Source organism: Halomonas sp. C10-5 (genome assembly GCF_057169305.1).
This window is the reverse complement of sequence record NZ_CP175665.1, coordinates 337,416-564,753: the sequence shown is the minus strand read 5'-3', so window position 1 is coordinate 564,753 and position 227,338 is coordinate 337,416. Positions and strand designations below refer to the sequence as shown.

The 227,338-nt window shown below is 66.0% G+C and carries 198 protein-coding genes, 10 tRNA genes, 6 rRNA genes and 2 pseudogenes (2 of these 216 only partly in view); 59 read left to right on the top strand and 157 right to left on the bottom strand.

Going from position 1 to position 227,338, the window contains the following annotated elements:
* Positions 1 to 571 carry the 5' portion of a muconate/chloromuconate family cycloisomerase gene (locus ACJ7IV_RS02660; RefSeq protein ID WP_483865642.1) on the bottom strand. The gene continues 551 nt to the left of window position 1, outside the view, so the window shows 571 of its 1,122 coding nt (coding positions 1-571); its start codon is at positions 569 to 571; the stop codon falls past the left edge of the window.
* A 105-nt stretch (positions 572 to 676) separates the two neighbouring features.
* Here ACJ7IV_RS02660 and ACJ7IV_RS02655 point away from each other — a divergent pair, with 105 nt between their 5' ends.
* Positions 677 to 1,579 carry a LysR family transcriptional regulator gene (locus tag ACJ7IV_RS02655; protein WP_483865641.1) on the top strand — a complete coding sequence of 301 codons (903 nt, stop codon included), beginning with the start codon at positions 677 to 679 and terminating at the stop codon, positions 1,577 to 1,579.
* A 70-nt stretch (positions 1,580 to 1,649) separates the two neighbouring features.
* Here ACJ7IV_RS02655 and pobA read toward each other — a convergent pair whose 3' ends face one another.
* Positions 1,650 to 2,834 (bottom strand): 4-hydroxybenzoate 3-monooxygenase, encoded by a 1,185-nt coding sequence (pobA, locus tag ACJ7IV_RS02650; RefSeq protein WP_483865640.1) that lies wholly within the window; start codon positions 2,832 to 2,834, stop codon positions 1,650 to 1,652.
* Between the two features lie 173 nt (positions 2,835 to 3,007).
* On the opposite strand from pobA, the gene ACJ7IV_RS02645 reads away from it, so the two are divergent.
* Complete coding sequence (locus ACJ7IV_RS02645) at positions 3,008 to 3,901, top strand: helix-turn-helix domain-containing protein (RefSeq protein ID WP_483865639.1); 894 nt, start codon at positions 3,008 to 3,010, stop codon at positions 3,899 to 3,901.
* 90 nt (positions 3,902 to 3,991) lie between these two features.
* Here ACJ7IV_RS02645 and ACJ7IV_RS02640 read toward each other — a convergent pair whose 3' ends face one another.
* From ACJ7IV_RS02640 to ACJ7IV_RS02625, 4 genes are all read right to left on the bottom strand, one after another.
* A complete protein-coding gene (locus ACJ7IV_RS02640; protein ID WP_483865638.1) occupies positions 3,992 to 4,435 on the bottom strand; it encodes a hypothetical protein in 444 nt (147 codons plus the stop codon).
* A 163-nt stretch (positions 4,436 to 4,598) separates the two neighbouring features.
* On the bottom strand, positions 4,599 to 5,888 hold the full coding sequence (locus ACJ7IV_RS02635) for a TRAP transporter large permease (RefSeq protein ID WP_483865637.1): 1,290 nt from the start codon (positions 5,886 to 5,888) through the stop codon (positions 4,599 to 4,601).
* A complete protein-coding gene (locus ACJ7IV_RS02630) occupies positions 5,878 to 6,405 on the bottom strand; it encodes a TRAP transporter small permease (RefSeq protein ID WP_483865636.1) in 528 nt (175 codons plus the stop codon). The genes ACJ7IV_RS02635 and ACJ7IV_RS02630 overlap by 11 nt, the downstream gene beginning before the upstream one ends.
* A 6-nt stretch (positions 6,406 to 6,411) precedes the next feature.
* A complete protein-coding gene (locus ACJ7IV_RS02625) occupies positions 6,412 to 7,443 on the bottom strand; it encodes a TRAP transporter substrate-binding protein (RefSeq protein WP_483865635.1) in 1,032 nt (343 codons plus the stop codon).
* A gap of 453 nt (positions 7,444 to 7,896) precedes the next feature.
* Between ACJ7IV_RS02625 and ACJ7IV_RS02620 the strand changes: the two genes are divergently transcribed.
* Positions 7,897 to 9,123, top strand: coding sequence for an MFS transporter (locus ACJ7IV_RS02620; protein ID WP_483865634.1), 1,227 nt, complete (start codon positions 7,897 to 7,899; stop codon positions 9,121 to 9,123).
* A gap of 183 nt (positions 9,124 to 9,306) precedes the next feature.
* Here ACJ7IV_RS02620 and ACJ7IV_RS02615 read toward each other — a convergent pair whose 3' ends face one another.
* From ACJ7IV_RS02615 to ACJ7IV_RS02590, 6 genes are all read right to left on the bottom strand, one after another.
* The gene (locus tag ACJ7IV_RS02615; RefSeq protein ID WP_483865633.1) at positions 9,307 to 10,398 is read right to left on the bottom strand and encodes an NAD(P)-dependent alcohol dehydrogenase; all 1,092 of its coding nucleotides are present in this window, start codon (positions 10,396 to 10,398) and stop codon (positions 9,307 to 9,309) included.
* A gap of 93 nt (positions 10,399 to 10,491) precedes the next feature.
* Entirely contained in the window at positions 10,492 to 11,415 is a 924-nt protein-coding gene (locus tag ACJ7IV_RS02610) for a SphA family protein (RefSeq protein WP_483865632.1), read from the bottom strand.
* A 73-nt stretch (positions 11,416 to 11,488) separates the two neighbouring features.
* Positions 11,489 to 12,955, bottom strand: coding sequence for an aldehyde dehydrogenase family protein (locus ACJ7IV_RS02605; protein WP_483865631.1), 1,467 nt, complete (start codon positions 12,953 to 12,955; stop codon positions 11,489 to 11,491).
* 34 nt (positions 12,956 to 12,989) lie between these two features.
* The gene (locus ACJ7IV_RS02600) at positions 12,990 to 14,540 is read right to left on the bottom strand and encodes an FAD-binding oxidoreductase (protein ID WP_282038925.1); all 1,551 of its coding nucleotides are present in this window, start codon (positions 14,538 to 14,540) and stop codon (positions 12,990 to 12,992) included.
* Between the two features lie 32 nt (positions 14,541 to 14,572).
* A complete protein-coding gene (locus ACJ7IV_RS02595) occupies positions 14,573 to 15,118 on the bottom strand; it encodes a hypothetical protein (protein WP_483865630.1) in 546 nt (181 codons plus the stop codon).
* A 4-nt stretch (positions 15,119 to 15,122) separates the two neighbouring features.
* On the bottom strand, positions 15,123 to 15,494 hold the full coding sequence (locus ACJ7IV_RS02590; RefSeq protein ID WP_483865629.1) for a c-type cytochrome: 372 nt from the start codon (positions 15,492 to 15,494) through the stop codon (positions 15,123 to 15,125).
* Between the two features lie 312 nt (positions 15,495 to 15,806).
* Here ACJ7IV_RS02590 and ACJ7IV_RS02585 point away from each other — a divergent pair, with 312 nt between their 5' ends.
* Positions 15,807 to 17,516: a sigma 54-interacting transcriptional regulator gene (locus tag ACJ7IV_RS02585; protein ID WP_483865628.1), complete on the top strand. Its 1,710-nt coding sequence runs from the start codon at positions 15,807 to 15,809 to the stop codon at positions 17,514 to 17,516.
* Between the two features lie 10 nt (positions 17,517 to 17,526).
* On the opposite strand, the gene ACJ7IV_RS02580 is transcribed toward ACJ7IV_RS02585, so the two are convergent.
* From ACJ7IV_RS02580 to ACJ7IV_RS02535, 10 genes are all read right to left on the bottom strand, one after another.
* Positions 17,527 to 17,925, bottom strand: coding sequence for a nuclear transport factor 2 family protein (locus tag ACJ7IV_RS02580; protein ID WP_483865627.1), 399 nt, complete (start codon positions 17,923 to 17,925; stop codon positions 17,527 to 17,529).
* Between the two features lie 80 nt (positions 17,926 to 18,005).
* A complete protein-coding gene (locus tag ACJ7IV_RS02575) occupies positions 18,006 to 18,839 on the bottom strand; it encodes a 3-oxoadipate:acetyl-CoA acetyltransferase (protein WP_305794793.1) in 834 nt (277 codons plus the stop codon).
* Positions 18,840 to 18,988: 149 nt separating this feature from the next.
* A complete protein-coding gene (gene pcaG, locus ACJ7IV_RS02570; RefSeq protein ID WP_282038935.1) occupies positions 18,989 to 19,621 on the bottom strand; it encodes a protocatechuate 3,4-dioxygenase subunit alpha in 633 nt (210 codons plus the stop codon).
* A gap of 13 nt (positions 19,622 to 19,634) precedes the next feature.
* Complete coding sequence (gene pcaH, locus ACJ7IV_RS02565) at positions 19,635 to 20,360, bottom strand: protocatechuate 3,4-dioxygenase subunit beta (RefSeq protein ID WP_483865626.1); 726 nt, start codon at positions 20,358 to 20,360, stop codon at positions 19,635 to 19,637.
* 101 nt (positions 20,361 to 20,461) lie between these two features.
* A complete protein-coding gene (pcaQ, locus tag ACJ7IV_RS02560; RefSeq protein WP_483865625.1) occupies positions 20,462 to 21,379 on the bottom strand; it encodes a pca operon transcription factor PcaQ in 918 nt (305 codons plus the stop codon).
* Positions 21,380 to 21,427: 48 nt separating this feature from the next.
* A complete protein-coding gene (locus tag ACJ7IV_RS02555; protein ID WP_483865624.1) occupies positions 21,428 to 22,597 on the bottom strand; it encodes an alpha/beta fold hydrolase in 1,170 nt (389 codons plus the stop codon).
* Between the two features lie 13 nt (positions 22,598 to 22,610).
* Positions 22,611 to 23,813, bottom strand: a complete 1,203-nt coding sequence (pcaF, locus tag ACJ7IV_RS02550; protein WP_483865623.1) for a 3-oxoadipyl-CoA thiolase — start codon at positions 23,811 to 23,813, stop codon at positions 22,611 to 22,613.
* A gap of 36 nt (positions 23,814 to 23,849) precedes the next feature.
* Positions 23,850 to 24,623 carry a CoA-transferase subunit beta gene (locus tag ACJ7IV_RS02545; protein WP_483865622.1) on the bottom strand — a complete coding sequence of 258 codons (774 nt, stop codon included), beginning with the start codon at positions 24,621 to 24,623 and terminating at the stop codon, positions 23,850 to 23,852.
* Positions 24,623 to 25,453, bottom strand: coding sequence for a CoA-transferase (locus ACJ7IV_RS02540; RefSeq protein WP_213311913.1), 831 nt, complete (start codon positions 25,451 to 25,453; stop codon positions 24,623 to 24,625). The genes ACJ7IV_RS02545 and ACJ7IV_RS02540 overlap by 1 nt, the downstream gene beginning before the upstream one ends.
* A 175-nt stretch (positions 25,454 to 25,628) precedes the next feature.
* Entirely contained in the window at positions 25,629 to 26,957 is a 1,329-nt protein-coding gene (locus tag ACJ7IV_RS02535) for a class-II fumarase/aspartase family protein (protein ID WP_483865621.1), read from the bottom strand.
* A gap of 139 nt (positions 26,958 to 27,096) precedes the next feature.
* On the opposite strand from ACJ7IV_RS02535, the gene ACJ7IV_RS02530 reads away from it, so the two are divergent.
* Positions 27,097 to 27,882 (top strand): IclR family transcriptional regulator domain-containing protein, encoded by a 786-nt coding sequence (locus ACJ7IV_RS02530; protein ID WP_161430511.1) that lies wholly within the window; start codon positions 27,097 to 27,099, stop codon positions 27,880 to 27,882.
* A gap of 18 nt (positions 27,883 to 27,900) precedes the next feature.
* Positions 27,901 to 28,848, top strand: coding sequence for an AEC family transporter (locus ACJ7IV_RS02525; RefSeq protein WP_483865620.1), 948 nt, complete (start codon positions 27,901 to 27,903; stop codon positions 28,846 to 28,848).
* Here ACJ7IV_RS02525 and aroQ read toward each other — a convergent pair.
* The 13 genes from aroQ to ilvC all read right to left on the bottom strand — a co-directional run bounded on the left by aroQ (position 28,845) and on the right by ilvC (position 43,324).
* Positions 28,845 to 29,282, bottom strand: a complete 438-nt coding sequence (aroQ, locus tag ACJ7IV_RS02520) for a type II 3-dehydroquinate dehydratase (RefSeq protein WP_483865619.1) — start codon at positions 29,280 to 29,282, stop codon at positions 28,845 to 28,847. The genes ACJ7IV_RS02525 and aroQ overlap by 4 nt on opposite strands.
* A gap of 22 nt (positions 29,283 to 29,304) precedes the next feature.
* Positions 29,305 to 32,304 carry a bifunctional [glutamate--ammonia ligase]-adenylyl-L-tyrosine phosphorylase/[glutamate--ammonia-ligase] adenylyltransferase gene (gene glnE / locus ACJ7IV_RS02515; protein ID WP_483865618.1) on the bottom strand — a complete coding sequence of 1,000 codons (3,000 nt, stop codon included), beginning with the start codon at positions 32,302 to 32,304 and terminating at the stop codon, positions 29,305 to 29,307.
* 79 nt (positions 32,305 to 32,383) lie between these two features.
* Positions 32,384 to 32,755 (bottom strand): diacylglycerol kinase, encoded by a 372-nt coding sequence (locus ACJ7IV_RS02510; protein WP_483865617.1) that lies wholly within the window; start codon positions 32,753 to 32,755, stop codon positions 32,384 to 32,386.
* A 31-nt stretch (positions 32,756 to 32,786) separates the two neighbouring features.
* A complete protein-coding gene (gene dacB, locus ACJ7IV_RS02505; RefSeq protein ID WP_483865616.1) occupies positions 32,787 to 34,226 on the bottom strand; it encodes a D-alanyl-D-alanine carboxypeptidase/D-alanyl-D-alanine endopeptidase in 1,440 nt (479 codons plus the stop codon).
* Positions 34,227 to 34,266: 40 nt separating this feature from the next.
* A complete protein-coding gene (locus ACJ7IV_RS02500; RefSeq protein ID WP_205743475.1) occupies positions 34,267 to 34,599 on the bottom strand; it encodes a DMT family transporter in 333 nt (110 codons plus the stop codon).
* Complete coding sequence (trmB, locus tag ACJ7IV_RS02495; protein ID WP_483865615.1) at positions 34,596 to 35,297, bottom strand: tRNA (guanine(46)-N(7))-methyltransferase TrmB; 702 nt, start codon at positions 35,295 to 35,297, stop codon at positions 34,596 to 34,598. Before trmB ends, ACJ7IV_RS02500 begins: the two co-directional genes overlap by 4 nt.
* Positions 35,298 to 35,513: 216 nt before the next feature.
* A 5S ribosomal RNA gene (rrf, locus tag ACJ7IV_RS02490) occupies positions 35,514 to 35,629 on the bottom strand.
* An 81-nt stretch (positions 35,630 to 35,710) separates the two neighbouring features.
* A 23S ribosomal RNA gene (locus tag ACJ7IV_RS02485) occupies positions 35,711 to 38,597 on the bottom strand.
* 218 nt (positions 38,598 to 38,815) lie between these two features.
* Positions 38,816 to 38,891, bottom strand: a tRNA-Ala gene (locus ACJ7IV_RS02480).
* A gap of 86 nt (positions 38,892 to 38,977) precedes the next feature.
* Positions 38,978 to 39,054 (bottom strand) — tRNA-Ile (locus ACJ7IV_RS02475).
* A gap of 95 nt (positions 39,055 to 39,149) precedes the next feature.
* A 16S ribosomal RNA gene (locus ACJ7IV_RS02470) occupies positions 39,150 to 40,688 on the bottom strand.
* Together the 16S, 23S and 5S rRNA genes with 2 tRNA genes alongside form the textbook arrangement of a ribosomal RNA operon.
* Before the next feature lie 601 nt (positions 40,689 to 41,289).
* A complete protein-coding gene (gene pssA, locus ACJ7IV_RS02465) occupies positions 41,290 to 42,159 on the bottom strand; it encodes a CDP-diacylglycerol--serine O-phosphatidyltransferase (RefSeq protein ID WP_483865614.1) in 870 nt (289 codons plus the stop codon).
* 148 nt (positions 42,160 to 42,307) lie between these two features.
* Complete coding sequence (ilvC, locus tag ACJ7IV_RS02460; protein ID WP_483865613.1) at positions 42,308 to 43,324, bottom strand: ketol-acid reductoisomerase; 1,017 nt, start codon at positions 43,322 to 43,324, stop codon at positions 42,308 to 42,310.
* 174 nt (positions 43,325 to 43,498) lie between these two features.
* On the opposite strand from ilvC, the gene ilvY reads away from it, so the two are divergent.
* On the top strand, positions 43,499 to 44,386 hold the full coding sequence (ilvY, locus tag ACJ7IV_RS02455) for an HTH-type transcriptional activator IlvY (RefSeq protein WP_483865612.1): 888 nt from the start codon (positions 43,499 to 43,501) through the stop codon (positions 44,384 to 44,386).
* 76 nt (positions 44,387 to 44,462) lie between these two features.
* Here the strand turns inward: ilvY and ilvN are convergent, their stop codons facing one another.
* The 5 genes from ilvN to rluD form a co-directional block, all read right to left on the bottom strand.
* Positions 44,463 to 44,954 carry an acetolactate synthase small subunit gene (ilvN, locus tag ACJ7IV_RS02450; protein ID WP_483865611.1) on the bottom strand — a complete coding sequence of 164 codons (492 nt, stop codon included), beginning with the start codon at positions 44,952 to 44,954 and terminating at the stop codon, positions 44,463 to 44,465.
* Positions 44,954 to 46,678, bottom strand: coding sequence for an acetolactate synthase 3 large subunit (locus ACJ7IV_RS02445; RefSeq protein WP_483865610.1), 1,725 nt, complete (start codon positions 46,676 to 46,678; stop codon positions 44,954 to 44,956). Before ACJ7IV_RS02445 ends, ilvN begins: the two co-directional genes overlap by 1 nt.
* A gap of 536 nt (positions 46,679 to 47,214) precedes the next feature.
* The gene (clpB, locus tag ACJ7IV_RS02440) at positions 47,215 to 49,797 is read right to left on the bottom strand and encodes an ATP-dependent chaperone ClpB (RefSeq protein ID WP_483865609.1); all 2,583 of its coding nucleotides are present in this window, start codon (positions 49,795 to 49,797) and stop codon (positions 47,215 to 47,217) included.
* 155 nt (positions 49,798 to 49,952) lie between these two features.
* Complete coding sequence (gene pgeF, locus ACJ7IV_RS02435; RefSeq protein ID WP_483865608.1) at positions 49,953 to 50,708, bottom strand: peptidoglycan editing factor PgeF; 756 nt, start codon at positions 50,706 to 50,708, stop codon at positions 49,953 to 49,955.
* 27 nt (positions 50,709 to 50,735) lie between these two features.
* Positions 50,736 to 51,695: a 23S rRNA pseudouridine(1911/1915/1917) synthase RluD gene (gene rluD, locus ACJ7IV_RS02430; RefSeq protein WP_483865607.1), complete on the bottom strand. Its 960-nt coding sequence runs from the start codon at positions 51,693 to 51,695 to the stop codon at positions 50,736 to 50,738.
* 138 nt (positions 51,696 to 51,833) lie between these two features.
* Between rluD and ACJ7IV_RS02425 the strand changes: the two genes are divergently transcribed.
* Together ACJ7IV_RS02425 and ACJ7IV_RS02420 are read left to right on the top strand one after the other, a co-directional pair.
* On the top strand, positions 51,834 to 52,703 hold the full coding sequence (locus ACJ7IV_RS02425; RefSeq protein WP_483865606.1) for an outer membrane protein assembly factor BamD: 870 nt from the start codon (positions 51,834 to 51,836) through the stop codon (positions 52,701 to 52,703).
* Between the two features lie 197 nt (positions 52,704 to 52,900).
* Positions 52,901 to 54,697, top strand: a complete 1,797-nt coding sequence (locus tag ACJ7IV_RS02420; RefSeq protein WP_483865605.1) for a diguanylate cyclase domain-containing protein — start codon at positions 52,901 to 52,903, stop codon at positions 54,695 to 54,697.
* Positions 54,698 to 54,812: 115 nt separating this feature from the next.
* Here the strand turns inward: ACJ7IV_RS02420 and ACJ7IV_RS02415 are convergent, their stop codons facing one another.
* Positions 54,813 to 56,444 (bottom strand): NAD+ synthase, encoded by a 1,632-nt coding sequence (locus tag ACJ7IV_RS02415; RefSeq protein ID WP_483865604.1) that lies wholly within the window; start codon positions 56,442 to 56,444, stop codon positions 54,813 to 54,815.
* Positions 56,445 to 56,540: 96 nt separating this feature from the next.
* On the opposite strand from ACJ7IV_RS02415, the gene ACJ7IV_RS02410 reads away from it, so the two are divergent.
* Entirely contained in the window at positions 56,541 to 56,837 is a 297-nt protein-coding gene (locus ACJ7IV_RS02410; protein ID WP_483865603.1) for a PP0621 family protein, read from the top strand.
* A 51-nt stretch (positions 56,838 to 56,888) separates the two neighbouring features.
* Here the strand turns inward: ACJ7IV_RS02410 and radD are convergent, their stop codons facing one another.
* The 3 genes from radD to purL form a co-directional block, all read right to left on the bottom strand.
* Entirely contained in the window at positions 56,889 to 58,706 is a 1,818-nt protein-coding gene (gene radD / locus ACJ7IV_RS02405) for a DNA repair helicase RadD (protein WP_483865602.1), read from the bottom strand.
* Positions 58,707 to 58,756: 50 nt separating this feature from the next.
* Positions 58,757 to 59,569: an enoyl-CoA hydratase-related protein gene (locus tag ACJ7IV_RS02400; protein WP_483865601.1), complete on the bottom strand. Its 813-nt coding sequence runs from the start codon at positions 59,567 to 59,569 to the stop codon at positions 58,757 to 58,759.
* Between the two features lie 155 nt (positions 59,570 to 59,724).
* Positions 59,725 to 63,672 carry a phosphoribosylformylglycinamidine synthase gene (purL, locus tag ACJ7IV_RS02395; protein WP_483865600.1) on the bottom strand — a complete coding sequence of 1,316 codons (3,948 nt, stop codon included), beginning with the start codon at positions 63,670 to 63,672 and terminating at the stop codon, positions 59,725 to 59,727.
* 155 nt (positions 63,673 to 63,827) lie between these two features.
* Between purL and mltF the strand changes: the two genes are divergently transcribed.
* Positions 63,828 to 65,264, top strand: a complete 1,437-nt coding sequence (mltF, locus tag ACJ7IV_RS02390; protein WP_483866537.1) for a membrane-bound lytic murein transglycosylase MltF — start codon at positions 63,828 to 63,830, stop codon at positions 65,262 to 65,264.
* 3 nt (positions 65,265 to 65,267) lie between these two features.
* Here the strand turns inward: mltF and tadA are convergent, their stop codons facing one another.
* Positions 65,268 to 65,726, bottom strand: a complete 459-nt coding sequence (gene tadA / locus ACJ7IV_RS02385) for a tRNA adenosine(34) deaminase TadA (protein ID WP_232913166.1) — start codon at positions 65,724 to 65,726, stop codon at positions 65,268 to 65,270.
* A gap of 75 nt (positions 65,727 to 65,801) precedes the next feature.
* On the opposite strand from tadA, the gene ACJ7IV_RS02380 reads away from it, so the two are divergent.
* From ACJ7IV_RS02380 to ACJ7IV_RS02370, 3 genes are all read left to right on the top strand, one after another.
* Positions 65,802 to 66,623 carry an acyl-CoA thioesterase gene (locus tag ACJ7IV_RS02380; protein ID WP_483865599.1) on the top strand — a complete coding sequence of 274 codons (822 nt, stop codon included), beginning with the start codon at positions 65,802 to 65,804 and terminating at the stop codon, positions 66,621 to 66,623.
* Positions 66,624 to 66,658: 35 nt separating this feature from the next.
* Positions 66,659 to 66,734, top strand: a tRNA-Thr gene (locus tag ACJ7IV_RS02375).
* A 150-nt stretch (positions 66,735 to 66,884) separates the two neighbouring features.
* Positions 66,885 to 70,379, top strand: a complete 3,495-nt coding sequence (locus ACJ7IV_RS02370; protein WP_483865598.1) for a bifunctional diguanylate cyclase/phosphodiesterase — start codon at positions 66,885 to 66,887, stop codon at positions 70,377 to 70,379.
* A 21-nt stretch (positions 70,380 to 70,400) separates the two neighbouring features.
* On the opposite strand, the gene ACJ7IV_RS02365 is transcribed toward ACJ7IV_RS02370, so the two are convergent.
* The 5 genes from ACJ7IV_RS02365 to ACJ7IV_RS02345 all read right to left on the bottom strand — a co-directional run bounded on the left by ACJ7IV_RS02365 (position 70,401) and on the right by ACJ7IV_RS02345 (position 76,775).
* Positions 70,401 to 71,153, bottom strand: coding sequence for an SDR family NAD(P)-dependent oxidoreductase (locus tag ACJ7IV_RS02365; protein WP_483865597.1), 753 nt, complete (start codon positions 71,151 to 71,153; stop codon positions 70,401 to 70,403).
* Positions 71,154 to 71,265: 112 nt separating this feature from the next.
* Entirely contained in the window at positions 71,266 to 72,546 is a 1,281-nt protein-coding gene (locus ACJ7IV_RS02360; protein WP_483865596.1) for a Y-family DNA polymerase, read from the bottom strand.
* On the bottom strand, positions 72,543 to 73,001 hold the full coding sequence (locus tag ACJ7IV_RS02355; protein WP_483865595.1) for a LexA family protein: 459 nt from the start codon (positions 72,999 to 73,001) through the stop codon (positions 72,543 to 72,545). The genes ACJ7IV_RS02360 and ACJ7IV_RS02355 overlap by 4 nt, the downstream gene beginning before the upstream one ends.
* A gap of 140 nt (positions 73,002 to 73,141) precedes the next feature.
* Entirely contained in the window at positions 73,142 to 73,609 is a 468-nt protein-coding gene (locus ACJ7IV_RS02350) for a hypothetical protein (protein WP_483865594.1), read from the bottom strand.
* Positions 73,610 to 73,721: 112 nt separating this feature from the next.
* A complete protein-coding gene (locus ACJ7IV_RS02345) occupies positions 73,722 to 76,775 on the bottom strand; it encodes an EAL domain-containing protein (protein ID WP_483865593.1) in 3,054 nt (1,017 codons plus the stop codon).
* Positions 76,776 to 76,886: 111 nt separating this feature from the next.
* Between ACJ7IV_RS02345 and ACJ7IV_RS02340 the strand changes: the two genes are divergently transcribed.
* On the top strand, positions 76,887 to 78,167 hold the full coding sequence (locus ACJ7IV_RS02340) for an MgtC/SapB family protein (protein ID WP_483865592.1): 1,281 nt from the start codon (positions 76,887 to 76,889) through the stop codon (positions 78,165 to 78,167).
* 29 nt (positions 78,168 to 78,196) lie between these two features.
* Here ACJ7IV_RS02340 and ACJ7IV_RS02335 read toward each other — a convergent pair whose 3' ends face one another.
* From ACJ7IV_RS02335 to ACJ7IV_RS02320, 4 genes are all read right to left on the bottom strand, one after another.
* On the bottom strand, positions 78,197 to 79,006 hold the full coding sequence (locus ACJ7IV_RS02335; RefSeq protein ID WP_483865591.1) for a mechanosensitive ion channel family protein: 810 nt from the start codon (positions 79,004 to 79,006) through the stop codon (positions 78,197 to 78,199).
* A gap of 12 nt (positions 79,007 to 79,018) precedes the next feature.
* Complete coding sequence (locus tag ACJ7IV_RS02330; RefSeq protein WP_483865590.1) at positions 79,019 to 80,182, bottom strand: hypothetical protein; 1,164 nt, start codon at positions 80,180 to 80,182, stop codon at positions 79,019 to 79,021.
* A 125-nt stretch (positions 80,183 to 80,307) separates the two neighbouring features.
* A complete protein-coding gene (locus ACJ7IV_RS02325) occupies positions 80,308 to 81,315 on the bottom strand; it encodes a zinc-dependent alcohol dehydrogenase family protein (protein ID WP_483865589.1) in 1,008 nt (335 codons plus the stop codon).
* Positions 81,316 to 81,390: 75 nt separating this feature from the next.
* Positions 81,391 to 82,581: a M24 family metallopeptidase gene (locus tag ACJ7IV_RS02320; RefSeq protein WP_483865588.1), complete on the bottom strand. Its 1,191-nt coding sequence runs from the start codon at positions 82,579 to 82,581 to the stop codon at positions 81,391 to 81,393.
* A 135-nt stretch (positions 82,582 to 82,716) separates the two neighbouring features.
* Between ACJ7IV_RS02320 and ACJ7IV_RS02315 the strand changes: the two genes are divergently transcribed.
* The gene (locus ACJ7IV_RS02315) at positions 82,717 to 83,445 is read left to right on the top strand and encodes a YebC/PmpR family DNA-binding transcriptional regulator (protein ID WP_213311961.1); all 729 of its coding nucleotides are present in this window, start codon (positions 82,717 to 82,719) and stop codon (positions 83,443 to 83,445) included.
* A gap of 103 nt (positions 83,446 to 83,548) precedes the next feature.
* Here the strand turns inward: ACJ7IV_RS02315 and ACJ7IV_RS02310 are convergent, their stop codons facing one another.
* The 4 genes from ACJ7IV_RS02310 to dbpA all read right to left on the bottom strand — a co-directional run bounded on the left by ACJ7IV_RS02310 (position 83,549) and on the right by dbpA (position 87,321).
* Positions 83,549 to 84,100: a hypothetical protein gene (locus ACJ7IV_RS02310; protein ID WP_483865587.1), complete on the bottom strand. Its 552-nt coding sequence runs from the start codon at positions 84,098 to 84,100 to the stop codon at positions 83,549 to 83,551.
* Between the two features lie 274 nt (positions 84,101 to 84,374).
* Complete coding sequence (locus tag ACJ7IV_RS02305; RefSeq protein WP_483865586.1) at positions 84,375 to 84,815, bottom strand: DUF4399 domain-containing protein; 441 nt, start codon at positions 84,813 to 84,815, stop codon at positions 84,375 to 84,377.
* A 159-nt stretch (positions 84,816 to 84,974) separates the two neighbouring features.
* Entirely contained in the window at positions 84,975 to 85,877 is a 903-nt protein-coding gene (locus ACJ7IV_RS02300) for a PA4780 family RIO1-like protein kinase (RefSeq protein ID WP_483865585.1), read from the bottom strand.
* Positions 85,878 to 85,917: 40 nt separating this feature from the next.
* Positions 85,918 to 87,321, bottom strand: a complete 1,404-nt coding sequence (dbpA, locus tag ACJ7IV_RS02295) for an ATP-dependent RNA helicase DbpA (RefSeq protein ID WP_483865584.1) — start codon at positions 87,319 to 87,321, stop codon at positions 85,918 to 85,920.
* Positions 87,322 to 87,575: 254 nt separating this feature from the next.
* Here dbpA and ACJ7IV_RS02290 point away from each other — a divergent pair, with 254 nt between their 5' ends.
* Positions 87,576 to 89,042, top strand: a complete 1,467-nt coding sequence (locus ACJ7IV_RS02290; RefSeq protein WP_483865583.1) for a dihydrolipoyl dehydrogenase — start codon at positions 87,576 to 87,578, stop codon at positions 89,040 to 89,042.
* Between the two features lie 88 nt (positions 89,043 to 89,130).
* On the opposite strand, the gene ACJ7IV_RS02285 is transcribed toward ACJ7IV_RS02290, so the two are convergent.
* The gene (locus ACJ7IV_RS02285; RefSeq protein ID WP_483865582.1) at positions 89,131 to 89,523 is read right to left on the bottom strand and encodes an HIT family protein; all 393 of its coding nucleotides are present in this window, start codon (positions 89,521 to 89,523) and stop codon (positions 89,131 to 89,133) included.
* Between the two features lie 148 nt (positions 89,524 to 89,671).
* Here ACJ7IV_RS02285 and ACJ7IV_RS02280 point away from each other — a divergent pair, with 148 nt between their 5' ends.
* The 4 genes from ACJ7IV_RS02280 (at position 89,672) to ACJ7IV_RS02265 (ending at position 92,007) form a co-directional block, all read left to right on the top strand.
* The gene (locus tag ACJ7IV_RS02280) at positions 89,672 to 89,989 is read left to right on the top strand and encodes a hypothetical protein (RefSeq protein WP_232912621.1); all 318 of its coding nucleotides are present in this window, start codon (positions 89,672 to 89,674) and stop codon (positions 89,987 to 89,989) included.
* A 168-nt stretch (positions 89,990 to 90,157) separates the two neighbouring features.
* Positions 90,158 to 90,415, top strand: a complete 258-nt coding sequence (locus ACJ7IV_RS02275) for a hypothetical protein (RefSeq protein WP_161430288.1) — start codon at positions 90,158 to 90,160, stop codon at positions 90,413 to 90,415.
* 102 nt (positions 90,416 to 90,517) lie between these two features.
* On the top strand, positions 90,518 to 91,423 hold the full coding sequence (locus ACJ7IV_RS02270; RefSeq protein WP_483865581.1) for a S66 peptidase family protein: 906 nt from the start codon (positions 90,518 to 90,520) through the stop codon (positions 91,421 to 91,423).
* Between the two features lie 212 nt (positions 91,424 to 91,635).
* The gene (locus tag ACJ7IV_RS02265) at positions 91,636 to 92,007 is read left to right on the top strand and encodes a septal ring lytic transglycosylase RlpA family protein (protein WP_483865580.1); all 372 of its coding nucleotides are present in this window, start codon (positions 91,636 to 91,638) and stop codon (positions 92,005 to 92,007) included.
* On the opposite strand, the gene ACJ7IV_RS02260 is transcribed toward ACJ7IV_RS02265, so the two are convergent.
* On the bottom strand, positions 92,000 to 92,632 hold the full coding sequence (locus ACJ7IV_RS02260) for a LysE/ArgO family amino acid transporter (protein WP_483865579.1): 633 nt from the start codon (positions 92,630 to 92,632) through the stop codon (positions 92,000 to 92,002). The two genes, ACJ7IV_RS02265 and ACJ7IV_RS02260, sit on opposite strands and share 8 nt — an antisense overlap.
* A gap of 137 nt (positions 92,633 to 92,769) precedes the next feature.
* Between ACJ7IV_RS02260 and ACJ7IV_RS02255 the strand changes: the two genes are divergently transcribed.
* Entirely contained in the window at positions 92,770 to 93,639 is an 870-nt protein-coding gene (locus ACJ7IV_RS02255; protein WP_483865578.1) for a LysR family transcriptional regulator ArgP, read from the top strand.
* 12 nt (positions 93,640 to 93,651) lie between these two features.
* Here ACJ7IV_RS02255 and yghU read toward each other — a convergent pair whose 3' ends face one another.
* A complete protein-coding gene (gene yghU, locus ACJ7IV_RS02250; protein ID WP_483865577.1) occupies positions 93,652 to 94,527 on the bottom strand; it encodes a glutathione-dependent disulfide-bond oxidoreductase in 876 nt (291 codons plus the stop codon).
* Positions 94,528 to 94,793: 266 nt separating this feature from the next.
* Between yghU and ACJ7IV_RS02245 the strand changes: the two genes are divergently transcribed.
* Positions 94,794 to 95,330, top strand: coding sequence for a GspH/FimT family pseudopilin (locus ACJ7IV_RS02245; RefSeq protein WP_483865576.1), 537 nt, complete (start codon positions 94,794 to 94,796; stop codon positions 95,328 to 95,330).
* A 28-nt stretch (positions 95,331 to 95,358) separates the two neighbouring features.
* On the opposite strand, the gene ACJ7IV_RS02240 is transcribed toward ACJ7IV_RS02245, so the two are convergent.
* The 6 genes and pseudogenes from ACJ7IV_RS02240 to ACJ7IV_RS02215 form a co-directional block, all read right to left on the bottom strand.
* Positions 95,359 to 97,473 carry a PilX N-terminal domain-containing pilus assembly protein gene (locus ACJ7IV_RS02240; RefSeq protein ID WP_483865575.1) on the bottom strand — a complete coding sequence of 705 codons (2,115 nt, stop codon included), beginning with the start codon at positions 97,471 to 97,473 and terminating at the stop codon, positions 95,359 to 95,361.
* Between the two features lie 54 nt (positions 97,474 to 97,527).
* The gene (locus ACJ7IV_RS02235) at positions 97,528 to 97,911 is read right to left on the bottom strand and encodes a hypothetical protein (protein ID WP_483866612.1); all 384 of its coding nucleotides are present in this window, start codon (positions 97,909 to 97,911) and stop codon (positions 97,528 to 97,530) included.
* Between the two features lie 261 nt (positions 97,912 to 98,172).
* Positions 98,173 to 98,244 (bottom strand): annotated as a pseudogene (locus tag ACJ7IV_RS02230) (prepilin-type N-terminal cleavage/methylation domain-containing protein); the annotation flags it as partial.
* Positions 98,245 to 98,279: 35 nt separating this feature from the next.
* Complete coding sequence (gene pilV, locus ACJ7IV_RS02225; RefSeq protein ID WP_483865574.1) at positions 98,280 to 98,783, bottom strand: type IV pilus modification protein PilV; 504 nt, start codon at positions 98,781 to 98,783, stop codon at positions 98,280 to 98,282.
* A 10-nt stretch (positions 98,784 to 98,793) separates the two neighbouring features.
* Complete coding sequence (locus tag ACJ7IV_RS02220) at positions 98,794 to 99,252, bottom strand: GspH/FimT family pseudopilin (protein ID WP_483866536.1); 459 nt, start codon at positions 99,250 to 99,252, stop codon at positions 98,794 to 98,796.
* Positions 99,233 to 99,673, bottom strand: a complete 441-nt coding sequence (locus tag ACJ7IV_RS02215) for a type IV pilin protein (protein WP_483865573.1) — start codon at positions 99,671 to 99,673, stop codon at positions 99,233 to 99,235. The genes ACJ7IV_RS02220 and ACJ7IV_RS02215 overlap by 20 nt, the downstream gene beginning before the upstream one ends.
* A gap of 303 nt (positions 99,674 to 99,976) precedes the next feature.
* Here ACJ7IV_RS02215 and ACJ7IV_RS02210 point away from each other — a divergent pair, with 303 nt between their 5' ends.
* The gene (locus tag ACJ7IV_RS02210) at positions 99,977 to 101,209 is read left to right on the top strand and encodes an OmpP1/FadL family transporter (RefSeq protein WP_483865572.1); all 1,233 of its coding nucleotides are present in this window, start codon (positions 99,977 to 99,979) and stop codon (positions 101,207 to 101,209) included.
* 77 nt (positions 101,210 to 101,286) lie between these two features.
* Here ACJ7IV_RS02210 and ispH read toward each other — a convergent pair whose 3' ends face one another.
* The 13 genes from ispH to rplU all read right to left on the bottom strand — a co-directional run bounded on the left by ispH (position 101,287) and on the right by rplU (position 113,722).
* Positions 101,287 to 102,240 carry a 4-hydroxy-3-methylbut-2-enyl diphosphate reductase gene (gene ispH / locus ACJ7IV_RS02205; protein WP_483865571.1) on the bottom strand — a complete coding sequence of 318 codons (954 nt, stop codon included), beginning with the start codon at positions 102,238 to 102,240 and terminating at the stop codon, positions 101,287 to 101,289.
* A 185-nt stretch (positions 102,241 to 102,425) separates the two neighbouring features.
* Positions 102,426 to 102,887: an FKBP-type peptidyl-prolyl cis-trans isomerase gene (gene fkpB, locus ACJ7IV_RS02200; RefSeq protein WP_483865570.1), complete on the bottom strand. Its 462-nt coding sequence runs from the start codon at positions 102,885 to 102,887 to the stop codon at positions 102,426 to 102,428.
* A gap of 205 nt (positions 102,888 to 103,092) precedes the next feature.
* Positions 103,093 to 103,581, bottom strand: a complete 489-nt coding sequence (lspA, locus tag ACJ7IV_RS02195) for a signal peptidase II (RefSeq protein WP_483866535.1) — start codon at positions 103,579 to 103,581, stop codon at positions 103,093 to 103,095.
* Between the two features lie 91 nt (positions 103,582 to 103,672).
* Positions 103,673 to 106,510: an isoleucine--tRNA ligase gene (gene ileS / locus ACJ7IV_RS02190; RefSeq protein ID WP_483865569.1), complete on the bottom strand. Its 2,838-nt coding sequence runs from the start codon at positions 106,508 to 106,510 to the stop codon at positions 103,673 to 103,675.
* A gap of 10 nt (positions 106,511 to 106,520) precedes the next feature.
* Positions 106,521 to 107,570 (bottom strand): bifunctional riboflavin kinase/FAD synthetase, encoded by a 1,050-nt coding sequence (ribF, locus tag ACJ7IV_RS02185; RefSeq protein WP_483865568.1) that lies wholly within the window; start codon positions 107,568 to 107,570, stop codon positions 106,521 to 106,523.
* Positions 107,571 to 107,885: 315 nt separating this feature from the next.
* Entirely contained in the window at positions 107,886 to 109,409 is a 1,524-nt protein-coding gene (gene murJ / locus ACJ7IV_RS02180; RefSeq protein ID WP_483866534.1) for a murein biosynthesis integral membrane protein MurJ, read from the bottom strand.
* A gap of 197 nt (positions 109,410 to 109,606) precedes the next feature.
* Complete coding sequence (gene rpsT, locus ACJ7IV_RS02175) at positions 109,607 to 109,873, bottom strand: 30S ribosomal protein S20 (RefSeq protein WP_213311981.1); 267 nt, start codon at positions 109,871 to 109,873, stop codon at positions 109,607 to 109,609.
* A 197-nt stretch (positions 109,874 to 110,070) separates the two neighbouring features.
* A complete protein-coding gene (proB, locus tag ACJ7IV_RS02170) occupies positions 110,071 to 111,210 on the bottom strand; it encodes a glutamate 5-kinase (protein WP_483865567.1) in 1,140 nt (379 codons plus the stop codon).
* A 28-nt stretch (positions 111,211 to 111,238) separates the two neighbouring features.
* On the bottom strand, positions 111,239 to 111,580 hold the full coding sequence (locus ACJ7IV_RS02165) for a DUF5615 family PIN-like protein (protein ID WP_483865566.1): 342 nt from the start codon (positions 111,578 to 111,580) through the stop codon (positions 111,239 to 111,241).
* Complete coding sequence (locus ACJ7IV_RS02160; RefSeq protein ID WP_483865565.1) at positions 111,577 to 111,801, bottom strand: DUF433 domain-containing protein; 225 nt, start codon at positions 111,799 to 111,801, stop codon at positions 111,577 to 111,579. Before ACJ7IV_RS02160 ends, ACJ7IV_RS02165 begins: the two co-directional genes overlap by 4 nt.
* 45 nt (positions 111,802 to 111,846) lie before the next feature.
* A complete protein-coding gene (gene cgtA / locus ACJ7IV_RS02155) occupies positions 111,847 to 113,034 on the bottom strand; it encodes an Obg family GTPase CgtA (protein ID WP_483865564.1) in 1,188 nt (395 codons plus the stop codon).
* Positions 113,035 to 113,120: 86 nt separating this feature from the next.
* Positions 113,121 to 113,378, bottom strand: coding sequence for a 50S ribosomal protein L27 (gene rpmA, locus ACJ7IV_RS02150; RefSeq protein ID WP_161430267.1), 258 nt, complete (start codon positions 113,376 to 113,378; stop codon positions 113,121 to 113,123).
* Positions 113,379 to 113,410: 32 nt separating this feature from the next.
* Positions 113,411 to 113,722: a 50S ribosomal protein L21 gene (gene rplU, locus ACJ7IV_RS02145; protein ID WP_483865563.1), complete on the bottom strand. Its 312-nt coding sequence runs from the start codon at positions 113,720 to 113,722 to the stop codon at positions 113,411 to 113,413.
* A 272-nt stretch (positions 113,723 to 113,994) separates the two neighbouring features.
* Here rplU and ispB point away from each other — a divergent pair, with 272 nt between their 5' ends.
* The 3 genes from ispB to ACJ7IV_RS02130 all read left to right on the top strand — a co-directional run bounded on the left by ispB (position 113,995) and on the right by ACJ7IV_RS02130 (position 117,571).
* Entirely contained in the window at positions 113,995 to 114,993 is a 999-nt protein-coding gene (gene ispB / locus ACJ7IV_RS02140) for an octaprenyl diphosphate synthase (RefSeq protein ID WP_232912639.1), read from the top strand.
* 83 nt (positions 114,994 to 115,076) lie between these two features.
* Positions 115,077 to 115,153, top strand: a tRNA-Pro gene (locus ACJ7IV_RS02135).
* A gap of 528 nt (positions 115,154 to 115,681) precedes the next feature.
* Positions 115,682 to 117,571: an Ig-like domain-containing protein gene (locus ACJ7IV_RS02130; protein WP_483865562.1), complete on the top strand. Its 1,890-nt coding sequence runs from the start codon at positions 115,682 to 115,684 to the stop codon at positions 117,569 to 117,571.
* A 170-nt stretch (positions 117,572 to 117,741) separates the two neighbouring features.
* On the opposite strand, the gene ACJ7IV_RS02125 is transcribed toward ACJ7IV_RS02130, so the two are convergent.
* The 3 genes from ACJ7IV_RS02125 to ACJ7IV_RS02115 all read right to left on the bottom strand — a co-directional run bounded on the left by ACJ7IV_RS02125 (position 117,742) and on the right by ACJ7IV_RS02115 (position 120,005).
* A complete protein-coding gene (locus ACJ7IV_RS02125; protein ID WP_232912640.1) occupies positions 117,742 to 118,194 on the bottom strand; it encodes a universal stress protein in 453 nt (150 codons plus the stop codon).
* Between the two features lie 112 nt (positions 118,195 to 118,306).
* The gene (locus ACJ7IV_RS02120) at positions 118,307 to 119,785 is read right to left on the bottom strand and encodes an SLC13 family permease (protein WP_483865561.1); all 1,479 of its coding nucleotides are present in this window, start codon (positions 119,783 to 119,785) and stop codon (positions 118,307 to 118,309) included.
* Positions 119,775 to 120,005, bottom strand: a complete 231-nt coding sequence (locus ACJ7IV_RS02115; RefSeq protein ID WP_483865560.1) for a hypothetical protein — start codon at positions 120,003 to 120,005, stop codon at positions 119,775 to 119,777. Before ACJ7IV_RS02115 ends, ACJ7IV_RS02120 begins: the two co-directional genes overlap by 11 nt.
* A 138-nt stretch (positions 120,006 to 120,143) precedes the next feature.
* Between ACJ7IV_RS02115 and ACJ7IV_RS02110 the strand changes: the two genes are divergently transcribed.
* Both ACJ7IV_RS02110 and rapA read left to right on the top strand, forming a co-directional pair.
* Positions 120,144 to 120,947, top strand: coding sequence for a TlpA family protein disulfide reductase (locus ACJ7IV_RS02110; RefSeq protein WP_483865559.1), 804 nt, complete (start codon positions 120,144 to 120,146; stop codon positions 120,945 to 120,947).
* A 281-nt stretch (positions 120,948 to 121,228) separates the two neighbouring features.
* Positions 121,229 to 124,177: an RNA polymerase-associated protein RapA gene (gene rapA, locus ACJ7IV_RS02105; protein ID WP_483865558.1), complete on the top strand. Its 2,949-nt coding sequence runs from the start codon at positions 121,229 to 121,231 to the stop codon at positions 124,175 to 124,177.
* On the opposite strand, the gene ACJ7IV_RS02100 is transcribed toward rapA, so the two are convergent.
* Positions 124,174 to 125,079 carry a TIGR01777 family oxidoreductase gene (locus tag ACJ7IV_RS02100; protein ID WP_483865557.1) on the bottom strand — a complete coding sequence of 302 codons (906 nt, stop codon included), beginning with the start codon at positions 125,077 to 125,079 and terminating at the stop codon, positions 124,174 to 124,176. The genes rapA and ACJ7IV_RS02100 overlap by 4 nt on opposite strands.
* An 84-nt stretch (positions 125,080 to 125,163) precedes the next feature.
* Between ACJ7IV_RS02100 and ACJ7IV_RS02095 the strand changes: the two genes are divergently transcribed.
* The 11 genes from ACJ7IV_RS02095 (at position 125,164) to fabB (ending at position 135,686) form a co-directional block, all read left to right on the top strand.
* A complete protein-coding gene (locus ACJ7IV_RS02095) occupies positions 125,164 to 126,252 on the top strand; it encodes an NAD(P)/FAD-dependent oxidoreductase (RefSeq protein WP_483865556.1) in 1,089 nt (362 codons plus the stop codon).
* Positions 126,249 to 127,169, top strand: coding sequence for a MerR family transcriptional regulator (locus ACJ7IV_RS02090; protein WP_483865555.1), 921 nt, complete (start codon positions 126,249 to 126,251; stop codon positions 127,167 to 127,169). The genes ACJ7IV_RS02095 and ACJ7IV_RS02090 overlap by 4 nt, the downstream gene beginning before the upstream one ends.
* A 22-nt stretch (positions 127,170 to 127,191) precedes the next feature.
* Positions 127,192 to 128,607, top strand: a complete 1,416-nt coding sequence (gene phrB, locus ACJ7IV_RS02085) for a deoxyribodipyrimidine photo-lyase (protein WP_483865554.1) — start codon at positions 127,192 to 127,194, stop codon at positions 128,605 to 128,607.
* A gap of 29 nt (positions 128,608 to 128,636) precedes the next feature.
* The gene (locus ACJ7IV_RS02080) at positions 128,637 to 129,077 is read left to right on the top strand and encodes a nuclear transport factor 2 family protein (protein ID WP_483865553.1); all 441 of its coding nucleotides are present in this window, start codon (positions 128,637 to 128,639) and stop codon (positions 129,075 to 129,077) included.
* A gap of 46 nt (positions 129,078 to 129,123) precedes the next feature.
* Positions 129,124 to 129,909: an SDR family NAD(P)-dependent oxidoreductase gene (locus tag ACJ7IV_RS02075; RefSeq protein WP_483865552.1), complete on the top strand. Its 786-nt coding sequence runs from the start codon at positions 129,124 to 129,126 to the stop codon at positions 129,907 to 129,909.
* Positions 129,906 to 131,252, top strand: coding sequence for an NAD(P)/FAD-dependent oxidoreductase (locus tag ACJ7IV_RS02070; protein ID WP_483865551.1), 1,347 nt, complete (start codon positions 129,906 to 129,908; stop codon positions 131,250 to 131,252). The genes ACJ7IV_RS02075 and ACJ7IV_RS02070 overlap by 4 nt, the downstream gene beginning before the upstream one ends.
* Positions 131,249 to 132,010: a DUF1365 domain-containing protein gene (locus ACJ7IV_RS02065; RefSeq protein WP_483865550.1), complete on the top strand. Its 762-nt coding sequence runs from the start codon at positions 131,249 to 131,251 to the stop codon at positions 132,008 to 132,010. Before ACJ7IV_RS02070 ends, ACJ7IV_RS02065 begins: the two co-directional genes overlap by 4 nt.
* 14 nt (positions 132,011 to 132,024) lie before the next feature.
* Positions 132,025 to 133,311: a class I SAM-dependent methyltransferase gene (locus ACJ7IV_RS02060; protein WP_483865549.1), complete on the top strand. Its 1,287-nt coding sequence runs from the start codon at positions 132,025 to 132,027 to the stop codon at positions 133,309 to 133,311.
* On the top strand, positions 133,304 to 133,831 hold the full coding sequence (locus ACJ7IV_RS02055) for a DUF2878 domain-containing protein (protein ID WP_483865548.1): 528 nt from the start codon (positions 133,304 to 133,306) through the stop codon (positions 133,829 to 133,831). The genes ACJ7IV_RS02060 and ACJ7IV_RS02055 overlap by 8 nt, the downstream gene beginning before the upstream one ends.
* 108 nt (positions 133,832 to 133,939) lie before the next feature.
* Positions 133,940 to 134,455, top strand: a complete 516-nt coding sequence (fabA, locus tag ACJ7IV_RS02050) for a 3-hydroxyacyl-[acyl-carrier-protein] dehydratase FabA (protein ID WP_483865547.1) — start codon at positions 133,940 to 133,942, stop codon at positions 134,453 to 134,455.
* A gap of 13 nt (positions 134,456 to 134,468) precedes the next feature.
* Positions 134,469 to 135,686 (top strand): beta-ketoacyl-ACP synthase I, encoded by a 1,218-nt coding sequence (gene fabB, locus ACJ7IV_RS02045; protein ID WP_213311992.1) that lies wholly within the window; start codon positions 134,469 to 134,471, stop codon positions 135,684 to 135,686.
* Between the two features lie 107 nt (positions 135,687 to 135,793).
* On the opposite strand, the gene ACJ7IV_RS02040 is transcribed toward fabB, so the two are convergent.
* The 4 genes from ACJ7IV_RS02040 to ACJ7IV_RS02025 form a co-directional block, all read right to left on the bottom strand.
* Positions 135,794 to 136,543: a lysophospholipid acyltransferase family protein gene (locus ACJ7IV_RS02040; RefSeq protein ID WP_483865546.1), complete on the bottom strand. Its 750-nt coding sequence runs from the start codon at positions 136,541 to 136,543 to the stop codon at positions 135,794 to 135,796.
* Positions 136,540 to 137,427 carry a sugar nucleotide-binding protein gene (locus ACJ7IV_RS02035; RefSeq protein ID WP_483865545.1) on the bottom strand — a complete coding sequence of 296 codons (888 nt, stop codon included), beginning with the start codon at positions 137,425 to 137,427 and terminating at the stop codon, positions 136,540 to 136,542. Before ACJ7IV_RS02035 ends, ACJ7IV_RS02040 begins: the two co-directional genes overlap by 4 nt.
* Before the next feature lie 40 nt (positions 137,428 to 137,467).
* The gene (ssb, locus tag ACJ7IV_RS02030) at positions 137,468 to 138,112 is read right to left on the bottom strand and encodes a single-stranded DNA-binding protein (protein ID WP_483865544.1); all 645 of its coding nucleotides are present in this window, start codon (positions 138,110 to 138,112) and stop codon (positions 137,468 to 137,470) included.
* A gap of 143 nt (positions 138,113 to 138,255) precedes the next feature.
* Positions 138,256 to 139,644, bottom strand: a complete 1,389-nt coding sequence (locus ACJ7IV_RS02025) for an MFS transporter (protein WP_483865543.1) — start codon at positions 139,642 to 139,644, stop codon at positions 138,256 to 138,258.
* Between the two features lie 175 nt (positions 139,645 to 139,819).
* Here ACJ7IV_RS02025 and uvrA point away from each other — a divergent pair, with 175 nt between their 5' ends.
* Together uvrA and ACJ7IV_RS02015 are read left to right on the top strand one after the other, a co-directional pair.
* A complete protein-coding gene (gene uvrA, locus ACJ7IV_RS02020) occupies positions 139,820 to 142,678 on the top strand; it encodes an excinuclease ABC subunit UvrA (protein ID WP_483865542.1) in 2,859 nt (952 codons plus the stop codon).
* Positions 142,679 to 142,950: 272 nt separating this feature from the next.
* Positions 142,951 to 143,988 (top strand): IS110 family RNA-guided transposase, encoded by a 1,038-nt coding sequence (locus ACJ7IV_RS02015; RefSeq protein WP_483865541.1) that lies wholly within the window; start codon positions 142,951 to 142,953, stop codon positions 143,986 to 143,988.
* A gap of 311 nt (positions 143,989 to 144,299) precedes the next feature.
* On the opposite strand, the gene ACJ7IV_RS02010 is transcribed toward ACJ7IV_RS02015, so the two are convergent.
* From ACJ7IV_RS02010 to ACJ7IV_RS01725, 58 genes are all read right to left on the bottom strand, one after another.
* The gene (locus ACJ7IV_RS02010) at positions 144,300 to 144,839 is read right to left on the bottom strand and encodes a group II intron maturase-specific domain-containing protein (protein ID WP_483865244.1); all 540 of its coding nucleotides are present in this window, start codon (positions 144,837 to 144,839) and stop codon (positions 144,300 to 144,302) included.
* A 104-nt stretch (positions 144,840 to 144,943) separates the two neighbouring features.
* Positions 144,944 to 146,203, bottom strand: coding sequence for a group II intron reverse transcriptase/maturase (gene ltrA / locus ACJ7IV_RS02005; RefSeq protein WP_483865243.1), 1,260 nt, complete (start codon positions 146,201 to 146,203; stop codon positions 144,944 to 144,946).
* A gap of 503 nt (positions 146,204 to 146,706) precedes the next feature.
* Positions 146,707 to 147,546: a group II intron reverse transcriptase/maturase gene (gene ltrA / locus ACJ7IV_RS02000; protein ID WP_483865540.1), complete on the bottom strand. Its 840-nt coding sequence runs from the start codon at positions 147,544 to 147,546 to the stop codon at positions 146,707 to 146,709.
* Between the two features lie 540 nt (positions 147,547 to 148,086).
* Complete coding sequence (gene rplQ / locus ACJ7IV_RS01995) at positions 148,087 to 148,476, bottom strand: 50S ribosomal protein L17 (RefSeq protein ID WP_161430193.1); 390 nt, start codon at positions 148,474 to 148,476, stop codon at positions 148,087 to 148,089.
* 39 nt (positions 148,477 to 148,515) lie between these two features.
* Positions 148,516 to 149,514 (bottom strand): DNA-directed RNA polymerase subunit alpha, encoded by a 999-nt coding sequence (locus ACJ7IV_RS01990; RefSeq protein ID WP_483865539.1) that lies wholly within the window; start codon positions 149,512 to 149,514, stop codon positions 148,516 to 148,518.
* 79 nt (positions 149,515 to 149,593) lie between these two features.
* Positions 149,594 to 150,214, bottom strand: coding sequence for a 30S ribosomal protein S4 (gene rpsD / locus ACJ7IV_RS01985; RefSeq protein WP_132044119.1), 621 nt, complete (start codon positions 150,212 to 150,214; stop codon positions 149,594 to 149,596).
* Positions 150,215 to 150,226: 12 nt separating this feature from the next.
* Positions 150,227 to 150,613: a 30S ribosomal protein S11 gene (gene rpsK / locus ACJ7IV_RS01980; RefSeq protein WP_132044117.1), complete on the bottom strand. Its 387-nt coding sequence runs from the start codon at positions 150,611 to 150,613 to the stop codon at positions 150,227 to 150,229.
* 39 nt (positions 150,614 to 150,652) lie between these two features.
* Entirely contained in the window at positions 150,653 to 151,009 is a 357-nt protein-coding gene (gene rpsM, locus ACJ7IV_RS01975; RefSeq protein ID WP_161430190.1) for a 30S ribosomal protein S13, read from the bottom strand.
* A 125-nt stretch (positions 151,010 to 151,134) separates the two neighbouring features.
* On the bottom strand, positions 151,135 to 151,248 hold the full coding sequence (rpmJ, locus tag ACJ7IV_RS01970; protein WP_031384759.1) for a 50S ribosomal protein L36: 114 nt from the start codon (positions 151,246 to 151,248) through the stop codon (positions 151,135 to 151,137).
* A gap of 72 nt (positions 151,249 to 151,320) precedes the next feature.
* Complete coding sequence (gene secY / locus ACJ7IV_RS01965) at positions 151,321 to 152,652, bottom strand: preprotein translocase subunit SecY (RefSeq protein WP_483865538.1); 1,332 nt, start codon at positions 152,650 to 152,652, stop codon at positions 151,321 to 151,323.
* Positions 152,653 to 153,087: a 50S ribosomal protein L15 gene (gene rplO / locus ACJ7IV_RS01960; protein WP_161430189.1), complete on the bottom strand. Its 435-nt coding sequence runs from the start codon at positions 153,085 to 153,087 to the stop codon at positions 152,653 to 152,655.
* Between the two features lie 3 nt (positions 153,088 to 153,090).
* Positions 153,091 to 153,273: a 50S ribosomal protein L30 gene (rpmD, locus tag ACJ7IV_RS01955; protein ID WP_132044109.1), complete on the bottom strand. Its 183-nt coding sequence runs from the start codon at positions 153,271 to 153,273 to the stop codon at positions 153,091 to 153,093.
* A 5-nt stretch (positions 153,274 to 153,278) separates the two neighbouring features.
* Positions 153,279 to 153,779, bottom strand: coding sequence for a 30S ribosomal protein S5 (gene rpsE / locus ACJ7IV_RS01950; RefSeq protein WP_213311999.1), 501 nt, complete (start codon positions 153,777 to 153,779; stop codon positions 153,279 to 153,281).
* 11 nt (positions 153,780 to 153,790) lie between these two features.
* On the bottom strand, positions 153,791 to 154,141 hold the full coding sequence (gene rplR / locus ACJ7IV_RS01945; protein WP_161430187.1) for a 50S ribosomal protein L18: 351 nt from the start codon (positions 154,139 to 154,141) through the stop codon (positions 153,791 to 153,793).
* 9 nt (positions 154,142 to 154,150) lie between these two features.
* On the bottom strand, positions 154,151 to 154,681 hold the full coding sequence (gene rplF, locus ACJ7IV_RS01940) for a 50S ribosomal protein L6 (protein WP_161430186.1): 531 nt from the start codon (positions 154,679 to 154,681) through the stop codon (positions 154,151 to 154,153).
* A 9-nt stretch (positions 154,682 to 154,690) separates the two neighbouring features.
* Positions 154,691 to 155,083, bottom strand: a complete 393-nt coding sequence (gene rpsH, locus ACJ7IV_RS01935; RefSeq protein WP_213312000.1) for a 30S ribosomal protein S8 — start codon at positions 155,081 to 155,083, stop codon at positions 154,691 to 154,693.
* A 29-nt stretch (positions 155,084 to 155,112) separates the two neighbouring features.
* Entirely contained in the window at positions 155,113 to 155,418 is a 306-nt protein-coding gene (gene rpsN, locus ACJ7IV_RS01930) for a 30S ribosomal protein S14 (RefSeq protein WP_161430184.1), read from the bottom strand.
* A gap of 11 nt (positions 155,419 to 155,429) precedes the next feature.
* On the bottom strand, positions 155,430 to 155,969 hold the full coding sequence (gene rplE / locus ACJ7IV_RS01925) for a 50S ribosomal protein L5 (protein WP_161430183.1): 540 nt from the start codon (positions 155,967 to 155,969) through the stop codon (positions 155,430 to 155,432).
* Positions 155,970 to 155,987: 18 nt separating this feature from the next.
* Positions 155,988 to 156,302, bottom strand: a complete 315-nt coding sequence (rplX, locus tag ACJ7IV_RS01920) for a 50S ribosomal protein L24 (protein WP_161430182.1) — start codon at positions 156,300 to 156,302, stop codon at positions 155,988 to 155,990.
* Positions 156,303 to 156,316: 14 nt separating this feature from the next.
* Positions 156,317 to 156,688 carry a 50S ribosomal protein L14 gene (gene rplN, locus ACJ7IV_RS01915; protein ID WP_027962358.1) on the bottom strand — a complete coding sequence of 124 codons (372 nt, stop codon included), beginning with the start codon at positions 156,686 to 156,688 and terminating at the stop codon, positions 156,317 to 156,319.
* Positions 156,689 to 156,727: 39 nt separating this feature from the next.
* On the bottom strand, positions 156,728 to 156,988 hold the full coding sequence (gene rpsQ, locus ACJ7IV_RS01910; RefSeq protein WP_023007543.1) for a 30S ribosomal protein S17: 261 nt from the start codon (positions 156,986 to 156,988) through the stop codon (positions 156,728 to 156,730).
* 1 nt (position 156,989) lies between these two features.
* Positions 156,990 to 157,181 (bottom strand): 50S ribosomal protein L29, encoded by a 192-nt coding sequence (rpmC, locus tag ACJ7IV_RS01905; protein ID WP_023007544.1) that lies wholly within the window; start codon positions 157,179 to 157,181, stop codon positions 156,990 to 156,992.
* Positions 157,181 to 157,594, bottom strand: a complete 414-nt coding sequence (gene rplP / locus ACJ7IV_RS01900) for a 50S ribosomal protein L16 (RefSeq protein WP_023007545.1) — start codon at positions 157,592 to 157,594, stop codon at positions 157,181 to 157,183. Before rplP ends, rpmC begins: the two co-directional genes overlap by 1 nt.
* 15 nt (positions 157,595 to 157,609) lie before the next feature.
* The gene (rpsC, locus tag ACJ7IV_RS01895; protein WP_161430180.1) at positions 157,610 to 158,308 is read right to left on the bottom strand and encodes a 30S ribosomal protein S3; all 699 of its coding nucleotides are present in this window, start codon (positions 158,306 to 158,308) and stop codon (positions 157,610 to 157,612) included.
* Positions 158,309 to 158,319: 11 nt separating this feature from the next.
* Positions 158,320 to 158,652, bottom strand: coding sequence for a 50S ribosomal protein L22 (gene rplV / locus ACJ7IV_RS01890; protein WP_010626471.1), 333 nt, complete (start codon positions 158,650 to 158,652; stop codon positions 158,320 to 158,322).
* Between the two features lie 18 nt (positions 158,653 to 158,670).
* Positions 158,671 to 158,946, bottom strand: a complete 276-nt coding sequence (rpsS, locus tag ACJ7IV_RS01885) for a 30S ribosomal protein S19 (RefSeq protein WP_084286553.1) — start codon at positions 158,944 to 158,946, stop codon at positions 158,671 to 158,673.
* A 22-nt stretch (positions 158,947 to 158,968) separates the two neighbouring features.
* The gene (gene rplB, locus ACJ7IV_RS01880; RefSeq protein WP_161430179.1) at positions 158,969 to 159,796 is read right to left on the bottom strand and encodes a 50S ribosomal protein L2; all 828 of its coding nucleotides are present in this window, start codon (positions 159,794 to 159,796) and stop codon (positions 158,969 to 158,971) included.
* Between the two features lie 17 nt (positions 159,797 to 159,813).
* On the bottom strand, positions 159,814 to 160,110 hold the full coding sequence (gene rplW, locus ACJ7IV_RS01875; RefSeq protein WP_027962352.1) for a 50S ribosomal protein L23: 297 nt from the start codon (positions 160,108 to 160,110) through the stop codon (positions 159,814 to 159,816).
* A complete protein-coding gene (gene rplD, locus ACJ7IV_RS01870) occupies positions 160,107 to 160,712 on the bottom strand; it encodes a 50S ribosomal protein L4 (RefSeq protein WP_232913069.1) in 606 nt (201 codons plus the stop codon). Before rplD ends, rplW begins: the two co-directional genes overlap by 4 nt.
* A 14-nt stretch (positions 160,713 to 160,726) precedes the next feature.
* The gene (rplC, locus tag ACJ7IV_RS01865; RefSeq protein WP_483865537.1) at positions 160,727 to 161,365 is read right to left on the bottom strand and encodes a 50S ribosomal protein L3; all 639 of its coding nucleotides are present in this window, start codon (positions 161,363 to 161,365) and stop codon (positions 160,727 to 160,729) included.
* Between the two features lie 151 nt (positions 161,366 to 161,516).
* Entirely contained in the window at positions 161,517 to 161,828 is a 312-nt protein-coding gene (rpsJ, locus tag ACJ7IV_RS01860; RefSeq protein ID WP_483865536.1) for a 30S ribosomal protein S10, read from the bottom strand.
* Positions 161,829 to 161,990: 162 nt separating this feature from the next.
* Positions 161,991 to 163,184: an elongation factor Tu gene (tuf, locus tag ACJ7IV_RS01855; RefSeq protein ID WP_232913067.1), complete on the bottom strand. Its 1,194-nt coding sequence runs from the start codon at positions 163,182 to 163,184 to the stop codon at positions 161,991 to 161,993.
* Positions 163,185 to 163,213: 29 nt separating this feature from the next.
* Entirely contained in the window at positions 163,214 to 165,334 is a 2,121-nt protein-coding gene (gene fusA, locus ACJ7IV_RS01850) for an elongation factor G (protein WP_483865535.1), read from the bottom strand.
* Between the two features lie 43 nt (positions 165,335 to 165,377).
* Positions 165,378 to 165,848 carry a 30S ribosomal protein S7 gene (gene rpsG / locus ACJ7IV_RS01845; protein WP_161430174.1) on the bottom strand — a complete coding sequence of 157 codons (471 nt, stop codon included), beginning with the start codon at positions 165,846 to 165,848 and terminating at the stop codon, positions 165,378 to 165,380.
* A gap of 130 nt (positions 165,849 to 165,978) precedes the next feature.
* On the bottom strand, positions 165,979 to 166,353 hold the full coding sequence (gene rpsL, locus ACJ7IV_RS01840) for a 30S ribosomal protein S12 (protein WP_161430173.1): 375 nt from the start codon (positions 166,351 to 166,353) through the stop codon (positions 165,979 to 165,981).
* A 181-nt stretch (positions 166,354 to 166,534) separates the two neighbouring features.
* Positions 166,535 to 170,752, bottom strand: coding sequence for a DNA-directed RNA polymerase subunit beta' (gene rpoC / locus ACJ7IV_RS01835; RefSeq protein ID WP_483865534.1), 4,218 nt, complete (start codon positions 170,750 to 170,752; stop codon positions 166,535 to 166,537).
* An 85-nt stretch (positions 170,753 to 170,837) separates the two neighbouring features.
* The gene (rpoB, locus tag ACJ7IV_RS01830; RefSeq protein ID WP_483865533.1) at positions 170,838 to 174,917 is read right to left on the bottom strand and encodes a DNA-directed RNA polymerase subunit beta; all 4,080 of its coding nucleotides are present in this window, start codon (positions 174,915 to 174,917) and stop codon (positions 170,838 to 170,840) included.
* Positions 174,918 to 175,152: 235 nt separating this feature from the next.
* Entirely contained in the window at positions 175,153 to 175,524 is a 372-nt protein-coding gene (rplL, locus tag ACJ7IV_RS01825) for a 50S ribosomal protein L7/L12 (protein ID WP_161430170.1), read from the bottom strand.
* A gap of 89 nt (positions 175,525 to 175,613) precedes the next feature.
* Positions 175,614 to 176,117: a 50S ribosomal protein L10 gene (gene rplJ / locus ACJ7IV_RS01820; RefSeq protein ID WP_161430169.1), complete on the bottom strand. Its 504-nt coding sequence runs from the start codon at positions 176,115 to 176,117 to the stop codon at positions 175,614 to 175,616.
* Between the two features lie 274 nt (positions 176,118 to 176,391).
* Positions 176,392 to 177,084, bottom strand: a complete 693-nt coding sequence (gene rplA, locus ACJ7IV_RS01815) for a 50S ribosomal protein L1 (protein WP_161430168.1) — start codon at positions 177,082 to 177,084, stop codon at positions 176,392 to 176,394.
* 2 nt (positions 177,085 to 177,086) lie between these two features.
* Positions 177,087 to 177,518, bottom strand: a complete 432-nt coding sequence (rplK, locus tag ACJ7IV_RS01810; protein WP_132044070.1) for a 50S ribosomal protein L11 — start codon at positions 177,516 to 177,518, stop codon at positions 177,087 to 177,089.
* Between the two features lie 84 nt (positions 177,519 to 177,602).
* A complete protein-coding gene (gene nusG, locus ACJ7IV_RS01805; RefSeq protein WP_161430167.1) occupies positions 177,603 to 178,136 on the bottom strand; it encodes a transcription termination/antitermination protein NusG in 534 nt (177 codons plus the stop codon).
* A gap of 8 nt (positions 178,137 to 178,144) precedes the next feature.
* A complete protein-coding gene (gene secE, locus ACJ7IV_RS01800) occupies positions 178,145 to 178,513 on the bottom strand; it encodes a preprotein translocase subunit SecE (protein WP_161430166.1) in 369 nt (122 codons plus the stop codon).
* Between the two features lie 72 nt (positions 178,514 to 178,585).
* A tRNA-Trp gene (locus ACJ7IV_RS01795) sits at positions 178,586 to 178,661 on the bottom strand.
* A gap of 149 nt (positions 178,662 to 178,810) precedes the next feature.
* A tRNA-Thr gene (locus ACJ7IV_RS01790) sits at positions 178,811 to 178,885 on the bottom strand.
* A 24-nt stretch (positions 178,886 to 178,909) separates the two neighbouring features.
* Positions 178,910 to 178,983 (bottom strand) — tRNA-Gly (locus ACJ7IV_RS01785).
* A 57-nt stretch (positions 178,984 to 179,040) separates the two neighbouring features.
* Positions 179,041 to 179,124 (bottom strand) — tRNA-Tyr (locus tag ACJ7IV_RS01780).
* A 122-nt stretch (positions 179,125 to 179,246) separates the two neighbouring features.
* The gene (locus ACJ7IV_RS01775; protein WP_483865532.1) at positions 179,247 to 180,086 is read right to left on the bottom strand and encodes a type III pantothenate kinase; all 840 of its coding nucleotides are present in this window, start codon (positions 180,084 to 180,086) and stop codon (positions 179,247 to 179,249) included.
* Positions 180,083 to 181,066, bottom strand: coding sequence for a biotin--[acetyl-CoA-carboxylase] ligase (locus ACJ7IV_RS01770; RefSeq protein WP_483865531.1), 984 nt, complete (start codon positions 181,064 to 181,066; stop codon positions 180,083 to 180,085). Before ACJ7IV_RS01770 ends, ACJ7IV_RS01775 begins: the two co-directional genes overlap by 4 nt.
* Before the next feature lie 159 nt (positions 181,067 to 181,225).
* Positions 181,226 to 181,341: ribosomal RNA gene (rrf, locus tag ACJ7IV_RS01765) — 5S ribosomal RNA — on the bottom strand.
* Between the two features lie 81 nt (positions 181,342 to 181,422).
* Positions 181,423 to 184,309, bottom strand: a 23S ribosomal RNA gene (locus ACJ7IV_RS01760).
* Between the two features lie 218 nt (positions 184,310 to 184,527).
* Positions 184,528 to 184,603: transfer RNA gene (locus tag ACJ7IV_RS01755), tRNA-Ala, on the bottom strand.
* An 86-nt stretch (positions 184,604 to 184,689) separates the two neighbouring features.
* Positions 184,690 to 184,766: transfer RNA gene (locus ACJ7IV_RS01750), tRNA-Ile, on the bottom strand.
* Positions 184,767 to 184,861: 95 nt separating this feature from the next.
* Positions 184,862 to 186,400 (bottom strand): 16S ribosomal RNA (locus tag ACJ7IV_RS01745).
* A gap of 639 nt (positions 186,401 to 187,039) precedes the next feature.
* Complete coding sequence (locus ACJ7IV_RS01740) at positions 187,040 to 189,886, bottom strand: FAD-binding and (Fe-S)-binding domain-containing protein (RefSeq protein WP_483865530.1); 2,847 nt, start codon at positions 189,884 to 189,886, stop codon at positions 187,040 to 187,042.
* Positions 189,883 to 190,563, bottom strand: coding sequence for a LutC/YkgG family protein (locus ACJ7IV_RS01735; protein ID WP_483865529.1), 681 nt, complete (start codon positions 190,561 to 190,563; stop codon positions 189,883 to 189,885). Before ACJ7IV_RS01735 ends, ACJ7IV_RS01740 begins: the two co-directional genes overlap by 4 nt.
* On the bottom strand, positions 190,563 to 192,035 hold the full coding sequence (locus ACJ7IV_RS01730) for a LutB/LldF family L-lactate oxidation iron-sulfur protein (protein WP_483865528.1): 1,473 nt from the start codon (positions 192,033 to 192,035) through the stop codon (positions 190,563 to 190,565). Before ACJ7IV_RS01730 ends, ACJ7IV_RS01735 begins: the two co-directional genes overlap by 1 nt.
* Positions 192,032 to 192,787 (bottom strand): (Fe-S)-binding protein, encoded by a 756-nt coding sequence (locus ACJ7IV_RS01725; RefSeq protein ID WP_483865527.1) that lies wholly within the window; start codon positions 192,785 to 192,787, stop codon positions 192,032 to 192,034. The genes ACJ7IV_RS01730 and ACJ7IV_RS01725 overlap by 4 nt, the downstream gene beginning before the upstream one ends.
* Before the next feature lie 307 nt (positions 192,788 to 193,094).
* On the opposite strand from ACJ7IV_RS01725, the gene ACJ7IV_RS01720 reads away from it, so the two are divergent.
* From ACJ7IV_RS01720 to ACJ7IV_RS01710, 3 genes are read left to right on the top strand one after another with little or no spacing between them, the layout of a single operon-like run.
* On the top strand, positions 193,095 to 193,880 hold the full coding sequence (locus tag ACJ7IV_RS01720) for a GntR family transcriptional regulator (protein ID WP_483865526.1): 786 nt from the start codon (positions 193,095 to 193,097) through the stop codon (positions 193,878 to 193,880).
* A gap of 5 nt (positions 193,881 to 193,885) precedes the next feature.
* Positions 193,886 to 195,799: a sensor histidine kinase gene (locus ACJ7IV_RS01715; protein WP_483866533.1), complete on the top strand. Its 1,914-nt coding sequence runs from the start codon at positions 193,886 to 193,888 to the stop codon at positions 195,797 to 195,799.
* Positions 195,792 to 197,174: a sigma-54-dependent transcriptional regulator gene (locus tag ACJ7IV_RS01710; RefSeq protein ID WP_483865525.1), complete on the top strand. Its 1,383-nt coding sequence runs from the start codon at positions 195,792 to 195,794 to the stop codon at positions 197,172 to 197,174. Before ACJ7IV_RS01715 ends, ACJ7IV_RS01710 begins: the two co-directional genes overlap by 8 nt.
* Here ACJ7IV_RS01710 and ACJ7IV_RS01705 read toward each other — a convergent pair.
* The 3 genes from ACJ7IV_RS01705 to ACJ7IV_RS01695 form a co-directional block, all read right to left on the bottom strand.
* Positions 197,150 to 197,821, bottom strand: coding sequence for a metal-dependent hydrolase (locus ACJ7IV_RS01705; RefSeq protein WP_161431542.1), 672 nt, complete (start codon positions 197,819 to 197,821; stop codon positions 197,150 to 197,152). The genes ACJ7IV_RS01710 and ACJ7IV_RS01705 overlap by 25 nt on opposite strands.
* 110 nt (positions 197,822 to 197,931) lie before the next feature.
* A complete protein-coding gene (locus tag ACJ7IV_RS01700; protein ID WP_483865524.1) occupies positions 197,932 to 198,483 on the bottom strand; it encodes a gamma carbonic anhydrase family protein in 552 nt (183 codons plus the stop codon).
* A 27-nt stretch (positions 198,484 to 198,510) separates the two neighbouring features.
* Positions 198,511 to 199,851, bottom strand: coding sequence for a sodium-dependent transporter (locus ACJ7IV_RS01695; protein ID WP_483865523.1), 1,341 nt, complete (start codon positions 199,849 to 199,851; stop codon positions 198,511 to 198,513).
* 155 nt (positions 199,852 to 200,006) lie between these two features.
* Between ACJ7IV_RS01695 and prlC the strand changes: the two genes are divergently transcribed.
* The 5 genes from prlC to ACJ7IV_RS01670 all read left to right on the top strand — a co-directional run bounded on the left by prlC (position 200,007) and on the right by ACJ7IV_RS01670 (position 207,671).
* Positions 200,007 to 202,055: an oligopeptidase A gene (gene prlC / locus ACJ7IV_RS01690; RefSeq protein ID WP_483865522.1), complete on the top strand. Its 2,049-nt coding sequence runs from the start codon at positions 200,007 to 200,009 to the stop codon at positions 202,053 to 202,055.
* A gap of 51 nt (positions 202,056 to 202,106) precedes the next feature.
* Positions 202,107 to 202,352: a YheV family putative zinc ribbon protein gene (locus ACJ7IV_RS01685; RefSeq protein ID WP_161431546.1), complete on the top strand. Its 246-nt coding sequence runs from the start codon at positions 202,107 to 202,109 to the stop codon at positions 202,350 to 202,352.
* Between the two features lies 1 nt (position 202,353).
* Positions 202,354 to 204,057 (top strand): Na/Pi cotransporter family protein, encoded by a 1,704-nt coding sequence (locus ACJ7IV_RS01680; RefSeq protein WP_483865521.1) that lies wholly within the window; start codon positions 202,354 to 202,356, stop codon positions 204,055 to 204,057.
* A 346-nt stretch (positions 204,058 to 204,403) separates the two neighbouring features.
* Entirely contained in the window at positions 204,404 to 205,387 is a 984-nt protein-coding gene (locus tag ACJ7IV_RS01675) for a TAXI family TRAP transporter solute-binding subunit (protein ID WP_483865520.1), read from the top strand.
* Positions 205,388 to 205,472: 85 nt separating this feature from the next.
* Positions 205,473 to 207,671, top strand: coding sequence for a TRAP transporter permease (locus tag ACJ7IV_RS01670; protein ID WP_483865519.1), 2,199 nt, complete (start codon positions 205,473 to 205,475; stop codon positions 207,669 to 207,671).
* Positions 207,672 to 207,787: 116 nt separating this feature from the next.
* On the opposite strand, the gene metF is transcribed toward ACJ7IV_RS01670, so the two are convergent.
* On the bottom strand, positions 207,788 to 208,630 hold the full coding sequence (gene metF / locus ACJ7IV_RS01665; RefSeq protein WP_483865518.1) for a methylenetetrahydrofolate reductase [NAD(P)H]: 843 nt from the start codon (positions 208,628 to 208,630) through the stop codon (positions 207,788 to 207,790).
* Between the two features lie 162 nt (positions 208,631 to 208,792).
* On the opposite strand from metF, the gene ACJ7IV_RS01660 reads away from it, so the two are divergent.
* Positions 208,793 to 209,728, top strand: a complete 936-nt coding sequence (locus tag ACJ7IV_RS01660; RefSeq protein ID WP_483865517.1) for an AEC family transporter — start codon at positions 208,793 to 208,795, stop codon at positions 209,726 to 209,728.
* On the opposite strand, the gene ahcY is transcribed toward ACJ7IV_RS01660, so the two are convergent.
* The 3 genes from ahcY to metK form a co-directional block, all read right to left on the bottom strand.
* A complete protein-coding gene (gene ahcY, locus ACJ7IV_RS01655; protein WP_483865516.1) occupies positions 209,729 to 211,138 on the bottom strand; it encodes an adenosylhomocysteinase in 1,410 nt (469 codons plus the stop codon).
* A gap of 66 nt (positions 211,139 to 211,204) precedes the next feature.
* Positions 211,205 to 212,893 carry an NAD-dependent DNA ligase LigB gene (ligB, locus tag ACJ7IV_RS01650; protein WP_483865515.1) on the bottom strand — a complete coding sequence of 563 codons (1,689 nt, stop codon included), beginning with the start codon at positions 212,891 to 212,893 and terminating at the stop codon, positions 211,205 to 211,207.
* Positions 212,894 to 213,004: 111 nt separating this feature from the next.
* Positions 213,005 to 214,225: a methionine adenosyltransferase gene (gene metK, locus ACJ7IV_RS01645; RefSeq protein ID WP_483865514.1), complete on the bottom strand. Its 1,221-nt coding sequence runs from the start codon at positions 214,223 to 214,225 to the stop codon at positions 213,005 to 213,007.
* 269 nt (positions 214,226 to 214,494) lie between these two features.
* On the opposite strand from metK, the gene tkt reads away from it, so the two are divergent.
* Together tkt and ACJ7IV_RS01635 are read left to right on the top strand one after the other, a co-directional pair.
* Positions 214,495 to 216,486 carry a transketolase gene (tkt, locus tag ACJ7IV_RS01640; RefSeq protein WP_483865513.1) on the top strand — a complete coding sequence of 664 codons (1,992 nt, stop codon included), beginning with the start codon at positions 214,495 to 214,497 and terminating at the stop codon, positions 216,484 to 216,486.
* Between the two features lie 146 nt (positions 216,487 to 216,632).
* Positions 216,633 to 217,668 (top strand): annotated as a pseudogene (locus tag ACJ7IV_RS01635) (IS110 family RNA-guided transposase).
* A gap of 311 nt (positions 217,669 to 217,979) precedes the next feature.
* Here the strand turns inward: ACJ7IV_RS01635 and ltrA (ACJ7IV_RS01630) are convergent.
* The 4 genes from ltrA (ACJ7IV_RS01630) to ACJ7IV_RS01615 form a co-directional block, all read right to left on the bottom strand.
* The gene (gene ltrA / locus ACJ7IV_RS01630) at positions 217,980 to 219,356 is read right to left on the bottom strand and encodes a group II intron reverse transcriptase/maturase (protein ID WP_483865512.1); all 1,377 of its coding nucleotides are present in this window, start codon (positions 219,354 to 219,356) and stop codon (positions 217,980 to 217,982) included.
* Between the two features lie 525 nt (positions 219,357 to 219,881).
* Entirely contained in the window at positions 219,882 to 220,934 is a 1,053-nt protein-coding gene (locus tag ACJ7IV_RS01625) for a class I fructose-bisphosphate aldolase (RefSeq protein ID WP_483865511.1), read from the bottom strand.
* 208 nt (positions 220,935 to 221,142) lie between these two features.
* A complete protein-coding gene (locus ACJ7IV_RS01620; RefSeq protein ID WP_483865510.1) occupies positions 221,143 to 221,535 on the bottom strand; it encodes an Hsp20/alpha crystallin family protein in 393 nt (130 codons plus the stop codon).
* Positions 221,536 to 221,589: 54 nt separating this feature from the next.
* Positions 221,590 to 222,039: an Hsp20/alpha crystallin family protein gene (locus ACJ7IV_RS01615; protein ID WP_483865509.1), complete on the bottom strand. Its 450-nt coding sequence runs from the start codon at positions 222,037 to 222,039 to the stop codon at positions 221,590 to 221,592.
* 167 nt (positions 222,040 to 222,206) lie between these two features.
* Here ACJ7IV_RS01615 and ACJ7IV_RS01610 point away from each other — a divergent pair, with 167 nt between their 5' ends.
* From ACJ7IV_RS01610 to ACJ7IV_RS01585, 6 genes are all read left to right on the top strand, one after another.
* Positions 222,207 to 222,581, top strand: a complete 375-nt coding sequence (locus tag ACJ7IV_RS01610; RefSeq protein WP_483865508.1) for a CidA/LrgA family protein — start codon at positions 222,207 to 222,209, stop codon at positions 222,579 to 222,581.
* Positions 222,574 to 223,290 (top strand): LrgB family protein, encoded by a 717-nt coding sequence (locus ACJ7IV_RS01605; RefSeq protein WP_483865507.1) that lies wholly within the window; start codon positions 222,574 to 222,576, stop codon positions 223,288 to 223,290. The genes ACJ7IV_RS01610 and ACJ7IV_RS01605 overlap by 8 nt, the downstream gene beginning before the upstream one ends.
* 52 nt (positions 223,291 to 223,342) lie before the next feature.
* Positions 223,343 to 224,389, top strand: coding sequence for a type I glyceraldehyde-3-phosphate dehydrogenase (locus ACJ7IV_RS01600; protein ID WP_483865506.1), 1,047 nt, complete (start codon positions 223,343 to 223,345; stop codon positions 224,387 to 224,389).
* 38 nt (positions 224,390 to 224,427) lie between these two features.
* Positions 224,428 to 225,597, top strand: a complete 1,170-nt coding sequence (locus ACJ7IV_RS01595; protein ID WP_483865505.1) for a phosphoglycerate kinase — start codon at positions 224,428 to 224,430, stop codon at positions 225,595 to 225,597.
* A gap of 82 nt (positions 225,598 to 225,679) precedes the next feature.
* A complete protein-coding gene (gene fba / locus ACJ7IV_RS01590; RefSeq protein WP_232913013.1) occupies positions 225,680 to 226,744 on the top strand; it encodes a class II fructose-bisphosphate aldolase in 1,065 nt (354 codons plus the stop codon).
* 211 nt (positions 226,745 to 226,955) lie between these two features.
* Positions 226,956 to 227,338 carry the 5' portion of an HAD-IA family hydrolase gene (locus tag ACJ7IV_RS01585; protein WP_483865504.1) on the top strand. It continues 304 nt past the right edge of the window, so the window shows 383 of its 687 coding nt (coding positions 1-383); its start codon is at positions 226,956 to 226,958; its stop codon lies beyond the right edge, outside the window.

The window sequence follows — 227,338 nt, the reverse complement described above, 5'->3', positions numbered from 1 at the left end:
GATCGCCCAGGGCCTCCTTGATGGCGGCCACATGGCGCACGTCCTGGTCCACCGGATTGGCACCGATCTTCAACTTGAAGTCGCAGTGACGACGCTGTTCAAGGCGCAGCAGGGCCTCATCGATATCCTTGGCGGTATCACCGCTGGCCAGGGTCCAGAGCACCGGCAGGTGGGTCTGGCGGGCGCCGCCCAGCAGCTCAGCCACGCTGAGGCCCAGGCGCTTGCCCTGGGCGTCAAGCAGCGCGGTCTCAAGCGCCGACTTGGCGATCATGTTGCCGCGAGCGTTGCGGTTGAGCCGGGCGCGCAGGGCGTTGACGTTGGCGGAAGGCTGGCCGATCAGCAGCGGCGCCAGGTAGGTATCGATATTGCGCTTGATGCTCTCGGGGCTCTCCGGGCCGTAGGCCAGTCCGCCGATGGTGGTGCCCTCGCCCAGACCCTCGATGCCGTCGGAGTGGCGCATGCGCACGATCACCATGGTCTGGCAGGCCATGGTGGTCATGGAGAGCTTGTGGGGACGGATGGTCGGCAGGTCGACCAGCAGCGTCTCGATGGACTGGATAGTAGCGGTCATGGCAACTCTCGATGCAGGGCAGTTCGGTAATTGCATGGCAGTTTGATTGCAGTGGAAATCCGCAACCAATATTGTTTGGGTGACCAGCCATACCCTGGAGGTATCATGGAGTTCCGCCACCTCAGGTACTTCTGCACCGTTGCCGAGACCCTCAACCTGACGGCCGCGGCCGAACGACTGCATATGTCTCAGCCGCCTTTATCAAGACAGATCAAGCAGTTGGAAAACGAAGTCGGCGCCGAGCTGTTCGAAAGGAGTACCCGCGGACTGCGCCTGACCCCCACCGGCCAGTTCTTCCACCAGCACGCCCTGCAGATACTCGAGAAGGTGGATGTCACACTGGAGTCGACCCGGCGCATGGCCCGAAGCCGCCGCAGCCTGTTCGGCATCGGCTTCGTGCCCTCGGTGTTCTACGGGCAGCTCCCGCTGCTGGTACGCGATTTACGACAAAAGGATGATGTCGAGATGACCCTGGCCGAGCTGACCACGGTGCAGCAGATCCAGGCGCTGAAGGCGGGACGCATCGACCTAGGCTTCGGTCGCCTGCGCATCGACGACCCGGACGTGGAGCAGGAGGTGTTGTTCGACGAGCCGCTGATCGCCGCCCTGCCCAGCGGGCACCCGCTGGAGGGGACCACCCCCACCCTCGAGGAGCTGGCCTGCTACCCGCTGATCCTGTTTCCCGCCAGGCCGCGGCCGAGCATGGCCGACATGGTGCTGGGGCTATTCCGCCGCAAGGCGCTCAAGGTGGAGGTGGTGCAGGAGGCCAACGAACTGCAGACGGCGCTGGGGCTGGTCGCCTCGGAGGTGGGGATCACCCTGGTGCCGGAACAGGTCAGGCGCGTGCAGCGCGACGGCATCTCCTACGTCTACCTGGCCGATCCAAGCCTCACCTCACCGGTGATCTGCAGTCGCCGCCGCGGAGAGGCCCTCTCCCCGGTCATGCAGGAGGCGTTCCGCATTCTCGAGGTACTGGTGGAGAACCGTCGCAGCGGACGCTACCCCTGAATCGACGACGCCCCGGACCCGCCGCTGGCGGATCCGGGGCGTCGCTGAAGGTCCACGACTGGCGTGCGGCCTACTCGAGCGACTCGTAGGGCAGCCCCACGTAGTTTTCGGCGATGGTGGTCAGCCCCGCCTCGGAGCTTGTCACGTAGTCCAGCTCCGCCTGCTGCATGCGCGTGTTGAAGTCTTCCTCCTCGGAGAACTTGTGCAGCATGGAGGTCATCCACCAGGAGAAGCGCTCGGCCTTCCAGATCCGCTTGAGACAGGTCTCGGAGTAGTTCGGGATCAGGTCGGTACGCCCCTCCTGATAGACCTTCACCATCAGCCGGTAGAGGGTGTTGACGTCGCTGGCCGCCAGATTGAGGCCCTTGGCGCCGGTGGGCGGCACGATATGGGCGGCGTCGCCGACCAGGAACAGCCGCCCGTACTGCATCGGCTCGACCACGAAGCTGCGCAGCGGGGCGATGCTCTTCTCGATGGAGGGACCGGTGACCAGCTTCTCGGCCACCTCATCGGGGATGCGCCGCTTGAGCTCCTCCCAGAAGCGCTCGTCGGACCACTCCTCGACCTTCTCGTCCAGCCCCACCTGGATGTAGTAGCGGCTGCGGGTCGACGAACGCATGCTGCACAGGGCAAAACCACGCTCGTGCCTGGCATAGATCAGTTCGTCGGCTACCGGCGGGGTGTCGGAGAGCAGGCCGAGCCAGCCGAAGGGATAGACCTTCTCGAACTCCTTGATGCGCCCTTCGGGGATCGACTTGCGCGAGATACCGTGGAAGCCATCACAGCCGGCCACATAGTCGCAGTCGAGACGGTGCGTCTCGCCATCCTTCTCGAAGGTGATATAGGGGCTATCGCTCTCGAGGTCGTGGGGCTGAACGTTGTCGGCCTCGTAGATGGTGGTGCCACCGGTCGCCTCGCGGGCCTCCATCAGGTCGCGGGTCACCTCGGTCTGGCCGTAGACCATCACGGTCTTGCCGCCGGTCAGCCCGGCGAGATCGACGCGCACGCGCCGGTTGTCCAGGGCCAGCTCCACGCCATCGTGGACTTCGCCCTCATCGTCCATGCGCTTGTCGACACCCGCCTCACGCAGCAGATCGACCATGCCCTGTTCCAGCACGCCCGCCCGAATGCGGCTGAGCACATACTCGCCGGACTTGCGCTCGAGGATGACATTGTCGATGCCCTGGCGGCTCAACAGCTGGCCGAGTAGCAGGCCCGAAGGGCCGGCGCCGATGATCGCGACCTGTGTCTTCATGGGGAGACTCCGTTGTTATCTGTCGGGGTAAGGCAACAGAGTGAACATCTGTTCGCTATGTGGATTGTATTTTTCACTGAAATCGATCCCGCAATAAGGCAATATTGGCAGCGTTACCTGGATAATCCCAATATCATTGACCGACTTTAGTCGAAAGTGCTAGCGGAGCTCCCATGTCCACCGACGCCGTTCCCGTCTTCAAGCTGTATGGCGAGACGCACCACTGGCCGACGCCGGACCTGCTTCACTGGGAGTCGATCCCCGAACGCAGCCGGCTCCACGACTGGAAGATCCAGCCCCATCGTCATACCGACCTGCTGCACCTGCTCCACCTCTCTGCCGGCCGCGTCAGCCTGGAACTGGAGGGCAGCCAGCGCTCCCATGAGGCCCCGCTGATCATCGTGGTGCCCGCCATGAGCATCCATGGCTTCCACTTCACGCCGGACACCCAGGGCCATATCATCACCCTGGCAAGCCCCCTGGCCGAACGACTGGAGGAGCGTCTGGGTGCCCAGGCGGGAGCGATGTCACTGGCCACCGCCTACCCTCTGGATGCCGCCCGACCGGCCCGGCGCATCGCGACCCTGGTGGACCAGCTGGGAGAGGAGTATTGCCACCCTGCACCCGGCCGCGAACGCATCCTGGAGGCGTTCACCGAGGCGCTGTTCATCGAGCTCTCCCGTCTGACCGTGCGGCAGACCAACGCCGGCAGCGCGAGAGCCCCCCGGCCCCAAGGGCGAGGACTGATCCACCTGCAGAACTACCAGGCACTGATCGAGAAGCAGTTTCGTCAGCAGCCCAGTATCGAGAAATTCGCCGAACAGCTGGGCATGACCAGCGCTCACCTCAACCTGCTCTGCCGGCGCCTGGCCAACCGCAGCGCCCTGCAGCTGCTGCATGAGCGCCTGCTACTCGAGGCCAAGCGACAGCTCACCTATACCAACATGACCGTCGGCCAGGTGGCCGACAGCCTGGGATTCTCGGAACCCGCCTACTTCACGCGCTTCTTCAAGCGCTTGACCGGACTCGCTCCCCGAGACTTCCGCCGACGTCAGCCCGACGCATAGCCGCGTGCCAACACCACGAAAGACGCCCCGAAACGGCAGCGCCCCCGCAAGCCTTCGCTTGCGGGGGCGCTTTTCACTGGGAGTCTTCGCTCAGCCAGCCGCTTCCAGCGACTTGTCCTCGAACGCCTGGGCGTTGGGGCAGAAGCCACGGCAGGTCTCCCGGGCATCACCGGCGCGCATCGCCCTCCAGCAGCGCCCCACGACCGGGCAGTGGTTGCAGACGGTCTCAAGCTCCGCGAAGAGCCCCGCCTCATTGGCAGGGAAGTCCTCTCGACCAAGCCCGAAACGCTCCATCATGGCGGGCATCAGGGTCACGGCGGGAATCAGGTCGCTCGCGGCTCCGCGGTTCAGGGTCCGCGAGACCTCTCGCTCGAAGGCCGGCGCCATCGGCGCGTTCAGATCGCGCACCAGCTCCCGGAAGTCGACACTGGCCTCGTTGCGGATGCCTTGCACCACCTGGGGAATGCTGGCCTCGAAGAGACGCTGCTCGAGACGCGCCAGCCAGCCCTGACGTTCGGTCTGTTTGTCATTCATGTCACACCTCCGGGCCGGTCATACCGGCGGAGCCGGTCGCCAAGCGAGTTTCACTGACTCAAGGATGGTGCTGCACAACCCCGTTGCCAAATGAGGATTTCACACACCCCTATAACTATAGAGTTATGCCATACCCTCGACATCATGACGACCTGCCACCGGATCAGAGCAGGAACAGGGTAGTGAGCACCGGGAAGGCGATCAGCAGGGCCAGGCGCACGAAGTCCGAGACGATAAAGGGCGCCACGCCCTTGAAGATCTCGCCCAGCCCCACGTGGGGCGCCATCGCCTTGATCACGAAAACATTCATTCCCACCGGCGGCGTGATCAGGCCCAGCTCCACTGTCAGCACGGTGATGATGCCGAACCACACGGGATCGATACCCAGCGACTGGATGATCGGGAATACCACCGGCACCGTGATCACCAGCATGGCGATCGCATCCATGAACATCCCCAGCACGAAGTAGAGCAGCAGGATGCACAGCACCACGACCATGGGCGAGAGCTCCATGCCGTAGAGGAAGTCGGTGATGGAAAACGAGATCCGCGACACCGAGATGAAGTAGCCCAGGGTCTCGGCCCCCACCAGCATGAAGAACACCACACTGGAGAGCGCCAGGGTCTCCTGCACGCTGCGCCACAGTTCGGCACCGCGCATGCCCTTGGCCAGGGCATAGAGCAGGGTGGCGAAGGCACCGACGCTGGCCCCCTCGGTGGGGGTGAAGGCGCCGAAGTAGATCCCCAGGATCATCACCAGGAAGACCGCGAAGAACGGAACCAGCCCCGAGAGCGAGGCCAGCTTCTGCTTCCATGGCGTCGGCTCGCCGGCCACGGCAAGCGAGGGCTTCACGCGCATCACCACGCTGACCGTCAGTGCATACATCACCAGCCCCAGCAGGCCAGGCACCAGGCCGGCCATGAACATGTCGCCCACCGACTGCTCGGTGAGGATGGCGTAGATCAGCAGCGCGATGGAGGGCGGGATCATGATCCCCAGGGTGCCCCCGGCGGCCAGTGCGCCGGTGGCCAGGCCCCGGTTGTAGCCGTAGCGTTCCATCTCCGGCAGGGCGACCCGGGTCATGGTGCTGGCAGTGGCCAGCGACGAGCCGGAAATCGCCGAGAAGATCCCGCAGGAGCCCACCGCGGCGATGGCCAGGCCGCCCTTCCAGCCGCCGCAGATCACCCGAGTGGAGTGGAACAGCTTGCCGGCCATGCCGGAGTGGGCCGCCAGCACCCCCATCAGGATGAACATCGGCACGGCGCTGAAGCTGTAGTTGGAGAGCACCTCCACCGGCACGGTCTTGAGCTGGGCGATTGCCGCGCCCCAGCTGATCACCTGGGCGAAACCCACCACCCCGACGACCAGCATGGCCAGGGCTACCGGCACCCGCAGCACCATCAGCAGCAGCAGTGCGCCCAGGCCGATGGCCCCGATCATCTCACTCCCCATGGGCGGCCTCCTGGTCAGCAGCGAAGACCGCGCTCAGCACGGCATGCAGCAGGCTGCGCAGCCCCAGCAGCAGGCTGAGCACGGCGGCGGCGTAATAGATGGGCCCCATGGGCATCCGCAGGTCCTGGGTCACCTCACCATGCCGTGCGGCCGCGGAGGCAGAGTCCAGCAGCCCCAGGAACAGCACCAGCCCCAGGGCCGCAAAGCCCAGCAGGTAGACGCCGTGAAGGCGGCTCTTGAGATTGGGCGAGAGTCCATGGGAGAAGGCCTCCACCACTACCTGACTCTTCTCGATGTTGGCCGCCATGGCGGCCAGCAGGGAACAGAGCATCAGGTAGCTGACCAGCTCCACGCTGCCGGAGACACGCAGGGCGATGGCCCCCTCGGTGATCCGGTAGAGATAGCGGGTAACGACATCGGCGATGGTCACGCCCAGCAACGCCATCAAGGCGAGGCCGGCAACGATGCGACAGACAAGGGCCAGCCAGTGGCTGGCCCTTTCCAGGGTGGACTGCATACCGTCTTACCCCTGCCCGTCGGCGCAGGACGCACTGGCCGCCAGTGCCGCCTCGTAGACCTCACGCCCCGGCAGGCCACGCTCCTCGAGCTCGGCCAGGTAGCTGTCGATGCCATCCTGAAGCGGCTTCTGCCAGTCCGGATGCGAAAGCGGTTCCTCGATCTCGCGGATGGTGTGGCCGGCATCCTGAGCCTCCTGCTTGCCTTCCACGTCCAGACGATCAAACACCTCACCGGCATTCCCGGCCCACTGCATGCCGGAGTTGGCATCGATCACCGCCTGCTGCTCGGGGCTCAGGCTGTCATAGGTGCGCTGGTTCATGGTGGCCACGAAAATCAACGTATAGAAGGGTACCTCGGTGTGGTAGCTGACCAACTCGTTGATGCGGAAGCCTTTCAGCCCCTCCCAGGGGAAGCTCAGGCCGTCGATCACGCCGCGCTGCATGGAGGTGTAGATGTCCGGCGCCGGCATGCCCACGGGGCTCGCCCCCATGTTTTCGAGCATTTCCCCGGCAACCGCCGTGGGGCGGCGGATGCGCAACCCCTCGAGGTCCGACGGCACCTGCACGTCGGTGTCGATGGTGTGGATGCCACCCGGCCCGGTGGTGAAGAAGAACAGCGGCCGGGTGTCCTCGTACTCGCTCTCCAGATGCCCCTCGTCATACAGGGTCTGCAGCACGCAGGCACCCTGGGTCGCCGTGGTGGCCACCCCGGGCAGCTCGACAATCTGCGAGAGCGGGAAGCGCCCCGCTGTATAGCCCTGGGCGGTGGCGCCGATGTCGGCGATACCGTTGGCCGCCGCCTCGTAGATGGAGTCCGGCTTGGCCAGGGTTCCGGAGGGGAACATCTCCACCTTGAGATCGCCACCGGACTCCTCCTCCAGAGTGGCCGCCCACTCCTCGAAGATATCCTGGTTTACCCCCGATGCGCCGGGCCAGAAGTGCGCCATGCGCAGGGTGGTGGAAGCCTGGGCGGCGGAAGCGGCAGTCAGGCCGGCGATGGACGCGGTCAGCAGGCAGCGGGTCAGGACGCGTTTCATGGGAGTCCTCCGGGGCATTGTTGTCATGGGCTTGGCTGTATGGACTTATCGAACGTTCGCATCCCGAATACACGTTCGGGATATAAGCAAACTACCCGACTCTTGCGGTTCTGGAAAATGGACCTTGGTCTAGGATAGGGCGCCTGCCGGTGATGCGCACAAGTCCCGACGAACGGAAACGTCTCGACAAGGACAAAATGCCAGAAAAGTTGGATTATTCGCATATTCCTGACGTGACGTCGTGTATGCCCTTGACCGAGCCCCCCGGCATCCGCCCAGGAGCACGCGGCCAATGGAGTCGCGCACCACGCTGTGGGCGCCATCGCAGCCGGCCACATAACTGCCGCGGGTGGAGGGCATTCTCGACCAAAGCAGGTGTGGCCAGGCACCGGCCATCTATTTAGGCTCCTAAACATAATCACACGACAATTCCCCCCCTTCCCGGATCCGCCCATGACGCGTCCCGCTGTGCCACCCAGCCTGGTAGTCGTGCTGGCGGGCATCACCGCTGCCCTGCACGTGGGCAAGCTGCCCCCGGCCCTGACGGTTCTCAAGGAGACCCTCGAGATCAGCCTGCTCCAGGCCGGCTTCCTGGTCTCACTGGTTCAGTTGGCTGGCATGTTCCTGGGGCTGATCGTGGGCCTGTCGACGGACACCCTGGGCCTGAAGCGCGGTATCACCCTCGGCCTTGGCCTGCTGGCGGGAGCCAGCCTGCTGGGTGGCTTTGCCGAGACCCCCATCTTCCTGCTCTTGTGCCGCGCCCTGGAGGGGCTGGGGTTCCTGCTGGTGGTGCTCTCGGCTCCTGCCCTGCTCCGTCAGCTGGTATCGATAGACCGCCTCCACCGCGCCATGGCCCTGTGGAGCTGCTTCATGGGGCTCGGGGTCGGCACCGCCCTGCTGACCGGCCCCTGGGTCATCACCTGGCTGGGCTGGCAGGGATGGTGGTGGACACTGGCCGGTTGGACGCTGCTGATGCTGCTTGCAGTGCGTTGGAAGGTGCCGGCGGATCGACACCGCGACGTAACCCACTCCGGCGGCAGTGACGAGGGCTGGCGCCCGCGACTGGGCCTGACGCTGGGCTCGCCGGGACCCTGGCTGGTCGCTCTTTGCTTTGCCATGTACTCAAGCCAGTGGCTGGCGGTGATCGGCTTCCTGCCAACCATCTATAAGCAGGCCGGTATAGGCGAGGGGGCCGCCGGCTCGCTGACCGCCCTGGTGGCTGCCACCAATATCATCGGCAACCTGGGCTCCGGCCAGCTGATGCAGCGTGGCATGGCCCCCACCTCGCTACTCCGGCTCGGCTTCGTGTTCGCGGCCCTTGGCACCTTCCTGGCATTCGGCGAGGTAACCGCCGAAGCGCCAGGCCTGCGAATCGCCGCCGTGCTGATGTTCTCCGCCGTCAGCGGGGTCATTCCGGGTGCTCTGTTCACCCTGGCGGTGCGCCTGGCACCCAGCGAGCACACCGTCTCCACCACCATCGGCTGGATGCAGCAGTGGTCGGCCTTCGGCCAGTTCGCCGGCCCGCCCCTGGTTGCGTGGCTCGCCTCCCAGGTAGGCGGCTGGCAATGGACCTGGACCCTGACCGGCACTGCCTCGCTGGTGGGCATCCTGCTGGCCTTTCGGCTCTCCCGGCTCCTGTCCCTCCCGCCGCTGGCGGCGGCAGGTGCTGTCGTGCGCTAGGAATGCGGCCTGGTAAACCGCAGCCGCAACCCCGAGGATCGCCGCTCGATGCTGGTAAGTCTGACCGATGAGGGCCGCCGGAAACCGCTGGCTGCGCGGCCTGCTCTTCGCGATGTTCGCCGAATAGAAGAAGGGGGCAAGCTGCCTCGGCAGATGCCCCCTCGTGACGACGCAAGCGCAGGATCAGTCGGCGATCTTCAGCACTGGCTTGACGGTGGTGCCGTTCTTCGAGTCCTCGAAGGCCTGGTTGATCTGCTCGGGGGCGTAGAACTTGACCAGCCGGTCGAAGGGGAAGCGCCCCTCCTTGTAGTAGGCCACCAGCTGCGGGATGAACACCCGCGGCACGGAGTCGCCCTCGATCACCCCGATCATCGACTTGCCCTCGGCCATCAGGTCGTGGTGCACGTCTAGGGTCACCTCGGGGGTGACGCCGACGATGGCCGAGACGCCCAGCGGCTTGAGCGCCTGCAGCGACTGACGGACCACTATCGGTACCCCGGTAGTCTCCACGGCGAACTGGCTACCGCCACCGGTAATCTCGCGCACCCGCTCGACGGTGTCCTCCTGCTGGCCGTTGATCACGTGGGTGGCACCCAGCTCCCTGGCCAGCTCGAGGCGGCTGTCGTGGACATCCACGGCAATGATCTGCCGACAGCCGGTGATGCTGGCCGCCATGATGGCGGAGAGCCCCACGGCCCCACAGCCGTAGACCACCAGGCTCGACCCGAACTCGGGCTTGAGCCGATTGAGCACGGTGCCGGCCCCGGTCTGGATGCCGCAGCCCAGCGGGCCCAGCAGCGCCAGGTCCACTTCGGGGTCCACCTTCACCGCGTTGCGGGCGCTGACCACGGCGTGGGTAGCAAAGGAGGACTGGCCGAAGAAGGTGGCCAGTGACTCATCGCCATGGGCCAGGCGGTGGCTGCCGTCATCCATGGCGCCGCCGAAGTTGAGCTCGTTGAAGGTATCGCAGACGGTAGGATGGCCGGTCAGGCAGTGGCCACAGCCGCCACAATGGGCAAAGGAGAGCACCACGTGGTCCCCCACCTCGAGCCCGCTCACCCCCTCGCCGAGGGCCTCCACCACGCCAGCACCCTCGTGCCCCAGCACGATGGGAAAGGGCGCGATGCCCAGGTCCCGGGCCACGGCATCGGTGTGGCACACCCCCGTAGCCACGATGCGCACGCGAATCTCGCCCAAGGCAGGCTCAGCCAGTTCGACCGATTGCCACTCGAAGTCGCTTCCCTGCTCAGCAGTGACTGCCGCTTGAATCTGCATGGTGTCTCTCCTCAATCGAAAGCCCCGCCCAGCGGCGGGGACGATAGCACTGCGGCGCGCTCCCGGCCGCCACCCGTTGGCGGCCGGGAAAGCTCACAGGAACTTGGTCAGCTGCAGGCGGATAGCGTCGCCCTCGCTCTCGAGCCCCTTCAGTCCACCGCCTTGCGCATCATACTCATGGTAGACGGCGCCCTTGAGCATCACCCCGGCCGTGGGCCAGAGATAGCCCGCCTCGGCGCCGATGGCATGACGCTCGGCCTTGGCGCCGGTCGCCGCGCCGTCATCGGCCTCCAGCTGCCAGGCGTCGTAGCCCACCAGCCCCAGCTCCAGGCCGTTTTGCAGGCGATGGCCGAGGCCCCACTCCACCAGCCAGCTGTCCCCGGGGGTGATGCCGGAGTGGTCCTGCTCGGTCTTGATCTCGTAGCGCGACAGCGCCGAGACGTTCCAGGTCTTGTCGGCATCGAGGTGCCACATGCCCCCGAGTGTCAGCATGGTAGTGCCGTAGCCCTTGCCCACCGAGGCCGAATTCGTCGCGTCGAAGTCGGCGGTATCGAACCAGTGGCCGGCGGCGAAGGTGGCATCCCACTGCTCGCCGTGCCAGCCCAGGATTACCGGGCCCACGAACACATCGCCGAGGCCATAGTCGTCGAAGCTCTGGCCGGCGACATCGAGGTCAAGCTCGACATCGAGCATCGGGATGATGGCCTCGACACCATAGTCGGCCCCGAGGAACGTCTTGCCGGTCATCCAGATGAAGCGATGTGCCAGGGCGTTGACCGAGCCGGTGTTGCTGCCGGGCGCAGCATCACCCTTGGTATCCTGAAAGCTGTCGATGTCGTAGCGCATCAGGTAGGCGCGGTAGTAGAGGCCCTCGGGCGGCGCGGCGGCAGCGCTCAGCCCCTCGATGCCCGGTACATAGTGGCCGTTTACGGCGAGTGCGGGGGTGGCAGCCAGGCCGGCGACCAGCACGGCCGCCAGCCGGATGCCGTGATTCCCGAATTCAGGGGTGAAAGTCATCGTGGTTTGTCTCTGTTGTTGGTATTGCCCACCGCCCGCAAGGTGCGGACGGCAGGCGTGACGTCGGTTCGACTCAGAAGGGGTAGCCACGCGGCGTGTGCTGCACGCTGATCCAGTGGTCGGTGGTGAACTCATCGATGGCCCAGTCACCATTGAAGCGACCCAGGCCGGAGTTCTTCTCGCCACCGAAGGGCACGTGGGCCTCGTCGTTGACCGGCATGTCGTTCACATGGGTCATGCCCGCCTTGATGCCCTGGGCGAATCGCACGCCGCGCTCCAGGTCACCGCTGAACACGGCGCTGGAGAGGCCGTACTCGGTGCCGTTGGCCAGTTCCAGGGCGTGGGCCTCATCGCGGGCCTTCTGGATGCCCACCAGCGGGCCGAAGATCTCCTCGCGGCTGATCTCCATGTCGGGAGTTACATCGCCGAACACATGGGGCGGCACCAGCTGGCCCTCGATCTCGCCATCGAGAAGCACGGTCGCGCCCTCCTGCCTGGCGGTGGCGATCTTCTCCTCGAGTCCCTCACGCTGCTTGGCGTTGATTACCGGACCCACCACGGTGGCCATGTCGTCGGGGTCACCCACCTTGAGTCCCTTGACCTTCTCCACGAAGCGCTCGACGAAGGCGTCATAGAGAGATTCGGCGACGATGATGCGGTTGACCGCCATGCAGATCTGGCCCTGGTGCAGGAACTTGCCCATGGCCGCGGCATTCACCGCCTGCTCGATATCGGCGTCATCCAGCACCACGAAGGGGCTGTTGCCGCCCAGCTCCAGAGAGACCTTCTTGATGTGCTCCCCGCCGCTGGCGATGCGGCCGATGCCGCGCCCCACCTGGGTGGAACCGGTGAAGGAGATCAGCCGCGGCACGCGATGCTCGACGAAGGCATCGCCGATCTCGCTGCCGGCACCCACCACCACGCTGAGCAGCCCCTTGGGCAGGCCGGCCTCCTCGAAGATCCTGGCCAGCAGCAGGCCGCCGGTCACCGGGGTGTCGCTGGCCGGCTTGACCACCACGGCGTTGCCCAGCGCCAGCGCCGGGGCGATAGAGCGCTGGGAGAGGTGCAGCGGGAAGTTCCAGGGGCTGATCACCCCCACTACGCCCAGCGGCTTGCGATAAACACGGTTCTCCTTGCCCGGCACGTTGGAGGCGAGCGTCATGCCGTGCACACGCCCCGGCATGCTGGCGGCCTCCAGGGTGATGCCACGGGCCGCGCCCCACTCGACGTTGGCCTTGAGGCGGGTGCTGCCCGACTCGCGGATCAGCCAGTCAATGATCTCCTCCTTGCGGGCATCGAAGATCTCCACCGCCCGCTGCAGCACGACGCTGCGCTCGGCAGGCGGGGTCGCCGCCCAGGCGGCCTGGGCCTTCTCGGCCGCCAGGAAAGCGGTATCCAGATCGCTGCGATCCGCCAGGCGGATATCCAGTAGCTCACTGCCATCATAGGGGTTGGTCACCGCGGTGGTGCGTCCGCTTGAGCCTTCGCGCCACTCGCCGGCAATCGGCTGGAGGTGGAAATCGCGATATGCAGTACTCATGGTTCACTCTCCTCTGAAAACTCGCGGGCCGGGATTACTGACGAATACCCGACTTGCCGGGCGACAGGATGCCGTTGGGGTCCAGGGCATTCTTCAGCGTCTTGTGCACCTCGCGCAGCGGTTCGCCGAAGGTGCCGGCCACCTGCTCCATGAACTCGGTGTTGGTGCGGTAGAGGCCATAGCCGCGCTTGGCGAACTCGTCGATCAGTTCGGCGAAGCAGTCGTGGGCACGCTGGGTCTCTTCCGGGTCCTGGCGGTTGTAGAGCAGGTCGATGACGTGGTGCATGTCGCGCCAGCCGACGATGTACTCCGCCACATAGTCGAAGCCGTACTTGCCGAGGATCTGCTGAGCCAGCTCGGTCTGGTCCTTGGTCTCGCTGCCCTTAGCCTGGGAGACCGGGGCGAACCACATGGAGCCACCGCCCCCACGCCAGTTGTAGAGGCCGAACTCCTGAAGATTCATGTCGCCCTTCATCAGCGCCGAGCGATACTCGAAGCCGCCGCCGCGCTTCTCGGCCTCCTCGCCGTACATGATCTTCGCCTTGCCGCTGGCGCCGAAGGCCTGCTCGACGATCTTCCAGTTGACCTCGATCTGCTCCGGGGTGCCGTAGAGGGCCGCATAGACGTTCCACTCGCCGATACCCTCGTCGGCCTTGATGCGCTCGATGGCCTCGCGCGGGATGGAGTCACTGCCCTCGTAGTAGTCCTTGCGCACCACATGGGTACCGGCATCCCACAGGGTGTGCACGATCACCACGGCATTGGGGATGATCTGGGCGATGCGTAGTGGCCGCAGTACATCGACGATCTCCTCGATGTCCTCGGGGTCCTGGTACTGGATGATGAAGGGACGATAGGCCGGCGGCTCCGGCATCAACCACAGCCCCATCTTGGTGACGATGCCGTAGTTCGACTGGGTGAAGAGGCCGTCGATATAGGGACCGTAACCCCACTTGAAGACCTGCCAGGAGCTGGAGTTCTCGATGCCCCCCATGCCGGTACGGATCACCTCGCCGTTGGCCAGCACCACCTCCATGCCGCACTGGAACATGAAGTGCTCGCCATAGGGGGTGTAGCCCACGCCACGGTCCAGGGTATTGCCCACCGGTCCGGCAATGGCCGAGGGGGCCGGCGGATCCAGCCACAGCTTGAGGTCGTTCTCCTTGATGTAGTCGTAGAGCTGCTGGTAGGTCACCCCGGGCTCGAGCAGCGCCGTGCACACCTCCGGGTCCACATCGAGAATCTGGTTCATGCGGTGCATGTCGAGCATCACCTGGCCGGTCTCGCCGGGGGCGGCGGAACCATAGCCCAGGTTCTTGCCGGTGGAGATGGTCCAGATCGGCACCTTGTACTGGTTGCAGGTGCGCACGATCTCCTGCACATGCTCGGTAGTGGTGGGCAGCAGGGCCGCGGAGGGGATGTAGTCCGCGTCATCGCCGGCCATCATGATCTTGCTGTAGGCCGCCAGCTGATCGCTCTCGGTCAGGACGCTATCGGCCCCGAGGATCTCGCGAAAACGGGCGAGGGCCGCGTCGAAATCTGCCTCGGACACGCCCTTGGGAAGAATGCGCTGTGTAGTGCTCATGGAGTCGTCTCTCGATTGTTGTGTTCGGGGGCTTACAGCCGAACCAGGAAGCTCAGCTCGGTGGCGCTGGTGGCCTCGCTGGCCGGACGCCTGACATCCCGGGTCTGGCGTGCGCTACCCGCCGCCAGCGCCAGCCGGGCATATTCCCGTCCCAGCGCGGCCTGCCAGCTGCCAGCCTCTGCCGCCAGCGGTGCCGCCAGCGGCCCGCGATGACTCAGCAGCTGGTGATGTCCCGCCTCATGGCGACCCAGTGCCAGTACGCGGCCACGGCCGGCCAGCAGGCTGGTCAGCAGCACCAGACCCGCCTCGTCGGTAAAGCCGGCCGCCAGCGTGCCGGCGGGCTGGGCATTCAGCGCCAGCGGATCGAGGCGCCCCTCATAGCTTGGGGCCCAGCCCTGCTGGCGCAGCCCCAGTCCCAGCTCGGTGGTGGAGCGATCGGCGCCGTAGAGGCGAATCGTGCCGTGCACCGGGGCCTCGGCGAACCCGCTGTCGGCGGCCCAGGCGGCCCCCAGGGAGAGCGGCATGGCGGCCCCCAGCAGCAGGCTATTCTTCATGAGTTGTCGACGCGTCAGGTTCATGGCACTACTCCTCGCTGGCAGCCGTGGCTTCCATGTCACCGCGCACCAGAGCCTCGATCAGGGCCTCCAGCTCGGGGTCGCTGATCTTGGCCACGCGGAAGGCCGGCATGGCGGCGCGGCCATGGCGCACCGTGTTGCGGATATAGTTGCCGCGCGCTTCCCAGGCCGCCTCGGGGAAGGCCATGGTGATCTCGGGTCCCACGGCCTTGTCCGGGGCATGGCAGTGAGCGCAGACCTGCCGGTAGACCTCGTCGGGCTCGCGTGCGTCCGAGGCGTTGGCCGCCACCGGGGGAAGCAGCAGGGCACCGAACAGGGCCAGCGCCCCGAGGGTACGTGAGGGGAGATGCCGGGAAGGCACCGTTGTTGTGTTTTGCATGGTCAATGTCACCCGTCTGGTCGTCATGGGCTTGTCGTCGAGGGAACCGGCCCTATTAGACTTTAGTATAATCAATAGCTTAGCACCGGATACCTGCCCCATTTATCTCTCAAGAAACGTGCCGGAACTGAAAAAATCCAGCCATTCAGGGCACTAGGAGAGCCTTCAAGAATTTAAGTTCGCGATACGAACACGCGTTCGCTAAAATCGGTTAACCATTTCATCACCCCTGCGCAAATCATCATCCGGAGCGTCAACTCCACACTGAGCATGGGTGATATCCTGTCGCCGCGCCTTATCGACGAGCTTTCCATGCCTTCAAGCACCCCCCAGTACCCCAGCGCCCGTGACCTGATGGATGCCCTGCGCTTCCTCCCGGAAGAGGGACAGATCTGGCTCGGCGAGCAACGCATGATTCTGATGTCGCTGCAGGCATCGGCCTTCTTTCGCAACGAGCTCGTCACCACCCTGGGAGTGGAGCGCGCCCGAGGCGTCTTCATCCGCCTGGGCTACTACTCCGGCCTGCAGGATGCCGAGCTTGGCGAGTCCCTGCGCGGCGAGCGGCTCGGGCTACGCGACAGCTTCCTGGCAGGCCCGCAGCTGCATGCCCTGCAAGGGCACGTCAAGGCGGTGCCCGGCCAGCTGGATATCGATCTGGAGAACGACCGCTTCTACAGCGAGTTCATCTGGAAAGGTTCCTTCGAGGTGGAGGTCTGGCGTGGCCGGGATACGCCGAGCAGCCCGGTATGCTGGACGCTGCTGGGTTACGCCTCCGGCTATGCCACCCAGTTGCTGGGACGCGAGGTGCAGTATCGGGAAGTGGAGTGCCTGGGCTGCGGTGATGCCCGCTGCCGCATAATCGGCAAGTTTGCCGAGGAGTGGCCCGACCACCAGGCCTTCTCCGCCGTGCTGCGTGAAGCGCCGTTGATCGACGAGCTCTATGAGCTGCAGGCTCGGGTTGCCACCTTGGAGGGGGACCTCACCCGCCGCCAGCACGAGGATGACTGGGGCCCCATCGGAGCAGCACCCGCCTTCCGTGAGATGCTGGCCATGCTCGACAGCGCCGCCGCAGCGGATGTGCCCGTGCTGCTGCTCGGTGAGACGGGCACCGGCAAGGAGATCCTCGCTCGGCGCCTCCATGAGCAGAGCCAGCGCGCCGCGGGCCCCTTCATCGCCGTCAACTGTGCGGCCATCCCGCCGGAGCTGATCGAGTCGGAGCTGTTCGGTGTCGAGAAGGGCGCCTATACGGGAGCGGTCCAATCACGCCTCGGGCGCTTCGAGCGCGCCCACGGCGGCACCCTGTTTCTCGATGAACTGGCCGAACTCTCCCCGCGTGCCCAGGCCGCCCTGCTGCGCGCTCTGCAGGAACACCAGATCGAACGCGTCGGCGGCCAGGGGGTGAAGGAGGTGGATGTGCGGGTGGTCGCGGCCACCCACACCGACCTGCTCCAGCGAGTCGAGGAGGGTCAATTTCGCCGCGATCTGTTCTTCCGCCTCAACGCCTTCACGCTCACGGTCCCCCCTCTGCGTCAGCGTCACGAGGATATTCCCGCCCTCGCCGAACACTTCCTCGCCCGCTGCGAACATCACTACCAGCGCCGCACCCTGGGCTTCTCCGACCAGGCACGCTCGGCCATCACCCAGTACGCCTGGCCCGGCAACGTGCGCGAGTTGAAGAACAGCATCGAGCGCGGGGTGATTCTCACCGACGACCAGAAGCACATCACCGAACGCGCGCTGTTCGGCGACTACCGGGTACCCACGCTGCAGCGGGACAGGGGGCAGGGACTGGACGAGCGGGGTCGACTCTCGGCGTCAGCAGACGCCTCGAGCTCGGAAGTCACGCCCCGCCAGCAGATCCAGGCGCTGTTCCATGCCGGGCTGACCCTTGAGGATATCGAGAGGGAGATGCTGATGGCGGCCCAGGAAGAGAGCGAGGGCAACATTGCCGCCGCTGCCCGCCGGCTGGGCATGACGCGCCCCGCCTACGCCTACCGCCTGAAGAAGTACGACCTGCGCTGAGGCCGAGGGGTCAGGGCTTCGCCCAATCCGCCCGGCTGCTGTGCACGGCACTCTTGTGAGTGATCTTCCAGGCGCCGTCGAGCTTGATCAGCGCCAGCACGTCCACCCAGGAGTCCGCCAGGTTCTCGGTGTTGTCGAAGCCCAGCAGAACGCTGGCCACCTCGCCGGCCTGGGTCACCTGAATGACCCGCCCGCGGACCTGCCGGTGGCTGGCCGCCCAGCGTTCGAAGCGATCACTAATCAGGTCCTTGCTGAAGCCGCCCTCGGCATCCAGCGCCAGGATCCAGGCGTCTTCATGGAAGGCCTCCTGTAGTTTGTCCAGTCGGCCCTGAAACCCTTCCACATAGCACTGCACCACACGCACGATCTCGTCATGGTCAGGCATGCGCTCGTCAGCTGTCGTGCCCATGTTGTTCTCCTCTTGGTATCGAAATCACGCAAACGCCGCCGGCCGTGAGACGGCAGGCGGCGTTTGCTCTAGCAGATGGATCAGGCGGGCTGGCCGAGACCGAGGATCTCGCGGGCCTGCTGCCAGGTCGCCACGGGGCGCTCGTACTTCTCGCACAGCGCCGCGGCGCGCTCCACCAGGGCCGCGTTGGAGGGCGCCAGGGTGTCGCGATCGAGGCGCACGTTGTCCTCGAGACCGGTGCGGGTATGGCCGCCGGCGGCGATGGACCACTCGTTGAGCTTGAGCTGGTTGGAACCGACACCGGCACCGCACCACTGGGCATCCGGTGCCAGACGCTTGAGGGTCTCGATGTAGAAATCGAAGGTCGGCTTGTCGGCCGGCATGGCGTTCTTAACCCCCATCACGAACTGCACGTAGAGCGGGGCCTTGAGCTTGCCCTGCTTCGACAGGTTGACCGCCTGGTGGATATGCGACAGGTCGAAGGCCTCGATCTCGGGCTTGATGTCGTACTTGAGCATCTCCTCGGCCAGCCAGTCGACCAGCTGGGGCGAGTTCTCGTAGACGCGGTTCGGGAAGTTGTTGGAGCCCACCGAGAGGCTGGCCATGTCGGGCTTGAGCGGCAGCATGCCGCCGCGCTCCTCGCCGGCCCCGGAGCGGCCGCCGGTGGAGAGCTGCACGATCATGCCGGGGCAGTGCTTGTTCAGCCCTTCCAGCAGGCGGCCGAACTTTTCCGGGTCGGAGCTCGGCGTCTGGTCGTCGTTGCGCACATGGCAGTGGGCAATGGTGGCGCCCGCCTCGAAGGCCGCCTGGGTGCTCTCGATCTGCTCCTCGACGGTGATCGGCACGGCAGGGTTGTTTTCCTTGCGCGGCAGGCTACCGGTAATGGCGACACAGATGATGCAGGGGTTGGACATGGTGACCTCTCTTGGTACCGATAGGGGTACAGTGGCTCATTATGATCAGGGGGCGTCTCCCCCGTGGCGTGTGCTCGGCGTCATCGACGCCGAGCGCCGCCCCCGGGGGCGGCGCGGATGATCGGAACCCTGGAGGCCAGGGCGCTCGATCAGAAGTCAAAGAAGACCGTTTCACCCTCGCCCTGCAGGCGAATATCGAGGCGATAACGTACCTTGCCGTCGACCTCCTCGCGCCGGGCGATCAGCGTCTGGCGGCGAGTCGGCGACTCGATGCGAGAGAGCACCGGGCAGGTGGCGTTGGCCTCGACCTCATCATCGAAGTAGAGACGGGTCTGCAGGTGGATATTGATGCCGCGGGCGAAGATCGACAGATTGATATGCGGCGCCTGGGCCTGACCACTGGCGTGGACCACCGGGCCCGGCTTGACGGTCTTGAGGGTCCACTCGCTGCCGTGGTCGAAGGTGGTGGCGGTGCGCCCGAAGCTGTTGAAGGGCTTCTTCAGGTCGAACTCGCGCTGGTACTCGCCGTTGGCGTCGGCCTGCCAGGCCTCGATGAAGGCATCGCGGACCAGGTCGCCGTTGCCATCGATCACGGTGCCAACCACCTCGATATGCTCTCCCTCGGCTTCCGGGCGAGCCATCTCGTTCCAGATCTCCTCGTCGCGGGTCGGGTTGCCGGCGGCGGCCAGTGCCAGGCCGATATGCACGTAGGGACCCGCGGTCTGGGAGGCGGTCTCGCGCAGCATGAGCTCGCTGGTGGGTCGGGAATTCGGCTGGTTCATCTCGTCACCCCTCTCACTGATTCTCGAAATAGGTCTGCAGTTCGCCACGCACCACCAGGTCGAAGCGGTAGGCCAGGCAGTCCATCGGATTGCTGTGGGCCATGTCCAGGCGACCGATCATGGTCTCCACGGCGTCGGGATCCTTGAGGGTGTTGACGATGGGGCACAGTGGAATCAGCGGGTCCCCCTCGAAGTACATCTGGGTAATCAGGCGAGTGGAGATCGACGGCCCCATCACGGACACATGGATATGCGAGGGACGCCAGCTGTTGGGATCGTTGGGCCAGGGGTAGGGGCCCGGCTTGATGGTACGGAAGCGGTACCAGCCCTGCTCGTCGGTAAGGCAGCGGCCGACGCCGCCGAAATTGGGGTCCAGCGGGGCCAGGTAGTTGTCGTTCCTGTGGCGATAGCGGCCGCCGGCGTTGGCCTGCCACATCTCCACCAGGGTGTGGGGCACCGGCTTGCCGAACTGGTCGACCACGCGACCGAACATGATGATGCGCTCACCCTGGGGAAGGCCCTGGTTCTGCTCCTGGCGGAAGTTGAGCAACAGATCGTTATCGTGCGGCCCCATGCGCAGATGCCGGAAATCGGGACCCGAAAGCTCCGAGATCGTGGGCTTCTGCATGCTGACCAGCGCCTGCTGCGGCGAACGGGCCACGGAGGTCTTGTAACCGGGGGCATAGGCCGGCGGATGCCAGTTGCGGTCGCGCTCGACGAATCGCTTGTTGTGTTGCATATCGATCCTCTCTCCTGGGAGATTTCATTGACCCGGATCAGTCTGGCGCCACTCATGCAGCCTGCCAATTGACGCCTCGCCTCCTACCCATAACCCAGGGGTTATGCCTTATCCGCAGCCATCCCCCGCAGTGTCTCGCAGAAGGACTCGAGGGCCAGGGAAGGCGCCAGACTGGCATTGGTGCACATCCCCACCGAGCCGCCCTGCTGCTCCAGGGAGAGCGCCAGTTCGGCCAGGCTGTCCAGGCGCACCGCCTCCCGTGCGGCCTCCTCGGGCGCCACCCAGACGGCGTCACTCACCTGAACGTAGTGCCGGCTGAGCGGTAGCGATAGTGTCTCCAGCTGGCGGGCCGGCAGCTCGAGACCATGGCGCACGAAGAAACTGTCCACCTGCTGGCGCAGCGTGGTCTGAGGAGGCGGCAACACCCAGGGGAAGTGCATCAGCTGGTGTGGCTCCAGCTGCGCCTCCCTGGCGAGCGGGTGGCCGCCGCGCACGACCAGAATCAATCGTTCGAAGAAGAGGTGCTCGAAGGAGAGGTCGAGGATCTCCCGCGCCTCGGTCATGCGCCCTACCACCAGGTCCAGTTCACCGCGACGCAACCGCGAGAGCAGGAAGGCACTGGGACCGGTGACCACGTTGACACCGCACTCCCCCTCCATGCCCTCCTGCCAGCGCAGGATCGCCTCCGGCAGCAGCCGGCTCTCCACCGTGGAGAGGGCCCCGACGCGCAGCCAGCAACCACTGGTTCGCCCCTCGCCGACGGCGCCGATACCCTCCTCCAGGGCACGCAGCGCCGGACCGGCATGACGCAGCAGGGTCAGGCCTGCCTGGGTCAGGGAGACCCCCCGGGGCGTGCGTTCGAAGAGGCTGGCACCGATGGTCTCCTCGAGCTCCCGGATGGTCTTGGAGATGCCCGGCTGCGTGATCGACATCCGTTCGGCGGCCCGGGCGAAGCTGCGCTGGCGGGCCACCTCCAGGAAGGCCTGGAGATGGCGGAGCTTGATTCGCGCGTTGAGCATTCAGGCCTCCTGTCGAGGGGCGTCGACCATGCCGGCGGCTGAACGGGGCTACTCGCCCCAGCCCAGCTCCTTGGCCAGCGCGAAGGCGTGGTTGGCGGCCGGCACACCGCCGTAGATGGCCACATGCATCAGCACCTGGCGCAGTTCGGCCTCGGTCAGGCCGATGCGCTTGGCCGTCTTGAGGTGCAGGGTCAGCTCCTCGCGCCCCAGGGCGGCCAGGATGCCGGTGGTGATCATGCTGCGCTCGCGGCGGGTCAGATCCGCGTTGCTCCACAGCTCCCCCCAGGCCAGGCGGGTGATCATCTGCTGGAAGGGAGCGTCCAGGCTGGTGGCGTTCTCGGTGGAGCGCGCCACGTGCTCCTCACCCAGCACCTGCTTGCGGGTCACAAGGCCGGTGGCGTAGTCCACGCCATTGGCGCCCACATCGCCCAGGTCCACCGCCATCACCGCCAGCAGCTTCTCGGCGAACAGGCCCGGCACCTCCACGGAGGGTACATGGCCCACACCCTCGAGGATCTCCAGGGGGGCTCCATCGAGTTCGGCAGCCAGGGCCTCCAGGGTCGCCGGCGGCGTCGCCAGGTCCTCGCTGCCGCCCAGCAGCTGCACCTTGACGCCCTTGCCGGCGAGCTTGCCGTCGAAGGTGTCGCGGCCCAGCATCTCGCACAGCTTGGCGTAGGCCTCATCGTCGCCACGGCCCATCTGGGTGCACCAGCCCGCCTTGAGGGCCGGCTCGGCCTCGAAGCAGGCGGGAGCAAACCAGCGCGGCACGATCTCCTCGGACATCGCCGCCAGGCCCTCCTGGCGCACGCGATCGGCGCGGGTGTTCCACAGCTCGGCGTTGCCGATCACCGCCCCGGTATTGGTCAGGGTGGCGCTAAGCAGGCGCTCGCCGTGCTCGGCGATCAGCGCCTGGCCGACCACGCCGCCGATGGAGGTACCGGCAAAGTGGAAGCACTCGGCACCGGCATGGTCGACCAGCGCCAGGGCCTCGGCGGCCAGGTCGGCCGGGGTGATCGGGCCATTGCTCCAGGCCTGGCTGGCGCCATGGCCGGGCAGGTCCCAGGTCAGCACGCGATAGCGCGGCAGCAGCGCCGGGAGCACGTCGTCCCACACCGCCTGGCTCATGCCCAGGGGATGCGCCAGCACCACCAGGGGGTTGGCCTCGGCACCGAGCAGGCGATAGGCGACACTGCGCCCGTTGATAGTCAGAAATGCCATGGGAAGTCTCCTGTTATACCCGCTCGATCAGCGTAGCAATGCCCTGCCCCACACCCACACACATCGTGCACAGGGCGTAGCGCTTGCCGCTCTTCTGCAGTTCATGGGCGGCGGTCAGCAGCAGGCGCGCGCCGGACATGCCCAGCGGGTGGCCCAGGGCGATGGCACCGCCGTTGGGGTTGACCCGCGGGTCGTCATCCTCGAGGCCCAGGTCGCGCATGCAGGCCAGGGCCTGGGCAGCGAAGGCTTCGTTGAGCTCGATCACGTCGATCTCGTCGAGCGACACGCCGGTGCGCTCGAGCAGGCGGTTGACCGCGGGCACCGGGCCATAGCCCATGATGCGCGGCTCGACCCCGGCGGTGGCCATGCCGAGGATCTTCGCCATGGGCGCCAGGCCGTGCGCCTCGACGGCCGATTGGCTTGCCACCAGCATCGCCGCGGCACCGTCGTTGACCCCGGAGGCGTTGCCGGCGGTGACGCTGCCGCCCTCGCGGAAGGGCGTCGGGAGGCCGGCGAGCTTCTCGAGGGTGGTCTCACGCAGGTGCTCGTCCTGGTCGAACACCAGCGGCTCCTGCTTGCGACGCGGGATCTCGATGGCGGTGATCTCCAGCGCGAAGCGGCCGGCCTGCTGGGCGGCGGCGGCCTTCTGCTGGGAGCGCAGGGCGAAGGCGTCCTGGTCCTCGCGGGAAATATGGAACTGCTCGGCCACGTTCTCGGCGGTCTCCGGCATGGAGTCGACGCCGTAGGCCTTCTTCATCTGCGGGTTGATGAAGCGCCAGCCGATGGTGGTGTCCTCGATCTTCTGGCCCCGGGAGAAGGCGCTGTCGGCCTTGCCCAGCACGTAGGGCGCGCGGGACATGGACTCCACGCCGCCGGCCAGGGCCAGCTCCATCTCGCCGGCCTTGATGGCACGGAAGGCGGTGCCCACCGCGTCCATGCCGGAACCGCACAGGCGGTTCATGGTAGTGCCGGGTATTGATACCGGCAGGCCCGCCAGCAGCGCCGACATGCGTGCCACGTTGCGGTTGTCCTCACCGGCCTGGTTGGCACAGCCCATGAAGACCTCCTCGATGGCGGCCGGATCCAGCGCCGGGGCTTCGGCCAGCACCGCCTTGAAGATAGTGGCGGCCATATCATCGGGGCGCACGCTGGCAAGCGTGCCACCGAAGCGGCCCACGGCGGTGCGCCGTGGATGGCAAAGATAAACGTCGGTCATGACCTGGTCTCCTGAAATTCGCTGCGGGGCGCGGTGTCACGCACTGGCATGGGCTCGTTCGGTACGCGCTTTCAGCTCGCGCAGGATCTCGAGTTCCCTGGCACTGGGCTCCGGCGTGCTCTCGAGGGACTCGGCGAAACGGATTTCCCAGCCGGTGGCCTCGGTCACCTCCTCGCGGCTCACGCCCGGATGCAGCGAGACCACCACCAGCTCCTTGGTCTCGGGGTCCGGCTTCATCACGCAGAGGTCGGTGATCACCCGGGTCGGCCCCTTGCCGATATTGGGCACACCGTCGCGGCCCTTGCCGTCGCGGCCGAAGCCCAAGGTGGTGACGAAGTCGACCTTGTCCACGAAGGCGCGCTTGGAGTGCTTCAGGGTAATGAACACCTCGCCGGCATTCGTCGCAATTTCTGGAGCACCACCGCCGCCCGGCAGGCGCACCTTGGGCTCGCGATAGTCACCGATCAGGGTGGTGTTGAGGTTGCAGTAGCGGTCGATCTGGGCGGTGCCCAGGAAGCCCACGTCGATCTTGCCGCCCTGCAGCCAGTAGCGGAACATCTCCGGCACCGCCACGGTGGTCAGCGCCGTCTCGGCCAGCTCGCCGTCGCCGATGGAGAGCGGCAGCACATCGGGCTTGGTCTGCAGGGTGCCGGATTCATAGATCAGCACCACATCGGGGGCATGGGTAAGACGCGCCAGGTTGGCGGCCTCGGAGGGAAGGCCGATGCCGACGAAGCAGGTGGTGCCGTTCTCCAGGGCGCGGGCCGCAGTGACGGTCATCATCTCGGCGGAGGTATAGTCGAGGCTCATCAGGCGTTCCCCCCTGCGTTCATGACATTCTCTTCGATCCAGGCGGTGAAGGTATCGCGATCCCGGGCGATGGCGTCCCACTCTTTGTAGAAGGCGTTGTTGCGCGGATAGTAGCCGTGGGCATAGGAGGGCAGCGCGCCCTTCTCGGCCACGGCGATGGCGTCGATGGCCCAGCCCGGGATGATGCAGGCGTTGGGGTGGTAGTCCGGCTCGCTGCGCAGGTCGTCGACGATCTCCTCGACGGTGACGATGCTCTTGGCAGCCGCCAGCACGGCTTCCTTCTGCACCCCGACGATGCCTTCCACCAGCACGTTACCGGCGCGGTCAGCCTTCTGCGCGTGGACGATGGAGACGTCCGGGCGCACCGAGGGCACCGCGGCCAGGCGCTCGCCGGTGAAGGGGCACTCGATGAACTTGATCTGGTCGTTGACGCTGGGCAGCTCGCTGCCCACATAGCCGCGCAGCACCGCCAGGGGCAGGCCCGCCGCGCCGGCCTCGAAGGCGCAGGCCATGGCGGCATGGCTGTGCTCGAGGATCTCGACCTTGTGGGGCCAGCCCTTCTCCACCGCGTCACGCAGGCGATGCAGGGAGCCTACCCCGGGGTTGCCGCCCCAGGAGAAGATCACCTTCTTCGCGCAGCCCGCACCGATCAGCTGGTCGTAGATCAGGTCGGGGGTCATGCGGATCAGGGTCAGGTCACGCTTCTTCTGACGGATCACCTCGTGTCCCGCGGCGAAGGGGATCAGGTGGGTAAAGCCCTCCATGGCCACGGTGGCGCCGTCCTCGACGTAGCGCGCCACCGCATCATGCAGGCTCAGGAACTCGGCCATGGGTTTTCCTCCAGGCGATTGATCTTGCCAATGTTCGAATAGCGAACTTTGATTTGTGATACGAACAAATTACTCCCACCACTCCCCATCGTCAATCCGGGGCCCAGATAGCACGCAGGGGAGGCAATGCCTCCCCTGCGTGTTCACGGGTCAGTTTTTATTTTATCTCAGGGTGTTAACCAGCGTTCAGCCAGGCTTTGGCACGCTGGACCTGACGCCGACTACTACCAAGGTATAAGGTCGGGTCCGTCGCCTGCGCCACCGCATCGGCATCGAGCCGCCCCTGGACCTCGGGATGCTCATTGAGCGCCTCGGCGTAGGGAGTGCCCTGCCGGCGCGCCGTCTCGGCGGCTTCGGCGCTGATCCGCTTCGCGGCATCGGTGCCGAGGGTCGGCGCCAGCAACTTGGCCACCGGCTCGGCCATGATCCCGCCGCCGGTAGCGGCCAGGTTGCGCCGCATCGCCTCGGGGTGCACCTCCAGCCCCTCGAGCAGCGCGGCGGCCTGCTCCAGGGCCCCCTCCAACAGCAGGGCACTGTCGACCAGCGGGCCCCACTCGGCATGCCACTCACCGAGCCCGCGCTCCAGGGGCTGGGCGGCGGCGTTGAGCAGCACCGAGGCGTGGCCGTGTACCTGGCGGGAGGCGCCGCGAATCAGGGCACAGCGCACCGGATTGCGCTTGTGGGGCATGGAGGAGGATTCACCCATGCCGGGGGCCGAGGGCTCGGCCACCTCCCCGACTTCGGTCTGGGTCAGCAGGGATACGTCCAGGGCCAACTTCTCGACGGCGCCGGCGGCGGCATCCAGGGCCGTGGCCAGGGCATGGACCGGCTGGCGGTCGGTATGCCAGGGCAACACCGGCGTGCTCAGGCCCAGGCGCTCGGCCAGGGCATCCATGAAGTCGAGCCCCGCGTCATCCCAGCCGGAGTGCACCCCCACGGCACCGCCGAACTGCACAGGCAACTCGACGCCGGCCAGGCGCCGCCGGGCCTGCTCCAGGCCGATGGCCCAGTGGGCCACCTTGACACCGAAGGTGATGGGCAGCGCCTGCTGCATCAGCGTGCGCCCCACCATCGCCGTGCCGGCATGGGCCTCCATCAGCGTGATGGCGGCGGTGCGGCAGCGCACCAGCAGGACATCCAGTGCCGCCAGGCGGGGCTTCAACAGCAGCATCAGCGCCGAGTCCACCACGTCCTGGCTGGTGGCGCCCTGGTGGAAGTAGCGCTTGAGCTCATCGGGCAATGCCGCCCGTCCCTGCTTGACGAAGGGGATCGCCGCGTTGCCGCCGCTGGCGATGCCCGCGGCGATGGCCTCCACATCGAAGGCGTGCGCGGCGAGGATATCGCGCATCTGACGACTGGCGCCGCCGGGCACGGCACCGCGCGCCTCCTGAACCTCCGCCAGGCCCAGCTCGAAGGTCAGCATGGCCTGGACCATGCTCTCTGAATCGGTCTCGGTGAGTGCCGACTGGCTCATGAAGGGGTGCTGCAGCAAGGAGGCAGGCATGGTGATCTCCCGGTTTCAGGGGGCTGAGAGCTGGGCCAACCGACGAAAGCCCAATACCGTACAAGTGTTCGCGATTCGAACGCTATGCTAGATTGGAGACACACCATGAGCAACTCAGCAAGCCCTTGATGGAACGCCGATGACACCCGAGGAAGAGGTTCTCAGTCCCGATGATCGTGACTTCGTCACCGCCCTGGCCAGCGGGCTGGAGGTGATCCTGGCCTTCGACGAGGCGCATCCGCGGATGACGCTCAGCGAGGTCGCCGCACGCACCGGCATGAACCGGGCCCGCGCCCGGCGCTTCCTGCTGACCCTCCATGCCCTGGGCTATGTGCGCAAGCAGCAACGCGTCTTCGAGCTGGCGCCCAAGGTGCTGCAGCTCGGCTATGCCTTCCTGTCCAGCAACAACTACCGCAGCGTGATCCAGCAGGTCCTGGAAGATATCACCCGGCAGTGCGGTGAGTCCTCCTCGCTGGGCGTGCTCGACGGCGAGGAGGTCACCTACGTGGCCCGCTCCTCCTCGCGGCACCGGCTGATGGCCATCACCCTGTCGGTGGGTACCCGCCTGCCCGCGGCGCATACCTCCATGGGTCGGGTACTGCTGGCCCAGTTGCCGGATGAAAAGCTGGATGCCTGGCTGGAGCATGCGGTGCTGCAGAGACATACCGACAAGACCATCACCGACAAGGACGAGCTGAAGGCCTGCATCCTCGAGGTTCGCCGCCAGGGCTATGCCATCGCCGATCAGGAGCTCGACTCCGGCCTGCGTTCCATCGCGGTACCCGCCTTCGATGCCAACGGCCACCTGCTGGGTGCCATCAATATCAGCACCAACGCCGCCCGGATCGATCACGACACCCTGATGCAGGAGTACCTGCCGCTGCTGCAGCAGAAGGCACGCGACATTCGCACCACCATCAGCTGACATGCCAAGGAAAGCCTCGTGCTGGAGATACTGACGATCACGCTGCCGATATTCCTGCTGATCGGTGCCGGCTTCCTGGCGGCGTTTTCCGGGCTGGTGAGTCGCGACAACATGCAGGGCATCGCGACCTTCGTGATGTACTTCGCCCTGCCCTCGCTGCTGATCCGCGCGCTGACTGCCACCCCGCTCGAGGAAGCCCTGAATGTCGGCTACCTGCTGGCCTATGGACTGGGCTCGGTGCTGGTATTCGCCGTGGGACTTGCCCTGTCACGCTGGCGCGGCCACTCACTGGATGCCGCGGCCATCCATGCCCTGGGCATGTCGGCGGCCAACAGCGGCTTTATCGGCTATCCGGTGGCGGTGATGGTCATCGGCGCACCGGCGGCAATATTCATGGCGCTGAACATGGTCGTGGAGACCATGCTGATCATCCCCGTGGCGCTCACCCTGGCCGAGGCCAGTCGTCACAATGGCGGTGGGTTTTCCCGGGTCGTCCGCAAGACACTCGCCAGGCTCTCGCGTAACCCGGTGCTGATCGGCCTGCTGATCGGCGTGATCCTGGCCCTGACCGGCTGGCAACTGCCTGGCCCTGTGAGCCAGCCCATCGACATGCTTGCCGAGGCCGCCGGACCGGCCGCACTGTTCACCATCGGCGGCATGCTGCATGGCCTCAAGGTACGCGGCATGATGGCCGACATGGGGCAGGTCGTGATCGGCAAGCTGCTGCTCCACCCCCTGGCGGTACTGGTCTTCTTCCTGCTGCTGCCCGACGCGGATCCCCTGATGATCGCCGCAGGCCTGCTGTTCGCCTGCGCGCCGATGATCAGCGTCTACCCGCTGTTCGGCAAGCAGTTCGGCCAGGGCGACACCAGCGCCGCGGCTCTGATGGTCGGCACCCTGGCCTCCTTCCTCACCATCAGCCTGATGATCTGGCTGCTGACCCTGTTCGGCCTGCTGCCGCTCTAGGCGGCCGCCTGCATCACCGCCTCCAGGGCGGCACGGTAGCCCTGGCTGCCGAGGCCTGCGATCACCCCGTCGGCGCGTAGCGAGACGTAGGAGTGGTGACGGAAGCTCTCGCGCTTGTGCACGTTGGAGAGGTGCACCTCGATGACCCGGCCCTCGAAGGCGTTGAGGGCATCGAGGATCGCCACCGAGGTATGGGTATAGGCCGCCGGATTGATGATGACCGCCGCGGTGCCATCGAGGCGCGCCGCCTGGATCCAGTCGATCAGTTGCCCTTCGTGGTTGCTCTGTCGGCAGGCGATCTCCCAGCCCCCCAGCGCCGCCTGCTCGTAAAGCGCGTTGTTGATGTCCTCCAGGGTCTCGTGGCCGTAGATCTCCGGCTGGCGGGTACCCAGCAGGTTGAGATTGGGGCCGTGGAGTACCAGTACCTTGTTCATGCGATGCAAGATTCCTTTTTGATCAGTCCTTGGGATTTACGTCCTGTTCCGCCGGTTCCAGCAACCGCTGCCAGGCCTCGATGACCACCCGGCGGTGCTCCTGGAAGGCCTCGTTGCGGCCGAGGGCCGGCTCGCGGGTGAGCGAGGCGCGGTGGGCGGCGCTGCGCAGGGCCAGGTAGGCCTCGCGCAGGCGCTGGCACTCCCTGGCCGGCAGCCGCTCGGTGGTTTTCAGGGTCTCGAGGATGCGCATGTTGTCGCTGTAGGCCAGCAGCTCCGGGGTCTCGTGGCCCATGGCCAGCACGGCATACTGGCAGAGGAACTCGAGGTCCACCATGCCGCCGGGGTCGTGCTTGAGATCGAACTCCCCCTCCCCGCTCTTGCCCGCCAGGTGGTCGCGCATCTTGTGGCGCATCTTCACCACCTCCTCGCGCAGTGTCTCGACATCGCGCTCACGCCCGAGGATCTCGCGACGCACGTCAGCGAAGCCCTGGGCCAGCCGCGGATGCCCCGCCACCACCCGGGCCCTCACCAGCGCCTGGTGCTCCCAGGTCCAGGCCTCGCGGCGCTGATAGTCGGCATAGGCACTGAGCGAGGTGACCAGCAGCCCAGAGTTGCCCGAAGGACGCAGCCGCATGTCCACGTCATAGAGGGTGCCGGCCGGCGTCACCGCGGTGAGCAGGTGGATGATGCGCTGCCCCAGGCGGGTATAGAAGACGCCGTTGTCCAGCACCCGCTTGCCATCGGTCTCGCCCTGGGTGGCGCCATCGTGGATGAACACCAGGTCCAGGTCGGAGCCGTAGCCCAGTTCGATGCCACCCAGCTTGCCGTAGCCGACGATCAGGAAGGCGGGTTCACGGTCGGCACGACCGCCGTCGGCCAGTTCGGGGAAGCCGTGCTTGCGGGTCAGGTGCTTCCAGGCCATGGCCAGCACCGCCTCGAGGATCACCTCGGCGATATAGGTGAGATAGTCGCTCACCTTCATCAGGTGGCGGGTGCCGGCGATATCCGAGGCGGCCACGTGCAGCGTCTGGGCGTGCTTGAAGACCCGCAGGGCCTCGAGCTGGGCCTCCTCATCCTCCTCGGGGATCCGCGCCAGGGCCTGGCGCAGCTCATCGGCGAGTCGCGACTTGTCGGCGGGAGTGTAGAGGGTCTCGGGGGTGAGCAGCTCATCGAGCAGGATCGGGTAGCGCGCGATGTGTTCGGCGATCCATGGGCTCGCCGCGCAAAGCGTCATCAGGTGGCCAAGGGCGTCGGGATTCTCGCGCAGCAAGGCCAGGTAGGCGGTACGCCGCAGTACCGACTCGATCAGCGGCAGCACTCGCTCCAGGGCGGTATCCGGGGTGTCGCTGGCCGCGACGGCATCCAGCAGCAGCGGCAGCAGGGCCTCCAGCCGCTCGAAGCCGATGCGCTGCATGCCCTGGACCTGCCGGGAGTGATAGAGCGTAGCCAGCCGACGCGCCGCGGCGGCGGGGTCGGCGAAGCCGGCCTCCTCCAGCAGCGCCGCCCCCTCCTCCTCGTCGAGCTCGCCGCGCCACAGCGCCCGCCACTGCTCCAGGGGAATACCCCCGGCGATCGCCTCGGCGACCTCCTCCACCTCCTCCTCGGGCTCGGCGATCACCGCGTCGAAGTGGCGACGTACGCGGGTACGGACTTCGTCGAGGCAGGCCATCAGTGCCGGCCAGTCCTCCATGTCCAGTGCCAGGGCGACCCGTTCACGGTCGAGCTCGTCAGCGGGCAGGCTCTGGGTCTGGCGATCCTCCAGGGCCTGCAGGGCGTGCTCCAGGTCGCGCAGGAAGACGTAGTCGGGGAGCAGCTCTTCGACCACTTCGGCGGGCAGCAGGCCGAGTTCGGGCAGGCGCTCCAGGGCGCTCTTCAGGGAGGTCACCTGCAGTTCGGTATCGCGCCCCCCGCGGATCAGCTGGAAGGCCTGGACCACGAACTCCACCTCGCGGATACCGCCGGGACCGAGCTTGATATTGCCCTCCATACCCTTGCGACGCACCTCGCGGTTGATCATGCCCTTGAGCTCGCGCAGCGACTCGATGGCACCGAAGTCGAGGTACTTGCGATAGACGAAGGGGCGCAGCCCGGCGAGCAGCTCGGCGCCGGCATCCAGGTCGCCGGCCACCGGGCGCGCCTTGAGCATGGCGTAGCGCTCCCACTCGCGCCCCTGATCCTGATAGTAGCCCGAGAGCGAGTTGAAGCTGCCGACCAGCGGGCCGCCGTCGCCAAGCGGGCGCAGGCGCATGTCGACGCGGAACGCGAAGCCGTCGGCGGTGACCGCATCCAGGGCACCGATCAACCGCTGCCCTAGCTTGGTGAAGTACTCCTGGTGCTCGAGGGACTTGCGGCCACCCTCGGTCTCGCCGTTCTCGGGAAAGGCGAAGATCAGGTCGATATCCGAGGAGAGGTTGAGCTCGCCGGCGCCGAGCTTGCCCATGCCCAGCACCACCAGGCGCTGCTCGCTGCCATCGCGACGCGGCGCGGGGCGCCCCCAGCGCGGCTCCAGGAAGCGTTCCAGCCAAGCCAGTGCCGCCTCCAGGCAGGTCTCGGCCAGCCGCGATACCGCCGCCGAGGTGGCCCACATGTCGATGCCTTCCGGGCGAGTCAGATCACGCCACACGATGCCGACCATGCGCGCCCGTCGGAAGCGACGGATGGCGGCGTGCATGGCCGCCTCGTCCTCGGCCTCCTCGAGGCGTTCATCGAGCCAGCCGCGCATGACCTCGGCATCCGGCACGACATCCAGCTCCCCATTGGCGTCCAGGTGCAGGAGCCAGTCGGGATAGCGCACCAGCGTCTCGGTCACGAAGTCCGATACCGCCAGGACCCGGGCCAGCTGCTCACGACGCGGCTCGGCGAGGCCCAGCCAGTCTTCCAGCGGAGAGTCACGGTCGGTCATCTCCGCCAGGTTCTCGGCCTGGCCCAGCGCCTCGGCCAGCCGCACCCGGGTTCGCTCCAGCGGCGACTTGAGGGGCTCTGGAATATCGATCAGCGGCAGAAAGTCATCGGGCAGGGGCATGGGCGTCTCGCATCCGAATTGGCGAATACCCCCAGCATAGCGAAGCGGGGCTCCTGCTGGCATCCGCCATGACGGCGTATCAGCCGAAGAATTTCTGTCCCAGCAGCAACAGCCAGGTCAGACCGGCCAGCAACAGCGACAGCATGACGGCGGCGGAGCCGAGGTCCTTGGCGCGCCCGGAGAGCTCGTGACGTTCGGGACCGATACGGTCCACGACGCTCTCGATGGCGCTGTTGAGCAGTTCCACGATCAGCACGATCGCGCAACTGCCGAGCAGCAGGGTCCACTCCACCGGCCCATCGCCGACCCACCAGACCAGCGGCAGCAGCAGCAGGCAGAGGGTCAGCTCCTGTCGAAACGCCGACTCGTGGCGCCAGGCGGCCTTCAGCCCCTTCAGCGAGTAACGGGTGGAGTGCACGAGGTGACGCCAGCCGGTATATCCGGGTTTCATCGTCGATTCCTTGGAGTATTGGCCAGGCCGCTCAATGGTTGTCGATCATCTGCTCGAGGTCCAGCGCCAGGGGGTCCAGCACCTCCGGCCAGCTCAGGTAGGGGGTGCTGCCCGTGCCGTTGACCAGCACGCTGAAGGCCCCCCAGCGACCGCTGGCGGTACGGAAGTAGCCGCTCACCGCACGCACCGTCACCGGCTGGTTGAGGGTGCCGGTCTTGAGCATCACATGGCGCTGGAAGGTATCGGAGCCACGCCGGATGAAGCGCATGACCCCATTGGCCGGGGACTGCAGGGTCGCCGCGAAACTGGGGAACAGGGAGGGACGGTGGTAGAGGCTGTCCAGCAGCGCATTGGCACCGCGGGCCGAGGTGCGGTTCTCCGGTGTCAGTCCACTGCCGCTGAGCAGGGTCACCGGGCCGTGGTCCGGGATGCCGGCCACGAAGGCCTCGATGGCGGCTCCGCCTGAGCGCAGGTCGGCGCGGGGCGTCTCCACCAGGTTCAGGGTCAGCATGTCGGCCATGTAGTTGTTTGAGTAGTGCATGGCGCGCAGCAGCAGCTCCTGCAGCGGCTTGCCATCCACGGCGGCCAGTGTTGCCGCGGCGGGTGGCGGAGACGCCTGGGTGGTATCCGCCCCGCCGGTGACAGTGATCCCCGACTGGTCGAGCATCGCCAGCAGCGTCAACGCCATCTGGTCGGCCGGATCGGAGCTGGCCCGGTAGATATCGCGCGGGTGGGCATTGGTGGAGATCTGGCCGCTGAGCAGCATCACGTCACGCCCGTCACGGGTCACGCGCTCGGCGCTGATCTGGGTGCCGCTGTTGTCCGGGCGAGTCACCACCCGGTTGTCGATGGCCAGGATGGCCGCCTGGCTATCGCAGCCGGTGACATTCGCCGGTTCGCCGGGCGCCTCCGCCGGAGCCACGTTGACGCACCAGTTGCCATAATTGACCCCGGCCGAGGAGAGCAGCGCACTATAGGCGTGACGGGTACGCTGGCGGGCCTCGCAGCGGTCGGTGGTGATGCACTCCACCGGCCCGAAGCGCCACTGGCTGACCAGCAGCCTGCCGCTCACCTCACGCACCCCCGCCTGGTACAGCCGCTGCACCAGGCGCCACAGGTCTTCGGTGGTCAGCGCCGGTTCGCCACCGCCATCGAGGATCAGGTCGCCATGCAGGACACCCTCGGCATCCGGACGCGCCTCGCTGACCAGCCGCGTGGTGAAACGGTGCTGAGGTCCCCAGCGATCCAGGGCCGCCGCGGCCAGGTAGCTCTTGCTCACCGAGGCGGGGGATAGCTGTCGCTCCGGCTCGATGGCCGCCAGCACGCTATCATCATCCAGCAGCCGCGCCTCGGCACTGAGATGAAACCCCTTGTCCGTCAGACGAGAGACGCTATCGAAGCCGGCTGCCTGTACGGGCAGGGCGAGAGTCAGCGGCAGGATGAGGGCAGCAAGGCGAAAAAGGCGGCGCATGGCAGGGCTCGTTCAAGGAAGTTGTGTTGTGTCGTGGACGTCAGTGGGCCGAGACGGAAGAGAACAGCTGAATCACTGCAACGCCACCGATGATCATGGCGATCCCCAGGAGTGCCGGCAGGTCCGGCTTCTCGCCATAGAGCACGACGCCCGCCACGGTCACCAGCACGATGCCGAGGCCCGCCCAGATCGCATAGGCGATGCCCACCGGGATGGTGCGTAACACCAGAGCCAGCAGATAGAAGGCCAGAGCATAACCCACCACCACGGTCACGCTCGGCCACAGCTTGGTGAACCCTTCCGAGGCCTTCAGGGCGGTGGTACCCACCACCTCGGCGACGATCGCCAGGGCCAGGTAGACGAATGCCATCAATGCTCTCCTTGCTCTGCGGGAACCAGTGCGGGGTCGGGCGACAGCTCGGCCACCAGCCGCCACAGCGGCTGACCGCTGACGTGGTACTTCCTCTCGAAGGGCGTCAGGTAAGTCTCGCCGGGAGCGTGAGGCTCCACGGCCGCCTCCACCCCGGTGGCCTGCTGCAGCGCCAGGCAGAACTCCTCCAGATAGAGCCGCCAGTTCGAGCGCAGCTCCAGGCGACCGCCCAGGGCCAGGATGAAGGGCAACACCGGGTGGCCATGCCAGCGCAGCTTGAGAAGCGACGCCTTGGGATAGGGATTCGGATAGAGCAGGTAGTGACGAGCCGGCTGCCAGCCTGCCCGGAAGGCGAGTCGCCAGAAATCCACCAGATCGGCGCGTACCAGCAGCGCATTGTCAGGCAGTGGACCGTGCTCCCGAGTCAGCCGACTGTCGCTGCGATCGACGCCGATCACCACATGGTCGGGAAAGGCCTCCGCCAGCCGGCGAGTGGAAATGCCCACTCCGCAGCCAGCATCCAGGATCAGCGGCATGTCGCTGCGCGCCTCTCGCCAGCGCGCAGCGGAGGCGAAGGCCTCACGGGTGTGCTCGGCGACCGGCTTGCGCCACGGGTGCTGCAGGGCCCGCGACACGCGCGCCTCGAGCCCCTGGTGCGGGCCCGCCTGGTTGGTGACGATGCGGCGAGAAGTGGCTTGCATGACGACCTGCTGCGACGTGAAACGAGCGCTGATTCTACCAGCCCCACCAGGCCGCCGCATGACAGCCCGAACGCAAAAAGCCCCGAGCATCTCACGATGCTCGGGGCTTTTCTGAATAAGTGCCTGACGATGATCCCGGCGGCACTCCGGGACTCTCCATGGGGAGACCCCTGGAACGACGAAACCCCAGCCATGGGCTGGGGTTTCTGAATAAGTGCCTGACGATGACCTACTCTCACATGGGGAGACCCCACACTACCATCGGCGCTGAGCGGTTTCACTGCTGAGTTCGGCATGGGATCAGGTGGTTCACGCTCGCTATGGTCGTCAGGCGAAAAACGGTGATTCATGCTGACGAGACACGTCTCTGCGTATCCGGTGTCGTGGGTCATCACAGACCCCTTGGGTGTTATATGGTCAAGCCTCACGGGCCATTAGTACCGGTTAGCTCAACGCCTTGCAGCGCTTCCACATCCGGCCTATCAACCAGCTGGTCTCGCTGGGCCCTTCAGGAGGCTCAAGGCCTCGGGGAGATCTCATCTTGAAGGGGGCTTCCCGCTTAGATGCCTTCAGCGGTTATCCTGTCCGCACATAGCTACCCGGCAATGCCACTGGCGTGACAACCGGAACACCAGAGGTGCGTCCACTCCGGTCCTCTCGTACTAGGAGCAGCTCTTCTCAAATCTCCAACGCCCACGGCAGATAGGGACCGAACTGTCTCACGACGTTCTAAACCCAGCTCGCGTACCACTTTAAATGGCGAACAGCCATACCCTTGGGACCGACTTCAGCCCCAGGATGTGATGAGCCGACATCGAGGTGCCAAACACCGCCGTCGATGTGAACTCTTGGGCGGTATCAGCCTGTTATCCCCGGAGTACCTTTTATCCGTTGAGCGATGGCCCTTCCATACAGAACCACCGGATCACTAGAACCTACTTTCGTACCTGCTCGACGTGTCTGTCTCGCAGTCAAGCACCCTTATGCTCTTGCACTCACTGCACGATTTCCAACCGTGCTGAGGGTACCTTCGTGCTCCTCCGTTACGCTTTGGGAGGAGACCGCCCCAGTCAAACTACCCACCACACACGGTCCTCGATCCGGATAACGGACCTGAGTTAGAACGCCAATGATGCCAGGCTGGTATTTCAAGGTTGGCTCCACCCGAACTGGCGTCCGGGTTTCCAAGCCTCCCAGCTATCCTACACAAGCAACATCAGCGTCCAGTGTGAAGCTATAGTAAAGGTTCACGGGGTCTTTCCGTCTAGCCGCGGGTACACAGCATCTTCACTGCGATTTCAATTTCACTGAGTCTCGGGTGGAGACAGCGTGGCCATCATTACGCCATTCGTGCAGGTCGGAACTTACCCGACAAGGAATTTCGCTACCTTAGGACCGTTATAGTTACGGCCGCCGTTTACCGGGGCTTCGATCAAGAGCTTCGCTTGCGCTAACACCATCACTTAACCTTCCGGCACCGGGCAGGCGTCATACCCTATACGTCCGCTTACGCGTTTGCAGAGTACTGTGTTTTTAATAAACAGTTGCAGCCACCTGGTATCTTCGACCGCCTCGTGCTCCGGCCGCAGGGCCTTCACACTAACGCGGCGTGCCTTCTCCCGAAGTTACGGCACCATTTTGCCTAGTTCCTTCACCCGAGTTCTCTCAAGCGCCTTGGGATTCTCACCCTGACCACCTGTGTCGGTTTGGGGTACGGTCCCACTGTATCTGAAGCTTAGAGGCTTTTCCTGGAAGCGTGGCATCGATGACTTCCTGACCGTGGTCAGTTCGTCTCGTCTCTCGGCCTTGAGGATCCGGATTTGCCTGAATCCTCAGCCTACTGACTTTCACCAGGACTACCAACGCCTGGCTCACCTAGCCTTCTCCGTCCCCCCATCGCAATACAGTGAGGTACGGGAATATTAACCCGTTTCCCATCGACTACGCCTTTCGGCCTCGCCTTAGGGGCCGACTCACTCTGCTCCGATTAGCGTCGAACAGAAACCCTTGGTCTTCCGGCGGGGGAGTTTTTCACTCCCCTTGTCGTTACTCATGTCAGCATTCGCACTCGTGATACCTCCAGCAGACCTCTCGATCCACCTTCATCGGCTTACACGACGCTCCTCTACCGCTCGTCATTCGACGAACCCGTAGCTTCGGTACCTGGTTTGAGCCCCGTTATATCTTCCGCGCAGGCCGACTCGACTAGTGAGCTATTACGCTTTCTTTAAAGGATGGCTGCTTCTAAGCCAACCTCCTAGCTGTCTGAGCCTTCCCACATCGTTTCCCACTTAACCAGGATTTCGGGACCTTAGCTGACGGTCTGGGTTGTTTCCCTTTTCACAACGGACGTTAGCACCCGCTGTGTGTCTCCCACGCGTCACTCACCGGTATTCGGAGTTTGCCTCGGGTTGGTAAGTCGGGATGACCCCCTAGCCGAAACAGTGCTCTACCCCCGGCGGTGCTACGTGAGGCGCTACCTAAATAGCTTTCGAGGAGAACCAGCTATCTCCGGGCTTGATTAGCCTTTCACTCCGATCCACAAGTCATCCAAATCTTTTTCAACAGATCCTGGTTCGGTCCTCCAGTTGATGTTACTCAACCTTCAACCTGCTCATGGATAGATCGCCCGGTTTCGGGTCTATTCCCAGCGACTGGTCGCCCAGTTAAGACTCGGTTTCCCTACGCCTCCCCTATACGGTTAAGCTCGCCACTGAAAATAAGTCGCTGACCCATTATACAAAAGGTACGCGGTCACATGACATGCATGCTCCCACTGCTTGTACGCATACGGTTTCAGGATCTATTTCACTCCCCTCTCCGGGGTTCTTTTCGCCTTTCCCTCACGGTACTGGTTCACTATCGGTCAGCCAGGAGTATTTAGCCTTGGAGGATGGTCCCCCCGTCTTCAGTCAAGGTTTCTCGTGCCCCGACCTACTCGATTTCACATGATCAGATTTTCGACTACGGGGCTGTCACCCACTATGGCCGCGCTTCCCAACGCGTTCGTCTAATCAGTCACATGCTTAAGGGCTGGTCCCCGTTCGCTCGCCGCTACTGGGGGAATCTCGGTTGATTTCTTTTCCTCAGGGTACTTAGATGTTTCAGTTCCCCTGGTTCGCCTCCCGACACCTATGTATTCAGTGCGGGATACCCAGCTTACACTGGGTGGGTTTCCCCATTCAGAGATGCCCGGGTCACAGGTTGTTTGCCACCTCGCCGAGCCTTATCGCAGGCTTCCACGTCTTTCATCGCCTCTGGCTGCCTAGGCATCCACCGTATGCGCTTCATCGCTTGACCATATAACCCCAAAGGGTCTGGTCCGCGATGACACACGACATTGCCGGATACGCTTGAGACGTATCTCGTGTTCTTTCCTTGCGGAAAGAACGTTTGTCAGCATGAATCACATTGTTAAAGAGCAGACTGTCAATCGACAGTCATAAACCGCTCATTGCGCTGTGCAAGGATGGCTTATGACTGCAGATCCGATCAGGTCAGACTGTGGGGATGGGAGATGGTGGAGCCTAGCGGGATCGAACCGCTGACCTCCTGCGTGCAAGGCAGGCGCTCTCCCAGCTGAGCTAAGGCCCCGAAGATAATTTGTGTGAGACAAGGCGCTTCGATGCGACGCATAGCCTGCTATGCGAGTGTCGGAGCAACGCAGTATCACGCAAATTTGGTGGGTCTGGGCAGATTTGAACTGCCGACCTCACCCTTATCAGGGGTGCGCTCTAACCAACTGAGCTACAGACCCGGCTAAACCACTGGGTCCACGACCCAAACAGTCTTTTGCTCTGGTCGATCAGGTAATTCATTGTGAGCACTTGCCGACAGTCGGGGACATATCGGTAAGGAGGTGATCCAGCCGCAGGTTCCCCTACGGCTACCTTGTTACGACTTCACCCCAGTCATGAACCACACCGTGGTGATCGCCCTCCGAAGTTAGGCTAACCACTTCTGGTGCAGTCCACTCCCATGGTGTGACGGGCGGTGTGTACAAGGCCCGGGAACGTATTCACCGTGACATTCTGATTCACGATTACTAGCGATTCCGACTTCACGGAGTCGAGTTGCAGACTCCGATCCGGACTGAGACCGGCTTTTCGGGATTAGCTCCACCTCGCGGCTTCGCAACCCTTTGTACCGGCCATTGTAGCACGTGTGTAGCCCTACTCGTAAGGGCCATGATGACCTGACGTCGTCCCCACCTTCCTCCGGTTTGTCACCGGCAGTCTCCCTAGAGTTCCCACCATTACGTGCTGGCAAATAGGGACAAGGGTTGCGCTCGTTACGGGACTTAACCCAACATTTCACAACACGAGCTGACGACGGCCATGCAGCACCTGTCTGTGCGTTCCCGAAGGCACCAATCCATCTCTGGAAAGTTCGCACGATGTCAAGAGTAGGTAAGGTTCTTCGCGTTGCATCGAATTAAACCACATGCTCCACCGCTTGTGCGGGCCCCCGTCAATTCATTTGAGTTTTAACCTTGCGGCCGTACTCCCCAGGCGGTCGACTTATCGCGTTAACTGCGCCACAAAGGTCACAAGGACCCCAACGGCTAGTCGACATCGTTTACGGCGTGGACTACCAGGGTATCTAATCCTGTTTGCTACCCACGCTTTCGCACCTCAGCGTCAGTGTCAGTCCAGAAGGCCGCCTTCGCCACTGGTATTCCTCCCGATCTCTACGCATTTCACCGCTACACCGGGAATTCTACCTTCCTCTCCTGCACTCTAGCCTGACAGTTCCGGATGCCGTTCCCAGGTTGAGCCCGGGGCTTTCACAACCGGCTTATCACGCCGCCTACGCGCGCTTTACGCCCAGTAATTCCGATTAACGCTCGCACCCTCCGTATTACCGCGGCTGCTGGCACGGAGTTAGCCGGTGCTTCTTCTGTGGGTGATGTCCTCCCTCGAGGGTATTGGCCCCGAGGATTTCTTCCCCACTGAAAGTGCTTTACAACCCGAAAGCCTTCTTCACACACGCGGCATGGCTGGATCAGGCTTTCGCCCATTGTCCAATATTCCCCACTGCTGCCTCCCGTAGGAGTTCGGGCCGTGTCTCAGTCCCGATGTGGCTGATCATCCTCTCAGACCAGCTACGGATCGCGGCCTTGGTGAGCCATTACCTCACCAACTAGCTAATCCGACATAGGCTCATCCGATAGCGCAAGGTCCGAAGATCCCCTGCTTTCTCCCGTAGGACGTATGCGGTATTAGCCTGGGTTTCCCCAGGTTATCCCCCACTACCGGGCAGATTCCTATGCATTACTCACCCGTCCGCCGCTCGACGCCTGGAAGCAAGCTTCCATCGTTTCCGCTCGACTTGCATGTGTTAGGCCTGCCGCCAGCGTTCAATCTGAGCCATGATCAAACTCTTCAGTTTAAGATCATAAGTGCTTGAAGTAGCACCAAACTTGGCTCAAGGTTCAAACGTTCTCAAATAGATCCGAAGATCTATGACGAGTCGCTTGCCTTGATGGTTCAATGACATGATCACCGAGCCATCGACAAGCGCCCACATGAATTACCTGATCGATTGTTAAAGAGCGGCTTCAAACCCTATTGGGTGAAGCGTCTCGCTTGCTGCCGGCCGGAGCGAACTCCGTGTCGCCAGCGCCCTGCGAGGAAGACGTATTCTACCGATTCGCCTCAGCGTGTCAAGCGGTGGTTGGCGATGCGCTGCATCCCGTCCGTGTTTCCGCTGACCGCCCATCTCTTCCTGCCGAGATGGCTGCGAATCCAGTGGCGAACATTCTATCGGACGTGCCGCGATTGTCAATCGGAATACTTCGAAGCGATTCGAAAAACCCCATGCAGAACAATCACTTCTGCCACCTCCACCGCCTGCAACGTGTGCCCGTCGCCGGCAGCGGATGCGTACTTTACGGCTTTCCCCGGCGGCGTGCAATACCTTCGGATAAAAAGTTTCAGAAACGACGACGCCCGCTGATCGCGGGCGTCGGTTTACACGGGATCGAGAGGGTTCAGTCCAGTGGCGGAGCATGGCGCAGCTTGCGCATCACCGCCATCACCGGACCGGAAACCACGTAGGTCGCGAATAGCAGCAGCAGCATCACCGAGGGCTCCACGCTGATCACCACGAAGCCCAGCACGATGGCCAGCAGCACCACGAAGGGCACAGGCCCCTTGAGATCGATATCCTTGAAGCTGTAGTAGCGGATATTGCTGACCATCAGCACGCCGGCGGCGCCGACGATGACCAGCATCAGCAGCTTGAACCCGAAGGCCTCGGCATCGAAGCTATGGAAGGTCCACACACTGGCAGCCACCAGCGCCGCCGCCGAGGGGCTGGGCAGGCCGATGAACCACTTCTTGTCGACGCTGCCGATCTGCACATTGAAGCGTGCCAGACGCAGGGCAGCGCAGGCCACATAGAGGAAGGCCACCACCCAGCCGGTCTTGCCGATATCCTGGAGGATCCAGGTGAAGGCGACCAGTGCCGGCGCCACCCCGAAGGAGAGCATGTCGGAGAGACTGTCATACTCCGCTCCGAAGGCACTCTGAGTGTTGGTCATCCGGGCCACGCGACCATCCAGGCCGTCGAGCACCATGGCGATGAAGATCGCCACGGAGGCGGCGGTGAAATCGCCGTTGATGCCGGCAATCACCGCAAAGAAGCCGGCGAACAGCGCCGAGGTGGTGAAGAGATTGGGCAGCAGGTAGATGCCCTTGCGCCTGACGGTGCGGCCATCCTCTTCGGCCTCCTCGATCACCTCCGTCTCGCGCAGGAAGACCGACGCAAGATCCTCATCCTGGGGGGACTCCTCTTCCCGGGGCGGCCCCTCGCTGTGGGGCGAGACATCATGCTCGTTGCTGCGGGGATCCTGACTCATCGTCTCATCCGTTGCCTGGAAATCATGGGGCCATTCTTGCACGGCCACCCATGGGCGCAAAGCCGACCATGCCACCTGACACTGTCCGGAAACGACCAGGGGCGCGGTTACCCGCGCCCCTGATCCTCGTCTCGAGTCGCAGACTCGATCAGTTCTTGCTCTTGTCCACCAGCTGGTTGGCCGCGATCCACGGCATCATGCCGCGCAGCTTGGCACCCACCTGCTCGATCTGGTGCTCGGCGTTCAGACGACGACGCGCGGTCATGGAGGGGTAGTTGCTGTTGCCCTCGTTGATGAACATCTTGGCGTATTCGCCGGTCTGGATGCGCTTGAGCGCATTGCGCATGGCGGCGCGGGACTGCTCGTTGATCACCTCGGTGCCGGTCACGTACTCGCCATACTCCGCGTTGTTGGAGATGGAGTAGTTCATGTTGGCGATGCCGCCCTCGTACATCAGGTCGACGATCAGCTTGAGCTCGTGCAGGCACTCGAAGTAGGCCATCTCCGGGGCGTAACCTGCCTCGGTGAGGGTTTCGAAGCCGGCCTTGACCAGCTCCACGGCGCCGCCGCAAAGCACGGCTTGCTCGCCGAACAGGTCGGTCTCGGTCTCGTCCTTGAAGGTGGTCTCGATGATGCCGCTGCGACCGCCGCCGATGGCCGCCGCGTAGGAAAGGGAGAGCTCCTTGGCGTTGCCGGTGGCGTCCTGATGGATGGCGATCAGGTCCGGAATGCCGCCCCCACGCACGAACTCGGAGCGCACGGTATGGCCCGGGGCCTTGGGTGCAATCATCACCACGTCCAGATCCTTGCGCGGCTCGATCTGGTTGTAGTGGATATTGAAGCCGTGGGCGAAGGCCAGAGTGGCGCCCTGCTTCAGGTTGGGCTCGACCTGGTTCTCGTAGATCGCCTTCTGGTTCTCGTCCGGGGCCAGGATCATCACCACATCGGCGCTCTTGCACGCCTCCTCGACGGAAGCGACCTTGAGGCCGGCGCCTTCAGCCTTGGCAGCGGAGGAGGAGCCTTCACGCAGGGCGACGGTGACGTCGACGCCGGACTCCTTGAGGTTGTTGGCGTGGGCATGGCCCTGGGAACCGTAGCCCACGATGGTGACCTTCTTGCCCTGGATGAGGGAGAGGTCGCAATCCTTGTCATAGTAAACGTGCATGTCGTGCTCCTGAAAACATGAAGAGAGTGAGAGTGTCAGCGTTGATGGCCACCCGCCCCGTCTGACGCGGGACTGAGTTCGCGGCATCCGATGGCCTAACCATACGCCAGCCCCGCCATTGCGTAAAACGCGATATTTGCAACAATATATCCCGAAATATGCAATAGTCTTTGCATGGACATGCGACCCCTCAACCACTTCCTCGCCCTGGCCGACACCCTGCACTTCGGACGCGCCAGCGAGGCATGCCACGTCAGCACCTCCACCCTCTCTCGCTCCATCCGCCAGCTGGAGGAGAGCCTGGGGGTGACCCTGTTTGAACGCGACAACCGCCACGTCGCCCTCACCCGCCAGGGCGAGACCTTCCAGCACTATGCCCGGGAGACCCTGGAGCGCTGGGAGGAGCTGCGCCTGTCGCTGATGAGCGAGGCCCGACGGCTCACCGGCGAGATCAGCGTCTACTGCTCGGTCACTGCCAGCTACAGCTTCCTCTACGAGCTGCTCAGCGAGTTCCGCAGTCGCCACCCCGGCATCGAGCTCAAGCTGCATACCGGCGACCCCGCCGAGGCGATGAGCCGTGTGCTGGCCGGGGACGAAGACATGGCGATCACCCCGCGTCCGCGTCAGACCCCGGAGGCGCTGGCCTTCAAGTCGCTGACCCGGGCGCCGCTGGTGTTCATCGCTCCCCGGGAAACACCCGACTGGATCCCACCCACGCCGGAGTCACCCAGCGCCGAGCAGTGGCGCGAGGTACCCATGATCCTCTCCGAAGCCGGCCTGTCACGCAGCCATGCCGATACCTGGTTCCGGGCGCTGGGCGTGACGCCGCGGATCTATGCCCAGGTGGCCGGCCACGAGGCGATCGTCAGCATGGTGGGGCTGGGCTTCGGCATCGGCGTGGTGCCCAGGATCGTGCTCGACAACAGCCCGCTGCGCGAGCGGGTGCGCGTACTCCCGGTGAAGCCGGAACTGCCGCACTATGACGTCGGCCTCTGCGTGCTTGAGCGACGCCTGCGCAGCCCGCTGATCCGCGCGCTCTGGGACGAGGTGGTGGAACGCTGAGCCGGGCCCAGACGCACGAAGGCCGCTCCTCGGGGCGGCCTTGTCGTTGCAGCAGATGGCATTGATGCTGAGCCGGCTACAGGGACAACACTTTCTCCCCGCGGGCAATACCCGACACCCCGGTGCGCGCCACCTCCAGCACCCCCACCGGCTCCATGGCCTGCAGGAAGGCGTCGAGCTTGCCGGCATCGCCGGTGATCTGCACCGTGAACAGGCTCGGCGTCACGTCGACGATCTGCGCGCGGAAGATATCCGCGGTGCGCTTGACCTCGTCGCGGGTCGAGCCCAGCGCCTTCACCTTCACCAGCATCAGCTCGCGCTCGATGTGGTTGCCCTCGGTGAGGTCGACCAGCTTGACCACATCGATCAGCTTGTTGAGGTGCTTGGTGATCTGCTCGATGATCCGGTCGTCGCCCACGGTCGTGACCGTCAGGCGCGACAGGGTCGGATCCTCGGTGGGCGCCACGTTCAGCGTCTCGATGTTGAAGTTACGCTGCGAGAAGAGCCCCACCACGCGAGACAGGGCGCCCGGTTCGTTTTCCATCAGAATCGAGATGATATGGCGCATCAGGTCCGCTCCGTCTTGGAAAGCAGCATGTCACGCATGGAGCCCAGGGGCACCTGCATCGGATAGACGTGCTCGTGCGGGTCGACCGCAACGTCGAGGAATACCAGCTCGTGCTTGTCGGCAAAGGTACGCTCCAGTGCCGGCTCGAGCTCGTCGAGGGTCTCGACCTTCAGCGCGGTGAAGCCATATGACTCGATCAGCTTCTGGAAGTCGGGCAGCGACTCCATGTAGGAGTGCGCATGACGCGACTTGTAGTTGAGGTCCTGCCACTGGCGCACCATGCCCAGCGAGGCATTGTTCAGGTTGACGATCTTCACGCCGCCCCCGAACTGCTTACAGGTGGAGAGCTCCTGCATCATCATCTGGAAGCTGCCCTCGCCGGTGACGCAGATCACCTGCTCGTCGGGGAAGTTCTGCTTGATGCCCATGGCCGCCGGGAAGCCGAAGCCCATGGTGCCCAACCCCCCGGAGGTGATGAAGCGGTTGGGCTTGTCGAACTTGTAGTACTGGGCCGCGAACATCTGGTGCTGGCCCACGTCGGTGGTCACATAGGCCTCGCCGCGGGTGACCCGGCACAGCGCCTCGATCACCTCCTGGGGCTTGATCGTCTCACCGGGCTTCGACGGCTCGTAGAGCTTGCCGGCACGCTCCTCGCGCCAGCCGTCGATCTTCTGCCACCACTCCTGGAGGGCCTCGGGATGGGCGATCTCCTTGCCCTGCACCAGGCTGATCATCTCGCTGATCACGCTGCCCGCCGGCCCCACGATGGGTACATCGGCACGCACGGTCTTGGAGACCGAGCTCGGGTCGATATCCACATGGATGACCTTGGCAGTCGGGCAGAACTTCGAGGTGTTGTTGGTCACGCGGTCGTCGAAGCGAGCGCCGATGGCGATCACCAGGTCGGCATGATGCATGGCCATGTTGGACTCGTAGGAGCCGTGCATGCCCAGCCAGCCCAGGCACTGACGATCGCTCTGGGGGTAGGCACCGATGCCCATCAGGGTGGTGGTGATGGGGTAGCCCAGGCGCTTGACCAGATCGGTCAGCCCCTCGCTGGCCCGCCCGGTGACCACGCCGCCGCCGGTGTAGAACACCGGACGCTTGGCCTTGAGCATCAGCTCCACGGCCTTCTTGATCTGACCGCTGTGACCGCGGGTGACCGGATTGTACGAGCGCATCTTGACCTTCTTCGGGTAGACGTACTCGTAGCGCTCGGTGGGCGCGGTCATGTCTTTGGGAATGTCCACCACCACCGGGCCCGGCCGGCCAGTGGCGGCCAGGTAGTAGGCCTTCTTGAGGACTTCCGGGATCTCGCTCGGGTGCCGGATCGAGAAGCTGTGCTTCACGATCGGCCGGGTCACGCCGACGATGTCGGTCTCCTGGAAGGCATCGTCGCCGATCAGGTGGCTCATCACCTGGCCGCACAGCACCACCATCGGGATCGAATCCATGTAGGCGGTGGCGATGCCGGTGACGGCATTGGTGGCACCGGGACCGGAGGTCACCAGCACCGTGCCCGGCTTGCCGGAGGCCCGGGCATAGCCGTCGGCGGCGTGGGTGGCCGCCTGCTCGTGGCGTACCAGGATGTGCTTGACCTTGTCCTGGCGGAACAGGGCGTCATAGATATGCAGCGCCGCGCCGCCGGGATAGCCATAGATATATTCGACGCCCTCATCCTGCAGGAAGCGGGCGATCATGTCCGCGCCGGAAAGCAATTCCACGTGTTTTTCTCCCCTGGAGGTCTCGAGTGCGATCCGCCTCCGCTGGGGGAGACGGTGTCGAGTGCGGCGGTATGCCGCTGCCGGAAGTACCGGCACCTGATGCCAAACCCTGGCAAGAAGCCCTGTTGGGGCCTGCACTCTCATCACGGCGGTTCGCCGCGGCGGGGCGTTGGCCGACCGGGGCGGTTGGCCCGCGATCGGAAGTCCTTCGGCGAGTAGAGGCCGTGAGGCCTACCCTTCACACGGCGATGGGGGATTGCCCGCTGGGTCCGTGCCCGTATCAGGAAGGGTCAAGATTCCATTAGCACTGTGGCAGTGTCAACCGCGGAAACAGCGTGGGTAGCCCATGACGGGCGATTCGGCAAGGCGGCCTTGCATCCCAGGCGCCATAAAAGAGCCCGTCCGCTCGCGGGGAGGGACGGGCAAGGGGGTTACAGGACGCAACCTGAATCTCAGTGTAGACCGATACCGCCCGGTCGCCCGGGCAGCAAGGTAACGCTTTGTGGCGCTATGTGACGCGGCTTTACCGCGCGGCCTTAGCTCTGGAATACCAGCTGGTCGCCTTCCGCCTCCACATGGATGACGTCGCCCGGTGCGAACTTGCCGGCCAGCAGGTCCTGGGCCAGCGGGTTCTCGATGCGCGCCTGGATCGCCCGCTTGAGCGGCCGGGCACCGAATACCGGGTCGAAACCCGCCTCGGCCAGCAGGGCCAGCGCCGCCTCGCTGACCTCGAGACGCAGGTCGTGCTCGGCGAGCCGTGCACGCAGGCGATCCAGCTGGATCCCGGCGATGGCCTGGATCTGCGCCTGGCCGAGGGCGTGGAACACCACCACCTCGTCGATGCGGTTGATCAGCTCGGGCCGGAAGTGGTCGCCGACTACCGCCATCACCATCTCCTTCATCTGCGCATAGTCCGAGTCATCGCCGCCCATGCGCTGGATGATGTCCGAGCCCATGTTGGAGGTCATCACGATCACCGTGTTGCGGAAGTCCACGGTGCGGCCCTGGCCGTCGGTGAGGCGCCCGTCCTCCAGCACCTGCAGCAGGATATTGAAGACATCCGGGTGGGCCTTCTCCACCTCGTCGAGCAGCAGCACCGAGTAGGGCTTGCGGCGCACCGCCTCGGTCAGATAGCCGCCCTCCTCGTAGCCAACATAGCCGGGAGGTGCGCCGATCAGCCGCGCCACGGAGTGCTTCTCCATGAACTCCGACATGTCGATGCGCACCATCGCCTCCTCGGTGTCGAAGAGGAAGTTGGCCAGCGACTTGCAGAGCTCGGTCTTGCCCACCCCGGTCGGGCCGAGGAACAGGAAAGAGCCGTTGGGCCGGTTGGGGTCGGCCAGCCCGGCACGGGAGCGGCGCACGGCGTTGGCCACCGCGGTCACCGCCTCGTCCTGGCCGATCACCCGTTCGTGCAGCGCCTCTTCCATGCGCAGCAGCTTGTCGCGCTCGCCCTCGAGCATCTTGGACACCGGGATGCCGGTCCAGCGCGAGACCACCTCGGCGATCTCCTCCTCGGTGACACTGGACCGCAGCAGGGTGTGCTTGGAGGTATCGGCCTCCGCCTCGCTGGACTCGGCGATCTTCTTCTCCAGCGCGGGGATCACCCCGTACTGCAGCTCGGACATGCGCCCCAGGTCACCCTGGCGCTTGGCCTGCTCCAGCTCGATGCGGGCCCGCTCGAGCTCCTCCTTGAACTGGCCCGCCCCCTGGATGCTGGCCTTCTCGGCCTTCCAGATCTCGTCAAGGTCCGCGTACTCGCGCTCGAGCTCGTCGATCTGCTCCTCGAGGCTCTCCAGGCGCTTCTTCGAGGCCTCGTCGGTCTCCTTCTTGAGGTGCTCGCGCTCCATCTTCAGCTGGATCAGCCGGCGGTCGAGGCGGTCCATCTCCTCAGGCTTGGAGTCGAGCTCCATGCGGATGCGCGAGGAGGCCTCGTCGATCAGGTCGATGGCCTTGTCGGGGAGCTGGCGGTCGGTGATATAGCGGGTCGAGAGCTTGGCCGCGGCGATGATCGCGCCGTCGGTGATGTCGACCTTGTGGTGCACCTCGTAGCGCTCCTTGAGGCCACGCAGGATCGCCACGGTGTCCTCCTCGGAGGGCTCGTCCACCAGCACCTTCTGGAAGCGGCGCTCCAGGGCGGCGTCCTTCTCGATGTACTTGCGGTATTCGTCCAGGGTGGTGGCACCCACGCAGTGCAACTCGCCGCGGGCCAGCGCCGGCTTGAGCATGTTGCCGGCATCCATGGAGCCCTCGGCCTTGCCGGCGCCGACCATGGTGTGCAGTTCGTCGATGAACAGGATCACCCGGCCCTCCTCCTGGGCCAGCTCCTTGAGCACCGACTTGAGGCGCTCCTCGAACTCGCCACGGAACTTGGCCCCGGCCAGCAGCGCGCCCATGTCCAGCGACAGTACGCGCTTGTCCTTGAGACCCTCGGGCACCTCGCCGTCGACGATGCGCTGGGCCAGCCCCTCGACGATGGCGGTCTTGCCCACGCCGGGCTCGCCGATCAGTACCGGGTTGTTCTTGGTGCGACGCTGCAGCACCTGGATGGTGCGACGGATCTCGTCGTCGCGGCCGATCACCGGGTCGATCTTGCCGCTGGCGGCGCGCTCGTTGAGGTCCAGGGTGTACTTCTCCAGCGCCTCGCGCTGATCCTCGGCATTGGGATCGTCGACCTTCTCGCCGCCGCGCACGCTGTCGACGGCGGTCTCCAGCGACTTGCGGGTGACCCCGGCCTGGGTCAGCAGCTTGGTCACCGCATGCCCCATCTCCAGCGCAGCCAGCAGTACCAGTTCGCTGGCGATGTACTGGTCGCCGCGCTTCTGGGCCTCACGGTCGGTAAGGTTGAACAGCTTGATCAGGTCGCGGGAGGGTTGCACCTCGCCGTCGAAGTTGGCGACCCTAGGCAGGTCGTCGAGGTGGCCCACCAGGCCATCACGCAGCCGGGCAGCATCGCCCCCGGCCTTCTGCACCAGCGCCTTGACGCCGGTATCGGTGGCCTCCAGCAGCGCCAGCAGCAGGTGCCCGGGCTCCAGCTGGTTATGCCCACGCCCCACGGCCAGCGACTGGGCGTCCGCCACGGCGTTCTGCAGCTTGGCGGTGAACTTGTCGAAACGCATAGCAACTTCCTCCATCGGGATGGCGAGGCGGTCGGACGCCCCGCTTGACCCTGTGAATGTCTTGACACCTTCAATGGCGTCAGGCTGGCCGGGTTTCAAGTCGGCCGCCAGGGGAAGTGCGTGACAAGTTGACGCTGGTCAAAGGAGGAAGGGGGCTAGCGCAGCCAAATCACGCTGGCCATGCGGCCGGTGCGGCCGTCATCGCGTCGGTGGGAATAGAAGCGCGGTTCGCAGGCAGTGCAGAAGTGGCCGCCGCTGATATGCGAGACGCCCAGGCGCTCCAGACGCAGGCGCGCCAGGCGATAGAGGTCAGCCATGTAGTGGCCCAGGCGATAGGGGCTGGGATCGAAGGCATCGGCGGCCTCGGGGTGCACGCCGACGAAGGCCTGGTAGACCTCGGGCCCCACCTCAAACTGGGCATTGGAGATTGCCGGCCCCAGCCAGGCCAACTGCTCCTCGGGCGGCACACCCAGCGCGGCCACCGTGGCCTCCAGCACCCCGCCGGCCAGCCCGCGCCAGCCGGCGTGGGCCACCGCCACCCGCTCACCGCGGCGGTCACAGAGGAATACCGGCAGGCAGTCGGCGGTAAGCACCACGCAGGCGTAGTCGCGATCGAAGGCCACCGCGGCATCGGCCTCGGGCGGCTCGGCGGCGTAGGCCTGCTGCACCCGGGCACCATGCACCTGGTTGAGCCACAGCAGCGGGCGCTCCTCGTCGACCTGCTTCTGCAGCAGCCGCCGGCACAGCGCCACATGGTCGGGATTGTCGCCTACATGATCGGCGGGGTTGAAGCAGGCGAAGTCGCCCTGGCTGGGACCGGTCTCGCGAGTGGTGACGAAGGCCCCCACGGAGGTAGGCGCCGGCCAGTCGGGCAGGACCAGGGAGGGCCGCAGGTCGGGGGCATCGCTCATGGCAGTCTCCTCGGCACAGCAGGGAAGTCAGCGCATCGTCTGGTGGTCGTCGCGTAGGTAGTCGAGCAGCATCAGAAGGTCGTCCGGCAGCGCCGCACGGAAGCTCACCTGCTCGCCACTCCCCGGGTGCACGAAGGCCAGCTTGCGCGCATGCAGTGCCTGGCGCGGAAACTCGCGCAGGATCTCCTTGAGCGTCTCCGAGGCCCCGGCGGGCAGCTTGAGACGGCCGCCGTAGACGGGGTCGCCGACCAGGGGATAGCGCAGATGGGCGAGATGCACGCGAATCTGGTGGGTACGCCCGGTCTCAAGCCGACAGCGCACGTGGGTATGGGCGCGGAAGCGCTCCACCACCCGGTAATGGGTCACCGCCGGCTTGCCGGAGGCGGTCACCGCCTGGCGCTTGCGATCCTTGGGGTGCCGGCCGATGGGCGCATCCACCGTACCACCGGCAGTCATCACGCCCACGCAGATCGCATCGTACTCCCGCGACACCGTGCGCGCCTGCAGCTGCTCCACCAGCGCCGTCTGGGCGGTCAGGGTCCTGGCCACCACCATCAGGCCGCTGGTCTCCTTGTCCAGGCGATGGACGATGCCGGCCCGGGGCACCGACGCCAGCGCCGGGTCGTGGTGCAGCAGGGCATTGAGCAGGGTGCCATCCGGATTGCCTGCCGCCGGGTGCACCACCAACCCCGGCGGCTTGTTGATCACCAGCACCTGATCGTCCTCGTGGACCACATCCAGGGGAATATCCTCGGGCTCGAAACGAGTATCGTCCTCGACCTCGGTGCAAAGGCGCAGCCACTCGCCGCCATAGACCTTGTCCTTGGGCCGTGCCGGTCGCTCGTCCAGGGTCAGGTCGCCGGCCTTGATCCAGGCCTTGAGGCGCTCGCGGGAGAATTCGGCGAAGAGTTCCGCGGCGGCCTGGTCGAGGCGCTGACCGGCCATGGCGTCGGGAACACGCTGCTGTGCTTCGAAGGTCTGGGACATGGAAGAGGGTGACCGTTTGCGGGGATCGGGATCGAGGCGCCGCCGATGACTGCGTTTTGCCACGCAGTGCTTTATAGTGAGCGGGTTTAGAGCCGATTCTAACACGGCCTGTCCGCGTTGTTTGCCACGAGGATCACGATGCGCGTTTCCAACTCCCCTGCCCGTTTCGCGGCCCTGCTCCTGGCCACCAGCCTGCTGACCGGCTGCTCGCTGTTCGGCGGTGGCGCCGATGACTCTCGCGACGAGGGTGCCAGCACCGCCTCGCAGGTCGCGGATGAAGAGGTCGAGTATGCCGACCTCGGCGAGCGCGAGCTCTACGAGGAGGCGCGCGAATCCCTGGACCGCGGCAACTTCACCGCCGCCATCTCCCGGCTCGAGGCGCTGGACACCCGCTTCCCGTTCGGCGGTCACGCCGAGCAGGCCCAGCTGGAGCTGATCTACGCCTACTACGAGATCGACGACTGGGAAGCGACCCGCGCCGCGGCCAACCGCTTTATCCGCCTGCATCCCAGCCACCCCCAGGCCGACTATGCGCTCTACATGCGCGGGCTGGCCGCCTGGCAGGCTGGCCGCTTCAGCCTCGAGCGCCTCAAGCTGATCGATATCTCCAAGCGCGACCTGGGCGCTTCCCGCGACGCCTATACCGACTTCCGCGAGCTCGTCCGGCTCTACCCCGACAGCCAGTACGCCCCGGATGCCCGCCAGCGCATCGTCTACCTGCGCAACCTGCTGTCACGCCATGAGCTGCACGTGGCCGACTACTACATGCGCCGTGGCGCCTATCTGGCCGCCGTGGAGCGGGGGCGCTGGGTGGTCGAGAACTACCCGGAAAGCGAGGCGACTCGTGATGCCCTGGCGGTCATGGTCGAGGGCTACCTGGGCCTGGAGATGCGCGACCGCGCCCGCGAGGTGCTCCGGGTGCTGATCGACAACGCACCCGACCACGACCAGCTGCGTGGCCGCACCTTCGAGCCGCGCCATGTCGACGCCGAGTCGCTCTCGGCCTGACCTGCCGACCTCGCCTGCTCTCGAAGGGCCCGTCAGCCTCGCTGGCGGGCCCTTTGTGTGACTGTGGCCCAAGGTACTAAAGCCCCTCAACGCTGACCCTAGGTATACTGAGGCCATCAGCACACCACGGCTCCCCTACCGATAGGCCCCCCATGAGTCCAGGCGACCCGTCGCGCGTCACTCAGCGAATCCGCCGGATGCACCGGCACATCCGGATCCTGGCCGCCCTGGGCATCCTGATCACCGGCCTGCTGGCCGGACTCGCCACCGCCCTGCCCTTCTATCTGGCCGCCCGCGACAGCGTCGAGGAAACGACCCGCCTCGGGGCCGAAGCCCAGGCGGCAGCCCTGCATCATGAACTGACCCGCTACGTCGATATCGCCCGCCAGCTCGCCAGCCGCAGCGAGATTCGCATGCGCCTTGAGCAGTACGCCCTGGGAGAGGTCTCGCTGCCGGCACTACGGCGCTTCACCGAGCCCCGGCTGGCCGATGCCCTCGACGAGATCCGTGACATCCGGGGCATACTGCGCCTGGGCCCCGCAGACGAGACGGTCGCGCAACTGGGCGCGCCCCCGGCGATGCTCCCGGCACCGGCGAAGGCGCGCGATGCAGACAGCTGCCGGGTCACCCTGGCACGGGACACCCCTTCGCTGCTGCAGACCTGCCTGACGATTGCCGGACAGCATGGCCAACCCATCGGTCGCGACATCCTGATCTTCAGCACCGAGCGGCTCGCCGCGCTGCTCGAGGATGGCCGACGCTTCGGCCCCAACGTGCGCCAGGTGCTGGTCGAGCAGGAAAGCGGACTCCAGCTCACCTCCACCGCGTCGGGAGCGAGCCTCGCTCCCCTCGACCCGGCACGCAGCGAGCCGCATCAGGCCATCTACCGCGTGCCCCTCGAGACCCCCGGCTGGGAGCTGCGGGTGGTGATCCCCGATACCGATATCCTGCACGCCGTCTGGGACCAGCTGCTGTGGCCCGTGATTGCGGTAGGCCTGCTGACCCTGCTCGGCACCGCCGTCGTCAGCCGCGCCCTTGCCCCGCTGCTCACCCAGGTGGCCAACCAGGCGCAGCGGCTGGCCGAGACCGACGAGGAACTGAGTCAGGCGGCCAGCGTCTTCCGCCATGCCCACGAGGCGATCGCCATCACCGATGCCGACCAGCACCTGCTCGACATCAACCCGGCCTTCACCCGACTGCTGGGCTACCCTCCCGAGGCAGTGAGGGAACAGCCGCTGCAGGCGCTGATCGCCGCCCATGGCGACACTTCCGAGCCGCTGGACGCGGGCAGAGAATCCCTGGCCCAGCGGGATGCCTGGCAGGGCGAGGTACGCTACCGCCGCGCCGATGGCAGCATCCTCACCGCCCTGCAGACCATCAGCACGGTGCGCGACGAGGAGGGGCGGCCACGGCGTCATATCCATATCTTCAACGACATCACCGCCCAGAAGGCCGCCGAGGCGGAGGTCCAGCATCGCGCCCTGCACGACGAACTGACCGGACTGCCCAACCGCCTCCACCTCGAGCAGCATCTGGAGCAGGGACTGCGCCTGGCACACCGCGAGGCATTCGGGCTGGGAGTCCTGTTCCTGGACCTCGACCATTTCAAGGAGGTCAACGACAGCCTCGGTCATGCCGCCGGCGACGACCTGCTGCGAGCCGTGACCCGGCGCCTGCGCGAGACACTACGCGAGGCCGACTTCCTGGCCCGACTGGGCGGTGACGAGTTCGTCGCCGTGCTGCTGCCGCTCCACGACGACCGGAGCGCCATCCGCGTGGCGGACAAGCTGATCGAGGCCCTCACCGAGCCCTTCCCCCTCGACGGGCACGAGATTCATATCGGCGTCTCCGTGGGGATTGCCCGCTACCCCGAAGATGGTGACGGCTGGCAGGAACTGCTCGGGGCCGCCGACGCGGCGATGTACCGTGCCAAGCAGGACGGCCGCAACACCTGGCGACAACACTCCCGCCACCCGGGCCCGACCGAGACCTGACATCGCCGACGCCCCTGGCCGCGCACCCCGGAATGCAGAAACCGGCGCTGCCAGTGGCAGCGCCGGTTTCTTGGCTTCCATTCGCGGTCGACCTGGCGCGGTCACGCCCCAGGGGTCACTCCCCCGGCTGCCAGCCGTTGACGATGGGGTAGCGGCGATCGCGGCCGAAGCCACGCCGGGTCACCCGCACGCCCACCGGCGCCTGGCGGCGCTTGTACTCGCAGCGGTCCACAAGCTTGACCACCCGGTAGACGTCGTCGCGGTCGAAGCCCGCCTCGATGATCGCCTCGGCGCTCATGTCGCCCTCGATATAGCGCACCAGGATGGCGTCCAGGGTGTCGTAGTCGGGTAGCGAATCACTGTCCTGCTGGTCCGGGGCAAGCTCCGCGGAGGGCGGGCGCTCGATCACCCGCTCGGGGATCGCCGGCGACTGGGTGTTGCGCCAGCGCGCCAGGCGATAGACCCAGGTCTTGTAGACATCCTTGATGGCGTTGTAGCCGCCCACCATGTCGCCGTAGAGCGTGGCGTAGCCCACCGCCATCTCGCTCTTGTTGCCGGTGGTCAGCACCATCAGGCCCTTCTTGTTGGAGAGTGCCATCAGCAGCACGCCGCGACAGCGCGACTGCAGGTTCTCCTCGGTGGTATCGCGCTGCGTGCCCTCGAAGGCCCCGGCGAGGGTCGTCATGAACGCCTCCACCATGGGCTCGATGGGCATCACCTCGTAGTGCACGCCGAGCATGTCGGCCTGCCTGGCGGCATCCTCCTTCGAGATATCCGCGGTGTAGTGGTAGGGCATCATCACCGCCTCCACCCGCTGCGGGCCCAGGGCGTCCACGGCGATGGCCAGCGACAGCGCGGAATCGATCCCCCCCGAGAGCCCGAGCACCACGCCCTCGAAGCCACTCTTGTTGACGTAGTCGCGCAGGCCGGTGACCAGCGCACAGTAGAGGTTCTCCTCCGGCGAGACGTCGGGTTCGGTCTCCCCGGCCTGGGGCACCCAGGCGCCCTGCTGGTGGATGAACTGCACCGGCATCACCCCCACCGCCCAGTGGGGGGCCTGCACCACCAGCTCGCCGGCGGCATCCACGCAGGCCGATCCGCCGTCGAACACCAGCTCGTCCTGGCCGCCGATCTGGTTGACGTAGACGATGGGCAGCGCCACCGCCGCGGCGCGCTCCTCCAGCAGGCGCAGCCGCTCGGCGGGCTTGTCCTGATGGAAGGGCGAGGCGTTGAGGCTGATCAGGATCTCGGCACCGGCCTCCTTCGCCTGGCGCGCCGGCGCCTCCTCCCAGAGGTCCTCGCAGATCAGCAGGCCCAGCTTCGCCCCACGATGCTCGATCACCAGCGGCTCGCTGCCACGAGCGAAGTAGCGCTGTTCGTCAAACACCTCGTAGTTGGGCAGCGCCTGCTTGGCGTACTCACCCAGCCACTCGCCGTCGAAGAGCGCGCCGGCCAGGTTCCAGAGCCGTCCCTCGCGGCGGCCGGGATAGCCGACGATCACCAGCACGTCGCGCACCACCTTCTCTGCCATGCGGGTACGCGCCGCACGCAGGCGAGTCTCCATGGAGGGGCGCAGCAGCAGGTCCTCCGGCGGATAGCCGGTCAGGAACAGCTCGGGGAGCACCACGATATCGGCGCCATGCTCGATGCGCGCCTCACGCACCGCCTCGATGGCGCGTTCGGTGTTGCCGGGAATATCCCCTACCAGAGGGTCCAGCTGAGCCATCACCAGCGTCAGGTCTTGCATGGGCTTGGAAATCTCTCGAGAATCGATGTATGCCCTCATTGTCCCGCATGGGCGGCCGACTGGCAAAGCCGACCACCCCACCTGGGAGCCACCTGGATGAACCTCTTGATAATTCGCCTGATCATCTTCGCCGTGCTGTTCCTGGCCGGCCTCAAGCTGTACCGCATCTACCGGGAATGGAAACTGGAGCGCGAAGAGCTGCTGGAGGACGACCGCGAGGGCGCCGGGGGCAATCAGATGGTTCGCTGCGCCTGGTGCCAGGTGCATGTACCGGAGGGCGAAGCCCAGCGCGAGAGAGGCCAGTGGTTCTGCTCCAGCGCCCACCGCGACCGCTACCTCCAGGAGCAGCAGGAACAGGAAGACCGGGACGGCGATGACGAGCCGCATTCTTGAGTCGCCCTCCCTTCCCACGCCCGGCTTGCCCTCGAGGCAATGCCGGCTGACCTACCCCGCCTCGACCGCGCGGCGGTAGCGCCCGGTATAGTCGAAGAGCTTCTCGCGCACCTGCCAGTGGCGCCCCACCTTGCGCCCCACCACGAAATCCGGATGGCGTAGTCGCCGCTGTTCGGCAACCACCTCATCTGGCGTGGTGGGCCGGAAGGGCACCCCCGGGGCCCGCAGGTGCTGGCGAAGGAAGGCCGCGGCGAAGGCGCCTCGCTGGGCCGGGGTCTCCAGGGCGAACCACTCGGACAGCGTTACGCCCTCCTCGTCATGATAGGTGACCTTGAGCCGCGCCAGGCCGCGGCCATTGACGGTGGCCTCGAGCTGCATGCCGGCGACCCGCAGTACCCGGGCGTCGCGCAGGCGCAGCGCCTCCTTCAGCTTGTCGTCGGCGTCCACCAGCAGGGTCTGGCAGCCGTGACAGCGCCGGGCGGCGATATCGTTCTCGGCGCCGCACTCCCCGCACACCTTGAAGCGAAAGCGAAACGAACACTGCTCCATCGCCGTCGTCGTCGATGTCGACGTTGAATTTCCGCTTTTCGCACGGGGTCGGGCGCTTTCAACAAGCCCCTGGCAGCGGCGGCCGAAGTGCTCGATCACCAGCTCGCCGTCGCGCTTGCCCCAGAACAGGTTGGCGTGTCCGCAGGCCGGGCACTCCACCTGCACCGGCTCGCTGTCGGAGTTGGGCCGGGGCGAGCCCACCTCCGGGGCATAGAGGTCCCAGGGGTTGCCGGCGTAGTCGAGAATCAGGCAGTCGCGCTTGCCCGGCGAGAGGCGCAGCCCGCGGCCGACGATCTGCTGGTAGAGGCTCACCGACTCGGTGGGGCGCAGGATGGCGATCAGGTCCACGTGGGGCGCATCGAAGCCGGTGGTCAGCACCGCCACGTTGACCAGGTACTTGACCTCCCGGGCCTTGAAGGCGGCGATGAGCCGCTCGCGCTCGGCGGAGGGGGTCTCGCCGGTGATCAGCGCCGCCTCGGTCGCCGGCAGGTAGCCCAGGATCTCCTCGGCGTGGGCCACGCTTGCCGCGAACAGCATCACCCCCTGGCGGTCGCGGGCGCGCTCGATGATCTCGGCGATGATGCCCGGCGTGGCGCGGTTGCCCGCAGCCACCCGGTTGAGCTCTTCCTCCCGGAACAGGCCGCTGGTCCCCGGTGTAAGCGCCGAGAAGTCGTAGCGCTCCACCGCCGCATCTATCCTCACCGGCTCGGCGAGATAGCCCTGCTTGACCATCAGGCGCAGGGGCTGCTCGAAGACGCAGTCGCGAAAGAAGCAGTCGGCCTCGCCGCGCACCATACCGTGATGGTGGCGGTGATATATGAAGCCCTGCCCCAGCCGGTAGGGGGTGGCGGTCAGCCCCAGCACCTTGAGGCGCGGGTTGGCCCGGCGCAGCCGCTCGATCACCCGGCGGTAGCTGGCATCCTCGGCGGGAGAGACCCGGTGACACTCGTCGATCACCAGCAGGGTGAAGTCACCATCGTCGAAGCGCTCGAGGCCGCGCACCACCGACTGCACCGAGCCGAACACCACCTGGCGGCCGCTCTCCTTGCGCCCCAGGCCGGCGCTGAAGATATCCGCGGACAGGCCGTAGGCCTGGTACTTGGCGTGGTTCTGCTCCACCAGCTCGCGCACATGGGCCAGCACCAGCACCCGCCCCCGGGCCAGGCGCGCCAGCTCGGCGATCGCCAGCGACTTGCCACTGCCCGTGGGCAGCACCACCACCGCCGGCTCGTCGGAGCCCCGGAAGTGCTCGATCACCCGGCGCACCGCCTCCTGCTGGTAGGGACGAAGGCGAGGCGGGGCGGCGGTGGATGCGGTCATGGGCAGGCTCCGGGGCGGGCGTCCTATCCTAACCGCCGACAGCGGCCTCGTCAGGGGGTAAAGCGCGCGGCTCGGCCGGCCAGGCGAGCCGACATGGCCTCCTGCTGTTCGACCCCGCCGAGGAGACCGGCCTGCAGCCGCGCCTCCAGGGCCAGGCGCGCGCGCACCTCCAGCCCCGGCGCCCGCTCCAGCAGCTCCCCCCAGGCGGCCACCGCCTTCGGCGAATGGCCGGCGATGGCGGCGGCGCTCTCCTGCACCGCGGCCAGCGGCTCCTCGGCGAGCCGGGTGGCAAGCCCCAGCGCCACGGCCTCCTCACCGGAGACCTTGCGGCCGGTCCAGGCCAGTTCCCGCAGCACATCGCCGCGCAGTCCGGCGCCGGTGATGCTGATACCCATGTCGGGGATGATGCCCCAGGGTAGCTCCAGCAGCCCCAGGCGCGCCGCCGGGTGTACCACCCGGATATCGGCCCCCAGGGCGATCTGCAGCCCGCCACCATAGACGTGGCCCTGCAGGGCGGCGATCACCGGTACCCCGGCCTCCCGCCAGCCCAGTGCCAGGCGCTGCACCGGATTGATGCCGTCCGCCGCGTCGGCCTCGATCAGGCTCGGCACTCGCCCGGGTTCGGCCATGATCGCTGCCATGTCCAGGCCGGCGCAGAAGCTCTCGCCCTCCCCCGCCAGCACCACGACACGCAGCCCCTCGAGCTCGCTCAGGCGCCGCTGGGCCGCCAGCAGGCCGTCGATCATCCCCCAGTCCAGCCCGTTGTGGGCCTCCGGGCGCGCCAGGGTGACCTCGGCGACTCCCGACTCGACCACCAGGCGCACCCGCTCCTCGAACTGCTCCTCCATGCTCGCTCCCTCCATATGGCCGCTCCTCCCGCTCAACACCTCAGGGTCTCGAGTGTGCCGCGCCCGGAGCGCTGATTCAAACACCCGTTTCATCCCGGGGAGATGCCGGAAACGACCAGGGCGGCCCGAAGGCCGCCCTGACGGTGATGCTACACGCTGCTTCGGCGGGCTCAGTCCACCCACACCCGGGCATTGCGGAACAGCCGCTGCCAGGCGCCGTCCTGCGTCCACTCCGCCGGACGCCAGGAGTTGGTCACCGCACGCACCACCCGCTCCGGGTGGGGCATCATGATGGTGACCCGGCCGTCCGGGGTGGTCAGGCCGGTGATGCCCGAGGGCGAGCCGTTGGGGTTGGCCGGATAGCGAGTGGTCACCTGGCCATAGTTGTCCACGTAGCGCAGCGCCACCTCGCCGCTTCCCTGCATCCCGCGCAGGTGGGCACTGTCGCGGAACTCGGCACGACCCTCGCCGTGGGCCACGGCGATGGGCAGCCGCGAGCCCTGCATGCCGGCCAGCAGGATCGAGGGACTCTCCTCCACCTGGACCATGGCCACGCGGGCCTCGAACTGCTCGGACTCGTTGCGCACGAAGCGCGGCCAGGCCTCGGCGCCGGGGATCAGCTCCTTGAGCTGGGCCAGCATCTGGCAGCCGTTGCAGACGCCCAGCGAGAAGCTGTCGTCGCGCGCGAAGAAGGCCGCGAACTGCTCACGGGCGCGCTCGTTGAACAGCACCGACTTGGCCCAGCCGCCACCGGCACCCAGCACGTCGCCATAGGAGAAGCCGCCGCAGGCCACCAGGCCCTTGAACTCATCCAGCGACACCCGCCCCGCCAGGATATCGCTCATATGCACATCCACGGCCTCGAAGCCGGCGCGGTCGAAGGCCCAGGCCATCTCCACCTGGCCGTTGACCCCCTGCTCGCGCAGCACCGCCACCGCAGGCCGCGCCAGGTTGAGGTAGGGGGCGGCGATATCCTCATCGACCTCGAAGGTGGGTGTGGCGGAGAGCCCCGGGTCGCGGTCGTCGAGCAGGCCATCGAACTCGCTCTTGGCGCACTCGGGGTTGTCGCGCAGCGCCTGCAGTCGATAGCTGGTCTCGGCCCAGGTGCGCTGGGCGCGCAGCCGGGTGGTCTCCAGCAGCGGCTCCTCGAAGAGGGTGACGCGCACCTGGTCGTCGTAGCGTGGCCGAGCGATGACGCCGCAGGTCTCGAGGCCGGCGGCGGCGAACTGGGCCAGCACCTCCTCGGTGTGTTCGCGGCTCACCTGGATCACCGCGCCCAGCTCCTCGGCGAACAGCGCGTTGAAGGCTTCCACCGGCTCATCCACCAGCCAGTCGAGCTTGATCTCCAGGCCAGCATGGGCGGCGAAGGCCATCTCCAGCAGGGTCACCAGCAGGCCGCCGTCGCTGCGGTCGTGGTAGGCGAGCAGCTTGCCCTCGGCGTTGAGCCCCTGGATTACCGCGAAGAACGCCTTGAGGTCCTCCGGGTCATCCAGGTCCGGGGCCTCGTCACCGACCTGGCCGTAGACCTGGGCAAGCGCCGAGCCGCCCAGGCGGTTCTGCCCCTCGCCCAGGTCGATCAGGATCAGGTCGGACTCGTCCTGCTCCAGGTTGATCTGGGGCGTCAGGGTGCGCATGGCATCGCTGACCGGGGCGAAGCCGGTGATCACCAGGGAGAGCGGCGAGGTGACGCTCTTCTCCTCGGCCTCGCCGTGCCTTTCATCAGAGCCATTCTCCTCCTGCCAGGCGGTACGCATGGACATGGAGTCCTTGCCTACCGGCACGGCGATGCCAAGCTGAGGGCAGAGCTCCATGCCCACCGCATGGACGGCGTCATACAGCGCCTGGTTCTCGCCGGGATGGTCGGCCGCGCTCATCCAGTTGGCGGAGAGCTTGATGTCGGAAAGCTTGTCGATGGGCGCCGCGGCCAGGTTGGTGATCGCCTCGGCCACCGCCAGGCGGGCGCTGGCGGCGGGGTCGATCAGCGCCACCGGCGGACGTTCGCCCATGGCCATGGCCTCGCCCGCATGGGTATCGAAGCTGGCCGTGGTCACGGCGACATCGGCCACCGGCACCTGCCAGGGCCCGACCATCTGGTCGCGGGCCACCTGGCCGGTGATGGAGCGGTCGCCGATGGTGATCAGGAAGCTCTTGGACGCCACGGTGGGCAGGCGCAGCACCCGGTCCATGGCCTCGCGCAGGTCGAGGTTGTCGAGCATCACCCCCGGCAGCTCGTTGGCCTGGCGCTGGAATTCCCGGGTCATCTTCGGCGGCTTGCCGAACAGCACGCTCATCGGCAGGTCGACGGGCTGGCTCTCGAAGTGGCCGTCACGCACCGCCAGGTGGTGGGCCTGGGTGGCCTCGCCGACCACGGCGTAGGGGCAGCGCTCCCGAGCACACAGGGCATCGAAGGTGTCGAGATCCTCGGCCGCTACCGCCAGCACGTAGCGCTCCTGGGCCTCGTTGCACCAGATCTCCAGCGGGCTCATGCCGGGCTCTGCGTTGGGCACCGCGCGCAGGTCGAACTGACCGCCGCGCCCGCCATCCTTGACCAGCTCCGGCAGCGCATTGGAGAGGCCGCCGGCGCCCACGTCGTGGATGAAGCGGATCGGGTTGGCATCGCCCAGCGCCCAGCAGCGGTCGATCACCTCCTGGGCGCGGCGCTCGATCTCGGGGTTGCCGCGCTGCACCGAGGCGAAGTCCAGGTCGGCGCTGGAGGCGCCGGAGGCCATGGAGGAGGCCGCACCGCCACCCAGGCCGATCAGCATGGCCGGGCCGCCCATCACGATGAGCTTGCCACCCACCGGGATCTCGCCCTTCTGCACGTGGCCGTCGCGGACGTTGCCGTAGCCGCCGGCGATCATGATCGGCTTGTGGAAGCCGCGGCGCTCGATGCCGTTGGCACCCAGCGCCTCCTGCTCGTAGGTACGGAAGTAGCCGGTGAGGTTGGGCCGGCCGAATTCGTTGTTGAAGGCCGCGCCGCCGATGGGGCCCTCGAGCATGATCGAAAGCGCCGAGACGATGCGCTCGGGCTTGCCGTAGTCGAAGGCCTCCCAGGGCTGCACGAACTCGGGGATACGCAGGTTGGAGACCGTGAAGCCGCTGAGTCCCGCCTTGGGCTTGCCGCCGATGCCGGTGGCGCCCTCGTCACGGATCTCGCCGCCGGCGCCGGTGGCCGCCCCCGGGTGCGGCGCGATGGCCGTCGGATGGTTGTGGGTCTCCACCTTCATCAGGATCTGGATCGGCTCGGCATGGCCCGCGTAGGTGGCACGCTCTCCCGCCTGACCGGTCAGCGGTGCCGGGAAGAAGCGCGGCGCCTCGCAGCCACGGATCACCGCCGCGTTGTCGCTGTAGGCGGAGAGGATGTCGTCCGGCGAGGCCTGGTAGGTGTTCTTGATCATCTTGAACAGCGAGTGCGTCTGCGCCTCGCCGTCGACCACCCAGTCGGCATTGAAGATCTTGTGGCGACAGTGCTCGGAGTTCGCCTGGGCGAACATCATCAGCTCGACGTCGGTGGGGTTGCGCCCTAGGTCATGGAAGGCCTCGACCAGGTAGTCGATCTCGTCATCCGCCAGGGCCAGGCCCAGCTCGGCGTTGGCGATGACCAGCGCCTCGCGCCCCCCTGCGAGAAGGTCGACACTGCCCAGCGGCGCCGGCTCGTGGTGGGCGAACAGCTTGGCCGCATCGCTCGAGTCGGTGAGCACCGTCTCGGTCATGCGATCGTGGAGGGCGGCGATAATCCGCTCGAAGGCCTTCTCGGAGAGCATCCCCTTGAGCTTGACCCGGTAGGCGATGCCACGCTCGATGCGCCTCACCTGGGACAGGCCGCAGTTATGGGCGATATCGGTCGCCTTGGAGGACCAGGGCGACTGGGTGCCGATACGCGGTACCACCAGGAACAGCTGGCCCTCGCAGACATCCCCATCCCGGGGCTCGACCCCGTAGTCGAGCAACTGCTCCAGCACGGCCAGGGCCTCGCCGGACAGCTCGCCCTCATGGTCGACGAAGTGCACGTATTCCGCCGAGAGGGAGGCGACGTCACCCACGCCGTCGCTCAGGGCGGCCAGCAGCTTGGCATGACGGAAGGCGGAGAGGGCGGGGGCGCCGCGCAGTTCGAGCATATCCAGGAGCCTCTGAGAGTCTTCACGATCGGGGGCCGCGGCCTGCGGCAACGAGCGCACATGATACTGGAAAGCGCAGGTGGCGAGAAATCCGCCACATGACAGCCACGGCCGGGCTGGGTATCGTGGAGGACCTCATCACAGCCCGTCACCGCATGACCCTGATCCCGAACGCCTTCCCGAGGCGTGGTGTTCTCGCCCTGCTGGCGACCCTCGCCCTGTGCCTGATCCCCGAGCCTCCGCGCACCGGAGAGCCGGGCCAGCTCGCGACGATCCTCGCCCGGGAGCTGCTCAGCGTGCACACCCGCAATACCCCCACCACCTACTACGAGGGGCGCGAGGGGCCCACCGGGTTCGAGTACGAGCTGGTGCGCCGCTTCGCCGGACAGCTGGGGGTCAGCCTGACCATTCGCGCCGATCACCATATCGCCAGCGCCCTGGAGGCGGTACGCCAGGAGGGCGACATGGGCGCGGCGGCCCTGCCCCTGGAGCCCGACCTGCCGGGAGTGGTCTTCAGCCGGCCGATCATCGAGCTGCAGCCGGTGGTGGTCTATCGCCGTGGCCTGCCGCCCGTGGAGGCCGCCGACGACCTGCCGGGCCTTTCCATTGGCACCATCGGCGGTGCCGGCACCGGACGGGTATTGAGCGAGCTTCAGGCCGACTATCCGGAACTGCGCTGGGCGGCCTCCGTCGAGGTGGAGGTGGCCGAGCTGCTCGGCCAGGTCGAGGACGGTGAGCTCGACGCGGCGGTGCTCTTCGATCACCAGTTCCGCCTCAACCGGCTGTTCTTCCCCGGCGTGGAGCGAGGCTTCCTGCTCGGCGACCCCCTCTCCATGGCCTGGGCCTTCCCCGCCGAACGCAGCCTGGCGCTGGTCGAGGCCGCCAATCGCTTCATCTCCGAACTGCACGACGCCGGCGAGCTCGACGCCCTGGTGGCTCGCTACTTCGGCCACGACGACTACCTGGAGTATGTCGGCACACGCACCTTCCTCGACCACGTCGAGGAGCGCCTCCCCGACTACGCCGAGCTGTTCCGCGAGGCCGCCCGAGAGTCGGATTTCGACTGGAAGCTGCTGGCCGCGGTGGGCTATCAGGAGTCCCACTGGGATCCCCAGGCCACCTCCCCCACCGGGGTACGCGGGCTGATGATGCTGACCAACGCCACCGCCGGTGACCTGGGCGTCGCCGACCGCCTCGACCCGGCCCAGAGCATCCATGGCGGCGCCCGCTACCTGCGCCAGCTGCACGAGCGCCTGCCCGAGTCGATCCAGGGCGACGACCGCCTCTACATGGCCATGGCGGCCTACAACGTCGGTCTCGGCCATCTCTACGATGCCCGCCGGATCACCGCGCAGCGCGGTGGCGACCCGGACCGGTGGAACGACGTGCGTGAGTCGCTGCCGTTGCTGCAGGAGCGCGAATGGCACAGCCAGACCCGCCACGGCTATGCCCGGGGCGGCGAGCCGGTGATCTATGTGCGCAACATCCGGCGCTATCACGAGATACTCAGCTACGTCGACCGCAGCCGCCGGGAGTTCCCGCGGCTCAACGCCCGGGCAGCGGAAGCCGAGCCGGCCCGCCTGCCCCGCTGAGGCTCACGCCTGGCGACGCGAGGCGAAGAACTCCCGGAGCAGGCGCGACGCGCGCGAGGCCAGCACCCCGCCCTGCACCGCCACATGGTGGTTGTACCAGGGCTGGGCGAAGAGGTTGGCCTTCGACTCCACCATGCCGCTGCGGGGCTCGGCGGCGCCATAGACCAGCCTGGCCAGCCGGGCGTGGATGATCGCCCCGGTGCACATCAGGCAGGGTTCCAGGGTCACGTAGAGGGTGCAGCCATCCAGGCGGTAGTTGCCGAGCCGCGCACCGGCATCGCGCAGGGCCCGGATCTCGGCGTGGGCGCTGGGATCATGGCCGGCCACCGGGGCGTTGTAGCCGGCGCCGATGATCTCGCCGGCGGCATCGACCACTACCGCCCCCACCGGCACCTCGCCGGCGGCAAGCCCCAGGCGGGCCTGATCCAGGGCCCGATGCATGTAGAATTCATCGCTGCGCACCGCCGTCGACTCCGTGTAGACTGGCTTGAAACAACCGTATGAATGGTGGCCATGGCCGCCGCCCAGGAGAGCCCCATGCCCGATGCCCTGAACGACCTGGTGAACCTGCTGGCCCTCGAGCCCCTCGATGAGACCCTGTTCCGCGGCACCAGCCAGGACCTCGGCCTGCCGCAGCTGTTCGGCGGCCAGGTGCTGGGCCAGGCGCTCTCGGCGGCCAACCAGACTGTCTCCGCCGAGCGCCGCGCCCATTCACTGCACGGCTACTTCCTGCGTCCGGGCGACCCCCACCGCCCGGTAGTCTATCAGGTGGACACCATCCGCGACGGCGGCAGCTTCACCACCCGCCGGGTCACCGCCATCCAGAAGGGGCGGCCGATCTTCTTCTGCAGCGCCTCCTTCCACGGCGAGGAGGAGGGCCTCACCCACCAGACCGCGATGCCCGGGGTGACATCACCGGAGCGCCTGATCGAGGACGGCGCCCGGCTGGCTCGCTTCGACAATCACCCCATCGAGTTCCTGCTCGACAGCCAGGAGTGGGAAGCCGGCCAGCCGGCCCGCAAGCGGGTCTGGTTCCGCCTGGTCGGCGATCTTCCCGACGACCCCGCAACCCACCGCAGCCTGCTGGCCTACAGCTCCGACTTCAACCTGCTGACCACCGCCCTGGTGCCCCACGGCATCGACTTCCGCGACCCCAGGCTGCAGATCGCCAGCCTCGACCACGCCCTGTGGCTCCACCACGAGGTGCGCGTCGACGACTGGCTCCTCTACGACATGGACAGCCCCTGGAGCGGCGGCTCTCGTGGCTTCGCTCGCGGCAGCATCTACGACCGCCACGGCCGCCTGGTGGCCTCCACCGCCCAGGAGGGGCTGACCCGGCTGCGCGACGGGGAGGGCTAGCCGCGGCGCCCCGCCGGCGCTACCATGCCTGTCAGGCCGCAATAGCTCAGTTGGTAGAGCAACGCATTCGTAATGCGTAGGTCGGAGGTTCGACTCCTCTTTGCGGCACCAGAAATACCTATGAAAACGGCTACTTGGCGCATCGTCGCGGTAGCCGTTTTGCGTTTCGGGCACTCCGCCACCCCCTCCTCGGCGACGTCAGTCCGTTGAGTCGGTATGCTTCTACGGTCACGGAGCGACTCGCAGGAGTGATCCACCGGCATGGCACGCCCTCCCTACCTCCAGATTCCCCCATGGCTGTGGCTGATCGCCCTGGTCGGGGTGATGCTGTCGCTGGCCACCGCGCAGCAGGCGCGCCGTGATGCCGAGGCCGAGGCGATGCAGCGGCTCGCCTTCAGCGCCGACCAGGTCACCCTGCGTGTCGAGGAGCGCCTCGCTGCCTATGCGCTAATCCTGCGCGGCGCCTCCGCGCTGTTCGACGCCTCGGAAACGGTGGACCGCGGCGAGTGGCGCACCTTCGTCGAGGGCCTGCAGGCTTCGGCGCTGCTCGGCAACGTCGAGGGCATCGGCTTCGCCCGCCATGTGCCCGCCGACCGGCTGGCCGACTATCTGGCAACGGTGCGCGCCGAAGGCTTCACCGACCATGCGATCGCCCCCTCCGGTGAACGTGAGGCCTATGGCCCGGTGCACTACATCGAGCCCTTCAGCGGCCGCAACCGGCACGCCCTGGGCTACGACATGTTCGCCGAGCCCATCCGGCGCGCGGCCATGGAACGGGCCCGGGACACCGGCAAGGCGACCCTTAGCGGGCGGGTCGAGCTGGTCACCGAACAGGGCGAGCCGCAGCCGGCCACCCTGATGTACCTGCCGGTCTATCGCCGCGAGATGCCGGGGGCCAGCACCGCCGAGCGCCGCGACGCCCTGCTCGGCTGGGTCTACATGCCCTACCGCATGTACGACCTGATGGCGGGCATCCTCGACGACCATGACTGGAGCGACGGCCAACCGCTGGTGCTGAGCCTCCACGCGAGCGAGGGCGATACCCGGGGTGAGCCGCTCTACCGCAGCGCGGCGCAGCCCGCCCCCGCCTCGACGTTCCAGCAGACCCGACACATCGATATCGCCGGTCAGACCTGGCGGCTGACCTTCCAGCACAGCGAGCCCGGCACGGCGGTCGACCTCACCGCCGCCGGATGGCGCCTGGCCGGCGGGCTGGCGCTGACCTTCCTGCTCTGTGCCCTGATCGCCTCGCTGCAGGGCACCCGGGCCCGGGCCCTGGCCATGACCCAGGCGCTGACCCGGACCATCCGCCAGCGCGAGGCGCAGCTCGAGCGGGCCGTCTCCCGCCTGAGAACCATCGCCGGGCGCATTCCCGGCGTGGTCTATGAATTCCGCCTCGAACCCGGCGGGCATTCGCACTTCCCCTATGCCAGCGACGGCATGCGGCAGATCTACGGCGTGGCACCGGAACAGGTACAGGACGACGCCACCCCGGTGTTCTCTGCCATCCACCCCGACGACCGCGATGCCGTGGCGGCCTCCATCGCCCGCTCCGGCGAGACCCTCACCCCCTGGCGCCAGGAGTACCGGGTGCGGTTGCCGGGCGACCGGCTGCAGTGGGTGTTTGGCGACGCCCTGCCCCACGCCGAGGCCGATGGCGCCATCACCTGGTATGGCGTGATCACCGATATCACCGAGCGCAAGCAGGCGGAGTTCGCCCTGCATGCCGCCCACTTGGAGACCCGGCGCTTCCGCGAGGCCCTCGACCACGTCGGCTCCTACATCTACATGAAGGATCGGGACTATCGCTACACCTACGCCAACCGCGCCACCCTGACGCTGTTCGGCTGCGATGCCGAGTCGCTGATCGGCAGCGAGGATGCTCACTTCTTCAGCAGCGATACCGTGGCGAGGCTCCACGCGCTGGATCGCCGCGTGCTGGCCGGCGAGCAGACCACCGAGGAGGTGGTCACCCGCGATGCCGATAGCAACCGGCGGGTCTACCTGGAGATCAAGACGCCGATCCGCGACGGGGAGGAGATCGTCGGGCTGCTGGGCATCTCCAGCGATATCACCCTGATCAAGGAGCATGAGCGCCAGCTGGAGTACCTGGCCCACTACGACGCCCTCACCGGCCTGCCCAACCGGGTGCTGCTCGCCGACCGCCTGAGCCAGGCCATGGCCCACGAACAGCGCCTCGAACGCTACCTGGCAGTGATCTACCTGGACCTCGATGGCTTCAAGTCCATCAACGACCGCTTCGGCCACGCCGCCGGCGACCACCTGCTGGTGACCCTGGCCAAGCGGCTGCGCGAGGTGATTCGCGAGGAAGATACCCTGTCGCGCCTGGGCGGTGACGAATTCGTCGCGGTGCTGGTAGACCTCGCCGACACCCGGCTGGCCACGCCCCTGCTGCGCCGCCTGCTCGAGTCCGCCGCCCAGCCGGTGTGGCATGAAGGCCAGCGCCTCGAGGTCAGCGCCAGCCTGGGGGTGACCTTCTATCCCCAAGCGGAGAGCGTCGAGGCCGACCAGCTGCTGCGCCAGGCCGACCAGGCCATGTACCAGGCCAAGCTCGCCGGCAAGAACCGCTTCCACCTGTTCGACCCGGAGCATGACCGCTCGGTACGCAGCCATCACGAAAGCCTGGAGCGCCTGCAGCAAGCGCTGGAGAAGGAGGAGTTCGTGCTCCATTACCAGCCCAAGGTCAACATGCGCAGTGGCGAGGTGATCGGTGTCGAGGCGCTGGTGCGCTGGGCTCACCCCGAGCGCGGCCTGCTCGCCCCGGGTCAGTTCCTGCCCATCATCGAGGAGCATGCGCTGACCGAGGCACTGGGCGAGTGGGTAATCCGCCGCGCCCTGGCCCAGGCCGCCGCCTGGCGGCGCGCTGGCCTGACCCTGCCGGTGAGCGTCAATATGGCGGCCCGCCACCTGCGCCAGCGCGAGCTTCCCGCGCGGCTGGCGGAGCTGCTCGCCGAGCAGCCGACCCTGCCCTCCGGCAGCCTGGAGCTGGAGATCCTCGAGACCAGCGCCCTGGGCGACCTGGCACTGATTACCGAGCTGCTGGAGGCATGCCGGCGCCTCGGCGTACAGGTCTCGCTGGATGACTTCGGCACCGGCTACTCGTCGCTGACCTATCTCAAGCGGCTCCCTGCGGGCACGGTCAAGATCGACCAGAGCTTCGTGCGTGACATCCTGGGCGCCCCGGAGGACATCAAGATCCTCGCCGGCGTGCTGGGGCTGGCCAATGCCTTCGAGCGCCAGGTGATCGCCGAGGGGGTGGAGACCCTGGACCATGGCCAGCTGCTGCTGCGCCTGGGTTGCGAGCTGGGGCAGGGCTACGGCATCGCCCGCCCGATGCCGGCGGAAGCCATCGCCGCCTGGTGCCAGGCGTGGCAACCGCCGGCCAGCTGGGCCCGGCAGGCACCTCTGGCACCCGGCCAGTTGCCGTTGCTGGTTGCCGGCGTGGAGCATCGCGCCTGGTGCCGGCAACTGCATCACGCCCTGGAGGCAGGCGCGGGGCTGTCGGCCTCGCCGCTGGCGAGCCCCCACTGCCACTTCTGCAACTGGCTGGCCCTGGACCACGGTGATGACCTGCCCGACCCGAGCCATCTGGCGGCACTGCACCGGGAGGCGCACGCCCTGGTGGCGGCACTGGTCGAACGCGGCGTCGATGGCGATACCGCCGAGCAGCACCGCCACCTCGACGAGGCCTGTGCGGTGCTGATCGCGGAGATCGAGCGCCTGCTCACCACGTGACCAGGCGCGGGGAGGGTCAGGTCAGGACTTGCCGGCGGTAAAGCCGCCGTCGACCATCAGGGTAGTGCCGGTGACGAAGCTGGCCTCGTCGCTGGCCAGGAACAGGAAGCCGTTGGCGATCTCCTCGGGGCGGCCCAGCCGGGCCATCGGATGCAGGGAGATAAGCTGCTGCAGCAGCTCGTCGTCCAGGGCCTGAAGCAGCGGCGTATCGATGTAGCCCGGCCCGATGGCGTTGACCCGAACCCCCTTGGGTGCCGCCTCGATGCCCAGGGTGCGGGTCAAGTTGACCACCCCGCCCTTGGCCGCGGTGTAGGCGGCGGTCTGGGACTGGCCCATCATGCCGAGGATGGAAGCGCAGTTGACGATGCTGCCGCTGCCCTGGCGATACATCACCCGCAGCGCCGCGCGCGCCACGCGAAAGACCCCGTTGAGGTTGATGTCGATGATGCGCAGGTATTCGTCGTCGCTCACCTCGTCGGAGGGGGTCACGCCGCCGATGCCGGCATTGTTGAATACCGCATCCACGCTACCCAGCTCGGCGACGGTCTCCGCGAACAGGCGGTCGACCTGGGCGGTATCGGTGACGTCGCATGCCTTGAACAGACAGCGGCCGGCATGCCTGGCATCCAGCTCCGCCGCCCGGGCCGCACCCTCGCCACCCTCGAGGTCGGCGATCACCGCGTTGGCCCCCTCCTCCAGGCAACGCTCCACGCTGGCCAGGCCGATACCGCTGGCGCCGCCGGTGACGATGACATTCTTGCCCTTCATTCGCATGAGCTCTGCTCCCTGTGATGACTTCCTGACGACGCACGACCGCGCCGCGGTGTCACCAGTGTAGTCGAGCCGGGGGGCGCCCCGCCCTGTTCTCGCACGGCACTGCGGCCAATTAACGCCCCGTCTTGACGCGCATCAACTCATCCCAGCAGGTGGTGTAGCGCGGCGTGCGTCGCTCGCAGCGCAGCTTCCAGGCATTGTCACGCTGCGGCAGGCCGAAGCGCACCGTGTCACGCCCCATCTCGCGATTGAGCCGGTCCAGGGTCGCCATCAGCCGCTGGCTGCGCGCGCGGCGCACATCGTCCTCGGGTGTCTCGAGCAGCGAGGCCTGACGCCGCTCTACGTCCACCAGGTCGAGCAGCATCACGCCGCACTTCTGGTAGCGGTAGCCCTCCAGGAAGATGGCCGCCAGGGCACGGCTCGCCGCGGCCAGCAGCTCGCGGCTGTCGGCACTGGGTGCCGGCAGCGCCACCACCGCGGCGTTGCGGTACTGGGGCTCGCCGGCCAGGAAGGGATTGGTACGCACGAATACCTGGACCGCCTGGGCCAGGCTGCCCTGGCGACGCAACTTCTCGCCGGCGCGGGCGCAGTGCTGGCGCATGGCTGCCTCCAGCTCGTGACGCTCGCCGGTGAGCCGCCCGAAGGAGCGCGACACCAGCAACCGCCGGCGCGGCTCGCTCATGTCATCGAGGGCGATGGCCGGCCGCCCGCGCAGCTCCCAGACCATGCGCTCCATCACCACCGAAAAGCGGCTGCGTACCCAGCGTGGATCGGCCTCGCGCAGCTGCCAGGCGTTCTCGATGCCCATCAGCGCCAGCCGCTCGGCGCTGCGTCGCGCCACGCCCCACAGGTCATCCACCGGGCAGGCCTCGAGCACCCGTCGAGTGGCCTCACCTTCGGCGTCCAGTCGACAGACACCCTCGAAGGCGGGCTCACGCTTGGCCAGGCGGTTGGCGAGCTTGGCCAGGGTCCGGGTGGGTGCCAGCCCCACGCCCACGGGGATGCCGGTCCAGCGGCCCACGGTGTCGCGCAGCTCGCGGCAGCGCGGCTCGAGCTCGCCATCGGGGAAGCCGGAGAAGCCCACGAAGCTCTCGTCGATGGAGTAGGGCTCCACATCGGGGGAGAACTCGCCCAGCACCTGGTTGACCCGTCGCGACATGTCGCCGTAGAGCGCGTAGTTGCTGGAGAGCAGCACCGCCTGGCGGCGCACCGCCGGTGGCAGCAGGTGCAGCGGCGCGCCCATGGCCACGCCCAGCGCCTTGAGCTCGTGGGAGCGCGCCACCACGCAGCTGTCGTTGTTGGAGAGCACGCCCACCGCTCGCCCCTCCAGGCGCGGGTCGAAGACCCGCTCGCAGCTGACGTAGAAGCTGTTGCCGTCGACCAGGGCAATCACCGCTCGCCTCCCGGCAGGGCGTGGAGCACGTGGGTGACCACACCCCACACGTGGCACTCGCGGCCCGCCAGGGGGATCGGCGCGAAGCGCGGATTGCTGGCCACCAGCCACACCTCGCCGCCGCGCCGCGCCAGGCGCTTGACGGTGGGTTCCCCCTCCAGGGCGATAACCACCACCCGGCCGGGCAGCGGCTCCAGGCTGCGGTCCACCACCAGCAGGTCGGAGTCATGGATGCCGTCGCCGAGCATGGAGTCGCCCTCGGCGCGCACGAAGTAGGTGGCCGCCGGACGCTTCACCACATGCTCGTGGAGGTTGATCTCCGCCTCGAGGTGATCGTCGGCGGGGCTGGGGAAACCCGCCCGCACCCGGCAACCCATCAGCGGCAGGCCGGAAGCCGCGGTACCAGGCTCGGCGCGACCGATCACCCGAGCCCGAGTCGAATCCGTCAATGGCATCACTCCCCTCCTGCATTAACTGTATATAAGATCAGTATTCAGCAGTCGAGGGATTCTGGCAACCCGTCGGCACGCCAGAAACGCAGCGGGCCGCCCGAAGGCGGCCCACTGCTCATGGGCATCGGCGCAGGGTTGCTGTATCAGCCGCGCCCTCCGCCGCCCTGGTTCATCATGCGGCCGCCTCCCTGGCCACGCGGGCTGCGCTGCTGCTGGAGGATCTGCTGGCGCATCTGCTGGCGATGCTCCTGGCGGATGCGTTGGCGCTCGGCATCGGAACCGGCCCCCTGCATGCGCTGGTGATAGTCGCGACGCTGCTGCTGGTTCATCATCGGAAAGCCGTAGATGCCATCCGGGTCGAAGCCGCGCTCCTCGGCGCGCTGGCGCATGAAGCGCTGGTGCTCGGCCTGGATGCGCTGACGCTCCTCCAGGGTGCGGGCCTCGCGGATCTGCTGCTGGAACTGGTCGCGCTCCTGCTGGTTGAGCATCGGACCGCCATAGAGCCGCTCCTCGTCGGCGACATTCTGTGCTTGGGCGAGGCCGACCGACAGGCCCAGCAGGGCAACGGGAAGCAACTTCAGGGAGTGCCTGATGAAGCGTGGGATAGCCATGGTCATCGCGTCCTCTATGAGTGAGTGCCTTTCTTGCTATAGGACGGGAATGCCGACCTGGCCAGCGCAACACCTCCCCGACACGCAGGAATCCCCATGATCTTGTCCCATATCAAGCGATACGCGACAGCGGTAGCTGCTCAAGCGGCAGGGGGCGGCTGAACAGGTACCCCTGGAAGGCATGGCAGTCGTGGGCGATCAGCCAGTCGCGCTGGGCCTCGGTCTCGACCCCCTCGGCGATCACCTCCAGCTCCAGGCTGCGTGCCAGGGCGATGATGCTGGCCACGATGGCCGCCGAAGCCTCGTCGACGAGCAGGTCGCGCACGAAACTCTGGTCGATCTTGAGCTGGTCCAGCGGCAAGCGCTTGATGTAGGAGAGCGAGGAGTAGCCGGTACCGAAGTCATCCAGCGAGAAACGTACGCCTCGCTCACGCAGGCGCAACATCTTGGCCCGCGCCTCGTCGCGCTCCTCCAGGAACAGGCTCTCGGTGACCTCCAGCTTGAGGCGTTCGGCCGGCGCCCGGGTGGCGTCGAGGATCGCCACCACCCGCTCGACGAAGTCCACCTCGCGGAACTGCCGCGGGCTCACGTTCACCGCCAGCGTCAGGTGCCGCCTGGCGGGGTCGGCGGCCCACGCGGCCAGCTGCCGGCAGGCGCTTTCCAGCACCCAGGCGCCGATGGCCACGATCAGGCGGTTCTCCTCGGCCAGGGGGATGAACTCCCCGGGTGGCACGGCTCCCCGCCGGGGGTGCTGCCAGCGCAGCAGGGCCTCGACGCCGCGGATCTCGCCCGAGTCGGTGACCTGGGGCTGGTAGTGGAGGTGGAACTCCTCCCGTGGCAGCGCCTGACGCAGGTCGGCCTCGAGGCGAGCTCGGGCCTGCAGGCGCACCTGCATCTCGGGGTCGAAGAAGCTCAGGGTGTTGCGCCCCGCCCCCTTGGCCTGGAACAGCGCCATGTCGGCCTGCTGGAGCACCTCGTCAAGGCTCGTCTCGTGATCACGGAACAGGGTGATGCCCAGGCTGCCGGTCACCATCAGGCGTTCACCGCCCAGCAGCACGGGGGCCTGCAGGGCCGACAGCAGCTTGTGCGCCACCCGCTCGGCGATCACCGCGACCTCCTCCGGGCGCTCGCCGAGGTCGTGGAGCAGCAGCGCGAACTCGTCGCCCCCCAAGCGGGCCAGGGTATCGGTGTCGCGGACCACCGCCGCCAGTCGCCTGGCCACCGAACGCAGCAGCTGGTCCCCGCTGTGGTGGCCCAGGGTGTCGTTCACCTGCTTGAAGTTGTCGAGGTCCAGGAACATCAGCGCGCCGAAGCGACCGTTGCGGTAGCTGTCACGCAGCACCCCCTCGAGGCGGTCCATGAGCAGGCGACGGTTGGGCAGCCCGGTCAGGGAATCGAAGAAGGCCAGCTGGTGGATCTCCTGCTCGGCCGCCTTGCGCTCGGTGAGATCGCTGAAGGTGGCCACGTAGTGGGTCAGCTCGCCCTCGGCATTGCGCACCGCGCTGATGGTCAGCCACTCGGGGAACACCTCGCCGTTGCGCCGGCGGTTCCAGATCTCGCCCTGCCAGCTGCCGTGGCGCGACACGCTGTCCCACAGCCCCGCATAGAAGGCATCGTCGTGCAGCCCGGAGCTGAGCAGCCGCGGGTTCCTGCCCAGCACCTCCTCCTCGGCGTAGCCGGTGATGCGGGTAAAGGTCTCGTTGACACGCAGGATGATGCCCTCGGCATCGGTGATCAGCATCCCCAGATGGGTCTCGAAGGCGGTGGCGGCGATGCGCAGCTGGGCCTCGGTGGCCCGCTCCTCGGAGACGTCGCGTACCACGGCCAGGGCTCCGCCGGCGTCAGGGCCGCGGGTGCCCAGGGCGCTCAGTACCGAGCGAAAGTGGCGCCACTCGCCGCCAATCTCCAGCCGGTAGTCGAACTCCACCGGCCCGCGGCCATCGCGCAGCTCCGCGAAGGCCGTGGCAAGCTGCTCGGTGAGATCCGTCGGCAGCGCCTCTCGATAGTGGCGCCCGATGAGGTCACGCGAGTCGAGCAGCAGCTCACCGGGGTCGGGGGCATGCACGAAGACGAAGCGACCCGTCTCGTCGAACACGAAGATCATGTCCTGGATCGAGCCCACCAGGGCCTGGAGCCGCGCCTCGCGAGACTGGCTCTCGCGGCGCGCCTGCTCCCGCTCGGCAACGCGCTGGCGCACCTCGGCCTCCAGCCGCAGCCGGTTGAGGTAGTGGCGCAGCACCAGGCCGCCGAGGCCGATCACCGTTGCGGCGATCGCCAGGCGCAGCCAGAGCCGGTGCATCCAGCCCGTCAGCACCGTCGAGACCTCCTCGCCGATCACCGCCACGAAGGGCAGCTCGCCGGCACGACGCATGGTGTAGTAGCGCTCCTCGCCATCCAGGGGCGAGTCGGTACGAAAGCTGTCGCGCTGCTGCCCGCTGTCGATGAAGGCGCGGGTCAGGGGTTCCGAGATCTGCTCGCCCAGTACCTCGAGGGGCTCTGCCCCACCGAAGACGGGACGCCGGGCGATCAGCTGCATCTGGGTATCGATGATGGCGGTGCTCTGCCCCGCTGCCAGGCTCAGGCGATCCAGAGCGTGGGAGAAGGCCGAGAGCTCGAGTTCGGCGCTGACGATGCCCCCTCCGGCCAGGCGCTGGGCATGCACCACTCGGAACTCCTCGACGAAATGCGACCAGAACAGCGGCGTGATGATGCGTTCGCCCGCCGGCGCCTGAAGCAGGTCACGGTGATAGGGCAGCCCGCCCAGGGCATAGCCCGGTGGATAGGCGTCGCTGGACGAGGCCATGACCCGCCCCTGGCTATCCAGCACACTGATCTTGTCGAGAAAGGGAAACTCGTCGCCCAGCGCGGCCAGCCAGTCACCCAGTTCACCCGGAGCTTCGCTGCCCTCGATCCGCGTCGCCACACTGGCCAGCAGCGCCTCACTGGCGGCGAAGGTGCTAGTCACCCACTCGGCCACCAGGTCGGCCCGGGCCACGGTGCGCTCCTGCGCGATCCGGGTATCGCGACGATACTGGTCGAACATCAGGCTCGCGATCACCACCAGCAACAGCAGCACGCCACCCACATAGACGGCGATGGCACGGCGCCTGTCGCGATGGATATCGAGCTCAGCATCGGGTAGCACAAGGACCGGAGAGTGCGGCATGCTGATGGCGATCCCTGCTGGGTGGGTGAGTCCTGCCGGTAGTGTAAACACTTATGCAGGATTGTGCCGGTAGAAGCAGCGTTAACCGTCGCCAGTCGGAGCATCTCGCCCATGGAAGAGGTCACCCGCCATTTTCTCGACGCCAACCAGCCGCTGATCCGCCTGGCCGTGGCCCTGCTGCTGGGCTCGCTGATCGGCATCGAGCGCGGCTGGGTAGCCCGCGAGCAGCAGGCCGGCGAGCGCATCGCCGGCATCCGCACCCATGCCCTGGTGGGGCTGCTCGGCGGTATCGCCGCCCTGCTCTCCACCACGGTGAGCGCCTGGGCCTTCCCGCTGGTGTTCCTGGCGGTGGCGGGCATCGCCCTGGTGGCGTGGCGGGCGCGGCTGGCCGAACGCCAGGACTACAGCATCACCGGCCTGGTGGGACTGCTGCTGACCTTCTGTTTCGGCGCCGTAGCGGTGGAGGTGGACCCGGCCCTGGCCACCGCCTGTGCCGTGGCCACGGCGGTGATCCTCGACAACAAGCGCGAAATCCACGGCCTGCTCTACAAGCTGCAGGCCCACGAGCTCGACGCCGGCCTCAAGCTGCTGGTGATCAGTGCGGTGATGCTGCCGCTGCTGCCGGACCGTGCCATGGGTCCCGGCGGCGCGCTCAATCCCTACGAGATCTGGTGGATGGTGGTGCTGATCGCCGCGGTCTCCTTCGTCGGCTACTTCGCCATCCGCGTGGGTGGCGCCGAGAAGGGCATCCTCTTCACCGGCCTGTTCGCCGGGCTCAGCTCCTCCACCGCCCTGACCCTGCACTTCGCACGCCAGTCACGGCTGGCCCCGGGGCTCTCGCCGATGCTGGCCGCCGGCATCCTGATCGCCTGCGGCACCATGTTCCCGCGCATCATGCTCTACGCCGCGGTGATCAGCCCGGGGCTGATCCCGGCCCTGCTGCTGCCGATCACGCTGATGGGTCTCACCCTCTACCTGCCGGCGCTGTGGCTGTGGCGGCGCCACCGCGGCGATGGTGCGATCCACCAGCCAGTGGCAGGGCAGAATCCGCTGGAGCTGCGCACGGCGCTGTTCTTCGGCGCCCTGCTGGCGGTGATCATGCTGCTGGGCGAGTGGTTACGCGGTGCGCTGGGCGATGCCGGCATCTACCTGCTGGCCACCACCTCAGGCATCGCCGATGTCGACGCCATCACCCTGTCGCTGACCCGTATGTCGCTGGACGCCATCGCCCCGAACACCGCGGTGCTGGGCATCATCCTCGCCGCGGCCACCAACAATCTGGTCAAGGCGGGGCTGGCCGGCGCCTTCGGCACGCGCCGCACCGCCTGGCGGGTGGGGGTGCCGATGCTGGCCTCCCTGGCCATCGGCCTGGCGGTCGCCTGGCTGGCCTGATGCCACCCGCTTCCCTGCCGGGAGTGGCCTTAGCTCCCCTCGACGCCAGCCAGCGTCTGGGCGGGCCGCGCACCCAGGCGGCCGAGCTCCGCGCGCCCACGCAGGGTGAGGTCGGTGACAAAGCGGAACTGCTGACGCGGGTCCACGGGGTAGGCGCGAATCTTGTAGTGGGTGCCCCAGGGGTGCTCCTTGGCCACCACGGCGATGGGCCGGTCGAACTTGAGATAGGGGCTGGTCAGCGCCACGTCGCGCAGCGCCTCGCCGATCCGGGCGGCATCGTGGTCGGGGTGCAGGTAGAAGTCGGCCACGCACTGCAGGCTGTCGCCGCCGTTGTTGGCGTTGCTGATCGGCGTGTTCCAGATCTTGAGGTGGGGGATGCTGACCAGGTTGTCATCGGGGGTGACCACCTCGATGGTGCGCATGCCCACGTGGGTCACCTCGCCGTAGACCCCCTCGATCTCCACCCAGTCTCCCGGGCGGTAGGGCATCTCCACCGCCGCCGTCACCCCGGCGATCAGGCTGCTGACATAGTCCTTGAGGGCGAAGCCGATGGCCAGCCCCACGGCACCGAGCAGGGCGATCATGTTCTGCAGCGAGGGGTCGATGACGATGGGCACCGCCATCGAGATGGCGACGATCAGGATCGCCAGGCGTACCAGCGGCACCAGGGCGAAGACCCGGAAGCGGTGCTGGCCATGCAGCCGGTTGGCGGCCCAATTGAGCCCTCTCTGGCTCAGCACGATCAGCAGGATCGCCCCCGCCACCACCAGTGCCAGCTCCACCAGGGCCGCCGTATCCAGCTTGTTGAACAGCCGCGAATAGTCGTCGACGTTGTCCATCACCAGGCCTCCTTACAGGGCATCCACCAGGTAGGTACGCTCCTCGAGCAGGCGACGCACGCTCATGTAGCCCAGCGGCGCCACCCGCCAGCGGCCGTCAGCGCAGCTCACCACCCCGCGCCGCTGCAGCTGGCGCAGGCCGGAGAGCGCCCGGGCATGGGAGAACGGCAGCACCTCGGACAGCAGCGCCTCGTCGAGGCCACCGTGCAGCAGCAGGGCGTGGAGCAGCAGTACCAACTCCTCACCGACCTCGCCGGGCAGGGTGGCCTCGTCGAGGGTCTCGGCCAGCCACAGGGTATCCGGGGCCTCCCCCTCCGGCGCCTCGTCGCACAGCCTGGCCCGCCAGTAGTGCCAGGCCAGGCCCAGCTGGCCGCGACAGTGGGCGGCCAGCTCGCGCAGCTCGCGGCTGGTCGAGGCCTCATCGCCATCAACCAGCACCGGCTCGCCGCTGCCCACGGCGAGAATCGCCGGCGGCTCGCCTGCCGTGCGAGCCGCCGCGGCCCGGGTGGTGGCAGCCAGGTAGCGGGTCAGCCGCGCGCCGTCGAAGGCCTGCAGGGTCACCGCCGCGGATTCGGGCAGCGCCAGGGCATGGCGCAGGTAGGCCCAGGTCCAGCTATCACAGCCGATCACCCCGCACCCCAGGCGCCCGGTGAGTGCGGCCTCGAGGAAGTTGCGCAACCCGCCGAGCGACGTCGCCTGGCGCAGGAACCCCCGCTCCAGGCGCGGTATCACCCAGCCGTGTGCCGAGGGCTCCGGCGCCCAGGGCGACTCGCCCGCCAGCAGAGTTCCTGCCGCCGGCTCGGGTAACAGGCGCGCACCCTTCAGGCGCGCCCAGGCCTCGACCAGTTCGGCATGGCCATTCTCGGGGGCGCCGACCAGCAGGGTGACGGGCCCCGTCGACTCGCCGGCCTCGGCCAGATGGTGGGCCAGGGCCCGGGCACCCGGCTGCCAGTCGATGGGCGGCGCCAGGTTGGCCAGGCGCACCCGGGGCAGCCGCTCGAGCTGTGCCTCATCCCGCGCCGGCTCCTCCCTCGCCTCGCTGCCCAGCGTCAGCCAGCGTCCCATTGCCTGCCAGCGGCGCCGCGCCTGGCTGGCCTGGGATGCCCTGGGCAGCTCTCGCTGCTCGAGGGACACCACTTCCCACAGCGGGCATTCCCGCTTTTCGTCCTGCGCCATGGCGCCCCTTCCCCTGGTGGCCAACATCGAGATGACCATAGCACGCCCCGGGCGGGGCGCCGAGACGACGACGCCCGCCGCGGCAGGGCCGGGCGGGCGTCAGCAGGCAAAGGGACGCAGGATGGTTACCAGGTCAGGCAGATCTTGCCGAAGTGGCGGCCGCCCTCCTGGTGGCGGAAGGCGTCGGCGATCGCCTCCAGCGGAAACTCGCGGTCGATCACCGGCTTGAGCCCGCCGACCTCGATGGCTCGGATCATCTCCAGCTGGTGGCTGCGGCTGCCGACGATCAGCCCCCTCAGGCTGGCCTGCCTGGCCATCAGCTTGGCGGTGGGCACCTCCCCGGCGCCTCCGGTCAGCACGCCGATCAGGGCGATATGGCCGCCGATGCGCACCGCCTCGATAGACTGCGGCAGGGTGCCCGGGCCACCCACCTCGACCACCTGGTCGACCCCCTCACCGCCGGTCAGCTCCCGGACCGTACGGCCCCACTCCGGGTCCTCGCGGTAGTTGATGGTGTGCTCGGCTCCCAGCTCGCGCAGCCGCTTGAGCTTCTCGTCGGAGGAGGAGGTGGCGATCACCCGTGCCCCCATCATCCTGGCGAACTGCAGGGCGAAGATGGAGACGCCGCCGGTGCCCAGCACCAGCACCGTATCGCCAGCCTTGATTCCCCCGTCCACCACCAGGGCGCGCCAGGCGGTGAGCCCGGCGGTGGTCAGCGTGGCCGACTCGGCATGGCTCCACCCCGCCGGCTGGCGAGTGAAGGCGGTGGCCTTCGCCACCACCTGCTCCCGGGCGTAGCCGTCGACGCCATCGCCGGGGGTGGTGGCGAAGTTGCCCAGCCGTGCCGGGCCCTCCAGCCAGGACGGGAAGAAGGTGGAGACCACGGCGTCGCCCACAGCGAGCTCATCGACGTCCTCGCCCACGGCCTCGACCACACCGGCGCCGTCGGACATGGGGATGCGACCGTCGGCGGTGGGAATGCCGCCTGCCGCCACCAGGTAGTCATGGAAGTTGAGCGAGCTGGCGTGCAGGCGCACGCGGATCTCGCCCGGACCGGGTTCGCCCGGCGCTTCCTGTTCGCTCAACTGCAGGTTATCGAGCCCGCCCGGGCTCTTCAGGGTCACGACCTTCATGTTGGCTCCTTGTCGCTGAAATCGATGGCAATCCGGGACAGCCTGACACAGGGGTGCGGGCGATGTCCGCCGAGATCAACCCGTGAGCTCGTTGAGCCGCCAGTCGTTGTCGGTGAGGGGCACGGCGCCGCCGCCGGTGACGCGCACCGTATCACTCAGGCCGATGCCCCACTCTCCCGGACGGCGCAGGCAGAGCGGCAGGTGGAAGACCATGTCCTCGGCGAACTCGCGAGTCTGGCCGCGGGCGATGTAGCCGGTGCCCTCGACCCAGCTGGGCGGGAATTGGGCGCCCACCGCATAGCCGAACACCCCGGAGAAGAACACGCGCTCGGCGTGGGGCGCCAGCACTGTCTCGGCGGCCCGGGCGGCATCATCGAAGCGGTTGCCGGGGCGCATCGCGACGATCAGCGCCTCGAACATCTCACGACAGACATCGCGCAGCGCCTGCATCTCCGGCGTGGCCCGCCCCGCCACAGCGGTGCGCATCATCGGCGCGGTGTAGCGTTGGAAGGCCGCGCCGAACTCCAGGAACACCGGATCGCCCGGCTCGATCACGCGGCGCCTGTGGTTGACGTGGATGATGCTGATGCGCCGCCCGCTGGTGACGATGGGCTGCAGGCTCATGAACTCGCTGCCCGCCGCCAGCAGCGCCCGGCTGCCCTCCGCGGCGATGTCGTTGTCGGTGACGCCCGGCGCGATCACCGCCTCGGCGGCGGCGAGGCCGGCCGCGGTGATCCGCGCACTCTCGCCCAGGCAGTCGAGCTCCGCCGGCGTCTTGATGATGCGGATGGCGTCGAGCAGCGCCCCGCCATCATCGCGGAAGCGCTCGCCCCCCAGCCGCGCCTGCAGCTCGCGGATGATACCGAAACGCAGCCCGGCGCCGTAGAGGTCCAGGCCGATGGCGCGATGTACCGCCAGGGTCTCGGCGAGCGGCGCGACCACCTCCTCGATGCCTTCCCAGCGGTAGCCGAGGATCTCGTCCACTGCGGCGGTGACCACCGCCGGGCCGGTCTCGATGGAGGGCACCTGCAGCACCAGGCGGTCGGCGCTGACCACCAGGGCGGTATGCACCGACACCTCGAAGGTGTGATAGCCGGTGAGGTAGAAGATATCCGTCGGGTCGGTGAGCAGCAGGGCATCGAGGCCGGCCGAATGCATGGCGGTACGTACCCGGGCCAGGCGGGCGGCGAACTCCGCGGGCGGAAAAGGCAGTTCGCTGCCGCCCAGGGCGCCGGCCAGGGCGTGACGATAGGCGTGATGGTCCATGGGGCCTCCGGAGACGGATGGTGACTCCCGGAGTGTAGCCATGACGGGGGTCATGCAGGACGGAAAATAGCCCTGTTCCCGCCCCCTTGGGTCTCGTAGAATCCAGCCTCGTGTTGAACTCGACAGGATAATGATATGGGCAGGGCCTTCCAGAACCGCAAGGAATCCATGGCCAAGACGGCCGCCGCCAAGACCAAGGTCTACAGCAAGTACGGCCGCGAGATCTACGTCTGCGCCAAGCAGGGCGGCACCGACCCCGCCGGCAACCTGAGCCTGCGCGGGCTGATCGAGCGCGCCAAGAAGGACCAGGTCCCCACCCACGTCATCGACAAGGCGCTGGACAAGGCCAGCGGTGTGGGCGGCGAGGACTTCTCCCCGGCGCGCTACGAGGGCTTCGGGCCGGGCAACTGCATGGTCATCGTCGACTGCCTGACCGACAACCCCAACCGCACCTTCGGCGAGGTGCGCACCTGCTTCAACAAGGCCAAGAGCAAGCTCGGCACTCCCGGCAGCGTCAGCCACATGTTCGACCACTGCGCCATCCTGGCCTTCCAGGGCAGCGACGAGGAGGCGGTGCTCGAGGCGCTGATGGAGGCCGATGTCGACGTCACCGACATCGAGAACGAGGCGGGCCAGATCACCGTCTTCGCCCCGCATACCGAGTACGCCAAGGCCAAGCAGGCGCTGCTCGACGCCTTCGGCGAGCTCGACTTCGAGGTCGACGAGATCCAGTTCGTGCCCCAGGCCACGACCCCGCTGTCGGGCGACGACGTGGCCATGTTCGAGAAGCTCGTCGACGCGCTCAACGACTGCGACGACGTGCAGAACGTCTTCCACAGCGCCGAGATCGCCGACGAGGCGTGAGACACCGCACGAGCGCCTGTCTGACGACATCGGTTCCTGACGACAACGGCCGGCCATCCTGGCCGGCCGTTGTCGGTTGGTGGCAACGCGACCGCTCCCTGCCTCAGTCACGCGCCCCGACGGGGACCATCAGGTGCTGGTAGTCCGTGCCCTTCCACATCACGTACGGCCCACCATTGTGCGGGTCGGTCGGATAGGCCTCGAGCAGCGCCGCCGGGGCGAGAAGCATCAGGTGCGGCCCCTCCACGATCCACTCGTTGTCATCCGTGGGCCCCTCCGCGTAGGGATCGACGTTGCTCGCCCCCTCGTCGCCAGCCAGCATGTAGGCGATGCCCATCGACTCGGCCTGGAACGGCTCCTCGTTCTGCCAGGCCTGTCCCCACGCCTGCCAGGCCTCGTCGAGGCACATCGGCGCCGTCCCGGTCATGCTCGGTGGTGTCGGCAGGCAGGTATAGCCGTTCTCCCCCTCCTTGAGCACGTTGCCTTCCCAGTCGACTACCTGGGCGCCTTCCGCCATGCCCGGCCAGGCGGCCGCCAGGGCATCGTCGATCTTCGCCTGGTCGGCCACGGCCACGCCGTGTCCCGCCAGACTCGCCAGCAGCACGGCCAGGCCAGGCCCGGCCATCCGCTGCATGCCATCAGTCAGGTTCATCATTGTCTTTGCCTCCCAGTGCGGGAGGGAGCATCGCGGCGGTGGCCACGCATTCCGACAAGTCATCGCCAGCAGGGCATACGCCCTCCCGGAACTCCGGAGTACTCCCTGAGCCGCGTCACCTTCCGGTGCACTCCTCAGTAAAGTGCCATGGGCCTGCCAGTGCCAGCCGGAAGGGGAAAAATCAGTCGCGGGGATCAGGCGGCATCATCACGCAGGGCAGAGGCCTGATGATCGAGGGGAGTCGGGCGCCGCGAGAGCGCCCGGCGGGGGTGGATCACTCCACGGTAATGGTGATGACCTCGGAGGTCACCGGCGGGTCGAAGCTCACGTGCCGGTGGTCCATGAACAGCAGCTGCAGCTCATGCTCGCCCGGCTCCAGCTCCAGCGTGGTCTCGGTCTGGCCGCCGCCGAAATGGCGCATGCCGTCGTTGGCCGGCAGCGGCTGGTCGAGATCCACTTCGTCCAGCGGCGTGTCCACCAGCAGATGATGATGGCCGGTGCCCTCGGCCTGGGTGCCGGCGGGGGCCACTCCCATGCCCCTGAGGCCCATGCGCACTGTCACCGGGCCAGAGAGGATCGCGCCCTCCTCGGGCGACAGGAAGTAGACCTCGGCCCCCTCCGGAGCCGCGACGCGCTCCATCTCGGCCATGGCCGGAGCCGCCAGCAGTGCGCTGCCGGCCAGGCCCAGCGCCAGGGCAAGGATCCGCTTGTTCATGATGCTCTCCTCTGCCATCCCGCGATGGCATGCAGGGCGGTAGGTGCCGCCAGATAAACCATGCGGGCTGCCCACAGCCCGCTCCCGTCCTGTCAGACTAGTCGAGAGCGGCGGGGTTGGCAGGGAGCAGGTGGTCGAGAAAGGAGAGGCCTGCGCCGCTCAGCGCTCGCGCTGGGACTCGTGCCACTCAGCGGCGGCCTCTTCCACCCCGGGCTCGTCGCCGCGGTTGAGGGCCGCCTGGCGCTGGGCCTCCTCGTCGCGCACGTCGTCGATCACCGTCATCAACTCGTCGACATCGACGGGGGCGGTGTCGTGCACGAAGCGGCCGGTGAGGCGACTCTCCGGGTGCAGCTCGCCGGACTCGTAGAGCGCCCAGATCTCCTTGCCGTAGTCCGTGGCCAGCAGCTCCGGGGCGAAGCGGCCGAAGTAGCGGCGCATGTTGTCCACGTCGCGCTCGAACATCCACTCGGCGCTGTTGTTGCCGGCGGCATCCACCGCCTGGGGCAGGTCGATGATCACCGGGCCGTCGGCGGCCAGCAGGACGTTGAACTCGGAGAGGTCGCCGTGGATCAGGCCGGCACACAGCATCTTGACCACATCGGCCAGGATCTTGGCGTAGTGCTCGCGGGCCTCCTCGGCGCTCAGGGTCACGTCGTCCAGGCGCGGGGCGGTGAGGCCCTCGGTATCGCTGATCATCTCCATCAGCAGCACGCCGTCGATGAAGCCATAGGGCTTGGGCACCCGCACGTCCGCCGCGGCCAGCCGGTAAAGGGCATCGACCTCGGCGTTGAGCCAGGCCTGCTCCTGCTCCTTCTGGCCGTAACGGGTCTTCTTGGCCATGGCCCGCGAGCGGCGGCTGTTGCGCTCGCGACGCCCCTCCTGGTACTGCATGGCCTGCTTGAAGCTGCGCTGCTTGGCCTCCTTGAAGACCTTGGCGCAGCGCCGCTCCCCATGGGAGCGCACCACGTAGACCTGGGCTTCCTTGCCGCTCATCAGCTGGCTCTCGACCGCCTCGATCAGGCCGTCGTCCACCAGCGGCTGCAAGCGCTTGGGTATCTTCATCTATCCTCCCGGTAGTGCCAAACCGTATTGCCGATTCTGTTCAGCGGCTGATGCGCCGGGCGCGAAAGCTGCGCCCCTTGATTCGGCCGTTCACCAAACGCTCCAGGGCCTGGTCGACCACCTCGCGCCGCACGGCCACGTAGGCGCTGTTGGCCAGCACCTTGATCCTGCCCACCTGGTCACCGGCCAGCCCCGCCTCGCCGGTCAGCGCACCGAGGATGTCACCGGGGCGCACCTTCTGCTTCTTGCCGCCACCGATCTGCAGGGTCGCCATGGGGGCCATCAGGGGCTCCCGGGAGAGCACCGAGCGCGGCGGCAGGCTGGCCTCCTCGAGGGGCTCGCCGAGGAAGTCGGTGAGGCGCGCCAGTCGGTACTCCTCGCCCTGGCCGACCAGGGTGCAGGCGATCCCCGCGCTGCCGGCCCGGCCGGTGCGCCCGACGCGGTGCACGTGCACCTCCAGGTCCCGGGCGATGTGGTAGTTGAACACCGCATCCAGTTCGGCGATATCGAGTCCGCGGGCGGCCACGTCGGTGGCCACCAGGATCGAGGCGCTGCGGTTGGCGAACAGCACCAGCAGCCGGTCGCGGTCGGGCTGCTCCAGGTCGCCGTGCAAGGCCAGGGCGCTGAAGCCCGCCGCATTCAGCGCCTGGGCCACCTCGTCGGTCTCGCGCTTGGTATTGCAGAACACCACGCTTGCGGCCGGGCGCAGGTGCAGAAGCAGCCGGCACAGCCCCTCCAGGCGCGCTTCGTCGCCGTCGGCGACCCGGTACACCCGCTCATGGATGCTGCTGGCGTCATGGGTCTCGGCCACCTTCACCGTCACCGGGTCGCGCATCAGCGCCGCGGCCACGGGGCGTACGGTGTCGGAGAAGGTGGCGCTGAACAGCAGCGTCTGACGGCGGGCAGGGGTCTCGGCGACGATCGCCTCCAGGCTCGCCTGGAAGCCCATGTCGAGCATGCGGTCGGCCTCGTCCAGCACCAGGGTCGCGAGTCCGTCAAGCGCAAGCGAGCCCTTGCGCAGATGCTCCTCCACCCGGCCCGGGGTGCCCACCACGATATGCGCACCGTGCTCCAGCGAGGCCAGCTGCGGCCCGAAGGGAGCGCCGCCGCACAGGGTCAGCACCTTGACGTTGGACAGGCTACGCGCCAGCCGGCGCAGCTCGCCAGCCACCTGATCGGCCAGCTCCCGGGTCGGGCAGAGCACCAGCCCCTGCACCCGGAAGCTCGCCAGGGTCAGCCGCGAGAGCAGCCCCAGGCCGAAGGCGGCGGTCTTGCCGGAGCCGGTCTTCGCCTGGGCGATCACGTCGCGGCCGGCCAGGATCGGTGGCAGGCTCTCGGCCTGGATCGGCGTCATGGCGGTGAAGCCCAGCGAGGCGAGGTTATCGATCAGCTCCGGCGCCAGCGGCAGCGCGGCGAAGGAGGCGTCGGAAGGGGTATCGGACAAGGGAACATCCTGCAGAAAGGGGCAGCCAGGGACAGCGGGCGAGCCAGGGTCGTAAGCGAGCGACGGCGAGGGCCGAGCGGCCTGTGCCGGAGAAGCGGGAGATGGATGGCCTGCAGGATAACAGAAAGCCGGCCACGCCACCGGACAATTCCCGCTCCCTGCGGGCCTGCGTCAAGACGCCACCGTTGTGGCCCATCCGGCTGCCCCCAGCTATGCCATAGTGAAGTATCAGATTCCCAAGCAAGGAGAGCCCGATGCAGCAACGTGAGGTCGATATCGCGATCATCGGCGCCGGCAGTGCCGGCCTGAGTGCCTGGCACGCCGCCAGCAAGCACAGCGACAGCGTGGTCTTGATCGAGGGTGGTGAGTACGGCACCACCTGCGCCCGGGTGGGCTGCATGCCCTCCAAGCTGCTGATCGCCGCCGCCGAGGCGGCCCACCAGGCCCGCGATGCCGGCGGCTTCGGCATCAAGGTGAGCGGCGTCGAGGTGGACGGCCGCGCGGTGATGGCGCGGCTCAAGCAGGAGCGCGACGGCTTCGTGGGGCGGGTATTCAAGTCGATGCAGCGCATCCCCGAGGCCAACCGCCTGCAGGGCCACGCCCGCTTCGAGGATCCACACACCCTGCGGGTGGGCGAGCACACCCGGGTCAAGGCCCGCAATATCGTCATCGCCACCGGCTCGCGCTCCACCTGGCCGAAGATGTTCGACGCCGCCGGCGACCGACTGATCATCAACGACGACGTCTTCGAGTGGGACGACCTGCCCGAGTCCATCGCGGTATTCGGCCCCGGCGTGATCGGCCTGGAGCTGGGCCAGGCACTGCACCGCCTGGGAGTGCGCCTGCGGGTCTTCGGCGTGGGCGGCGCCCTGGGCCCGTTCCGCGATGCCAAGGTGCGCGAGGCGGCCGACGCCACCTTCAACGAGGAGTTCTACGTCGACCCCGACGCCCGGGTGGAGAAGATCGAGCGCGACGGCGACGCCGTGGTGATCAGCTTCATCGAGCGCGACAGCGGCGAGACCTTGACCGAGCGCTTCGACTACCTGCTGGCCGCCACCGGCCGGCGCCCCAACGTCGACCGCCTGGACCTGGAGAACGCCGGCCTCGCCCTGGACGACAAGGGCGTGCCGCACTTCAACCGCTTCACCCTGCAGTGCCGCAACGCCGATGACGGCCCCAGCCATGTATTTATCGCCGGCGACGCCAACCAGGAGCTGCCGCTGCTCCACGAGGCCAACAGCGAGGGGCGCATCGCCGGCGACAATGCCGGGCGCTTCCCCGAGCTGCGCGCCGGCCGGCGCAACGTGCCCCTGGCCATCGTCTTCAGCGAGCCACAGATGGCCACCGTGGGCGAGGGCTATGCCGAGCTCGAGAAGCGCCTGGGCGGCTGCGACTGCCTGGCCGTGGGCGAGGCCTCCTTCACCGACCAGGGCCGCGCCGTGGTGATGCGCCAGAACCGCGGCCTGATGCGCCTCTACGCCGAACACGGCTCCGGCCAGTTCCTCGGCGCCGAACTGTTCGGCCCGCGGGTAGAGCATATGGCGCATCTGCTGGCCTGGGCGCTGGAGCAGAAGCTCAGCATCAGCGAGATGCTGGCCATGCCCTGGTACCACCCGGTGCTGGAGGAGGGACTGCGCGGCGCCCTGCACGACCTCAATGCCAATCTGCAGCTCGGCCCGGCGATCACCGAGCGCTGCATGGAGTGCGGCCCCGGCGACTGACTGCCGCCTCGTGATTGCCGTCACCGCAAACGCGAAAGGCCCGGGGCAGCGTCCCGGGCCTTTCAGGTTAAAGCGGACCTGCCGGGGCTCAGCCCAGCGCCGCGCGCAGCTTCTCGGCCGCCGCGGCCAGGTCGGCCGACTCGGCCATCGGCAGGTTCTCCACCTGGATATCGCTCATCGCATCCAGCGGGGTCAGGTGGACATGCACATGGGGCACCTCCAGGCCGACGATCAGCATCCCCACGCGCTGGCAGGGGAAGGCCTGCTTGATCGCCTTGGCCATGCGCCGCGACACCGTCATCAGGTGCTGATAGAGCGGCTCGAGCAGGTCATCCCAGTGGTCGACCTCCTCGCGGGGAATTACCAGCACGTGGCCGGGCTTCATCGGCTGGATGGTCATGATGACCACGCATTGGTCATCCTCGTGCACGAAGTGTCCCGGAATCTCGCCCTGCATGATACGGGTAAAGATGCTGGCCATGGTGCCCTCCTGGCGATAGCGGGTAAGTGGAGACTAACGTCGACTGCAGCGACGGCGGTGATCCGGTATGCTGGTCAAGGCAGTACCGCATGACCAAGGAGCAGAATACACGATCGATCATTCAATCCAAGCCAGCACGGAGGTTCACATGAAGGTCTATAAACCTGAATGGCGGTGCACGTTTAGCGTAAACGAAGGCGCGGATGACACAGCCGGCTGGAAACAACGGATCGCCTGGCAACTGCGCGACTTCGCCGACCGGCTGGAAGGTGGCGGCAGGACCCTGAAGATCGACTGCGATGTGGTCCCGGCGGTGAGCCGGGAGGATGTGGATACCTGTCTGGGCAAGGGCTTCGCCGTGACCCAGGGGCTGCTCACCCAGCTCGCTCACCAGGCGGCCTGCGAGGACGTGATGCGTGATGCCAAGGCAGAGCTGTTCGAGGAGGAGGACGTCTCGCGACATTGAGATCGCCTCCCTCCTGTCACACCCCGGGCTGCCGTTCAGCTCGGGGTGTTTTCGTTCCAGGCCTCAACTCCGCCGTTGACAGCGCAAGCCGGTGCGGCCTATGCATATAACAAAGGCATCCGCCTTTTCCCGGCGCTACCGGGCTCCACGTTCGCCAAGGATGCTGTCATGGACACCATGCCCAGCCACCCGCTAACGCCATCCGAACTCATCGACCAGCCGCTGCCCAGCCCGCATGTGCCCGCCGCCTGCCTGGGCTTCGATGCTGAACTCGCCCGCCGCCTGGCCCTGGCCAAGGCCCGCCTCGACCGCCTGGAGCACGACCCCGACTCCCGCGACCTGAGCGCCCTGGGGGCGGCACGCATCGAGTTCGCCCAGGCCTCCCGCGCCGTTGCCGACGAGCTGCTGGCCCGCGGCCTGGGCTGATCGCCCCGGCCGACAGGAAGAGGCCGCAGCCCCGGGTGCCAGGATGCGCGGCGGCTGCAGGCATGGCATCCTCGGGGCCTCCATCGCCGCCGGACAGCCTCCATGTCACTCGCCATCAGCCTGATCGCCCCCTCATCCATCACTGACGATGCCGCCGTGTCACGCGGCATCCGGGGGCTCGAATCGCTGGGCGTCAGGGTCCACTGCCCCGATCCGCTGCAGCGCCCCTGCCGCTACCTGGCCGGCTCCCGCGAATGGCGCCTGGCCCAGCTGCATGCCGCCTACGACGACCCCGAGACCCAAGCGGTGTGGGCGATCCGCGGCGGCTACGGCGCCGCCCAGTTGCTCGACGGCATCGACTGGGGGCGGCTTTCAGTCAATCCCAAGCCGCTGGTCGGCTACTCCGACGTCACCGTGCTCCTCGACCACTGGCACCGTCACGGCCTGCCGGCCATCCACGGCCCGGTGGTCAAGGCCGCCGGCGGGCTGCTCGACGCCCATGACGAGAGCGAGGAGTACGGCGTACTTCGGCGCCAGCTCCGCGAGACCCTGGCACTGATCGACGGCCCCGCCACCCTCGACTATCCCACCATCTATCCCATTGCCGCCTGGGGAGAGACGCCGGACACGCTCACAGGCCCCCTGGTCGGCGGCAACCTCACTACCCTGGCCAGCCTGGTGGGCACTCCCGTCGCCTTCAGCGCCCCGCAGGGGGCCCTGGTGATCCTCGAGGATGTCGGCGAACCCTGGTATCGCCTGGAGCGCGCGCTGTGGCAGCTAGTGCAGGGCGGCGCCCTGAACCGGGCCGCCGCGGTGTGCCTGGGCACCTTCGAGGGCTGCTCTCCCTGGGGCAACGAACGGCTCGAGGCGATCCTCGCCGAGACCCTGGCACCGCTGGGCCTGCCGCTCTACCACGGCCTGCCCGTCGGCCATGGGCTGCACAACCGCCCCTGGCGCTACGGCGCCATCGGGCATATCGGCCAGGGCCGACTCACCGTCGAGGCCTGACACTGGGGCCTCCGAAGACCAGCCCGGCGCCCTGCGGGAGAGTCCTTGCATAAGTTTGTCGCGATCTAGCACCCATCGTCGCCCATCTTCGAGATCGCTTGCGTGGCCGCCGGCGAGTGGTTACTATTTGTGCAACGCAGCGGGGGAGCGCCCCGTCCTCATTGCATCGTGCAAGCACACATCGCCATAGCGAGAACCATGAGGTAACACCGATGGGAACCCGATCGCCCCTGTTCCTGACCTGCTGTCTGGCAGGCCTCCTGACCCTCGGCACTGTGACCACTGCCAGCGCCGAGACTCAGAAGGGATACGCCTCCTACTACGCCGACAAGTTCCAGGGCCGCACCACCGCCAGTGGCGCGCCCTTCGACCAGAATCAGCTCACCGCCGCCCACCGCCACCTGCCCTTCGGCACCGAGGTCGTGGTGAAGCGTCCGGACACCGGCCAGGAGGTGAAGGTGGTGATCAATGATCGCGGCCCCTTCGTGAAGGGACGCATCATCGACCTCTCCAAGCGTGCCGCCAAGAAGCTGGGCCTGCTCCACCGCGGCGTGGCCCCGGTGATGATCACCCAGATCAACTGACCCCCGCCATGGCGGGTGGCATGCCCGCACCGCTCGCCAGCTGCAGCGCGATGGCGGCCATCATCACCCCGATGGCGCCGTCGATGGCCCGCCACGCCGCCGGCTTCTTCAGCCATGGCGCCAGCGCCGCCCCACCCCAAGCCAGCAGGCTGAACCACAAGATCGATGCCGACCCCGCCCCGGCCAGGAAGCCGGCGGTGCTGCTCTGCTGTGCCCCCACCGCCGGAATCAGCAGCAGGGTATCCAAATAGACCTGGGGATTGAGCAGGGTCACCGCCAGGGTGGCCAGGATCACCCGACGACGCCCCGGTGCCGCAACCGACTCGCCATCCAGACCCTGGCGCCCGGTGGCTGCCCGCCACAGTGCCTGGGCGGCCAGCCAGGCAAGAAACACCACCCCGGCCCAGCGCATCGCCTCCATGGCCTGGGGCACGGTCAGCAGCAGTGCCGAGACGCCAAGCATGCCCGAGCTGAACAGCAACAGGTCGCTGGCCATGCACAGCCCGGCCGACCACCACTGGTGCTGACGACGGATCGCCACCCCCAGCACATAGGCGTTCTGGGCGCCGATCGCCATGATGATCCCGCCGCACACCACCAGCCCGGTCAGATAGCTCTCCAGCATGGGTCCTGCTCCGTCGCGTTATCGATGGCGGCCAGCGTAGCCGATGCCGACCATACGCAGAAATCATCCTGTTAATGCAGCATCAGTTTTTCTTATGCTGATGTTATAAGATCTGGGCTCGAAAAGGAGACCTTGCGATGCTGGACTACAAGCTGCTGGAGGCACTGACGGCGGTGGTGGAGTGCGGCGGCTTCGAGCGAGCCGGTGAGGCGCTGGGGCTGTCGCAGTCGGCAGTCTCCCAGCGCATCCGCTCGCTGGAGGTGCGCCTGGGCCAGCCGGTGCTGGTACGCACCCCGGCCCTGGCGCCCACGCCGGTAGGCCGGCGACTGCTCAACCACGCCCGGCGAGTGCAGCTGCTGGAGCGCGACCTGCGCCAGGCGCTGCCAACACTTATTAGCGAGGCCCCGCGACTACGCATCGCGGTGAACGCCGACAGCCTGGCCACCTGGTGGGCACAGGCCATCGGTCAACTCTGCCGGGAGGAAGGTGTGGTGCTCGACCTGGTAGTGGAGGACCAGGACGTCGGCCTGCGCCGACTGCGCGACGGCGACGTGGCCGCCTGCCTGTGTGCCAGTCCACAACCGGTCGCCGGCGCCCGCGCCCTGCCGCTGGGTCGCATGAGCTACCTGCCACTGGCCACGCCCGCCTATCGCGAGCGCCACTTTCAGGAAGGCCCCACGGCCGACGCCTTCCGGCGTGCGCCGGCCATCGTCTTCGGGCCCCACGACCAGCTCCAGCACCGCTTCCTGGCCAGCTGTGGCTACCACGGCCCCTTCCCCTACCACCTCTGCCCCGCCTCCGAGGGCTTCGTCAGGCTGGCCCTGGCCGGCATGGGCTACGGCATGATCCCGCGGATGCAGGTGGAGGGTCAGCTTGAGCACGGCGAGCTGGTCAGCATCGCCCCGGGGCAGGCATTGGAGGTCCCGCTCTACTGGCACAGCTGGCGCCACAGCGGGAAGCTGATCGAGCGGCTGACCGACACCCTGGGCGCGGTCAGCCTTACCTGAAGGGACGCACGACTACTGCTCGGTGCCAATCTTGTCCTGGGTCTGCGTCTCGAAATCGCTGGCGGCGTGGCGCTCATGGAGCTGCATCTCCGGCTCGCCGAAGGTGCGGTTGACCATGCGGCCGCGCTGCACCGCCGGGCGGGCATCGATCTCCCTGGCCCAGCGCTGCACATGGGTGTACTCCTGCACCTGCAGGAACTCGCCGGCGTCGTAGAGCCGCCCCAGCACCAGCTGGCCGTACCAGGGCCAGTTGGCAATATCGGCGATGGTGTAAGTGTCGCCGGCCAGGTAACGGTTATCGGCCAGGTGGCGATCCAGCACATCGAGCTGGCGCTTGGTCTCCATGGCGTAGCGGTCGATGGGGTACTCAAGCTTCTCCGGCGCATAGGCGTAGAAGTGGCCGAAGCCACCACCCAGGAAGGGCACACTGCCCATCTGCCAGAACAGCCAGTTGAGGGTCTCGGTGCGGGTGGCGTGATCGGCCGGCAGGAACTCGCCGAACTTCTCCGCCAGGTAGAGCAGGATGGCGCCGGACTCGAACACCCGGGTCGGCGGCTGGGTGGAGTGATCCATCAGTGCGGGGATCTTGGAGTTGGGGTTCACCTCGACGAAGCCGCTGCCGAACTGGTCACCCTCGCCGATGCGGATCAGCCAGGCGTCGTACTCGGCATCCTTGTGGCCCAACGCCAGCAGCTCCTCGAACATCGCCGTGACCTTGACCCCGTTGGGGGTGCCCATGGAGTAAAGCTGGAAGGGGTGCTTGCCTACCGGCAGCGGCTTCTCGTGGGTGGCCCCGGCCACCGGGCGGTTGATACTGGCGAAGGCGCCACCGCTCGGCTGCTCCCATTTCCACACCTTCGGCGGCACATACTGGTTCTGGTCGCTCATGCTAACTCCTGGTTGCGAAGCCGCCCCGGCTATCGGCGGCGGCGTGTGAGGCTCCGACAAACGATAGCGGGTTAAGGTTTCGGATTCGAGCCAGCGTCAGTGTTCGAGGAGTCAGCAACCGACGTTGTTCACGCATATGCGTGGCGGTGAGCACCTACATCAGGTGTAGGAAAAAGCGGACAAACGGCCCCGGGGGCTTGGCTACGGTGAAAGAACCACTTCACCAACTTCGCACCAAAGCAAGGAGACATCTCCGGGAGGGCCCCATGCGCCTCGCAACCCCACCCCGCCGCGGCTCCCGCCGCCTTCACGCCGGCCTGACGCTAATCGAGCTGATCGTCGCCATCACCGTCGCCGCCATCCTCTTCACCTGGGCGATCCCCAGCTTCCAGCAATTCAGTGCCCGCAACGAGGTGGCGGCGGAGGTGATGCGGATCCGGACGGCACTGCAGTTAGCCAAGAATACTGCCGTGACGCGACGTCGTGTGATCGCGGTCTGCCCCATCGCCTCAATGAGCGCCACCACGTGCGAGAAGTACGACTGGTCACTGCCCATCGCCATCATTGACGGGCACGCCACGGCGGGAGACCTGACCGGTGTAGAGATCCTGAAGGTGCTGGAGCCAAGTGGCGGCCCCAGCGTGGCCTTCAATCGCGATTACCCGGTGAGGTTCCAGTCGACGGGGTGGAGCCGCGGGCACAATGGTACATATATCGTATGTGGGGATAACGAAATAGGGCGAAAGGTTGTTTTAAGCAACATAGGAAGATTCTGGACTACCAAAGAAGAAGCGCCATGCTGATGCAAAGGCGCTTCTCAGTCCATACTAACTAGTTCACCAAACGTTCAGACCACGTCTCTAAAATATAGGAGTAGCTGTCCACCTTGTTCCCCACCAGCCATGCATCCCGGGCTTCATCGGAGAGAAGGTTCAGCGCAACTTCCACGGCTTCCTGCTCATGGATAAAATCATTATTACCCATACCATTGCTATCAGCAGTAAATATCTCGCATTGCATACTACCTTCTTCATGATTGTAAAAGTAGGGATAGATGACTGACGCCCCATAAAAATCCTTGGTGCCACCACCGGAGATAGTGAAATCTCCGAGAACTATCAAAATACCCTTAAAGCCAGGATTACCATTAAACTCAACATCACCATCAACTATCAAAACTCCACCCTTGCTTCCATCGAGAGAAAAGTTGCTGAGCACAGACCGAGAGACGCCAGTCACACTACTACCATCATTGACCTGATGACTAATGACAGGATCAGGATCCTCCACATTGCTCGCCACACCTAGATCATAATGCTCAAATCCATCAATTATTTCAGAAAAAACAGATCCAGCATCAGGGAATTCAAGGGTTTCAAAATAGGGCTGAGAAGAAGGAAAGTAAACGGGCATAAAACCATCAAAATATGAATCAGAAAAACCAGCAAAATAAGGGTTTAAGTTTTTATTCCCACCAACAGACACATCAAGCCTTGAATCCATGTAGCCAGGATCCAAACTTACAAAGCTATACGAAGCAGAAGCATCGGTCAAATCAATAGGACCTGAAAACATGAGACTTCCATCTCCAGATGCGGAATCCTCTATAACTTGAAGACCTCCATCACCGAGGGAGTCGACCGCCAAGCCTCCATCTACAATATTCCTTACCAGACCATCATCATCAACCCCATCCGAATCAGCATCAGAAAAGTTAGTCTCTCCATTAGCAACCGAAATAGCCAGCTTGCTATCTCCACCATCATTGACATAGCGGGCAAGCAAGGAATGGTAATTATCCGTTATTACGTTAACACCCAGCGGAACACTCCCCACACTGGCCTCATCATCAAATGAGAAATCATAATCAAAAACCCTGTCATCACCGGCGGGCACATCATAAACATCCTCACCACTCCCGAAAGCCAACCTGTCCACATGATCAAAATCGACCACATTGACATGGTCTGATGAAAGAACGGCTGAGATAAAATTATGGAAAGCAACAGGGTCTTGGCCATCCAATATTGGTGTAGCTGTCTTCGATCCGACCCCACCAATAAAATTGCACATCGGATTGTTGATTTTATTAGGATTCGCAGCGTTTGAACTTTGGTTATAACACAGACCATAGTCGATTTCGACTTCATCGTAACTAACAAAGGTATCGCTGGCTCCAATATCTCCACCTACTACTACATCTCTAGCATGATAAACGCCATACTCCGGATCACTACCAGGCAGCTTAACAAAGATCAACTCACTATTATCTACATAAGGCGAACCACTCAGAGAGCTATTATTAAAAATCCCCTCAAGCACAGCTTTCGCCTCATCAAGGCTATTGGTTGAAACAGCAGGATCATAAACTCCATTTAGCTCGGCGAGCTCTTCTCCAGTCATATCTGCTGCATTCGAGGGCGCCGTATAACTAGAAACACATACAGGATTAAAGGCAGCCATCTTGCCGACACCTTCCAGACGTAGCGAAAAATCCACATAACGCTTAGCTATTGCCAACTCATCAATCTCCGCCTGCGTCAGGCCTGTAGGGTCAACCCCGGCGGGCAGGACCACACCTTCAGAGACCAAGTTCCTCGTATAGACTTGACCCTCTACAGTAACTTTAAAGAAAACCCCTTCGCTACCAGCCCCTGCCTTGTTATACTCTCTAGTAATACAGTCAGCTGCATCACAAAATAACGCTGCCTCAAAATCATTAACGCTGGGAGATGCTATCTCTCCGCTTTCCCCCTTCACCTGGATCACCTTGACAACCTTGGAGGCTCCATACTCAGCCGCTCGTAGGGCCCTCTCAGCTGCACGCTGGTTTCCAGCCATAGTTTCCTGCATACGTGAAGACTGCACACTGGACAAGGAAACAATTAAAGCCAACACCAGAAGTACAAGCGTTACAGCTAGCGCAGCCCCTCTTTGATATCTCATTGTTGCTGTCCTTCAAAAATAACCAATAAATGATATAACAGCCAAAAATCAGATCTATGTCCCTGAAGCATCGCTTGCCAACCCTGAAATCTCCAGATCAAGTCGCTTCATTAACTCTTCTCGCCTGAAAGTATTTAAAACATATGTTTTTTTGCCATCAGGTGCTCCCGGGTGCATTCGATCATCCATCACAACCTCCAGCTCAATCTGAAAAGGGATGGTACTAGCAGCAGAGGAAGCAAGATCTGAGTAGTCAAGGCCAGCACGTCGATTGGTGACAGACTCTAAGCCCGACTGGATAAGCTCACCTTTGGTAGATTCGGTCGCTCCCGAAACACTATTGGTAGCAACCATCAATCCACTGAAATCTATAGAGCCATCCGGATTTTTCACAAGCCCTACATTATCCTCGACGTTGGCACTACACCAGTACTCCATCCTGATACTTTCATCCACATGAAAGTATCGGACAAGATGCAGCCTCCCCGATGAGCAATATGGGTGATCACTCCGAGAGGGCTCAAACCGAAGATACATGTCCAAGGAGGCAGACGTTGCCGAAACTCCCCATACAATCGGAGCCATCCTGATATCTCGAGATATCGAGTCGGCTATAAACCGGAGGGCTTGCTGCCTTTCTGCAAGTGCATCCATATTAGAGAAAGTTGATTTTGTTGAAACAAAAACCTGAATGCCACCTGCCACTACCAACAAGCCAAGTACCAACGCCACCATCAGTTCGACCAGAGAAAACCCTCTACACTTCCTCATCAGCCCCTCACAATACAAATAACTTCATTAACTTTTCATATCTCTTCAGGAACACCAAAAACATAAGACAGACTAGAAACACTCCCTGATTCATTCGAGAACCTGTCATCAGACCATTGGAGCCTAATCTCGTACAAGCACCCATCAGGTATGAGCACATTTTCCCTACTTAAACTTAACCAAGGAAGCTTCCACTCTTGAATGCCCATTGACGAAGGAGCCCAGTCTTCTTTCCACTCAAGAAATATTTCATCCAACCCCGTGCCAGCCGGGCATACAATCTCTCTTGCATCAGCATCGGGTTCTCCATAGTAGCTATCTGAAGCTAACAGATAACCCCAAACACGCTCAGCCATATCCTGAGCAGCCAAAGTAGCAATTGAACGCTGATACGAAACATCTGCGCTTTTCAGTGCATTCATCTGCAAGGCAGCCAGTCCCAACAAACCAAGAGCCAAAACCACGATGGCGATCAGCACCTCAAGCAGCGTAAAGCCGCACTGGGAAGACCTGGATTTGGGACTCTTGACTCTCATCATGGGGCCACCATCAATTGACACTGCCTGAGGCACTGACTTCAATCGTCTCGGTATCTTCTCCCGAGATCGCTACCCCCAACTGGCAAGGGCTCACACCACCACATGACGCCCGCCTTCCCAAGGAGTTGAAGACCACGGAATCAGGACCGCTGATACTCACGCGCCCATCACGTCCTTCACTCACTCGCAACGTGCCAATAGAACCGCTAGCATCAACACTAATCTTCCAAGGAGAAGAAGACTCGACAACAGCAGAAATATCTATCCTCCTTTTAACGGCTTCACTCCGCGCATAATTCAAAGTAGCGAGGATCTCGTTGTAGTCGGCCGCTAGGCGATTTCTTTTTACCATATCTTGGAACCCGGGAACCGCCATTGTGGCCAATACCACGGCCACAGCGATGGTAATCAGCAACTCAATAAGCGTAAATCCCTTATGCTTTTTTTTGTCACCAGCAATCGGTAGCATCGGCACCTTTATTTCCTATATGATCTAAAGTAAACACTCCACAATCGTCGTCTTTTTGCTTCGTTCCGGATGGGTCAGCCGATATCTGGTATGTGGAGACCGCAACGCTGGCGATTATGGTGTAGAAGCCTTCCTGCGAAGGCCGTGATGCTGACACACAACTCGTGCCATCCGCAGCCGAGGCATAGTTGTTGGTCACTGTATAACACCGCTCCAACTGCCCCGCTGTCTGCATCAGGCTGGACATAGCATCGGTACGCCGCGTCTTCTCCACGTAACTGGTGTAACTCGGGTAGGCGATGGAAGCCAGAATCGCGACAATGGCTACCGCAATCATCAGTTCGATGAGGGTGAAGCCGGCGGTGCGCCGGGTGCTGCCTGTGGGGCCCTGGGGCCTGCGTCGGGTGCTCGGTTGGGTCACGCCGCGCGTCTCCATGGTTCGTTACATTCGGTTTCAGTATGTATCAAGAGTGCCCGTCCGGATATGGTGGCGAGGCAAAATGCCGCCGACGGAGCGAAGGGATTGGCTTCAGTCTAGCCGCTGATGGGCAGCGACACACAGGGTTCAGCTCAGCTATGTGCGGGGAATGCTTCGGGAGAGGGCTGATTGTGTTTTCATTTTCAAAAATTAGGAATATAAAAATAACCATTAATCACTTTTAATTATAACCAGCCTCCGGTAGAAAGGGCCCCATCATTATTACCCTCCCCCGACAGGCACACCATGAACCGGAAGCACACCCTCCTGCTGCTGGCGGCGCTGGCACCCGCCCAAGCGCTGGCCACCAACGGCTACTTTTCCCACGGCTACGGCACCATCAACCAGGGCATGGCCGGCGCCGGCACCGCGCTTTCCCAGGATAGCATCGCCGCGGCCACCAACCCGGCGGGCATGGCGTTCGTCGGCGACCGTGCCGATATCGGCGCTGAGCTCTTCTCGCCTCGCCGCGAGTACTCGGTGGAGGGTGGCGGTACGCAGGGCTTCTACCTGATGCCCGGCAGCCGCGAGAGCGAGAAGGAGGCCTTCGTGATCCCAAGCGCCGGCTACAACCGCCAGGTCGGTGAGCGCCAGACCCTGGGTGTCTCGATCTTCGCCAACGGCGGCATGAACACCGAGTACAGCGGCCGCGATATGGGTACCTTCGGTGCCGGCGAGGCCGGGGTGAACTTGGAACAGTTGTTTATCGCGCCTACCTGGACGTGGAAGCTCAACGAGAACCACGCCATCGGCGTCTCGCCGGTGATCGCCTACCAGCGCTTCTCTGCCGAGGGGCTGGGAAGCTTCGCCGGCTTTTCCTCCGACCCGAGCGCTCTCACCAACAATGGCACCGACGATGCCTGGGGCTACGGCTTCCAGATCGGCTGGCAGGGCCAGCTCACCGACACGCTGCGCGGCGGCCTGAGCTGGCGCAAGGTGCTGAAGATGGAGGAGTTCGACGACTACCGCGGGCTTTTCGCCGAGCAGGGCGATTTCGATATTCCGCAGATGTTCCAGGGTGGCCTGGCGTGGTCGGGCATCGAGGATCACTGGCTGCTGCTGGACATTCAGCATATCCGCTACAGCGAGATCAATAGCGTGGGCAATCACTTCGATCCCACCACTCGCCTGGGTGAGGACGAGGGTTCCGGTTTCGGCTGGGACGACATGACGGTGGTCAAGCTGGGCTGGCAGTGGCAGCAGGATGAGCAGCAGACCTGGCGCGCCGGGGTGAGCTATGGCGAGCAGCCGATCCCCGACAGCGAGGTGCTGTTTAACATCCTCGCCCCCGGCGTGCAGCAGTGGCACGTCACTGGCGGCTTCACCCGCCAGATCGCCGATGGCCTGGAGCTCTCGGGCATGGCCTTCTATTCGCCAGAGGAGACGGTACGCGGTGAGAACCCTCTGGGGGATGGCCAGCAGATCGAGCTCAGCATGCACCAGGTGGGTGCGGCGGTGAGCCTGGGGTGGCGGTTCTAAGAGGAACGCCGCCGTCATCTGCATGACGGCGGCGTTCGCTTTACTGCCCTTCCTGCCTGCTCTCTTGCTGCTGCCCGCTATTCGCTGACGATCACTCGCTCACGCAGTTCGCGGGGCATGGAGAAGGTGATGGTCTCCTCGCGGCCGGCGAGTTCCTCGGGGACGGTGGCGCCGAGGCTCTGCAGCCGCTCGATCACGCCTTGCACCAGCACCTCGGGGGCGCTGGCACCGGCGGTGACACCGATAGCCTTCACGCCCTCGAGCCACGCCGGCTCGATCTGCTCGGCGCTGTCGATCAAGTAGGCGGGGGTGCCGACCCGCTCGGAGAGCTCACGCAGGCGGTTGGAGTTGGAGCTGTTGGGGCTGCCCACCACCAGTACCAGGTCGCTTCCCGCGGCCAGCTCGCGCACGGCGTCCTGGCGGTTCTGGGTGGCGTAGCAGATGTCATCCTTGCGCGGCCCCTGGATCTCCGGGAACTTGGCGCGCAGGGCGTCGATCACCCGGGCGGTGTCGTCCATGGAGAGGGTGGTCTGGGTGACGAAGGCGAGCTGGCTCGGGTCCTTCACCTCGAGGTTGGCCACATCCTCCTCGTCTTCCACCAGGTAGATGGCGCCGCCGTGGGAGGTGTCGTAGCGCCCCATGGTGCCCTCCACCTCGGGGTGCCCCTCGTGGCCAATCAGGATGCACTCCTGGCCGCGCTTGGCGTAGCGCAGCACTTCCATATGCACCTTGGTGACCAGCGGGCAGGTGGCGTCGAACACCTTGAGGCCGCGGCGCTCCGCCTCCTGCTGCACGGCGCGGGAGACGCCGTGGGCGGAGAAGATGACGATGACGTCGTCGGGGACCTCGTGGAGCTCCTCGACGAAGATGGCGCCGCGCTCGCGCAGGCTGTCCACCACGAAGCGATTGTGGACCACCTCGTGGCGCACGTAGATCGGCGGACCGAACACGTCCAGAGCGCCATTGACGATCTCGATGGCGCGGTCGACGCCGGCGCAGAAGCCGCGGGGGTTGGCCAGTTTGATCTGCATGGGTATCTGCCTTGATGCTTCAGGGGCATCTGCCTGAGATAAGAGGGAAAGCGCTGAGTTCCGTCGCGAGCGAAGAGAGGCTGGTCGCCGCCGGAGCACAGTCACCGGAATGTAGCCTGCTACATGAGGATGACGAGCACCGCCGGCGGCCAGGATATCGAGCGCAGCAGGAAGTCAGTGTTTTCCTAATGCGTGGTGGCGGGCTTCACGTCGATCACTTCCACTTCGAAGGTCAGGGTACGCCCCGCCAGCGGGTGGTTGAAGTCCACGTCCACCTGATTGCCCTCGATGGCGCTGATCACGCCGGGCAGCTCACCGCCGCCGGGATCGGCGAAGGACATCACGGTGCCGATCTCCAGGGGCTCCTCGCCGAAGTCATCGCGCTTGAGGCGCTGGATGTTCTGCGGGTTGTGCTGGCCGAAGGCGTGCTCCGGGGTGATCTCGAAGGTGGCGCTCTCGCCGGCGCTCATGCCCTTCATGGGGTGCTCGAAGCCGGGCGGCAGGTTGCCGTCGCCCACCTGGAAGGTGGCCGGGGCCTTGTCGCGGGTGGAGTCCACCACGGTGCCGTCTTCCAGCTTGAGGGTGAAGTGCAGGGTCACTTCCATGCCCTCGTCGATGCGGTGTTGGGGGCTATTCTGGTCGGTCATGGGTCTTGGGACTCGGTAAACAGGATTTCGGTACGGTGGCGAGGCTTTGGCAACACTGCCGGGGCGCCTTCGGCGCCATTCGCCCGGCGGAGCCGGCCTCCTACAAAAACTCGTCGTTGCCTTGGGTGCCTCGCCGGGGCGCCTGACGGCGCCATTCGCCCGATAAATCGGGCTCCTACAAATTCTCGTCGTTGCCTTGGGTGGCCTAGCCCCGGCGGCGGGCGCGGCGCTTCTCGCCGAACAGCGACTCCCAGATCAGGCCGATGGCGCCCAGGGTGATGCCGATGTCCGCCACGTTGAAGGCGGGGTAGTACCAGCCCGCCGCGTGGAAGGAGAGGAAGTCCACCACGTAGCCGTGCACCAGGCGGTCGTAGAGGTTGCCCAGCGCTCCGCCGATGATCATGGCAAGCGACGCCGCCAGCAGCGTCTCGTCGCGCTTGAGGCGACGCATCCACAGCGTCAGGCCGATGCTCGCGCCCACCGCGATGGCGGCGAAGAACCAGCGCTGCCAGCCGGGGTGACCGGCCAGGAAGCTGAAGGCCGCCCCGGTGTTGTGCAGCAGCGTCAGGTTGAAGAACGGCAGCACCTCTACCGGCCGGGCATAGGTGAGCCAGGCACTGGCGGCGTACTTGGTGGCGAGGTCCAGCGCGATCACCGCCAGCGCCAGCCACAGCCAACGTAGCGGCTGTTGCATGGGCGCTACCTCGGTGCCCTTGGCAGCGCCCTGCCCTGCGCGCTCCTTGGCTTCTTCGCCTTTATCTTCACTGCTGGCCATGCCGGGCACCTTACGCATAGCGGCGGGTTTCGCCGGGGCCATCCGGCAGGTTGCTGATGCAGCGGTTGCAGAGGTCCGGGTGCTCGGGGTGGGTACCCACCTCCTCGCGATGGTGCCAGCAGCGCTCGCACTTGTTGTTGGGGCTCTCGACCACCGCCACCTTGAGACCCTCGAGTTCGGTGGCTTCTGCCTCCGCCGGGGCCTCGGCAAGCGGCTTGAGCGTCACCTCGCTGGTAAGCATCACGAAGCGCAGCTCGTCACCCAGCTTGGCCAGGGTGGCGTGCAGGGCGTCGTCCACGTGGAGGGTGACCTCGGCGGCCAGGCTGCCCTTGATGGCCTTGGCGTTACGGGCGTCCTCCAGGCACTTGTTGACCGCCTGCTTGACCTCGAGCACCCGCTCCCAGAAGTCGCGGCCCATCTCGGCGTCGTCGGCCAGCGTGGCGAGCCCGGTGTAGTACTCCTCGAGCAGCACGCTCTCGCCGCGCTCTCCGGGGATATGCTCATGGATCTCCTCGGCGGTGAAGCTGAGGATCGGCGCCACCCAGCGCGAGAGTGCCTCCACCACGTGGTAGAGCGCGGTCTGGGCGCTGCGCCGCGCCACCGAATCGGTCTGGGTGGTGTACTGGCGATCCTTGATCACGTCCAGATAGAAGCCACCCAGCTCCCGGGCGCAGAAGCCGTGCACCTGCTGGTAGACGTCGAGGAAGCGATACTCCTCGTAGGCCTTCTCGATGCGCGCCTGCAGCTGGGCGGCGCGATCCACCACCCACTGGTCCAGGGCCAGCATCTCGTCGAACGGCAGCGCATCACGCTCCGGCGCGAAGCCGTTGAGGTTGGCGAGCAGGAAGCGCGAGGTGTTACGGATGCGGCGGTAGACATCGGCGGTACGCTTGAGGATCTCGTCAGAGACCGCCATCTCGCCGGAGTAGTCGGTGGAGGCCGCCCACAGGCGCAGGATGTCGGCGCCAAGCTTGTCCATCACCTCTTGGGGCGCCACCACGTTGCCCACCGACTTGGACATCTTGCGGCCCTGGGCATCCACGGTGAAGCCGTGGGTGAGCAGGCCGCGGTACGGCGGATAGCCGTCGATGGCGCAACCGGTCAGCAGCGAGGAGTGGAACCAGCCGCGGTGCTGGTCGGAGCCCTCCAGGTAGAGATCGGCGCGCGGGCCTGTCTCGTGGCCATGGGGGTGCGAGCCGCGCAGCACGTGGCGATGGGTGGTGCCGGAGTCAAACCACACATCCAGGGTATCGGTGACCTTCTCGTAGTCGGCCGCCTCCTCGCCCAACAGCTCCGCCGGATCGAGGCGGAACCAGGCATCGATGCCCTCGGCCTCGACGCGCTTGGCGGCCTCCTCCATCAGCTCCACGGTGCGCGGGTGCAGCTCACCGGTGGACTTGTGCAGGAAGAAGGGGATCGGCACGCCCCAGTTGCGCTGGCGCGAGATGCACCAGTCCGGGCGGTTGGCGATCATGCTGTGCAGGCGCGCCTTGCCCCAGGCTGGAGTGAATGCGGTGGCCTCGATGCCCTCCAGGGCCTGCTCGCGCAGGGTCTTGCCGTCACGGCCCTGCACATCCATACCCACGAACCACTGGGCGGTGGCGCGGTAGATCACCGGGGTCTTGTGGCGCCAGCAGTGCATGTAGCTGTGGATAATCGGCTGGTGGGCCATCAGCGCGCCCACTTCCTCGAGCTTGGCGACGATCTGCGGGTTGGCCTTCCAGATCAGCTGGCCGCCGAAGAACGGCAGGTCATCGGCGTAGACGCCGTCGCCCTGCACCGGGTTGAGCATCTCGTCGAAGCTCATGCCGTGCTCGCGGCAGGTGACGAAGTCATCCACGCCATAGGAGGGCGCGGAGTGGACGATGCCGGTGCTGCCCACCTCGCTCTCGACGTAGTCGGCGAGATACACCGGCGAGAGGCGCTCGTAGAAGGGATGGCGGAAGCGGATGCCGTCGAAGGCCGCGCCCTTGGCGGTGGCGATCACCTCGCCCTCGAGGCCATAGCGCTCCAGGCAGGACTCGACCAGCTCCTCGGCCAGCACCAGCAGGCGGCTGCCGGTGTCCACCAGGGCGTAGGTGAACTCCGGGTGCATGTTGAGCGCCTGGTTGGCGGGGATGGTCCAGGGGGTGGTGGTCCAGATCACGATCACCGCCGGCTTGGGCAGCTCGCTCAGGCCGAAGGCGGCGGCCAGGCGGTCGGAATCCTCCACCGCGAAGGCCACGTCGATGGCGTCGGACTTCTTGTCCTGGTACTCCACCTCGGCCTCGGCGAGGGCCGAGCCACAGTCGAAGCACCAGTTGACGGGCTTCAGGCCCTTGAACACGTAGCCGGCCTCGACCATGTCGGCCAGGGCACGGATCTCGCCGGCCTCGTTGGCGAAGTCCATGGAGCGGTAGGGGTTGTCCCAGTCGCCGACCACGCCCAGGCGCACGAAGTCGGTGAGCTGGCCCTGGATCTGCTCGGCGGCGTACTCGCGACACAGCTCGCGGGCGCGCTCGGGCGCCAGGTGCTTGCCGTGGGTGGTCTCCACCTTGTGCTCGATGGGCAGGCCGTGGCAGTCCCAGCCCGGCACGTAGGGGGCATCGAAGCCGGCCAGGTTCTTCGACTTGACGATGATGTCCTTGAGGATCTTGTTGACGGCGTGACCGATATGGATGCTGCCGTTGGCGTAGGGAGGGCCGTCGTGCAGCACGAACAGTTCCCGGCCCCGGCGCGCCTCGCGCAGGCGGTGGTAGAGGTCCAGCTGCTGCCACTGGGCCAGCCGCTCGGGCTCGCGCTTGGGCAGCATGCCGCGCATGGGGAAGTCGGTTTCTGGCAGGTTCAGAGTGGGCTTGTAGTCGCTCATATTCTGGGGATCAGCCGTCGTCATGGTCGGCAGGCGTACCCACCGAGGAATCGAGTGTCACGGCCTCGCGCGCCAGCGGCGCCGATGCCAGAGGAAGAGAATCGTCATTAATGAAGGTGGGGCGCTGCAAAGCATGCTGGGCAAAGTAGCCACGAGCCCGCTCGAGGTCGAGACCGATCTGCTGTTTCAAGGCCGCGAAGTCATCGAACTTCACCTCGCCACGCAGCTTGGCGCAGGGAAACACCGCAAGGCGTTCGCCGTAGAGCTCGCCATCGAAGTCGAACAGGTGTACCTCGAGCACCGGGCGCGTGCTGCCCACGGTGGGGCGCCAGCCGATATTGGCCACGCCGGGCAGGCGGCGCCCGTCGGGCAGCTCGCTCACCACCGCATAGACCCCCTGCAGCGCCAGAGAGCGCACCGGCTGCGGCAGGTTGGCGGTGGGCACGCCGATGGTACGGCCCAGCTGCTGGTCGGGCACCACTCGTCCGCCCAGGCGATAGGGGCGACCCAGCAGGGCGGCGGCGGCGGCGAAGTTGCCGCTGGCCAGCAGGGTGCGGATACGGCTGCTGGAGACCCGCTCATCGTCGACGGTAAAGGTGCGGGTGTGCTCCACGCCGAAGCCGTTGGCCTCGCCCACCGCGGTGAGCAGGTGGAAGTCGCCGCGGCGGTCGCAACCGAAGCGGAAGTCGTCGCCTACCACCAGATGGCGCACGCCCAGCCCGTCGATCAGTACGCGCTCGATGAAGGCCTCGGCGGTCAGGCTGCGCAGGGCGTCGTTGAAGGGCAGGCAGAGCACCCGCTCGACCCCCGCCTCGCCCAGCAGGCGCACCTTGTCACGCAGGCGGGTGAGCCGCGGCGGGGCCTGCTCGCCGGCGAAGAACTCCCGGGGCTGGGGCTCGAACACCACCACCACCACCGGCAGATCGAGGCGGCGGGCCTGTTCGCGACACTGCTCGAGGATCGCCTGATGGCCGCGATGCACGCCATCGAAGTTGCCGATGGTGGCCACGCAGCCGCGGTGCTCGTCGCGCAGGTTGTGCAGTCCTCGAATCACTTGCATGGCGTGGTGGAGCCCCGCTCGGCGTCGAATGGTGGTCAAAGCGTCGATTATACCGGACAGCCGGCCCCTTGACAGCCGGGGCGGGCCACTGCATGCCATCTTGCTCGGGACTGATCTGGCGACAGGCATTCGAGGAGGCGCTGTAAATACATCCCTGTACGCTACCTCGGCCCTGCAGCGCTCTCGCGTCCCGCTCCGCTTGCAGTTCCGGTGCTGGCCATCCTTGGCCAGCCCGTTCGGAGCGTTGCTCCTCACCCCTGGTCCTCGGACCTCCTCTTCAGCCTATCCCCAGCGCCCCTCGCCAGACGGTAGCGATCAGCTGTTCATCCGGAAGTGCCGCAGGCGCACGCCGGTGGCGGCCAGCCAGGCGAAGTAGAGCGTCGCACCTCCAACCACCAGGGCGGCCAGCCAGGCGACGCGCTGCCAGATGCCCCAGCCGAGCCACGCCTGCCAGTCGGGCGCGGCCCAGGCCAGGCCCAACCCCATCACCGCGCAGCCGCCCAGCAGCTGCACCGCGTAGCGCCCCCAGCCGGGCTGGAACACCAGCACGCCCTGCTTGCGCAGCAGCCAGCCCAGCAGGCCGGCGTTCATGAAGGCCGAGAGCGCGGTGGCCAAAGCCAGGCCGGCGTGGGCCAGGGGCCAGACCAGGATCAGGTTGAAGACCATGTTGGCGACCATGGCGATGATGCCCACCTTCACCGGCGTCTTGGTGTCCTGGCGGGCGAAGAAGCCCGGCGCCAGCACCTTGATCAGCATGAAGGCCACCAACCCAAGCGAGTACGCGCGAAGACTCATCGCCGCCATGGCGATGTCACGCTCGGTCATGGCGCCATAGTGGAACAGCGAGATCAGCAGCGGCTCGGCGAGTACCGCCAGGGCCAGGGCCGCGGGCAGGCCGAGCAGCAGCACGGCGCGGATTGCCCAATCGAGCATGGCGCTGAAGTGCTCGCCGGACTGCGCGGCGTGACGCTTGGAGAGCGCCGGCAGGATCACGGTGCCGATGGCGATGCCGAAGACCCCAAGCGGCAGCTCCACCAGGCGGTCGGAGTAGTAGAGCCAGGAGACGCTGCCGGCGGTCAGCAGCGAGGCGAGCACGGTATCGAGGAGCAGGTTGATCTGGGACACCGAGACGCCGAACAGCGCCGGCACCATCAGTACCATGATCCGCTTGACGCCGGGGTGGGCGAAGCTCGGCCAGGGCCGCGGCGCCAGCCCCAGGCGCATCAGGAAAGGCACCTGGAAAGCGAGCTGGGCACCGCCGGCGATCAGCACGCCCCAGGCCAGGGCCATGGCCGGCTCCTCGAACAGCGGTGTCAGCAGCAGCGCCGCGCCGATCAACGAGAGGTTGAGCAGCACCGGGGTGAAGGCCGGCACCGCGAAGCGATTCCAGGTATTGAGCACGCTGCCGGCAAACGCCGTCAGCGAGATCAGCAGCAGGTAGGGGAAGGTCAGCCGCAGCATGTCGGCGGTGAGCGCGAGCTTGGCCGGATCGCGGCCGAAGCCGGGGGCGAACACCCACACCAGCCAGGGAGCGGCGAACATGGCCACCGCGGTGAGCAGGAAGAGCACCGCAGCGAGGCTGCCGGAGACGGCATCGAGCAGCTCGCGCACCTCGCGCCGGCTGCCGCGGGTGGCGTACTCCGAGAGCACCGGCACGAAGGCCTGGTTGAAGGCGCCCTCGGCGAACAGCCGGCGCATGAAGTTGGGGACCTTGAAGGCGACGAAGAAGGCATCGGCGCCCTGCCCCGCGCCGAACAGCGCGGCGATCACCACGTCGCGGGCCAGGCCCATCACCCGCGAGAGCATGGTCATCACGCTGACCACCAGGCCAGAGCGCATCAGCCCACCCCCCTTGGGGGCCACCACCTTGTCGTTCTCGTCCACCGGCGCCGGTGGCGACTGTTCGCGATCCGTCACGTCCGTTCCTCGGCTTTTCATCCGCCCCATGAATGGCAGCCACAAAAAAACCGGCCGCAGCCGGTTTTTATCACGAAGCGCGCGCCACGCAGGCCGCGCCTCGATGGCATCGGACCGGCTTAGGCAGCCAGGGCCTTAATGCGCTTGTTCAGGCGGCTCTTCATGCGTGCGGCACGCTTCTTGGAGAGCACGTCCTTGTCGGCGATGCGGTCGATGACCGGCTGCGCCTTCTGGAAGGCTGCCATCGCCTCGGCGTGATCACCACCGTTGATGGCCTTGATGACGCGCTTGATGTAGGTGCGGACCATGCTGCGCTGGCTGGCCTTCAGGACACGACGACCTTCGGCCTGACGGGCGCGCTTGCGAGCTTGCTTGCTGTTTGCCACTTGCTGTCTCCTTGGAGATTCATTGCCGCCCGTGTGGTGACGGCTTCATAACGTATTGATCCGGCAGGAAAGTAAAAGCCTTCCCGCCGGCTTGGCCATCTGGCCGATCGCCGAAGATCGGCGATCGTTCACGGGCCGTGTCTGAGAGGATGGCGTATCCTAGCACAGCCCGTGACCCGCTTGCCATAGCGTCTCGCCTAGAGCACCACCAGGTTGTCGCGATGGATCAGCTCCGGGGCCTCCATGTAGCCGAGGAGCGCCTCGATCTGATGACTGGGCTGGCCGAGGATGCGCAGCGCATCGTCGATGCCGTAGTTGACCAGCCCCTTGGCCACCCGCTCGCCGGCCTCGTCGACGCAGAGCACCATGTCGCCGCGACGGAACGCACCGGAAGCGGCCTTCACCCCCACCGGCAGCAGGCTCGAGCCGCTGCCACGCAGCACCTTTACCGCCCCGGCATCCAGGGTCAGGGTGCCGCGCACCTGCAGCTGGCCGGCGAGCCAGCGCTTGCGCGCCGCGATGGGCGCCTGGTCAGGGTAGAGCAGGGTGCCCAGTCGCTCGCCGGCCATCAGCCGCGCGAGCACCTCGGTCTGGCGACCACCGGCGATGGCGGTAACGGCCCCCGAGCGCGCCGCCAGCCGCGCGGCGCGAATCTTGGTGGCCATACCGCCGCGACCCAGGGCACCACTGCCGCCGGCCACCGCCGCCAGCGCCGGGTCGTCGGCGCGCCCTTCGCCGATCAGCCGCGCCTCGGGGTTGCCGCGCGGATCGGCGTCGAACAGCCCCTCCTGGTCGGTGAGGATCACCAGGGCATCGGCCTCCAGCAGGTTGGCCACCAGGGCGCCCAGGGTATCGTTGTCACCGAAGCGGATCTCGTCGGTGACCACGGTGTCGTTCTCGTTGATCACCGGCACCACCCGCAGGCCCACCAGGGTGCGCAGCGCCGAGCGCGCATTGAGGTAGCGCTTGCGGTTGGAGAGGTCGTCGTGGGTCAGCAGCACCTGGGCGGTCAGCAGGCCGTGGCGGGCGAAGTGGCCCTCGTAGCACTCGGTGAGGCCGTTCTGGCCCACCGCCGCGGCCGCCTGCAGCTCGTGCACCGCCGAGGGGCGCGCCTGCCAGCCGAGGCGCACCATGCCCGCGGCCACCGCTCCGGAGGAGACCAGCACCACCTCGATGCCGCTCTTGTGCAGCGCGGCGATCTGATCCACCCAACCGCCGATCGCCGCCTCGTCGAGGCCGCGACCGTCGTTGGTCAGCAGCGCGCTGCCGATCTTCACCACCACCCGGCGGGCGCCGATCAGCGCCTCGCGGCCGGGATTCATAACCCCTTCCGTCATGTGAGTTCCTGAAGTTACGTAGGAGTGACTATTGCCGATCACTCAGTTCCACCAGACACTCTCCCTTGTCCAGCAGCTTCAGAGCTGTGGGCAGCAAGCGCTGCAGCACGTCGCGCATCCGGGCATTGGTCGTGTTCCCCATGGTGACCCAGATGACACGCGGCGGCGGCCCGTGGCGCTCGAGCAGATCGGGGAAATCCCGATCCTTGGTGAGTACCACTGCGTCCGCCTGCCTGGCCGCCGCGAAGATCTCCTCATCCGACGCATCGCGGTATCCCAGCCACCGGGCCGAGTAGGCCTCTAAGCCAAGCTGCTCCGTGATCCAGGGCGCCAGATGGGGAGAGAGCTGTGCATCAACCCAGAGGATCATGCCGCCAGGACGGGGTGATCGAGACGACGCGCGGCGAACTGAAGGCACGCCAGGATATCTTCCTGCTCCAGGTCCGGCAGCTCGTCGAGCACCTCCTGAGCGGTCAACCCCTGCGCCAGCAGGTCGAGCACATCAACCACCCGGATACGCATGCCACGAACGCAGGGTCTGCCACCACACTGCGCGGGGTCGATCGTGATACGGCGCAACATGTCACTCATCCGACACCTCCTCTCGAACCGCCACCTGTCCCTCAGTCTACTTCATCACGGCGCGTATTCGACCTCGACGTCGTAGTCGTCGTCATCGAAGTCGTCATCATCCTCGTCGGCCGTCCTGCGCTTGCGACCCAGCCGCGCCTCGGTGCGGGCCACCGCCTCGTCTTCCATGCGTGCGCGCATCTCGCGGGCACGCTCGGCGGCCTCCTCGTCCTCGTTCTCGAGCTGGCGCTGCTCGGTCAGCCAGCGGTAGGCGGCCTGCACCAGGGCATCGGTGCCGTCGGCGGAGATCGCCGAGATGCGGAACACCGGCCCATCCCAGGCCAGGCGACGCACGATCTCGTCGGCGCGCGCCTCGCGCTCCTCCTCGGGCAGCAGGTCGAGCTTGTTGAGCACCAGCCAGCGCGGCAGCTCGGCCAGGGCCGGCGAGAACTCGCCAAGCTCGTGGATGATCGCCTCGGCGGCCTCCACCGGGTCGGACTCATCGAAGGGCGCCACATCCACCACGTGGAACAGCAGTCGGGTCCGGGTCAGGTGCTTGAGGAAGCGCAGCCCCAGGCCGGCGCCGTCCGAGGCCCCCTCGATCAGCCCCGGCACGTCGGCCATCACGAAGTGCTCGTGCATGCCGAGCTTCACCACCCCCAGGTTGGGCACCAGGGTGGTGAAGGGGTAGTTGGCCACCTTGGGCTTGGCCGCGGAGACGGCGCGGATCAGCGTCGACTTGCCGGCATTGGGCATGCCCAGCAGACCCACGTCGGCCATCACCTTCATCTCCAGGCGCAGGTTGCGACGCTCGCCCTCGGTGCCCGGCGTGGTCCGCCGCGGCGCGCGGTTGGTGGAGGACTTGAAGTGAATGTTGCCGAGCCCGCGGCGGCCGCCCTGGGCCACCAGCACCACCTGGCCGATCTCGGTGACGTCGGCGATCACCTCGAGGGTGTCCTCGTCGATCACCGTGGTCCCCACCGGCACCTTGACGTGCAGGTCCTCACCGGCCCGACCGCTCATCTGCCGACCCATGCCGGGCTGACCGTTCTGGGCCTTGTAGAAGCGCTGGTACTTGAAGTCGATGAGGGTGTTGAGGGAGTCGTCACCGATCAGGTAGACGCTGCCACCATGGCCACCGTCGCCACCATCGGGACCACCCTTGGGCACGTACTTCTCGCGGCGGAAACTGAGGCAGCCATTGCCCCCCTTGCCGGCCTCCACGATGATCGAGGATTCGTCGACGAACTGCATCTGTCACTCTCCAGACGGCAATATGCCGTCATGATACAAGAAGGCCCCGCCGTGGCGGGGCCTTCTCGCGGCAAGCATCAGGCGTCTCAGGCAGAGACGACGCTGACGAACTTGCGGTTCTTCGGACCCTTGGTCTCGAACTTGACCACGCCCTCGTCCAGTGCGAACAGGGTGTGGTCACGGCCGATACCGACGCCGGTGCCGGCGTGGAACTTGGTGCCGCGCTGGCGAACGATGATGTTGCCGGCGTTCACGGCCTGGCCACCGAAGAGCTTGACGCCAAGGCGCTTGGATTCGGAATCGCGACCGTTACGGGTAGAGCCCGCTGCCTTCTTATGTGCCATGGAATAAACCTCCGTTCAGGGGGATGGACCGCTTAGGCGGAGATCCCGGTGATCTTGACTTCAGTGAACCACTGGCGGTGGCCCTGACGCTTCATGTGGTGTTTGCGGCGACGGAACTTGATGATGGTCACCTTGTCGCCACGGCCGTGGGAGACGACCTCGGCTGAGACCTTGGCACCCTCAACCAGCGGCGCGCCGACCTTGACCTCGTCCTCGCTGCCGACCAGCAGCACTTCTTCGAAGTCGATGGACTCGCCGGTGGGGACTTCGATCTTCTCGAGCTTCAGGGTCTGGCCTTCCTGAACGCGGTACTGCTTGCCACCGCTCTTGATAACTGCGTACATGCTTCTCTCTCCAGGACTCATCGGGTTGGGCTCTTCGTCGGCCTGCTTCGAGTGGCGCCCCTTTTGGCAGCCATCTGACAGGGAGCGAGATGAGTGGGTCGCGAATTATAACGACAGGCGACGCCCCAGACAACCCGCGAAACACGCCGTTCGTCCCGCCGCCCGGCAGCGCGCCTTGACGCCCCCGAGGGGGCCCCATAGCATGGCCGGCAATCCATGGCCAGAGGGGGCCACCTCGCCCCGGCCCCCAACCGACCGTCGATATCGCCTCCATGCCCACCCACGCTCCAGTTTCCGACACCGCCGCACCCTCCCCGATCCACGCCGCCGTGGCCGAGGACTTTGCCGCCGTCAATCGCACCATCATGGCCCAGCTCGGCTCGCGCATCCCGCTGGTCGAGACCATCGGTCAGTACATCATCGCCAGCGGTGGCAAGCGGCTGCGCCCGCTGCTGGTTCTGCTGGCCGCCCGGGCGCTGGGCTATCAGGGCGACCGCCACGTGACGCTGGCCACCCTGATCGAGTTCATGCACACCTCCACCCTGCTGCATGACGATGTAGTGGATGAGTCTCACCTGCGGCGCGGCAAGGCCACCGCCAACGACGCCTGGGGCAATGCTCCCTCGGTGCTGGTCGGCGACTTCCTCTACTCGCGCTCCTTCCAGATGATGGTCGAGGTGGGCTCCATGCGGATCATGGACGTGCTCTCCTCCGCCACCTGCGTGATCGCCGAGGGCGAGGTGCAGCAGCTCACCAACGTCGGCAACCCGGACATCGACGAGGCCGCCTACTTCGAGACCATCCAGGGCAAGACCGCCATGCTCTTCGAGGCGGCCAGCCATAGCGGCGCCATCCTCGCCGAGGCCACCCCGGAACAGGAGGCCGCGCTGCAGCACTACGGCCGCTACCTGGGCCTGGCCTTCCAGCTGATCGACGACCTGCTCGACTACCAGGGCGATGCCGAGGCAATGGGCAAGAATGTCGGCGACGACCTGGCCGAGGGCAAGCCCACCCTGCCGCTGATCCAGGCCATGGCCAAGGGCACCCCGGCGCAAGCCAAGGTGATCCGCCAGGCGATCCGCCAGGGTGGCCTCGACCACCTGCAGGAGGTGCTGGAGATCATCGACGCCACCGGCGCCCTGGAGTACACCCGCAGCCGCGCCGTGGAGATGGCCGACCTGGCCCTGGCCCAGCTCGAGAAGCTGCCGGCAAGCCCCTACCGCGACAGCATGGCCGAACTGGCCCACCTGGCGGTGGATCGCCAGGCGTGAAAACGCTCCGGCGGGGTTGCATTCCGCCGGCATTTGCGTAAACTACGCTGCGTCGATGAGGCCGAGCCCTCGAGAATCGACATCGGAGTATAGCTCAGCTTGGTAGAGCGCTGCCTTCGGGAGGCAGAGGTCGTAGGTTCGAATCCTGCTACTCCGACCAAGAATTCCAGCAAAAACGGCCACTTAGCGAATTATCGCGGTGGCCGTTTTTCGTTTTGTTGCAAATCGGCTCGTTCGCCGATTTGCTACCCTTACCACACACCGGGCGACAGGCGAACAAGAAAGCCTGCCTTCGCGCCAAAACACTCAAACCGCACACCCGGCCGCATTGCAGTCATCAAGCTTGTCATCTGGGCGGCGAGCGCCCTGCTCGCCGAGTCGGGACGCCGGCGCCGCCCCCCCTTGGTTGCGCGCCAGACTTTCCCACACGATCTTGCGCACTCCATCGAGGCCCAATAAGAGGCGAAACGTTGGAGCCCCCGTCACGGCGCTAAAAACAACGACAAAGACAGCCAAGCTGCCTTGATGAGGTCGAATCCGGTGCTACAGTTAACCTGAGCTGAATCACGAATATATTTTCGTGTCAAGGCTAAGGGGAATAAGAATATCAACGATTCTAACACCCCGCCCAAGCCATTCCATAGGCACAACCCAGCAGGGGGGGGGAGTAGTCATGGCTAGGTCACTAATGTTCACGATCGATGACTTCATCGACGTTCTCGTCGAAGAAGACGATTTCGACGGAGACGGCGACACCGAGCTAAGGTTCACGCTGACTGTCGATGAAAGCGAGGGCTATACGGCGGATATCCGGGGCCTATTCTGGGACGTCAGGGATGAATCCATGCTGGGAGACCTTGTGGCCAGCGGCGACGATGTCACCGACAGCCGGTTCGAGGCAAATAAAGTAGAGGGTCTCGGCAACGGCGCAAACATGATCGGCGCCGCCACCCGAGGTAAAGACGACCAGCGATTCGATGCCGGGGTCGAGATCGGCACCGAGGGCGCCTCTGCCGACGACATCCAGACCACGACGTTCATCGTCGAAGGTCTGACGTTGGACGACATCAGCGACCAGCGCTTCGGCGTGCGCCTGACCAGCGTCGGCGAGATCGACGGCGAGCGCGAGGGGTCACTCAAGCTCACTGGCGTAGCAGCATATGCGCCAAGCGCGCCGGACGCGGTCGATGACGATTTCACACTCGATGAGGACACCCTCATCACCGGCAACGTCCTGGCCAACGACACGGACGGTGACGGCGATACGCTGACGGTGACCGACTTCACCATCGTGGATGGGGCAGGCATCGCCGACGACTCGCTGATGGTGAATGCGGACGGCAGCTTCAGCTTCGAGCCGGTGACGAGCTTCACAGGCGACGTGACGTTCACCTATGAGGTCTCGGACGGCAATGGCGGCACCGACTCGGCCACTGCCACCGTCACCATCGAGGAGGTCACGGGGATCACCAAGGACCTCGGCGAGGTGCCGCTGGACATCGTTCTAGCGTTCGATCTGTCGGGCTCGTTCCGGGACGACCTGAACTATATCAAGGGCTCGGACCCGGGTGACTTCTTCCCCACCCTCGACTCCGCGATCGATCCAACCGGCTCGGGCGACGTAAAATTCGCCGTGACGAGCTACATCGACTACCCCTTCTCCTCCTACGGGAGTTACAGCGACTTCATCTACAACGCGAATCAGGACCTGACGGCGACCGACGCCGATGTGATGACGGCCATCGATGGTCTGACCATCGGCAGCGGCGGCGACGGGCCAGAGGCGCAACTGGTCGCGTTGCAGCAGGTCGGCCTCGGTAACGGGCTGACCTACACCGAGGGCTCCGAGCGCTTCGTGGTCCTGTCGACCGACGCCTATTACCACCTAGCAGGCGACTTCGGCGAGGGCGGGCTGAACGACAACGATACCGATCTCGCCGACGGCTTGGGACCCAATGGCGTTGAGGACTACCCCACGGTCGAACAGGTGGCCGAAGCGCTTGCTTCGAACGGGGTGACCCCGATCTTCGCGGTGACGGCCTGGATGATACCCCAATACCAGACCCTGCTGGATGCGCTTAACGAGGTCGACCCAAGCATCGGCGGGTCGGTCGTCGAGCTCGCGAGCGACAGCTCGAACCTCACCGATGCTATCACTGAAGGCCTGTTTCAGGACCTCGACGGCACCGCCGGCAGAGATACGCTGACCGGCAACAGCCTGCGCAACACGATCGACGGCGGCGACCGAGCCGACATCATCGACGGCCAGGGCGGCGACGACCGGCTGATCGGCGGCAACGGCAATGACATCCTGACTGGCGATGACGGGGCCGACACCTTCGTGTTCGAGAACGATGCGCACTTCAGGGGCACGGACACGGTCACGGACTACCAAGTCGGCACCGACATGCTGGAGCTATCGGGCTTCGGTGCGATCGGCTTTGGAGACCTCACGATCACTGACGTGGATGGTGATGCCCACATCGCCGTTGGCGACGATGAGGACGCCCCGATCGCAATTCTCGAGGGCGTAGCCGCCGCAGATCTGAGTGCCAGCGACTTCATCCTGGTTGCCTGAGTCAGGCATCAACACCTTGACGGGGAGCGCTATAGCGCTCCCCGTATTTATGAGGCTCATCGCATAAGGATATCGTAACCGTGCCAAGGCACTCGGTGCCCCACACCCTGGGCGAAGCGCCCCACAAACCAGCATCGACGTAGCCCAAGGTGCCGAGACCTCGGCAACGCTCAGGTAACTGTGATCACGCTACAGCTGGCGGTGTGGCTGACCTTGTGGGAGACGCTGCCGAACATCATCCCACGCACGTCGCTGAGACCGCGGCTGCCCATCACGATGACATCGGCGGTGACCTTCTCGGCCTCCTCGTTGATCAACTCGGCCGGGCGCCCCTGGCGCACGCTCTCCTCCACCTCCAGTCCGCTCAGGTCGACCGCGTCACGCGCCTGCTCGATCACCTTGTGGGCTTCCTCCTTCATGCCCGCGGCCAGCTTCTCACGCTCCGCCTCGGAGAACGGCTCGGCGGTGCCACCGGTGAACAGCCCGATATTGTCCGGCGGAAACTCCGCCACGGTCATCAGGTGCAGCTTCGCCGTCCCGCCACGCGCCAGGGAGGCGGCGACATTCAGCGCCTTGATGGCGTGCTCGGAACCGTCGAGGGGCACCAGAATGGTCTTGAACATGAGAAGTCTCCTGCAGTGGCGGAAAGAACCGGGGGCGGTGACTCCCCCTCTCTCTTCAGCATAGTGCCCGAGCGCCGCTTCGCCTTGTCCTGCGTCAAACCAGGGGCCTGGGTCACGCCGCCCAGCCGAAGCCGAGCAGCGGCATCGCCAGGGCAAACACCACCGCCACGATCACCACCAGCGCCGCCAGGCTGACCAGTGCCCCGGCGCGCACCATCTCCGCCACGCTGAGCTGGCCACTGGCGAAGACCACGGCATTGGGCGGGGTGGCCACCGGCAGCATGAAGGCGCAGCTCGCCGCCATGGCCACCGGCACCGAGAGCAGCAGCGGGCTGTGGCCTAGGCTGACCGTCAGCGAGGCGGTGAGCGGCAGGATGGCGGCGGCCGTCGCGGTGTTGCTGGTCATATGGCTCATCGCCATCACCACCAGCGCCACCATGGCCACCAGCCCCCAGGTCGGCCAGCTTCCGAACACGGCCAGGCCCTCGGCGACTGCCGCGGCCAGGCCGCTGGACTCGATGGCGGTCCCCAGGCTCAGCCCGCCGCCCACCATGATCAGCACGCCCCACGGCAGGTTGGCCGCGGCATCCCAGTCCATCAGGAACTGACGCTGGCGCCAGCGTGCCGGCACCACGAACAGCAGCACGGCGGCGGTGACCGCGATGCCGGCGTCACTGAGCGGCACCTCCAGCCAGGCCTCGAGCAGCGGGCGAAACACCCAGGCCAGGGCGACCAGGGCGAAGATGGCCGCCACGCGCCGCTCCGGCCGGGTCATCCGCCCCAGGTCGCGGGCCTGCTCCTCGAGCATGGCGGCGACCCCGGGCAGCTCGCTGCGCCCCACCGGGTAGATCCAGCGGGTGAGCAGCCACCAGGCCAGCGCCAGCAGCAGCAGCGCGGGAGGCAGCGCCACCGCCATCCACTGGGCGAAGCCGATCTGGATGCCGTAGCTGTCGGCCATGAAGCCGGCCAGCAGGGCATTGGGCGGAGTGCCGATCAGGGTCCCCATGCCGCCGATATTGGCGCCCAGGGCGATCCCCAGCAGCAGCGTCAACGCCATATGATGGCTGCCACCCTCGCCACCGCGCTGCTTGAGCATCTCCAGCACCGAGAGGCCGATGGGCACCATCAGCGCCGCGGTGGCGGTGTTGCTCACCCACATGCTCAACGCGGCGGTGGCGGCCATGAAGCCGGCCACCAGGTGATCGGGGCGGCGCCCCGCCACGCGCAACACCAGCATGGCGATGCGCCGATGCAGCCCCCAGCGCTGGATCGCCTCGGCCAGCAGGAAACCACCCAGGAAGAGAAATATCAGCGGGTTGGCGTAGGGGGCGGCGACGTCCTCGATGGGCGCCACCTCGAGCAGCGGCAGCAGCACCAGCGGCAGCAGCGCCGTCACCGCGATGGGCACCGGCTCGAGCACCCACCACACGGCCATCCAGGCGGTCAGCGCCACCACCCGCCAGGCCGGCTCGGACAGCCCCTCCGGGGCACCCAGCATCAGCAGCAGCCCCGCCAGCAGAGGCCCCAGCAGCAGGCCGAGCGGCACCTTGAGCCTCGACAGCCGGGACTCCTGCTGCGACTCAGTCGTCATCACCGAGGCCCCGGAGCCGCGCCTTGCGTGCCCGGTTACGCCGATACAGCCGCACCAGAGCGATCCACAACGCCGCCACCACCATGGCGGTCAGGGTCCAGCCCTGCCAGGGACGCGCGGCGTCGCCCATCACGGTCTCCAGGGTGATAATCAGGATGAAGCCCAGCGCCTGGCTGGCAATGGCCAGGGCACGCAGGGTGTCGAAGGCGGACTTGGCCATGGCGGCTCCCGGTAACGGATGCTTCGGATGACAGTCCCGTCCGCCGGCAGTAGGCTTGGCGAAGTCCGGGATCGGCTGCGCCACAGTGTAACCGCTCGTCACTCGCTCGCCGACCCTGCCCTCAAGGAGTCACGCCCCATGGATGCCATCGCCCTCGGCCCCGTCCTGCTCTCGCTGCCGCGCCTCTACGCCTTCGCCGCCGCCCTGCTGCTGCTGGGTGCCAGCGCCTGGCTGCTCGGCCTACCGCGGCGCATCCACGCCCGCTGGTTCAATGGCCTGCTGCTGGCCTGGCTGATCGGCGCCAGGGTCGGCCATGTGGCCCTGCACCTGGACGCCTATGCCGCCGCCCCGCTGGACGCCCTCAAGCTGTGGCAGCCGGGCTATCACGGGCTGTGGGGACTGATGGCCGGGCTGATCTGGACCGGCTGGGCGCTGCGCGAGCACCTCGGCCGGCTGGTGGGGGCCATGGCCATGCTGGTGGTGGTCTCGGCACTGTGGCTGGCCACCGTCACCCTGGCACCCTTCGGCGGCGGCATGGCGCTCAAGCAACTGCCCGACATCGCCCTGGAGGACCTCGACGGCAACACGGTCAACCTGCGTGAGCTCGAGGGCGAACGGGTGGTGCTCAACCTGTGGGCCACCTGGTGTCCGCCCTGCCTGCGCGAGATGCCGCTGCTGGCCGAGGCCGATGCCCGGGAGGACGTCACCGTGGTAGTGGCCAACCAGGGCGAGTCGCTGCTGCAGGTGGTGCGCTACCTGGACGACCAGGAACTCGACTTCCACTACGCCCTGCTCGATCCGCACCAGGAGCTGATGGTGCTCAGCAAATCACCGGGGCTCCCCACCACGGTGCTGTTCGATGCTGGAGGCCGCGCCGTGGAGCGCCATGTCGGCGAACTCACCCGCGCCCAGCTGGATAGCTGGCTGGGCCGGGAGAAGTAGCAGGGCTATCACGGCTAATCATCCGGCAATAGCGAAAGGCGCCGGGGACAGGTCGAAGAGGGGGCCCTATGCCAGGGATGGCATCGGTAGCGCCCAAGGAGGGGTTCACAGCGCCCCCTCGCAGACCTGTCGCCGGGAAAGCCTTGAGCTGCGGATAGCCCTGCGAGGTAGTCCCACGCTTAAGCCGCGACGGGCTTTGCTGTAAGATACCGCGCCCTGTCCCCGAGCCGCCCCTTTCCAGCGGCCGTGAGCGCACCCTGTTACAGCATCCTCGAGGCATCATGAGCGACTTCTCCCCCGGCCAGCGCTGGATCAGCGACGGCGAGGCCGAACTGGGCCTTGGCACCATCCTCAGCTGCGACGCCCGCAGCGTCACCGTGCTGTTTGGCGCCAGCCAGGAAACCCGCACCTACAGCAGCCGCCAGGCACCGCTGACCCGCGTGGCCTTCGGCAGCGGCGATCGCATCCGCGCCGCCGAGGGCTGGACGCTGACCGTCGATGACACCAAGGAGGTCGGCGGCCTGATCGTCTACATCGGCGAGGATGACCAGGGCGAGCTGCGTGAACTTCCCGAGGCACGCCTGGCCGACAGCATGCAGTTCGACCAGGCCCGCGACCGCCTGCTCACCGGCCAGGTCAACCGCAACGACTGGTTCGACCTGCGCTTCCGCACCCTGCACCACTATCACCGCGTGGAGCAGAACCCGGCGCTGGGCCTGGCCGGCCCGCGCATCGACCTGATCCCCCACCAGCTGTATATCGCCGACGAGGTCTCCCGACGCCACGCCCCGCGGGTGCTGCTGGCCGACGAGGTGGGTCTGGGCAAGACCATCGAGGCAGGGTTGATCCTGCACCGCCTGCTGCTCACCGGCCGCACCGAGCGGGCGCTGATCCTGGTGCCGGCGAGCCTGACCCACCAGTGGCTGGTGGAGCTGCTGCGCCGCTTCGCCCTCGAGGTGACCCTGCTCGACGAGCAGCAGAGCCAGGCCCACGGCGATGCCAACCCCTTCGAGGCCGGCCAGCTGGTGCTGGCCAGCCAGGACTGGCTGTTCGCCAACCCTCATCGCCAGGCCCAGGCAGAGGCCTGCGCCTGGGACCTGCTGATCGTCGACGAGGCCCACCACCTGGACTGGAGCGAGGAGCAGGTCGGCCCCGGCTACGCCTGTGTGGAGCGCCTGGCCGCCGAGAGCGAGGGCCTGCTGCTGCTCACCGCGACCCCGGAGCAGATGGGCCTGGAGAGCCACTTCGCCCGCCTGCGCCTGCTCGACCCCGACCGCTACCACAGCCTGGCTGCCTTCCGCGAGGAGGAGTCCCACTATGTGGAGGTGGCCGAGGCGATCGACGCCCTGGAGCGCCTGCCCGGTACCGACGCCGACCGCGAACGCATCGCCGCGGTGATCGACGAGCCCGACAGCCTGGCGCTGCTCGCCACCCTGGCCAACCCCGAGGCCGACGCGGCCCAGCGCGATGCCGCCCGCCACCAGCTGCGCGACCAGCTGCTCGACCGCCACGGCACCGGCCGGGTGATGTTCCGCAACAGTCGGCGCCACGTGGGCGGCTTCCCCGAGCGGCGCCTGCACGTCACCGAGCTTGCGCCCCCCGCCGCCTATCGCCGGGTATTGCGCAAGCTGGGCCACGACGAGGAGTACCTCGACGACCTGCTGATCGAGACCGGGCTGGACCACCCCGAGGTGCTGATCTACCTGGACGCCATGTACCGCGCCCTGTCCGACGACCCGTTGAACGGGGAGCCCTGGTGGCAGATCGACCCGCGGGTCAGCTGGCTGCTCGAGCGGCTGGCCGATGACGCCGAAGGGGGCCTGGCCGGTGACAAGGTGCTGGTGATCGCCCATAACCGCGAGACCGCCGAGGGGCTGGCCGAGGCGCTGCGCGTACTGGGGGGCTACCATGCCCCGGTGTTCCACGAGGGGCTCTCGCTGGTGGAGCGCGACCGCGCCGCTGTCGCCTTCGCCGACGAGGAGGAGGGCTGCCAGGTGCTGGTGTGCTCGGAGATCGGCTCCGAGGGGCGCAACTTCCAGTTCTGCCGCCACCTGGTGATGTTCGACCTGCCGTTGCATCCCGACCAGCTGGAGCAGCGCATCGGTCGCCTCGACCGTATCGGCCAGCGCCACGCCATCGAGATCCACGTGCCGGTGTTCACGGCCAGCCCCGGCGCGAAGCTGCTGCACTGGTTCCGCGACGGCATGGACGCCTTCAGCGCGCCCCACGGCATCGGCAGCGAGATCTTCGATGCCTTCGGTGATGCCCTGGCTGACGCCCTGCTCGACGACGAGGCCCTCGAGGAGGTGATCACGGAGACCCGGGCACTGTTCGAGAGCCGCCTCGCCGAGCGCGAGGCCGGCCGCAACCGCCTGCTGGAGCTCAACGCCTGCCGGCACGAGCGTGCCGAGGCGGTAGCCGCGGCGATCGGCGAACTGGACGAGGACCGTGCCCTGCCCCGCTATCTGGACCTGGCGCTGGATATCTTCGGCGTCGACAGCCAGGAGCTGGGCGGCGGCATCCAGCACCTGGTGGCCGGGCCGCAGATGCTCGATGGCCTGCCGGGACTGGCCAAGGGGGAAGAGGGCTTCTCGGCCACCTTCTCGCGCTCCCGGGCGCTGGCCCGGGACGACGTCCAGCGGCTCTCCTGGGAGCATCCGATGGTGCGCGAGATAATGGGCCGCATCCTCGACGGCAGCATGGGCAACACGGCACTCGCGCTGCTCCGGCATCCGTCGCTGCCGCCCGGGCGGGTCATGGTGGAGCTGATCTACCGCACACACTGCCCGGCGCCCAGGAAGCTGCACCTCAACCGCTTCCTGCCACCCACCGCGGTGCGCGTGCTGCTCGACGAGTCCGGTGCCAACCTGACCGACAAGATCTCCTTCACCGGGCTCTCGAAGAACCTGCAGAAAGTGAAGAAGGCCATGGCCCGGGACCTGATCCGCAGCCGCCTGGAGATGCTGCGCGAGCTTCTCGACCGCGGCGAGGGCGAGGCGGAACGCGAGCTGCCCTCCATCGTCGAGGCGGCCCAGGGGCGCATGCGCGAGGAGCTCGATGGCGAGCTTTCGCGCCTCACTGCCCTGGCGCGGCGCAACCCGGCGGTGCGCGACGACGAGCTCGAGGCACTGCGCGCCGAGCGCGCCGCTCTTGACGAGGCCATCGAGGGCACCCGCCTGCGCCTGGACGCCGTACGGGTCATCGTGACTGTAGGGGAAGAGAGCCGCTAAGCCAGGATATCGGCCAGGGCGGCTTCCAGGGTCTCGTACTCGAAGCGGAAGCCGGCCTCCTGGAGCCGCTTGGGACGCATGTCGGCGCCGGTAAGCAGCAGCCGCGCCATCTCGCCGAAGGCGGTCTCCAGGACGATGGCCGGCACCGGGAAGAGCGCCGGTCGCCCCAGCTGCTTCGCCAGAATGCGGGTGAATTCGGCGTTGGTGACCGGGTGTGGTGCGCTGCCGTTGAAGGGCCCCTCCAGGTCATCACGCTCGAGCAAAAAGAGGATGGCGCGCACCAGGTCTTCCCGGTGCACCCAGGGCATGAACTGCTTGCCGCTGCCGAGGCGCCCACCCAGCCCCAGCTTGAAGGGCGGCAGCATCTTCTGAAGGCTGCCGCCGCCCTGGTCGAGTACCAGGCCGATGCGCAGCCGGACGACCCGTAGACCGAAGGCTTCGGTCTCCCGGGCAGCCTCCTCCCAACGCCGGCAGAGGCGGTGGGCAAACTCGTCGTGGGGCGGCGTCTCCTCGGTCACCTCGCGATCACTCTGGTCACCGTAGTAGCCCATGGCCGAAGCGGAGACCAGGGCCCGCGGCACCCGCGCGCCGGTCTGCTGGAGCTGCTCGCAGAGACCCACCAGCTCGCGGGTGGCATTCAGCCGTGAGTCGAGCAGTTTCTCCTTCTGATCATCGCTCCAGCGCTTGGCGGCGATGGACTCGCCGGCCAGGTTGACCAGGGCCTCGGGCGGAGTGTCGACAAAGTCCAGCGCCGAGCGCCGCACATCCACCTCCTCGGGGAGCCGACGGCGCGCCGCGGCGGGATCCCGCGAGACCACCTGCACCCGGTGCCCCGCCTCTACCAGCCGCTGGCACAGGCGCTGGCCCACGAAACCGCTTCCTCCGGTGATCAGCACGCGCATCTGGGTCTCCTCGTATCCGTGATGAGTTATACAGCTGTTGTACACTTCTGCTAGTCTAGCGGAAAACCATCCTGTGAGGGTGCCATGACTCAGCCCCGGAGCAATACCGCCATCATCGGCGCCGGCATCGCCGGCCTGGCCTGCGCCCGCGCGCTGGAGGCCGCCGGCCGCCCGGTGACCCTGTTCGACAAGGCCCGCGGGCCGGGGGGGCGCATGTCGAGCCGCCGGCTGCCCGCGGCCAGCCTGGACCTCGGTGCCCAGTTCCTCAGCGTGCGCGACGCCACCTTCGCCGAGGCGGTCGAGGCGTGGCGCGAGGCGGGCTGCCTGGCCGAATGGCCCACCTCGCTGTGGTCCGCCGAGGAGGAGGGCTGGCAGCGCCATCGTGACGACCTGCTGCGGCTGTGCGGTACCCCGCGCATGAGTGCGCTCACCCGCCACCTGGCGGAGGGGCTCGAGCTTCACGCCGAGACCCGCATCGAGCGCCTCGAGCATGACGCCCAAGCATGGCGGCTGGTGGACGCCAGGGGCGAGCGCCACGGCCCCTTCGCCCGGGTGGTTATCAGCGCCCCGAGCCCCCAGGCCGAGGCGCTGTTGGAACCCCACGATACAGCCCTGGCCGAGGCCTGCGCGGCGGTGATCCAGCGCCCCTGCTGGGCCGCCTGGGCGCTGTTCGATGCCCCGCTGCCCGCGCTCTCAGGCGTCGACCCGGACTGGCAGGCGGTACGCATGAACGAGCCGGCACTGCGCTTCGTGGTCCGCAACCACCTCAAGCCCGGGCGTGGCGGCCAGGGCGAGAGCCTGACGCTGCTGGCCAACCTCGAATGGAGCGAGGCCCGCCTGGAGGATGGCCCCGAGACCATCGCCGAGGCACTGCTCGACGCCTTCCAGCGCGGCCTGCCCGGCGCTGCCACCCTGCCCGAGCCCAGCGCCATGGGCGCCCACCGCTGGCGCTACGCCCAGCCCGATGTGTTCGCCAGCGGCCAGGCGGTCAACCTCGACTACCGCCTCTCCGGCAACGGCCTGGCGCTGTGCGGGGATGGTTGGCGCGGACCCCGCATCGAGGACGCCTGGCTCTCCGGCCACCACCTGGGCGAGCTGCTGGCCGCCGAGGCAAGCCGATCCCCTTTCCCCACCCCTGATGCATCACGTCGCAAAGGACATCCTGCGCCATGACTGAGCCGACCCAGCACGGCGGCGAGACCCCGCTCTACCCGATTCGCGAGGTGTCGCGCCTCACCGGCGTCAATTCCGTGACCCTGCGAGCCTGGGAACGCCGCTACGGGCTGATCAAGCCGCGCCGCACCCCCAAGGGACACCGCCTCTACGCCCGCGAGGACATCGAACGGGTGGAGCAGATCCTGCAGTGGCTCAACCGCGGCGTGCCGGTGAGCCAGGTGCGCGAGCTGCTCGATCGTCCCGATATCGCCGAGGCCGAATCGCCGCCCCCCGACCCCGGCGACTGGCCCGCACAGCGCAGCCGCCTGGTCGGCGCCGTGGAAGCGCTGGACCTGGCGCGACTCGACACCCTCTACGCCGAGTCGCTGGCGCTCTACCCGGTGACCACCTGCGTGGTCGAGCTGTGGGCGCCGGCGCTGCGCGACCTGGAGGAGCGCTGGGGCGAGCGCCTGGGCGACGAGCTGCAGCGCCGCACCCTGGAGTCCTTCCTGCGCACGCGCATCGGCATGCGCCTCTATCACGGCAATGGCCGGGCCACGGGGCCGACCCTGCTGGCCATGCCGCTGCCCGACGACCCCGGCACCCTGTGGCTGCTGCTGGCCGCCCTGGTGGCCGGCGATCGCGGCCTGCGCGTGCAGCTGCTCGACGTTGCGCCGCCATTGGGCGAACTGCCCCTGGCGGTGGAGCGCCTGGGCGCCAGCGGCGTGCTGCTGGCCGGCAGCCACGCCGGGCGCACCGACCTGATCCGCCGCCAGCTGCCGCGCCTGTCAGAACAGCTGGCGGTACCCCTCGGGCTGTGCGGCCCGGTGGCACGCATCCGCCAGGCCGAGCTCGACGACAGCGGCGTGGCGGTGCTGGGTGATGACCTCGGCGAGGCGATCGCCCGGCTGCAGACCCTGCTGCCCATTGCCTGACAAGGCCGACGACGGAGCGACCATGACCCCGACCCTGATGTGGTTTCGCAGCGACCTGCGCCTGCAGGACAACCGCGCCCTGGCCGCCGCGGCCCGCCGCGGGCCGGTGGTGGCGGTGCATCTGCGCGCCCTGCCCCACTGGCAGCGCCACGGCCACGGCGCCAACCAGCTCGAATTCCGTGCCCGCGGGGTGGCGGCGCTCAAGGCGGGGCTGGAAGGGCTCAACATCCCGCTGCTGCATCGCGATATCGACGACTTCGCCGAGGCACCGGAGACGCTGCTGGCCATCGCCCGGGAGACCGGCGCCAGCGGGCTGCACTTCAACCGCGAGTATCCGGTGGACGAACTCGCCAGGGACGCCGCGGTGATCGAGGCCTTCCAGGCGGCGGGACTCGAGGCCCATGGCCACCATGACGCCGTGGCCTTTGCGCCGGGGGAACTGCTCACCGGCAAGGGCGACTACTACGGGGTCTTCACCCCCTTCGCCAGGGCCTGGCACCGCCAGCTCAGCGTCGAGCGTCTGGCGCTTAGCGACACCCCCGCTCCCCAGGCCCACACCGGCATCGAGAGCGACCCGCTGCCGGCACTGCCCGAGCTTGCGGACTCCCCCATCGACGGCCGCCAGTGGCCCGCCGGCGAGGAGCCCGCCGCGGATCGCCTGGAGCGCTTCCTGCGCTTCCGCGGCCGTCACTATGCCCGCCAACGCGACTTCCCGGCCATTCGCGGCACCAGCGAACTCTCTCCCTACCTGGCGCTGGGCATGATCTCCCATCGCCAGTGCCTGCAGGCGGTGCTGGCCGAGAACGATGGCACCCTGGCCGAGGGCGACGAGGGACTCGTCGCCTGGGTCAATGAGCTGGTGTGGCGCGAGTTCTATCGCCATGTGGCGGTAGGCTTCCCGCGGGTCTGCCGCCACCGCCCCTTCCAGCGCCATACCGAGGCGCTGGCCTGGCGCGACGACGAGGCGGGCTTCGCCGCCTGGTGCGAGGGGCGCACAGGTTATCCCATCGTCGATGCCGCCATGCGTCAGCTCGTTGCCACCGGCTGGATGCACAATCGCCTGCGCATGATCACCGCCATGTTCCTCTCGAAGCACCTGCTGATCGACTGGCGCCGCGGCGAGGCCTTCTTCCTGCGCCACCTGGTGGACGGCGAGTTCTGCGCCAACAACGGCGGCTGGCAGTGGGCCGCTTCCACCGGCACCGACGCCGCCCCCTACTTCCGCATCTTCAACCCCACCACCCAGTCGCGCCGCTTCGACCCCGACGGCACCTTCCTCGCCGAGTGGCTGCCGGAGCTCACCGCGCTGCCGGCGAAGGCGCGCCATGACCCGCCCCGGGACCTGCTCGGTGGCACCGGCTATCCGGCGCCCATCGTCGACCACAAGGCGGCCCGCGCCCGCGCACTGGACGCCTTCAAGGCCCTGAAGAGCGACTGAGAAGCGCGACAGAGCCCCGGAGACCCACCATGCCCATCGACCCCCAGCTGGAGGCCTTCTGCGCCTTCTTCAATAAGCTCGACAAAAGCTGTACAAATAAACTTCACGAGTTCTATACTCATGACGTCGTCTTTCAGGACCCGCTGCACCGGATAGAGGGCTCGGAGGCACTTGAGCGGTACTTCTCCGCCTTGTACAGCAACGTGACAGCTTGCCGCTTCGCCTTCCACGAGCGGCAGTGCAACGGTCGGGAGGCCTTCGCCACCTGGACGATGCACCTGACCCACCCGCGGCTCGCGGGCGGCAAGGAGTACACGGTCGAGGGGTGCTCCCACCTCACCTTCGCGGAAGACGGCAGCGGTAGGGTCGCCCGCCATCGCGACTACTTCGATGCCGGCGACCTGCTGTATGAACGGCTGCCGCTGCTGGGCGGCGCCATTCGACTGATCAAGCGCCGGCTCGACGCCTGAGGGCAGCGGCCCCGGGCACGGCAACGACCACCACCCCGGAGGCTCCATGTCCGACCCACAGCGCATCTGGCTCACCGGTGCCACCTCAGGCATCGGCCGCGCCCTGGCCGAACACCTGCTGGCCCGCGGCCACCGTGTGGCACTCAGCGGACGCAATGCGGCGGCCCTCGACGCACTGGCCGCCGACCATGCCAACGCCCTGGCGCTGCCTCTGGATGTCACCGACCGTGCCGCGGTGCGCGACGCCGGCGGACGCCTCGAGGCGGCCTTCGGCGGACTCGACCGGGTGATCCTCAACGCCGGTACCTGCGAGTACCTGGAGGCGGGCGACTTCGACGTGGACCTGGTGGAGCGGGTCTTCGCCGCCAACTTCCATGGCGCCGTCTACTGCATCGACGCCGCCCTGCCGCTGCTGCGCCGCGCCCGCGCCGAGGGCGGACAGCCGCTGCTCGCCGCCACCTCCAGCGCCGCCGCCTACCTGCCGCTGCCCCGGGCCGAGGCCTACGGTGCCTCCAAGGCGGCGCTGAGCCACTTCCTGGAGTCGCTGCGCCTCGACCTCGCCGGTGAAGGCATCGGCGTCAGCGTGATCCATCCCGGCTTCGTGCGTACCCCGCTCACCGACCGCAATGACTTCCCGATGCCCATGCGCGTGGAGGTCGACGCGGCCGCCGAGGCGATCATCAAAGGGCTCGACGCCCGCCGCCTGGACATCCACTTCCCGCGCCGCTTCACCCTGCTGGTCAAGCTGGCGGGCATCCTGCCCGCCTCGCTGCGCTACCGGCTGGGGCGGCGCATGACGCGACCCGAGGCCGCCACGGAGACCCGCCCATGAATGCTCGCTCCCCCCATCCCATGGACAGGCGGCGCATCGCCGTGGTCGGCAGCGGCATCGCCGGCATGGCCGCCGCCTGGTACCTGTCGGGTCGCCATGAGGTGACGCTGTTCGAGGCCGAGGCGCGCCTGGGCGGCCATACCGCCACCGTGGATGTGGAGCTCGAGGGTCGCCACTACGCCATCGATACCGGCTTCATCGTCTTCAACGACTGGACCTATCCGCACTTCCAGCGGCTGATGCAGCGCCTCGGGGTGCTCACCCAGCCCACCGAGATGAGCTTCTCGGTGCACGAGACGAGCCGAGACTTCGAGTACAACGGCCACACCCTGGCCAGCCTGTTCGCCCAGCGGCGCAACCTGCTGCGCCCCAGCTTCTACGGCCTGCTGCGCGAGATCCTGCGCTTCAATCGCGAGGCGATACGGGCCATGGACGAGGGCACGCTCAACCCTGCCATGACACTGGGCGAATGGCTCGAGGGCAACGCCTTCGGCGAGGCCTTCCAGCGCCGCTACCTGCTGCCCATGGGAGCGGCGATCTGGTCGGCGAGCCTGAGCGACCTGCGCGACTTCCCGTTGCAGTTCTTCGTGCGTTTCTTCCGTCACCACGGCCTGCTCTCAGTCAACGACAGGCCCCAGTGGCACACCCTGGTCGGCGGCTCGCGCAGTTACATCCCACTGCTCACCGCGCCCTATGCGAGCCGCATCCGCCTGTCGACACCGGTGCGGGGCATCCGCCGGCTGGCTGACGGCGTGGCGCTGCGCAGCGATCTGGGAGTCGAGCACTTCGACGAGGTGGTGATGGCCTGCCACGCCGACCAGGCGCTGGCGCTGCTGGAGGACCCGAACCCCGCCGAGCACGAGATCCTCGGCGCCCTGCCCTACCAGGACAACGAGGTGGTGCTGCATACCGACACCCGGCTGCTGCCGCGCCGCCGCCGCGCCTGGGCGAGCTGGAACTACCGCCTCGACGGCCGCGACGCGGCGGCCAGGGTCTCGGTCACCTACGACATGAATATCCTGCAGCGCCTGGAGGCGCCCCACACCTTCTGCGTCACGCTCAATGACAGCGCCGCCATCGCGCCGGAGAAGGTGCTGGGCCGCTTCACCTACGCCCACCCCCAGTTCACCCTGGCCGGCGAGGCGGCCAAGGCGCGCCACGCCGAGATCTCCGGCGCCGCCTTTCGCACCCACTACTGCGGTGCCTACTGGCGCAACGGCTTCCACGAGGACGGCGTGTGGAGTGCCCTGCGCGTGGCCCATGCCCTGGGTGGTGACGAGGCGGGGCCCGAGGGCGTCGCGGAGTTGCTGAGCCCGGTGGAAAGGGAGGCGGTGCACGCATGATCGACACGCCCCGCTCACGCATCTACCGCGGCGAACTGCGCCATCGCCGCTTCCTGCCGCGCGAGCACGCCTTCAGCTACGGGGTATGGATGGCCTGGCTCGACCTCGACGAGCTGCCCGAACTGTTCGACGGAGTGCCCGGCTTCAGCGCCCGGCGCCCCGCACTGGCGCGCTTCCGTCGCGAGGACTACCTGGCTCCCCACGACCGGCCATTGAAGCAGGTGGTGCGCGAGGAGCTGGAGCGCCAGCTGGGCAGCGCACCGGATGGCCGTATCTGTGTGCTCACCCAGCTGCGCACCCTGGGCCTGGGCTTCAATCCCATCTCGCTCTACTACGCCTTCGACGCCGCGGGCGCGCTGCGCGCGGTGTTGGGTGAGGTAAGCAACACTCCCTGGGGAGAGCGTACCCGTTATGCCTGCGCGGTGGACCCGGCCCGCCACTCCCACGGGGCCGAGTTCGCCAAGGCGATGCACGTCTCCCCCTTCAACCCCATGGACATGACCTACCGCTGGCGCTTCAGCACCCCTGACGAGCGGCTACTGATGCACATGGAGAACTGGCGCGAGGGCGAATGCCACTTCGACGCCACCCTGACCCTGACCGCCCGCCCGGCGACCCGCCGCGTGCTGCTCTTCACCCTGGCGCGCCAGCCGTGGATGAGCCTCAAGACCCTCGCCGGCATCCACCTCGAGGCGCTGCGCCTGTGGGCCAAGCGCGTGCCGATCCATGACCATCCCGGCCCCGATGCCGACCGTTAGCAGGAGAGACCGACGTGAACACGCTGCGCTCCGCCACCGCCACCCGTCCCCTCGCGGACGGCGCCGACCGCCTGACCCGCTGGCTGCGCCCGCGACTGCTGGCCCAGCTTGACCGCCTGGAGGGCGGTCAGGTCACCCTGATCGAGGGGCATCACCGCCACCGCCTGGGCCAGGGCGGGCCGCTCGCCGTCACCCTGGTGGTGCGCGACAGTCGGGTGTGGAAGCGCCTGGCGCTGGGCGGCACCGTGGGGGCAGCGGAGGCCTACATGGATGGCGACTGGGATGCCGACGACCTGGTCGCCCTGGTGCGGCTGTTCGCCGCCAATCTGGAGCGGGTCAACGGCGAGATGGAGAATGGTCCGGCGCGGCTGGGCCGCTGGTTGCTGGCCGGCCTCTATCGCCTGCAGCGCAACAGCCTCTCGGGCTCGCGGCGCAACATCGCGGCCCACTACGACATCGGCAACGAGCTGTTCGCGACCTTCCTCGACCGTGACCACCGCATGTACTCCAGCGCCGTCTTCCCCTACCCCGGGGCGAGTCTGGAAGAGGCCTCCACCTTCAAGCTGGACATCATGCTCGAGCGGCTCGACGTGCGTCCCGAGCACCACCTGCTGGAGATCGGCACCGGCTGGGGCGGGCTCGCCATCCACGCGGCGAAGACCCGCGGCTGCCGGGTCACCACCACCACCATCTCCGAGGAGCAGTACGCGCATACCGCCCGGCGCATCGAGGAGGAGGGGCTCGGCGAGCGTATCACCCTGCTCAAGCAGGACTATCGCGAGCTCGAGGGGCGCTTCGATCGGCTGATCTCGGTGGAGATGATCGAGGCGGTGGGCCATCAGTACCTGGAGACCTACCTGGCCACCCTGGACCGCCTGCTCACCGACGACGGCCTGGCGATGCTGCAGGCGATCACCATCCGCGACCAGCGCTTCGAGGCCGCCAAGCGCGAGATGGACTTCATCAAGCGCCACATCTTCCCCGGCGGCTTCCTGCCCTCCCACCACGCCATCCTCTCCGGCCTGACGCGGCGCACCTCGCTCAATGTGCTGGCCCTGGACGAGATCGGCCCGCACTATGCGCGCACCCTGCACGAGTGGCGCCAGCGCTTCGAGGCCAGCCTGGAGACGGTGCGCAACCTCGGCTACGACGAGCGCTTCATCCGCATGTGGCGCTACTACCTCTGCTACTGCGAGGGGGGCTTCCTGGAGCGCACCATCGGCACCTGTCACCTGCTGCTGGCCAAGCCCGGCGCTCGTCCGGCCCCGCTCACCGGCGTCCTGGCCACGGCCGATGCCTGAGGCCGTGGCCCGACGCCCCGGCAAGGTCCGCCTGGTGGCCAACCTGATCGCCTTCGAGGCGGGCTGGACGGCCTGCGTGCTGGGCGGCAGCCTGGTGGGCGCGATGGTGGCCGGCGCGCTCCTCGCCGCCCACCTGCGCTGGGTGGCACGCCCGGGGGAGTGGCGCTGGCTCGCCGGCTTCGCCCTGCTCGGCCTGGCGGTGGACGGCGGCCTGGCGCTGGCCGGCGGCTTCGCCTTCACCGAGACGCCCCTCATCCTCGGCCTGCTGCCAGCCTGGCTGTGGCTGCTGTGGCCACTGTTCGCTACCCTGCTGCATCACTCCCTGGCCTGGCTGTGGTCCCGACCGCGGCTCGCCGTCGTGGGTGGCGCCATCGGCGGCCCGCTCTCCTACTACGCCGGCGCCGAACTCGCCGGAGTGACCCTCGCCCCCTGGCTGCTGCCCGCCCAGGCGCTGGTCTGGGCCGGCCTCTGCCTGTGGCTATGCAGGCGACTCGGCGGTCATCTCGCCTCCCCACACTGAGGTCATCGAGGTATCGTGGGCGCCTGGACACTCCAGCTGGCGTGCATTCCCCCTGCACGGACAGTAGACTAGGCCCCTAACAACATTCGACTCTCGGAATGACTCTCAGTGACCAAGCAACACTCCTTCGAACGCGATGAACTGCTGGCCTGCTCGCGAGGCGAGCTGTTCGGCCCCGGCAACGCCCAGCTGCCGGCTCCCAATATGCTGATGCTCGACCGCATCACCTCCATCACCGAGGATGGCGGCGAGCACGGCAAGGGGGAGCTGATCGCCGAGCTCGATATCCATCCCGACCTGTGGTTCTTCGACTGCCACTTCCCCGGCGACCCGGTAATGCCTGGCTGCCTGGGCCTGGATGCCATGTGGCAGCTGGTGGGCTTCTACCTGGGCTGGCTCGGCCATCCCGGCCGGGGGCGTGCCCTGGGCTGTGGCGAGGTGAAGTTCACCGGCCAGATCCTGCCCGATGCCTCCAAGGTCACCTACCGTATCAATATCAAGCGCATCATCACCCGGCGCCTGATACTCGGCATGGCCGACGGCACCGTCTCCGTCGACGGCCGCGACATCTACCAGGCCAACGACCTGCGGGTCGGCCTGTTCACCTCCACCGCGAACTTCTGACCAGGAGGCTTCCATGCGACGAGTGGTAGTCACCGGCCTGGGCATCGTCTCCTGCCTGGGCAACGACCGACAGCAGGTTCTAGAGGCGCTCAGGGAAGGGCGCTCCGGCATTCGCTTCAAGGAGGAGTACGCCGAGCGAGGCTTCCGTAGCCAGGTGGCCGGCGTGGTCGATATCGACCTCGACGCCCTGGTCGACCGCAAGCTGCGCCGCTTCATGGGCGACGCCGCGGCCTACGCCTATGTCAGCATGGCCCAGGCCATCGAGGACTCGGGCCTGGCCCCGGAACAGGTCTCCAACGAGCGCACCGGCCTGATCGCCGGCTCCGGTGGCGCCTCCAGCGCCAATCAGGTGGAGGCCGCCGATGTGCTGCGCGAGAAGGGGCTGCGCCGGGTGGGGCCCTACCGGGTCACCCGCACCATGGGCAGTACCGTCTCCGCCTGCCTGGCCACGCCGTTCAAGATCAAGGGCGTGAACTACTCCATCTCCTCCGCCTGCGCCACCTCGGCACACTGCATCGGCAACGCCGTGGAGCAGATCCAGATGGGCAAGCAGGATGTGGTCTTCGCCGGCGGCGGCGAGGAGGAGCACTGGACCCTCTCCTGCCTGTTCGACGCCATGGGTGCCCTCTCCACCCACTACAACGACACCCCGGACAAGGCCTCGCGCCCCTATGACCAGGCCCGCGATGGCTTCGTCATCGCCGGCGGTGGCGGGATGCTGGTGCTCGAGGAGCTGGAGCACGCCCGGGCTCGCGGCGCGAAGATCTACGCCGAGGTGACCGGCTACGGCGCCACCTCCGATGGCCACGACATGGTCGCCCCCTCGGGCGAGGGCGCGATGCGCTGCATGCGCCAGGCCATGGCCACGGTGGACGGCAAGATCGACTACATCAACACCCACGGCACCTCGACGCCGGTGGGCGATGTGGCCGAGCTCAAGGCGATCCGCGAGGTGTTCGGCGACTCGACCCCGGCGATGAGCTCCACCAAGTCATTGACCGGCCACTCCCTGGGCGCCACCGGCGTGCAGGAGGCGATCTACTCGCTGCTGATGATGGAGAACGACTTCATCGCCGCCTCGGCCAATATCGAGACCCTCGACGAGCAGGCCGACGGCTTCGATATCGTGACCCAGCGTCGCGACGGGGTGAAGGTCGAGCGCGTGCTCTCCAACAGCTTCGGCTTCGGCGGCACCAACGCCTGCCTGGTGCTGGAGAAGTTCCGGGACTGATCCTCGGTTCAGCGTGACCCGCAAAGCAAGAGGCGCCCCATCGGGGCGCCTCTTGCGTTGGTGGGCCTACCGTCTCGGGTACGAACCACCGCGGTGCACTGATGAACTCAGGCCGGCTCTCTTGCCTCGTTACGCACCGGCCGCGGCACCTCGGAGATCTCCGCCAGGGTCGCCTCGATCCACGCCTCGGTCTCGGCCAGCACCTCCTCCGGCGTTCGCCCTGCGGTCTCGATGGGCTCGCCCACCACCAGCGTCAAGCGTCCCGGATTCTTCACCCAATGGCGGCCCGGCCAGCGCTCGCCGGCGTTGTGGGCCACCGGCACCACCGGCACCCCGGCACGACAGGCGATCACCGCACCGCTCTTGTTGTAGCGCTTGCGGCTGCCCGGAGTGACCCGGGTGCCCTCGGGGAAGATCAGCACCGACAACCCCTCCTCCAGGCGCTGCTTGCCCTGGGTGAGCACCTGCTTGATGGCCCGGGAGGGACGCGAGCGGTCCAGGGCGATGGGGTGCAGCAGCCGCAGGCCCCAGCCGAAGATCGGCAGGTTCAGCAGCTCCTTCTTGAGCACCGTGCACACCGGCGGGTGCAGCAGCTGCAGGTAGACGGTCTCCCACTCCGACTGGTGGTTGGCCAGTATCACGCAGGGCCCGGCAGGCAGGCGCTCTCGCCCGTGGAAGTCATAGCGCACGCCGACCACCAGCCGGAACCAGCTGATGATGAAGTGGTTGTAGAGGTTGAGCAGGCGATAGCGGGAGCCCAGCGGCAGGAAGGGCGCCGGCGGCAGGAAGAGTACGCCGCACACCAGCATGGCGATGAAGTAGCCCAGGTAGAAGATCAGGCTGCGCAGCACGTTCATGACGCGCCCTCCTCCTCGCCACACGCCGGCGTATTGGCCCGGCACCAGGCGTCGAGCATGTTGCCGAGTTCCAGACGCCAGGGCTTCTGGTGCACGCCGAAGACCTCCAGCACCCGCCGGCAGTTGAGCACGCGGCGCAGAGGATGGTCGTGATGATGGTGCAGCGCGCGTAGCGGGCCCAGCTCGCGATGGTCACCGCGTCCCTCCAGGCGAGTGGCCAGCTGGGTGCGCACCACCGAGACGAAGGTATAGACGCTCACCGGCTCGGTACCGGCCAGGTGGTAACTGCCCCAGGCACCGGCGCCATACTGCTGCTGCTGGAGCATGCCGATCAGCGCCAGGGCCACCGCATCCGCCGAGGTGGGACAGCAGGTCACATCGGCCTCGCCGCGCACCTCGCCGCCGGTGATCAGGGTGTCGATCAGCTCATTGAGCCAGGCGTGGCTACCCTCCAGGGCGAACAGCGGCCCCACCCGCACGATCAGGTGATGGGGATGCTCGGCACGGATGCGGTCTCCGGTGGCCACCAGGCGCCGCAGGCTCTCGTCCCGCGGGCGCGGGATCACATGCTCGTCGATGGGCTCGGCGAAGCCATCCTCGTAGAGCTGGTCGGAGACGCACCACACCAGCGGGATATCCGCCTCGCGACACGCCTCCATGCAACGTTCCACCGCCTCGGCATGGGCCGTCACCTCGGCCGGCGCGGCGACGATCGGCCGCGACAGCGGCGGAATCACCAGGGCATCCGGGGCAACCTCCGCCAGCCGGGCGGGGTCCAGCTCCATGCCCTCCTCGATGGTCAGTCCGGTATCCGAGCGGCGGTTGGCCTCCCGGACCAGGGCCAGACTCAGGCAGTGGCCGGCATCCAATACCAGCAGCTTCACTCGCGCACCTCCCTCGGCATACCGTCAGCGGACCAACGAATTAGAATGGGATCTCGTCGTCGAAGTCATCGAAGCTGCCCGGGTCGGGTGCCCCGAAGTTGCCGCCCTGCTGCTGACCGCCGCCAGGCTGGCCGCCCTGGGCAGGACGCTGCGGGGGCTGCTGGGCGGGCTGCTGCGAGGGACGCTGCGGCGCTCCACCACCGAAGCCACCGCCCTGCTGGGGTGCCCCGCCCGGCTGCCCACCTCCCTGGGGCTGGCCACCATAGCCGCCCTGCTGAGGCTGGCCGCCATAGCCACCCTGCTGGGGCTGGCCACCCGCAAAGCCGCCGCCCTGGAAGTCACCACCACCGCGGGAGTCGAGCATCTGCATGTCGTTGACCACGATCTCGGTGGTGTAGCGATCCTGCCCGTCCTGCCCCTGCCACTTGCGGGTCTGGAGGCGGCCTTCGACATAGATCTTGCTGCCCTTCTTGAGATACTGCTGGGCGATCTCGGCGGTCTTGTTGAACAGCACCAGGCGGTGCCACTCGGTACGCTCCTGGCGCTGGCCACTCTGGCGGTCCATCCAGGTATCGGTGGTGGCCAGGTTGAGGTTGGCAATGGCAGTGCCGGAGGGGCTGAAGCGCACCTCGGGATCCTGCCCCAGATTGCCGATGAGGATGACCTTGTTGATGCCACGGGCCATGAGGGACTCCTTGTGATCTTGAGTACGATGTCTTGAGTACGTTGTCTTGAGCACAGCGCCATGGATGCGCTGTCATGCATGCATCGTGTCGCGGGCCGGGGCCGCCGCCTGGCGCCCCGCGCCATGAAGTGAAGGGCACGCCGTCAGGCGCGCTCCCTTCCCGTATCGATCAGTCTTGCCAGCGCCTCCTCGTCGAGGCGTTGGCGATCCACCTTGAGGTAGGCCAGGCGCTCCTCGGGGACGATCAGCACGTCCTCCACACCGGCCACCTCGGCGAACCTGGCCATCAGGGTCTCCAGGGCATCATCGCCGTGATCGTCGTCGAGTGCCACCACCTCGCTGACCAGGTGTGGCGGCTGACGCATGCCCACCATTACCGCCAGCCAGGCCGCGGTCAACACGGCGGCACCCAGGAAGACGGCCGGCAGCCCCCACTGCTGGGAGAGGGCCCCGCCCAAGACGCCGCCCAGGAAGGCCCCCAGGAACTGGCTGGTCGAGTAGACCCCCATGGCGGTGCCCTTGGCCCCGGCCGGGGCCAGCTTGCTGATCATCGACGGCAGCGTGGCCTCGAGCAGGTTGAAACCGATGAAGTAGAGCAGCAGCCAGCCGAGCAGGCCCCATAGTCCGGCGCCGGCCCAGGTCATGCCCAGCAGGCTGGCCAGCATCGCCGTGATGGCCAGCAGGCACATCGCCTTCATCTGCCGGCGCTTCTCGGCGACCACCACCAGCGGCACCATGCCGACGAAGGCCAGCAGCATCACGCCCAGATAGGCCAGGCCGTGGCGCTCGGTGGGGAGCCCTGCTTCGAGCAGCCGGAACGGCACCGCGACAAAGATCGCCATCAGCACCAGATGCAGGGCGAAGATCGAGAGATCCAGGCGCAGCAGGTCGGGGCGACCCAGGGTGCGGCCCAGCTGAGCGCGGTCGATGCCCACGTCGCGGTGACGCAGGCGACGCGGCGCAGGGGGCACCAGCCGCCACAGCACCGGCAGCCCCAGGGCAGCCAGGGCGGCGGTGAACCAGAACACCCCGGAGAGGCCGAAGTGGGTCGCCACCAGCGGCCCCAGGACCATGGCCACGGCGAAGGCCACACCGATGGAGAGGCCGATGGTGGCCATGGCCGCGGTGCGCACCTGTTCACGGGTCTGGTCGGCAAGCAGCGCCATGATCGCTGCGGCCACCGCACCGCTGCCCTGCAGGCAGCGGCCGAGGATCACCCCGCCGATGGTATCGGCCATTGCCGCCACCACGCTGCCCAGCAGGAACAGCACAAGCCCGGCGGCGATCACCGGCTTGCGCCCCAGGCGGTCGGAGAGCAGCCCGAAGGGGATCTGCAGGGTGGCCTGGGTCAGGCCATAGATACCCAGCGCCAGCCCCACCAGCAGCGGCGTGGCACCGGCCAGGTCGTCGGCATACAGCGCCAGGACCGGCAGCACCATGAACAGGCCCAGCATGCGGGTGGCGTAGAGACCGGCCAGACCGGTGATGGCGCGCCGTTCGGCGGGGAGCAGCAGCCCGGAGACCTTGCGCATAGACGTAGCGATTCTTCCCTGGAGGGGCGCCATGCGCCCAGGAGTGGACCGCCTATTCTAGCGGTTTGCCACCTGCCGGGGAAAGCCGGCATCCACGACCGCTTTGCCGCCGCCGGGAGCCGGCCCGTATAATCGATCTTTTGCCGCGCTCTTTTGCCGAGCTCATGAGGTGGGAATGGACAGGATTCTGGTCAGGGGTGCGCGCACCCACAACCTGAAGAATATCGACGTCGAGCTGCCCCGCGACAGGCTGATCGTGGTCACCGGGCTCTCCGGCTCGGGCAAGTCATCGCTGGCCTTCGACACGCTCTACGCCGAGGGGCAGCGTCGCTATGTGGAGTCGCTCTCCACCTATGCCCGCCAGTTCCTGTCGATGATGGAGAAGCCCGACGTCGACCATATCGAGGGACTCTCGCCGGCGATCTCCATCGAGCAGAAATCCACCTCCCACAACCCGCGCTCCACCGTGGGCACCATCACCGAGATCTACGACTACCTGCGCCTGCTGTTCGCCCGCGCCGGGACCCCGCGCTGCCCGGAACACGGCGAGGACCTCGAGGCCCAGACCGTCTCCCAGATGGTCGACCAGGTGCTGGCACTGCCCGAGGGCAGCAAGCTGATGCTGCTCGCCCCGGTGGTCAAGGGACGCAAGGGCGAGCACCTGCAGCTGCTCGCCGAGCTGCGCGCCCAGGGCTTCGTGCGCGCTATGGTCGACGGCCAGGTGCTGGAACTCGACGACATTGCCCCGCTGGAGAAGACCCGCAAGCACGACATCAGCGTGGTGGTGGATCGCATCAAGGTGCGCGAGGGCCTGCAGCAGCGCCTGGCGGAGTCCTTCGAGACGGCGCTGGGCCTCGCCGACGGCGTCGCCATGGTCCACTTCATGGACGGCGAACAGGAGGACATCGCCTTCTCGGCACGCTTCGCCTGCCCGGTGTGCGGCTACTCCATCGCCGAGCTCGAGCCGCGCATGTTCTCCTTCAACAACCCCGCCGGCGCCTGCCCGACCTGCGACGGCCTGGGGGTACAGCAGGTGTTCGACCCCGACAAGCTGATCAGCCACCCGGAGCTCTCCCTGGCCGAGGGCGTGATCAAGGGCTGGGACCGGCGCAGCGTCTTCTACTTCAACCAGCTCCAGGCGGTAGCCGACCACTACCGCTTCACCCTGGAGACACCCTGGCAGGAGCTGGCCCGTCACGAGCGTGAAGTGATCCTCCACGGCAGCGGCCACGACGACATCGCCTTCCACTACGTCAACGATCGCGGCCGCAAGGTGACCCGGGAGCACCCCTTCGAGGGCGTGCTGCCCAACCTGCAGCGCCGCTACCGCGAGACCGAGTCGAGCATGGTGCGCGAGGAGCTCGCCCGCTACATCGCCGTGCAGCCCTGCCCGGCCTGCGAGGGCAGCCGCCTGCGCAAGGAGTCACGCCACGTCTACATCGACGAACACACCCTGCCGGAGATGGTACGCCTGCCCATCGGCGAGGCCTGGCGCTACTTCAAGGAGCTCGAGCTGCCCGGGCGCCGCGGCGAGATCGCCGTCAAGATCGTCAACGAGATCCATGCCCGCCTGGAGTTCCTGGTCAACGTGGGCCTCGACTACCTCAACCTGGAGCGCAGCGCCGACACCCTCTCCGGCGGCGAGGCCCAGCGCATCCGCCTGGCCAGCCAGATCGGCGCCGGCCTGGTGGGGGTCATGTATATCCTCGACGAACCCTCCATCGGCCTGCACCAGCGCGACAATGACCGGCTGCTCAAGACCCTGGAACACCTGCGCGACCTGGGCAACACCGTGATCGTGGTGGAGCATGACGAGGACGCCATCCGCGCCGCCGACCACGTGCTCGACATCGGCCCGGGGGCCGGGGTCCACGGCGGCCGGGTCATCGCCCAGGGGACCCCCACGGAGGTGATCGCCAACCCCGAGTCGCTCACCGGCCAGTACCTCGCCGGCACCCGGCGCATCGAGGTGCCGCCCTGGCGCATTCCCGGCAACCCGGAGAAGGTGGTGCGCCTGACCGGGGCCCGCGGCAACAACCTACAGGACGTCACACTCGAACTGCCGCTGGGGCTGTTCGTGTGCGTCACCGGTGTCTCCGGCTCCGGCAAGTCGACGCTGATCAACTCGACCCTGATGCCGATCGCCGCCCGCGAACTCAACCACGCCACCAGCCTGACGCCGGCGGCCCACGAGGGCATCGAGGGCCTCGATCAGCTCGACAAGGTGATCGACATCGACCAGAGCCCCATCGGTCGCACGCCGCGCTCCAACCCGGCTACCTATACCGGCATCTTCACGCCGATCCGCGAGCTCTTCGCCGGTACCCAGGAGGCACGCTCCCGGGGCTACAAGCCCGGTCGCTTCTCGTTCAACGTCAAGGGCGGACGCTGCGAGGCGTGCCAGGGCGAGGGCATGATCAAGGTGGAGATGCACTTCCTGCCTGACATCTACGTGCCGTGCGACGTGTGCAAGGGCAAGCGCTACAACCGCGAGACCCTGGAGATCGCCTACAAGGGGAAGAGCATCGATGAGGTACTGGGGATGACCGTGGAGGAGGCGCTGGAGTTCTTCTCGCCGGTACCGGCCATCGCCCGCCGCCTGCAGACCCTGCTCGATGTGGGCCTCTCCTACATCCGCCTGGGACAGAGCGCCACCACCCTCTCCGGCGGCGAGGCCCAGCGCGTCAAGTTGGCCCGGGAACTGGCCAAGCGCGACACCGGCAAAACCCTCTATATCCTCGACGAGCCCACCACCGGCCTGCACTTCGAGGACATCCGCCAGCTGCTCACGGTGCTGCACCGCCTGCGCGACCACGGCAACACCATCGTGGTGATCGAGCACAACCTGGACGTGATCAAGACCGCCGACTGGATCGTCGACCTGGGCCCCGAGGGCGGCGGCGGTGGCGGGCGCATCATCGCCGAGGGCACCCCGGAGCAGGTGGCCGGCAACGAGGCCTCCCATACCGGGCGCTTCCTCAAGCCGCTACTGGAGCGGGCCAAGGAGCACAAGGCGGAGAAGAGCACGGCGTAGGAGACTGGCGCAAGGAGCAAGGAGCAAGGAGCAAGGAGCAAGGAGCAAGGAGCAAGGAGCAGCATGCTCTGGCCATCTAGGCACCCATGGGTTTCCTTGTTACTTGAAACTGGCCGAAGGCCAGCCTTGCCACTTGCCACTCAATCGGGTAGGGGCCGGGGTCACCCCCGGCGCCCTCCCACACCACCAATGGGATGGAGTCCTCCCCACCCACCCTCGGCGCCAATGCGCCACACTGAGAGGGTAAGGCCACCGGCTGAGGAGCGCATCCCATGAACATTACCCGCGTTGGTGTCGACATTGCCAAGTCTGTCTTCCATGTCCACGGCGTCGATCGTCATGATCAGGTTCAATGGCGCGGCAAATACAAGCGTGACAAGTGGCTGGAGGCCATCGTCAACCGTGTCCCGGCAGGCGCCGAGATCGGCATGGAAGCCTGCGCGTCGTCCCACCATTGGGCGCGTGCGCTGCAGGCGCGTGGCTATCGCGCCAAGCTGATCGCCGCCCAGTTTGTCAAACCCTACGTCAAGAGCAACAAGAACGATCGCGTGGATGCCGAGGCGATCTGCGAGGCCATGGGCCGCCCCCACATGCGCTTCGTGGCCGTCAAGACGGTCGCCCAGCAGGACGTGCAGGCGGCGCATCGCATCCGCAGTGAACTGGTTCAGCAACGTACCGCCAAGGCCAACCAGATTCGTGGCCTGATCGGCGAGTACGGGCTGGTGGCGCCCACCGGCATCGGCCAGCTGCGCGCGGCCCTGCCAGGCTGGCTGGAGGACGCCGAGAACGGTTTGACCGATGACTTCCGTGCCCTGTTGGCGGGGCTCGCCGAGGATCTGCGCCACCTTGATGACCGAATCGTCGCGGTGACAGAACGCATCGAGCGCCACGCCCAGACAGACCCTGTCGCCAAGCGGTTGATGGCCCTGCGTGGCGTCGGCATCTTGACCGCCAGCGCGTTGGCCGGCGCCCTGGGCGACGCCCAGGCCTTCAAGCGCGGGCGCGATTTTGCCGCCTCGCTGGGTCTGACACCCCGGCAACACAGCACGGGAGGACGCGACCGCCTGCTGGGCATCAGCAAGCGCGGCGATAGCTACCTACGAACCCTGCTGACGCATGGCGCGCGCGCCGTGCTGCGTTACAGCAAGGGCAAGGAGGACAACCTCAGCCACTGGGTCAGACAACTGGCTGAGCGCAAGCATGCCAACGTGGCGGTCATCGCGCTGGCCAACAAGACGGCGCGCATCGCCTGGGCGATCACACGTCACGACAGTGACTATGACCCTGAGTTGGCGGCGCATGTGGCGTAACACCAACCCATTCAATTTACTTGATTTACAGTGAGATAACCCACCATCACGATTGCTGAGCATGCTGCAGATGGCGCACAGGTCGAACCGACGTCAGCAAACCCCTATATGCCTAAGAGCGAGTTGCTCGTACCACCGATTGGGAGCTGGCGTGCGGATAGCCCATCAGGGTCCGATGCCGTTGGTATCATTAGAAAGACCGGATATACGTGTGCAGTCGTACCTACCGTCCATCGTGCCCATGCTTGCAAACGGGGAGGACTCCATATACGGGCATACGGTTCCGTACCACGGCGGTTCACGAAGAACGACTAAGCCCTCTTGACCGTATCGAGTACCGAGATCAGACCCTGCTGCTCGAACCATTTCCGTGGCAAGGCCTGATTCATGTGCGAGGCACCGGCATTCCACCAGGGGCCTCGCCCGTTTCCCGCTGACTTCCACGCCCGCTGGTCGTCCAGACCCAGCGCCAGGAGCTTGTGACGCCGGGTCCGCGGGCGTTTCCATTGCCGCCAGATCACGCAACGCAGCCGGCGACGTATCCAACCATCCAGTGCTTCCAGCGGGCGCTTCACGTCAACGAGGGAGAAGTAGTTGGCCCAGCCCCGCAGGACTGGGACCAGCTCTTCAATGACTCGCCGTATGTTGCGCCCCCTGCCGCGCTTGAGGATCTCGCGGACACGCTGCATCAGGCGCTGCAGGCTGGCCTTGGCCAGCGTCAGCTTCGGCAGCTTGTGTCGGGTCAGCGTGTAGCCCAGGTACCCCCGGTTCCAGGGGCGGTCCACCGCACTCTTGTCGCCATTGACCGTCAGCCTGAGCGAGCTCTCGAGAAAATCACTCAGACTGGTCATGACGCGCTCGCCCGCTCGCCGACTCCTGACATACACCTGCAGTCGAGTCGCCCCGGGGAACTTCCCCCCGAGGCGCTCACAGAACCGTACGTGAACCTCTCAGCTCATACGGCTCTTCTTACCCAACCCTGCCCATACAGCAGCGGCCAGTGGGCAAACAGCCGAGGATTCTGTCGCGCCACACGGTCCAGCCAGTGACTGGCCCGCCGGCGATGCCCCCTCAACCGTTTAAACTTCTGGGTCGCCCACCTCACGAGTCGTCGATCAATCTGCCGCAGCGTCGGATATAGTGCCGACTTGTAGAAGGCACCATAATACCTGACCCAGCCCCTGATCCACGCGTTGAACATGTTCGCCAGGTCGCGTAACGACTTGTCACTGCGTAACTGCAGATTCCACCGTCGTACTGTCTGCCGAATGGCCTTCCCGGCCTTGTTGCTGATCGCCGGCGTGAAGTTGATGAAGAACTTCCCGTACCGATTCCTCGATCTCCGGGGCCGAAAGGTGTAGCCCAGAAAGTCGAAGCTGTGAACAGGGTAGTCCTGACGCCGATCGTCGTCCTTGCAATAGACGATCTTGGTCTTCTCCGGGTGGAGCTCCAACCCACACGCCGCGAAGCGTTCCTCCAGTGCGGCTTTCAGTTGCTCGGCCTGTTGCTGCGACCGACAGTGGCAGACCCCATCATCCGCATATCGCTCGAAAGGTACGCCGGGAAAGTGTCTCCCCATCCAGGCATCGAACGTGTAGTGCAGAAACAGGTTGGCCAACAACGGACTGACGACACCGCCTTGCGGCGTCCCACGATCACGTCTCAGGCACGTGCCATCCGGCATCATCACGGGAGCCGTCAGCCAGCGCTCCAGGTAGAGCAATAGCCAGCGCTCCTTGGCATGATGGCGCACGGCCTTCATCAGCATCTGATGGTCGATATTATCGAAGAACCCCTTGATGTCGAGGTCAACGACCCAGTCATATCGCCAGCAGCGCTTCCTGGCCTGTGCCAATGCCTGGTGCGCGGACTTGTTTGGCCGATACCCGTAGGAGTCGGGATGGAAATGCCACTCCAGTCTCGGCTCCAGGGCCTGCTTGACCACCATCTGGGCGATCCGGTCAGACACCGTGGGGATTCCCAGAGGCCGAGTCTTGCCATCGCTCTTCGGGATATCCACTCGCCTGACCGGTGGGGGCAAGTAGCTGCCTGACGCCAGCCGATTCCAGAGCTTGTAGAGGTTGTTGATCAAATTCCTCTCGAAGTCCTCGATCGTCTGGCCGTCGACACCCGCCCCACCCTTGTTGGCCTTGACTCGTTTGTAAGCTTCCCATACCTGACGCTTGGTAATGGGAAAGGGTTTTGCCTGGTTCATGAGCGTCCTCCCCCGAAGGGTTGCGCCCATGTCACAGGCTGGATAAGGCAACCCCTTCGCTCCCGTCCCATTACAGGACGCTCGTCACTACTACGGGTTGCTCCGCCCCTGTACCCCGCATCGGTACTCTCACACTCATGGGGTCTCCATTTGTGTTTCTCCCTTGGCATCGGGGTGACAGGTTCCCACGTTCCACACAAGAGCCTGGACTGCCCTCCCGCCACCTTCATGCCGGACGCCGTCTGGGCAGTCAGCAGGCGCCCCCCAGACTTGTCCCGGGGTAACGACCGCTCCCCGGTTTTGACGTCATTCCTACGCTTTCGACACGTCATCAGTGGTTCACTCACGTTCGGCTCTGCAGTCCTCACCTGACGAGCTCTTGGCTCGCCTTTTCCCATCTCGCTTCCCACCACCTCTCTTAAAGGCAGCAGTAGTGGGTGGTTTGGAGCCTCCGCCTGCACAGCGGCTCCGAGGGGCCCGCCCTCATCTCTTGTGCAGCATGGCTACGCAGCGAGCTTGTGCTCGGTTGCGCGCCTTCGTGGCACACTGTCATCGGCGTAGCGGCAGAAGCGGTGGCCGCGGCGTTCCAGTTCCTTGTCCACGTCGTCCAGCAGGATATTCGCCAGCAGCGGACTCAGTGGCCCGCCCTGGGGCGTTCCTTGCCGGCGTGGCGCGGTCAGGCCGTCCTGAAACAACCCGGCTTCCAGATAACGGCGGATCAAACGCAGCACCCGCTTGTCACGGACGCGGCGCGCAACCCGCGCCATCAGCAGGTCGTGGCTCACTCGGTCGAAGAAGGCTTCCAGATCGAGGTCGACCACCCAGCGGTGGCCGGCCGCCACGTGGGTCTTCATCGCCGCGACAGCCTGCTGGGCGCTGCGCTTGGGACGATAACCGTAGCTCGATTCGGAAAAGCCCGGATCGAAGATCGGCGTCAGTACCTGAAGCAGCGCCTGCTGGATCAGCCGGTCGGTGACCGTGGGGATGCCAAGCTGTCGCGTTCCGCCCTTGGGCTTGGGAATCTCGACGGCTCGGATCGGGCTGGGGTGGTACTCACCGGCCAGCAGCCGCTCGCGCAGCGTTGGCCAGCATTCCTTCAAGTGGTCGGCCAACTGGTCCGCCGTCATGCCATCGGCACCCGGCGCCCCTTTGTTGGCGACCACCCTTCGGTAAGCCCGCGCCATGTTGGCCTTTTCTACCACGGCCTCCATAAGCGGGGCGGGCTCCGCTTTCGTCCACGATGACGACGCCGGGATCGTCTCGACGCCCACCGGCTGGGACGCGGGGTTCCGCCCCTGCCCCTCTGGGTGGGGGGCGGTATCAGCGCCACTTTCTGTCTTCATGATCGATCCTCGAGACGTCATCGCCTACTCGCGGTTCTTCATGTTCGGCCCTTGGTGCCGCGGTGAACCGGCACTTACTATGGCCTCTGCTGACGTCTGGTGGCCCATCCCGTCGCCTCTCGACGCCGGTAGCACCGTGGCAGACCACCAGACCTCCCAGGGTAAGACGCGCGACCTTCCCGCTTATGCCTGTCGGATCTACGTCATGGCGTTCCGTGCAAGTACCGGGCTTTGGTGATGCTTGCCACCTCACCCCGCCATGCCGCCTCGTATCCGCTTCCTGTTCGTCAGGCCAGCGTTTTGCTTCGGGCTGCCTTCGGATTCCCCCTCACGGGAGACACCCTTGCCGTCAGCTAGCACTTCCCCTTGCCGGGCGTGCAGGGGACTTTCACCCCCAAGTCATTCCAAGGCACCACCCTTGGAAACAGCGCCAGTCAGGCGCTGCGCGCCATGCCTGGCGCACAAGAAAAAAACCGGCCCCTTGCGGGAGCCGGTTTTTCTTTACAGCGCTTGCCGTATCGCCGGAAGACCGGCCGAGGATCACTCCTCGGCGGCTTCCTCGTCCTCGACGACTGGACGGTCGACGAGCTCGACGAAGGCCATGGGGGCGTTGTCGCCGGTGCGGAAGCCGCACTTGAGGATACGGACGTAACCGCCCGGACGCTCGACGTAACGCGGACCCAGCTCATTGAAGAGCTTGCCGACCGCTTCCTTGGAGCGGGTGCGGCTGAAGGCCAGACGACGGTTGGCGACGCTGTCCTGCTTGGCCAGGGTGATCAGCGGCTCGATGACGCGACGCAGCTCCTTGGCCTTGGGCAGGGTTGTCTTGATGACCTCATGCTCGATCAGCGACACGCTCATGTTCTTGAACATGGCCTGGCGATGCGAGCTCGTACGATTGAGGTGACGACCACTCTTACGATGACGCATGGTTGTGATTCCTTACCAAACTGGGACTCGAGTCGGCGCTCACGCGGAGGCCTTGTCGTCCTTCAGGCTAGCCGGCGGCCAGTTCTCCAGCCGCATGCCCAGGGAAAGACCGCGTGCTGCCAGAACGTCCTTGATCTCGTTCAGGGACTTCTTGCCGAGGTTCGGCGTCTTGAGCAGCTCCACCTCGGTGCGCTGGATCAGATCGCCGATGTAGTAGATATTCTCGGCCTTCAGGCAGTTGGCGCTGCGAACGGTCAACTCGAGATCGTCTACGGGGCGCAGCAGGATCGGATCGATATGATCCTCTTCCTCCTCCACTTCCTGTTCCTTGTCGGCTTCAAGATCGACGAACGCGGCCAGCTGATCCTGCAGGATGGTCGCGCTGCGACGGATCGCCTCTTCGGGATCCAGGGTGCCGTCGGTTTCCAGGTCGATGATCAGCTTGTCGAGGTCGGTGCGCTGTTCGACACGCGCAGCCTCGACGCTGTAGGAAACGCGACGCACGGGGCTGAAGGTCGCATCCAGCTGCAGGCGGCCGATGGCGCGAGATTCGTCGTCGGCTCCGACACGCGCATCCGCCGGCTCATAGCCGCGGCCACGCGCCACCTTGAGCTGCATCTTCAGCTCGGCACCCTCGTTGACGTGGGCGATGACGTGGTCGGGATTGACGATCTCGACGTCATGGTCGAGGGCGATGTCGCCCGCAGTCACGACGGCCGGGCCCTGCTTGTTCAGCGAGAGCACCGCCTCGTCGCGGCTATGCATCTTGATCGCCACGTCCTTGAGGTTCAGGAGGATCTCGATGACATCTTCCTGGACGCCTTCGATCGCGCTGTACTCATGCTCGACGCCGCTGATCTCGGCTTCCACCACGGCACAGCCGGGCATGGACGAGAGCAGGATGCGACGCAGGGCATTGCCCAGCGTGTGGCCGAAGCCACGCTCGAAGGGCTCGAGCACGATCTTCGCGTGGTGTGCGCTGATCTCTTCGACCTTGATGTCGCGCGGGCGAAGAAACTCTGTCACTGAACGCTGCATATGAACACCTTTCAGGCTGCCAAACGGATACTGGGTACTCTAAGCCGGCCCCCGTGAAGGAGCCGGGCGCTAGCAGCGCTTACTTGGAGTACAGCTCGACGATCAGGGCCTCGTTGATGTCGGCAGTCAGGTCGCCACGCTCGGGCAGCGCCTTGAAGGTGCCTTCCATCTTCTTGGCATCGACCTCGATCCAGGCCACGTCGCCGCGGTTGGCGGCCAGGGCCAGGGCGTTCTGGATGCGCGCCTGATTCTTCGCCTTCTCGCGAACGGAGACCACATCACCGGGCTTTACCTGGTAGGAAGCCACGTTGACGGTCTTGCCGTTCACGGCGATGGCCTTGTGGCTGACCAGCTGCCGAGCCTCGGAGCGGGTCGAGCCGTAGCCCATGCGGTAGACGACGTTGTCCAGTCGGGATTCGAGAAGCTGCAGCAACACCTCGCCGGTCGCGCCCTTGAGACGGGCCGCTTCCTTGTAGTAGTTGCGGAACTGCTTCTCGAGTACGCCATACATGCGGCGCACTTTCTGCTTCTCGCGAAGCTGCAAGCCGTATTCGGAAATACGCTGACGGCGCTGGCCGTGCACACCCGGAATCTGCTCGGATTTGCACTTCTTCTCGAAGGGAGTGACACCGCTCTTCAGGAAGAGGTCGGTCCCCTCACGACGAGACAGTTTGCACTTCGGTCCAATGTAACGAGCCATGAATCTGTCTCCTTAAACGCGGCGTTTCTTCGGCGGACGGCAGCCATTGTGGGGAATGGGCGTCGCGTCAATGATGCTCTGCACGCGGAAGCCGGCGGCGTTCAGAGCGCGCACGGCGGATTCACGGCCAGGACCGGGGCCCTTGACCAGCACGTCGACGTTTTTCACACCATACTCGGCTGCAGCGGTCGCTGCACGCTCGCTTGCTACTTGAGCAGCGAACGGGGTGCTCTTGCGAGAACCACGAAAACCCGAACCACCGGCAGTTGCCCAGGAAAGGGCATTGCCCTGGCGGTCTGTGATCGTAATGATCGTGTTGTTAAAAGAGGCGTGGATATGCGCAACGGCATCCACCACCTGCTTTTTAACCTTCTTGCGATTGCTACGCGGGTTAGCCATGTTGATGATTCTTCCTGTCTTTACGCCAGAACGTGCGTGTTATTTGCGGATCGGCTTGCGCGGGCCCTTGCGGGTACGCGCATTGGTCTTGGTACGCTGACCACGCAGCGGAAGACCACGACGATGACGCAGACCACGGTAGCAACCCAGGTCCATGAGACGCTTGATATTCAGCGTCACATCACGACGAAGGTCACCCTCAACGGTGTACTTGCCAACCTCGGAACGCAGGGTGTCGATCTCTTCAGATGACAGTTCCTGGATCTTGGTGGTCGGCGCGATGCCGGACGCGGCACAGATATCCTGTGCACGAGTGCGGCCAATCCCGAAGATATAGGTCAGCGAGATCGCCGCATGCTTGTTGTCCGGGATATTGACGCCTGCAATACGGGCCATCAGCTTACTCCGAATATGTGAGCGGCTTGCTCGTTGGGTCTACTACAAAAGGCGCAACAGCATACCCCTTCACCCTGCAGAGGGCAAGGGGCATGCCGGCACCCGGTTCAGTGCAGTACCAGGTATCAGCCCTGGCGCTGCTTGTGCCGCGGCTCCGTGCAGATGACGCGGACGGCGCCATTGCGACGAATGATCTTGCAGTTGCGGCACATTTTCTTCACGGAAGCTCGAACTTTCATCGTTCCATCTCCAAAGTCGGCTAGCGAGGCGACCCCTGCGGACCGCAACGCGCCAGTTCGACGGGCGGCGCCTCAGCGCATGATGCCGCCGCCGCCGTAGCCTTTCAGGTTGGACTTCTTCATCACCGACTCGTACTGATGCGACATGAGGTGCGACTGCACCTGACCCATGAAGTCCATGATGACCACCACCACGATCAGCAGCGAGGTACCGCCGAAAAAGAACGGCACGTTCCAGGCCACGATCAGGAACTGGGGCATCAGGGAAACCGCAGTGATGTACAAGGCGCCGAACAGGGTCAGACGCGTCATGACCTTGTCGACGTAGCGAGCGGTCTGCTCACCAGGACGAATCCCCGGCAGGAAGGCACCCGACTTCTTGAGGTTGTCGGCCACATCCTTGGGATTGAAGACCAGCGCTGTGTAAAAGAAGCAGAAGAATACCACCGCCGCGGCAAAAAGCAAGATGTACAGCGGCTGCCCCGGGCCGAGGGCCTGGGACGCACGCTGCAGCCAGTCGAGGCCGTCACCGGCACCCACCCACTGACCCAGCGATGCCGGGAAGAGCAGGATACTGGAGGCGAAGATGGGGGGAATGACACCCGCCATATTTACCTTCAGCGGCAGGTAACTACTCTGGCCGGCGTACATCTTGTTGCCGACCTGACGACGCGGGTAGTTCACGGTGATGCGGCGCTGGCCGCGCTCGATGAACACCACGAAGGCCACTGTGGCCACGCCCAGGACACTGAGAGCCAGCAGCGGCAGGACGTTCCACGCCCCTTCGTTGCGGGCCAGCTCGAAGGCCTGGCCGACGGCGCCGGGCAGGCCCGCCACGATACCGGCGAAGATCAGCAGCGAGATGCCGTTGCCGATCCCCTTCTCGGTGATCTGCTCCCCCAGCCACATCAGGAACACCGCACCACCCACGAAGGTGACGATGGCGGTGAAATAGAAGCTGAAGTCGGCCGTATAGGCGATGCCCTGGCTCGCCAGGCCCACCGACATGCCGGTGGCCTGGACCAGGGCCAGGGCCACGGTACCGTAGCGGGTATACTGGCTGATCTTGCGTCGCCCGGCCTCGCCTTCCTTCTTGAGCTGTTCAAGATGGGGCGAGACCGCGGTCAGCAGCTGCATGATGATCGACGCCGAGATGTAGGGCATGATGCCCAGGGCGAAGATGCTCATGCGCTCCAGGGCGCCACCCGAGAACATGTTGAACATGCCGAGGATGGTGCCCTGCTGCTCCCTGAACAAGGCAGCGAGCTGGTCAGGATTCATACCGGGCACGGGGATGTGGGCACCGATGCGGTACACCACCAAGGCGAGGAGCACGAAGCGCAGACGCGCCCACAGTTCACCCAGACCGCTGCCCATCGCCGGCATTTTTCCTGACTTCGCCATTTAGTCCTCTACCTTGCCACCGGCGGCTTCGATCGCGGCACGGGCACCCTGGGTGACCTTGAGGCCGCGGACGGTAACCGCCTTGTTCAGATCGCCGGAGAGGATCACCTTCGCATGCAGCGTGGCGTCCTTCAGCACGTTGGCCTGCTTGAGGGTCTCGAGGGTGACCTCGTCACCGGCAACCTTGGCCAGTTCGGCCAGGCGCACTTCCTCGGAGACCAGCGACTTCGCGGAGGTGAAGCCGAACTTCGGCAGACGCCGCTGCAGCGGCATCTGACCGCCCTCGAAGCCGGGCTTGACGCTGCCGCCGCTGCGCGACTTCTGGCCCTTGTGACCACGGCCACCGGTCTTGCCCAGACCGGAGCCGATGCCACGACCGACGCGCTTCTCGGCGTGCTTGGAGCCCGGTGCCGGGCTCAGGCTATTGAGTTTCATGGATTACTCTCCCTCAACGCGCACAAGGTAGTTGACCTTGTGAATCATGCCGCGCACGGCGGGGGTATCTTCCAGTTCAACCGTATGACCGATGCGACGCAGGCCGAGGCCCTGAATGGTGGCCTTGTGCTTGGCCAACACGCCGATGGTGCTGCGGGTCTGGGTAACCTTGATCGTTGCTGCCATGGTGCTCACCCCGTGATCGCTTCGACAGGCATACCGCGCTTGGCGGCGATGTCTTCCGGCGACTGCATGGCGGTCAGGCCCCTGACGGTCGCCCGCACCACGTTCACCGGATTGGTGGAGCCGTAGCACTTGGCCAGCACGTCATGGACACCGGCCAGCTCCAGCACGGAGCGCATGGCGCCGCCGGCGATGATGCCGGTACCCTCGGAGGCGGGCTGCATGTACACCTTGGAGGCGCCGTGACGGGCCTTGACCGGGTACTGCAGGGTGCCGCCGGAGAGGTGCACCTTGACCATGTTGCGACGCGCCTGGTCCATCGCCTTCTGGATCGCGACCGGCACTTCACGCGCCTTGCCGCGGCCGAAGCCGACACGACCCTTGCCGTCACCCACGACGGTCAGGGCGGTGAAACCGAAGATACGGCCACCCTTGACCACCTTGGCAACACGGTTGACCTGAACCAGTTTCTCCTGGAGGTCGCCGCTTTGCTGTTCGTTCTTCGCCATCGTAAAACCCTTTAGAATTCCAGGCCGCCTTCACGAGCGGCGTCGGCCAGGGCCTTGACGCGGCCGTGGTACTTGAAACCGGCGCGGTCGAAGGCTACCTGGGTGATGCCCGCTTCCTTGGCGCGCTCGGCAATCAGCGCGCCAACCTTGGCGGCGGCGTCGGCGTTGCCGGTCGCACCCTCGCGCAGATCCTTGTCCAGCGTGGAAGCGCTGGCCAGGACCTTGCCACCATCCGGCGAGATGATCTGCGCGTAGATGTGACGCGGGGTACGGTTGACGCACAGGCGATACACGCCCAGCTCGCGGATCTTGGCGCGAGCGCGGCGGGCACGACGGAGACGAGATTCTTTCTTCGCGTTCATAACCCTGCCTTACTTCTTCTTGGCTTCTTTGCGACGCACCTGCTCGTCGGCGTACCTGACACCCTTGCCCTTGTAGGGCTCGGGCGGACGGAAGGCGCGGATTTCCGCGGCGACCTGGCCGAGCGCCTGCTTGTCCGCGCTCTTCAGCACGATCTGGGTGTTCTTCGGCGTTTCCGCCGTGACACCCTCAGGCAGTGTGTACTCGACCGGGTGCGAGAAGCCCAGTGACAGATTGAGCGTCTGGCCCTTGGCCTGGGCACGATAACCGACGCCGATGATTTCGAGGGATCGGGTGAAGCCTTCGCTCACGCCGGTCACCAGGTTCTGAACCAGGGCACGGGTAGTACCGGCCATGGCCCAGCTCTTGGCAGACTCGCTGGGAGCGAAGGTCAGCTGACCCTCTTCCTGACCCACCACCACATCGCGGTGGATGGTCAGTGACAGTGTGCCCTGGCCGCCCTTGGCGGTCAGCTGGTCACCGTCGAGCTTGATCTCGACGCCAGCGGGCACTTTAACTGGATATTTGGCTACGCGGGACATTCCAAACTCCTAGAATACGGTGCAGATGACTTCGCCACCGACACCGGCCTTGCGAGCCGCGCGATCGGTCATCACCCCGTTGGAGGTGGTGACGATAGCGATACCCAGGCCATCGGCGACCTTCGGCAGCGCGTCCTTGCCCTTGTACTGGCGCAGGGACGGCTTGGAAACTCGCTGAATGTGCTCGATAACCGGCTTGCCCTCGAAGTACTTGAGGGTCACGGTCAGCTCGGGCTTGGCGCTTTCGGACACCACGAAGTCGTTGATGTAACCCTCTTCCTTCAATACGCGGGCCACCTCGACCTTGAGGCGGGAGGACGGCATGGTGACCGTCTCCTTGGTGGCCATCTGCGCATTGCGGATACGGGTGAACATATCCGCCAGAGTGTCTTGCATGCTCATTTACGTTGCGCTCCTGATTCTTGCGTGGCTTACCAGCTGGACTTCTTGAGCCCGGGGACATCGCCACGCATGGCGGCTTCACGCAGCTTGTTGCGGCCGAGGCCGAACTTGTTGTAGAAGCCGTGCGGACGGCCGGTGATGCGGCAGCGGTTACGCTGACGCACCGGGCTGGAGTCACGCGGCAGCTGCTGCAGCTTCAGCGTTGCCTCGAAGCGCTCTTCGTCGGAAGCGTTCACGTCCTGGATGATCGCCTTGAGCTGGCTGCGCTTGGCGGCGTACTTCTCCACCAGCTTGGTGCGCTTGAGCTCACGCTCTACCATGCTTTTCTTTGCCATGATCCCACCCCTTATTTCTTGAACGGGAAGTTCAGCGCGCTCAGCAGCGCACGACCTTCATCATCGGTGTTGGCGGTGGTGGTGATGGTGACATCCAGACCACGAATCCGGTCGATCTTATCATACTCGAGCTCCGGAAAGATGATCTGCTCACGCACCCCCATCGAGTAGTTGCCACGACCGTCGAAGGACTTCGGGTTGAGACCACGGAAGTCACGAACGCGGGGGATCGCGATATTCACCAGGCGATCGAGGAAGTCCCACATGCGCTCGGAGCGCAGGGTCACCTTGATCCCGATCGGCCAGCCTTCACGCACCTTGAAGCCCGCGATGGACTTGCGTGCCTTGGTCACCATCGGCTTCTGACCCGAGAGCTTCTCCAGGTCACCGATGGCATTGTCGATCAGCTTCTTGTCGCTGGTCGCTTCGCCGATGCCCATGTTCAGAGTCACCTTGGTGATCCGTGGCACCTGCATCACGTTGGCGTAGCTGAACTGCTCTTTGAGTTGAGCCACCACCTCGTTCTGATAACGTTCTTTCAAGTTCGCCATTTTGCTACCCGACTCGCGTTAGGCGTCGATCTGCGTCTGCGTCGACTTGTAGATACGTACCTTGGTACCGTCTTCCTGCACCTGGAAGCCGACGCGATCCGCCTTTCCGGTCTCCTGGTTGAAGATGGCCACGTTGGACGCGTGAATCGGAGCCTCGCGCTCGACGATACCGCCTTGATTACCCGCCATGGGGTTGGGCTTGGTGTGACGCTTGATCATGTTCACACCGGACACCACGAAGCGGTTTTCGAGAACCCGCTTCACCGTGCCACGCTTGCCCTTGTCCTTGCCGGCGATGACGATCACTTCATCGTCACGTTTGATCTTTTGCATAACCGCCTCGCTCCTTACAGCACTTCAGGCGCCAAGGAAATGATCTTCATGAACTTCTCGTTGCGAAGCTCACGGGTCACTGGCCCGAAGATACGGGTGCCGATCGGCTGATCGTTGGTGTTGTTCAACAGAACAGCCGCATTTCCGTCGAAGCGGATCAGCGAGCCGTCGGAACGACGGACACCGCTGCGGGTACGTACCACCACCGCCTTGAGGACCTGGCCCTTCTTGACCTTGCCGCGCGGGATGGCTTCCTTCACCGTGACCTTGATGATGTCACCAACATGGGCGTAGCGACGGTGTGAACCGCCCAGCACCTTGATGCACTGCACCCGGCGCGCCCCGCTGTTGTCGGCGACATCCAGCATTGTCTGAGTCTGAATCATCGGTTTTCTCCAAACCTAATCTGACAGCAGGTGTGGGACTTAGCCCTTGGCCTGCTCGACCACCTCGACCAGCGTCCAGGACTTGGTCTTGGACAGCGGACGGCACTCCTGGATGGAGACCGTATCACCGGCCTTCGCCTGGTTAGCCTCGTCATGGGCGTGCAGCTTGGTGGAGCGCTTAACGTACTTGCCGTAGATCGGATGACGCACACGGCGCTCGATCATCACGACGATGGACTTGTCCATCTTGTCGCTCACCACCTTGCCGGTGAGCGTACGGGTTTTCTTCTCTTCGGCCATCTCAGTCACCTGCCTTCTCGTTGAGCACAGTCTTCACCCGGGCGATGTCCCGACGAACCTGCTTGAGCAAGTGCGTCTGGCTGAGCTGGCCGGTGGCCTTCTGCATGCGCAGGTTGAACTGCTCGCGGAGGAGTTCGAGGAGCTGATCGTTCAGCTCATCGACTGACTTTTCACGGATTTCCTGGGCTTTCATCACATCACCGTCCGTTTCACAAAGGTGGTGGAGACCGGGAACTTCTGCGCCGCCAGGCCGAAGGCCTCGCGGGCGAGCTCCTCGGACACGCCTTCGATCTCGTAGAGGATCCGGCCGGGCTGGATCTGTGCGACCCAGTACTCGACGGAGCCCTTCCCCTTACCCATACGGACTTCGAGGGGCTTCTTGGAGATCGGCTTGTCCGGGAACACCCGGATCCAGATCTTGCCGCCACGCTTGACGTGACGGGTGATCGCACGACGACCGGCCTCGATCTGACGGGCGGTGATGCGGCCACGGCCTGTGGCCTTGAGGCCATATTCGCCGAAGCTGACCTTGCTTCCGCGATGCGCCAAGCCACGGTTGCGGCCCTTCTGCATCTTGCGGAACTTCATACGCTTGGGTTGTAACATCGACTCGCTCTCCCCTTACCTGGAACCTTTCTTCTTGGAGGGCGCTGCCTGCGGCTGTTTAGCCTTGGCGCGGACCTCCTCGATGCCCCCGAGGATTTCACCCTTGAAGACCCACACCTTGACACCGATGATGCCGTAGGTGGTCTTGGCCTCGTAGGTGGCGTAGTCGATGTCCGCACGCAGCGTATGCAGCGGAACACGACCTTCCCGATACCACTCGGTGCGGGCGATTTCCGCGCCGCCGAGACGACCGGAGAGCATCACTTTGATGCCGCCGGCGCCCAGGCGCATGGCGTTCTGCACGGAACGCTTCATGGCACGACGGAACATCACACGGCGCTCGAGCTGGCCAGCGATGTTCTGGGCCACGAGCATGGCGTCCAGCTCGGGCTTGCGAACTTCCTCGATGTTGACGTGCACGGGCACGCCCATCATCGCGGTGACCTCGCGACGCAGCCGGTCAACGTCCTCGCCCTTCTTGCCGATCACGATGCCCGGACGGGCGGTGTGAATGGTAATACGGGCGTTGTTGGCCGGACGCTCGATGGTGATGCGGCTAACGGAAGCGTTCTTCAGACGCTCTTCCAGGAAGCGGCGCACCTCGAGGTCGCTGTTGAGCTTGTCGGCATAGGCGCCGCGCTCGGCGTACCACACCGAGGTATGGTCCTTGACGATACCCAGGCGGATGCCTGTTGGATTGACTTTCTGACCCATCTGGTCGACTCCTACTTCTCGGCTACCTTGACGGTGATGTGGCAGGTGCGCTTCAAGATACGATCCGCGCGCCCCTTGGCACGCGGCTTGATACGCTTGAGCGTCATGCCCTCATCGACGCAGATGGTCGAGACACGCAGCTCGTCGATATCCATGCCGTTATTTTCTTCCGCATTCGCGATGGCGGACTGCAGCACCTTCTTGACCAGCTTGGCAGCCTTCTTCGGTGAGAAGGTCAGCAGGTCCAGTGCCTCGGCGACCGGTTTACCGCGCACCTGGTCAGCCACCAAACGGGCCTTCTGGGCGGATAAACGAGCGCCACGCAGCTTAGCTGTGACTTCCATCTCTCAATCCTCTCTGGCTTACCGTTTGGCTTTCTTGTCCGCCGCATGACCGCGATAAAGGCGGGTAGCAGCGAATTCGCCCAGCTTGTGGCCAACCATTTCCTCGGAGACGTGCACCGGGACGTGCTGGCGACCGTTATGGACCGCAATGGTGAGCCCGACCATGTTGGGCAGGATCATGGAGCGACGCGACCAGGTCTTGATCGGTTTGCGGTCGCTCTTCTCCACTGCAGCCTCAACCTTCTTCAACAGATGAAGGTCAATAAAGGGACCTTTCTTCAGTGAACGTGGCACAGCCGTTACCTCTTAAAGTGTGTTACTTGGCCTTGCGGCGACGAACGATCAGCTTGTCGGTGCGCTTGTTCTTGCGGGTCTTGTGGCCCTTGGTGGGGATACCCCACGGAGAGACCGGGTGACGACCACCGCTGGTGCGGCCTTCACCGCCACCGTGCGGGTGATCCACCGGGTTCATGGCCACGCCGCGAACGGTCGGACGCACACCTTTCCAGCGCTTCGCACCGGCCTTGCCAAGCTGACGCAGGCTGTGCTCTGAATTGCCCACTTCCCCCAGGGTCGCGCGGCACTCGCTGAGCACCTTGCGCATCTCGCCGGAGCGCAGGCGCAGGGTAGCGTAGTTGCCTTCACGGGCGACCAGCTGGGCGCTGGTGCCGGCGCTGCGAGCGATCTGGGCGCCCTTGCCGGGCTTGAGCTCGATGCAGTGCACGGTGGAACCCAGCGGGATATTGCGCAGCGGAAGAGCGTTGCCCTTCTTGATCGCCGCGTTGACGCCGGACTCAAGACGGTCGCCAGCACTCACGCCCTTTGGGGCAATGATGTAGCGGCGCTCGCCGTCCAGGTACTTGAGCAGCGCGATGTTGGCGCTGCGGTTCGGATCGTACTCAAGACGCTCGACGATGGCCGGAACGCCATCCTTGGTGCGCTTGAAGTCGATGATCCGGTAGTGCTGACGGTGACCACCGCCCACGTGGCGGGTGGTGATGCGACCGTTGTTGTTACGTCCACCGCTGCGCGACTGCTTCTCGAGCAGGGGCGCATAGGGAGCACCCTTGTGCAGCTCGTCGTTCACGACCTTGACAAGGTGGCGACGACCGGCGGATGTGGGTTTGGTCTTGACGATTGCCATTATCCGTACTCCTGCCCTTATTCGGCGCCAGAGAAGTCTTCAAGGGTCTCGCCGGCGGCCAGCGTAACGTAGGCCTTGCGATACCCCTTGCGGTGACCCAGACCCTGCGCGGTGCGCTTGGTCTTGCCCTTGACGTTCAACGCCTGAACGCGGTCGACCTTCTTGCCGAACAGGGCCTCGACGGCCTTCTTGATCTCGGGCTTGGTCGCGTCGCCGGCCACCTTGAACACGTACTGGTTGCGTTCGGCAGCCATGGCGGCCTTTTCGGTCACGTGCGGACCGAGCAGCACCTTGAATACACGCTCCTGGTTCATGCCAGCTTCTCCTCGAATTTACGCAGGGCGGAGACGGTGGCCAGCACCTTGTCGAAGGCGACCAGGCTCACCGGATCGGCGGCGGCCACATCGACCACATCCACGTTGGGGATGTTGCGGGCGGCCAGGTAGAGCTTCTCGTCGACTTCCTCGGTGACGATCAGCACCTTCTCCAGGCCCAGCTCGTTGAGCTTGGCGACCAGCTGCTTGGTCTTGGGAGCGTCGACGGTGATCTCCTCGACGGCCACCAGACGATCCTGACGCACCAGCTCGGAGAGGATGGAGCGCATCGCCGCGCGGTACATCTTGCGGTTGACCTTCTGGGTGTAGTCCTGGGGACGAGCCGCAAAGGTCACGCCGCCGCTGCGCCACAGCGGAGAGCGGATGGTGCCGGCGCGAGCGCGACCGGTGCCCTTCTGACGCCACGGCTTCTTGCCGCCGCCACGCACGTCGGAACGGTTCTTCTGGGCGCGGGTACCCTGACGACCACCGGCCAGATAGGCGGTGACGACCTGGTGCACGAGCGCTTCATTGAATTCTTTGCCAAAGGTGGCGTCGGACACATCGACGGTGCCGGCGCCGGCAGCAAGATTCAGATTCATCGGTAAGTTCCTCTTCAGCCAGCTTTCACGGCGCTGCGCACGATGACGTCACTACCGGTGGCACCGGGCACGGCGCCCTTGACCAGCAGCAGGTTACGTTCGACATCGACGCGGACGACTTCGAGACTCTGGACGGTGCAACGCACGTTGCCCATCTGGCCGGCCATCTTCTTGCCCTTGAACACGCGCCCAGGGGTCTGGCACATGCCGATGGAACCCGGCGCGCGGTGCGACAGGGAGTTACCGTGGCTGTTGTCCTGGGTGCGGAAGTTCCAGCGCTTGACTGCGCCCTGGAAGCCCTTGCCCTTGGAGCTGCCGGTCACATCGATAATCTGACCAGCTTCGAAGAGGGATACGGTGAGTTCGCCGCCCACTGCCGGAGCTTCGTCGCCTTCTGTCAGGCGGAACTCCATCAGTGAACGACCGGCCTCGATACCTGCCTTGGCGAACTGCCCAGCCTGGGCCTTCGACAGGTGCTTGGCCTTGCGGGAGCCGGTTGTGACCTGAACCGCTGCGTAGCCGTCGCTCTCGACGGTCTTGACGCGAGTGACGCGGTTAGGCTCAACCTCGATCACGGTCACGGGCACGGAGGCGCCATCTTCGGTGAAGACACGGGTCATCCCGGCCTTCTTGCCGACTAAACCGATAGTCATTCTCAGTCTCCTATAGTGTACGGGGCTATCACCCGCTATGGCTGCCCTTTCCAGAGCATTCCACTAGCACGTTGTGTGGCGCCTCACGGCGCGGCGGCTGCTGCTCGAACGGGTTGCCGAGCGCTGGGCCGCGGTGTCTAGTGTGGATAAATCAGTCGAGCTTGATCTGCACGTCCACGCCGGCGGCGAGATCGAGCTTCATCAGGGCATCGACGGTCTTCTCCGTCGGCTCGACGATATCGAGCACGCGCTTGTGCGTGCGGATCTCGTACTGGTCGCGCGCGCCCTTGTTGACGTGCGGCGAGATCAGCACGGTGTAGCGCTCGCGGTTGGTCGGCAGAGGAATCGGACCACGAACCTGGGCGCCGGTACGCTTGGCGGTTTCGACAATCTCCGCGGCGGACTGGTCGATCAGGCGATGGTCGAAGGCCTTCAACCGAATGCGAATCTTCTGGTTCTGCATTTGCCCTAACTCCAATGGATTCTGACGGCGCGAGCCGTCAACCCACGCATTCAAAGGATGCGCATTATAGGCACGCCGGCGACGAGAGTCAAACACTCGTTACCGGTGCGCAGAAGGGGGCTCCTCGCGGAGCCCCCTTCGATCGTTCAAGCAGCGAAACGCTTACTCGATGATCTTGGCCACGACGCCGGCGCCGACGGTGCGGCCACCTTCGCGGATGGCGAAGCGCAGGCCGTCATCCATGGCGATCGGCGCGATCAGGGTGACAACCATCTTGACGTTGTCGCCCGGCATGACCATCTCGACGCCTTCCGGCAGCTCACAGGTACCGGTGATGTCGGTGGTACGGAAGTAGAACTGCGGACGGTAGCCCTTGAAGAACGGAGTGTGACGACCACCCTCGTCCTTGGACAGCACGTACACCTCGGCCTCGAACTTGGTGTGCGGGGTGATGGTGCCCGGCTTGGCCAGGACCTGACCACGCTCGACGTCGTCACGCTTGGTGCCGCGCAGCAGGGCGCCGACGTTCTCACCGGCACGACCTTCGTCGAGCAGTTTGCGGAACATCTCGACGCCGGTCACGACGGTCTTGACGGTGTCCTTGATACCGACGATCTCGACTTCCTCGCCAGCCTTGACGATACCGCGCTCGACACGACCGGTAACCACGGTGCCGCGACCGGAGATAGAGAACACGTCCTCGATCGGCATCAGGAACGGCTGATCGATGGCACGCTCCGGCTCCGGGATGTAGTCGTCCAGGGCCTTGATCAGGTTGGCAACGGCGGTGGTACCCATGCCGTTGTCGTCCTTACCTTCCAGGGCCATCAGGGCGGAACCGGTGATGATCGGGGTGTCGTCGCCCGGGAAGTCGTACTCGTCGAGGAGCTCACGAACTTCCATCTCGACCAGCTCGAGCAGCTCTTCGTCGTCGACCATGTCGGCCTTGTTCAGGAACACGACGATGTACGGCACGCCGACCTGACGCGACAGCAGGATGTGCTCGCGGGTCTGCGGCATGGGGCCGTCGGCGGCGGACACGACCAGGATTGCGCCGTCCATCTGGGCAGCACCGGTGATCATGTTCTTGACGTAGTCGGCGTGTCCCGGGCAGTCGACGTGGGCGTAGTGACGCGCCTCGGACTGGTACTCCACGTGGGAGGTGGCGATGGTGATACCACGCTCACGCTCTTCCGGAGCGTTGTCGATGGCGTCGAACTCGCTCCAGTCACCACCGAACACCTCGGCGGAGACGCGGGTCAGGGCCGCAGTCAGAGTGGTCTTGCCGTGGTCGACGTGACCGATGGTGCCGACGTTGACGTGCGGTTTGGAACGCTCAAATTTTTCCTTAGCCACTGCTATAACCTCTTTACGTTAGCTAACGGTTAACCGTTTTGGTTGATGACGGCTTCAACGACGCTGGACGGCGCCTCTTCGTAATCCGCAAACTCCATGACGTAGCTTGCGCGTCCCTGGGTCTGAGAACGCAGATCGGTCGCGTAACCGAACATCTCAGCCAACGGAACCCTGGCGCGGATGATCTTGCCCATGGACGAGTCATCCATGCCTGATACCAGACCGCGACGGCGGTTCAGGTCGCCCATGACATCACCCATGAAGTCCTCGGGAGTCACGACCTCGACCTTCATCACCGGCTCGAGCAGTACCGCCTTGGCCTTCTTGGCGCCTTCCTTGACCGCCATGGAAGAAGCGACCTTGAACGCGGTCTCGTTGGAGTCCACGTCGTGGTAGGAACCATCGTACAGCGTAACCTTGACGTCGATCATCGGGTAGCCCGCGATGACACCGTTCTGCAGCTGCTCGTAGGCCCCTTTCTCGACGGCCGGCACGTATTCCTTGGGAACCACGCCGCCGACGATTTCTGAAGCGAATTTGAAGTGCATGTCTTCATCTTCGCCCTTGTCTTCCGCGGTGAGCGGCTCGATGCGCAGCCAGACGTGGCCGTACTGGCCGCGACCACCGGACTGGCGCACGAACTTGCCTTCCTGCTCCACCTTGCCGCGAATGGTCTCGCGGTAGGCCACCTGCGGCTTGCCGATGTTGGCCTCGACCTTGAACTCGCGACGCATGCGGTCGACGAGGATATCGAGGTGCAACTCGCCCATGCCGGAGATGATCGTCTGCCCGGTCTCCTCATCGGTGCGCACCTGGAAGGAGGGATCCTCCTGGGCCAGCTTGCCCAGCGCGACACCCATCTTCTCCTGGTCGGCCTTGGACTTCGGCTCGACGGCCACGGAGATGACCGGATCCGGGAACTCCATGCGCTCGAGAACGATCTTGTCGTTCAGGTCGCACAGGGTGTCACCGGTGGTGACGTCCTTGAGGCCGATACAGGCGGCGATATCGCCGGCGCGCACTTCCTTGATCTCCTCGCGGGAGTTGGCGTGCATCTGGACGATACGACCCACACGCTCCTTCTTCTGCTTGACGGAGTTGTAGACGCTGTCGCCGGAGTTGAGGACGCCGGAGTAGACGCGGATGAAGGTCAGGGTGCCGACGAAGGGGTCGGTGGCGATCTTGAACGCCAGGGCAGCGAAGGGAGCACTGTCGTCCGCCTCGCGGGTCTCGACGGTGCCTTCCTTGTCGTCCAGCTCACCCTCGATGGCCTTGACCTCGGTGGGCGATGGCAGGTACTCGACCACGGCGTCCAGCACGGCCTGCACGCCCTTGTTCTTGAACGCGGAGCCACAGGTGACCAGCACGATCTCGTTGTCGAGGGTACGACGACGCAGACCGGCCTTGATCTCTTCCTTGGTGAGCTCACCGCCCTCGAGGTACTTGTCCATCAGCTCTTCGGAGGCTTCGGCGGCGGCCTCGACCATCTCCTCGCGGTACTTCTCCGCGGTCTCCTGAAGCTCGGCGGGAATATCGACCAGGTCATAGGTGGCGCCGAGGTCGGCCTCGTTCCACAGGATGGCCTTCATCTCGATCAGGTCGATGACGCCCTTGAAGTCTTCCTCGGTGCCCCAGTTGATCTGGATCGGCACGGCGTTGGCACCCAGGCGATCCTTGAGCTGGTCGACGACCATGAAGTAGTCGGCACCGGTGCGGTCCATCTTGTTGACGAACACCATGCGCGGGACTTCGTACTTGTTGGCCTGACGCCAGACGGTCTCGGTCTGCGGCTGCACACCGGAGGAGCCGCACAGCACCACTACCGCACCGTCGAGTACGCGCAGCGAGCGCTCCACTTCGATGGTGAAGTCGACGTGTCCGGGGGTGTCGATGATATTGATGCGATGCTCATCGAACTGGTGGTTCATGCCCTTCCAGAAGGTGGTCACGGCAGCGGAGGTGATGGTGATACCACGCTCCTGCTCCTGCTCCATCCAGTCGGTGGTGGAGGCACCTTCGTGGGTCTCGCCCAGCTTGTGGTTGATACCGGTGTAGAACAGCACGCGCTCGGTCGTGGTGGTCTTGCCGGCATCGACGTGGGCGACGATCCCGATGTTGCGATAGCGTTTTAGCGGAGTTTTGCGAGCCACGGTGGAACTCCCCGTTGGTTGGCGATGCGTTTGGAAGCGCTGATCAGAACCGGTAGTGAGAGAAGGCCTTGTTGGCTTCTGCCATACGGTGCACGTCTTCACGCTTCTTGACCGCAGAACCCTTGCCCTCGGCGGCGTCGAGCATCTCGCCGGCGAGACGCAGCACCATGGTCTTCTCACCACGGCGACGCGCCGCATCGGCCAGCCAACGCATGGCCAGCGCCTGACGGCGCGACGGGCGCACCTCGACCGGCACCTGATAGGTCGCACCGCCAACGCGGCGAGACTTCACCTCGACCATGGGCTGGATGCTTTCCAGCGCCTTGTCGAAGATCTCCAGCGGCTCTTCGTTACTGCGCTCGGCAACCCTGTCCAGCGCACCATAGACGATGCGCTCAGCTACGGACTTCTTGCCGCCGATCATCAGGTGGTTCATGAACTTCGCCAGGCGCTCGCTTCCGAACTTGGGATCCGGCAGGATCTCGCGCTTGGCCGCAACTCTTCTTCTAGGCATGATAAGCCCTCTGTTGAAGGGTCCTTCAGGTAAACCCGGGACTCCCGCACACTCCTCTCGAAGCCGCGACGCCCGACCTTACTCTTATCAGACCGGTATCAATTGGTGGTGTAATCGCGATCCGGGCCGATCAGGCCTTGGGACGCTTGGCACCGTACTTGGAACGGCCCTGCTTACGGTTCTGAACGCCGGAGGTGTCCAGGGCGCCACGCACGGTGTGATAACGCACACCGGGAAGGTCCTTGACTCGACCGCCGCGGATCAGCACCACGGAGTGCTCCTGGAGGTTGTGACCCTCACCACCGATGTACGAGGAGACCTCGTAGCCGTTGGTCAGACGAACACGGCACACCTTACGCAGTGCGGAGTTCGGCTTCTTCGGGGTGGTAGTGTAGACGCGGGTGCAGACGCCGCGCTTCTGCGGGCAGGCCTGCAGCGCCGGCACGTCACTCTTGGTGACGGGGCGCTTGCGCGGCTTGCGCACCAGCTGATTGATCGTTGCCATCTATTGCTCCAATGGGTTGCCTTGGCGGAAGCGAGGTAGCCGCTCGCTTTCCTGTACTGCGCTGCCTCATCAGCGGGTGCGGGCGCACCCGCCCCACTGTTAAAGGCTGCGCATTCTACTGGCTGACGCCCCCGACCGTCAAGCCCGACCGCCGTGGCGGCCGGACCCAGGTCGGTGGATGTCAGATCTCGTCGTCGTCCGAGTCCAGCGCGGTGAGCTGGGCGCCCAGCTCCTGCTCGACATCGTGGGCCGAGGGCGCGGCGGGCTCCACCACGCCATCGCGCCGGCGGCGCCGCTCGGCGTGGTGGGTCAGGCCGGTACCGGCCGGGATCAGACGCCCCACCACCACGTTTTCCTTCAGGCCGCGCAGGTAGTCGCGCTTGCCGGTCACCGCCGCCTCGGTCAGCACTCGCGTGGTCTCCTGGAAGGAGGCCGCGGAGATGAACGACTCGGTGGCCAGGCTGGCCTTGGTGATACCCAGCAGCACGCGCTGGTACTTGGCCGGGAACTTGTCGGCCTTCTCGAGACGCGCATTCTGCTCGAGCACGCGGACCAGCTCGGCCTGGTCGCCGGGAATGAAGTCGGAATCACCGGCATCGGTGATCTCCACCTTGCGCAGCATCTGACGCACGATCACCTCGATGTGCTTGTCGTTGATGCCCACGCCCTGGAGGCGGTAGACCTCCTGGATCTCGGCGGTGATGTACTTGGCCAGCTCCTCCACACCCAGCAGACGCAGGATATCGTGGGGGTTGCTGGGGCCATCGGAGATGACCTCGCCCTTCTCCACCGACTCGCCCTCGAAGACGGCGATCTGGCGCCACTTCGGGATCAGCGCCTCGTAGGGGTCGCCGTCCTGCGGGGTGATGGTCAGTCGACGCTTGCCCTTGGTCTCCTTGCCGAAGCTGACCACGCCGCTGATCTCGGCGAGGATCGAAGGCTCCTTGGGCTTGCGCGCCTCGAACAGGTCGGCAACCCGCGGCAGACCACCGGTGATGTCCTTGTTGCCGGACGCCTCCACCGGGATGCGCGCGACCACCTCACCGACACCGATCTTCGCGCCGTTGTCGGCGGTGACGATCGACTTGCCGGGCAGCGGGTACTGTACCGGGGTGTCGGAGCCGGTGACGGTGACCGGCTGGCCGGCCTCGTCGTTGAGCAGGATCATCGGGCGCTTGTCGCGACCGGCCATGGGACGCGCCGCCGCCTCGATCACCTCGATGGAGGAGAGGCCGGTCATCTCGTCCACGCTGCGGTGGATGGTGACGCCCTCGTCCATGTCGGCGTACTGCACGGCACCCTCGGCCTCGGCGACGATGGGGTGGGTGTGCGGGTCCCACTTGGCCACCGCCTGGCCGGCCTCGACGCTGTCGCCATCGCGCACCGACAGTTCGGCGCCGTAGGGCAGCTTGTAGTACTCGCGCTCACGGCCATGGTCGTCGGCGACGGCCAGGGCGCTGGAGCGGGAGACCACCACCAGCTTGCCGTCGGCACGCTCCACGTACTTGATGTTGTGCAGGCGCACCTTGCCGCCGTGCTTGACCTGGACGCTGTCCACCGCGGAGGCCCGCGATGCTGCGCCGCCGATGTGGAAGGTCCGCATGGTCAGCTGGGTACCCGGCTCACCGATGGACTGGGCGGCGATGACGCCCACGGACTCGCCGATGTTGACCTCGTGGCCACGTGCAAGGTCGCGGCCGTAGCAGGCGGAGCAGACGCCGTGGGCGGTCTGGCAGCTGATCGCGCTGCGCACCACGATCTCGTCGACGCCCATGGTGTCGAGCTCGGCGCACCACTTCTCGTCGAGCAGCGTACCGCGCGGAATCAGCACCTCGTCGCTGGCCGGGTCGATGACGTCCTGGGCGACCACACGCCCCAGCACGCGCTGGGCCAGGGAGACGATGATGTCGCCGCCCTCGATGACCGGGTGAAGGGTCAGGCCACGCTCGGTGCCGCAATCCTTCTCGGTGATCACCATGTCCTGGGCCACGTCGACCAGGCGACGGGTCAGGTAACCCGAGTTGGCGGTCTTGAGTGCGGTATCCGCCAGACCCTTACGGGCACCGTGGGTGGAGATGAAGTACTGGAGTACGTTCAGGCCCTCACGGAAGTTGGCGACGATCGGGGTCTCGATGATCGAGCCGTCCGGCTTGGCCATCAGGCCACGCATGCCGGCCAGCTGACGGATCTGGGCGGCGCTACCCCGGGCACCGGAGTCGGCCATGATGAACACGCTGTTGAAGGAGTCCTGTTCGACCTCCTTGCCTTCGCGGTCGACCACGGTCTCCTTGGAGATGCCCGCCATCATCGCCTTGGCCACCTTGTCGTTGGCCTTGGACCAGATGTCGATCACCTTGTTGTACTTCTCGCCGGCGGTGACGAGGCCCGAGGAGAACTGGTCCTCGATCTCCTTCACCTCCTCCTCGGCGCCCTCGACGATCTCGGCCTTGGCGTCCGGGATGACGAAGTCGTTGACGCCGATGGAGGCGCCGGACCAGGTGGCCAGGCGGAAGCCGGTGTACATCAGCTGGTCGGCGAAGATCACCGTCGGCTTGAGGCCCGAACGGCGATAGACCTCGTTGAGCAGGCCCGAGATCGCCTTCTTCTTCATCGGCTGGTCGACCAGCTCGAAGGGCACGCCCTCCGGCAGGATGCGGAACAGCAGTGCACGGCCCACGGTGGTGTCACGCAGCACGCGCTGGTGGGTCTTCTCGCCACTCTCCTCGTCGATCAGCACCTCGTCCAGGCGCACCTTGATGCGGGCATGCAGCGCCACATGCTGGGTGTTGAAGGCACGCTCCACCTCGTTGAGGTCGGAGAACACCATGCCTTCGCCCTTGGCGTTGATCTTCTCGCGGGTCATGTAATACAGACCCAGCACCACGTCCTGGGAGGGCACGATGATCGGCTCGCCGTTGGCCGGCGACAGTACGTTGTTGGTCGCCATCATCAGCGTGCGCGCCTCGAGCTGGGCTTCCAGGGTCAGCGGCACGTGGACCGCCATCTGGTCACCGTCGAAGTCGGCGTTGTAGGCGGCACACACCAGCGGGTGCAGCTGGATCGCCTTGCCCTCGATCAGCAGCGGCTCGAAGGCCTGGATGCCGAGGCGGTGCAGGGTCGGGGCACGGTTGAGCAGCACCGGGTGCTCGCGGATGACATCGGCGAGGATGTCCCACACCTCCGCCGTCTCGCGCTCGACCATCTTCTTGGCGGCCTTGATCGTGGAGGCATGCCCCAGCGACTGCAGCTTGGAGTAGATGAACGGCTTGAACAGCTCCAGCGCCATCTTCTTGGGCAGGCCACACTGGTGCAGGCGCAGGGTCGGGCCCACGGTGATGACCGAGCGGCCGGAGTAGTCGACGCGCTTGCCCAGCAGGTTCTGACGGAAGCGACCCTGCTTGCCCTTGATCATGTCGGCCAGGGACTTCAGCGGGCGCTTGTTGGAGCCGGTGATGGCCCGGCCACGACGGCCGTTGTCGAGCAGCGCATCCACCGCCTCCTGCAGCATGCGCTTCTCGTTGCGCACGATGATGTCGGGCGCATTGAGGTCGAGCAGCCGCTTGAGGCGGTTGTTGCGGTTGATCACGCGACGATAGAGATCGTTGAGGTCGGAGGTGGCGAAGCGACCACCGTCCAGCGGCACCAGCGGACGCAGGTCCGGCGGCAGTACCGGCAGCACCTCCATGACCATCCACGCCGGGTCGTTGCCGGAGCCCTGGAAGGCCTCCAGCAGCTTGAGCCGCTTGGAGAGCTTCTTGATCTTGGTCTCGGAGTTGGTCTGCGGAATCTCCTCGCGCAGGCGCTCGATCTCCTCGAGCATGTCGATGTCCTTGAGCAGCGCCTGGACCGCCTCGGCACCCATGCGGGCGTCGAAGTCGTCACCGAACTCCTCGAGGGCCTCGAAGTACTGCTCGTCGTTGAGCAGCTGGCCACGCTCCAGCGTGGTCATGCCCGGATCGATGACCACGAAGCTCTCGAAGTAGAGCACGCGCTCGATGTCACGCAGGGTCATGTCCAGGAACATGCCGATGCGCGACGGTAGCGACTTCAGGAACCAGATATGGGCGACCGGGCTGGCCAGCTCGATGTGGCCCATGCGCTCGCGACGCACGGCGGCCTTGGTCACCTCGACGCCGCACTTCTCGCAGATGATGCCACGGTGCTTCATGCGCTTGTACTTGCCGCACAGGCACTCGTAGTCCTTCACCGGGCCGAAGATCTTGGCGCAGAACAGGCCGTCCCGCTCCGGCTTGAAGGTACGGTAGTTGATGGTCTCGGGCTTCTTGACCTCGCCGAACGACCAGGAGCGGATCATGTCCGGGGACGCCAGGGTAATCTTGATCGCGTCGAACTCGTCGGACTGAGACTGCGATTTGAGGACTTTCACCAAATCTTTCATGGGGTCGGCTCCGCTGCGGAGTTGTCATGGGCGGGGGCACTGCTGCCGCCCCCGCGGACCGTCATAATGTGAAGCGTCGGCCGCCTCAGCTCTCGAGCTCGATGTCGATGCCCAGCGAGCGGATCTCCTTCACCAGCACGTTGAAGGATTCCGGCATGCCCGCCTGCATGGCGTGGTCGCCATCCACGATGTTCTTGTACATCTTGGTGCGACCCTCCACGTCATCGGACTTGACGGTGAGCATCTCCTGGAGGGTGTAGGCGGCGCCGTACGCCTCCAGGGCCCAGACCTCCATCTCACCGAAGCGCTGACCACCGAACTGCGCCTTGCCGCCCAGCGGCTGCTGGGTGACCAGCGAGTAGGAGCCGGTAGAACGCGCATGCATCTTGTCGTCCACCAGGTGGTTGAGCTTGAGCATGTACATGTAGCCGACGGTCACCGGACGATCGAAGGCGTCACCGGTACGGCCGTCGTAGAGCGTCATCTGGCCGGAATCCGGCAGCTCGGCCAGCCGCAGCAGGTGCTTGATCTCGTGCTCGTCGGCACCGTCGAACACCGGCGTGGACATCGGCACGCCCGCCTTCAGGTTCTTGGCCAGGGCGATCACCTCGTCATCGGAGAGCGACTCGAGCTCCTCGACACGGGTGCCCGGGGTGGAGTTGTAGACCTGCCCCAGGAAGTCGCGAATCTCGGCCACCTGCTGTTCGCGGGCATCGCGCAGCAGGCCGTCGATCTTGCGACCCAGCCCCCAGGCGGCGAGGCCCAGGTGGGTCTCCAGTATCTGCCCCACGTTCATGCGCGACGGCACGCCCAGCGGGTTCAACACCACGTCCACCGGCTCACCCTGGTCGTCGAAGGGCATGTCCTCGATGGGCATGATCGCCGAGATGACACCCTTGTTACCGTGGCGGCCGGCCATCTTGTCGCCCGGCTGCAGGCGACGCTTCACCGCCATGTAGACCTTGACGATCTTGAGCACGCCGGGCGCCAGGTCGTCGCCCTGGGTCAGCTTGCGCTTCTTGTCCTCGAAGCGCTCGTCCATCTCCTTGCGACGCGTCTCCAGCTGCTCGTCGGCCTGGGCCAGCAGCTCGTTGAGGGCCTCGTCCTGCAGGCGCAGCTTGAACCACTGCTGACGCGGCAGCTCGTCGAGGTAGCTCGTGGAGAGCACATCACCCTTCTTGAGCTGGGGACCGCCGTTGACGGCCTGGCCGCTCAGGGTGCGCTTGAGGCGCTCGAAGGTGGCGTCCTCGGCGATGCGGTAGGTCTCCTGGAGGTCCTTGCGAACCTCGTCAAGCTGCATCTGCTCGATGGAGAGCGCCCGCGAGTCCTTCTCCACGCCGTCGCGGGTGAACACCTGGACGTCGATGACGGTGCCCTTCATGCCGGTAGGGGCACGCAGGGAGGTGTCCTTAACGTCGCTGGCCTTCTCGCCGAAGATGGCGCGCAGCAGCTTCTCTTCCGGCGTCAGCTGGGTCTCGCCCTTGGGCGTGACCTTGCCGACCAGGATATCGCCCGGACCAACCTCGGCACCGATGTAGACCACACCGGCCTCATCCAGCTTGGAGAGCGCCGACTCACCCACGTTGGGGATGTCGGAGGTGATCTCCTCCGGCCCCAGCTTGGTGTCGCGGGAGACGCAGGTCAGCTCCTGAATATGGATGGTGGTGAAACGGTCCTCCTGGACGACCCGCTCGGAGAGCAGGATGGAGTCCTCGAAGTTGTAGCCGTTCCAGGGCATGAAGGCGATGCGCATGTTCTGGCCCAGAGCCAGGTCGCCCATGTCCACCGAAGGACCGTCGGCCAGGATGTCGCCACGGGCCACGGAATCGCCGGGGCGCACGATCGGACGCTGGTTCTGACAGGTGTTCTGGTTGGAGCGCACGTACTTGGTGAGGTTGTAGATATCGACGCCGGCCTCGCCGCCGATGATCTCGTCCTCGTTGATGCGCACCACGATGCGCTTGGCATCCACGGAGTCGATCACGCCGCCGCGACGCGCCACGGCGCAGACGCCGGAGTCGCGGGCCACGAAACGCTCCATGCCGGTGCCGACCAGCGGCTTGTCGGCGCGCAGGGTGGGTACCGCCTGACGCTGCATGTTGGCACCCATCAGGGCGCGGTTGGCGTCATCGTGCTCGAGGAACGGGATCAGCGCCGCGGCCACGGAGACCACCTGGCGCGGCGAGACGTCCATCAGCGTCACCTGCTCGGGACGCATGAAGGTGGTCTCGCCCTTGTGACGCACCTGCACCAGGTCATCGATCAGCTGGCCGGCCTCGTCCACGGTGGCGGAGGCCTGGGCGATGACGAAGTCGCCCTCCTCGATGGCCGAGAGGTGGACCACGTCGTCGGTCACCTTGCGATCCACGACCTTGCGGTAGGGCGTCTCGAGGAAGCCGTAGCTGTTGGTGTGGCTGTAGGTGGCCAGGGAGTTGATCAGGCCGATGTTGGGACCTTCCGGGGTCTCGATCGGGCACAGACGGCCGTAGTGGGTGACGTGGACGTCACGCACCTCGAAGCCGGCCCGCTCACGGGTCAGGCCGCCCGGGCCAAGCGCGGAGACGCGGCGCTTGTGGGTGACCTCGGAGAGCGGGTTGTTCTGGTCCATGAACTGGGAGAGCTGGCTGGAACCGAAGAACTCCTTGACCGCCGCGGCGACGGGCTTGGCGTTGATCAGGTCCTGGGGCATCAGGCCCTCGCTCTCGGCCATGGAGAGACGCTCCTTGACCGCGCGCTCGACGCGCACCAAGCCGACACGGAACTGGTTCTCGGCCATCTCGCCCACGCAACGGATGCGGCGGTTGCCCAGGTGGTCGATATCGTCCACCTCACCGTAGCCGTTACGGATGTAGATCAGTTCCTTGAGCACGTCGAGGATATCGCGACGGTCGAGCACGCCGGCACCGGTGTCGCTGTCGCGACGCAGGCGGCGGTTGAACTTCATGCGACCGACGCCAGAGAGGTCGTAGCGGTCCTCGCTGAAGAACAGGTTGTTGAACAGGGTCTCGGCGGCCTCCTTGGTGGGCGGCTCGCCGGGACGCATCATGCGGTAGATCTCGACCAGCGCCTCGAGCTGGGAACCGGTGGTATCCAGCTTGAGGGTATCGGAGACGAAGGGCCCGCAGTCGAGGTCGTTGGTGTAGAGGGTCTCGAGGCTGGTGATACCGGCCTGACCGATGCGCTCGAGCAGCTCCGGGGTGATCTCGGTGTTGCAGGGACAGATCAGCTCGCCGGTGTTGGGGTCGACCTGGTCCTTGGCCAGCGTCTTGCCGAACAGGTACTCCATCGGCACCTCGAGGCGCTCGAGGCCGACCTTCTCCAGCTGGCGGATATGCTTCTGGGTGATGCGACGCCCTTCCTCGACGATGATGCCGCCATCGGCATCCTTGATGTCGAAGGTGGCGGTCTCGCCGCGCAGGCGTGACGGCACCAGCTCTACAGAGAAGCCGTTCTTCTCGATGTGGAAGGTGCTGGTCGCGAAGAACTCGTCGAGAACTTCCTCGGCGCTCATGCCCAGTGCGCGCAGCAGCACCGTGGCCGGCAGCTTGCGACGACGGTCGATACGGACGAAAACGTTGTCCTTCGGATCGAACTCGAAGTCGAGCCAGGAGCCACGGTAGGGGATCACCCGGGCGGAGTAGAGCAGCTTGCCTGAGGAGTGGCTCTTGCCCTTGTCATGGTCGAAGAATACGCCGGGCGAACGATGCAGCTGGGAGACGATGACACGCTCGGTACCGTTCACCACGAAGGTACCGTTCTCGGTCATCAGGGGGATCTCCCCCATGTAGACTTCCTGCTCCTTGATGTCCTTGATCGCCTTGTTGGATGACTCCTTGTCATAGATGATCAGGCGAACCTTGACGCGCAGGGGAGCCGAATAGGTGACGCCACGCAGCTGGCACTCCTTGACGTCGAAGGCCGGAGTGCCGAAGCGGTAGCTGACGTACTCCAGGGCGGCATTGCCGGAGAAGCTCTCGATCGGGAACACCGACCGGAAGGCGGCGTGAAGGCCGACCTCGAGACGCTCCTCGGGCGCACGGTCCTGCTGGAGGAAGTCGTAATAGGAATCAAGCTGGATCGCCAGCAGGTAGGGCACATCCATCACTTGGGGCAGTTTGCCGAAATCCTTGCGGATGCGTTTTTTCTCAGTGTATGAGTAAGCCATCTGTATTCCCCAGCTTGTTCACCATGGGTGACCGATGCGTGGTCGGCGCCACCCGACGGGATGCGGCTCCGTCAGGCGATGAAGGCAAGCGCCTCGAGGGACGCTCGCCTTCTGGAATTCGGCTGGCCAGGCTGCCGTGGCAGCGGCCAGTGACAACAGAAAAAGGCCGGCAGCGGGTGTCCCGCCACCAGCCGTGGAAGCTTACGCAGCGCGTGAAGCCATGTCGCTCAAGGACTTACTTGAGCTCCACGCCCGCGCCGGCTTCTTCCAGCTTGGCCTTGGCCGCTTCTGCGTCTTCCTTGGACATGCCTTCCTTGATGGTCGCCGGCGCGCCGTCGACGGCACCCTTGGCTTCCTTCAGGCCCAGGCCGGTGATCTCGCGGACAACCTTGATCACGTTGACCTTCTTGTCGCCGGCGCTGGTCAGCACCAGGTCAAACTCGGTCTGCTCTTCGGCAGCGGCTTCACCACCGGCAGCCGGGCCAGCCACGACGGCGGCAGCGGCAGACACGCCGAACTTCTCTTCCATGGCCTCGATCAGCTCGACCACTTCCATGACGGACATGTCGGAGACGGCGTTGATGATGTCTTCTTTGGTCAGTGCCATTGTCACGTTTCCTAACTTTGCGGGAGTCGAACTTGAGCGTCGACTCGGGATTCAATATTCGATTCAGGCTGCCTGCAGGAGTTCGCCGTTCAGGCGGCTTCTTCCTGCTTCTGGTCGCGCAGGGCGGCCAGGGTACGGACCAGCTTGCCGGCGGATGCCTCTTTCATGACGGACATCAGCTTGGCAATCGCCTCGTCGTAGGTCGGCAGCGTCGCCAGACGGTCGAGATCGGTGGCCGGGATCAGCTCACCTTCGTAGGCCAGCGCCTTGACCTCGAAGTTCTTCTCCTCCTTGGCGAACTCCTTGAACAGGCGGGCAGCGGCGCCCGGGTGCTCATAGGAGAAGGCCAGCAGGGTCGGACCCGAGAAGGTCTCGTCCAGGATCTCCCAGGGAGTTCCGGACAGGGCGCGGCGTGCCAGGGTGTTGCGGACAACACGGATCTGGACGCCATTCTCGCGGGCCTGCTTGCGCAGGTCGGTCATCTTGCTGACCGTGACGCCACGAGAATCGGCAACTACGACGGAGAGAGCATCCTTGGCCGCTTCACTGACCTCGGCAACAATCGCCTTCTTGCCTTCGAGTGCTAGTGGCACAGTGATCACTCCTTCGTGCCGGAACCTCGCGATGAGGTTTCCGGTGGTTACCATCTCTTCCGGCCGCCCGCGGACGAGCCGGAAGTCCTGGGTGATGGTGCTCACCAGAAGCCTGGCGGCAACACCATCTGCGCAGGCCACCCCCTGAAGGGATGATTAAGCCGCCCTTCCGAAGAGAGGCGGCACCTGCGGTCTTTGACGGTGCCCCGCCGGCGAGTCGTGACTCGACACGGGGACCGCAAAGTTATTGCTAGTTGCTCGACACGCTGACCGGTCAGACCAGGCCAGAGTGGTCGATGGTCACACCCGGGCCCATGGTCGTGGACAGGGTGACCTTCTTGAAATAGATGCCCTTGGAGGTGCTCGGCTTAAGCTTCTTCAGGTCGGCGACCAGTGCATCCAGGTTGCCCTGAATGGCGGAAGCGTCGAAGTCGACCTTGCCAAGGGTGGTATGGATGATGCCGTTCTTGTCGGTACGGAAGCGCACCTGACCGGCCTTGGCGTTCTTGACCGCGGTGGCGACGTCCGGCGTCACGGTGCCGACCTTGGGGTTCGGCATCAGGCCGCGCGGACCGAGGATCTGACCCAGCTGGCCGACGACACGCATGGCGTCCGGCGAGGCGATCACCACGTCGAAGTCGAGCTGGCCCTTCTTGACCTGCTCGGCCAGGTCGTCCATGCCGACGATATCGGCACCGGCTTCCTTGGCAGCGTCGGCGTTGGCGCCCTGGGTGAACACGGCGACGCGAACGTCCTTGCCGGTACCGTTGGGCATCACGGTCGCGCCGCGAACCACCTGGTCGGATTTCCGCGGATCGACGCCCAGGTTGATGGCGACGTCCAGGGACTCCTTGAACTTGACCGTGGACAACTCGGCGAGCAGGGCCACGGCTTCCTCGAGAGAGTAGACCTTGGTGGAGTCGACCTTCTCGCTAATCATCTGTGCGCGCTTGGACAGCTTAGCCATGATCAGAGACCCTCCACGTTCAGGCCCATGCTGCGGGCACTACCGGCAATGGTACGCACCGCGGCGTCGAGATCGGCAGCCGTCAGATCCGGCTCCTTGGTCTTGGCGATCTCTTCGAGCTGCTCACGGGTCACGGTACCGACCTTGTTCTTGTTCGGCTCACCGGAGCCGGACTTGATGCCAGCCGCCTTCTTCAGCAGGACCGCCGCGGGCGGGGTCTTGGTGATGAAGGTGAAGCTGCGGTCGGAATAGACGGTGATCACCACGGGAGTGGGCAGGCCCGGTTCGATCTCCTGGGTCGCGGCGTTGAACGCCTTGCAGAACTCCATGATGTTCACGCCGTGCTGACCCAGCGCGGGACCCACGGGGGGACTCGGATTGGCCTTACCAGCTGCGACCTGCAGCTTGATGTAAGCCTGTACTTTCTTGGCCATGATAGGACTCCAGTTGGGTAATAGCGCCTTGCGGCTCCCCGGTGTTGCGGCCGCCGCAGCGGCCCTGCCTGCATCGGTCGAGGATTACTCTTTCTCGACCTGCGCGAATTCCAGTTCGACAGGTGTCGAGCGCCCGAAGATCAGCACACTGACCTGAACGCGGCTCTTGTCGTAGTTGACCTCCTCGACGACGCCGTTGAAATCGGCGAAGGGGCCATCGATGACGCGCACCGACTGACCCGGCTCGAACAGGGTCTTGGGCTTGGGCTTGTCGGTCCCATCCTGGACACGGCGCAGGATGGCGTCAGCCTCTTTCTGGGTGATGGGCGCCGGCTTCTCCTTGGTACCACCGATGAACCCCATCACGCGGGGGGTCTCGTTGACCAGGTGCCAGGTCTCGTCATCCATCTCCATCTCGACCAGCACATAGCCGGGATAGAACTTGCGCTCGCTTTTGCGGCGCTTGCCGTCACGCATCTCGACGACTTCCTCGGTCGGCACCAGGATCTCGCCGAAGCGGTCCTCCATGCCATACATCTTCACGCGCTCCTTGAGGGAGCGCATTACATGCTTCTCGAAGCCGGAGTAGGCGTGAACGACATACCAACGCTTGGACATGGGGGCTCCTAACCGATAACGCCGGACATCGCCCAGCCAAGAAGGGTGTCGATCAGCCACAGCATCAGGCCGACCACCAGCACGGCGACCAGCACGATGACCGTGGTCTGGATGGTCTCGGGCCGAGTCGGCCATACCACGCGCTGAATCTCTTTCTTGGCGGCACGGGCCAGCTCGGCGAGTTCGCGACCTTTGGTAGTGGTAAACGCCACCACAGCGGCCAGCGCACTCAGCGCCACGACACCCAATACGCGGTAGAGCAGGGCCTGATCAGCGAAGTAGGTGTTGCCTACCACGGCCAGGACCAGCAGAGTGACGACAACCGCCCACTTGAGCCCGTCGTGGCGCGACTCCTGCACCTCGGCGTTATGTTTCATGAAAACGAGACTCCTCAGGGCGCGGCAATCGAAACGTGAAATCTTCTGGGAACGCGCCAGCCTGGGGAAGGCTGGCAGGCCAGGAGGGAATCGAACCCCCAACCTGCGGTTTTGGAGACCGCTGCTCTGCCAATTGAGCTACTGGCCTGTATCTGCCTTGCTCCGCCCTTTGCAGGCGGCCTTCAACAGCGGGCGCCATCATAGCGAAAGCCGCTTCGCCTGGCAACCCCCTCTCGCCACTCGACAGATCCGGCGGCGAGAAAGAGAAAAGGCGAGCCGTGGCTCGCCTTCTCAATGTGGAGCTCATGGACGGATTTGAACCGTCGACCTCACCCTTACCAAGGGTGTGCTCTACCCCTGAGCTACATGAGCCTAACCTTTTGCATCCGTAGATGCTGGAGCGGGCAGCGGGGATCGAACCCGCATCATCAGCTTGGAAGGCTGAGGTTCTACCATTGAACTATGCCCGCCTACCCACTCTTCTCGGTCGCGACGCCACGCACTACCTGTAACGTCGCACCTGATTCTGGTGGAGGGGGAAGGATTCGAACCTTCGAAGCTTTCGCGGCAGATTTACAGTCTGCTCCCTTTGGCCACTCGGGAACCCCTCCAACTGGCGGCATATATTATCACCGCTGATCCGGTTGTCAAGTCGCTGTTTTATCAGCTTCTTCACCCTCGAAGGAGCACCACTCGGCGCGTTGCCCTTCGCCTCGGAACGCGGCGCATTGTGTCAAAGCAGCATGGAGAATGCAAGCCCGGCGCGAATCTTTTCCAGTGCCACAGGGGTCGGCACGCGGGGAGCCCCTGCCATGCGCCCTGCCCGCTCGGCGGCGGTCAGCGGAAAACTGGCCTCCAGCCCCCCGTAGACCATGTCGGGCCACACCGCGTGGGGGACCTGGAGACCGCGGGAGACCACCCGGGCGTCACCACCGGTCAGCATCAGCGGCAGCGCGACCCCCTCGCTGTCGCAGACCTCTGCGTAGACACGATTGATGGCGCTCACCGCCGCCATGTAGATCCCGTGGTTCACCGCCTCCACCGTGCGCCGCCCCGGTACCAGCAGCTCCTCCGGCTCGCTGTCGGGGTCGATGGCCACGTTGCGTGTCCCCAGCTTGAGACTCTCCTTCATCAGGCGCAGCCCCGGCAGGATATAGCCCCCCAGGTGGCGGCCGCCAGGCAGCACGAAATCGATGGTAATGGCGCTGCCGCAATCTACCGCACAGCAGCCACCCACCAGCTGGTAACCGGCCAGCACCCCCAGCCAGCGATCGACACCCAGCCGCTCGGGCTCCTCGTAGCCATTGGTGACGCCCAGCGCCTCGGGGCTCGAGTGCGCCACATGCACGGCCCCCACGCGCTGGCGCAGCAGCTGGACCGTCTCCTCGAGCACGGCACGCCGCGCGACACTGGATATGCGCACCGACTCGACCACATCGAGGTTGGGAATATCGGCACCCGGCCGCCACTCCTCCCGGGTCCACACCGCACCGCGCGAACGGATCTCGCTGCTGTCGACATCCTTGAGACGCCACTTGGAGAGGGTATTGCCGATATCGAGATCGAGGATCATGAGCGCACACGCAGGCTGATTTCACCACCCGCCAGGCAGCGCCGCCGCCCCTCCTGGACCACCACCAGGTTGCCGGAGCCATCGACACCCTCGGCCACTGCTACCTCTTGTGCACTGCCGCTCAACACATCCACCTCGCGTCCGGCAAAGGCGTGCCGTGCATTCCAGGCGTCGCGCCAGGGTGCAAAGCCATCGCGCTCGAATTCTGCCACCAGCGGCAGGAGCGCCTCGAGCAGGTCGACCGCCAGGGCATTGCGGGACACACCCGCCGCCTGGTCCTCGATGGCAGCGGCCGGCTGTCCCAGGGTGCTGCGGAAGCTCTCGGGCAGGGAGACGTTGATCCCCATGCCGATCACCACCTCGCAGGGACCGGAGGCGTCACCGCTGACTTCCACCAGAATACCCGCCAGCTTGCCGTATCCGCCGCCGGGCATCTCCAGCAGGACATCGTTGGGCCACTTGAGGAGCGGCGCTACCCCATGGCTCTCCAGCACCCGGGCCAGCGCTACCCCGGCGGCGAGGCTCAACCCCTCGAGGGCCGCGATACCGGACTCCACCCGCCACCCCAGGGAGAGCATCAGGCTACGCCCCCAGGGCGTGTTCCAGACCCGTCCACGCCGACCTCGCCCGGCGCTCTGCTGCTCCACCAGGCATACCTCGCCGTGCCCTGCCCCCTGCTCGAAGCGCTCGCGCAGGAAGGCGTTGGAAGATGGCAGCGTCTCCTCGACGAACAGTCGCGTCAGGTGGGTGCGCGCCTGGCGCGAGAGACCGGCGATGATGCGCGGGCCGTCGAGCAGCTCCAGGGGTTCGGCGAGGCGATACCCCTGCCCCTTCACCGCCTGCATGGTGATCCCCAGGGACTCGAGCTTGCGTAGCTGCTTCCATACCGCAGCACGGGACACGCCGAGCTGCTCACCGAGCTGCTCGCCCGAGTGGAACTCGCCATCGCCGAGCAGGCGGATGAGGTCACCGATGGTCATGCTTGGGATCCCGGACCGGAAAAACCCACATTCTATCGGATGCGGCGCTACCCCGGAAACGTAACTGCCCAGAAACCGCCTCCCACGGCCTCTTTCCGCAGACCCCGAACGCAAAAAGCCCCGAGCATCTCACGATGCTCGGGGCTTTTCTGAATAAGTGCCTGACGATGACCTACTCTCACATGGGGAGACCCCACACTACCATCGGCGCTGAGCGGTTTCACTGCTGAGTTCGGCATGGGATCAGGTGGTTCACGCTCGCTATGGTCGTCAGGCGAAAAACGGTGATTCATGCTGACACGAAACGTCTCTGCGTATCCGGTGTCGTGGGTCATCACAGACCCCTTGGGTGTTATATGGTCAAGCCTCACGGGCCATTAGTACCGGTTAGCTCAACGCCTTGCAGCGCTTCCACATCCGGCCTATCAACCAGCTGGTCTCGCTGGGCCCTTCAGGAGGCTCAAGGCCTCGGGGAGATCTCATCTTGAAGGGGGCTTCCCGCTTAGATGCCTTCAGCGGTTATCCTGTCCGCACATAGCTACCCGGCAATGCCACTGGCGTGACAACCGGAACACCAGAGGTGCGTCCACTCCGGTCCTCTCGTACTAGGAGCAGCTCTTCTCAAATCTCCAACGCCCACGGCAGATAGGGACCGAACTGTCTCACGACGTTCTAAACCCAGCTCGCGTACCACTTTAAATGGCGAACAGCCATACCCTTGGGACCGACTTCAGCCCCAGGATGTGATGAGCCGACATCGAGGTGCCAAACACCGCCGTCGATGTGAACTCTTGGGCGGTATCAGCCTGTTATCCCCGGAGTACCTTTTATCCGTTGAGCGATGGCCCTTCCATACAGAACCACCGGATCACTAGAACCTACTTTCGTACCTGCTCGACGTGTCTGTCTCGCAGTCAAGCACCCTTATGCTCTTGCACTCACTGCACGATTTCCAACCGTGCTGAGGGTACCTTCGTGCTCCTCCGTTACGCTTTGGGAGGAGACCGCCCCAGTCAAACTACCCACCACACACGGTCCTCGATCCGGATAACGGACCTGAGTTAGAACGCCAATGATGCCAGGCTGGTATTTCAAGGTTGGCTCCACCCGAACTGGCGTCCGGGTTTCCAAGCCTCCCAGCTATCCTACACAAGCAACATCAGCGTCCAGTGTGAAGCTATAGTAAAGGTTCACGGGGTCTTTCCGTCTAGCCGCGGGTACACAGCATCTTCACTGCGATTTCAATTTCACTGAGTCTCGGGTGGAGACAGCGTGGCCATCATTACGCCATTCGTGCAGGTCGGAACTTACCCGACAAGGAATTTCGCTACCTTAGGACCGTTATAGTTACGGCCGCCGTTTACCGGGGCTTCGATCAAGAGCTTCGCTTGCGCTAACACCATCACTTAACCTTCCGGCACCGGGCAGGCGTCATACCCTATACGTCCGCTTACGCGTTTGCAGAGTACTGTGTTTTTAATAAACAGTTGCAGCCACCTGGTATCTTCGACCGCCTCGTGCTCCGGCCGCAGGGCCTTCACACTAACGCGGCGTGCCTTCTCCCGAAGTTACGGCACCATTTTGCCTAGTTCCTTCACCCGAGTTCTCTCAAGCGCCTTGGGATTCTCACCCTGACCACCTGTGTCGGTTTGGGGTACGGTCCCACTGTATCTGAAGCTTAGAGGCTTTTCCTGGAAGCGTGGCATCGATGACTTCCTGACCGTGGTCAGTTCGTCTCGTCTCTCGGCCTTGAGGATCCGGATTTGCCTGAATCCTCAGCCTACTGACTTTCACCAGGACTACCAACGCCTGGCTCACCTAGCCTTCTCCGTCCCCCCATCGCAATACAGTGAGGTACGGGAATATTAACCCGTTTCCCATCGACTACGCCTTTCGGCCTCGCCTTAGGGGCCGACTCACTCTGCTCCGATTAGCGTCGAACAGAAACCCTTGGTCTTCCGGCGGGGGAGTTTTTCACTCCCCTTGTCGTTACTCATGTCAGCATTCGCACTCGTGATACCTCCAGCAGACCTCTCGATCCACCTTCATCGGCTTACACGACGCTCCTCTACCGCTCGTCATTCGACGAACCCGTAGCTTCGGTACCTGGTTTGAGCCCCGTTATATCTTCCGCGCAGGCCGACTCGACTAGTGAGCTATTACGCTTTCTTTAAAGGATGGCTGCTTCTAAGCCAACCTCCTAGCTGTCTGAGCCTTCCCACATCGTTTCCCACTTAACCAGGATTTCGGGACCTTAGCTGACGGTCTGGGTTGTTTCCCTTTTCACAACGGACGTTAGCACCCGCTGTGTGTCTCCCACGCGTCACTCACCGGTATTCGGAGTTTGCCTCGGGTTGGTAAGTCGGGATGACCCCCTAGCCGAAACAGTGCTCTACCCCCGGCGGTGCTACGTGAGGCGCTACCTAAATAGCTTTCGAGGAGAACCAGCTATCTCCGGGCTTGATTAGCCTTTCACTCCGATCCACAAGTCATCCAAATCTTTTTCAACAGATCCTGGTTCGGTCCTCCAGTTGATGTTACTCAACCTTCAACCTGCTCATGGATAGATCGCCCGGTTTCGGGTCTATTCCCAGCGACTGGTCGCCCAGTTAAGACTCGGTTTCCCTACGCCTCCCCTATACGGTTAAGCTCGCCACTGAAAATAAGTCGCTGACCCATTATACAAAAGGTACGCGGTCACATGACATGCATGCTCCCACTGCTTGTACGCATACGGTTTCAGGATCTATTTCACTCCCCTCTCCGGGGTTCTTTTCGCCTTTCCCTCACGGTACTGGTTCACTATCGGTCAGCCAGGAGTATTTAGCCTTGGAGGATGGTCCCCCCGTCTTCAGTCAAGGTTTCTCGTGCCCCGACCTACTCGATTTCACATGATCAGATTTTCGACTACGGGGCTGTCACCCACTATGGCCGCGCTTCCCAACGCGTTCGTCTAATCAGTCACATGCTTAAGGGCTGGTCCCCGTTCGCTCGCCGCTACTGGGGGAATCTCGGTTGATTTCTTTTCCTCAGGGTACTTAGATGTTTCAGTTCCCCTGGTTCGCCTCCCGACACCTATGTATTCAGTGCGGGATACCCAGCTTACACTGGGTGGGTTTCCCCATTCAGAGATGCCCGGGTCACAGGTTGTTTGCCACCTCGCCGAGCCTTATCGCAGGCTTCCACGTCTTTCATCGCCTCTGGCTGCCTAGGCATCCACCGTATGCGCTTCATCGCTTGACCATATAACCCCAAAGGGTCTGGTCCGCGATGACACACGACATTGCCGGATACGCTTGAGACGTATCTCGTGTTCTTTCCTTGCGGAAAGAACGTTTGTCAGCATGAATCACATTGTTAAAGAGCAGACTGTCAATCGACAGTCATAAACCGCTCATTGCGCTGTGCAAGGATGGCTTATGACTGCAGATCCGATCAGGTCAGACTGTGGGGATGGGAGATGGTGGAGCCTAGCGGGATCGAACCGCTGACCTCCTGCGTGCAAGGCAGGCGCTCTCCCAGCTGAGCTAAGGCCCCGAAGATAATTTGTGTGAGACAAGGCGCTTCGATGCGACGCATAGCCTGCTATGCGAGTGTCGGAGCAACGCAGTATCACGCAAATTTGGTGGGTCTGGGCAGATTTGAACTGCCGACCTCACCCTTATCAGGGGTGCGCTCTAACCAACTGAGCTACAGACCCGGCTAAACCACTGGGTCCACGACCCAAACAGTCTTTTGCTCTGGTCGATCAGGTAATTCATTGTGAGCACTTGCCGACAGTCGGGGACATATCGGTAAGGAGGTGATCCAGCCGCAGGTTCCCCTACGGCTACCTTGTTACGACTTCACCCCAGTCATGAACCACACCGTGGTGATCGCCCTCCGAAGTTAGGCTAACCACTTCTGGTGCAGTCCACTCCCATGGTGTGACGGGCGGTGTGTACAAGGCCCGGGAACGTATTCACCGTGACATTCTGATTCACGATTACTAGCGATTCCGACTTCACGGAGTCGAGTTGCAGACTCCGATCCGGACTGAGACCGGCTTTTCGGGATTAGCTCCACCTCGCGGCTTCGCAACCCTTTGTACCGGCCATTGTAGCACGTGTGTAGCCCTACTCGTAAGGGCCATGATGACCTGACGTCGTCCCCACCTTCCTCCGGTTTGTCACCGGCAGTCTCCCTAGAGTTCCCACCATTACGTGCTGGCAAATAGGGACAAGGGTTGCGCTCGTTACGGGACTTAACCCAACATTTCACAACACGAGCTGACGACGGCCATGCAGCACCTGTCTGTGCGTTCCCGAAGGCACCAATCCATCTCTGGAAAGTTCGCACGATGTCAAGAGTAGGTAAGGTTCTTCGCGTTGCATCGAATTAAACCACATGCTCCACCGCTTGTGCGGGCCCCCGTCAATTCATTTGAGTTTTAACCTTGCGGCCGTACTCCCCAGGCGGTCGACTTATCGCGTTAACTGCGCCACAAAGGTCACAAGGACCCCAACGGCTAGTCGACATCGTTTACGGCGTGGACTACCAGGGTATCTAATCCTGTTTGCTACCCACGCTTTCGCACCTCAGCGTCAGTGTCAGTCCAGAAGGCCGCCTTCGCCACTGGTATTCCTCCCGATCTCTACGCATTTCACCGCTACACCGGGAATTCTACCTTCCTCTCCTGCACTCTAGCCTGACAGTTCCGGATGCCGTTCCCAGGTTGAGCCCGGGGCTTTCACAACCGGCTTATCACGCCGCCTACGCGCGCTTTACGCCCAGTAATTCCGATTAACGCTCGCACCCTCCGTATTACCGCGGCTGCTGGCACGGAGTTAGCCGGTGCTTCTTCTGTGGGTGATGTCCTCCCTCGAGGGTATTGGCCCCGAGGATTTCTTCCCCACTGAAAGTGCTTTACAACCCGAAAGCCTTCTTCACACACGCGGCATGGCTGGATCAGGCTTTCGCCCATTGTCCAATATTCCCCACTGCTGCCTCCCGTAGGAGTTCGGGCCGTGTCTCAGTCCCGATGTGGCTGATCATCCTCTCAGACCAGCTACGGATCGCGGCCTTGGTGAGCCATTACCTCACCAACTAGCTAATCCGACATAGGCTCATCCGATAGCGCAAGGTCCGAAGATCCCCTGCTTTCCCCCGTAGGACGTATGCGGTATTAGCCTGGGTTTCCCCAGGTTATCCCCCACTACCGGGCAGATTCCTATGCATTACTCACCCGTCCGCCGCTCGACGCCTGGAAGCAAGCTTCCATCGTTTCCGCTCGACTTGCATGTGTTAGGCCTGCCGCCAGCGTTCAATCTGAGCCATGATCAAACTCTTCAGTTTAAGATCATAAGTGCTGAAGTAGCACCAAACTTGGCTCAAGGTTCAAACGTTCTCAAATAGATCCAAAGATCTATGACGAGTCGCTTGCCTTGATGGTTCAATGACATGATCACCGAGCCATCGACAAGCGCCCACATGAATTACCTGATCGATTGTTAAAGAGCGGCTTCGAACCCTGTCGGGTGAAGCGTCTCGCTTGCTGCCGGCCGGAGCGAACTCCGTGTCGCCAGCGCCCTGCGAGGAAGGCGTATTCTACCGATTCGCCTCAGCGTGTCAAGCGGTGGTTGGCGATGCGCTGCACCCCGTCCGTGTTTCCGCTAACTGCCCTTCCCTTCCTGCCGAGATGGCTGCGAACCCAGTGGCGCACATTCTATCGGACGTGCCGTGATTGTCAATCGGAATGTTTCGAAGTGATTCGAAAAACTCCAAGCAGAACAATCACTTCTGCCACCTCCACCGCCTGCAACGTGTGCCCGTCGCCGGCAGCGGATGCGTACTTTACGGATCCGCGAGCCGGGGCGCAAGCCCTTCCGGTAAAAAAGTTTCAGCAGCCTCTCCAAAAGGCGAAGACGGCATGACCACTGTATCCACACCCCCTCGGTTCGCAGGGACTGTGGATAGCCGTCTCGCCGTGCCTGCCTACCGGCTGGCACGGTCGAGCAGCGCGAGTATCGAACGATACGGGATGCCCCCATGCTGGGACAGTCCGATCTCGCAGGTCCGTGAGTTGGAGTAGCCCGCACTACAGTCGACCACCTGTTCCGCCAGTCCGGCGAGTGCCGAGGCATTGAGTTCCGGCACGCTGAATCCCTTGTCCCCGGCGAAACCGCAGCAGGTAACCTCCGCGGGCACCACCACCTCGCTGGCACAGGCCCGCGCCAGGGCTATCAGCTTCTCGCCCAACCCCATCCGCGTGCTGGAGCAGGTCACGTGGACTGCGACCCGCTCATGGAGCGGCCGAATGGTCAGGCGCGGCAGCAGGTGATCATGGGCGAAGGTGACGGGCTCATGCAGCGCCAGGCAAGCATCGAGGCTCTCCTGCATCTGCAGGGTGCAGGGGCTGGTATCGCAGAGGATCGGATAGCGGCCGTTCTCGCTGGCGGCGAGCAGTTCGCGATTGAGTTCGCGCCCCTTGTGCTCCGCCTCATCGAACTGCCCCTTGGAACGGAAGGCCATGCCGCAGCAGAGACTATCGACCCGTTCGGGAATCACCACAGAGAAGCCGGCCCTGTCGAGCAGCGCCAGGGTGATCTCCATCACCGAACGCGGCTCCCCGGCGTCGCGACGGTCGGCGCCGAACATGCGAGTCGCACAGCTGGGCAGGTAGACCACCCGGGGCCGATCATCGCCCGCATCCGACAACTCTTTCAGCACGCGCACCGGCGCGGCCCCGGGCAGTGCCGGCGTCCACAGCGGTACACGCTCGCCGCTCAGGCGACGCGCGCCGCGGGCCGCACGCGACATCAGTGAATCGCCCATCAGCTTGTTTACTGCCCCTGCAGCCCGCAACGAGCCTCGCGCCAGCCGGGTGACACCGCCGAAGTGGCGGCCGATGCGGCGCGCCAATCCGGCACGCTGGCTCAGGCGGCGTCGACGCATGTCGCGCACCAGGTCTCCGGTATTGATCCCTACCGGACACTGGGTCTCGCACAGGCCGTCCACCGCGCAGGTGGCATCCACATGATAGGCAAGGCCCCCACGCAGTGACGCCAGGCGCGCCGCATCCGCCTCGCCTGCCGAGTCACCCAGCGCCTCGAGGCGTGCCACCTCGCGGGTGATCACGATGCGCTGGCGCGGCGTCAGGGTCAGGTCCTTGGACGGACAGACATGCTCGCAGAAGCCACACTCGATGCACTTGTCGACGATCTCGTGGGCCGCCGGCAGCGGCTTGAGGTTCTCCAGATGCAGGGTCGGGTTGCGGCTCAGGATCACCTCGGGGTTGAGCTGGTTCTCGGGGTCGAAGAGCGCCTTGATCTCCCACATCAGCGCATAGGCCTCGGGGCCCCACTCCAGCTCCACGTAGGGCGCCATGTTGCGCCCGGTACCATGCTCGGCCTTGAGCGAACCGCCATACTCGACCCCGACCAGTTGCGCCACCTCGTCCATCAGCGCCTGGTAGCGCTCGACCTCGCCGGGCTTCTCGAACCCCTGGGGAAAGACGAAGTGCAGGTTGCCCTCCAGGGCGTGGCCGAAGAGGATCGCCTCCGCATAGCCGTGGCGGTGGAAGATCTCGGTCAGTGCCAGCACGCCTTCGTCGAGCCGTTCGATGGGGAAGGCGACATCCTCGATGATCACCGTGGTTCCGATCTCGCGCACCGCACCCACCGCCGGGAAGAGCCCCTTGCGGATCTTCCAGTAGAGGGCGTAGCGATCGGTATCGCGGGTGAAGGTGACCGGTTCCAGGGTACGGATACCCTCCAGCGTCCGCTGCACCTCGTCCATGCGCGCGGCCAGGTCGGCATCGTCGTGGCCGCGCACGTCGATCAGCAGCGCCGCCGCCCCGTCGGGGAGCGTGCGCAGCACCTCGGGCATTCCTGCCTCGCGCTCCACCGAGCGCAGCGCGGCACGATCCATCAGCTCCACCGCGGAGACCGGCGAACGCTTCAGGGCGATGGTGGCCCGGCAGGTGGTGGCCATGTCCGGAAAGAAGGCCAGCGCCGCCGCCTTGTGGGGTTCGTCCACCACGGTCTGGTAGGTGATGGCGCTGATGAATCCGAGGGTGCCCTCGGAGCCGATCATCAGGTGCTTGAGGATCTCGATGCCGTCGCTGAAGTCGACCAGGCTGTTGAGGGCATAGCCGGTGGTGTTCTTGAGCCGGTACTTGTGGCGGATCCTCTCGGCCAGTTCGACATTGGCCTGGGTCTCGGCGGCAAGGTGCTCGAGCCCCGCCAGCAGCTCGGCGTGGCTGCCGCGGAAGGCCGCCACGCTCTCGTGATCGGCGGTATCCAGCAGGCTGCCATCGGCCAGAATGACCCGGATATCACGTACCGTGCGATAGCTGTTCTGGGCGGTGCCGCAGCACATGCCGGAGGCGTTGTTGGCGGCGATGCCACCGATCATGCAGCTGTTGATGGAGGCCGGGTCCGGGCCGATCTTGCGTCCGAAGGAGGCGAGCAACTGGTTGGCCCGAGCGCCGATCACCCCGGGTTGCAGGCGGATCGCCCGCCCCTCGTCGAGGAGCTCATGGCCGCGCCAGCCTTGCCCCAGCTGGATCAGTACCGAGTCGGTGACCGCCTGGCCGGAAAGCGAGGTGCCGGCAGCGCGAAAGGTCACCGGCAGCCGTCGGGCCCGGCATTCGGCAAGGGTCACGCGCAGCTCCGCCTCGCTCTCGGGGCGCACCACCAGCCTCGGCACCAGGCGATAGAAGCTGGCATCGGTGCCGTACGCCAGGGTGCGCAGCGGATCGTCGATCAGCCGCTCTGCAGGCAACGAAGCCGCCAGGGCGGCCTTCAGCTCCCGGTAGGCCTCGGCGCTCGGCCGGCTCATCGCGAGACCCCAGCGGAGTCGCCGGCATGGCGCACGATGACCACCAGTTCACGCGGCCCGTGCACCCCGTAGGCCAGGGTCTGCTCGATATCGGCGGTCTTGCTGGGGCCCGAGATCAGCAGGGCGTTGGTGGGCATGCCATCGGCCCAGCCATGGCCCTCGACAACATCGAAGAAGGTGTCCGCAAGGGTATCGGCATCCAGCACGGCGATATGCAGCGGCGGTACCAGGCTGATCAGGCGTGGCTCGTCGGGTGTCGGCCATAGCCACAGGCTGCCGGTCTCGGCGATGGCCCCGCGGGTGGAGGTCAAGCCGGCATCGACGCTCTCGAACTGCTCGCGCTGCCACTGTTCGATATCGCGATCCACGCCGACCAGTTCCACGTCGACATCGGCCAGGGCGCTGCGCGCCTCGACAGCCACCGGGTGCTGCTTGCCCAGCGCCAGCCGACGCACGCCCTTGTCGGCGAGCACCCCGGCCAGCGCCTCGGTCCAGCGAGCCTGGTCGACATGGACCACCTCGCCATGCACCGAACCGATCCAGCGCTCGAAGCGTGCCAGGCGCTCCTCCTGGCTCCAGCCACGATTCGTCGCCACGGTGAAGTCGCTCTCCGGCGCACTCAGCGGTCCGTCGAGGCGCTCGCGCAGGCGCTTGAGAATGGCGTTGCGGGCACTCATCAGCGCTCCTCCTCATGGCTTTTGCTGTTCGGCTCATGGCTCTTGCTCGCCTGATGCCGCTTGACCAACGCATGAAGGGTGGTACCGGCCGGCTTGGGGGCGGTGCGGTAGTCGGTCCAGGCACCCAGCTTCGCGGGCGTCAATGCCCTGAGCTTGCCGGCCACTGCGGTGCCACTGCGCCAGGCGCCGGGGTGGGTGGCCAGCCACTGGAAGCCCTTCCAGGCGGCGACCTCCTTGCGAGTGCGCTTGATGCCGGCGCCGGGCACGTTGCCGCGCCCCTCGCCCACCGACTCCTTGCGCAGCCGCACCAGCAGGTCGGGGATCGGGATCTTCACCGGGCAGACCTCGCCGCAGGCGCCGCACAGGCTGGAGGCGGTGGGCAGGTCCTTGGTCTCCTCGAGCCCCATCAGGTGGGGCGAGAGGATGCTGCCGATCGGGCCGGGGTAGGTGGTGCCGTAGGTGTGGCCGCCCACCCGGGTATAGACGGGGCAGTGGTTCATGCAGGCGCCGCAACGGATGCAGCGCAGGGTGTCGAGCAGCTCATCGTCCTGATAGATGCGCGAACGGCCGCTGTCCACCAGCACCAGATGGACCTCCTTCGGCCCGTCGTGCTCGCCTTCTTTGCGCGGCGAGCTGATCATGTTGAAGTAGGTGGTGACGTGCTGGCCGGTGGCCGAGCGGGTCAGCAGGGAGTAGAGGGGCGGCACGTCGCGCAGCCGCTCGACCACCTTCTCGATGCCGGTCACGGCGACGTGCACCGGCGGCACCGTGGTGGTCATGCGGCCGTTGCCTTCGTTCTCCACCAGGCACAGGGTGCCGGTCTCGGCCACCGCGAAGTTGACCCCCGAGACCCCTACATCGGCAGCCATGAAGCGCTCGCGCAGCTGCTGCCGGGCCGCCGCGGTCATATAGTCGACGTCGCGGGTGCGCTCGGTGCCGGTCTTGTCGTGCAGGATCTCGGAGATCTCATCGGTGTTGAGATGGATCGCCGGCATGATGATGTGCGAGGGAGTCTGCTGGTTGAGCTGCACCAGGTATTCGCCGAGATCGGACTCCAGCGCCTCGATGCCCGCCTCCTCCAGATGGGCGTTGAGGTGCATCTCCTCGGAGACCATCGACTTGCCCTTGATCACTGAGCGCGCCCCGTGGGACTCGCAGATCTCGCGGACGATACGGCACGCCTCTTCGCCATCCTCGGCCCAATGCACCCGGATGCCGTTGGCCTCGCAGTTGGCCTCCAGCTGCTCGAGCAGGTCGGGCAGCTTCGCCAGTGCCCGCAGGCGGATATTGGCACCCAGCTCGCGCAGGGTCTCCAGGTCCCAGTCATCGAAGCTGTCACGCCGCTTGGACATCAGGCCATCCATCGCCTTGCGGAAGTTGGCGCGGATCTGCGGGTTGCCCAGGGCATCGTGGGCCTGACGATGGAATTCGCGCGGGGTGTAGGTCTGCACGCCGGGGGGCTGTCCGCTCATGAGGTCCTCCGCCACAGGTAACTGGCGATATGCTCGCCCTGGATCGGCTTGTTCAGCTTCTCGAAACGCCCGCCGATGTTCATCATGCAGCCGCAGTCGGAGGTCACGAAGCGCTTCGCCCCGCTGGCCTCGATGGCCTGGGTCTTGTCCTCCACCATGGCGGCGGAGACCTCGGGGTGACGCACCGCGAAGGTGCCACCGAAGCCGCAGCACTCGGCGGCCCGCGCCTGCTCTACCAGCTCGACCTGACCGAGCTTCGCCAGCAGCGCCGGCCCGGTCTCGGCCAGCCCCATCTCGCGGCGCGCACTGCAGGAGGTGTGCATGGCCACCTTCTCGGGCTCGCCGCGATCCTCCAGGTCAAGATGGCAGACATGGACCAGGAACTCGGTCAGCTCGAAGACGCGCCCGGCCACCTCCTCGGCCTTCGCCTCGAGGTCGCTGCCGGCGAAGAGCTGGGGGTAATGGGTGCGCATCATGCCGCCGCAGGAGCCCGAGGGCACCACGATCGGCCAGGGCTCGGGGAAGAGGTCGAGCTGGGCCGCCGCCACGGCACGCGCCTCGTCATGGTAGCCGGAAGTGTAGGCCGGCTGGCCACAGCAGGTCTGGTCCTCGGGGAACAGCACCTCGATGCCCTCGCGCTCGAGCAGCCGGATGGCATCCATCCCGGCCTCGGGGTAGAAGAGGTCGATCAGGCAGGTGCCGAACAGGTAGACCTTGTCCGGCCTCGGAGGGTAGAGCTTGACGGCGGTCATCGGCGATTCCTTCAACAGCTGGCATGGTCGTCACTCTGGTAAAGTGGTAAAACCAATTTACCCGACGGATTCGGCGAACCTTACGGAGGCCTCCGCTACAGTGTCAAACGAGCGACGGGGTTTTTCTCGCCATATCGCGCTAGACTTTGGTCTACCCAGGCTCGGCATTATTACAAGCTTTTGAAATTCGGTAAGATATTCTCTCCTTTCCGACAACCTCACCACGCCGGATATTGGTAATACCAATATCCGGCAGTAAGATGTGGCCAAGCCTCCCCATCGAACCCTCGACCACCGGAGCCTCGCCATGGCCTACCCGCCCCTGCGCCAGCCGCGCCTGACCGATGTGATCACCGAAAGACTCGAGGCGATGATCCTCGAGGGCAGCCTCCAGCCCGGACAGAAACTGCCACCCGAGCGTGAGCTGGCGGAACGCTTCAGCGTCTCGCGGCCCTCGCTGCGCGAAGCCATCCAGAAGCTCGCTGCCCGGGGCCTGTTGATCAGCCGTCAGGGGGGCGGCACCTTCATCAGCGAGGAGCTCAACAGCGGCTACAGCGACCCGCTGCTCGAGATGCTCTCCCGTCACGGCGAGTTCCACCTGGACCTGCTGGAGTTCCGCGATGCCATGGAGGGCCTCTCCGCCTACTATGCCGCGCTGCGTTCGACGCCTACCGACAAGGCGCTGCTGATCAAGCGCTTCGAGGAACTGGAGGCGTGCTTCCAGAGTCACAACCCGGCCGAGGAGGCCAAGGCCGATGCCGCCTTCCACCTGGCCATCGCCGAGTCGGCGCACAATGTGCTGCTGCTGCATACCATTCGCGGCATCTTCCATCTGCTGGAGAAGAGCATCGTCGACAACCTGGCCCACCTGTTCGAGAAGCCCGAGTCGCGCCCCCTGCTGATGAAGCAGCATCGTGCGCTGCTCGATGCCATCCTCGAGGGCCGGGCCGAGGACGCCCGCACCTGCGCCCACGAGCACCTGGTCTTCGTGGAAGAGGGGCTGCTCGAGGTCGAACGCGCCGAGACCCGCGCCCAGCGCGCCCTGCGCCGCGCCCAGGCCATGCCCGTGCCGCGCCGCGAAGGAGCTTCATGACGGCGATGGCCCATGCGTCCCGGCTACCCAGGCGCTGGCGGCGCTGGCTGTGGCTGCTGGCGCCGCTGGGTCTCGCCCTGGTGATATGGCAGGCCGCCGAGGTGGCACGCCAGCAGGCACTGCAGGAACTCCGGCAGGATGCCGATAACGAGCTGCGCCTCTCGGCCGCCGGACTGATCGGCCACCTCTCCCGCCACGACTACCTGCCCCGACTGCTGGCCTCCCGGGAGGCGGTGCGCCGCTTCCTCTCCTCTCCGGAGAGCCAGGATCCCATGCCGCTCAACCGCCTGCTCGACCGCTTCCGGGCGGCCACCGGGGTCTCCGACATCTACCTGCTCGACCGCCACGCCGACACCCTGGCGGCCAGCAACTGGCATCGCCCCGACACCTTCATCGGCCAGAACTACGCCTTCCGCAGCTATTACAGCGACGCCATCGCCGGCCGACCCGGGCGCTTCTACGGCCTCGGCGTGCAGTCACTGGAGCGCGGCTACTACTTCTCTGCCCCGGTCTGGCTGGACGATACCGCCCCCGATGCCTCGCCGGACGGGGTCATGGTGGTCAAGGTGCTGCTCGACGCGATGGAGGAGAGCTGGGCCGAGCAGGAGGCCGAGCTGCTGGTCACCGACGCCGACGACATCATCTTCATGGCCAGCAGGCCCGAGCTGCGCATGGCCTCGCTGGCGCCGCTCTCCGCGGAGGAGAGGGAGGCGCTGCTGGCCACCCGCCGCTATGCCGACGAGCCCCTTCACCACTCCGGCCTCGAGGTGCTCGCGCCCCTGGGCGAACGCACCCGCCTGGTCGGCTTCAGCTCGGGACCGCTGGCCGACGAGAGCTTCCTGGGCCTGCAACGTGCGCTGCCCGAACTCGGCTGGGAGATGCTGATCCTCAAGCCGCTGGACCCGGTAACCCAGGCCCAGTGGACCTCTGCCCTCCTCGCCGGCGGGCTCTACGGCATCGTACTGCTGGGCGGCGGCTTCGGCTGGCAGCGTTTGCGACTGCGCCGCGAGCGCGAACTGTTCGCCGAACGCGAGCGGCATACCCTGGCCCGGGCCCGTGACGAGCTGGAACGCAACGTGGCCAGCCGCACCCGCGACCTGGTCGAGACCAACCGCCGCCTCTCCGACGAGGTCGAGGAGCGCAAGCGCGCCGAGGCGGACCTGCGTCAGACCCGCGATGAACTGATCCAGGCCGCCAAGCTCGCCGTGCTCGGCCAACTGGCCGCGGGCATCAACCACGAGCTCAACCAGCCCCTGGCCGCGATTCGCGCCTACGCCGAGAACGCCCGCGCCTTTATCGCTCGCGAGCGCCTGGAGAGCGCCGACCGCAACCTGGCCGAGATCGTCGAACTGACCGGACGCATGGCCGAGATCAGCGCCCAGCTGCGCCAGTTCTCCCGCAAGGGCGACGAACGGCGCAGTGCGGTGTCGGTCAGTGACTGCTTCGAGTACGCCCTGCGCCTGTTCCAGACCCGGCTGCAGGACGCCGGCGTGCAAATCGAACGCCGCTTCCCCGAGGCTCCCGTCTGGGTCAGGGCTGACCCGGTGCGCCTGGAACAGGTGCTGGTCAACCTGATCGGCAACGCCCTGCACGCTATGGCCGGCCGTGACGCACCATGCCTGACGCTGAGCGTCGAGGCCGACCGGGAGAGTGTCGAGCTGGCGGTGGAGGACAACGGTCCGGGCATCGCCCCGGCCGACCTGCAGCGGATCTTCGAACCCTTCTTCACCACCAAGTCACCGGGCAGCGGCCTGGGCCTGGGGCTCTCCATCTCGTCGCGTATCATCGACGACCTGGGCGGCCGCCTCGCCGCCGGGAACCGCCCCGAAGGCGGTGCCCGCTTCACCATTCGCCTGCCCCGGGAACATCTCGCCACAGACTCGCCCCACACCGACCAGGAGAGCCTGCCCCATGCATGAACCGGCAGACATTCCGGTGATGATCGTCGATGACGAGCCTCACCTGCGCATCAGCGCCGGCCAGACCCTGGAGCTCGCCGGCTATACGCCGGCCCCCTACGCTGGGGCCGAGGCCGCGCTGGCGGCGCTCGAGGACGACTTCCCCGGCGTCATCGTCAGCGATATCCGCATGCCTGGCATGGACGGCATGGCGCTGCTGCGCGAGGTGCGCCGTCGCGACCCCGACCTGCCGGTGATCCTGATCACCGGCCATGGCGATATCTCCACCGCCGTGGAGGCCATGCGCGAAGGCGCCTGGGACTTCCTGGAGAAGCCCTTCGCCGCCGAGCGGCTGGTGGAAGTGGTGCGGCGCGGGGTGGAGAAGCGTCGTCTGAGCCTCGAGAACCGTCGGCTGCGCGCCGAACTGGAGGCCCAGCAGGCCGCCCCCGGCCCCCGCCTGGTGGGCCGCACCCCGGCCATCCAGCGCCTGGCGGCCATGGTGCAGCGCATCAGCCAGGTGGAGGCCGACGTGCTGCTGTTCGGCGAGACCGGCGCCGGCAAGGACCTGGTGGCGCGTGCCATCCATGAGCGCAGCGCCCGTGCCGGCCACCCCTTCGTGGCGATCAACTGCGGCGCGGTGCCGGAGAGCACCATCGAGTCGGAGCTGTTCGGCCACGAGAAGGGTGCCTTCACCGGCGCCGTGGAGCGACGCATCGGCAAGTTCGAGCACGCCAACGGCGGCACGGTGTTCCTCGACGAGATCGAGTCGATGCCGCTCTCGCTGCAGGTCAAGCTGCTGCGGGTGCTGCAGGAGCGCAGTGTCGAACGCCTGGGCGCCAACGAGCCGGTACCACTGGATATCCGAGTGATCGCCGCCACCAAGGTGGATCTCAAGGCTGCCGCCGAGGCCGGGGCATTCCGCGAGGATCTCTACTACCGCCTCGACGTGGTCACCCTGCCGATCCCCTCCCTGCGCGAGCGACGCGAGGACATCCCGCTGCTGTTCCAGCACTTCGCGGTGGTGGCCGCCAATCGCAGCGGCCTGGAGGCACCGCCCCTCGATGCCGCCGGCATCTCGGCCCTGCTCGCCCACGACTGGCCGGGCAACGTGCGCGAGCTGCGCAACCTCGCCGAACGCTATGTGTTGCTGGGGGCGGCCTTCGACTACCGGCTGGATGCCCTGCTGGCCGGCGCCGAGAGCGAGGCGGGCGAACTCCCGCTACCCCAGCAGGTGGAGCTGTTCGAGAAGAGCCTGCTCGACCAGGCACTGACCCGCCACCGCGGCCGGGTCAGCGAGGTCAGCGAGGGGCTCGGCCTGCCGCGCAAGACCCTCTACGACAAGCTCCGGAAGTATGGCCTGCGCGCCGAGGACTATCGCCACAGCGCCGCGCCCTGATCGAGCAGCGTCAACAGCGGTGTCCAGGCGGGCAGCAGCGGCACCAGGCCGGCGATCAGCAGCAGCATCAGCACGGAGTTGCAGGGCTCCCGGTAGTCGAAAAGCTTGAAGGCGGTGCCGAAGGAGCGCTTGAGACGCGCCCCGGTGAGATCGACGCTGAACATCTCGTCGAGCAGCAGGTGTATGCAGAAGCCCAGCAGCACCGCCACTCCGTGGGACCAGGCCAGGCCGGGCTCCAGGAGCAGCAGGCGGTGACCGACGGCGCTGGTGGCCAGCGCACAGAGCAACCCGGCCAGCAGGGAGTGCCAGATCCCGCGATGCACCGAGAGGCGCTTGAAGACCGGGCTCAGCAGGTAGCGCACACCGATGTAGATGCCGCCGCACGCCAGCAGCAGCCTCCCCGGCGTCAGCCAGGCCTGCATCAGCAGCGCGCCGGCCACCACCGCCAGCAGGGCCAGGGTGTTGAAGATGAGGCGCACGGCGTGGGAGTTGTCGGCGTCGATATCGGGAAGGATCCCGCCGAAGCTGGTCAGGGCCGCCACGGAGAGCGCCTCTGCCGGGCTCCAGAGCCCTGCCTGCCAGCCGCCCACGGCGAGCAGGGTGCCACCGCCCACGGCGGCAGTGAGATGGGTGCGAAAATCGGCCATGCGGTAACGGACTCCTGCGTCTCCGGCCATCCGATGCTGGACGAAAAACCAGCTGGACAAAAAACCAGATTATCGCCCGTTACCACATGGAAAAACAGGGGCTTAGAAGGTTATTCCTCGGCTGCCGCTAGGTAGTCGTCCTTGAGCCTGACGTAGTTGCCGGCGGTATAGGGGAAGAACTCACGCTCCTTGTCCTTGAGCGGGCGCAGCGCCCTGGCCGGATTGCCGGCGTAGACATGGCCACCCTCCAGGTGCTTGCCCGGTGGCACCACGGCGCCGGCGGCAATGATCACCTCATCCTCCACCACGGCGCCATCCATGACGATGGCCCCCATGCCCACCAGGATGCGGCTGCCCAGGGTGGCACCATGCAGGATCGCCTTGTGGCCGATGGTGACGTCGTCGCCGATGGTCAGCGGGAAGCCGCCAGGATTGAAGTCGCTGGCATGGGTGATATGCAGCACGCAGCCATCCTGCACGCTGACCCGCGCGCCGATCCGGATGCGGTGCATGTCGCCACGGATTACCGCCATGGGCCAGACCGAACAGTCGTCGCCCAGCTCCACATCGCCGAGCACCAGGCTCGCCGGGTCGATATAGACCCGCTCACCAAGACTCGGGCGCTTGCCTTTCCAGGGCCGAATGGCCATCAACTCGCTCATCGGGATCTCCTCATCTTCGATCGGCATTCAGATCAGTCCGGCCACCAATACTACCAGCGTCAGCGGAATGGCGACCCAGCGGGTCACCATGCGCCATAGCGTAAAGCCGCTGTCACCCACGCCCAGGGCGCGGCGTGCCGTGGCCTCCGGCACCACCCAGGCGGCGAAGATGGCGATCAGCAGGCCACCCAGGGGCAGGAAGACCTCCGGCGGGATGGTGCTGACCAGCTCGAAGCCGTTCATGCCGAACAGCGGGCGCCACTCGGCCAGGCTCGAGAACGAGAATACCGTCAGCAGCCCGAGCAGCCACACCGCCAGGCCCACCAGGGCCGCGGCGATACCACGCTTGAGGCCCAGGCCCTGCAGCGTGGAGACCATGGGCTCGGCCAGGTTGATCGACGAGGTCCAGGTGGCCAGCAGCAGCAGCAGGAAGAAGAGACTCAGCCACAGCGCCCCCCAGGGCAGTTCGGCGAAGGCGATGGGCAGGGTGACGAACATCAACCCGGGCCCCTCGCCGGGGTCCATGCCCTGGGAGAACACCACCGAGAAGATCGCGATGCCGGCCAGCAGCGCCACGGTCACATCGAGCACCGCCACCGCCCCGACGGCCCGCGGCAGGCTCTGGTGGTCCGGCATGTAGGCGCCGTAGGCCATCAGCGCGCAGGCGCCCACCGCCAGGGTGAAGAAGGCGTGACCCATGGCATGCATCACCACCAGCGGGGTCACTGCCGAGAGATCGGGCTGGAACAGCCACGCCAGGGCGGTGCCGAAACCGCTGGTGGTAGCGGCATAGCCCGCCAGCATCAGCAGCAGTAGATAGAGCAGCGGCATCAGCAGGTTGTTGAGGCGCTCCAGTCCCTTGGCCACCCCGGCGGCCACCACCAGCATGGTCATGGCCAGGAACAGGGTGTGGTTGAGGGTCATGCGCCCCGGGTCGGCCAGGAAGGCATCGAAGCCGGCGCCGATCTCGGCGGGGGCGGCACCGCGGAAGTCGCCATTGATTGAGGCCACCAGGAACTCGATGGACCAGCCGGAGACCACCGAGTAGAAGGAGAGGATGCAGAACACCGTGAAGGCGCCGAACAGCCCCAGCAGACGCCAGTGGCGGCTGGCACCGGCCGCCGCGGCCAGGTGCCCCAGCGAGCCCACCGGGCTGCGCCGCCCGGCGCGCCCTATCATGATCTCGGCCATCATTACCGGCAGCCCCAGCAGCAGCACGAAGGCCACATAGAGCACCAGGAAGGCCGCCCCGCCGTTCTCGCCGGTGATGTAGGGGAAACGCCAGATGTTGCCCAGCCCCACCGCCGCCCCGGTTACCGCCAGGATAAAGGCGCGCCGCGTGCTCCAGCGCTCCAGCGTCTCGCTCATCGTTGCCACTCCCGAAATACGGCGTGCGGGATCCCGCACGCATGAAAGCTCGCAAGCCTAGCAGCCTGCCCCCACACGGCAAACCCTGCCACCGATTGAAACTCGCCCCGTGCGCCCTCATCTTGTGGGCATTCATCCCCTGATTCGAGGTGCGCATGCCCCGCAACCCCCTGCTCGAGACCCATGAGCTTCCCCCCTTCGAGGCCATCCGCCCCGAGCACGTGGTGCCGGCCATCGACGAGCTGCTCGCCGAGAACCGTCATGCCATCGAGGCGCTGGTCGAGCGGGCCGAGAACGAGCCGCCCAGCTGGCAGGGCCTGGCCGCCCCGCTGGAGTCGCTCAACGACCGCCTGTCCCGCGCCTGGTCGCCGGTCTCCCACCTCAACGGCACCATGAACAATCCCGAGCTGCGCGAGGCCTACCAGGCCTGCCTGGGCAAGCTCTCCGAATACAGCACCTGGCTGGGCCAGCACGAGGGGCTGTTCCGTGCCTGGCAGGCGCTGAAGGAGGGGCCGGCCTGGGAGACGCTGGACGAGGCCCAGCGCCGCACCGTGGAGAACACCCTGCGCGACTTCCGCCTCGCTGGCGTCGACCTGCCCACCGAGAAGAAGCGCCGCTACGGCGAGATCAAGGCACGCCTCTCCGAGCTCTCCAACACCTTTTCCAACCAGCTGCTCGACGCCACCCAGGCCTGGCACCTGGACCTGGCCGACGAGTCACGGCTTGCCGGCCTGCCCGAGAGCGCCCTGGCCACCCTGCGTGCCAACGCCGAGGCCAAGGGAGTCGCGGGCTACCGCATCACCCTGGACTTCCCCAGCTTCTTCCCGGTGGTCACCTACGCCGACGACAGCGAGCTGCGCCGCGAGGTCTACACCGCCTTCGTCACCCGCGCCTCGGACCAGGGCCCCCACGCCGGCCAGTATGACAACGCCCCGCTGATGGAGGAGATCCTCGCCCTGCGCCACGAGCTGGCCGAGCTGCTGGGCTTCGCCACCTACGCCGACTATTCGCTGGAAACCAAGATGGCCGAGTCCCCGGCCGAGGCCCAGGCCTTCCTCGAGGACCTGGCCCGGCGCGCCGTGCCCCAGGCACGCGAGGAGTTCGCCGAACTCGAGGCCTTCGCCCGCCAGCGGCTGGGCATGGCCGAGCTCGCCCCCTGGGATATCGGCTACGCCAGCGAGAAGCTTCGCGAGGAGCGCCACGCCATCAACGAGGAGCAGCTGCGCCCCTACTTCCCGGCCCCACAGGTGGTGGATGGCCTGTTCCGGGTGGTGGAGCGGCTGTTCGGCGTCACCTTCGCCGAGGACGAGAGTGCCCCGCGCTACCATCCGGACGTGCGCTTCTTCCATATCATGGAGCAAGGCGAGCCCATCGCCGGCTTCTACCTCGACCTCTACGCCCGCGAGGGCAAGCGCGGCGGCGCCTGGATGGACGAGTGCCGGGTGCGCCGCCACGAGGGTGACTCCCTGCAGCTGCCGGTGGCCTACCTGACCTGCAACTTCACCCGCCCGGTGGGGGAACGGCCGGCGCTGCTCACCCACGACGAGGTGACCACCCTGTTCCACGAGTTCGGCCACGGCCTGCACCACATGCTGACCCGGCAGACCATCGCCGATATCTCCGGGATCAACGGCGTGGCCTGGGATGCCGTGGAGTTGCCCAGCCAGTTCATGGAGAACTACTGCTGGGAGCGCGAGGGGCTCGACCTGATCGCCGGCCATGTCGACAGCGGCGAACCGCTGCCCGCCGAGCTGCTCGAGAAGCTCCAGGCGGCCAGGAACTTCCAGTCCGCCATGGGCATGGTGCGCCAGCTGGAGTTCTCGCTGTTCGACCTGCGCCTGCACCATGAGCTTGCGGCCCCCTCCGCCGCCGAGATCCAGGCACTGCTCGATGCGGTGCGCGATGCCGTCTCGGTGGTGCCGAGAGCCGACTTCAACCGCTTCCAGAACGGCTTCGGACATATCTTCGCCGGCGGCTACGCGGCCGGCTACTACAGCTACAAGTGGGCCGAGGTGCTCTCCGCCGATGCCTGGAGTGCCTTCGAGGAAGCGGGTATCTTCGATCCCGAGACCGGACACCGCTTCCGCACCGAGATCCTCGAGCGGGGTGGCTCCCGCGACGCCGCCGAGCTGTTCCAGGCCTTCCGCGGCCGTGCGCCCAGCGTCGAGCCACTGCTGCGCCACAGCGGCATCCGCGCCAGCTGATCCTTCGCCATACATGCCTCGGCCCACGGGCCGAGGCCTACAGGAGTCCCCATGGCCGTCCAGAAACGCTTTATCGCCGGTGCCATCTGCCCGCGCTGCGCCGAGATGGACCGCATCCGCAGCTGGGAGCAGAACGGCATCCGCTACCGCGAGTGCGTCAGCTGCGACTTCTTCGAGCAGCTGCCCATCGAGGAGCAGGCTGCCCCGGAGCTGACCACCCGCGTCAACCGCCCCCACCAGGAGGACACCGCCGAGGACTTCCAGACCGTCAAGATCCTCGACCCCAAGGGACGCTGAGGTGACCCGCCAGGGAGTGGCGCGGGCGCTGCTGTCGCGACGCCGGCAGCTGGAGGTGCTGGGCCTGGCCGCAGCCGCCGCCCTGCTGCTGGCACGCCCCGACCTGGCCACCCTGGCCGCCGGGCTGGGGCTCTTCCTGTGGGGCATGACCCGCCTGCAGGAGTCCATCAAGCGCCTCTCCGGCGGCACCCTTGACCGCTGGCTGCATGCCGCCACCTCGAAGCCGCTGCGCGCCATCGGCGTGGGGGCGGCGGCCACCGCCCTGGTGCAGTCCAGCTCGCTGGTCACCCTGCTCGCCATGTCCTTCGTGGGTGCCGGGCTGGTCGCCCTGCCCGGCGCCATCGCCCTGCTCTTCGGCGCCAACCTCGGCACCACCACCGGGGCCTGGCTGATCGCCGCCTTCGGCCTGCGCTTCGACCTGGCCGCCTTCGCCATGCCCTTCCTGGCCATCGGCCTGCTCGGCTCCCGGCTGCTGGACGACGGCCGCGCGGCCATTGCCGGGCTGCTGCTGGGCGTGGGGCTGCTGTTCCTCGGCATCGACTTCATGAAGCTGGGCTTCGCCGCCTGGCAGAACGGACTCTCGCTGGATGGCCTGGCCGGCGGCAGCGCCTGGCACTGGCCACTGTTCGTGCTCTTCGGGGTGCTGGCCACGGTGGTGATGCAGTCGAGCCACGCCACCCTGCTGATCACCCTGGCGGCACTGGCGGGGGGACAGCTGCCCTACCTGCCCGCCCTGGCGGTGGCCATCGGCGCCAACGTCGGCACCACGGTAACAGCGGTGCTGGGGGCGCTGGGCTCGGGGGCCCCGGCCAGGCGACTGGCCGGGGCCCATGTGGCCTTCAACCTGGTCACCGCCGCCGTGGCCCTGGCCCTGCTGGTGCCGCTGGCCTGGGTGGTGGATCAGTTCGGGGCGTTTATCGGCCTGGCCGAGGATGCCTGGCCGCTCAAGCTGGCGCTCTTCCACACCCTGTTCAACCTGCTCGGCATCCTGCTGATGCTGCCCTGGATCCCGCGCCTGGCGACACGCCTCGAGCGCCTCTTCCCGCAGCCGACCCACCTCCTGCCGGCCCAGGCCCGCTATCTGACGCCGGCCGCGCTGCAGCACGCCGATACCGCCATGGCCGCCATGGAGCAGGAGTGCCACCGCCTCAACCGCCGCGCCTACCACCTGCTCTGCTCGGCCATCCTGGTGCCCAGCGCCGAGGCGATCGGCCACCCGCCCTCCCGCGAGGTAGTCGAGCGCCCTATCGCCCCCGAGGACTGGCCGACGGTCAACGCCCGCTACCATGAGCGGATCAAGCCACTGATGTCGGAGATCCTCGACTTCTACGCGCGCATCGACGAGCCGCTGACCGAGCAGCAGCAGGCCCGCCTCGAGACCCTCTACGCCCGCACCCTGCGCATGGTCGAGGCGGTGCGCTTCGGCGAGGTACTCCAGCGCAGCCTGCTGCGCCACGCCGCCCCGGCAAGCCCCCTGCGCGCGGCCCACGACGAGATCCGCCTGGCCCTGGCCCAGGGCCTCAACCGCCTGGCCAACGACCCCGAGGCCAGCGATATCGCCGGCCCGATCGACGAGGTACGCCAGCGCTGGCAGCGCCGCCTGGCGGAGCACCTGCGCGAACATCGCCTGGATCCCTGGCTCGCCTCCTCGCTGCTGAACGACCTGCACCAGGCCAGCCGGCTGATCGGCGCCCTGGCGGCGTAGCGCCACTCTCACCTGCCCAGCGGCGCTTTCAAGCGGTGACGACAGGCATGTGCGGATTTCCGCACACTGATAACGGTCTGGCGTGCGAGAAACCGCCACTTCGACGCCGGAGAGAATTCGACCAAGGTCGCAGAAATACTTTTCAACTGACTGATATCAAAGACTTTCCATGCAGCCGGCCCGACCCTTGCTATATTCATTGTCGTATAGCGGAATGAACGCCCTACGTTGAAAGCCGCGTCCCGATGCAGTCGGCATGCCCGGCAGGAGCTGCCAGACTGACAGGGCCTGCCCGGCAACCAATGCCCGGGACACCACCAACGACAACATGCAATGGAGTCACGCCATGCGTCTTCTTTCCACCAAGCTGCTCGCCGGCACCGTGGCCGGTACCCTGCTGGTCGCCGCCTCGGCCGCCGCCCAGGACCGCAGCGACTGGCCCGAAAGCTTCACCGTCGGCACCGCCAGCCAGGGCGGCACCTACTTCGTCTACGGTTCCGGCTGGGCCAACCTGATCGCCGACGAGCTGGACATCTCCGGCGGCGGTGAGGTCACCGGCGGCCCTAACCAGAACCTCGCCCTGGTGCACACCGGCGACCTGGCCCTGGGCCTGACCACCATGGGACCGGCCGCCGAGGCCCTGGCCGGCGAGAGCCCGCTGGCCCCCGGCGTGCCGATGGACAACGTCTGTGCACTGTTCCCGATGTACGAGACCCCCTTCTCGATCACCGCCCTGTCCGACAGCGGCATCGAGTCGATCTCCGACATCCCCGACGGCGCCAGCATCGGCTTCGGCCCGGCGGCCTCCACCTCCGACACCTACTTCCCGGCCATCCTCGAGGAGCTGGGCGTCGACTTCGAGCGCCGCAACGGCGGCTGGAACGACCTGGGCGGCCAGCTGCAGGACGGCCTGATCGATGTCATCGCCTTCGCCGCCGGTATCCCGATTCCCGCGGTCAGCCAGCTCGAGGTGCAGACCGACATCAATATCGTCGAGTTCACCGAAGAGGAGCAGGCCAAGGTCCTCGAGGCGTTCCCGGTGTCGCCGTTCATGATCCCGGCCAGCACCTACCAGACCCTCGAGGAGGACGCACGCGCCGTCTCCATGTGGAACTTCACCATCGCCGGCTGTGATCTGCCCGAGGACTTCGTCTACGAGATCACCAAGCTGAGCATGGAGAACAACGACAAGATGCTCGACGTCCACCGCAGCGCCGCGACCAGCATCCCGGAGAACATCCAGTACAACACCGTGCTGCCGTTCCACCCGGGTGCCGTGCGCTGGTATGAGGAAAACGGCTACGAGATCCCCGAGGATCAGAAGCTGTAAGCCGTCTCACCCCGAACGCCGCCCCGGGTCGCGCCACGCCGGGGCGGCACGCTTGCCGTTACGTCCCACACCCAAGGGTGTCTTCATGTCGCACTCCCCCGATTCCCGAGACGACGTCACCGCTGACGACGTCATTCAACCCATCAACGCCGAGGGCGTCGATGAGGTCGCCGCCGAATCCAACCGACGGCTCTATACCGGCTGGCAGTGGCTGCTGTTCGGCACCCTGGCCATCGTCTACTCGCTGTTCCACCTGGTCTCGCTGAACGTCTACCCGCTGGAGACCTGGTCGTTTCGTATCCTGCACATCGCCGGCGCGCTGATCCTCGGCTACGGCTTCTATGCCGGCACCCGCTTCGCCGACCATGACCATGAGCGCTCCGCCGCCTGGATGCGCTGGCTGAGCTACGCCCTGCTGATCCCGGCCTTCTACGCCCTGGTGCGGGTGGTGATGATGTATCAGGCGATGAACGATGGCGCCCTGCGCATCGCCCCCGAGATCGAGGCCTGGCACTTCGGCTACCCGCTGATCCTGGCCACCGCCGCCGCCATCCTGCTCTCCTGGGGCTACCGCCAGGTGCGCGAGGCGCTCTCCCCCGCCGACCTGGTGCTGATGGTCTGCTCCCTGGCGGTGGCCGGCTACCTGCTGGTGATGTTCAACAGCCCGCTGCGCGCCTCCACCGGCACCTCCTTCGCACCGATCGGCATCTCCTACGCGGCCATCGCCGGTTCGCTGCTGATCCTCGAGCTGACCCGTCGGGTCGCGGGCCTGGCACTGGTCATCATCTCGGCGATCTTCCTGATCTATGTCTTCGCCGGCCCGTACCTGCCGGGCTTCCTCGGCTACCCGGGGCTATCCCTCAACCGCTTCTTCAGCCAGGTCTATACCGACGCCGGCATCCTCGGGCCGACCACCGCGGTCTCCTCCACCTACATCATCCTGTTCATCATCTTCGCCGCCTTCCTGCAGGCCTCGAAGGTGGGTGACTATTTCGTCAACTTCGCCTTCGCCGCCGCCGGCCGGGCCCGCGGTGGCCCCGCCAAGGTCTCCATCTTCGCCTCCGGCCTGATGGGCATGATCAACGGCACCTCGGCCGGCAACGTGGTCTCCACCGGCTCGCTGACCATCCCGCTGATGAAGAAGGTCGGCTACCCGGCACGCAGCGCCGGGGCCATCGAGGCCGCCGCCTCCACCGGCGGGCAGATCATGCCGCCGATCATGGGCGCCGGCGCCTTCATCATGGCCGAGGTCACCGGCATCCCCTATACCGAGATCGCCGTGGCGGCGCTGATCCCCGCCATCCTCTACTTCCTGTCGATCTACTGCATGGTGGACTTCGAGGCCGCCCGCAAGGGCATGCGCGGCATGCGCAAGGAGGAGATCCCGCAGTTCCGTCGCCTGGCCAAGCAGGTCTACCTGTTCACGCCGATCATCATCCTGATCGCCGCCCTGTTCATGGGCTACTCGGTGATCCGGGCGGGCACCCTGGCCACCGCCTCGGCGGCCATGGTGAGCTGGCTCACTCCCCACCGCATGGGGCTGCGCGCCATCCTCACGGCACTGCAGCTAGCCGGCACCATGTCGATCCAGATCATCGCCGTGTGCGCCTGTGCCGGCCTGATCGTCGGCGTCATCGCCCTGACCGGGGTCGGCGCACGCTTCTCCTCGCTGCTGCTGGGCCTGGCCGGGGTCAGCCAGCTGCTGGCGCTGTTCTTCGCCATGTGCATCTCGATCCTGCTCGGCATGGGCATGCCCACCACCGCGGCCTATGCGGTAGCCGCCTCGGTGGTCGCCCCGGGCCTGATCGGCATCGGCATCCAGCCGCTGGTGGCGCACTTCTTCGTGTTCTACTTCGCGGTGGTCTCGGCGATCACCCCGCCGGTGGCCCTGGCCTCCTACGCCGCGGCGGGCATCTCCGGCGACAACGCCATGGGCACCTCGGTGGCCTCGTTCAAGATCGGCCTGGCCGCCTTCATCGTGCCCTTCATGTTCTTCTACAGCCCAGCCATGCTGATGGAAGGCTCCTGGATGCAGATCCTGCGCGTCGGCGTCACCGCCACCCTGGGCATCGTGCTTCTGGCCGCCGTGGTCCAGGCCTGGTTCTTTGGCCCGGTGAAGGTCTGGCAGCGAATCGTGATGCTGATCGGTGCGCTGTTCATGATCTACGGCGGCATCTACACCGATATCGCCGGCCTGGCCATCGGCACCGCGCTGTTCCTGATGCAGCGTAAGCTGCACGGCAAGGGCGGTGGGGGCGCCTCGCCGGCTTCCGCTTCGAGCTGAGGCCCCGGCCCCGGCCCCGCCCAAGGCGGGTCACTGCTCCAATACAGGGAGTCCAACGCAGCGAGCCCCGCCAGATGGCGGGGCTCGCTGCGTCATGTGTGGTGCCGCGATCGACGTCAGCCGACGATATTGTCGACGATGCGCAGGCTCGGCGCCGCCTGGTTGAGCGTGTAGAAGTGCAGGCCCGGTGCGCCACCATCGAGCAGGCGCTGGCAGAGGCGTGTGATCACCTCCTCGCCGAAGGCAGCAATGGATTCGCTGTCGTCACCGTAAGCCTCGAGCTGCTTGCGCATCCAGCGCGGAATCTCGGCCCCGCAGGCGTCGGAGAAGCGCGCCAGCTTGGCATAGTTGGTGATCGGCATGATGCCCGGCACGATGGGCGCCTCGACGCCCAGGGCACGCGCCCGGTCCACGAAGTGGAAGTAGGCGTCGGCATTGAAGAAGTACTGGGTGATGGCGAGGTTGGCACCGGCTTTCACCTTGCGGGCGAAGTTCTCGACGTCACGCTCGAAACTGGGCGCCTGGGGGTGCGACTCCGGATAGGCGGCCACGGCAATCTCGAAGTGATCGCCGGTCTCCTCGCGGATGAACTCCACCAGCTCGTTGGCATAGCGGAACTCGCCGATGCCGCCCATGCCCGAGGGCAGGTCGCCACGCAGGGCCACCAGGCTGTCGATGCCCTCCTCGCGGTAACGGGCCAGCAGGTCGCGCAGTTGCGCCTTCTCGCTGCCGATGCAGGAGAGGTGCGGCGCGGTGGTGATGCCCGCCTCACGGACCTGGTGCACGGTATTCAGGGTACGGTCCTGGGTGGAGCCACCGGCGCCGTAGGTCACCGAGAAGAAGCGCGGCGAGCGCTCGGCCAGAGCGTCGCGCACCCCGATCAGCTTCTCGCGGCCGGCCTCGGTGTTGGGCGGGAAGAATTCGAAGCTGATGCCCAGCGGGTGTTGCTGCGTGCTCATCGGGTCTCCTCATGAGGCGTTTGCATGATGGGGCCATTGTGACGAGTCGCCGTCCTCCCCACCAATGAAAGATTCGCGGTGCCATATTGATTTCATTCAAGTTGGCGACCGGCGCCACCCCGGGCATCATGTGCCCTCGAGTCATGCAACAGGGGACATTACATGCACGCCATCGACCCCGGCGCCCTGATGGGCCCGCTGTGGACCCTCCTGAGCTATGTCGCCCTGGGCTGGCTGGCCGCACGGCGTCTCGCGGTGGACCCGCGCCCCATCGCCACCCTGCTGATCTACCTGGTGGCGCCGCTGACCTTCTTCCGTGGCCTGGTGCAGGGCGGCCCCACCCCCACCTACCTGTTGCTGACCCTGGCGGCCTTCGCGGTAGCCAGCCTGCTCGCCCTGCTGGTGCATCGCCTGACCCGCGGCACCTTCGCGCCCCAGGAGAGCGCCCTGCTGGCCTTCTCCGCCGGCACCGGCAACACCGGCTACTTCGGCCTGCCGGTGGCGCTGGTGCTGCTGCCGCCGGAGGGGGTCACCCTCTACCTGTTCTGCGTGCTGGGCATCACCCTGTACGAGTTCACGGTGGGCTTCTACCTGAGCGCCCGGGGACAGTTCTCGGTGGCCGAGAGCCTGGCCAAGATCGTGCGACTGCCGCTGGTCTATGCCTTCCTGGCGGCACTCGTGGTCAGCGGCCTGGGGCTTGAGGTGCCGGCGGCAGCCATGCAGGGACTGGCGGTATTCCCGGCGACCTACACCCTGCTGGGCATGATGATCATCGGCATGACGCTGGGGCGGGTCAGCATCCGGGAGGTGGATGCCCGCTTTATCGCTGCCTGCGTGGCGATCCGCTGTGTGCTCTGGCCGCTGCTGGCGCTGGGCGCGGTGCTGCTGCTCCAGTCAGTGGCTCCGCTCTCTCCCGAACTGGCCATGGCCATGCTGCTGCTGGGCGTGGTGCCCATGGCCGCCAACGTGGTGGTGGTGGCCATGGAGCTGGGCATCGCCCCGGCCAAGGGCGCCCAGGCGGTGCTGGTCACCACCCTGGCCGCCCCGCTGCTGATCCCCTTCTACCTGACGCTGATGATGCGCCTGGCCGGCTTGTGATCAGTAGCGATAATCGTCGGGCTTGTAGGGGCCGTCCGCCGGCACGCCGGTGTAGTCGACCTGGGCCTCGGTCATACGGGTGATCACCCCGCCGAAGCCCTCCACCATATAGCGGGCCACCTCCTCGTCGAGGTGGCGCGGCAGCACACTCACCGTGAGCGCTGCGGCTTTCTCCCCGGCCGGCAGCTCGGCGAAGCGTCCCTGGTAGAGGTGCATCTGCGCCAACACCTGGTTGGCGAAGGAGCCATCCATCACCCGGGAGGGGTGGCCGGTGGCGTTGCCCAAGTTCACCAGGCGTCCCTCGGAGAGCAGGATCAGGTAATCACGGCTGGCGGGGTCGAACTCGCCGGGCTTGCTGTCGCGATAGACCTTGTGCACCTGGGGCTTGACCTCCTCCCAGTGCCAGTGGCGGCGCATGTAGCCGGTATCGATCTCGCTGTCGAAGTGGCCGATGTTGCACACCACCGCCCCGGGCTTGAGGGTCTGCAGCATGGCGGCGTCGCAGGCACCAATATTGCCGGTACAGGTCACCACCAGGTCGATGCGCGCGAGCAGGCCGCGGTCGATGCTGTCCAGGCCGAGGTTCTCGCCGTCGACGTAGGGCGAGACCACCTCATAGCCGTCCATGCAGGCCTGCATGGCGCACAGCGGGTCGATCTCCGCGACCTTGACGATCATGCCCTCCTGACGCAGCGAGGCCGCCGAGCCCTTGCCCACGTCGCCGTAGCCCACCACCAGCGCCTGCTTGCCGGCCAGCAGGTGGTCGGTGGCGCGCTTGATGGCGTCGTTGAGGGAGTGGCGGCAGCCGTACTTGTTGTCGTTCTTCGACTTGGTCACGGCATCGTTGACATTGATGGCCGGCACCCTGAGCGAGCCGCCGCGCAGCATCTCCTGCAGCCGGTGCACCCCGGTGGTGGTCTCTTCAGAGATGCCATGGATGGCGTCGAGCAGCTCCGGGCGCTTCTCGTGGAGCAGCAGCGTCAGGTCGCCGCCATCGTCGAGCACCAGGTTGGGCGCCCAGCCATCCGGCCCCGTCACGGTCTGCTCGATACACCACCAGAACTCCTCCTCGGTCTCGCCCTTCCAGGCAAATACCGGGATACCGGCGGCGGCGATGGCGGCGGCGGCATGGTCCTGGGTGGAGAAGATGTTGCAGGAGGACCAGCGCACGCTGGCGCCCAGGTCGATCAGCGTCTCGATCAGCACCGCGGTCTGGATGGTCATGTGGATGCAGCCGGCGATGCGGGCTCCCGCCAGCGGCCGGGACTCGCGGTACTGCTCGCGAATCGTCATCAGCGCCGGCATCTCGGTCTCGGCGATGCGGATCTCGCGACGCCCCCAGTCGGCCAGGGAGAGGTCGGCGACCTTGAAGTCCTGCGTCGCGGGCGTGGTCACGGCGGGCTGGTTCATGGGCTCACCTCGTGGGTTGCGAAGGGCATGCCCCTCACTATAGGCAGGGAGCCGAGCCGGCGACAATCAACGCCCGAAGCCGGCCACCCCGAGCCCGGCAAGCCGTTCGGCCTGGCGCCGCACCTCGGGGTGGGCGAAGAACTCGGTCAGTCCCTCGGCGCGCCCCGGCCCCACCCCGGGCAGGGCCGCCCAGTCGTCGACTCCATGCCCGGCCAGGGTTTTCCAGTCGGCCGGCAGGCCGGCCTCCACCCCGGGCGGCGCGCCCAGCGCCTGCAGCCAGCGAGCGAAGGCTGACTCCCTGGTCGCCGCGAAGGTGGCCATCAGCCTGCCCGCACGCACCTCGCCGATACCGTGGGCGCGGCGGAGAGCGCGTTGATCCAGGGTCAGCCAGTCGAGCAGTTCCTCGATCAGGCCGGCCTCCACCAACGCCTCCCAGGTGCCCGGGCCGACGCCGGCGAGGTCCAGCGCCTCGGGGCCCGACAGCCAGGCCAGGCGCTCCAGGAACTGCGCCTCGCACCCCGGCGAGGCGCGCAGGCAACTCAGTGCGTGATATGCCTCGGGGTCCGGCAGGCGCGGCGGTCGACGCTCGGCGCCGCGCCAGGCCACCGCCTCGAGGCGGGGAATGGTCAATCCGGCCAGGGCGATGATGACGTGGTCGCCGGCATGGATATCCAGCTCGCGCCAGCGGGAGAGCGACCCCACACCGACCCGACGGATGGTGCGCCCCTCCAGAGTCACCGGGTGCAGATGGAGCAGCGGGGTGATTCGACCGGTGCGGCCGATACGAAACTCCACCCCGCGCACCTCGGCCAGCACCTCCCGGGGCGGATGCTTCCAGGCCACCGCCCAGTCGGGTGGCTCCGCCCGCCAGACAGCGGCGGGCGCGCGCGAGGCCTGGCGCAGCAGCACCCCGTCGGTGGCGAAGGGCAGCGGGCCCTGGAACCAGGCCCGGCGCCAACGCCTAGCCGCGGCGAGGTCAACCACCGGATGGGTATAGGCCAGCGTATCCACGAAGCCCAGCGCCGCGAGCCCCGCCAGGCGCTCGTCCATGTCATTCGGGCCGTCGGGCCAGTCCCAGACGAAGAGCCCGACACGCGCCGCCTCGGCGTCATCCAGGCGATCGCGGGCCAGCAGGCCGCTCACCTCGGCACGCGCCCCACCGTCGCCGACCTCGGCCTGGACATGATCGACGCGACGCAGGTAGAGCTCGCCCTGCAGCACGGCATCCCGCGGTTCGGGCAGACGAGCCGGCACCGCTGGCAGACGCCTCACCCGACGGGTCCAGTCCTGCCCCCGCTCGCCGTCGCCGCGGCTGATGGCCGCCACCAGTTCACCGCGACGATAGGCCAGGGTCACCGCCACCCCGTCCACCTTGGGCTGGATCCAGGCATCGCGGCGGCGCACCAGCCAGCGTGCCACCGCCTCGACGTCCGCTAGCTTGGCGAGCCCCGTCTGGGGGACCGGATGGCGCGCCTCGCCGGCCGGGTAGCCCGGCGACACCGCCGTGGGCACCTGCTCGGGGAAGCAGCGCCGCCAAGCCTCGAGGCGTGCTCGGGCCTGATCGTAGACGTCGTCGCTTACCGCAGACTGACCGCGCCGGTAGTAGGCCTCGTCCCATTCGGCCAGGCGCGCCACCAGGGCCTCGACCGCCACGTGTGAAGGCGGAGTCGGACAGGGGGCGGCGGCGACCAGCGTGGCCAGGAGGATCAGCAGCCCGCCCCATCGCAGGGGACGCAGCAGACGATTCAGGCGCATGGGCGGCACCGAGGACGAGGGTTACCCTCACCCTAGCATCGGGCCCCGCGCGGCGCTGCCGGCGGGGCCCGTCATTCCCTGTAAGCCTGGGCTTACATGACCTGGTATGTCCTAGAGACCGGATGCCTGACGCAGGGCGTGGGCGCGGTCGGTCTTCTCCCAGGGGAAGGCGGTGAAGGTCTCGGTATGCTCCTGGCCCTGGGTGTCGGTCCAGGTATAGGAGGTCTCGAAGGGCTCGCGACCGAAGTGCCCGTAGGCCGCGGTCAGCCGGTACATGGGGTGCAGCAGGTCGAGCATGCGGGTGATGGCATTGGGCCGCAGGTCGAAGTGCTCGCGCACCAGCTCGATGATCCGAGCATCATCCACCTTGCCGGTGCCGAAGGTGTTGACCGAGACGGAAGTCGGCTCGGCCACGCCGATGGCGTAGGAGACCTGAATCTCGCACTTGTCGGCGAGACCGGCGGCGACGATGTTCTTGGCCACGTAACGGCCGGCGTAGGCGGCGCTGCGATCGACCTTGGAGGGGTCCTTGCCGGAGAAGGCGCCGCCACCGTGGCGAGCCGTGCCGCCGTAGGTATCGACGATGATCTTGCGGCCGGTCAGGCCGCAGTCGCCCACCGGGCCACCGATCACGAACTTGCCGGTCGGGTTGATATGGTACTTGGTCTCGGCGGAGAGCCACTCGGCGGGAATCACCTGCTCGATGATCTCGCGCTTGACCATCTTGCGCAGTTCCTGCTGGTCGATGCCCGGGTCGTGCTGGGTGGAGAGCACGATGGCATCCACCGCACAGGGCCTGCCCGCGGCGTCGTAGCGGAAGGTAAGCTGGCTCTTGGCATCCGGACGCAGCCAGGGCAGCAGGCCGTGCTTGCGCAGTTCCGCCTGGCGCTCCACCAGGCGGTGAGCGTAGTGGATCGGCGCCGGCATGTAGCTGTCGGTCTCATTGGTGGCGTAACCGAACATCAGCCCCTGGTCGCCGGCCCCCTGGTCCTCGGGCTTGCTGCGGTCGACGCCCTGGGCGATATCCACGCTCTGCTTGCCGATCAGGTTGAGCACGCCACAGGTCTGGCCGTCGAAGCCGACGTCCGAGGAGGTGTAGCCGATGCCGGTGATCACCTCGCGCACGATGGCCTCGAGGTCGACCCAGGCGGAGGTGGTGATCTCGCCGGCGACGATCGCCACGCCGGTCTTGACCAGGGTCTCGCAGGCCACCCGGGCCTGCTTGTCGCGGGCGATGATGGCGTCGAGCACGGCATCGGAGATCTGGTCGGCGATCTTGTCCGGATGCCCCTCGGAGACGGATTCGGAGGTAAACAGGGAGTATTCGCTCATGGCGTCCTCGACCGTGATGTCACGGATGTCACAACATGTCACAAAAACAGGCCGCGGCGGCCCTCATATCGGGGCCAAGAGTCTACACGCTGGGCCTGCGCCCGGCATCCACGATTTGAAGCGCGACGTCAAGTCGGCGACAATACGCCACCGACTTCGACCGTGTCGCGCCCGTCCCGCGCGGCACCCGATCCAGCCAGACAGCCCGTCCCCGCCGCCTCCCGGCGTGGGTCGCACGCATAATCATGCCGCAGGCGAGGAGCTAGCCCATGCCGTCCCGATTCGAACTGGCCAATGCCATTCGCGCCCTTTCCATGGATGCCGTCCAGAAGGCCAACTCCGGCCACCCCGGCGCGCCCATGGGCATGGCCGACATCGCCGAGGTGCTGTGGAACGATTATCTCAAGCACAACCCGGCCGACCCCAAATGGGCCGATCGTGACCGCTTCGTGCTCTCCAACGGCCACGGCTCGATGCTGCTCTACTCCCTGCTGCACCTGACCGGCTACGAGCTCGGCCTGGAGGAGCTGCAGAACTTCCGCCAGCTCCACGCCAAGACCGCCGGCCACCCCGAGTACGGCTATGCGCCGGGTATCGAGACCACCACCGGCCCGCTGGGCCAGGGCCTGGCCAACGCCGTGGGCATGGCACTCGCCGAGAAGACCCTGGCGGCCCAGTTCAACCGTCCCGGTCACGCCATCGTCGACCACCACACCTATGTGTTCGTGGGCGACGGCTGCCTGATGGAGGGCATCTCCCACGAGGCCTGCTCCCTGGCCGGCACCCAGCAGCTCGGCAAGTTGATCGCCTTCTATGACGACAACGGCATCTCCATCGACGGCGAGGTCGAGGGCTGGTTCACCGACGATACCGCCAAGCGCTTCGAGGCCTACGGCTGGCACGTGGTGCCCAATGTCGACGGCCACAAGCCCGAGGAGATCCGCGCCGCCATCGAGATGGCTCGCAGCCAGGACGACAGGCCCAGCCTGATCATCTGCAAGACCATCATCGGCTTCGGCGCCCCCAACAAGCAGGGTAAGGAGGAGTGCCACGGCGCCGCGCTGGGCGATGACGAGGTCGCCGCCGCGCGCAAGCAGCTTGACTGGCCCCACGCGCCCTTCCATGTGCCCGAGGAGATCTATCGCGGCTGGGACGCCAGCGAAGCCGGCCAGACCCAGCAGGAGGCGTGGCAGGCCCGCTTCGAGCGCTACGCCGAGGCCCACCCGGAACTGGCCCGCGAGTTCGCCCGCCGCATGGAGTGCAAGCTGCCCGCCGAATTCACCAGCGAGGCCATGGTGCAGCGCGCCCAGGAACAGGGCGAGTCCATCGCTTCCCGCAAGGCCTCGCTCAACTGCCTCAACGAGCTGGGCCCGCAACTTCCCGAACTGCTCGGAGGCAGCGCCGACCTGGCACCCTCCAACCTGACCTTCTGGGACGGCGCCAGGGCGATCACCCCGCAGACGCCGGACGGCAACTACCTGCACTACGGGGTGCGCGAGTTCGGCATGGCCGCGATCATGAACGGCATCGCCCTGCACGGTGGCTTCATCCCCTACGGCGCCACCTTCCTGATCTTCATGGAGTACATGCGCAACGCGGTGCGCATGGCGGCGCTGATGGGCAAGCGCGCCATCTACGTGTTCACCCACGACTCCATCGGCCTGGGTGAGGATGGCCCCACGCACCAGCCGATCGAGCAGCTCACCAACCTGCGCACTACTCCCAACCTGGCCACCTGGCGCCCCTGCGACGCCACCGAGACCGCCGCCGCCTGGGATGCCGCGCTGAAGCGCAACTCCGGCCCCACGGCGCTGGTGTTCTCCCGCCAGGGCCTGCCCCACCAGGCGCGCACCAAGCAGCAGCTGGCCAATATCCAGCGCGGTGGCTACGTGCTGAAGGACAGCGAGGGCACCCCGGAGCTGATCCTGATCGCCACCGGCTCCGAGGTGGGCCTGGCCATGGACGCCGCCGCCGAGCTCGAGTCCCAGGGCCGCGCCGTGCGCGTGGTCTCCATGCCCTCCACCTACCGCTTCGACGGCCAGGACGCCGAGTACCGCGAGAGCGTGCTGCCGAAAGCCGTGACCAAGCGCATCGCCATCGAGGCCGCCCACGCCGACTTCTGGTTCAAGTACGTGGGCCTCGACGGCCGCGTCATCGGCATGCGCAGCTATGGCGAATCCGCCCCGGCGGGCGACCTGTTCAAGCACTTTGGCTTCACCGTCGAGAACGTGGTCAAGCAGGCCACCGAACTGCTGGGCTGACGTCGCCTCCACCCCGGATCGGGTAGGGGCCGGGGTCACCCCCGGCGCCCTCCCACACCACCAATGGGATGGAGTCCTCCCCACCCACCCTCGGCGCCAATGCGCCACACTGAGAGGGTAAGGCCACCGGCTGAGGAGCGCATCCCATGAACATTACCCGCGTTGGTGTCGACATTGCCAAGTCTGTCTTCCATGTCCACGGCGTCGATCGTCATGATCAGGTTCAATGGCGCGGCAAATACAAGCGTGACAAGTGGCTGGAGGCCATCGTCAACCGTGTCCCGGCAGGCGCCGAGATCGGCATGGAAGCCTGCGCGTCGTCCCACCATTGGGCGCGTGCGCTGCAGGCGCGTGGCTATCGCGCCAAGCTGATCGCCGCCCAGTTTGTCAAACCCTACGTCAAGAGCAACAAGAACGATCGCGTGGATGCCGAGGCGATCTGCGAGGCCATGGGCCGCCCCCACATGCGCTTCGTGGCCGTCAAGACGGTCGCCCAGCAGGACGTGCAGGCGGCGCATCGCATCCGCAGTGAACTGGTTCAGCAACGTACCGCCAAGGCCAACCAGATTCGTGGCCTGATCGGCGAGTACGGGCTGGTGGCGCCCACCGGCATCGGCCAGCTGCGCGCGGCCCTGCCAGGCTGGCTGGAGGACGCCGAGAACGGTTTGACCGATGACTTCCGTGCCCTGTTGGCGGGGCTCGCCGAGGATCTGCGCCACCTTGATGACCGAATCGTCGCGGTGACAGAACGCATCGAGCGCCACGCCCAGACAGACCCTGTCGCCAAGCGGTTGATGGCCCTGCGTGGCGTCGGCATCTTGACCGCCAGCGCGTTGGCCGGCGCCCTGGGCGACGCCCAGGCCTTCAAGCGCGGGCGCGATTTTGCCGCCTCGCTGGGTCTGACACCCCGGCAACACAGCACGGGAGGACGCGACCGCCTGCTGGGCATCAGCAAGCGCGGCGATAGCTACCTACGAACCCTGCTGACGCATGGCGCGCGCCGTGCTGCGTTACAGCAAGGGCAAGGAGGACAACCTCAGCCACTGGGTCAGACAACTGGCTGAGCGCAAGCATGCCAACGTGGCGGTCATCGCGCTGGCCAACAAGACGGCGCGCATCGCCTGGGCGATCACACGTCACGACAGTGACTATGACCCTGAGTTGGCGGCGCATGTGGCGTAACACCAACCCATTCAATTTACTTGATTTACAGTGAGATAACCCACCATCACGATTGCTGAGCATGCTGCAGATGGCGCACAGGTCGAACCGACGTCAGCAAACCCCTATATGCCTAAGAGCGAGTTGCTCGTACCACCGATTGGGAGCTGGCGTGCGGATAGCCCATCAGGGTCCGATGCCGTTGGTATCATTAGAAAGACCGGATATACGTGTGCAGTCGTACCTACCGTCCATCGTGCCCATGCTTGCAAACGGGGAGGACTCCATATACGGGCATACGGTTCCGTACCACGGCGGTTCACGAAGAACGACTAAGCCCTCTTGACCGTATCGAGTACCGAGATCAGACCCTGCTGCTCGAACCATTTCCGTGGCAAGGCCTGATTCATGTGCGAGGCACCGGCATTCCACCAGGGGCCTCGCCCGTTTCCCGCTGACTTCCACGCCCGCTGGTCGTCCAGACCCAGCGCCAGGAGCTTGTGACGCCGGGTCCGCGGGCGTTTCCATTGCCGCCAGATCACGCAACGCAGCCGGCGACGTATCCAACCATCCAGTGCTTCCAGCGGGCGCTTCACGTCAACGAGGGAGAAGTAGTTGGCCCAGCCCCGCAGGACTGGGACCAGCTCTTCAATGACTCGCCGTATGTTGCGCCCCCTGCCGCGCTTGAGGATCTCGCGGACACGCTGCATCAGGCGCTGCAGGCTGGCCTTGGCCAGCGTCAGCTTCGGCAGCTTGTGTCGGGTCAGCGTGTAGCCCAGGTACCCCCGGTTCCAGGGGCGGTCCACCGCACTCTTGTCGCCATTGACCGTCAGCCTGAGCGAGCTCTCGAGAAAATCACTCAAGCTGGCCATGACGCGCTCTCCCGCCCGCCGACTCCTGACGTATACCTGAACGTCGTCGGCGTAGCGACAGAAGCGGTGGCCGCGACGTTCCAGCTCCTTGTCCACGTCATCCAGCAGAATATTCGCCAACAGCGGACTCAGCGGCCCACCCTGAGGCGTTCCCTGCTGGCGTGGCGCAGCCAGACCGTCCTGGAACATCCCGGCTTCCAGATAGCGGCGGATCAGGCGCAGCACCCGCTTGTCACGGACGCGACGCGCGATCCGCGCCATCAGCAGGTCATGGTTCACCCGGTCGAAGAAGGCTTTCAGGTCGAGGTCGACCACCCAGCGGTGGCCGGCCGCCACATGGGCCTTCATCGCCGCGACAGCCTGCTGGGCGCTGCGCTTGGGACGATAACCGTAGCTCGATTCGGAAAAGCCCGGATCGAAGATCGGCGTCAGTACCTGAAGCAGCGCCTGCTGGATCAGCCGGTCGGTGACCGTGGGGATGCCAAGCTGTCGCGTTCCGCCCTTGGGCTTGGGAATCTCGACGGCTCGGATCGGGCTGGGGTGGTACTCACCGGCCAGCAGCCGCTCGCGCAGCGTTGGCCAGCATTCCTTCAAGTGGTCGGCCAACTGGTCCGCCGTCATGCCATCGGCACCCGGCGCCCCTTTGTTGGCGACCACCCTTCGGTAAGCCCGCGCCATGTTGGCCTTTTCTACCACGGCCTCCATAAGCGGGGCGGGCTCCGCTTTCGTCCACGATGACGACGCCGGGATCGTCTCGACGCCCACCGGCTGGGACGCGGGGTTCCGCCCCTGCCCCTCTGGGTGGGGGGCGGTATCAGCGCCACTTTCTGTCTTCATGATCGATCCTCGAGACGTCATCGCCTACTCGCGGTTCTTCATGTTCGGCCCTTGGTGCCGCGGTGAACCGGCACTTACTATGGCCTCTGCTGACGTCTGGTGGCCCATCCCGTCGCCTCTCGACGCCGGTAGCACCGTGGCAGACCACCAGACCTCCCAGGGTAAGACGCGCGACCTTCCCGCTTATGCCTGTCGGATCTACGTCATGGCGTTCCGTGCAAGTACCGGGCTTTGGTGATGCTTGCCACCTCACCCCGCCATGCCGCCTCGTATCCGCTTCCTGTTCGTCAGGCCAGCGTTTTGCTTCGGGCTGCCTTCGGATTCCCCCTCACGGGAGACACCCTTGCCGTCAGCTAGCACTTCCCCTTGCCGGGCGTGCAGGGGACTTTCACCCCCAAGTCATTCCAAGGCACCACCCTTGGAAACAGCGCCAGTCAGGCGCTGCGCGCCATGCCTGGCGCACAAGCAGAAAGGGCACGACCTCACGGTCGTGCCCTTTTCCGTGTGGTTTGCACGATCAACGCCTCAGGCGACGGTGACCTCCGGCGACAGGTAGACGTCCTGGATGGCGTTGAGCAACTCGACGCCTTCCGCCATGGGCTTCTGGAAGGCCTTGCGGCCCGAGATCAGGCCCATGCCGCCGGCACGCTTGTTGATCACCGCGGTGCGCACCGCCTCGCCAAGGTCGGAGGCGCCCTTGGCGCCGCCGCCGGAGTTGATCAGCCCGGCACGCCCCATGTAGCAGCAGGCCACCTGGTAGCGGGCCAGGTCGATGGGGTGGTCGGTGGCCAGGGTGTCGTAGACACGGTCGTGGGTGTGGCCGAAGCCGACGGTGCGGTAGCCGCCGTTGGTCTCGGGCAGTTTCTGCTTGACGATGTCGGCGTTGAGGGTGGCCGCCAGATGGTTGGCCTGCCCGGTGAGGTCGGCCGCCAGGTGGTAGTCGGTGCCCTCGTGCTTGAAGGCGGGGTTGCGCAGGTAGGCCCACAGCACCGTGGCCATGCCCAGCTGGTGGGCGCGCTCGAAGGCCTCGCTGATCTCCATGATCTGGCGACGGCTCTCGTGGGAGCCGAAGTAGATGGTCGCCCCCAGCGCCACGCAGCCCATGTCGAAGGCCTGCTCCACCTGGGCGAACAGCGTCTGGTCATGGATCGCCGGATGGCTCAGGGTCTCGTTGTGGTTGAGCTTGAGCATCATGGGGATGCGGTGGGCGTAGCGGCGCGCCACCGAGGAGAGCACGCCCAGCGTCGAGGCGACGCCGTTGCAGCCCCCCTCGATGGCCAGCTCGACGATGTTGGCCGGGTCGAAGTAGAGGGGGTTGGGGGCGAAGGAGGCCCCCGCGGAGTGCTCGATGCCCTGGTCCACCGGCAGCAGGCTGAGATAGCCCGAGCCGCCCAGGCGGCCATGGTCGAGCAGTGCCTGCAGGCTGCGCATCACCGCGGGGCTGCGGTCGCTATCGGCCACCACCCGGTCGACGAAGTCGGGCCCGGGCAGGTGGAGTTGCTCCCGGGGCACGCCCCGGCACTCGTGGGTCAGCAGGGACTCGGCCTGCTCGCCCAGCAGCTTGGCAATATCAGTCATGGTCTTCCTCTCCTTGGCGGTTGCGACACGCCCATCCTGGCGTAGCGAAAGACCCTACCCAGCGTCGCCCAGGCCTTGCAAGATGTCGCCTCGGGAGGACAGGGCCACCTCAAGCGGGGACAGAGCCAGCCGCAGGCTATACCAGAAAGGGGGCGCAGCCGGCTGGCTGCGCCCCCTTCTCGTTGAAAAGCCCCCAGACAGGCTGCCCTCAGGCTGCCTGCACCTCGATGCGGCGCTTGCGGTGCGTATCGCGCCGCGGCAGTGTCAGGTGGACCACGCCGTTGTCGATGCGCGCAGCGATCGCCTCACTGTCGATCTCGTGGCTGAGGGTGAAGCGCCGCGCATAGCGCTGGGCACGCACCTCGGCATACAGCGGGCTCAACCCCTCGGGCATGGCGATCTGCACCTCGCCCTCCAGGCTAAGCACGCCATTGTCGACCTCAATGACCAGCGACTCGCGGGTCACGCCGGGCATGTCGGCGACGATATGCACGGCATCGTTCTGCTCATGGATATCCACCGCCGGCAGCAGGGTCTCTTCCCGGTGCGCCTGCTCGGTGGGCCGGGAGGCACCGGCATCCTGACGGGTGATTTCGTTCATCTCATTCACCTCCTCTGCACTTGCCTGTTGTTGCCTGACGACACGCCGCCGGGCTCATGCCGCCTTGACCTCGATGCGGCGTGGCTTGAGCTCCTCGCGCTTGGGCAGCACGATCTCGCACACGCCGTCGCGGAAGCGGGCCTCGGCGCGGTCGATATCGAGCCCCTCGGGCAGCGCCACCGCACGCCGGAAGTCACCATGGAAGCGTTCCTGGCGGAAGCGCGTGCGCCCCTCATCCTCCTCCGGCGCCGCACGCCGCCCGGCAACGGTAAGCACGTTGTCCTGCAGGCTGACCTCCAGCTCCTCGGCGCCAAGCCCGGGTGCGAAGACATAGACCCGCACCGCATCGTCGGTGCGGCCGACATTGATCAATGGAAAGCTGCCGCGCGGAACCGAGCGGATATCCGTGGCACCGGCCTCGGGCAGCATCTCGTCCACCAGTTGCCGAAACCACTCCAGTCCCTGGGGGCGGCCGGTATCGAAACGCCTGAGATCTCCGAACATCACGAACACCTCCTACGCAGATTGAGTTCTGTGGTGGGCGGGGAGATTGCCGATCACGGCTGACATCGCCCCGGTAATCTGCACAATAGGAGCGCTTCGACGCTTTTCAAGGGCCCTGACGCGCCCTTCCACCCGCTTCACGACACCTCTTCACACAAGGACACTCCATGCCGGCATTGCGCGGTTTCCTCTGGCTGATCGGCTTCCTGATGATCGGCGATGCCCTGGTGACCCTCACCGGCCTGCCGGTCTCCGCCGGCGTTGCCGGCATGCTGCTGCTCACCGCCTGGCTTGTTCTCCATAGTGGCGGCTTCGACGATATCGCCGCCGCGGCACGACCGCTGATCGCCGCCCTGGCGCTGCTGATCATGCCCGGGGTGGTAGGCATCTTCTTCATGCTCGACGAACTGGCCGGGCAGCTGGTGGCGATCCTCGCCGCCCTGCTGCTGGGTACCCTGCTGAGTGTCTTCACCACCCTGTGGCTGATGCGCCGACTGGTCGGCGATGACGATGCAGGCACCCGGGAGGCGACCCATGAGTGAGCTGATCACGCACCTGATGGCCAATCCCCTCGCCGCCGTGGCGCTGACCCTGGCCGCCTACTTCGCCGGCGAGCGCCTGTTCCGTGCCGTCCGGGCCCCCGCCTGGTGCCCACCAATCCTGGTCGCTGCCCTGCTGCTGGCTGCCGCGCTGTGGCTGCTCGGCATCGACTACGCCGACTACCACACGGGGGCGGGCTGGCTGATGCTGTTGCTGGGTCCGGCCACGGTGGCGCTGGGCCTGCCGCTCTACCAGCAGATGGGGCGTATCCGTGCGCTATGGCGGCCGCTGCTGCTGTGCCTGCCCATCGCCGCCGGCATGGCCGCCCTCTACGCGGTGGGTATCGCCTGGCTGCTGGGCGCGCCACCCGAGATCCTCGCCTCGCTGGCTCCCAAGTCGGTCACCGCGCCCATTGCCATCGGTATCACCGAACGGCTCGGGGGCTCGGTGGCGCTGATGATGGGCGGCCTGCTGGTCACCGGCGTGGCAGCCATCGGCTGCGTCGGCCTGGTGGCACGCTGGCTCGACATCCGCGACGAGCGCCTGCTGGGCCTGGCACTGGGCATCAATGGCCACGCCCTGGGCACGGTGCGCGCCTTCGAGATCGGCCCCACCGCCGGTGCCTTCGCCTCGCTGGGCATGAGCCTCACCGGCATCCTCACCGCCCTGCTGATGCCGCTGGCCTGGCACCTGCCGGGACTCGTCGGCTGAAATACGCTAGAATCGTCGCTCCTCGATGACCGCAAAAGAGACGCCCAGCGCCATGGCCCATCGCATCGCCATCAACGGTTACGGCCGCATCGGCCAGTGCGTGCTGCGCGCCCTGATCGAGCAACAAAGAGCCGAGCGGCAGAAGGACTCACCCGCCCTCGAGATCGTGGCGATCAACGAGCTCTCCGACCTGGCCACCATCGCCTACCTGACCCGCTACGACACCACCCATGGCCGCTTCCCCGGCGAGGTGAGTGCCCGCGACGGCCAGCTGGTGGTCGATGGCCGGGCGATTCGCGTGCTCAGCGAACCCGACCCCGACCGCCTGCCCTGGGCGGAGCTCGGCATCGATCTGGTGCTGGAGTGTTCCGGCAGCTTCAAGGAGCGTGCCACCGCCGAGCGCCACCTGGCCGCCGGCGCCGGCCGCCTGCTGTTCTCCCAGCCGGCGGAAGCTGATGTCGACGCCACCATCGTCAGCGGCATCAACGACCACGAACTGGCACCAGCCCAGCGCATCGTCTCGGCGGCCTCCTGCACCACCAACTGCCTGGTGCCGGTACTCACCGTGCTCGACGAGGCGCTGGGCATCGAGCACGGCGTCACCACCACCATCCACTCGGCAATGAACGACCAGCCGGTGATCGACGCCTACCACCAGACCGACCTGCGCCTGACCCGCTCGGCGATGCACTCCATCGTGCCGGTGGATACCGGCCTGGCGCGCGGCATCAACCGTCTGATGCCCCACCTGGCCGGACGCTTCGAGTGCCTGCACGTGCGCGTGCCGACCATCAACGTCTCGGTGATGGACCTGGCCATCACGGTGCGCCGCGATACCAGCGCCGCCGAGGTCAACGCCCTGCTCGCCGAGGCCAGCCGCGGACGCCTGTCCGGGCTGCTCGGCTACACCGAGGAACCCATGGCCTCGGTCGACTTCAACCACGATCCGCGCTCCGGTATCGTGGACGCCACCCAGACCCGGGTGGCCGGCGGCCACCTGATCAAGCTGCTGTGCTGGTTCGACAACGAGTGGGGCTTCGCCAACCGCATGCTCGACGTCGCCCGGCGCCTGGCCGCCATGCCCCTCGATACCCCCTGATCCCCTTCCGGTTTCCCCAAGATGAGGAACACGCCCCGATGAACGTGCGCAAGATGACCGACCTCGACCTCAGCGGAAAGCGCGTGCTGATCCGCGAGGACCTCAACGTGCCCGTCAAGCACGGCAAGGTGACCAGCGACGCCCGCCTGCGCGCGGCCCTGCCCTCCATCCAGGCCGCCCTGGACGGCGGCGCCCGGGTGCTGCTGATGAGCCACCTGGGGCGTCCCACCGAGGGCGAACCCGCCGAGGAGTTCTCCCTGGCCCCGGTCGCCGCGCACCTCGGCGAGCTGCTGGGCCGTCCGGTGCGCCTGGTCAAGGAGTACCTGGAGGGCGAGGTCGCCAGCGAGGATGGCGAGGTGGTACTGCTCGAGAACGTGCGCTTCAACCGCGGCGAGAAGAAGGACGACGAGCCCCTCTCGAAGCAGTATGCCGCGCTCTGCGACATCTACGTGATGGACGCCTTCGGCACCGCCCACCGCGCCCAGGCCTCCACCCACGGCGTGGCGCGCTTCGCCCCCGTGGCCTGCGCCGGCCCGCTGCTGGCCGCCGAGCTCGACGCCCTGGAGAAGGCACTGGCGACCCCGGCGCGTCCCATGGCGGCCATCGTCGGCGGCTCCAAGGTCTCCACCAAGCTGGAGGTGCTCAACGCCCTCTCCGAGAAGTGCGACCAGTTGATCGTCGGCGGCGGCATCGCCAACACCTTCATCGCCGCGGCGGGCCACAACGTCGGCAAGTCGCTGCATGAAGCCGACCTGATCGACCAGGCGAAGGCGCTGATGGCGAAGGTCGAGATCCCGCTCCCCTCCGACGTGGTGGTGGCCACCGAGTTCTCGGAGTCCGCCGAGGCGGTGATCAAGCCCGTGGACCAGGTGGCTGATGACGAGATGATCCTCGATATCGGCCCCGAGAGCGCCGTGCGCCTGGCGGCCATGCTCAAGGACGCCGGCACCATCCTGTGGAACGGCCCGGTGGGCGTGTTCGAGATCGACCAGTTCGGCCACGGCACCGAGGTGATCGCCCGCGCCATCGCCGAGAGCCCGGCCTTCTCCATCGCCGGCGGCGGCGACACCCTGGCGGCCATCGACAAGTACGGCATCGCCGAGCAGGTCTCCTACATCTCCACCGGCGGCGGTGCCTTCCTCGAGTACGTCGAGGGCAAGACCCTGCCGGCGGTGGCCGCCCTGGAAGCCGCCGCGGCCCAGGCCTGATAGACTAGACAAATCCCGATCACGACTCTCCACGCGGCGGCGCCACACGGCGCCGCCGCCACCACGAACGACAGGTGAGAACATGGCACTGATCAGCATGCGCCAGCTGCTGGACCACGCCGCCGAGCATGGCTACGGCGTGCCGGCCTTCAACGTCAACAACCTCGAGCAGATGCGCGCCATCATGGAAGCCGCGGATCGCACCGACTCTCCGGTGATCGTCCAGGCCTCCGCCGGTGCCCGCAAGTACGCCGGCGCCCCCTTCCTGCGCCACCTGATCCTGGCCGCGGTGGAGGAGTTTCCGCATATCCCGGTGGTCATGCACCAGGACCACGGCACCAGCCCCGGGGTGTGCCAGCGCTCCATCCAGCTGGGCTTCTCCTCGGTAATGATGGACGGCTCGCTGGGCGAGGATGGCAAGACCCCGACCAGCTACGAGTACAACGTCGACGTCACCCGCCGCACCGTGGAGATGGCCCACGCCTGCGGCGTCTCCGTGGAGGGCGAGCTGGGCTGCCTGGGCAGCCTGGAGACCGGCATGGCCGGTGAGGAAGACGGCATCGGTGCCGAGGGCAAGCTGGACATGGAGCAGCTGCTCACCGATCCCGAGGAGGCTGCCGACTTCGTCAAGGCCACCGGTGTGGACGCCCTGGCCATCGCCATCGGTACCAGCCATGGCGCCTACAAGTTCACCCGGCCGCCCACCGGCGACACCCTCTCCATCCAGCGCATCAAGGAGATCCACGCCCGCATCCCCGACACCCACCTGGTGATGCACGGCTCTTCCTCGGTGCCCCAGGAGTGGCTCGAGGTGATCAACGCCCACGGCGGCGAGATCCCCGAGACTTACGGCGTGCCCGTCGAGGAGATCATCGAGGGCATCAAGCACGGGGTGCGCAAGGTCAATATCGACACCGACCTGCGCCTGGCCTCCACCGGTGCGGTGCGCCGCTTCCTGGCCGAGAACCCCAGCGAGTTCGACCCGCGCAAGTTCCTCAAGGAGACCGTCTCCGCCATGCGTGATCTGTGCATCGACCGCTACGAGGCCTTCGGTACCGCCGGCAACGCCTCGAAGATCAAGCCGATCAACCTGGAGGCGATGTTCGAGCGCTACGCGAGCGGTGAGCTGGACCCCAAGGTCCGCTGATCCTTCCTGCCTCGAGACGAACGGGCGGCCTGCGGGCCGCCCGTTCGCATGCGAGAGCCACCACAGCCAACACGCACGCCCACCGACATGCGCACCTGAAACACGCCCTCCGCCATGCCGACTTCGAAAACAGTGTTCACAAAGTCCGCGATCTCGGCTTACACTGATAGACAGCTATGACGCAACCTGACCAAACCCGCGAGGATTGGTGATGCCACGCCCCCTCTGCCTGCTCTTCGACTGTGACGGTACCCTGGTCGACAGCGAGCCGCTGCTCGCCGACGAGATGGCGACCGCACTCAATGCCGTGGGCCTGCCGTTCCAGGCCACCGACTACGTCGGCGAATTTCGCGGGGCGCGCTTCCGACGCATCGTTGCCGAGCTGGAGGGTCGCCATGGTCGCGTCGATCCCGCGGCGCTGGAGCCGCTGGAACGCAACATGCGCGCCAACCTCAACCGGCGCCTGGCGACCGAACTCACCCCTATCGAGGGCGCCACAGAGGCGCTGGCGGCCCTGTCCGCCTTTCCCATGGGCGTGGTCTCCAACGGTCCTGAGAACAAGATCCGTACCTCGCTGGTTGCCACCGGCCTGGA

Bases quoted from the DNA above. Each gene is read 5' to 3' on its own strand.
- ACJ7IV_RS02530 (WP_161430511.1), top strand. From the start codon at position 27,097: ATGACACCCGAGGAAGAGGTTCTCAGTCCCGATGATCGTGACTTCGTC.
- ACJ7IV_RS02320 (WP_483865588.1), bottom strand. From the start codon at position 82,581: ATGGACCATCACGCCTATCGTCACGCCCTGGCCGGCGCCCTGGGCGGC.
- rplU (WP_483865563.1), bottom strand. From the start codon at position 113,722: ATGTACGCAGTTATCAAGAGCGGTGGCAAGCAGTACCGCGTTCAGGAA.
- ACJ7IV_RS02610 (WP_483865632.1), bottom strand. From the start codon at position 11,415: ATGACTTTCACCCCTGAATTCGGGAATCACGGCATCCGGCTGGCGGCC.
- cgtA (WP_483865564.1), bottom strand. From the start codon at position 113,034: ATGCAGTTCGTCGACGAATCCTCGATCATCGTGGAGGCCGGCAAGGGG.
- ACJ7IV_RS02340 (WP_483865592.1), top strand. From the start codon at position 76,887: ATGGAAGAGGTCACCCGCCATTTTCTCGACGCCAACCAGCCGCTGATC.
- purL (WP_483865600.1), bottom strand. From the start codon at position 63,672: ATGCTCGAACTGCGCGGCGCCCCCGCCCTCTCCGCCTTCCGTCATGCC.
- pilV (WP_483865574.1), bottom strand. From the start codon at position 98,783: ATGATGAGAGTCAAGAGTCCCAAATCCAGGTCTTCCCAGTGCGGCTTT.
- ACJ7IV_RS01700 (WP_483865524.1), bottom strand. From the start codon at position 198,483: ATGAGCGAGTTGATGGCCATTCGGCCCTGGAAAGGCAAGCGCCCGAGT.
- ACJ7IV_RS02635 (WP_483865637.1), bottom strand. From the start codon at position 5,888: ATGGGGAGTGAGATGATCGGGGCCATCGGCCTGGGCGCACTGCTGCTG.
- rpsN (WP_161430184.1), bottom strand. From the start codon at position 155,418: ATGGCAAAGAAAAGCATGGTAGAGCGTGAGCTCAAGCGCACCAAGCTG.
- ispH (WP_483865571.1), bottom strand. From the start codon at position 102,240: ATGCAGATCAAACTGGCCAACCCCCGCGGCTTCTGCGCCGGCGTCGAC.
- rpmA (WP_161430267.1), bottom strand. From the start codon at position 113,378: ATGGCACATAAGAAGGCAGCGGGCTCTACCCGTAACGGTCGCGATTCC.
- mltF (WP_483866537.1), top strand. From the start codon at position 63,828: ATGACCCTGATCCCGAACGCCTTCCCGAGGCGTGGTGTTCTCGCCCTG.
- ACJ7IV_RS02095 (WP_483865556.1), top strand. From the start codon at position 125,164: ATGACTCAGCCCCGGAGCAATACCGCCATCATCGGCGCCGGCATCGCC.
- ACJ7IV_RS01695 (WP_483865523.1), bottom strand. From the start codon at position 199,851: ATGAGCGAGACGCTGGAGCGCTGGAGCACGCGGCGCGCCTTTATCCTG.
- ACJ7IV_RS02080 (WP_483865553.1), top strand. From the start codon at position 128,637: ATGCCCATCGACCCCCAGCTGGAGGCCTTCTGCGCCTTCTTCAATAAG.
- pssA (WP_483865614.1), bottom strand. From the start codon at position 42,159: ATGAGTCAGGATCCCCGCAGCAACGAGCATGATGTCTCGCCCCACAGC.
- metF (WP_483865518.1), bottom strand. From the start codon at position 208,630: ATGAGCACGCAGCAACACCCGCTGGGCATCAGCTTCGAATTCTTCCCG.
- ilvY (WP_483865612.1), top strand. From the start codon at position 43,499: ATGGACATGCGACCCCTCAACCACTTCCTCGCCCTGGCCGACACCCTG.
- tkt (WP_483865513.1), top strand. From the start codon at position 214,495: ATGCCGTCCCGATTCGAACTGGCCAATGCCATTCGCGCCCTTTCCATG.
- ACJ7IV_RS02630 (WP_483865636.1), bottom strand. From the start codon at position 6,405: ATGCAGTCCACCCTGGAAAGGGCCAGCCACTGGCTGGCCCTTGTCTGT.
- ACJ7IV_RS02425 (WP_483865606.1), top strand. From the start codon at position 51,834: ATGCGCGTTTCCAACTCCCCTGCCCGTTTCGCGGCCCTGCTCCTGGCC.
- glnE (WP_483865618.1), bottom strand. From the start codon at position 32,304: ATGCCCCTGCCCGATGACTTTCTGCCGCTGATCGATATTCCAGAGCCC.
- ACJ7IV_RS02315 (WP_213311961.1), top strand. From the start codon at position 82,717: ATGGGCAGGGCCTTCCAGAACCGCAAGGAATCCATGGCCAAGACGGCC.
- ACJ7IV_RS02545 (WP_483865622.1), bottom strand. From the start codon at position 24,623: ATGAGCCTCGACTATACCTCCGCCGAGATGATGACCGTCACTGCGGCC.
- ACJ7IV_RS02070 (WP_483865551.1), top strand. From the start codon at position 129,906: ATGAATGCTCGCTCCCCCCATCCCATGGACAGGCGGCGCATCGCCGTG.
- rplD (WP_232913069.1), bottom strand. From the start codon at position 160,712: ATGAATCTGAATCTTGCTGCCGGCGCCGGCACCGTCGATGTGTCCGAC.
- ACJ7IV_RS02280 (WP_232912621.1), top strand. From the start codon at position 89,672: ATGAAGGTCTATAAACCTGAATGGCGGTGCACGTTTAGCGTAAACGAA.
- ACJ7IV_RS02595 (WP_483865630.1), bottom strand. From the start codon at position 15,118: ATGAACCTGACGCGTCGACAACTCATGAAGAATAGCCTGCTGCTGGGG.
- proB (WP_483865567.1), bottom strand. From the start codon at position 111,210: ATGACGGAAGGGGTTATGAATCCCGGCCGCGAGGCGCTGATCGGCGCC.
- rpsE (WP_213311999.1), bottom strand. From the start codon at position 153,779: ATGGCGAAGAACGAACAGCAAAGCGGCGACCTCCAGGAGAAACTGGTT.
- rapA (WP_483865558.1), top strand. From the start codon at position 121,229: ATGAGCGACTTCTCCCCCGGCCAGCGCTGGATCAGCGACGGCGAGGCC.
- rplE (WP_161430183.1), bottom strand. From the start codon at position 155,969: ATGGCGAACTTGAAAGAACGTTATCAGAACGAGGTGGTGGCTCAACTC.
- ACJ7IV_RS01625 (WP_483865511.1), bottom strand. From the start codon at position 220,934: ATGACTGATATTGCCAAGCTGCTGGGCGAGCAGGCCGAGTCCCTGCTG.
- ACJ7IV_RS01720 (WP_483865526.1), top strand. From the start codon at position 193,095: ATGGCCTACCCGCCCCTGCGCCAGCCGCGCCTGACCGATGTGATCACC.
- rpoC (WP_483865534.1), bottom strand. From the start codon at position 170,752: ATGAAAGATTTGGTGAAAGTCCTCAAATCGCAGTCTCAGTCCGACGAG.
- ACJ7IV_RS02380 (WP_483865599.1), top strand. From the start codon at position 65,802: ATGCCCGATGCCCTGAACGACCTGGTGAACCTGCTGGCCCTCGAGCCC.
- murJ (WP_483866534.1), bottom strand. From the start codon at position 109,409: ATGCGCTCTGGCCTGGTGGTCAGCGTGATGACCATGCTCTCGCGGGTG.
- ACJ7IV_RS02015 (WP_483865541.1), top strand. From the start codon at position 142,951: ATGAACATTACCCGCGTTGGTGTCGACATTGCCAAGTCTGTCTTCCAT.
- ACJ7IV_RS02365 (WP_483865597.1), bottom strand. From the start codon at position 71,153: ATGCGAATGAAGGGCAAGAATGTCATCGTCACCGGCGGCGCCAGCGGT.
- ileS (WP_483865569.1), bottom strand. From the start codon at position 106,510: ATGAGCGACTACAAGCCCACTCTGAACCTGCCAGAAACCGACTTCCCC.
- ilvC (WP_483865613.1), bottom strand. From the start codon at position 43,324: ATGCACGTTTACTATGACAAGGATTGCGACCTCTCCCTCATCCAGGGC.
- ACJ7IV_RS01705 (WP_161431542.1), bottom strand. From the start codon at position 197,821: ATGGCCGATTTTCGCACCCATCTCACTGCCGCCGTGGGCGGTGGCACC.
- fkpB (WP_483865570.1), bottom strand. From the start codon at position 102,887: ATGACCGACCAGAATAGCCCCCAACACCGCATCGACGAGGGCATGGAA.
- ACJ7IV_RS01715 (WP_483866533.1), top strand. From the start codon at position 193,886: ATGGCCCATGCGTCCCGGCTACCCAGGCGCTGGCGGCGCTGGCTGTGG.
- fabB (WP_213311992.1), top strand. From the start codon at position 134,469: ATGCGACGAGTGGTAGTCACCGGCCTGGGCATCGTCTCCTGCCTGGGC.
- rluD (WP_483865607.1), bottom strand. From the start codon at position 51,695: ATGTCCCAGACCTTCGAAGCACAGCAGCGTGTTCCCGACGCCATGGCC.
- ACJ7IV_RS01990 (WP_483865539.1), bottom strand. From the start codon at position 149,514: ATGCAGCGTTCAGTGACAGAGTTTCTTCGCCCGCGCGACATCAAGGTC.
- rplW (WP_027962352.1), bottom strand. From the start codon at position 160,110: ATGAACCAGGAGCGTGTATTCAAGGTGCTGCTCGGTCCGCACGTGACC.
- rplO (WP_161430189.1), bottom strand. From the start codon at position 153,087: ATGAAACTCAATAGCCTGAGCCCGGCACCGGGCTCCAAGCACGCCGAG.
- rplF (WP_161430186.1), bottom strand. From the start codon at position 154,681: ATGTCCCGCGTAGCCAAATATCCAGTTAAAGTGCCCGCTGGCGTCGAG.
- rpmJ (WP_031384759.1), bottom strand. From the start codon at position 151,248: ATGAAAGTTCGAGCTTCCGTGAAGAAAATGTGCCGCAACTGCAAGATC.
- pgeF (WP_483865608.1), bottom strand. From the start codon at position 50,708: ATGAGCGATGCCCCCGACCTGCGGCCCTCCCTGGTCCTGCCCGACTGG.
- ACJ7IV_RS02615 (WP_483865633.1), bottom strand. From the start codon at position 10,398: ATGCAGATTCAAGCGGCAGTCACTGCTGAGCAGGGAAGCGACTTCGAG.
- prlC (WP_483865522.1), top strand. From the start codon at position 200,007: ATGCCCCGCAACCCCCTGCTCGAGACCCATGAGCTTCCCCCCTTCGAG.
- rpsM (WP_161430190.1), bottom strand. From the start codon at position 151,009: ATGGCCCGTATTGCAGGCGTCAATATCCCGGACAACAAGCATGCGGCG.
- ACJ7IV_RS02415 (WP_483865604.1), bottom strand. From the start codon at position 56,444: ATGCAAGACCTGACGCTGGTGATGGCTCAGCTGGACCCTCTGGTAGGG.
- ACJ7IV_RS01610 (WP_483865508.1), top strand. From the start codon at position 222,207: ATGCCGGCATTGCGCGGTTTCCTCTGGCTGATCGGCTTCCTGATGATC.
- yghU (WP_483865577.1), bottom strand. From the start codon at position 94,527: ATGAGCGACCAGAACCAGTATGTGCCGCCGAAGGTGTGGAAATGGGAG.
- ACJ7IV_RS02270 (WP_483865581.1), top strand. From the start codon at position 90,518: ATGTCACTCGCCATCAGCCTGATCGCCCCCTCATCCATCACTGACGAT.
- metK (WP_483865514.1), bottom strand. From the start codon at position 214,225: ATGAGCGAATACTCCCTGTTTACCTCCGAATCCGTCTCCGAGGGGCAT.
- ACJ7IV_RS02605 (WP_483865631.1), bottom strand. From the start codon at position 12,955: ATGAGTACTGCATATCGCGATTTCCACCTCCAGCCGATTGCCGGCGAG.
- rpsL (WP_161430173.1), bottom strand. From the start codon at position 166,353: ATGGCAACGATCAATCAGCTGGTGCGCAAGCCGCGCAAGCGCCCCGTC.
- ACJ7IV_RS02025 (WP_483865543.1), bottom strand. From the start codon at position 139,644: ATGCGCAAGGTCTCCGGGCTGCTGCTCCCCGCCGAACGGCGCGCCATC.
- ACJ7IV_RS01685 (WP_161431546.1), top strand. From the start codon at position 202,107: ATGGCCGTCCAGAAACGCTTTATCGCCGGTGCCATCTGCCCGCGCTGC.
- ACJ7IV_RS02210 (WP_483865572.1), top strand. From the start codon at position 99,977: ATGAACCGGAAGCACACCCTCCTGCTGCTGGCGGCGCTGGCACCCGCC.
- ACJ7IV_RS02350 (WP_483865594.1), bottom strand. From the start codon at position 73,609: ATGGCTATCCCACGCTTCATCAGGCACTCCCTGAAGTTGCTTCCCGTT.
- rpsK (WP_132044117.1), bottom strand. From the start codon at position 150,613: ATGGCTAACCCGCGTAGCAATCGCAAGAAGGTTAAAAAGCAGGTGGTG.
- ACJ7IV_RS02055 (WP_483865548.1), top strand. From the start codon at position 133,304: ATGCCTGAGGCCGTGGCCCGACGCCCCGGCAAGGTCCGCCTGGTGGCC.
- ACJ7IV_RS02255 (WP_483865578.1), top strand. From the start codon at position 92,770: ATGCTGGACTACAAGCTGCTGGAGGCACTGACGGCGGTGGTGGAGTGC.
- ACJ7IV_RS02420 (WP_483865605.1), top strand. From the start codon at position 52,901: ATGCACCGGCACATCCGGATCCTGGCCGCCCTGGGCATCCTGATCACC.
- rpmD (WP_132044109.1), bottom strand. From the start codon at position 153,273: ATGGCAGCAACGATCAAGGTTACCCAGACCCGCAGCACCATCGGCGTG.
- ACJ7IV_RS02645 (WP_483865639.1), top strand. From the start codon at position 3,008: ATGTCCACCGACGCCGTTCCCGTCTTCAAGCTGTATGGCGAGACGCAC.
- ACJ7IV_RS02245 (WP_483865576.1), top strand. From the start codon at position 94,794: ATGCGCCTCGCAACCCCACCCCGCCGCGGCTCCCGCCGCCTTCACGCC.
- ACJ7IV_RS01735 (WP_483865529.1), bottom strand. From the start codon at position 190,563: ATGAGTGCCCGCAACGCCATTCTCAAGCGCCTGCGCGAGCGCCTCGAC.
- ACJ7IV_RS02620 (WP_483865634.1), top strand. From the start codon at position 7,897: ATGACGCGTCCCGCTGTGCCACCCAGCCTGGTAGTCGTGCTGGCGGGC.
- fba (WP_232913013.1), top strand. From the start codon at position 225,680: ATGGCACTGATCAGCATGCGCCAGCTGCTGGACCACGCCGCCGAGCAT.
- ACJ7IV_RS02290 (WP_483865583.1), top strand. From the start codon at position 87,576: ATGCAGCAACGTGAGGTCGATATCGCGATCATCGGCGCCGGCAGTGCC.
- ACJ7IV_RS02510 (WP_483865617.1), bottom strand. From the start codon at position 32,755: ATGAAACCCGGATATACCGGCTGGCGTCACCTCGTGCACTCCACCCGT.
- ACJ7IV_RS02235 (WP_483866612.1), bottom strand. From the start codon at position 97,911: ATGGAGTACTGGTGTAGTGCCAACGTCGAGGATAATGTAGGGCTTGTG.
- ACJ7IV_RS02115 (WP_483865560.1), bottom strand. From the start codon at position 120,005: ATGGCCAAGTCCGCCTTCGACACCCTGCGTGCCCTGGCCATTGCCAGC.
- pcaG (WP_282038935.1), bottom strand. From the start codon at position 19,621: ATGAACCAGCCGAATTCCCGACCCACCAGCGAGCTCATGCTGCGCGAG.
- rpoB (WP_483865533.1), bottom strand. From the start codon at position 174,917: ATGGCTTACTCATACACTGAGAAAAAACGCATCCGCAAGGATTTCGGC.
- rplL (WP_161430170.1), bottom strand. From the start codon at position 175,524: ATGGCACTGACCAAAGAAGACATCATCAACGCCGTCTCCGACATGTCC.
- rpsJ (WP_483865536.1), bottom strand. From the start codon at position 161,828: ATGCAGAACCAGAAGATTCGCATTCGGTTGAAGGCCTTCGACCATCGC.
- ACJ7IV_RS02075 (WP_483865552.1), top strand. From the start codon at position 129,124: ATGTCCGACCCACAGCGCATCTGGCTCACCGGTGCCACCTCAGGCATC.
- rplP (WP_023007545.1), bottom strand. From the start codon at position 157,594: ATGTTACAACCCAAGCGTATGAAGTTCCGCAAGATGCAGAAGGGCCGC.
- rplV (WP_010626471.1), bottom strand. From the start codon at position 158,652: ATGGAAGTCACAGCTAAGCTGCGTGGCGCTCGTTTATCCGCCCAGAAG.
- ACJ7IV_RS02065 (WP_483865550.1), top strand. From the start codon at position 131,249: ATGATCGACACGCCCCGCTCACGCATCTACCGCGGCGAACTGCGCCAT.
- ACJ7IV_RS01620 (WP_483865510.1), bottom strand. From the start codon at position 221,535: ATGAACGAAATCACCCGTCAGGATGCCGGTGCCTCCCGGCCCACCGAG.
- pobA (WP_483865640.1), bottom strand. From the start codon at position 2,834: ATGAAGACACAGGTCGCGATCATCGGCGCCGGCCCTTCGGGCCTGCTA.
- radD (WP_483865602.1), bottom strand. From the start codon at position 58,706: ATGACCGCATCCACCGCCGCCCCGCCTCGCCTTCGTCCCTACCAGCAG.
- ligB (WP_483865515.1), bottom strand. From the start codon at position 212,893: ATGCGCCTGAATCGTCTGCTGCGTCCCCTGCGATGGGGCGGGCTGCTG.
- ltrA (WP_483865243.1), bottom strand. From the start codon at position 146,203: ATGAACCAGGCAAAACCCTTTCCCATTACCAAGCGTCAGGTATGGGAA.
- ltrA (WP_483865512.1), bottom strand. From the start codon at position 219,356: ATGAAGACAGAAAGTGGCGCTGATACCGCCCCCCACCCAGAGGGGCAG.
- ACJ7IV_RS02090 (WP_483865555.1), top strand. From the start codon at position 126,249: ATGACTGAGCCGACCCAGCACGGCGGCGAGACCCCGCTCTACCCGATT.
- ACJ7IV_RS02575 (WP_305794793.1), bottom strand. From the start codon at position 18,839: ATGTCCAACCCCTGCATCATCTGTGTCGCCATTACCGGTAGCCTGCCG.
- ACJ7IV_RS02640 (WP_483865638.1), bottom strand. From the start codon at position 4,435: ATGAATGACAAACAGACCGAACGTCAGGGCTGGCTGGCGCGTCTCGAG.
- ACJ7IV_RS02305 (WP_483865586.1), bottom strand. From the start codon at position 84,815: ATGAACAAGCGGATCCTTGCCCTGGCGCTGGGCCTGGCCGGCAGCGCA.
- clpB (WP_483865609.1), bottom strand. From the start codon at position 49,797: ATGCGTTTCGACAAGTTCACCGCCAAGCTGCAGAACGCCGTGGCGGAC.
- ACJ7IV_RS02125 (WP_232912640.1), bottom strand. From the start codon at position 118,194: ATGTTCAAGACCATTCTGGTGCCCCTCGACGGTTCCGAGCACGCCATC.
- ACJ7IV_RS02300 (WP_483865585.1), bottom strand. From the start codon at position 85,877: ATGAAGATACCCAAGCGCTTGCAGCCGCTGGTGGACGACGGCCTGATC.
- ACJ7IV_RS02540 (WP_213311913.1), bottom strand. From the start codon at position 25,453: ATGGCCGAGTTCCTGAGCCTGCATGATGCGGTGGCGCGCTACGTCGAG.
- pcaH (WP_483865626.1), bottom strand. From the start codon at position 20,360: ATGCAACACAACAAGCGATTCGTCGAGCGCGACCGCAACTGGCATCCG.
- phrB (WP_483865554.1), top strand. From the start codon at position 127,192: ATGACCCCGACCCTGATGTGGTTTCGCAGCGACCTGCGCCTGCAGGAC.
- ACJ7IV_RS02400 (WP_483865601.1), bottom strand. From the start codon at position 59,569: ATGGAGGGAGCGAGCATGGAGGAGCAGTTCGAGGAGCGGGTGCGCCTG.
- pcaQ (WP_483865625.1), bottom strand. From the start codon at position 21,379: ATGCTCAACGCGCGAATCAAGCTCCGCCATCTCCAGGCCTTCCTGGAG.
- rplX (WP_161430182.1), bottom strand. From the start codon at position 156,302: ATGCAAAAGATCAAACGTGACGATGAAGTGATCGTCATCGCCGGCAAG.
- rplC (WP_483865537.1), bottom strand. From the start codon at position 161,365: ATGACTATCGGTTTAGTCGGCAAGAAGGCCGGGATGACCCGTGTCTTC.
- rplK (WP_132044070.1), bottom strand. From the start codon at position 177,518: ATGGCCAAGAAAGTACAGGCTTACATCAAGCTGCAGGTCGCAGCTGGT.
- ACJ7IV_RS01605 (WP_483865507.1), top strand. From the start codon at position 222,574: ATGAGTGAGCTGATCACGCACCTGATGGCCAATCCCCTCGCCGCCGTG.
- ACJ7IV_RS02410 (WP_483865603.1), top strand. From the start codon at position 56,541: ATGAACCTCTTGATAATTCGCCTGATCATCTTCGCCGTGCTGTTCCTG.
- ACJ7IV_RS01725 (WP_483865527.1), bottom strand. From the start codon at position 192,787: ATGACCGCCGTCAAGCTCTACCCTCCGAGGCCGGACAAGGTCTACCTG.
- ltrA (WP_483865540.1), bottom strand. From the start codon at position 147,546: ATGAAGACAGAAAGTGGCGCTGATACCGCCCCCCACCCAGAGGGGCAG.
- aroQ (WP_483865619.1), bottom strand. From the start codon at position 29,282: ATGAACAAGGTACTGGTACTCCACGGCCCCAATCTCAACCTGCTGGGT.
- ACJ7IV_RS01730 (WP_483865528.1), bottom strand. From the start codon at position 192,035: ATGAGCGGACAGCCCCCCGGCGTGCAGACCTACACCCCGCGCGAATTC.
- ACJ7IV_RS02240 (WP_483865575.1), bottom strand. From the start codon at position 97,473: ATGAGATATCAAAGAGGGGCTGCGCTAGCTGTAACGCTTGTACTTCTG.
- ACJ7IV_RS02585 (WP_483865628.1), top strand. From the start codon at position 15,807: ATGCCTTCAAGCACCCCCCAGTACCCCAGCGCCCGTGACCTGATGGAT.
- ACJ7IV_RS02325 (WP_483865589.1), bottom strand. From the start codon at position 81,315: ATGAAGGTCGTGACCCTGAAGAGCCCGGGCGGGCTCGATAACCTGCAG.
- ACJ7IV_RS02285 (WP_483865582.1), bottom strand. From the start codon at position 89,523: ATGGCCAGCATCTTTACCCGTATCATGCAGGGCGAGATTCCGGGACAC.
- ilvN (WP_483865611.1), bottom strand. From the start codon at position 44,954: ATGCGCCATATCATCTCGATTCTGATGGAAAACGAACCGGGCGCCCTG.
- ACJ7IV_RS02580 (WP_483865627.1), bottom strand. From the start codon at position 17,925: ATGGGCACGACAGCTGACGAGCGCATGCCTGACCATGACGAGATCGTG.
- ACJ7IV_RS02330 (WP_483865590.1), bottom strand. From the start codon at position 80,182: ATGGCGCAGGACGAAAAGCGGGAATGCCCGCTGTGGGAAGTGGTGTCC.
- ACJ7IV_RS02600 (WP_282038925.1), bottom strand. From the start codon at position 14,540: ATGAGCACTACACAGCGCATTCTTCCCAAGGGCGTGTCCGAGGCAGAT.
- rplN (WP_027962358.1), bottom strand. From the start codon at position 156,688: ATGATTCAGACTCAGACAATGCTGGATGTCGCCGACAACAGCGGGGCG.
- ACJ7IV_RS01740 (WP_483865530.1), bottom strand. From the start codon at position 189,886: ATGAGCCGGCCGAGCGCCGAGGCCTACCGGGAGCTGAAGGCCGCCCTG.
- ACJ7IV_RS01770 (WP_483865531.1), bottom strand. From the start codon at position 181,066: ATGACCATCGGTGACCTCATCCGCCTGCTCGGCGATGGCGAGTTCCAC.
- ACJ7IV_RS01675 (WP_483865520.1), top strand. From the start codon at position 204,404: ATGCGTCTTCTTTCCACCAAGCTGCTCGCCGGCACCGTGGCCGGTACC.
- ACJ7IV_RS02310 (WP_483865587.1), bottom strand. From the start codon at position 84,100: ATGATGAACCTGACTGATGGCATGCAGCGGATGGCCGGGCCTGGCCTG.
- rplA (WP_161430168.1), bottom strand. From the start codon at position 177,084: ATGGCTAAGCTGTCCAAGCGCGCACAGATGATTAGCGAGAAGGTCGAC.
- ACJ7IV_RS02130 (WP_483865562.1), top strand. From the start codon at position 115,682: ATGTTCACGATCGATGACTTCATCGACGTTCTCGTCGAAGAAGACGAT.
- ACJ7IV_RS02110 (WP_483865559.1), top strand. From the start codon at position 120,144: ATGGATGCCATCGCCCTCGGCCCCGTCCTGCTCTCGCTGCCGCGCCTC.
- ACJ7IV_RS02625 (WP_483865635.1), bottom strand. From the start codon at position 7,443: ATGAAACGCGTCCTGACCCGCTGCCTGCTGACCGCGTCCATCGCCGGC.
- ACJ7IV_RS01710 (WP_483865525.1), top strand. From the start codon at position 195,792: ATGCATGAACCGGCAGACATTCCGGTGATGATCGTCGATGACGAGCCT.
- ACJ7IV_RS02010 (WP_483865244.1), bottom strand. From the start codon at position 144,839: ATGACCAGTCTGAGTGATTTTCTCGAGAGCTCGCTCAGGCTGACGGTC.
- ACJ7IV_RS01660 (WP_483865517.1), top strand. From the start codon at position 208,793: ATGCACGCCATCGACCCCGGCGCCCTGATGGGCCCGCTGTGGACCCTC.
- ACJ7IV_RS02355 (WP_483865595.1), bottom strand. From the start codon at position 73,001: ATGCCATTGACGGATTCGACTCGGGCTCGGGTGATCGGTCGCGCCGAG.
- ACJ7IV_RS01615 (WP_483865509.1), bottom strand. From the start codon at position 222,039: ATGTTCGGAGATCTCAGGCGTTTCGATACCGGCCGCCCCCAGGGACTG.
- rplQ (WP_161430193.1), bottom strand. From the start codon at position 148,476: ATGCGTCATCGTAAGAGTGGTCGTCACCTCAATCGTACGAGCTCGCAT.
- ACJ7IV_RS01775 (WP_483865532.1), bottom strand. From the start codon at position 180,086: ATGATCCTCGATCTCGATATCGGCAATACCCTCTCCAAGTGGCGTCTC.
- ACJ7IV_RS02335 (WP_483865591.1), bottom strand. From the start codon at position 79,006: ATGGACAACGTCGACGACTATTCGCGGCTGTTCAACAAGCTGGATACG.
- rpmC (WP_023007544.1), bottom strand. From the start codon at position 157,181: ATGAAAGCCCAGGAAATCCGTGAAAAGTCAGTCGATGAGCTGAACGAT.
- ACJ7IV_RS01595 (WP_483865505.1), top strand. From the start codon at position 224,428: ATGAACGTGCGCAAGATGACCGACCTCGACCTCAGCGGAAAGCGCGTG.
- rplR (WP_161430187.1), bottom strand. From the start codon at position 154,141: ATGAACGCGAAGAAAGAATCTCGTCTCCGTCGTGCCCGCCGCGCTCGC.
- rpsC (WP_161430180.1), bottom strand. From the start codon at position 158,308: ATGGGTCAGAAAGTCAATCCAACAGGCATCCGCCTGGGTATCGTCAAG.
- ispB (WP_232912639.1), top strand. From the start codon at position 113,995: ATGCCCACCCACGCTCCAGTTTCCGACACCGCCGCACCCTCCCCGATC.
- ACJ7IV_RS02040 (WP_483865546.1), bottom strand. From the start codon at position 136,543: ATGAACGTGCTGCGCAGCCTGATCTTCTACCTGGGCTACTTCATCGCC.
- lspA (WP_483866535.1), bottom strand. From the start codon at position 103,581: ATGCAACAGCCGCTACGTTGGCTGTGGCTGGCGCTGGCGGTGATCGCG.
- ACJ7IV_RS02655 (WP_483865641.1), top strand. From the start codon at position 677: ATGGAGTTCCGCCACCTCAGGTACTTCTGCACCGTTGCCGAGACCCTC.
- ACJ7IV_RS02165 (WP_483865566.1), bottom strand. From the start codon at position 111,580: ATGATCCTCTGGGTTGATGCACAGCTCTCTCCCCATCTGGCGCCCTGG.
- ahcY (WP_483865516.1), bottom strand. From the start codon at position 211,138: ATGAACCAGCCCGCCGTGACCACGCCCGCGACGCAGGACTTCAAGGTC.
- pcaF (WP_483865623.1), bottom strand. From the start codon at position 23,813: ATGACCGACGTTTATCTTTGCCATCCACGGCGCACCGCCGTGGGCCGC.
- secY (WP_483865538.1), bottom strand. From the start codon at position 152,652: ATGGCGAAGTCAGGAAAAATGCCGGCGATGGGCAGCGGTCTGGGTGAA.
- ACJ7IV_RS02590 (WP_483865629.1), bottom strand. From the start codon at position 15,494: ATGCAAAACACAACAACGGTGCCTTCCCGGCATCTCCCCTCACGTACC.
- ACJ7IV_RS02120 (WP_483865561.1), bottom strand. From the start codon at position 119,785: ATGACGACTGAGTCGCAGCAGGAGTCCCGGCTGTCGAGGCTCAAGGTG.
- uvrA (WP_483865542.1), top strand. From the start codon at position 139,820: ATGGACAGGATTCTGGTCAGGGGTGCGCGCACCCACAACCTGAAGAAT.
- ssb (WP_483865544.1), bottom strand. From the start codon at position 138,112: ATGGCCCGTGGCATCAACAAGGTCATCCTCATCGGCAATCTGGGGCAG.
- ACJ7IV_RS02260 (WP_483865579.1), bottom strand. From the start codon at position 92,632: ATGCTGGAGAGCTATCTGACCGGGCTGGTGGTGTGCGGCGGGATCATC.
- nusG (WP_161430167.1), bottom strand. From the start codon at position 178,136: ATGTCCAAGCGTTGGTATGTCGTTCACGCCTACTCCGGCTTCGAGAAG.
- dacB (WP_483865616.1), bottom strand. From the start codon at position 34,226: ATGCGCCGCCTTTTTCGCCTTGCTGCCCTCATCCTGCCGCTGACTCTC.
- ACJ7IV_RS02220 (WP_483866536.1), bottom strand. From the start codon at position 99,252: ATGCTACCGATTGCTGGTGACAAAAAAAAGCATAAGGGATTTACGCTT.
- rplB (WP_161430179.1), bottom strand. From the start codon at position 159,796: ATGGCAATCGTCAAGACCAAACCCACATCCGCCGGTCGTCGCCACCTT.
- rpsQ (WP_023007543.1), bottom strand. From the start codon at position 156,988: ATGGCCGAAGAGAAGAAAACCCGTACGCTCACCGGCAAGGTGGTGAGC.
- ACJ7IV_RS02345 (WP_483865593.1), bottom strand. From the start codon at position 76,775: ATGCCGCACTCTCCGGTCCTTGTGCTACCCGATGCTGAGCTCGATATC.
- ACJ7IV_RS02275 (WP_161430288.1), top strand. From the start codon at position 90,158: ATGGACACCATGCCCAGCCACCCGCTAACGCCATCCGAACTCATCGAC.
- ACJ7IV_RS02555 (WP_483865624.1), bottom strand. From the start codon at position 22,597: ATGGCATTTCTGACTATCAACGGGCGCAGTGTCGCCTATCGCCTGCTC.
- ACJ7IV_RS02535 (WP_483865621.1), bottom strand. From the start codon at position 26,957: ATGCCTGCCTCCTTGCTGCAGCACCCCTTCATGAGCCAGTCGGCACTC.
- secE (WP_161430166.1), bottom strand. From the start codon at position 178,513: ATGAAACATAACGCCGAGGTGCAGGAGTCGCGCCACGACGGGCTCAAG.
- ACJ7IV_RS01600 (WP_483865506.1), top strand. From the start codon at position 223,343: ATGGCCCATCGCATCGCCATCAACGGTTACGGCCGCATCGGCCAGTGC.
- rpsG (WP_161430174.1), bottom strand. From the start codon at position 165,848: ATGCCTAGAAGAAGAGTTGCGGCCAAGCGCGAGATCCTGCCGGATCCC.
- ribF (WP_483865568.1), bottom strand. From the start codon at position 107,570: ATGCAAGTGATTCGAGGACTGCACAACCTGCGCGACGAGCACCGCGGC.
- ACJ7IV_RS02100 (WP_483865557.1), bottom strand. From the start codon at position 125,079: ATGCGCGTGCTGATCACCGGAGGAAGCGGTTTCGTGGGCCAGCGCCTG.
- rpsD (WP_132044119.1), bottom strand. From the start codon at position 150,214: ATGGCTCGTTACATTGGACCGAAGTGCAAACTGTCTCGTCGTGAGGGG.
- ACJ7IV_RS02160 (WP_483865565.1), bottom strand. From the start codon at position 111,801: ATGAGTGACATGTTGCGCCGTATCACGATCGACCCCGCGCAGTGTGGT.
- ACJ7IV_RS02265 (WP_483865580.1), top strand. From the start codon at position 91,636: ATGGGAACCCGATCGCCCCTGTTCCTGACCTGCTGTCTGGCAGGCCTC.
- ACJ7IV_RS02370 (WP_483865598.1), top strand. From the start codon at position 66,885: ATGGCACGCCCTCCCTACCTCCAGATTCCCCCATGGCTGTGGCTGATC.
- rpsH (WP_213312000.1), bottom strand. From the start codon at position 155,083: ATGAGCATGCAAGACACTCTGGCGGATATGTTCACCCGTATCCGCAAT.
- ACJ7IV_RS01670 (WP_483865519.1), top strand. From the start codon at position 205,473: ATGTCGCACTCCCCCGATTCCCGAGACGACGTCACCGCTGACGACGTC.
- trmB (WP_483865615.1), bottom strand. From the start codon at position 35,297: ATGCAAGCCACTTCTCGCCGCATCGTCACCAACCAGGCGGGCCCGCAC.